Source organism: Pelomonas sp. Root1217, from assembly GCF_001425705.1.
In the GTDB taxonomy this organism is placed as follows: domain Bacteria; phylum Pseudomonadota; class Gammaproteobacteria; order Burkholderiales; family Burkholderiaceae_C; genus Pelomonas.
Genome location: NZ_LMDC01000028.1, coordinates 601,349 through 826,642 on the forward strand (window position 1 = coordinate 601,349; position 225,294 = coordinate 826,642).

Consider the following 225,294-nt stretch of genomic DNA (forward strand, 5'->3'; position numbering starts at 1 on the left):
CGGGCCTTCCGCATCGGTGCTCCCGGCACCGGAGAAGCTCAGGCTCGCGCCCACCTGTCCACTCGTCGGGCCGCTGATGTTGGCCACCGGCGCCTGGTTGGCCGCCGCCGTGATCACCACCGTCTGCGTCTTGCTGTTGCTCAGGCCTCCCGMGTCGGTCACCGTCAACGTCACYGTGTAGCTGCCYGCCGCGCTGTAGCTCTTGGTGGCCGACACGCCGCTGGCGCTCGTGCCATCGCCGAAGGTCCACGCGTAGCTGGCGATGGGACCCTCCGCATCCGTGCTCCCCGCGCCGGAGAAGCTCAGGCTCGCGCCCACCTGCCCACTCGTCGGGCCGCTGATGTTGGCCACCGGCGCCTGGTTGGCCGCGCTTCCCGGCGTCCAGGCCTCCACTTCGACGATGCGCGAGAACCTGTTCGTCGCACCGCTTACCAGGACTCGAATACGGGTCGTGCTGACCGGCGCGAATACAAATTTGCGCCATACCCTGTCATTACCCGTGACATCGCCGCCTTCCACGGTCACCCATCCGCCGCCATCCCAATATTGGACGTCGTATTGCGTGATCCCATAAGTTCCGAATGTCATCGCCAGCGTCGGTGTCGACGGCGCTTCCCAATTATCTTGCAACGTGAATACATCAATTTCACCGATAGTCTGGGCGCCATGGAAATCAATCTGCACCCAATCCGGATAGACATTCCAGGTGGCATCATTCCACCCCCCGCCGTTGCTCCAGTTCTGACCCTTTCTGTCACCGTCATTGATAGCTTTGGCCGGGTAACGGGTGTCATACACACTGGAGGCCGATGCAATACCGCCATTGGCAGCCAATGCGACATTCGTGGCAACACCGGCAGGCGCTCCAACCGAAAACAACGCGGTCTTCACGGAACTCAATCCATGATTGTCCACCACCGTCAAGGTGATTTGATACGTACCAAGGTATTGGTAGGTCTTGGCAGCGCTGATTCCGGCTCCGGTCGTGCCATCGCCGAAATCCCAAACATAAGAAACAATGGAAGCGCCAGGGGCGCTGCTGCTCAACGCGGCAGAAAACTGTGCAACTGCACCTGCGACTCCGACACCTGGCTGCACTTCAAAATTCGCGCTTGGCGGCGTATAGGCCCCTTGTGACACCACAACTTGCTGCGTAGCAGTGGCTGTCGCCCCCACCGCGTCGGTCACCGTCAACTGGACTGTGTAGGTTCCAGCATTTGCGTAGACCTTCTTCGCTGAAACTCCAACCGCGGTCGTGCCGTCGCCGAAGTCCCAGCTATAACTTGCAATATTGGCTTCAGCATCCGTGCTCGCAGCACCGGAAAAGGTCGTGAAAATGCCGGCCTGCAAATTGGCCGAGGGCAGGGAAATGACTGGCACCGGCGGCGTGTTCGGCTGAAGACACAGCTCCCAGATGTCGAACAGCGCCGAGCCCCTCGACCGGCCGTACACCGAGTAACCACAGCCTGTGCTTGGTGCAAACGTCGTCAGTGCCAGAGCCACGTTGCCCGGGTTGGTTGCCGGCACGTGCACTTGAGTCCACAAGAGGGTTCTCGTGTCGAAAGTCCAAAGATCGTCCAATGCCGCACCGGAAGGCGAAACGCCACCGAACAAGACGACGACTCCATTCTTCGAGTCGAAATACATCTGGGCTTGGAGCCGTTCGCTTGGCCCCTCCGCGCCGGCTACTTCTCGCCAATTGTTGGTTGCGGGGTCGTACAGCCACGTGTCGTTGAGATAGCCGTTATTGGGGCACCGCACGGACTGTCGATCAAAGCACTGGCCTCCAAACAGGACGAACTGGCGGCTGAAGGAATCGTAGACAAACTGGTTCTCGATCTGGCCGCGCGGCTCGGGCGAGGCCTCTTGGCCGGCGGGAATCGCCAGCGTGAATTCCCGGGCCGAAAAATTCAGTTTATACAATGCGTTATCGTTGCTGGCACCGCCAAACAAATAGGCATTGACGCCATCGCCGGCAAACCCCGGGCTATGGCGCTCTGTGGGCGCCAATCCGGTATACCCCCAGCGCCGTTCCATCAGCCTGATGTATTGCCCCGTACCCAGGGAATAGGCCCAGGCACCGCTTCCGAAGTCCGCATAGATGGAATAGGCCGCACCGGCGCTGATGTCGATATCGCGGTCCAAGGTCAGCGTCTTGCTTGCCGCGTCATAGGACAGCACCTGGGCAGTCGCGCTGCCGCCCTTCTGCACCAGCCAATCCTTGTAGAAGTTGTTCGTCGTGACCGGCAGCGTCGGATCCACCAATGTCGTACCCGACGTCCCCGCACCAGCTGAGCGCGTAAAACTCTGCTGACTGGCACATCGGTAGCCACTCCCACCATTCCAAAGCCAGAAATAGTTATTGATGGGATCAAATACCACGCCGCTTTCGTCCGAGCCATTGGGCCGGTTGAACGAAGTCATGCCTGCGCAGCTGTCATTGGGGTCAAGTACCGTCCATGACTTGGCAACAGGATCAAAAGCCCAGATATCGTTGAGATAGGCTCCGCCGCCGGCCCCTCCCCACAAAACCGCCCGATTGAGCGAGTCCACCCACGTCATGGCGCTCCACTCACGCCATCCGGGCGCGTTGGTCGTGGAGATCGGACGCCACGTGGCAATGAATTCCGCGGCGTGCGCGTCGTTCGCCGCAAGTTCCGCGGAACTGATGCAAGCACCGAGCAAGACCGCGAGCAGCCGGTGAAAAAGGACACGCATGGAGCCTCAACCAAAATATGTAAAGAAAACCGTCGGCGGCTCACCATGAAGCGAAGCTTCACGTGCGCCCCTTCTTGTTGTGCGCGGGGGCATGAAACCGGCCTTGCCATGAAATGACCCGCCAACCATGGACGCTACATCTACATTTCGCAACTTGAAACCCCGTGAACTCGCGTTGCGTCTAAGACCTGTTCGCGACAGCAGCCGGTCCCAGTGCCCGGTGAGCTCGGCCCTCGCGGTCAGGCTCATGCATCGCCGTCCGCTCACTCGCCGCCTGACTTGGCCTGCACAATCATCGGAAAGGAACAGGCCCAGCCGCAGTTGCGGTCGTCTTGACCTCTAGCAACTGCAGCACGGCGGGGGCGACTCTTGCTGCGCCAGTCATGCTGAGGTGGTTGTCGTCGAAGTAGAGGCTGTGGTCGCCGTCCACGACGGCACAACGCGGCTCGCGGCACAGCACCTCGCCCACGGCCACGCGCTGCGCCTGGCCGCCGGCCGCCAGCTTCTGCACCAGGGCCAGCGAAGCATCCTGCCGTGACTCGTACTGCGCCCGGGTCTGCCCCTGGGCCGCCAGGTCTTCGCCGCGGCGCCAGCGCAAGGCCAGCGCAGCCGGAACGGGATAGTGATAGGTCGGCACCGGGTCCAGCAGCAGCACGCGCTTGCCGGCCTTGTGCAGCCGCTGCACGCTCTCGGCCATGCCGGCCTCGAAGGCCCGAGCGCCGGAGGCGTTCAGATAGAACTCATGGCGCGCGACCAGCAGCACGGTGTCGACACTCGCGTCCCGGCCCAGGCGTTCGACGATGCCACGGTTGACCTCAGCGCAGCGCGGCCGCCCCGGCGGGGTGTAGTCCAGGGCTGGCGGGCAACTGGAGCCGGTCAGCTGCGCAACGCGGCGGCCCGAGGCCTGGTCGCCCAGGGCGCGGGCAAGTTCGACGCCATGGCTGTCACCCCAGACGGCCAGGGTCCTGGCCGCCGTCTCGGGGCCGAACAGGCAGCGGGCGTCGTAGTCCAGCCAGCGGTTGCCGCTGGAATGGCAGCGCTTGCGATCGGCACTGAAGTCGGACGCGCCGGCCCGCAGCACAGCGTCCCGGCCAGCCTGCGCCGCGCGGTGATCCGAAGCCGCCGTCAGCGCCCAGGCGGCAGCCAGACTGGCGACGATGGTCGAGGCCCCTGCCACCAGCATCACGGGCTGGGCGACTTTCGACTGCCGCACCGGCGCCTCCACCCAGCGCAGCGAGGCCCAGGCCAGGGCCACGGACAGTGCGACGGCCAGCGTCGCCTGCACGGGCGTGGGCTGGTCCAGCACCAGATGACGCGTCAGCACCAGTACCGGCCAGTGCCACAGATAGAGGGAAAAGGAATGCGCGCCTATCCAGCGCAGCGGCGCCATCGACAGCCAGCGCGTCGCCAGCGCCCGCCGCGTGCTGCCCACCCAGATCAGCGCCGCCGTCGCCAGGCAGGGCCAGAGGGCCGCCGGCCCCGGGAAGGCATGGTCGGCGCGCATCAGCAGCAGCGAGCCCACCAGGGCGGCCAGGGCCAGGCCCCCCACGGCCTGGTCCACCCAGGCCGGGCGCGGCGAAGACGCCTCGTCGCGGCCCATCCACCAAGCCAGGACCGAACCGATCATCAGCTCGAAGGTGCGTGCCGGCGCGGCGAAGAAGGCCCATTCGGCGTCATAGGGCATCAGCTTCAGGCACCAGGCTAGCGAAGCCAGGCCCACAGCCACCAGCGCGATGCCGATGCGCCGCCGCGCGAAGCGCCACAACAGCGCCAGCAGCGGCGGAAAGACGATGTAGTACTGCTCCTCGACGGCCAGCGACCAGGTGTGCAGCAGCGGTTTGAGTTCGGCCGCGCCTTCAAAGTAGCCGGTGGTGCGATAGAGCTCGATGTTGGAGGCAAACAGGCCCGTCGCGCCCAGCAGGCGCGCGAACTCATGCAGGGCCGCCGGCTCCAGCAACAGCCAGCAAGCCGGTGCCACGAGGGCCAGCATCGCGAACAGCGCCGGGAAGATGCGGCGTATGCGTGCCGCATAGAAGGAGGCGATGCTGTAGCTGCCCGCGGCCAGGCGCTGCAGCAGCAGCGTCGTGATCAGATAGCCCGAGATCACGAAGAAGATGTCCACGCCGACAAAGCCGCCGGGCATGGCCGCGGGCCAGGCGTGGAAGACCACCACCGGCACGATGGCGAGGGCCCGGAGTCCCTCTATGTCGGGCCGAAATTTCATCCGCCGGGAATCAGGCCAGCGCCGCGGCCAGGGCCGCCACGACCTGGTCTTGCTGCTCCTCGGTGAGGTCCGCGCTCATGGGCAGGCTCATGACGCGAGCCGCCGCGGCGATGCTGTGCGGGCAGGCGTCCGGCTGGCCATATTTGGCATAGGCCGGTTGGTGATGCAGCGGGCGCGGGTAATGCACGGCGGTTGGAACCCCGGCGGCCTTGAGCTTGGCTTGCACGGCGTCGCGGTCGTCAACGAAGACGGTGTATTGCGCCCAGACGCAGTCGCGGTCGGGCCGGACTTCCAGCAGCTGCAGGGCGGGAACAGCCGCCTGCAGCTTGGCACGGTAGGCGTCACCGAGTTCGAGCCGGCGGCGGACCTCCCATTCGAAGCGATCCAGCTTGCCCAAGACGACTGCGCATTGCAGCGTGTCCATGCGGCCGCCCACGCCGACGCGGGTATGCAGATAGCGCTGGCTCTGGCCATGGATGCGGATCTCTCGGCAGGCCTGAGCCAGCGCGTCGTCGTTGGTGAAGATGGCGCCACCGTCGCCATAGCAGCCCAGCGGCTTGCTGGGGAAGAAGCTGGTGCAGCCGAAGGTGGAGGTGTTGCAGCTCTTGCTGCCCTTGTACGACGCGCCGAAGCTCTGCGCGGCGTCCTCGATGACGGCCAGGCCGTGCCTGCCGGCGATGGCGTTGATCGCGTCCATGTCGGCCACCTGGCCGTACAGGCTGACCGGCATGATGGCCTTGGTCTTGGCGGTGATGGCGGCTTCAATGAGCTTGGCGTCGATATTGGCCGTGCCGGGCTCGATGTCGACGAAGACCGGCACACCGCTCGCCAGCACGATCATCTCGGCCGTCGCCGCGAAGGTGAAGGGGCTGGTGATGACTTCGTCGCCGGGCTGCAGGTCCAGGGCCATCAGGCAGATCAGCAGCGCCTCGGTGCCGCTGGCGACGCTGATGCAGTGCTTGGAGCCCGTGTAGGCGGTCAGCGCCGCCTCCATCTCCTTGACCTCGGGGCCTAGGATGTACTGGCCGTGGTCCAGCACCTTCTGGATACGGGCGTTGATGTTGTCGCGCAGGGCCGCGTACTGGCTCTTGAGGTCGATGAAGTCCATCAGATGATCTCCAGGCGGTTGCCGCTCAAGCGGTAGCGGTCGCCGGTGTGGGGGCAGGTGGCGTCGACGGGCTGTTCGCTCGCGACGGGCAATTCCAGGCGCTCGCCGAAGCGGCTCATCCAGCCGATCTGCTTGGCGGGCACACCCACCATCAACGCGAAATCAGGCACGTCGCGATTGATGACGGCGCCGGCGCCGATGAAGGCAAACCGGCCGATGGTGGTACCGCAGACGATCGTGCTGTTGGCGCCCAGCGTCGCGCCCTGCTTCACGAGGGTGCGACGGTATTCGTCCTTGCGTGTGACGGCCGAGCGCGGGTTGTAGACATTGGTGAAGACCATGCTCGGGCCGCAGAAGACGTCGTCCTCCAGCGTCACGGCGTCGTAGACGGAGACGTTGTTCTGGATCTTGACGTTGTCGCCGATGGCCACGTCGTTGCCGACGTAGACGTTCTGGCCGAAGGAGCATTTCGCACCGATGCGCGCACCGGCGCTGATATGCACGAAGTGCCAGACGCGGCAATCAGCGCCGAGCTGGGCGCCATCGTCGACGATGGCGCTTGGGTGGATGGTGGTGGCCATTTCAGTAGGCCAGAGGCAGGTTGATGCGCTTGCCATCGCGGGAGCTCATGTAAAGCGCGATCAGCAATTCCAGCGACTTGAGGCCTTCGCGACCGTCGGTCTCGGGTTGGGCCTCGCCGCGCAGCGTCTGGATGACGTTGTCGTAGTACAGCGGGTGACCGAAGCCGTAGACGGAGGTGGTCTGGTAGCTGGCGTCCTCGATCAATGCGTCCATCTCGTGGGGCGCGTCGAACTCCCAGTGCTGGATCTCGTTGACGGCCAGGCCGCCGACGCGAACCGAGCCCTTCTCGCCCAGCAGGGTGATGGAGCCTTCGAGGTTCTTGGGATAGGTCAGCATGCTGACGTTGACGGTGCCCATGGCGCCACTGCGCCACTTCAGTGCCGCCGCGCCGCTGTCCTCGACCTCGATGTTGCGGGCCAGCGTGCCGGTGTAGGCCATGACGCTTTCGACCGGGCCGCAGATCCAGTCGAGCAGGTCGATGTAGTGGCTGGCCTGGTTCATGAAGGCGCCGCCGTCGAACTCCCAGGTGCCGCGCCATTCGGCGCTGTCGTAGTAGGCCTGGGGGCGGGTCCAGAAGACGTTGACGGCGACGTTGTAGAGGCGCCCGAAGCGGCCCTCGCTCATCGCGCGCTTGAGCAGTTGCAGCGTGGGGTTGCGGCGGTTCTGCTTGACGACAAACAGGCGCACGCCGGCGTCGTCGCAGGCCTTGACCATGGCCAGGCCGTCCTGCCAGCGCGTCGCCATGGGCTTTTCCGTCATCACGTCGATGCCGGCACGGGCCACCTCGATGGCCTGGCGGGGATGCAGGCCGCTGGGCGTCGTGAGCACGACGCAGTCGATGCCGAGTTCGGCCTTGGCCGCCAACAGCTCGGTCAGCGAGGCAAAGCCGCGGGCGCCCGTCTTGGCAACAGCGGCCGCCAAGGCCGTGGCATCGGTGTCGCACACCGCCACGAGCTCGGCGCGCTCGGCGTGCTTCTTGATCGCCTCCATATGGTTCTGGGCAATGCGGCCGCAGCCGATCAGCGCGAAACGGGCCAGGCGGCCGATGACGGGGGGGCGGGACTGTTGCATGGGGTTCACCTGTGAGGAGTCGGTCGGTCTTGTGGATCTAGGCAGCATTGTCGGCAGCTCGCCGCCAGAGCCGCGTCAGTCTTGCAAAGGCCGGATCGGCGGCCAAAGGGTGGCGGCACCAGGCCAGCGCCAGCAGCCACGCGACGCAGCAGCTCAGGATGGCCAGCACGAACCAGGGAATAGGCATGGTTTGCCCTGGCTCGCGGGGATGCAGCCAAAGCAGCAGCGCGGGCGGCGCAAGCGCGATCAGCGCCACGGCCATGCTGCGCACGAGCTGGCCACGCAGCGCCTGCCAGTCGTTGGGCAGGAACTTGCCCTTCACGATATACACCAGCGGCAGCTGCAACAGCATGGCCAGCGCCAGCCCGGCGGCGCAGGCCCAGGGCTCCCGCCAATACGCTGCCGCCGCGACGATGAGGGCCGCGCGCGCCGGCTGGAAGATCACCTCCATGCGGGTCAGCAGGTCCATTTGCCCCATGGCCACCATCAGATTGCCGATCAGGCTGATCGCCGCGGCCAGCGCGCCGGCCAGGCAGAAGATGGGCACCAGCGGCGCAGCCGCATCCCACTGCGGGCCGAACAGCAGCCGCAGGGTCTCCAACCCGTAGAGTGCGACGAAGCCGTAGAAAGGCCAGGCCACCACGCAGACATAGGTGACGCTGGCGATGTAGAGCGGCTCCATGGCCTGCTGCTCGCGCACGGCCTTGGCGAAAGCGGGATAAGCCACGTTGCGCACGGCGCCCATCAGGTCGCGATGGAACAGGTTCATCAAGCCCTGCGCACGGCTCAGCAGCGCGACGGGAGTGAAGCCCATCAGCTTGCCCACGGCCAGGTCGTTGATATCCATGGACACCGACGTGACGACGCCCACGACCGAGCTCTGGGCGCCGAACTTGAACAGGCTGCGCCATTGCGACAAGCCGGGCCGCAGCAAGCGCCGCTCGCCCTGCGCCCACCACGCGGCAAAGCCCGTGGTCGCGCTGACGACCAGCGTGCCGGCGACGAGGCCAATGGGGCCCCAGCCGGCCCAGGACAGGCTGACACTCGTGATGGCACCGGCCAGCGTCGCGGCCAGGTTCGCGACGGCCAGGGCCTTGAAGGCGAGGCGGCGGCGCAGCAGCGCCAGCGAGATCGTCGAGAACGGCAGCAACAGGAAGTTCAGCGAAGCCAGCCACAGCAGGTCGCGCATGCGCGGCTCGCGGTAGAAGTCGGCCACCCAGGGCGCCACGGCAAAGACGACGAAGCCAAGACCGATGCCGATGATCAGCGTGACCCCCAGCGCCGTGCGGATGTGATCGTCGGTGAGGTCTTTCTCCTGGATCAGGTAGCTGGCGACACCGAAGTCACGCAGGACCTGGGCGATGCTCATGACGGCCAGCGTCACCGAGTAGACGCCAATCTGGTCCGGCGTCAGCAGCCGGGCAATGATCAGGTTGCTCGCCAGGTTGATGACGATCAGCGCATACCGCTCCGCGAAGGAGAACAGCAGCGCACGGCGCACGCCGCTCATCGCAGCGGCTCCAGGCGCCGGCCATCGGCGGCCGCGTCCAGCACGCTAGCCAGACGCCGAGCCGTCGCCGCGCGGCTGTAGCGCTCGATACCACGCGGCGCCTCCACGCCAGCCTCGCCACGCAGCCAGCCTTGCAGCGTCCGGGCCAGGCCCGGCACGTCACCCGGTTCGACGCGCACGCCGCCACCGGTGCCGTTGAGCACCTGGGCCACCTCACTGGCCTCAGGCACGACCGCCAGGATAGGGCGTCCGCAGCCCAGGTACTCGAACAGCTTGCCGGGCAGTGAAGCGGTTGCGTAATAGCCCGTCGGCACCGGCAGATAGAGCAGGTCGGCCTGCTTCATCAGCGTGACGGCCTGGCGGTGTGGCACGGGGCCAAGCTCAGTCACCCAGGCCGTGACCCCGGCCTCGGCCGCCGGGCCAGGCTTGAAACCAGCAGCCTGCACTCGCAGCCGCGAGAGCTCGGGGCAGCCTTGGGCCTGCAGCAGCGCGATGGCCGCGTACAGGTCCTGCAGACCGTAGCCGGGCCGCCAGACGCCGGTGTAGGCGATGCGCAGCAGGCCATCGTCGAGCGGCGCGGCCTCGCCGGCGAAGTCGGCCGGCTCAAAGCCGTTGGTGATCAGATGCAGGTCGCCGCGGCCGCAGTCGCGGCCGATGCTGTCCACCAGCGCATGGGTCACGGTGACGACGGCCGCCGCGTCGCGCGCGGCCAGCCGCTCCAGCGCCGGGTTCTCGCGGGCCTGCTCGGCCGTGACGTGCTCCCAGGCCATGTCGCCACTGGGCGTCCACTGGTCGCGATAGTCAAGCACATAGGGCTTGCCGGTGCGGCGCGACACCTCGCGAGCGATCAGGAAAGCAGTCCAGGGCCAGCCGCTGGCGTAGATGGCATCAAAACCCAGGCTCTTGTGCAGGGACAGGGCCCGCTCGACGGCCGGCTTGAGCCAGCCCGCGGCCTGGTCGGGCACTTCGGACCGCGCCCGCAGCCGCCAGGCCAGCGCCGCGACGGCGCGCTCACCCAGGCGCCCGGGCAGCCAGCCCGCCCAGCGGCGGGCCAGCAGGCGACTCTGCAGTGGCACGCGCTCGACCCGCGTGCCGGGCCTGACCTCGGCAAGCAGTTCCGCATCGACGTGCGAGCGCGCGTCGGGCTCCAGGCTCAGCACCAGCGGCTCCCAGCCCAGGTCCGGCAGATGGTTGGCGAACGCGAGGCTGCGCCGCGTGCCGGAGTTGGTGATCGGCGGGAACAGGTAGGCGATGAAGAGGACGCGGCGCATCAGCTGAACAGGTTGCGCGCCAGCCGCAGGCCGAACTTCAGCCGATCACGATCCCAGGGTGTGAAGCGCGGGATCTGGAACACGTCGTCACTGCGCCGCGCCGCTGCCCAACGCGTCGAGACGGCCGCATCGAAACCGAGCTCGCGCACGATGGCAGGATGCACCTCGGGCAGGTAGTCGGTGCCCGGCTTGCCGTTGGGATAGGCGAACAGGCCGACCTTCTCACCCAGCAGCTGCTGCAGCGCATCGCGGCTGCGACCGATTTCATCGGCGGCCTGCGTGGGGTTGAGAGAGGACAGGATGGGGTGGCTGACGGTGTGCGCGCCGATCTGCATGCCGGCACGGCGCAAACCTCGCACCTGCTCGCTGCTCATCATCAGGTCGTCGGGCGGGCTGACTTCGGCTCGGGCGGCGATGGCATTGACGCAGGCGAGCCGCGGCTCGGGCGGCAGGTATTTGACGCGCTCGATGAGCTGGCCCAGGGCCGCGCGGCGGCCAGCGGTATCGCGCAGCGCATGCCGGCCCAGGTCCTCGCCGCGGCCGTCCTGCAGACCCCGCAGGTCCAGCATGGAATCGGCCGTGAGCCGCACCGATTCAATCAGCGTGTCGTTCCACATGCGGCCGCCATTCAGGAAGCCGGTGGCGACAAAGAAGCTGCACGGCAGGCCGTGCTTTTGCAGCAGCGGCAGGGCGACGTCATGGTTGTCGGCATAGCCGTCGTCAAAGCTCAGCGCGGCAGCCCGTGCCGGCAGGCTGCCATCGTGAAGCTGCCGGATCGCCGTGTCCAGCGGCAGCACGTTGAACCAGGACTTGGCCCAGCCCAGCAATTCATCGAAGCGGGCCGCGTCGACCTCGTCGGGGAACAGTGCATCAGGCTCACGCAACACACGGTGGAAGATCAACACGGTCAGGCGCGCGCGCGCGCCGGCCGGGGACAGCAGGCTGAACATGGGCTTCATAGCAGTGGGATGCTCTTCTTTTTCTGGAAGCGCTTTTTCAGGAACTCGGGCCAGTAGATGACCGGTTCCTCCTTCTCCCGCAGCCATTCCTTGCGCTGCAGCCAGCGCTGGCCGACGACGGCCAGGACCAGCACGTTGTACGGCAAATCCCAGTAGCTCAGGCTCAGGAAGGCGCCGCCGACGGCATAGCCGGCCAGGCTCACCTGCAACATGCCGCCGAGGTCTGACAGCCATTGCGTCTCAGGCTTGCCGCGCGCCTTGGTTCGCAACGACCCGGCCGTGAACCAGCCCATGGTGAACAGTGTCAGGAAGATGAACAGCCCAACGAAGCCCTGTTCGCCCAGCACCATGAAATAGATGCTGTGGGCCGCATGCACATCCATGGGATCGGGACCGTAGACGGCGAAGATGACGCCCGTCCAGATCATGAAGCCACCACCGAAGAAATTGGACTTCGCCAGATTCCATGCCATGCCCCAGGCGTTGATGCGGCCCATGGCCGACTCGTCCTGCTGGTAGGTCTTGATGGTGTTCATGCGTTCCCACCATTCGGCGGGCATCAGCGACAGCAGGGCCACCGCAACGACAACCATCGTCACCGCACCCACCATCTTGTTCTTGCCACGCCACCACAGCACCAGCGCCATCGCCCCGATAGCCAGCAGCGCCCCGCGTGAATGGCTGCCAAGCGCGGCCATCGCCATCAGCACCATGCAGATGGTCATCGTCGTCTTGGCCCACTTGGCCTGCATCTGCATCTGCAGGAAGCGCATCAGCGGGATGACGATGACGATGGCCAGCGCGATCTCGTTGTTGCCCTCGATATAGGTGTTCTCCGGCCCCCAGACCTTGTAGCTGCCGCCGGTCAGGACCGTGAAGGCGCCGCCCTTGACACCGAAGAAACCGATGGAGACGACCAGCACCCAGGTCAGCAGCATCATGTGGCGCTTGCTGTGTAGCAGCACCATGGTGACCAGGATCATCAAGTCGATCTTCATGACCCGGCTCCACAACTCGAAGCTCTGGTCAAAGAGCATCGAGAACGGCAAGGTGATGCACATCCAGAGCATGAAGATCATCAGCGTGACGTTCTCGCGATTCAGCGAGTAGTCGCGCCTGTCCTTGGTCACGAACAGTCCGATCAAGGTTGCTCCGCCGATGGCGGCAGCAAACGGCATCGTCTTCAGCGCCCACGACAGTTGGTGGGGGTTCATGATGCTTAGCCACGTCCAGCCGAGGATGCCGATCCAGGGCCGCCTGAACGCCTGCAAGAAGATCCAGCCCAGGATCACCAGCAATGTCAGATCACGCATGCGCAGCCACTCCGGTGATGGACTTGAACAAGGCGATCTGACCGTCCGTGGTGGCCTGCCAGCTGAAGCTTTCGGCGTAGCGGCGCGTGGCTGCGCGGTCAATGCCGCTGGCCAGCAAAGCCTGGATGGCCGCGGCGAACGCTGTGCCCGTGCGCTCGCTCACCAACCTGCCCGCCTCGGGCGCAGCGACAACCTCAGGCGTGCCCCAGATGTCGGTGGCCACGACCGGCGTGCCACAGGCCATGGATTCCAGCAGCACATTGGCCCAGCCCTCGCGGCTGGAGCACAGCAGCAGCACGTCGGCGGCGCTGTACCACTTCAGCAGTTCGGTGTTGGGCAGGGCGCCGGTCAGGCGCACCTTGTCGGCCACGCCCAGGCGAGCGGCGAGCGCCGTCAGCGCCGCCCTCTCCCCGCCCTCGCCGATGACGACGAGGCCGGCTCCGGGCCGTTGTTTCGCCAGTTCCGCCAGCGCCTCGATGGCGACGTGGTGGCCCTTGCGTTCGATCAGGTGCCCCACGGACAGCAGCAACGGCTCCCCCGAGACGCCGAGTTCCGCGCGCATGTCGGCTTGTGGCAGCGGGCGAAAGCGTTGCAGGTCGACGCCATTGCGCAAGGTGTTCAGCTTGGCGGGGTCATGCCCCCAGCCGCGCAGCACGTCCATCAGGGCGGCGCAGACGCCGATGGAACCGGCCGCGCGCTCGGCGGCCCACTCGATCATGCGCCTGGGCAGCGGGTACTGCGGGATCAGGTTCAGGTCCGTGCCGCGCGCGGTGATCGTCAGCGGCCTGTTGAACCACTTGGCCAACAGCGCGGCGGCGACGCCATCGGGGTAATAGTAGTGCGCGTCGATGAGGTCGAAATCAAAGCCCTCGTCGATGAGTTTCTGCACCGCGCGGCGCGCGCCCAAAGCCAGCGTCAGCGGCGCCGACGTCATGCCCACCTTGGGCAGCAACAGATAGCGCGGATGCAGCACGTCCAGGCCGTTGCGCTGCTCGCGCGCAGGCGTGGCGGCGAACTTGGCGTAGTCGCCCCAGCGCGGGTTCGTGGACGGGAACCAGGGCACGGGGGCCACGACGCGAGATTCAACCTGACCGCTCTTCATCAGCTCGCGCAGGCGCGTCTCCACGAAGATGCCATGGCTGGGCCGCACGCTGCTCGGGAACAGCGTCGAGAAGGTCAGAACCTTCAGCTTCTTCACTGAGTCGCCTCCACAGCTTCGCTCAGGATGTGCCCGAACACATCTGCTGCGACGCGGTGGCCGAACTTGGCTTCGACCAGTTGGCGTGCTGACTGCGACAGCTTCAGGCGCAGGGCGCCGTCGGCGATCAGCCTGAGCGTCGCGTCGGCCAGCGCCTGCGCGCCATCGGCGCGCAGGAAGTGGATTCCGTCCTCGACGTCCAGTCCCTCGATGCCAATGCTGGTGGAGACGACCGGAAGGCCCATGGCCATGGCCTCGAAGGCCTTGATGCGGGTGCCGCCGCCCACACGCAGTGGGATGACGAAGGCCTGGGCGTCACGCGCATGGTCGCGCACGTCGTCGACGAAACCCGTGAAGCTGACGCCGGGAACATTGCGCTGCACCAGCGACGTTGGCGGATTCTTGCCGACGACGCGCAGCTGTGCGTTCGGTACTTGGGCACGCACACGCGGCCACACCTCTTCGATGTAGAAGCGGATGCCGTCGACATTGGCTTCCCAGTCCATCGAACCGGTGAAGACAACAGTTGGGCTGCCGTCGGCCGGCGCCTGCCAGGAGAAGAAGTCCAGGTCCACGCCGGTCGGGATGGCGCGGGCGGTCTTGAGCCCGTCGTTCTTCTCGAACATCTTGGCGTCGCGCTCGGAAACGGCGACAACGCGCGTGAAGCGGGCCAGTGCCTCGCGCTCGAAGCGGCGCATCTTGGCCGCCTGTGAGGCCCACAGCCAGCGCAGCGGCGCGCTTGCGGCCGTCTTGGCGTGGCGCTCGAAGATCTCGGCCTCGACGTTGTGCGTAAAGCAGACCGTCGCACCCTTCAGATTCTCCGGTCGCAGCACGGCGGCGTGGACGAAGTCGAAGACGACAACGTCGAACTCCTCGGCGGCCAAGGCCTTCTCGACCGCGGCAACCGCGGCCGGCGTGCGGTCGTTGACCACGTTGATCGGCAGTGAGGACAGCAGGTCGGGTGCTCGTTGCCAGCGCGGACGCGGCTCGCTCGGCCGCCAGCCGATGAAGCGCCCGCACAAGCGATCCAGCTCACTCTGCCATTCGCGCTGCTGCTCAGCCGCGGCCGGTGACATCAGCGTGACGTCAAACTGGCCGCTCTCCTTCAAACCGCGCAGGATGTTGCCCGTGCGGATCTTGCCGCCGGCATCGGCCGGGAACAGGAAGACCGGCGAGACGAACGCGACCTTCAGCGGCCGGCGCTGAGTTGCCGCGTCCGCCAAGGTTGCCTCGGGCGTCGGGGCCAGGCTCGTCACCAGCAGATGCCTTCGTACTCGGCAAAACCGGCGTCGCGCAAGTCGGCATAACCGTTCAGGTCGACGACGCGCGCGCCCTTGCCCAGCGCAATGATGCGCTGGCGGGTTTCGGCGTCGGCATGGCCCACGACGACGATCTCGGCGCGCGCGAGGACGGCGTCAGGCGTCTCCTGCAGCAGCTTGTCGAGGTGGGGAATCTCGCGGTCGATGTATTCCTTGTTCTTGCCCAGCAGGCGCGCGATCTTGACGAACTTGTCGTAGATCGTCAGATCGAAGCCCTTGCCCAGCAGCTTCTCGGCCAGCACCACCAGCGGCGAGTCGCGCAGATCGTCAGTGCCGGGCTTGAAGGCCAGGCCGAACAGGGCCACGGGCTTGCGGCCGTTGGCGGCGATCAGCTCATAGGCGCGGCCGATGTGGGCGTCGTTGCTGTCGAGCAGCGAACCGAGCACCGGGATGTCGACGCCGCGTTCGCGGGCAATAGTCAGGAAGCCCTTGACCTCCTTGGGCAGGCAGGAGCCGCCAAAGGCAAAGCCGGGCCGCAGATAGGCCTTGGAGATGTTGAGCTGGGTGTCGCGGCAGAACAGCTCGAGCACGTCGCGCGAGTCCAGGCCGGTTTCCTTCAGCACCGCGCCGGCTTCGTTGGCGAAGACGATCTTCAGCGCGTGGAAGACGTTGCACAGGTATTTGACCGACTCTGCCACGCCCACATCGGCCGCGACGAAGTTGCCCGGCACGCCGGTGTACAGGCGCTTCATGACTTCCACGCCGGCCTCGTCCAGGCTGCCGACGATGGTTTGCGGCGGGTTGTGGAAGTCAGACACCGACGAGCCCTCACGCAGGAACTCGGGGTTGAAGACCAGCGACAGCCGGTCGCCGATCTTGCGGCCGGCGGCCTTCTCCAGCAGCGGCGCGATGCGGGCACGCGTGGTACCTGGGGCCACCGTGCTGCGGATGACCAGCGTGTGTTGGCCGTCCTTCTTGGCGATCTCGGCGCCGATCTGGCCGACGACGGCGTCCAGTGCGGTCAGGTCGGGCATGTAGTTGGGCAGGGACGGCGTGGCGACCGAGATCAGCGAGATCTCGGTGTCGCGCACGGCCGCGGCGACGTCACGCGTGGCGGTCAGCTTGCCGGCCTTCACGGCCGCGCCGATCAGCTCCTCGATGCCTTCCTCGACGACAGGCGATTGCCCGGAGGCGATCAGCTCGACCTTGAGCGGGTTGATGTCCACGCCCACCACGTCGTGGCCGAGTTCGGGCAGGCAGGCGCAGGAGACCGCGCCGACGTAGCCGAGACCGAAAACCGAAACCTTCATGTTGTCCCTTTGATCCTTGGAATGTCTTCAGGCTGCGGCACGGGCCGTCGCTGCGCCCAGGCCTGCATTGCGCAGGAAGGCGTCGAACATCAGCAGCACCCACAGCGGCTGCGCGTGGTCCATCACGCCGCGCTCATGCTGGTCCAGCAGGCGGCCGATGACGGTCGGGTTGAACCAGCCCGTCTGCGCCAGCGCGCCCTGCTGCAGGGCCTGGCGGGTCTGCTCGCGCAGCGGGCCGCGCAGCCAGCGTGCCAGCGGCACGGCAAAGCCCATCTTGGGTCGGTACAGCACATCGTTGGGCAGCATGGGCTCCAACGCCTTCTTGAACAGGTATTTGCCTTCCTGGCCGCGCAGCTTGAGGTCAGAGGGCAATGTGGCCACCCATTCAACCAGCTGGTGGTCCATCAGGGGCTCGCGCACCTCCAGGCTGTGCGCCATGCTGGCGCGGTCCACCTTGGTGTTGATGTCGCCGGGCAGATAGGTGTGGATGTCCAGGTACTGGATCAGCGCCAGCGGGTCGTCGGTGTTGGCGCGCTGGGCGTGATGGTGGAAGACCTCGCTGGCATGCCAGCCCTGCAGGTCGCGCTTGAAGGCGTCGCTGAACAACTCCTGGCGCAGCGGGTCTCGCACCAGGCCCATGGTGTTGAAGTAGGCGTCGACCGAGTTGCGCGCGATGGCCTGGAAGGTGGTCTTGGCACGGAAGACGCGCGGTGCCCAGTCGGCCTTGGGATAGAGCTTGGCTAGCGGGCCGAACACGCCTTTGCGCAGCGCCAGCGGGAAGGCGCTGCGCATGCGCTCTTCCATCATGTGCATCTTGTAGCGGCGGTAGCCGCCCAGGCTCTCGTCGCCGCCGTCGCCGCTGAGCGCGACGGTGACATGCTTGCGCGCCAGCTCGCAGACGCGGTAGGTGGGAATGGCCGACGAGTCCGCATAGGGCTCGTCATAGAGGTGGGCCAGCAAATCCACCAGGCCGAAGTCGTCGCTGTTGACGACCTCGACGCGGTGGTTGGTGCGGTAGCGGTCCGCCACCTGCTGGGCGAACTCGGTCTCGTTGAACTTGGGATCGTCAAAGCCGATGGAGCAGGTGTTGACCGGCTGGTCATCCAGCTGGGCCATGGCCGCGACGACGGCGCTGGAGTCGACACCGCCGGACAGGAAGGCACCCAGGGGCACCTCGGCCTTCAGGCGCAGCTTGACCGACTCGGACAGGCGGCGGCGCAACTCCTCGGCGGCCTCCTCCTCACCGATCTTGGCGTCCAGCGTGAACTTGACGTCCCAGTAGCGCTGCGGCGTGCCGATGGGCTGGCCACGCTTGACGAGCAGGCGGTGGCCGGGGGCCAGCTTCTGCGCATGGCGATAGATGGTCCAGGGGTCGGGCACATAGCCCAGCGCGAAATAAGCCTCGACAGCGCGCGGGTCGATGTCCTGGCGCAGGCCGCCATGGGCCATCAGGCTCTTCAGCTCGGAACCGAACAGCAGCCAGCCGTCCTCGGTCATGGCGTAGTGCAAGGGCTTCACACCCAGGCGGTCGCGCGCCATGAAGAGGCAGTCGCGCTTTCGGTCATGGATCATGAAGGCGAACATGCCGCGCAGGTGGTGCACGCAGTCCTCGCCCCAATGCTCCCAGGCGCGCACGATGGCTTCGGAGTCGCTCTTGGTGCGGAACACATAGCCGTGGCCGCGCAACTCGTCCATCAACTCCAGGTAGTTGTAGACCTCGCCGTTGAAGACCAGGGCCACCGTCTTGTCGTCGTTGAAGATGGGCTGCTGGCCGGTCGCGATGTCGATAACCGACAGGCGCCGGTGACCGAAGCCGACGCCGGGCTCGATATGCAGGTCGCCCTCATCGGGCCCGCGGTGATGCTGGGACTCGTTCATCCGGTGCAGGCGCGCGCGCTCAGGCAAACGCTGACCGCGGGTATCGAACAATCCGGTGATGCCGCACATGGGTTGGACCTGGTTCAGCCAATCATTGGGTAAGACCACGCCTGCCGGAACGGCAACGCGCGGGGAAAGGCGGATTCTTACCGAGCTTGGTGACCACGCCGGGCCTTCGCTGTCCCTGGCGTGATGTCAGGCACGGGTTATCCCCCTGTCCGGGGGATGTGGCCGCCATACAGACGGCCATAAGCCGCCACCATGCCATCAAGGCTGAACTGCTCGCGCGCCCGGCTCAGCGACGCAGCGGCCAGGCGTTCGCGCAAGCCACGGTCGTTGACCAGGCGAGCCAGCGCAGCAGCCAGTGCGGCATCGTCCTGGGCCGGCACGAGCAGGCCGTTGGTCTCGTGCGCCACCAGCTCAGGGTTGCCGCCCACGTCGGTGGCGACCGGTGTGCAGCCACAGGCCATGGCCTCCAGCAGCGTGTTGCTGATGCCTTCGGCCTGCGAGGGCAGCGCAAAGATGTCGAAATGGGGCAGCAGGGCCGCGACATCGCTGCGGTCACCCGGCAGCCAGGCCTGGTCGGCAGCGCCCGCTTCAGCCAGACGCGCGCGCGAAGCCTCGAACAGTGGGCCGCCGCCGAGCATCACCAGACGCAAGCGCGGCCAGTCGGCCGGGCAGATCTCGCGCAGGCGCAGGAAGGCGTTGATGAGGTTGAGCGGATCCTTCACGGCCTGCATGCGTCCCACCGCGCCGATGACGAGATGCTCGCCGCGGCGATAGGGCCAGGCCTCGGGGGGGACGGCCGCGGGCATGAACCGCCGGGTGTCCACGCCGTTGCAGATGCGCTGCACGCGACCGGCCGCAAAGCCGACCGGGCCGGTCAGATAGGTTTCGATGGCCTTGGACAAGGCCACGAAGCGATGCACGCCAAAACCGTAGACGCGGCGCAGGCGCTGGTTGGTGCGGCTGATGCCGCCGAGGTCGTTGACGTCCCAACCGTGCTCGCTGTGCACCCGCAGCGGCACGCGGGCGGCCCAGGCCGGCAACTGGAACTCCATCGGGCCAAGGTTGCGCGTATGCACGACGGCGGGGCGCAGCTCGCGCAGCAGCCGGTAGACGCGCGGATAGAGCCAAAAGCCCTGCCCCGGCGGCTTGTGCAGCGCGATGAACTGCGTGCCAGGCGCCTTCACGCGCTCCTTGAAGGCGGTGATTTCGGTCACCGCCACCACCGCATGCCGGAATGCCGGCAGATGGTTGATGACATTGACGACGCCGTTCTCCAGCCCGCCGGTGTCGAAGCGGTGCAACAGGTGCACGACCAGGGGTCGCAGGTCCGCTTGCACAGGTCAGCGCCGCCCGGCCGCCCGTAGGCGCTGACGCGCCCCCTCGGGGGGCAGCGTGCGAAGCACGCGTGGGGGCTCCATCCTTACAGGCGCCAGAGGCGGAAGCCCGCGTCCACCAGTGCCTTGGCGTCGAAGGCGGCTTTCACGTCGATGAAGGTACCGCCCTTGACGAGCTTCTTGCCGATGTCCGCGGCGCTGAGTCCGGCGTACTCGCGGTGCGACACGGCGGCGACGATGGCATCGGCCTGCGGCAGGTCATCGAAGGGCATCAGGCGCACACCGTACTCGTGCATCGCCTCATCGGCTTCGGCCTGGGCGTCGGTGACGAAGATCTCGACGCCGTAGGTCTTGAGCTCGTTGATGATGTCGATGACCTTGGAGTTGCGCAGGTCGCCGCAGTTCTCCTTGAAGGTCAGGCCCAGCACGTTGATGCGCGCGCCTTTCACCGGGCTGCCGCTGGCGATCATCTGCTTGATGGTCTGCTCGGCGATGAACTTGCCCATGCCGTCATTGATGCGCCGGCCCGCCAGGATGACCTGCGGGTGGTAGCCCAGCATGTCGGCCTTGTGCGTCAGGTAGTAGGGGTCCACACCGATGCAGTGCCCGCCCACCAGCCCCGGCTTGAACTTCAGGAAGTTCCACTTCGTGCCGGCGGCCTCCAGCACCTCGGAGGTGTCGATGCCCAGCTTGTCGAAAATGATGGACAGCTCGTTCATCAGCGCGATGTTCAGGTCGCGCTGGGTGTTCTCGATGACCTTGGCGGCCTCGGCAGCCTTGATGCTGGATGCGCGGTGCACGCCGGGCTCGACGATCATCTCGTAGACCTTGGCGACCGTGTCGAGGGTCTCGGGCGTGTCGCCGGAGACGATCTTCAGGATCTTGGTCAGCGTGTGTTCCTTGTCGCCCGGGTTGATGCGCTCGGGGCTGTAGCCGACGAAGAAGTCCTGCTTCCACTTCAGGCCCGATTCCCGCTCCAGCACGGGGATGCAGACCTCCTCGGTGGCGCCCGGGTAGACGGTGCTCTCGTAGACGACGATGGCACCCTTCTTCATGTGGCGGCCAACGCTCGTCGAAGAGCCGATCAGCGGGCGGAAATCGGGGATGTGGGCCTCGTCAACCGGCGTGGGCACCGCGACGATGATGACGTCGGCCTCGGCCAGCATCTTGGGGTCGTCGGTGTAGATAGCGTGCTTGGCGGCCTGGACTTCTTCGTCCGTCAGCTCGCGGCTCGGGTCGGTGCCGCGCTGGCAGGCTTGCACCTTGTTCTTGGCGATGTCGAAGCCGATGGTGCGCACCTGCTTGCCGAACTCCACCACCAGGGGCAGGCCCACGTAGCCCAGGCCGATGACTGCGAGCGTATTCATGGATAGGTTCTCGTTGCTGTGTTTTTCGAAGGCGCGTGATTGTCACTGCTTGCGCGCGGCGTCGCGGTCCCTGACCTCCCGCAAAGCGGTGTCCAGGCTGGCCCAATGGGCATGCACGAATTCACGCAACCGGGCGTCGCCCGGCCCCGCCGCGGCCTTGTCCGTGTAGATGAGGACGACGGCTGCGTCGTCGCCATGACCCAGCAGCGTCTGCCAGGCGCCGTAGAGCTTGGCCTGCCAGTCGCTGATGAAGGGGCGGCCATTGATCCAGTAGACCTGCCAGACGCGCAGACGCGGCGCCATGCTGCCGCCGCCACTGACCTGGTTCAGGGCCTGGCCGCGCAGATCGGCGGTGCGCCAGGCTTGGCCGTCCAGCTCCGTCTGACCGGACGCCGTGCGCGACCAGTCCTTCTCGACCTCCTCGTTGGCCAGTTCGTTCACCGAGGTGACGAGCTGATGCCCGCGGCGCTGTTCTCGGTAGTAGCCGATGTACAGGCCGACCGGCGTGCCTCCTGCCGCCGGCTCGAAGCGACCGTGCAGGATGGCGGTCGGGTTCACAAAGGAAGGTTTCCAGGTGCTCGACGGCTCGGCCACCCAGGTCCAGCCCGGTAGCGCGGGCACGGCCAATTGCGGCTCCGCATGGGCGCCTGCGCGGGCAGCCTGGGCGCGCAGCGTCGGCGCCAGCGCCAGCAGCAGCAGGGCTGCAGCCAGGGTCGTCGCGAAGCGGTTCGTCGAAGGCGCCCGCCCCGCGTCCACCGGTGACGCCAGCACGGGCTCGGGATCCGGGTCGGCCCAGCGCGCGCCGATCATGAACATCGCCAGCATGATGAGGCCGAAGAAGACCCAGCCGTAAATGATGTGATCGACGCCGACGGCCAGCTTGTTGCCGGACAGGTGGCCCAGCATGACGATCATGTAGGCGCGCAGCCAGTTGGCGATCAGCGGCGTGATGATGGCAACGGCGACGAAAGCCCAGCGCTTCTTGGCCGTCCGGTAGTTCAGGTAGGCGAACAGCGTCCCCACCATGACCGAAGCCATCAGATAGCGGATGCCGCTGCAGGCCTGCACCACCGACCAGGAGCCCGAGGGAATGACGAACTGCGTGCCTTCACGGAACACCGGAATGCCGGTGGCCCGCACCGCAACGACGGTGAAGTCGGCAGTGCGCTCCACCAGCCAGGGCGTCAGGAAGTCGCCGAAGGGCACGGCGAAGAAGAGAAAACCCAGCGGGAAGACGATGCGACTGACCGCCTGCGTCCCGATCAGGGCCGGGACCAGGGCCACGCCCATGCCCACCAGCGCAAACTGCGTCGCGGCGTTGGCGGAAGCCAACTCCCCCACCAGCCACATCAGGCCCAGGGGCAGCAAGGCCAGCAGCCACAGCGGTGCGGGTCGTGGCGTGATCGATGCCAGCTCGGCCCGGCGACGCCAGACCAGCCAGGCCGAGATCGGCGGTACGACCCAGGCGTGCGCAAAGGTCTCGGAGCGGTTCCAGATCTCGACCATGGCCGCGCCGGTCGAAAAATAGAGGATCGCCAGCAATCCCCACGCCAGGGCAAGGCCGAGCAAGGGAAGGCGCCAGGGCTTGGGCAGATGAATCACGCAATCTCCAGGTGACGATCCAGGCCGGCCAGTTGGGCCTCCCAGCTGTAGGCACCGAGCACGAATGCACGCGCAGCGCCACCGACAGCATTCGCGGCCTGCGCATCGGCGAGCAGCGCAGTCAGTCGCTGGACATAGTCCGCTTCGATGTCCGCCGGCTGCAGCCCAGGCTGCACACCGCCCGTGATCGCACGCACGCAGGTGCTGGCAGCGACAACCGGACGTGCCATGGCCATCGCCTCCAGCACCTTGTTCTGAATGCCACGCGCCAGCCGCAGCGGCGCCACAACCGCAGCCGCGTATTGCAGGTACGGCCGCACGTCGGGCACGGTGCCGGTCACGTTGATGGCGTCGCTTGCCAGGGCCTGCACGGCGGGCGCCGGGCTGCGGCCGACGATGTGAAAGCGCAGCGCCGGAAAGCGCTCGCGCAGCGCGGGCAGGATGTCGCTGGCGAACCAGGTCACCGCGTCGACGTTGGGCCAATAGTCCATGGCGCCAGTGAACACCAGCGGCAGCTCGCCAGAAGCAAACGGGTTCGCACGCGTCGCGTCCGGCGTGAAGAAATCGGCATCGACGCCGTTGCCCAGGGCCGCCAGGCGCAGCTCACGGCCAGGGCTCAATGCGCGGAACAACGCGACTTCGTTGTCGGTGACGAAGAAGCTGCAGGCGGCGCCTTCTGCCACGCGCTGCTCGAAGCCCAGCAGCTTGGCGAACTCGCGGCGATAGAGCCAGGACATCGGCCAGGCATGCTCGGGCGCGTAATCGCGCCACTTGGCGGAGTCGACGTCGACGAAGTCCACCAGCGTCTTCACGCCCTTCAGGCCGCGCGTGTATTGCGCCATGACGCCACTGAAGACGATGACGGCATCGAAGCCGACACGGGCCGCCGTCTCGTCCACCCAGGCCTGCAGGCCGGCATCGCGGTAATACGGCAGGCTCAGCGCCTCGCCGCTGAGCAGGCCACGCAGGCTCAGCAGCTTGGCCGAGCGCGGATTCAGGCGCGCCACATGCACGTTCTTGCACAGCGCGCGCACGCGCGGCAGGTGCTGCTCGTCGTCGGGGTCGTCGATGAAGGTGCCCAAATGCACCTCGTGCCGCGCCGCCAGGTGCTTGAGCAGATGGTAGGAGCGCACCTTGTCGCCCTTGTTGGGCGGGTAAGGCAGGCGGTGGACGAGGTAGAGGATCTTCAAGGTCAACTCCGCCCGGCCGCCCGAAGGCGCTGACGCGTCCCCTCGGGGGGCAGTGAACGAAGTGAGCGTGGGGGCATGCTCAATTCAACCCAGGTTCTTGACGATGAAGGGCCCCAGCCAGTTCGCAAAGCCGATGGGCAGCTTGCGCCAGGCCTTGATCATCAGCTGGTACTTGGGGTTGTTCGGGTTGTTCTGGGGAATCGCATCGCGCTTGAACAGCCGGTACTCGTAGCTCAGCGGCTGCGGCTCAAAGCCCCAGTTCTTCTTGAAGGCGTAGGGGCCGGTGCCCTGCTTGCTGCGACCGTAGTCGAAGACCTTGAGACCGCGGGCACAGGCCCGGCGCATCAGCTCCCAATACTTGAAATCGTTCGCGGCCAGGTCGCGCGCCGCTTCATCGTCGCCGGCGTAATAGGGCAGGCATTCGTCACGGAAGTAGAACGTCAGCACGGTGGACAGCGGCTTGCCGTCGGGGGCAGTGACGGTCAGCACCTCGGCGTCGGGGCCGAATTCGTCCAGCAGCGCCTGGAAGTACTTCTTGGGCATGGCCGGCGTGCCGTGGCGGTGCACGTTGTCGGCGTAGAGGTCGAAGAAGCGGTCGACGTTCGCGTCGATCTCGGCCTTGAGCTCGTTCTTGATGCCCTTGCGCACCATGGCCCGCTGCTTGCGAGGGATGGCCAGCATGTTGGCTTCCTCGTCGGCCAGGATCTCCTTGCGGAAGGTCACGTAGAGATCCTGGCGCGGCCAGTCGGCGTGACGCGTGGGGCCGAGGTTGCGGTATTCGAGGTGCTCGGCGCCCTGCCCTCGCGCAATCTTCTCAGCCTCGGCCTCCAGCGCTGCGGCGGCCTCGTCGTTCAGCGCGGCGACGCCGCCATAGACGCCAAACGGCAGGCTCGTGACCGAGTGGCCGAACAGCCGGCTCTTGACCTCGGCCAGCGGCAGCACGCCTTCGATGACGCCGTCGCGCTCGGCATAGAGGAAGAAGCCCTTGTGGCCGAACACCGACTGGATGATGCGCAACCAGCCACTGCGGTGGAAGAAGGTCGCCTGTGGATGGGCGAAGACGAACTCGTCCCAACGCGCGGACAAGGCTTTGTCATGCGCGGCCAGGCGCGCAATGCGAAGGGGCGAACTCATTCAGGCCGGGCTCAGCGAGGGCGCCGGTGAGCGCGGGCTGGCCTCGCGGCCGAGAAAGATCTCGTCCATCCGGCCCCAGCGGAAATCACCGAGCAGCCGCGCGATCCGGTCGTGGGTGCGCGGGATGTTGACGTAGTGGCGGAAGCGCGTCTTGGCGTTGATGCCGGGGATGCGCGGTTGCTCGCTGTCGATCTCCCACGGGTGGAAGTAGAAGACCGCCGGCTCGCCGTCGATCTCGTTGACGCGGCGGATCATCCAGCGCGACAGCGCATAGGGCAGCAGCCGAAAATAACCGCCGCCGCTGCTGGGCAGGTTGCGCGAGCCCATGCGCAGGGTGGTCACCGGGATCTCGAGCAGGCCCTCGCGCACCGGATAGGCGAAGCGAGGTGAGTCGGGCATGCCGTAGTGATCGTGAGCGATGGGATAGACGCTGCTGGAGTAGCGGTAGCCGGCATCGCGCAGCACGTCGAAGGCCCAGAGATTGGCCTTGCCGATGGAGAAGCTCGGCGCACGGTAGCCGATGACGGGCACACCGCCCAGGTCCTCGAGCATTTTCTTGGCGCGGCTGATGTCGTCCAGGAAGGCTGTCGGGCTGAGGTCGCTGGCACGCTCGTGGCCATAGCCATGGCTGGCCAGTTCGTGGCCACCGGCGACGATGGCCTTCACCACCTGCGGGTAGCGCTCGGCGATCCAGCCCAGCGTGAAGAAGGTGGCCTTGACCTGCTTGGCGGCCAGCAGCGCGAGGATGCGCTCGATATTGCGCTCGACGCGGCATTCCAGGCCGTTCCAGTCCTCGCGCTTGATGTAGGGCGCGAAGGCGGAGACCTGGAAGTAGTCCTCCACGTCAATGCTCATCGCATTGCGCAGGGCCGGGGTCTTGGTGGGCATCAGCATGGCAACCTCAATGTCAATGCTGCTTGACGGCATCGACCAGCTTCTGCAGCAGCGCCAGCGTCTGCAGATTGATGCGCTCCAGCCGCATCATGCTGCGCTCCAGGCGCTGCAGGCGGTCGGTGTGGTGATCGGCGCTGAGGGCCGCGATCTCGCTGGACAGGCCATCGACCTCGGCGACGCTCAGCTTCAGCTTGGAAACATCCAGCGCGCCTGGGGCACTGTCGAGTGCGCCGGGGCGGCTGTCGGGCAGCTTGGCGGGCACGCTGTCCAGGGGGCTGGCGTCGCTGTGGCGCGGCGTCTCGCTTTCCTGGGCGATATCGCGCAGCACTTCCTTCACGTCGGCCAGCGTCAGATGGCTGCGGCCCTGCATGAAGCCCAGCAGCAGCAGGCGGTCGCACAGGCGGTTGATGCGACGCGGGATGCCGTTGCTGGCCTTGTGGATGGCTGGGAAGGCGTCGTGGTCGAAGGTCGGCTTGCCGGCGGAGCCCGCGCACTTCAGGCGGTGCTCCATGTAGCGCTGGGTCTCGTCCTCGTCCAGCGGACCGATGTGGCAGGTCGCCGCGACGCGCTGGCGAAACTGCTCCATCTCGGGCTTTTGCAGGATGCCGCGGAACTCGGGTTGGCCGACCAGGAAGGTCTGCAACAGCGACTGGTTGGCGAACTGGAAGTTGGACAGCATGCGCAACTCCTCGACCGCCCGGGCAGTCAGGTTCTGCGCCTCGTCGACGATGAGCAGGCAGCGCTTGCCCTGGGTCACCTGGTTGACGAAGAAGGCCTCCAGCGTCATCAGCAGCTCGGACTTGGGCGCATCCTTGACGCGCACGCCGAAGGCCGCGCCCACCATGCGCAGCGTGTCCTCGGCATCGAGCTGGGTGGTCACGACGTTGCCGATGACGACGTTGCTGCGGTTCAGGCTGTCCAGCAGGCCTCGCAGCAGCGTGGTCTTGCCGGCACCGATCTCGCCGGTGATGACGATGAAGCCGTCATTGCGCAGCACGCCATAGTCCAGATACGCCTTGGCCCGGCGATGCTGCTTGCTGCCGAAGTAGAAGTTCGGATCCGGGCTGAGCTGGAAGGGCTTGCTGCTCAGGCCATAGAAGGCTTCGTACATGTCAGATGTCCATTACGCATTCTCGGCGCACGAAACCGGCGTCTTCAGGGCCGAGCGCTGGGCCGCTCCCGAGCCGGCCCGTTTGGCGATGTGCTCGAGGCTCGATGCCGCGAGCATCGCCGTCCCCACGGGGGACCGGCTGGGCGCGCCCGCGTTCAGCGGGGCGAGACCGGACGAGGGGCTTCAATTTCATTTCAGAACTGTTGGGTCAGACTGGCGTAAACCGCATTCTCGGAGTACGGCGTGGGACCTTCGAAGCGACTGTGGCGCGCGCCGAGCTGCATGCTGATGCGCGAGCCCAGGCGGCTGTTCCAGTTCGCCAACAGACTGGTCAACTGCGTGCGCTGGCTCTTCACGTCGCCGGACGTCTCCTGGCGCGAGACCGACAATGACAAGCCGGACACCGGCGAGAGCTGGTAGCTGCCGGACAGCGAATAGGAGCGCTGCTCGATGAGCGAGTTGCTGGCCAGATCGCCCTGATTCAGGCCGCTGCCCAGGCGCGTCGTGACGGACCGGCTGATCATGGCGGTGACGCTGCTGCGCAGGCCCTGCAGCAGGAAGGTCATCGTCTGGTAGTGCAGGTGGCTCGGGCCGGTGGACAGGAAGCCCAGGGCGGCGGGTGCATCGAGCGGCAGGCCAAGCGATAGCAAGGTGGCGCGCACCAGAGCGTCCCGCTTGACCGGATCAGGCTCCAGCGAGGCGAACAGCAGGAAGTACAGGTCGTAGTTGGTGCGCACGCCGCCAAGCGAACCGGTATTGCCTAACGTGACGTTGCTGGTGTCCGACAAGCTCCAGACCGAATTCCGCATGCGGTGCTCGAAGTTCAGCCCGTGGCTGTTGCCATAGTTGTGCCGCTGCCAGTTGCCGTTGACGCGGGTGCGCGGCGTAGGCGTCCACTCGGCGGTCACCCCCCCAGTGAAGCCGCTCTGGTCGGCACCTGTGCGGCTCTCGTAGTCATTGCGTTCCTGGCCGGCGTTGACGCTGACGAGCCAATCCGGGTTGGGCCTGTAGTTCAGGCCGGCCGTCGCCGAGCTGTTGCGGTTGGACAGCCCGCTCTTGGGGCTGTACTCCTGCGTGTTGGCCTGGGCAAACCAGCTCAGCACGCCGGCGCTGAGCTGCGCAATGCGCAGCGATCCGCCGCGGCTACGGCTGTCGCCAATGGCGCTCTCGCGCACCTCGGTCATCGAGAAATTGCCACGCAGATCAAGGCTGGCCAAGCCGCCGAGTTGGCCATGCAGCAAGGGCGAGACAGTCAGGGTGCCGGTCTCGTGCTGATTGGGGTTGGCCAGGGCGGAATCTTGTGTGGGCGTGGCCTGCAAGCCGAGAGCCGATGCGTTCTGCTGGCCGATGCTCGCTTGCACATCGACGGACAGCGTGCGAGGAATCAACTCGGCCCGGCCGTTGGCCGACAGCGCGTTCTGCACCCGCGTGCCATAGCTCGTCTTGAAATAGGTGATGCCGTTGAGGGAGTAGTCCAGGCTGCCGCGCAGCGTGCCACTGTTGCGCACGATGCTGATACCGGGCGACAGCGTCGCGATGACAGCTCCGTCCTTTTCTCGATCGTTGAGGCGCAGGTTGTCGGTCACGGTCACCGCAACGCCCAAGCGCGGCTGGATGCCACCGCCGGAACTGGCGCCCTCGCCCTGTTGGGCATGGGCCGCCATCACAAAGACAGCGAGGGCCAGGAAAAGATGGCGCGGCTCAGGTCTGGGCCGAGTCATTGCTGCCATAGCCGTAGCCGTAGCCGTATCCGTAGCCGTAGCCATACCCGTAGCCGTAACCGCCGGCGGCGTTGGGACTGGCCTGGTTGAGCAGCATCATCTTGACCGGGCAGGTTTCGATGGCCGCGAGGGCCTGCTGAACGGCGCTCTGCGCCGTCTTCTCGGCATGGACGACGATGACGATCTGACCCATGTGCGACGCCAGCACACGTGACTCCGTGGTCAGCAGCAGCGGCGGCGAATCGAAAATGATGATGCGGTCGGGATAGCGCTTGGCCATGTTGTCCAGCAGCTGGCGCATGGCGTCGCTGGCCAGCAGCTCGGTCGCACGCGGGTGAGGCGTGCCGCTGGGCAGGATGGTCAGCTTCTCGACATTGGTGCGCAGCAGCACCTCGGACATCTCGACACGCTCTTCCAGCACGTCGAGCAGGCCCGGGCCCTGCGGCAGGCCCAACATGCGCAACACCGACGGGCGGGCCACGTCGGCGTCGACCAGCATGACTGTGTTATCCAGCTCCGCCGCGATGCTCAGCGCAAGATTGATGGACGTGAAGCTCTTGCCTTCGCCGGCCAGCGCACTGGTCACCATCATCAGATTGGCATGGTTGATCGTCGCGGCGCCCTTGCCCATCGCGTTCTTGATCAGGGGGCGCTTGATGACGCGGTACTGGTCGCCCGTCTGTGAACGCGGCGTGTGGGGCATCAGAAAGCCCTGGGCGGCCAGCGCCACGACGTCCAGCTCCACGCGCTTGGACGACGGATGGTGCCCATCGTCCTGGACCGAGATGCCCACATGGGGTCGGGGCTCTGCTTGCGGCTGCGCAGGCAACGCAGCGGCGGGCGCAGCCAGGGGCTCGACGACCGGCGACCGCGCCGCCGCAGGCTGCGCCTGCTCGTCACCGGGCAGCACAACGCCGGCCTGGCGCAGTTGCTCGAGCCGCTGGGCGGCTTGTTCAATCAGGCTCGTCATGTCAAACCACCTGCCGGCTCAGTTGCACAGCCAAGACCGTCAATGCGACGGCGAACATCGCCAGCAGCCCTCCGGCCCCCGCGGAGAAACGAATCAGGTCGACGCGCTGGCGGGCACGATCGGCGTCCGTCACAAGCCGCGTCACGACGCCCAGGATGGGCAATTCCACGCGGGTGCGCAGGTCGTTCGCGTCATGAAAGACGGGGCGCAGCTGGCTGGCGGCGAAGGTCGTGAACAGGCCAACGCCCAGGGCCGCCGCCATCGCGCCGGCCAGCAGCAGCAGGCGGTTCGGCGCAACCGGCTTCGGGTTGGCGCGCGGTGGGTCGATGACGCGGAAGTCCGCCACGCCGGAAGCCACATCAAGCTCGCCGGAGATCGACGCCTGTTCGCGGCGCTGCACCAGATCCTCGTAGTTCTTCTTGTGAATCGCATAGTCGCGGTTCAGCTGGGCCGCCTCGGCCTCCACCTGAGGCGCCGTCTTCAGCGCCACCAGGGCCTGCGAGTAACGTCCCGAGTATTCGTCGACGCGGGCGCGCAGGGCCGCGACCTGCACTTCGGTCGTCGCCAGGATGCGCACCATTTCCTGCGTGGCCAGGCTGCCACTGCTCTGGCCGACGGAAGCCGTCGGCACGTTCATGGCGGCCTTGCGCAGTTCGGCGAGCTCGCGCTTTCTCTGCTCCTCGAGATCCTTGATGAGCTTGCGCGTGGCGATGATGTCGGGATGCTGGTCGGTGTAGCGCTGCAGCAAGGCGTCGAGGTTGCGGCGATGCTCCGCCAGGCGGGCGTCGAGTTCAGGCGTGCTGACGTTGGCGTTGGATTCCTGAATCAGGCTCTGGGCCGTCGTCTGGGCACCGCCGCGGGCCTTCTCGGCTTCCAGCTGGGCCTTGGCGGCATCGCGCGCATTGACAGCCTCACGGAACTCAAGGCGGGCACGCTCCAGCTGGCCACTCAACTCCGCGATATGAGCCGCGGAGTCCTTCCCATCGCCCGACATATTGGACAGGTTCTTGAGCCGGAATTCCTTCAGCCGCGTCTCGGCCTCTTCCAGCTTGGCCTCATAGGACTTGATCTGCTCGTTGATGAAGGTCGTTGCCGTCGATGTGCCCACGCGCGTCTGGCCCAGGCTGGATTCAACGAAGATCGACACCAGCGCCTGCACGACACGCTTGGCCGTTTCCGGGTCGCTGTCGCGGTAGCCGAGGATGTAAAGGTTGTCCCGCCCGCTGCTCTGGATGGACAGATTGCTCGTCACCGTCTCGATGGTGGCCTCTTGCTGGGACTTGGACTGGTTCTTCAAGTCCAGGTCAGCCATGCGGACCAGCTTTTCGACATTGGGCCGGCTGATCAGCGTGCGGCTCAACATCATCACCTGCTGCTCGACGTTGGGCTGCACGGCCAGGCCGGACATCAGCGGCTTCAGGATGGACTGGGTGTCCACGTAAATGCGGGCGCTAGCCTCGTAGCGGTCAGGCAGCACGAACACCACCACGGCACCGACCAGCCCGGCCACCCAGGCCACGACCAGGCCGACCCAGCGGTATTTCCACATCCGCCGGACGATGATCAGAAGCTGACCAATCAGCAATTCCATGGGGAACAGTCTCGGTTAAAGCTATGGCGAGGAGGGGCCGGCAGCAAACGCAGGCCCTCTCCCTTCAGTTCAGAACAGGCTCTGAGGAATGATGAGGATGTCGCCCGGCCGCATCTCGACATTGGCCGACACGTCACCGCGCTTGATCAGGTCCTTCAGGCGCACCGAGTACTGCTTGTTGCCCTCGGCCGTGCGCAGGATGGTGGCGCTGTTGCCGGATGCAAAGTCCGTCAGGCCGCCGACGGCGATCATCACGTCCAGCACCGTCATCTTCTGCTTGTAGGGCAAGAACTGCGGCTTGGCGGCCTCGCCAACGACGCGGATCTGCTCGCTGTAGGGGCCAATGAAGCTTGTCACGATGACGGTGACGACCGGGTCACGCACGTATTTGCCGAGCTGCTTCTCGACTTCGCGTGCCACCTGCACCGAGGTCTTGCCCTGCACGACCATCTCGTCCACCAGCGGGGCGGCGATCTTGCCGTCCGGGCGAACCGGCACCGACATTGACAGCTCCGGATTGCGCCAGACCTGAATATTGAGGTTGTCACCCGCGCCGATGATGTAGCTGTAGTCGTCGTTGGCCACTGCCGCCGGCGCTGGCGGGAAGCTGGTGCTGGCGCAACCCGTCAGCACGCCGATTGCCAGTGCCGCGAGGGCCTGCCCCAACCAGCCGGCACCGGTTGCCTTGCCCGCCCTCTGCGAGCCTCTTGCCGACGTCATTTGCGCATCACGGTTGTTGGAAGCGTTCAAGGCGAGTCCTCTGTGGGTCTGTTCATCGAAGGCCCCCGCAAACCGTTGCAGTCAAGAGGGAACGGCAAAACCTGCCGTCATCCAGGGCCAAAGCCTGAGAATGATGCCATAGCCCCACCCCATATCTGGCAACCTAAATCGGGGGCTTCCGCCGGGCAACGCGGACTTTCACACGCGCGCGGCGACCGCGAAATCCGCTCAGGCGTCGGGGGCTCGAGCCAGGTTGTAGCGCCCCGGAGCAATCAGATTGTCCGGGTCGAACACGGATTTCAGCGCCCAGGCGGTGCGCCAGAACGAATCCTGCGGATCGACCACGTCCTCCATCATGTCCGCCCGCGCGCGGTACACCTCCAGACCGCAACTGCGTAAATATTCCCAGAGCGCCCGCGCGCAAGCCCGGGCGTTGGCAACTGCAGCCGCGTCGCCGCGGTCGAACAACAGATTGGCCACCGCCACCAGCGAGGTGGTCGTCTCTATATTCAGCGTCACATAGAGCTCATGGCCGAATCCGGCAGCGACCGCTTTCATGGCATCGACGACCTTCACCACCGCTCCGCCCGCCATGGGCAGCGCGGGATTGATGAATATCAGGCCACAACCGGAGGCGTCCAACTCCCGCGCCGGCAGCTGCGGCTGGCCATATCGCCACAACAGGTTGGTGATGGCGGCGTCCGTCGGTCGGCCATCCGCCAAACCCTGCAAGGGCCGGATGGCCGAAATCGCGGCGGCATTGGCGCGCGCCCAGGGCCACAGGTTTCGCAAGGGATTCAGCAGCCGAAAACCAGCCGCCAGCTTGGCATCGTCAACCACGGTCAGCTTGGCAATGCCGCCCAGGACCCGCCTCACCTCCGCAATCGCGGCCTTCACCTGCGCGGCGCTGCCGGCCACGCCGCCCAGACTCGTCCATTCATAGGGCGCCACGGTCGCCAGCGCCCGGTCCGCCTCGGCCGCCAGGTCGCGCTCCGCAACGCCACAGGAAATACGCAGATATTCACTGATGCCGGACATCATGCTGGCCCGCGTGCGCGCCTGATTGCCGACGTGGGTCACGCCGCTCATGACGCCCAGCCGCTTCAGCAACGCCAGGCCATCCAGGAATTCCCCCAACTTTGAGACATCACGCAAGGCCAGCGACACGGCAACCGAGCGGGCCGGCCGCGGCAGCAGCTTCAGGCAGGCACTGGTGACGATGCCGTAATTGCCCTGGAAGAACAGGCCATCCAGCATCGGCCCGAGGCCATAGGGGTGGGCATGCGCAAGCGGCGAATCCTCACCCAGGCGCCGAAAGCCGGTCCGCAGCAATTCCCCGCGGCCGGTGACAACCTCCAGCCCGAAAACATCCTCCCGGCGCGGGCCCAGATAACCCACGCCCCGGTCCAGCGCATTGCCCAGGATGCTGGTATCCACTGACGACCCCGTCACGTTGAAACTTAGCCCGGGGCAAGATTGACTCAGGAAGTCGTGCAACTGCCGCTGGGTCACGCCGGGTTCGATGACAGCAACAGGATTCGCTTCAGAGATTTCCATTGCGTTGCGGATACGGTTCATCCCGCTCAAATCCAGCACAACGGTGCCCGCTCGCGGCGGCGCGGCGGAGCCATAGCCCCAGTTCAGCCCGGTCGAAACAGGATAGAGCGCCCTGCCCTCGCGGCGCGCCCGGTCAACACAGGCCGTCACGTCATCGACCGACCCAGCCCGCCAACAGTCCAGGTCGCCGCGATCCCAGCCGGTCACATTGCTGGAACTCCGCCGGGCTACCCCGTGTTCTTCTTTAGCCATCTCCACGCAGCCTCCTCTTACCCGTTCCATCGGGTGTCGGCGGACTTTACAGCGACCACCAGCGCTCCCAAGAACCAGCGGCATTCCATCACTCAATGACGCCACAACTCATTGTTTTAAAAGGGAAAACAGGAGTCGCTGTCAAAGCTGGCACGCCACATGCTTATTACCCAGCGTCCGGGGCCGCGCCCCAACTTCTAGCAAGTGAATCAAGGAGATTCAAATGAGCAAGACCCTGAAGACGCTGGTTGCTGCAGCGGCCCTCGCAGCAGTTGGCATCGCTTCCGCCACTCCGATCGTCGGCATCGCCAACTTGTCGCTCGGCCAAGTCATCGTGACCAACGGCAGCATCGACTGGAACAACGATCCGACCAACATCGATCCCCCGTCCAATGGCGCGACGACGACCTATGGCGAATTCAACGTCATTAACCTGCGTACCGGCTCTTTCCTGAGCGTGCCGCAACTGACGGTCGGCACGATTCGTGACATGGCCAACCCGACCATTCTGCCTCTGGACACCGGCAACGCGTTTCCGATGGGTGTCGCGACGAACGTCAGCAAGTTCCTGACGATCAGCACGAAGCCGAACTGGATTTTCGACGCCAACTTTCTGTTCCCTGGCCTCGGCGCCTCGCCGTTCGTGTTGACTCAGGTTGGTAACGGCGTGTCGGTGACGATGACCATGCTGGGCACCGCCTGTGACGACCTGAACTTCAGCGGCACCTGCGACGCTGGTGATGACATCACCAAGTGGAGCGGCATCTTTACCGCCCAGTACACGCAGACCAGTATCGCCGCCATGGCCGCCACCATCCTTGGCGGCGGTGCCCTGGACAACAACTCCTGGTCCGGCACCATCGAAGCGACCCGTCTGCCTGAGCCGGCTTCGCTGGCCCTGGTTGGCCTGGCCATCGCTGGCCTGGGTTTCGCCAGCCGCCGCCGCGCCGCCAAGTAATGTCACAAGCAGCGACCTGATCGCTGCCGCTGACAAATGAACCCCGCCTCGGCGGGGTTTTTTATTGGCTGAACTTGTTTAGCTCGGGGCCGCTGCCCACGCTCCGCCTTCAACGGGCGCGATTAGCGCGCCTCGATGGCTTTCAGCAGGGGCGCCGCATCCCGGATCAGGACGGCATAGCTGATACCGGTCGGCGCACTCAGCGCCGCCTCGCGGGTGCTCTTGACGAGCCCGCCCTGCAGCACACCGACGACCTCGCCGGTCTCGACGTCGATCACCGGGCCGCCGCTGTTGCCGGGATAGGCCGCAGCATCGAGCTGCATGACCTCGAACGCGCCATCGCGCAGCTGCCGGACCGCTCGCTCGCTCAAGCCCTGAGGACCGGTTGCGGGTGGCACGATGGGCGTGCGGGCTGAAACGATGCCTCGATGGGTCACATGGGAATAGCCCAGGGCGTTGCCGATGGGGACGCCGATCAACGCAATGGCTGTTCCCTCGGGCACTTCCTTGGCGGCCAGGTTCAACACGGGCAAGTTCGGCCCGTCGATCTGGAGCAGCGCGAGGTCATGGGCCCTGTCCGTCGCGACGACCTTCGCGCTGCGCAGTTGCCACTGCAGCTCGGGCGTCCAGACCTGCACGGCCAGGCTGCGGTCAATCCGGCCCGCCGTCTCTTCTGGAACCACATGGGCATTCGTCAGCACATGCAGCCCATCGACGACCGCAAAGCCTGCGGCACGAAAACCGAAGCGCGGGTTGTCCATCAGCCCATAGCTGCCGACGATGACCACCGAGCGTTTGGCGCGCGCCACGAGTTCAGGAAGGGTTTCAGCCTTGGCAGCCCCCATGCAGCAAGCCAGCGCAGCCGCCGCGAGCAGGCGCCGGCGGTCAGGGCTCACAAATCGCCTGCGACATGCTCGGTTTCCAACGCACTGACGGCACGGCGCCAGACCTCGTCGGACTCATCCACGCGAATGCCATAGAACTCGCCAACCTCGGTATGGTGATGTCGCACCACCTTCACCGCCAACGCGGCCTTGTCCTGCACGCCTAGCTCCACCCAGACCGTACCTTCAACACCTACCGGAATATCGAGCTTGGACTGGGCCTGCAGGCCCGCGAGGGAAATCTCGATGACGGTGATCACGATGGAACGTTCGCTGCCGTCGACTCGCACGCGCAGTTCGGCCGGGCAGCGCAGCGAGAAACGCTGATGCCGGCGCATCGGATGAAAGCCCGTGAGCGAGCCGCTCATCATGGGCAGGACGGCGCGGAACTCGGGCTGGTCGTAGATGGACCACAGCAACGCCTTGCGACGGTCATCGAGTTCGTCGAAGACCTTGCTGCGCTGGTTGAAGAAGTAATCGAGGATGGCCGGCGTCAGCACCGGATCGTTGGTTGTGAAATAGCGGCGCTTGGGCAGCTTGATGTTGGGCAGGCGCAGCTGGACGAAGTAGTTGTAGAGGTTCTTGCGTTCCTTGCGCTTGCCATAGATACGCCTGAATATTTCTTTCGCGACTGGCAGGTCCAGGGTCGCGCCGACAGCCGGGGCGCCGTTGGCAAAGTCGTAGTTGTCCACGACTGTCTCCTGCAGCCTTTCGAAGAACAGCAGCGACTCGTAGAGCTCGATCTTGTCGGGGTTGACTGCGATGACGAGATGGCGCGTGTCGAAGTACTCGGTGCAGTACTCGTACATGAACTTCATCAGCGGGAACAGGATGGCACCACCCGTCTTGCGGAAGTCGGGATGCACGGCCAGCGCCGAAATCTCGGCAATCTGGCCCTGCTTGGCGCGCACTTCGCTGAGGTCGAAGACCGCCTGCAGCGGGAAACCGAACACGCCCTCGCGGATCATGGACATGGTGCCAACGACCCGGCCGTCGTACTTGGCACAGAGCGTCGTCGTCGTGGGCAGCGCGTGGTACATGGTCACGCGCAGGCCCGATGGCGAGGGCTTCATGAAGCCGCTGGCAACGTAGGCGTCGTGCAGGATGCGGAAGCATTCCTCCAGCTCCTCCTGCGTTTCAGCGACCTTCAGCTCGAGCCTCGGATCAGGCGCGGGATCGCAATCCATCATGCTCCGGTAGATGCTGAAGCGCGTACGCCGCGGCAGCCAGGAGAACGCCTTGCGCATCGCCTGGTGGAGCCGTTTACGGAAACTCGCTTGCTTGATCTGCATGCCGGTCGATTCGTCGAAATTGGCGGAGCCCTTCAGCCACCCCTCCGGCGGGGCTGCTCAGAGGGATGACAGAAGCTTTTGTACCTCTTGCTGTTGTGCAAAGTTGCTGCCCAATGCTGCCAGGCGCTGCAGTTCACCGCGCGCCTCGGTCTTCTGGCCATTCTTGATCAGGTACTGCGCCAGATGCAGACGGTGCATGGGCTGCTCGGGGCTCAGCTCCACTGCCCGCTTCTGCAGGGGCAATGCCTTGTCCAGATGGCCTGCGGCAGCCTGGATCTCAGCTGCAGTATCGATCACGGCCGGCGTGTTCGGTGCGAGGGCGAGAGCCCTCTCAACCATGTCGACGGCACCCGGCTTGCCCGCCCGGTGCAGCAACCAGCCCAGGTTGTTCAAGGCCACGGCGTTGCCCGGCTGGGCAGCGACGACCTTGCGATAGCGCAGCTCGGCCTGCTCGAAGTCCTTGCGCGCCATCGCCTGATCGCCCAGGTAGAAGTTGAACAACGCCGAGTCCCCCTGCTTGGCCAGCCATTCGGCCTCCAGCTTGTTGGCGTCAGCGGTCTGGCCGGCGCTGAGCAAGGCGCGATGCAGCTTGATGGCGGTGTCTTCAGCGGGCCGCTTGACATAGCTCGTCCGCAGCGCGGCGATGGCCGCCGGCCACTTGCCTTGGGAGGCCTGCAGGTCACCTTCGAAGGTCCACCCCTGCGGCTCGTCGGGCGACTGGGTCTGGACGGACTTGGCCAGGGCCAGCGCCTCGGCGGTCTTGCCCGTGCGGGACAGCAGTGTGATCAGGCGCACCTGCGCTGGCAGATGGTTGGGCTTGATGGCCAGGACCTTGCGCAGCTGGACGATGGCGGCAGGAATGTCCTTGCGGGCCTCCTGGAGCTCTTCCATGCGCATCAGCGGCTGCACGGCATTGGGCTGCAAGGCGGCCATCCTGACGAAGGCTTGCGATGCCTGGTTGAAGTTGCCCGTCGCTGATTCGGCCACACCCAGTGCCTCGAAGAGGAAGGGGTTGTCGGGAAAGCGGCTGACGCCTTCATTGGCCGCCTGCAGGGCGCCCTTGGCATCGCCGGTCTCCAGCAGATGCGAGATGAGCCCGAGCCGCGGCCCTTCCACCGTCGGGAAGCGCTTGATGGCCGCCTCGAGCTGACTGCGGGTTTCGTCGGCCTTGGCACCGTTGCGGGCCTTGGCGGAGATCAGGGCCATCAGGCCTTCGACGGATTGCGGGTCGGCGGCAACCACCTTCTCGTAGCGGCCGGCAGCCGCCGCGAGCTTGCCTTCCTCATAGTCCATGGCCGCCAGCGCAGTGGCAGCCGGCAGATAGGCCCCGGAACGACGCGCCGATTCCTCGTAGCCAGCGCGGGCCTTGTCGCGGTGGCCACGCAGTTGCTCGATGCGTCCACGCAGAAAGGCCGCGATAGGCTTGCCGGGCTGCTTCTTCTCGATGCCATCAACGACGGCCAGTGCCTCATCCAGCCGGTTGCCGCGCAGATGGGTCATGGCCATGACGAGGTCGGCTTCCATGCCGGGGTCAGCGCTGGCAATGGACTTCAGCTCGGCCATGCCCTTGTCGCCTCGGCCTTCGCCGATCTCTGCCAGCGCCAAAGCCGTGCGGCCACGCATGTCGCCAGGATTCACCCTGACGGCCTTGGTGTACATGCGTTTGGCTTGCTCGCTGTTGCCCATCTGGAGGTAAATCTCGGCAGCAACGGAGTAGACGTCGGCCGGCGCGTTGTCGCCATCCAGCAGCGGCTGCACCGAGCTCAAGGCCTTGCGCGGGTCGCCGGCGCGCAACTGGGCGCGCGCCATCAGCACACGCACGGTGTTGGGCGTGGGCGAGTTGGCCAGGGCCTTGCCCAGATGGGCGGCGGCCTGCAGATAGCCGCCACGCTCATACTCGATCATGCCGGCCAATTGCAGGAAGCGCGGGTTCTGCGGCGCGATCTTCAGCAGTTGCTGGGACATCTCGAAGGCCGTCTTCAGATCGCGCCGCTCGAAGGCGAGCACCGTCTTGAAATAACGCCCTTGCAGATTGTTGGGCTGGGCCTTCTCCATGTCTTCGAGCTGCTTTTGCATGCCGTCGAAATCACGCTGGCGCAACAGCAGCTGGACGATGCCCAGGTGGGCCTGCATGTCACCCTTTTCACGCTTGAGCGCTTCCCGATAGGCCACCATGGCATCGGCGGGATCACTGCCAGATGCCTGCAGCAGGTCAGCCTTGGCGACCCAGGGACGGCTGGATTCGGGATGCGCCTTCATCGCTCGTTCGACCTGGGCCAGCGCAGCGGTCTTGTCGCCCGAGATCAGCAGCAATTGGGCAATCGTGAGTTCGGCAATGATGTTGCCCGGATCGGCCTGCAGGGCTGCGTCCGCCGCCGCACGCGCCTGGACGTACTTGCCCTTGGCGCCGTAGGCCACGGCCAAGGCCGCCTTGAGCTCGGCCTGGCGCTTGGGAGCGGTCAGCTGGACGTCGGCGTACTCCGAGATGAACTTGTCGTTCTCACCGCGCAGGATCAGCACGGCGGCCATGACCGGCACCAGCTCGTCATTGTTGAAGCCGCCGTCCCGCGCCTTGGAGAGCTCCACCCAGGCCCCGGCCACGTCGCCGGTTTCGAGCAAGGCCTTGCCGAGCAGAAAGCGCGCCTCGACGTTGCCCGCGTCCTTCTGCAGCGCGTTCTTGAAGTCAATGACCGCGGCCTTGTACTCCTTCTTTTCCATCCGCGCTTTGCCGGACGCAACGACCTGGGGGACGCCTTCGTCGAAGCAACCCGTCAGCAGGACGGTGGCTGCCAGAAGGACTGCGGCCAGGCGGACAGGCCGCAGGTTGTTGTTCTTCGTCATTTGATCTGCAACCGGTTCATCATGTCGTAGAGGGTCGGGCGGCTGATGCCTAACAGTTCGGACGCACGGACGATGTTGCCATCGGTGCGGGCCAGCGCCGTGATGAGGGCCTGGCGCTCGGCGTTCTCGCGCACGGTACGCAGGTCCAGCGTCGCGCTGTCATCGGTCGGTGCGGGCGCCACGCGCAGGCCAAGGTCCAGCGCGCCGATGCGGTCGTCCTCGGCCATGATGACGGCGCGCTTGAGCATGTTCTGCAGCTCACGCACATTGCCCGGCCAGCCATGGGCCTCCAGCGCCCGCACGGCGTCGTCGGCCAAGGTCGGCACCGGCCGGCGCATCTCGGTCGCGAAGCGGCGCGCAAAAGCGTGCGACAGCAGCACCGGGTCGCCCACGCGGTCACGCAGCGGCGGTATCTCGACGACGATCTCGGCCAGGCGGTAGTAGAGATCCTCGCGGAAACGTCCATCGACGATGCGGGCCTTGAGGTCCTGGTGGGTCGCGCCGACGACGCGCACGTCGATCGGAATCTCCTGGCGGCCACCGACGCGCTCGATGACCCGCTCCTGCAGGAAGCGCAGCAGCTTGGCCTGCAAGGGCATGGGCAGGTCGCCGATCTCGTCGAGCATCAGCGTGCCGCCATTGGCGGTCTCGATCTTGCCCAGCGTCGACTTGTTGGCGCCGGTGAACGCCCCCTTCTCGTAGCCGAAGAGTTCACTTTCCAGCAGCGTCTCGGGGATGGCCGCGCAGTTGATGGCGACGAAGCGGCCCTTGCGCTTGGAGGCGTCGTGCAGGCCCTGGGCGAGCACTTCCTTGCCCGTGCCGCTCTCGCCGAGCAGCAGCACGGTGGCGTCGCTCGGCGCCACTTTTTCGATCATGCGGCAGACGCGCTGCATGCCGGGGTCGCGCGTGATCAGGCCCGAGAAGACGTCGCTGCTCTGCTGCGTCTGCAGTCGGCGGTTCTCCTGCTGCAATTCATAGAGGCGGTAGGCGCGCTCGACGGTCAGGCTGAGCACGTCCGGATCGACCGGCTTGGCGAGGAAGTCATAGGCGCCCATGCGGATCGCACGCAGCGCGTTGCCCTGGTCGTTCTGGCCGGTCAGTACGATGACCTTCACACCCGGGTCGAGCTCCAGCAGCTTCTCCAGGCATTTGAAGCCCTCGGATACCGAGTCCCGATCCGGCGGCAGGCCAAGATCCATCGTGACGACAGCCGGGTTGTGGCGGCGGAACTGCAGCACCGCGCTGGGGACGTCATCGGCAGTGACCGATTCGAAACGGTCCAGCGACCACTTGAGCTGCTTTTGCAGGGCCAGATCGTCTTCGACGATCAACAGCGGCGCATGGCGAGGCGTGTTCATTGGTGCACCCTTCGGCCTGCGGCCTTGCCTGGCCGACGGCGCGGCCAGGCGTTCGCCAGGCATGGGATGCCCACAGGGCATCCCAGGTCCGGGTTCACTCCCGCCAGGCGGGAGCGAGCTTGCTTGGGGCGGTCCAGCGCGGCGCTCATTGGACGTCCAGCGCCGTCAAGGGTGCGTCCGCCTGCGCATGGAACAGCGGGAGCAGCAGGGTCACGGTGGTGCCCCGGTTCAATTCACTCTGCACGCTGATCTTGCCTCCCAGTTCCTGTATGTATTGGTAGCTCTCGTGGGCGCCTATGCCCATGCCGCTGGCCTTGGTGGTCTGGAACGGCTTGAAGAGGCGATTCTGAATGAAATCCTCGCTCATGCCGCAGCCGCTGTCCTCCACGCGAACGCGCGCCTGGCTGCCCTGGGCGTCCAGGGTCAGGCAAACACGGCCGCTCGCGGGCGTGGCATCGAAAGCGTTCTGCACGACATGGCCGAGCACGCGCTCCACGCGCTCCGCATGTCCACGCGTGCTGACGCCGCCTTGCAGCGTCAATTCCAGCACCCTGCCCTTGCTGGAAGCCGCAGCTGCGAGGCGCTTGGCGATCTGCTCGAGGTCGACACCACTGGTCACGCCATGCGGCTTGTCGCCCTCGCGTAACTGAAGCATCAGCTGGCGCATCTTCTCCAGCGAGTTCTCCACCGTATCGAGCATGTCCTGCTGGAATTCGGGGTTGTCGCGCAGACGCTTGGCGTTCTTCATCATCAGCGAGAGCTGGGTGACGATGTTCTTCAGGTCGTGCACGACGAAGGCCGACATGCGGTTGAAGGCATCGAATTTGCGTGCCTCCAGCAACGCTTCCGTGGCCTGGGCCTGGTCCAGATAGCCTGATGCCTGGCTGGCGGCCGTGCGCAGCAGGTCGCGCACCTCCCAGTTCACCTCGATGACCACGCGCGGCCGCCCCAGCACTGCAAAACCGATCAAGGCTTCGCGCACCAGCAGGGGCACCAGCAGCCAGCAGCGTGGCTCCTCGGTCAGCCAGGCCGGCAATTCAAGGCCGGGGTAGGCGTCAGGCCGTTCACGACACTCATCCACGTCGACGATCCAGGCGCGCTCGCGCCAGAACGACGCCAGCGGGCCGTCGCGCGCCTCGCTGCCCAACTCAGCGGGCAGGTTCCAGCGGGCGGCCTGCACGAAGTCACCACCCGCGGCACGCGGCAACCAAAGCATGCCGCTCGGGCTTTCGACCAGGTTGGCGAGTGCGCGCACCACGGTCTCAGCTGTGTGCTGGGGTTCAGCGCTGCCGGACAGGAGCTGGGTGAACCGCAGCCACTCCTCGCGGTAGTCGTAGCGATAGCTGAAGAAGTTTTTGCTGATGTAGACACGCAGGCGCGAGCGCATCGATCCGGAGGCCATCAGCAGCGTCAGCGCCACCAGCGCGACGAAAACCAGGGCCACGGACAGCGCCCGCCCCCACTCGCCGCCGGTGTAGCGCACGTAGTAGCCCACGCCGGCCACCACCAGCAAGTAGACGCCGACCAGCAGCAGCGTCGCCGAATGGAAGACCGCCGCACGCGACACATGCAGCCTGCCGAGCCAGTCGGCGTAGCGGCGAGAGGCTACGTAGAGCAGCGGCACCGCCGCGGCATGGACCAGCGAGCGAACGCTGATCGCGTCCCCATCGAAACGCTGAAACAGCGCGGCTTGCGACCCGATGAAGAGGTCGAAGGCAAAGATGGCCCCCAGCCCCAGGCAGACCGGCTTGGCATTCCATCGCGCGTCACCGGTCGCATTGCGCAGCATCTGCTCGACCATCACAAGGCCCAGCACCGCGAGGCCCAAGGCGGCAAAGGCCTGGGGACGGGCAAGACTCTCTGCCGGTACGTTCTCACCGACCAGGAGCAACGCCAGACGCGCCAGCACCGCGACGACAGCAAGGGGACGCAACCAACCCAGCCCGGCCCCCCGCCGCGGTGGTGGGAGCAGCATCAGCATGAAGGCAAACCAGAAGCTGATGCGCAGCAGGTCAAGGCCCGGAATGACCCAGGTCGGCAAACGGTCGGACCAATGCCTCAGCCCATCCATCAGCGCCAAGCCGGCCCAGATCGAACTGGCTGTCAGCGCCGCCAGGAACACCATGGCGAGCACGGAGACGGGCATGCTGCCCCGCAGCAGCCGCTGCGCGAAGTAGAGCGCGAACAGCCCGTAAGCCGCGCAGCAGATCAGATCGCCAAGGCTGCTCAAGGAGAGGAAGGGAGCCAGCACCTCAATCATGGCGCCAGGGGCAGGGTCCAAATCGGCGACAAGAGACATGCGTCATTCAAGCATGCCCCCGGGCGTTCGAGCATCGGCGCTTACGCCGAAGCGCCGCCGCGCTCAGCGAGCGCCCTTGCCGGTCAGCACGACGGCCACCGTCTCCAGCATGATCAGCAGATCAAGGAAGAGGGAGTGGTTCTTGACGTAGTACAGGTCGTACTGCAGCTTCTCGACCGAGTCTTCGATGGTCGAGCCGTACTCATAGCGCACCTGGGCCCAACCCGTGACGCCCGGCTTCACGCTGTGGCGCACCGCGTAATAGGGGATCTTGCTGATCAGCTCGTCGACGAAGAACTGGCGCTCCGGGCGCGGGCCGACCATGCTCATCTCGCCCCACAGCACATTGAAGAGCTGGGGCAGTTCGTCGATGCGAACCTTGCGGATGAAACGCCCGACGCGTGTCACGCGGTCGTCGTTCTTGGTGGCCCAGCGCGGCTTGCCGTCCTTTTCCGCATCGGTGCGCATGCTGCGGAACTTGATGACGTTGAAAGGCACACCATTGAGCCCCACACGTTCCTGACGGTAAAGCATCGGCCCACGCGATTCGAAGCGGATGGCCAAGGCCGTGATGAGCATGATGGGCCAGGTCACCGCCAGAATCAGCGCGGCGAAGATGATGTCGCACACGCGCTTGATCGCCGCGCGCAACATGCCCTGGCTGAAGCCGTCACCAAACACCAGCCAACCGGCATTGACATGCTTGATGTTGATCTGGGCCAGTGTCTTCTCGAAGTGGGTGGCGATATCCACCACGCGCACCCCGGACAGCTTGCAATCCAGCAGCTGGCGCAACGGCATGCTGCCGCCGCGGCGCTCGCTCAGGGCCACGACGATCTCGTCGACGTTGTGCTTGAGCGCAGCCTCGGTCAGGTTGGCGCCGTCATTGATGATCTCGGCGCGCGGCACTTCGGGCTGATCTTCGTTGGGCCCGGCGTAGAAACCGACGATCTGCGCATGTGGATCGGAGGCTCGCAAGGTGTTGCCAACGGTACGGGCCGCGATGCCGGTGCCAAAGATCAAGATGCGGCTGCGCATGCGCGCCTGAGCACCGGAGTGGGCCGCATAGACACGGTGCACCATGACTGCGGCGACCGCACTCATGGCGACCAAGGTCAGCATGTCGCGGTGGCTGGTGTTCGAAGGCACCAAGCTGAAGATGGCATAGGCCAGCGGCAGGCCAAACAGCAGCCCGAACAGGGCCCGGGCGCAGGACTCTGTGATGGAGCGGTTGTGGACGTGCTGGTAGAAACCCGTCGCCGAATTGATCACAAACATGCAACCGGCCAGTGACAGACCGTGCGACGCCGCGAATGGCAGCACCATCTGCGCTGACTCACCTTGGCTGAGCACGACCGCAATGACGGCAAAAACTATCAGGCCAAGATCGAAGAAGACCTGAAGCAAGGTCTGCCTGTGCAGGTAATGGTTGAATATTCGAATCATTTGCATCCCCGATCATTACTACCTGGCGTTTCCGCATTTGCAATTCGGTCAATGAAACTCGAATCAATATCGATATCTCATTCACCCTAGCGCGGTGATCGCCTGCCGTATCGCCACCTTGATGGCAAACTCAACAGCGCAGACCTCCTCGGAGACCGCCCGGCCGGCTCTGAATGCCCCTTTGGCTAGACGCCGCAACGGACATATCCGACCAACCCTTGATCGCGCCGGCATCATGCCTCTGGCCCCCTGGCTTGAAAGCCCCCCGTTTAGAGGGTGCTTGACCCTTGAATCCGTGTCGTGTCGCAGACCGTGGGGCCTCCCAAAGCGCTCACTTTCACAACGGGCGGCAGTAGAACCGAAAGCGCACGACAACTCCATGACAGGGCAGGCGCCAGCTTCCGCAAAACGTGCGAATTGCACAGGCATCGCATTGAAATCGAACGAAGCCCCGCTTATGTGCCTCTACCGCGCCGCAGATCAGTTTTCAAGCAAAGCGAATAATGCCCGACTATTTTTCTCGGCAGTATTCACAATCGGCAGGACGGCCTGTCGCTGCATGTGCCGCTTTGTCGTCCTGGAATTGACCCATCCCAATTTCGGGCTTGCCAGGCAGCCAAGTGCCGAAGAGCGGCCTGGCCATGAAAAACGCCCGCCGAGGCGGGCGTTCTGGACGTGAAACCGAATCAGCGCACGACGGCGAGCTGCTCGCGCGCACCACCCTTGTAGGTGTAGAGCGTCAGGGCGCCGTTCTTGATGTCGCCCTTCTCGTCGAAGGCGATGGTGCCGGTCACACCCTTGTAGCCGGCCGTCTTGGCCAGCACAGGCAGGTACTTGGCCGGATCAGCCGAACCGGCCTTGACCATGGCGGCAGCCATCACGTTGACGGCGTCATAGACGTAAGGCGCGTAGATCTGCACATCGACGTTGAACTTAGCCTTGAACTTGGCCTTGAAGTCGTCCATCGACTTCTTGGCTTCGCCTTCGACACCACCGGCTTCGGCGCAGACGACCTGGCCGTCGCCCATGGTGCCAGCGGCCAGCTTGGGCAGTTCGCCCGAGCAGATGCCGTCGCCGCCCATGAACTTGGCTTCGATGCCGAGTTGCTTCATCTGGCGCAGCATCGGGCCGGCCACGGCGTCCATGCCGCCGAAGAAGACGACGTCGGGCTTCTTGCCCTTCAAGGAGGTCAGGATGGCGGTGAAGTCCGTGGCCTTGTCGTTGGTGAATTCGCGACCGACGACCTTGCCGCCGGCGCCCTTGACGCCCTTTTCGAACTCGTCGGCGACGCCTTGGCCGTAGGCCGTGCGGTCATCGATGACAGCAATGGACTTGCCTTTCAAGTCCTTGGCGGCGTAGCGGCCCAGCGTGCCACCCAGGTGCACGTCGTCAGCCACGACGCGGAAGGTCGTCTTGTAGCCATTGCGGGTGAACTTGGGGTTGGTGGCCGACGGCGAGATCTGGGGAATGCCAGCGTCGCTGTAGACCTTGGAGGCCGGGATGGAAGTGCCGGAGTTCAAGTGACCCACGACCCCGTTGACCTTGGAGTCAACCAGCTTCTGGGCAGCAGCGGTGCCTTGCTTCGGATCGCCGGCATCGTCTTCAGCCAGCAACTCGAACTTGGCCTTCTTGCCGCCGATCATGACGCCCTTGGCGTTCAGGTCTTCGATGGCGAGGCGCGCACCCAGTTCGTTGTCCTTGCCCAGGTGGGCGATCGCGCCGCTGGTCGGTGCGACGTGGCCGATCTTGACGATCAGGTCCTGCGACATGGCAGCGCCGCTGAGCAGTGCTGCGACTGCACCCACCACGATATTCAACTTGATTTGCATGGATCAACTCCAGTTTGAAAGAGAGAGGAACAACAGAGAACCGTTGATTTTTCAACCAATTGAACATACCCCAAATCCGGGGGGCTCTCATTCGGGAAAGCGTGGACGCAGCGTTGTCAACCCGCTGCGGAGAAATGGTCCAGCTTGGCTCCCGACTGCTGGTAGACGCGATAGCGCGCACGCCCGGCTTGAACGCGCTCGGGGGCCTGTCCGATGACCTCCAACACGCGTTCAAATGCAAGCGCATCCGAAGGCATGTCATCGCGCAGGTTCAACAGCAATCCACGGTGTGGCAGACGCGCCGCGTCATCAACCAAGAGGACCTCGCCCGGCGCGGGCGCCGTGGCGCCGTCCCAACGCCGATGCGGGATGAACTCCGCCGCGTCGAAGCTCCACAGCAACTCGTCTAGACGAGTTGCTTGCGCCGCATCCACACAGACACCCACCGGCTTGCCCGACGCGAGAGCGCGACGGATCAAGCGGCAGGCAAAATGCAGTGGGTCCGCCGCGTCGCTGTAGAAACTGACGTGCAGGGTCACTTACTTCGCGTGGCTCAGCACGAAGTGCGTCAACAGGCCCACCGGCCGGCCAGTCGAGCCCTTGGCGGCGCCACCCTTCCAGGCGGTACCGGCGATGTCGAGATGGCCCCAGCGGTACTTGCTGGTGAAACGCTGCAGGAACTTGGCTGCCGTGATCGAGCCGCCCGCGCGGCCGGCGATGTTGGGCACGTCGGCAAAGTTGCTCTTCAGGCCTTCAGCGTACTCATCGTCCAGCGGCATGCGCCAGCACGGGTCCAGGGCCGCGTCGCCCGCTGCGGTCAGCGAGGCAGCGAGTTCGTCATCGCTGGCGTACATGCCGCTGCGCACGCCGCCCAGCGCGATGACGCAGGCGCCCGTCAGTGTCGCCACGTCCACCACGACCGCGGGCTTGAAGCGCTCCGCATAGGTCAGCGCATCGCACAGGATGAGCCGGCCTTCCGCGTCGGTGTTCAGGATCTCGATAGTCTGGCCGGACATCGACGTGACGACGTCGCCTGGCTTGATCGCGCGGCCGCTGGGCATGTTCTCGCAGGCAGCGACGATCATGACGAGATTCAGCTTCGGGCGGAGTTCGGCGACCGCGCGCAGCGTGCCGATGACGCTGGCCGCGCCGCCCATGTCGAACTTCATCTCGTCCATCTCGGCACCGGGCTTGAGCGAGATACCGCCGGTGTCGAAGGTGATGCCCTTGCCCACCAGCACGACGGGCGCCACCGTCTTGGCCGCGCCTTCATAGCGGGCGACGATGAAACGCAGCGGCTCGTCCGACCCTTGAGCGACGGACAGGAAGCTGCCCATGCCGAGTTTCTCGACGGCCTTCTTGTCCAGTACCTCGACCTTCAGCCCATGGGCCTTGCCGAGGCCCTGCACGACTTCGCCGAGATAGGTCGGCGTCGCGAAATTGGCCGGGCGGTTGGCGCATTCCCGCGCCAGTTCAACGCCGGCGGCAATGGCTTCACCACGAGCCAGGCCGGCCTTGGCCGCCTTGAGGTCAGCCTTGCCGACCAGCAGGGCCAGCCTGGTCAGCTTGGGGGCTGCCGGCGCGCTGGGCTTGGTGTGTCGGTAGACATAAACCGCATCCGTGGCGGCGAGGGCCGTCTGCTCGGCCAGCGATTCGACGAGGCCGGCATCGAAACCCACAAACGCCACGGCCGCGCTGACCACGCCACGCGGCTTGATCTGGGCGAGACCGGCCGCCAGTGCGGCCCGGGCGGCAGCCAGCGTCGTCTTGCCGCTGGCAACGAGGACGAGGCGGGGCGCCTTCACGCCTTCGGCCTGCGTCAGCGTGAGCGCCTGGCCAGCTTTCATCGTGAAGTCGCCGAGCTTGATTGCGGCCTGCGCATGACGGGCAACCACTGCATCCAGGCCCTTGGGCAGCGCCTCGCCGCCGAGCACGACGACCAGGGCGTCGGCACCGGCGCCCGCGAGCCCATCGAGCTCAGCGGTTTGAATCTTGAAGTCCATAATGACCAGAAGTAGGTAGAAGTGCTTTTGATGTTATTCGATTCATCCACGCGATCCGAGCTGGCCAAGAGCTTCGGCGTCACGCTGGTGGTCATCCTGACCATCATGTTGACGTCGACGCTGATCCGAACGCTGGGCCAGGCTGCGGGGGGCAATGTGGCGCCGCAGGACGTCGTGCTGCTGATGGGCTACGCGACCATCGCCCACCTCGCGACCATGCTCATCCTGTCGCTGTTCGTTGCCGTCGTCATCACGCTCAGCCGCTCCTATCGCGAGTCGGAAATGACGATCTGGTTTGCCAGCGGCGTGCCGCTGTCGCGCTTCGTGCGGCCGGTGCTGCGCATGGCCTGGCCGGTGCTGCTCGGCGTCATCGTGCTCGAACTCCTGGTCTGGCCCTGGGGCAACCAGAACAGCGCCGAATTGCGGGACCGTTATCAGAAGCGCGGCGACCTTTCGCGCGTGGCGCCGGGCCAGTTCCAGACATCGCGCGACGGCAGCCGCGTCTTCTTCATCGAACGCGACGGCGACAACGCCGCGACCGGCCGCAATGTCTTCATCCTCGCCAATCAGAACGAACGTGAGTCGGTGACGACCTCAGCCCGCGGCCATCTCGAGATGGAGGGCGACGACCGCTTCCTCGTGCTGGATCACGGCCAGCGCAACGAGAGCCAGCTCAAGACCGGTGAGAAAAGCCTGGCGCGCTTCGAACAGTACAAGGTGATGACCGACCCGCAGGTGCTGGCCAATGCCAACCAGCTGCCGCCCAAGGCCATGGCCACGTTGGACCTGCTGCGCCTGCCCACGCCCAAGAACCAGGGCGAGCTGGCCTGGCGCTTCGGCATGATCCTCGCAGGCTTCAACATGGCCCTGCTCGGCGTCGGCCTGTCCGCATCCAACCCGCGCCGCGCGAGCAACTGGAATCTGCTGTTTGCGCTGCTGGCCTTCGTCATCTACTTCAATCTCATCAACCTGTCGCAGTCCTGGGTGGGCAACGGTCGCATCAGCCTGCCCCGCGGCCTGCTGACCGTGCATGGCAGTGCCCTGTTCCTGGCCCTGGCCGTCATCTGGCTGCGCGACAACGCCAACCGCTTCTGCCTGCGACGCCGTCGCAGCGGCGAGGTGGCCGCATGAGGACGGTTCGCCGCCTGCTCTACAAGGACATCGCCGGCTCCGTGCTGCTCGTCGCACTGGCCTTCCTGTCGCTGTTCTTCTTCATCGACTTCGTCGACGAGGTCGAGCGCATGACCCGCGTCGGCGCGGGCGCGGGCAAGGCCGCCGTGCTCGCCGCGATGGAGTTGCCTGGCCATTTCTACGAGCTGTTTCCCATCGCCGTACTGATCGGCGCCATCGTCGCCCTGGCCCGACTGGCGCAAAGCAGCGAGTTCACCATCCTGCGCACCGGTGGCCTCGGTCCCGCACGGGCCCTGGCCCTGCTGGCCGGCTTGGCCGCCGCGTTCGCGGCGCTCACCTTCTTCGTCGGCGACTATGTGGCGCCGCGCTTCGAACGCGAGGGCGACGAGATGCGCGCCCGCTTCATGCACGACAGCAACCCGGCCAAGCGCGGCGCCTGGCTGAAGGACCACCAGACTATCGACGGCCAGGAGCGCAGCTATTCGGTCAAAGTCGGGCGCGTTGGCGGCGGCGGCGAACTGGAGGAGGTGCGCATTTTCGAGTTCGACGCCGAAGGCCGGCTGATGTCGCGCACTGAAGCGGAAAGGGTCGACGTCGACGCCAAGGGTATGTGGCATCTGCAGGCGGTCAAGCGCACGGTCTGGAACCCAGGCACGGCGACGGCCAGCGGCAGCGTCGGCGACGTCGTCATCAGCGAGCAACAGTTCGACAAGCTCGACTGGCAGAGTTCCCTGCACGCTGGCGTCATCGCTGCGGCCGTGCTGCCGGCCATGTCGATGTCGACGCTGGAGCTCTACCGCTACACCAAGCATCTGTCGGCCCAGGAACAGTCGGCCCAGGCGCACAACATCCAGTTCTGGCGCAAGGCCTTCTATCCGTTTGCCTGCTTTGTCATGGTGGCGCTGGCCCTGCCCTTTGCCTACCTGCATGGGCGCTCGGGCGGCATCAGCATCAAGGTGTTCGGCGGCATCATGCTGGGCATCAGCTTCGTGCTGCTGAACAACGTGACCGGCCATCTGGGCCTGCTGAAGAACTGGACGCCCTGGGTCGTCGCGGCAACGCCCAGCCTGCTTTATCTCGGGCTGTCGATGGCGGCGTTCACCTGGCTTGTCCGCTACCGCTGATGGAAGGCCTGCTGCTTTTCGCCCATGGCGCCCGCGACCCGGCCTGGGCACGGCCCTTCGAGACCATTGCCGAGCGGCTGCGCGCCGCACGCCCCGGCACGCCGTTGGCGATGGCCTATCTGGAGTTCATGTCGCCCGGCATCGAGGAGGCGGCCGAGCAACTCGCCACGGCAGGTTGCTCGCGCGTGCATGTGCTGCCGCTCTTCCTCGGCACCGGCGGCCATGTGCGCCGTGACATACCGCCCCTGCTCGACCGCTTGCGCGAGCGCCACGGCGACGCCATTCAATGGCTGCTCCATGCGCCGCTGGGTGAACAGGAAGCCGTGCTCAACGCCATCAGCCTGGCCTGCCTGGCAATACTCGAATGAACCTGCATCAATTCCGCTTCGTCCAGGAAGCGGCCCGCCGCAACCTCAACCTCACCGAGACAGCCAAGGCGCTGTTCACTTCGCAGCCAGGGGTGTCCAAGGCCATCCTCGAACTCGAGGAGGAACTGGGCGTGGACATCTTCTCGCGCCACGGCAAGCGGCTGCGCCGCATCACCGAGCCCGGCCAGCAGGTGCTGGCCTGCATCGAAATCATCCTGCGCGAGGTCGGCAACCTCAAGCGCATCGGCGAGGAGTATTCGCGCCAAGACAGCGGCACCTTCTCCATCGCGACGACCCACACCCAGGCCCGCTACGTGCTGCCCGCGCCGGTGGCCCAGCTGCGCAAGAACCTGCCGCAGCTGCGCATCAGCCTGCACCAGGGCAGCCCGGACCAGGTCGCCAAGATGCTGCTGGACGAGACCGCCGACCTCGGGCTGGCCACCGAATCCCTGGCCCAGTACCCCGAACTCGTCACCCTGCCCTGCTATGAGTGGCAGCACGTCATGGTCGTGCCGCGCGATCATCCGCTGGCCAGCGTCGAGCGCGTCAGCCTGGAACAGCTCGCTGGCGAGCCGCTGGTGTCCTACCACCCCAGCTTCACGGGCCGCACCCGCGTCGACAAGGCCTTCGCCGCGCGTCATCTGACACCCAATGTCGTGCTGGAGGCCATCGACTCCGACGTCATCAAGACCTATGTGCGCCTGGGCATGGGCGTGGGCATCGTGGCCGAAATGGCCATGCGCGAGGAGCCCGCCAACAGCGACCTGGTCGCGCGGCCACTGGGCACGCTGCTGGGCAGCAACGTGACGCGCATCGCCTTCAAGCGCGGCGCCTATCTGCGCAACTACGTGTACGCCTTTGCCGAACTGCTGTCCGAACGACTGTCACGCAAGCTCATCGAGAAGGCCATGAACGGCGACTCGACCGACTTCGGCATCTGAGTTGGGACCGAGAACAGGCCCTGCGGCCTGTTTGACGCCCAACGATGGACTGCAAGCATGCAAGCTGGCAGTCATGAGGCCTCAGGACTCCCGGCCGAAGCTGGAGTCGATCGGCAGCATCAGGTCCACCTCCTCACCGCGCAGGCCGGCCTCGAAGAGATCGCGCGCCACGCTGTAGAGGGTCAGCAGATCGCGGTAGGCGGGCAGCTCGAAGCTCGGCACGCCCGGGCCGCCTCCGCGAGCGAGCAGGTCCTGCAGCATCTGCAAAGCGGTGCCCGGGTCGGCCCAGACGACCTGCAGATGCGCGATGACGCTGGGGCTGGCATCCAGGCTGCGGCCACGCGCCAGGCTCTGCGACCACTGTGGCGCCAGCACCCGAAAGCGCTGCTCGAACTGCTTGACGAGCTCGGCAAACACCTCGGGCTCGCCGCGCTGCTGGCAAAGCTCCATCAGCATCAGATAGGGCATGGCGCCGGCATTGCCACGCGCCAGCCGCGTGGCCAGCAGGTCGGCCGCCGCTTCTTGCTGGCCGAGCAGCTGCAGGAAATCGACCTGTTGCTGCAGGTCCAGCAGCTCGTCCGCCACGGTCAGCTCGTTGGACAGGACCGGTGCGGCCGCGGCCTGCACCGGCAAGGGCTGGGTCGCCTGCATCGATGCGGGCAGCGCGGCCGACGGCGGCGATGCAATGGGCGCCGGTGGCCACGCCATGGGCCTGGGCTGGGGCCGTGTGACCTGGTGCTGGCCTTCGTCCGGCAGGGCCGCAGCGTGGCCCACGACAGGCGGCGCCATGCCCGGCGAGTGCAGCGGCACCGCGGGCAGGCCGGCCCCTTCAGCTGCGTGCAGGGCGCGCCAATAGGCTAGCTCGCGGCGTGCGCGCTGGTCGCGCCAACGGCTGAGATAGAAAGCTGCCGATCCGGCCAGCAGGCTCAACCCCAGCGTCAGCAGCCAGGTCATCGGGTCTCGATAGGGCGAGGCACGTGCGCTGTGCACCGCCGCGAGCGGCGGCGGCACAGCTGGCGCGGAGGCAGGCGGTATTGCCGCCGCCGAGGCCGCGGCGGCTTCGGCTTGCAGCCGCGCCTCCAGGTCGGCGCGCAGCTGGGCCACGGTCTGCTCCAACTGAGCGATCTGGGCTTCCAGCTCCGGCGTGAGCTCCATCTCGGCCGCGCTGGCGGCAGGTTGGACGGGCCGCGGCGCTTCGGCCACCAGCACCTCAGGCCGTTCCAGCACGAGGCGCGGACCACTGGCGCGCGGCTTGAGGCGCGGCTTCTGCCGAACTACCGGGGCGGGCGCTGGCGCGGCCTCGCCCAGCACGGTCGGCGGCGAAGCGGCCACGGGCGCCATGACAGGCGCAGGCGGCGCGGGCACCGCGGCAGCGCCGGCCGCCGGGTCGACGAAGGCATTGAACTCGCGCGTCAGCCGCAGCGGGCAGCCCAGGGCCAGTGTGATGCGCAGGGCCGGCTCGTCGATGCGTGCCAGGCTCTGCAGGCGAATGCGTTGCTGGCCGGGTTCACCCTCGACACGCATCTGTAACAGGCCCGCCGGCACCCGCGCGTCGCCCGCGGAGACCTCGGCGCGCACGCAGGAATCGGTCAGTCGTTCACCATCCGCCAGCGTCAGCGGGATGCTGGCATCCAGCGGTTTTCCAAGCGCCGAATGGATTTGCGGCCGTCCCAAACCCAGAGCCTGGGCGTCTGGCGCCAGGCCGAGCAGCAGTGCCAAAGTAGGTGTGAGTGCGCCCAGCAAGGTCGGGCGCAAGGCCGTGAAGGGCATTGACTGCGGGTGGCTAGCTATCGGTTGAACGAGAGGGTGGAGACAGCGCGGATCACTCTAGCATGGGGGCCCTTCGCCAACGGCGCCATTCCCAGGGAACCGCGGGCGGCACAATGCCCCCAGACCATGAACGCACTCAGCCTCACTCCCGCCGAACGCCAGCAGATCGATCAGGGCGCCTGGTTCTCCAAGCTCTCCGAGACGCTGCGCAACGACATCCTGCAGCGCGCCTTCGTGCGCCGCCTGCCCGACGAGACCATGCTGTCCCACCGCGGCGAGCCCGCCGAGGAGTGGTCGGCCGTGGCCAAGGGCGCCGTGCGCGTCAGCTCGGTATCCCTGGCCGGCAAGCAGATCTCGCTGACCTATGTCGAGCCGGGCACATGGTTTGGCGACATCGCCCTCTTCGACGGCCTGCCCCGCACCCACGACGCCTATGCGCACGGCGAGACGACGCTGCTGTGCGTGCGCAAGTCCGACTTCCGCGCGCTGTTGCAGGCCCACTCCGAGCTCTACGACGCGCTGCTGCGGCTGAACTGCCGTCGGCTGCGGCTGATGTTCGACATGATCGAGGACCTCAACACGCGGCCGCTGGCCGCCCGCCTGGCCAAGCAGGTGCTGCTGCTGGCGCGCTCGTATGGCGTGCAGGAGGGCGACGAGATCCGCATCGGGTTGCAACTGGCCCAGGAAGACCTAGCCCAATTGCTCGGCGCCTCGCGCCAGCGCGTCAATCAGGAACTGAAGGCTTTCGAGCGCGAGGGCGCAGTGCGCGTCGAGCCGACCCGGCTGGTGGTGCTCAGCCGCGACAAGCTGTTGGCTGCGGCGTCACGCTGAGGCCCCTCGCCCAGCGTGGCCCGCTGGACGCGGCCAGTCCGGTCGGTCCCCCGCGGGGACGGCGATGCTTGCGGCATCGAGCCGCAAGCACATCGCCAGAGCGGGCCGGCTTGGGAGCGGCCCGGCGCTCGGCCCGCGGGGACGGATGACGCTGCCGAGACATGGCATGCCGCGGCGCCGCAGCACAATCGCCCGCATGGAAGCATTCACCGGCACCCGTCCCCTTGCCCAAGCCCTGGACACCACGGCTCTCGAAGCCTGGCTTGCCGCGCATGTCGAAGGCTTTGTCGGGCCGCTGGCTATCGAGCAGTTCAAGGGCGGCCAGTCCAACCCGACGTACCTGCTGAAAACGCCGGGCGCGCAATACGTGATGCGCAGCAAGCCCGCCCCCGTAGCCAAGCTGCTGCCGTCGGCGCATGCCATCGAGCGTGAGTTCCAGGTCATGGGCGCTCTTGCCGGCACCGACGTGCCCGTGCCCGCCATGTTCGCCTTGTGCGAGGACGAGGCCGTCATCGGCCGCGCCTTCTACGTCATGTCCTTCATGCCCGGCCGCGTGCTGTGGGACCAGAGCCTGCCCGGCATGAGCAATGCCGAGCGCGCCGCCCATTACGACGAGATGAACCGCGTCATCGCGGCCCTGCACCAGGTGGACTTCAAGGCCGTGGGCCTCGCGGCGTACGGCAAGGCGGGCAACTACTTCGAGCGCCAGATCGGCCGCTGGAGCAAGCAATACCTCGCTTCCGTCACCGAGCCCAACCCGGCGATGGATTCGCTGCTGGCCTGGCTGCCGGCCCACATCCCGGCTTCGGCCCGCGACGAGAGCGAGGTGGCCATCGTCCATGGTGACTACCGCATGGACAACGTCGTCTTCCACCCGACCGAGCCCCGCGTCATCGCGGTGCTGGACTGGGAGCTGTCCACGCTCGGCCATCCGCTGGCTGACTTCAGCTACCACTGCATGAGCTGGCACATCAAGACCTCGGGCGCCGCCCGCGGCCTGGGTGGCAAGAACCTCGTCGAGCTGGGCATCCCGAGCGAGCGCGAGTATGTGCAGCGCTACTGCGAGCGCACCGGCCGCGCCGACGTCGGCACCGTCATGGCCGACTGGAACTTCTACATGGCCTACAACATGTTCCGCATCGCGGCCATCGTGCAGGGCATCGCCAAGCGCGTGGTGGACGGCACCGCCTCCAGCGAGCAGGCGAGGGAAACCGCCAAGGGCGCCAAGCCGCTCGCCGAGCTGGCCTGGAGCTTCGCTCAGAAAGCGTGAGCCCCTCGCCCAGTTTCGCAGCGCTGAACGCGCGCGAACCTGGTCGGTCCCCCTGGGGGACGGCGATGCTCGCCGGATTGACCGGCAAGCACATCGCCATGGCGGGCCGGCTCGGGAGCGGCCCAGCGCTCGACCCGCAACTCGTGCGCCTCAGGTCACATCCCCCGGACGCGTCGAAGGCGTCCAGGCGATGGACGTCGTCGTCGGCCAGGCCCCGCTGTCCGACAGCCGCCCGTTCACGCGCTGTGCCTCACGCGCTGCGACTTCCAGCAGCTTCACCAGGGCCTGCACCTTGGGCAGGTCGGCCTCGCTCATCTCGGTGCGCAGGTAGAGGTTGCCGCGCATCGCCATCAGCACGAAGGGATGGCCTTCAGGCAGCAGGTCCTGGCTGGCCTGAACCAGGGCTTCGCTGAGTTCGCCCTCGATCCACGCGCCGGTCAGATCCTTGGTCACGCCGACGATCCCATAGCGTTGGCGCAGCATCTGCGAGGCGGCGTTGTTGAACTTGGGGAACATCACCAGCCAGCGCATCTCTTCCGGTGTGTCGGTGTCGACGCGAGTCTTGAGCGTGTCGGTGTAGGCCTCGAAGACGGCCCGCTCCAGGTTCTCCATCAGCGCCCGGCACAGCACCATCATCTGCAGGTCATGGTGCAGGCCCATCTCACAGCGCATGCGCAGCTCAAAGCCGGGCAGATAGCTGCGCTGTGATACCCCCCATTCGATGCGCAGTGGCCCCGGCGCGGCTTTGGGTTGCTCGACCTGGAAGCCCAGGCCGTCCCGCGTCTGCGTGAACTCGGCCCCGCGCGCCTCGGCCCAGTCCTCGATCGGACGCCAGCGCGCTGCGTTGGCGCGCGTCACGAGCCAGTGCTTGACTTGCTTTACCACCATGAGTCGTGAGGAAGTCTGAAAATGGGGCCTGCTTGCTAGGCGCACCGCATGGAGGCGACGAATGATTGAAGTGTATTCATGGCCCACGCCCAACGGCCACAAGGTGCACATCATGCTAGAGGAGTGCCGCCTCGCCTACCGGGTGCATCCCGTGGACATCGGTGCCGGTGAGCAGTTCGCACCCAGCTTCCTCGCCATCAGCCCCAACAACAAGATCCCCGCGATCACCGACGCCGACGGCCCTGACGGCCAGCCCATCTCGCTGTTCGAGAGCGGCGCCATCCTGCTGTACCTGGCTGGCAAGACGGGCAAGCTCCTGCCGGCCGACGTGCGTGGCAAATACGAGGTGCTGCAGTGGCTGATGTTCCAGATGGGCGGCGTTGGCCCCATGCTGGGCCAGGCGCATCACTTCCGCATCTACGCGCCCGAAAAGATCGACTACGCCATCGACCGCTACACCCATGAGGCCCAGCGCCTGTACAGCGTCATCAACAAGCGCCTGGCCCATGCCACCTATCTTGGCGGGCCGGACTACAGCATCGCCGACATCGCCGTCTTCCCATGGCTGCGCTCCTGGAAGAACCAGGGCGTGGAGATGGGCGACTACCCGCATCTGAAGGGCTGGTTCGACGAGATCGCCAAGCGCCCCGCCGTGCAGCGTGGCGTGGAGGTGCTGGCCGGTGCGCGCAAGCCGCTGACCGACGAGAAGGCGCGCGAGGCGCTGTTCGGCAAGCGGCAGCTGGAGCAGCGCTGAAGCCCGGCGTCAGACGGGCACCAGGCGCAGCTCGCGATGTGCGGGCGGCAGCCCTTGCGTGGCAAGGATCAAGGGCTCGCCAGCGGTGAAGGCCGGCGGCGCATAGGCCGCAGATCCACCGACATCCGCCAGCGCATGGGCCGCGGGCTGCTGAGCAAATGCCAGCACGTCGGGCGCCCCGAGGCCCAGGGAAACCTCAGCCATGGTCGGCTCGGCAAACACCTGCAATTCGACCGGCGGCCGGGGCAGGTGCATGCCGAACCGCCCCTCCGCGTCACTCGCGCCCTCGTGCACGCGGCCGTCGCCATCGATCAACCTGACGCGCGCCCAGGCGGCGGGCGCACCGTCAGCCTGCCAGGCAAGGACGCCATAGACGCTGGCCATGTCCGGCGGTGGACGCCGGGTCGGCGCGCCATGGAGGTTGACCCGCACCACGCGCGTGGCACCCAGGGCCGTGGTGCTCACGATCTGGCCCATCGGCCGGCCGGGCAGCGGCCAAGGCAGGCTCAGCGGCTGGAAGCGCTGCAAGTCGTCGCGCACGAGCACATCGGCATAGGCCGGCACTTGCGGCTGGCGCCAATGCTCGGCCAGATCCGGCCAGAGGTGCAGGCCGGAAGCTGTGGCGACCGATCGCCCCAGCAGCTTGCCGCCGTGGCGCAACACCAGGCAGCAGCGCAGGCCGGTCGTGATGTGGTCGCCGCTGGCCGCATCAAAAAATGCCAGCACGTCGCCCACCGGCAGCAGAAGTTCATCCGGTGGCGGCCTGAGCAGCGTCGTCGCGACCATCGGCCCATACTAGGAAGGGACCGGCGCCGCGGTCACCCTGATTGTTAGGGGGCCGCCAGTTCAGGGCCGCACGCCAGGCGGCTGCATCGCCATGCCGGCCGAGCGGCGCGCGAGATAGACCTCCAGCGCCAGCAGCTCGGCGCTGTCCCAGTCCCACACCATCGCGCGCACGCCGCTCAGGCAGCCGCGCAGGCGGCGCTGCAGGCTGCCCAGGGACTGCCACTCCAGGCGGTAGACCGGGTAGTCGTCGACATGGGCCTGCGGGATCAGGCTGCCGCCCAGGCGCAGGCCCGCGCGCTCGTCATGGCACTGGGCGCAGGACAGGTTCAAGGCGCCGATGCGGGTCGTGTAGATCTGCTGGCCGCGCCTGGCCGCGGCATCAAGGTCCGGGCCGCGCGGCGGCGCCAGCGACATGCCGCGCGACTGCTGCGCGACGAGAGCCGTGAGCGCCAGCAAGGACTCGGCCTCGGGAGCCCAGGGCGCTTGCTGCTGATGGCGCACGCGGCAGCGCTGGATGCGACCGGGCAGGTCGACGAGACCCTGGTCAAAGGCGGGATAGCGGGTCGCCGCGCCGCGCAGCCTGCCGGGCTCGCCGTGGCAGCTTGCGCAGGACTTGCTGCCCTGGCTCCAGAGCTCAGCACCCAAGGCCAGTGCCAGTTGGGCGGGATGCTGGGCGCCGTCGGCCTGCAGCGTGCGCAGGGCCGGGCTCATGGTGTCGCGGCCGGAGCGACGCTCGTCGGCGTTGGCTGCGAGCGCGACGCATAGCAGCAGCCAGGCCGTTTTCATGCGAGGTTCAATGGGCGCGTTTCGCGATGCTCGAAGCCGTTGTCGCCGCGCCAGAGAAAGCTCAGCTCGCCGGACTTGTCGGCACGCAGCCAGAAGGCCAGGTAGGGATTGGCCGAGATGGCCGCGAACAGGTCGGCGGCGAAGACCAACTCGCCGTCCAGCCGGCATTCGAAGCGGCGTACCAGGTCGCGAGCCAGGCGGTCGCCTTCGTCGCTGCTGCGGTAACCCGTCTCCATGCTGTGGGCGACCGTGGCACGAACCTCGAAGGCTTCGCCCGCCCGGATGGCTGCAGGCAGCGTGATGACGGCTCGCGTGACCATCAGGGTTCCACGCAGGCCGCAAGCGTCACGATGACGTCCACGCCCGACTGCCAGCAGCGCCCGTCGGCCGCCTTGGCCACGGCGACGATGCGCTGGCTGCGTGCCAGCCGCATGCGGGCGCTGAACTCGGGCTTGCCGCTGTTGGCACCGAAGGCCGCATGCACGACCTCGGGCTCCGGGTTCAGCGGCGTGAACAACGCCAACCCCACGACGGCTTCGCTGGCCGCCACGCGCACCGGCACGGCGTTGCCGTTCTCGACCAACTCGGCGATCTCGAGCTTCAGCGATCCGGGCTCGGGATCGCGCCCCGCCCAGGCGCGGATGGCGGCGCGCATGGCTTCGTCGGAGGCGCGCGCCTCGGGCAGCAGCGCGAGCACTGCGGCAGCCAGCGTGAACTCGCGTCGCTTCATTTCGCCAGCGTGCCGAGGTAGGCCACGATGTCGTCGAGCTGCTGCTCGGTCAGCGCCGCCCTGCCCGCCCAGGCTGGTGCAACGTCGCGCAGGCCCTCGGTCGAACGGAACGGCGGCATGACGGTGGCCGGGTGGAAGCGGCGCATGTCGGCAATGCGATCGCGCAGGCCCTTGGCACTGAGCCGCGCCGCGATGGCATCCAGCGGCGGCGCGAGATTGCCCTGGTTCGCGTCACCCGCCACGTTCAGCGCGTGGCACAGCAGGCACAGGCTCTGCGTGCGGTCGGCCACCAGCGCGCGGCCGCGTTGCGCATCACCCGGCTCGGCATGTGCCGCAGCCACCAGCAGCAGGGCGAGCCAGGCGCGCATCAGGCCAGCTGGTTCTTCAACGGCAGGTCGCGGATGCGCATGCCCGTCGCCGCGAAGATCGCATTGAGCACGGCCGGCGCGGCCACCGCAATCGTCGGCTCGCCGACGCCGCCCCAGAAGCCGCCCGAGGGCATGACGATGGTCTCGACGGCCGGCATGTGCGCCATCTTCAACACAGGATAGGTGTCGAAGTTCTGCTGTTCGACGCGGCCGTCCTTGATGGTGATCTCGCCGAACAGAGCCGCCGACAGGCCATAGACGAAGCTGCCCTCGACCTGGGCCGCGATCTGCTGCGGGTTGACGGCATGGCCGGGGTCGGTGGCGGCGACGATGCGGTGGATCTTCAGCTCGCCGCGCTTGGAGACCGACACCTCGGCGCAGGCCGCCACATAGCTGCCAAAGCCCATGATCTGCGCCAGGCCCAGATATCTTCCCTTCGCTCGTGGCTTGCCCCAGCCGGCCTTGGCCGCCACGGCGTTCAGCACGGCCAGATGCTTGGGCGAGTTGGCCAGCAGCTCGCGGCGCAGCTCCAGCGGGTCGCGCTTGGCGGCATGGGCCACCTCGTCGATGAAGCACTCCAGATAGATCGCGTTCTGGTTCAGGTTCACGCCGCGCCAGAAGCCCGGCGGCACGGTCGGGTTGCGCATCGCATGGTCGATGAGCAGGTTCGGCACCGCATAGCCGAGCGCGCCTTCCGCGCCGCCCGCGCTCAGCCCCTGGAAGACGACCGGGTCCTTCCCGTCCTTGATGTTCTGCGGAAAGATGCCGGCGATGATGCTCTGCCCCGAGATGCGCATGTGCAGGGCCGTCAGCCTGCCCGCCGCGTCCAGGCCGGCCGTCAGCTTGCACTGCGTGACCGGGTGGTAGCGGCCATGCATCATGTCCTCCTCGCGGCTCCAGATCAGCTTGACCGGCGTGCCAGGGAGCGCCTTGGCGATGGCCACGGTCTGGCGCACCCAGTCGTGCACGGCGCCGCGCCGGCCGAAGCCGCCACCCAGGTGCAGCTTGTAGACCTCGCAGGCCGAGGGCGGCAGGCCCGACGATTCAGCGGCAGCGGCCAGCGCGGCCTCGCCATTCTGTGTCGGGGTCCAGACCTCGCAACGCTCCGGCGTCCACTTGGCCGTGGCGTTCATGACCTCCATCGTCGCGTGGTTCTGGTGCGGGTAGCTGTAGACGGCCTCGACCGTGCGGGCCGCGGTCGCCAATGCAGCCTTCGCATCACCCAGACTGCTGCCGACGGCAGCCTCGGCGGCGTCCAGTGCGGCCTTCAGCGTGGCGGCCGTGTCGGCGCTGTTCTGCGAGCCATTGACGCCCTCGTCCCAGACGATGGGCAAGGCGTCCAGCGCCGTCTTGGCCCGCCACCAGGTGTCGGCCACGACGGCCACCGCCGAGTCACCCACCTTGACGACCTTCTTCACGCCGGGCCGCCCCTCGATGGCCGCCGCGTCGAAGCTCTTGAGCTTGCCGCCGAACACCGGGCAGTCCTTGATGGCCGCGTTCAGCATGCCGGGCAGCTGCAAATCCATGCCGTAGACCTGCGAGCCGTCGAGCTTGGGGCGGGTGTCCAGCCGCTTCATCGGCCGCCCGGCCAGCGTCCAGTCCTTGGCCGGCTTGAGCTGGATGTCGGCCGGCGCGGCCAGCTTGGCGGCTTCGGCTGCGAGCGAGCCATAGCTCAGTTTCTTGCCGGCGTGGGTCACCCAGCCCGAGGCCGTCGCGCATTCGACGACCGCCACCTTCCACTGGTTGGCCGCCGCCTGGATCAGCAGCGCCCGTGCCAGCGCCCCGCCCTTGCGCACGTACTCGTGCGACTCGCGAACGCCGCGGCTGCCGCCGGTGCTCATGCTGCCCCAGGCGCGGTTGCGCGCCAGGTTCTGGCCGGGGGTCGGGTACTCGGTCTTCACCTTGGCCCAATCGCACTCCAACTCCTCGGCGACGAGCTGGGCCAGGCCGGTCAATGTGCCCTGCCCCATCTCCGAGCGCGCGATGCGGATGACGACGCTCTCGTCCGGCAGGATCTGCACCCAGGCGTTCAGCTCGGGCGTGGTTTCAGACTCGGCAAGGCCTGGCACATGGAAGCCCACCATCAGCCCGCCGGCGGCGGCGCTCGTGGTGTGCAGGAAAGACCTGCGAGAAAGCACGGCACTCACGCTTGACCCCCTTCGATGACGATGGGAATCTGCTTGCGCTGCACCTGGCCAGCAGCCAGGTGGATGGCGGCGCGCACGCGGTTGTAGGTGCCGCAGCGGCAGATGTTGGTCATGGCCGCGTCAATGTCGGCGTCGGTCGGCTTGGGCTTGGCCTTCAGCAGCGCCGCCGCGGCCATCAGCATGCCGCTCTGGCAGAAGCCGCACTGCGGCACGTCCAACGCGTCCCAGGCCTTCTGCAGCGGGTGGCTTGCATTAGGCGCCAGGCCCTCGATGGTGGTGATCTTCTGCGCCACGGTCAGCGCCGAGGCCGGCATCACGCAGCTGCGCACCGGAGCGCCGTCGATATGCACCGTGCACGCACCGCACTGCGCCACGCCGCAGCCGTATTTGGTGCCCGTAAGGCTGAGTTGCTCACGCAGCACCCACAACAGCGGCGTGTCGGCCTCCGCCTCGAACTGCACCCGCTTGCCGTTGACCGTCAACTCCGCCATGCCGTTGCTCCCGTTCCTGCCACCACTTGCGGCGCGCGAGAGGCTAGCAGGGTCGGCGGCGGCGTGCCACTGCGGGCGTCCTCAAGCGGGCTCGGCGATGCGGTAACCAACGCCGGGCTCGGTCAGCAGCACGCAGGGCTCGGCCGGCTCGACCTCCAGCTTGGCGCGCAACTGGCCCATGTAGAGACGCAGATAGTGGGTCTGCTCGGTCGCGTCGGCGCCCCAGACGTCGGCCAGCAGGCGCCGGTGGGTGACGACCTGGCCGGCCTGGCGCACCAGGCGGGCCAGCAGCTTGAACTCGGTCGGCGTCAGCCGCACGTCGGCACCGTTGCGACGAACGCGGTGGGCGGCGAGATCGACCTCCAGCCCCGCGCGTCGGTACATCGTGACGGCAGGCTGGGCGACGGTGCCACGGTGACGCAGGGCCACCCGCAGCCGCGCCAGCAGCTCGCCAATGCCGAAGGGCTTGACGAGGTAGTCGTCGGCGCCGGCGTCCAGCAGGCGGATCTTCTGGCCCTCGACCTGGCGGGCCGAGATGACGATGAGCGGCGTCGAGCGCTCGCGCCGCAGCGCCTGCAGCAATTCCTCGCCGTCGCCGTCGGGCAGGCCGAGGTCGAGCAGCACGGCGTCGAGATGGCCGGCGTGGGCGAGCTGGGCCATCGCGTCGGCCAGGCTGGCAGCGGTCAGCACCTCGTAGCCTTCGACGACCAGGGCCTCGCGCAAGGTCACGCGCAATTCACGGTCGTCTTCGACAAGCAGCAGCTTCATGCGGCCGCCTCAGGCGGTTCGGGCGCGTCGCGCAGCGGCAGGCGCAGTTCGAAGCTGCAACCGCCGTGGCCACGCGGGCGCAGGCTCAGGGCCCCGTCGTGCGCCTCGGCGATCGCGCGGCACAGGGCCAGGCCCACGCCCGAGCCCGGCGGACGTTGAGAAAAGGCGGCCAGGTCGCCGCGCTGGAAGGCGTCGAAAACGCGCTCGCGCCAGGCGGGGTCGATACCGGGGCCGCGGTCGCGCACGGCAAACATCACTTCCGCGCCAAGGCGGCGCACGACGAGTTCGACGGCAGCGTCAAGCGGGCTGTATTTCAGGGCGTTGTCGATGAGGTTGTCCAGCAGCTGCGACATCAGGGCCGCATCACACCACAGCAGCGGCAGCGCCGGTTCGATACGCGCCTTCACGCGTTCACCGTCGGGCCGGCGGCGCACGCGGCGCAGGGCCGCACCAACGATCTCCTCGGCCGACTCCCAGTCGCAGCGCAGCGCCACGCCGGGCGCGCCCAGCCGTGCAAGCTGCAGGGTGTTGTCGGTCAGGCGCACGAGGCGGGAGGTCTCGTCGACGATGCGGCTGGCCAGCTCGCTGCGTTGCGCCGTCGTCAGCCGGTCCCCCTGGGTCTGCAGGGCCGAAGCCGAACCCATGATGGTGGCCAGCGGCGTGCGGTAGTCATGCGAGATGGCAGCCAGCATGGCGTTGCGGGTGGACTGGGTCTCGGCCAGTTCGGCCGATTGCCGGGCCTCATCCTGCACCCGGCGGCGCTGCAGGGCCAGGCCCATCTGGTCGCACAGGGCCTGGGCGTGGGCAAGCTGGTCCGCGGCCAAGGCCTCGTTGCCCAGGCCGCGCAGCGTGACGGCACCGAGCGCCGCGTCGCGACCGCGCAGCGGCAGGTAGAGGTCCGGCTCCTGGGCGTGATGGTCGGTACCGGGGCCCAGCGCCCGGCCGCCATCGGCGCACAGCTGCAGGCCGGCCAGCGCATTCGCATCGGGCTCGCCGACGACGATGTCCTGCGCGCCGGGCGACGGCCGCAGCAGCGCCGCCGTGGCCAGGCCGGTGTTGCCGGCCAGCGCCTGCAACAGTTCGTGGACATGGACCTCGGGAAGGTCGGCGTCACGCATCAGGTCGCCGAACTCGCGCAATGCGCGCTCGAGCTGCGCAGCGCGCTGGGCAGCCTGCAGGCCCTGCCAGGCCAGGCGCAGCCGCCAGCCCGCCCAGGCCAGGCCCATCAGCGAGCCGACGGCGATCCAGGGCAGGAATTGGACAACGGGACGAGGAATCATGAGGCGGCGGAGTTTAGGAGGCCTCCACCACCTCGACCTGCGGCCGCGTCGGCTTGTCGAAGCGATCCTTCACCAGGCCGGCCAGCAGCACATCCACCAGGGTGCCGCCCTGCCCCGCGCCTTGACCGCCACCCACCACCACCTCGGGCACCAGCTGCACGCCGGCGCCAGCCAGGGCCTGGGCGACCTGCACGACGGCGTAGTTGCCCGATTCCATCGAGTCGATCTTCTGGCGGATGACCTCGGCCTCGGCCTCGCCGATGGCCAGCGTGCGGCCGGCCTCGGCCTGGCCGGTCACGCGCGTGACCTCGGCATCGGCTTCCGCCGTGATCTTCTTGGAGCGCGCCGCGCCGTCGGCCGTCTTCACCGCCGCCTGGGCGCTGAACTCGGCAATGGCGACCTTGCGCTCGGCGTCCACCACCTGGGCCTGGGTGCGGGCCAGGGCCGTGGCCTGCTCCAGCTGCTGGCGCACGCCCTGGGCCTCCATCTGCGTCGTGAACGTGACCTTCTCCTGCTCGGCCAGCTTGCGGTCGGTCAGCGTCTTCATCAGCTCGGCCGGCGGCACGATATCGCCGATCAGCGTCTCCACCGCACCGACGTCATAGGCCTTCAACGCCACGGCGATGGCGGCCTTGGCCTCGGCCTGGCGCTCGCTGCGCTTCTTCAGGAAGTCGATGACATCCGAGTTCTGCGCCGCGTTGCGGAAGTAGTTGCCGATGGTGGGCTCCAGCACCTGCGTGACGAGGGCTTCCATGCTGCCGAAGCGGGCGATGACCTTGGGCGCATCGTTGCGCGGGATGTGGATGATCTGGCTCACATCCAGGTTGAAGGTGAAGCCGTCGGCCGAGCGCACGGTGATGGTGGACAGATTGGCGTCCAGGCGGTGCGCCTCGGTCTTGCCGGTGGCCCAGTTCAGCACCACGTTGGCCGTCGGCACCACGCGCACCTTGTGGGTATAGGTGTTGATGGCGTATTTGCCCGGGTCGAGCACATCCACCCACACGCCCTTCTCGCCCTTGCGAACCATGTTGGCATGGCGGAAGCCCTCGCCCGTCACGTCGACGCCGGCTTTGCCGACGAAGGCCACGACCACGCCCACCGAGGCGATCGGCACCTCGGTCATGTCGATGATCTCGACGGTGGCGAACATCGGGTTGATGAAGTAACGGCCGGCCAGCAGCACCTGCTCCTGCAGGCCCTTGGTGCCGCCGGCGTTGACGAAGGCCTGCGGCTCCTGGAACACGTTGTGGCCGGGCACTTCGGGGCCGGCGATCTCGCCGGTGGTCAGGGACGTGCCTTCGCGCGTCGTGACGATGCCGACCTTGTTGTCGGGCACGTCGGTGACGGGCACCTGCACGACCTTGAAGAAGCGCGGGTTGATGCGGTACTTGCCTTGCGGGATGACGGTCATCTGCGGGCCGCGCTCGCCACCGCCGGCCATGAAGGCGCGGGCATCCTGGAAGCTGTCGCAGGGCACGCTGCGGCCGATGACGCGGCCACCCGCCAGCGGCTTGCCATCGCGGGCCTCGACGATGCCGATCCGGCCGGGCTCAATGACGGTCATGCGCTCCAGGTGCACGGTGAACAGCAGCGTGTTGATGCGCCAGGCGCCCGGGGGCACGACGGTCATCTGCAGGCCCCGCTCGCCCGCGGCGAGGAAGGCACGGGCGTCCTGGAAGTGGTCGCAGTCGACATGGCGGGCCAGCACGCGACCGTCGGGCATGGGCAGGCCATCGCAGGCCTCGACGATGCCGACGGCGTCGTCCGGGATGACGGTGAACTTGACCAGCTCGATCTCGTACTGCCACGGCCACAGGCCCAAGTGCAGGCCCGGGGCGAGCGTGTCGGCCTGCAGGCCGGCTTCACCGTAGAGGGCGACGATGCGGCCGGGCGGCAGTTCGCGGTGGCGGCCGAACAGGACGAAGTTCTTGGTCACCGTGCCGATGGAGTCGTCGGGCACGATGACGAAGCCGAACAGGCGCAGCGTGCGCCTGTAGAAGATCAGCGCCACCAGGCCGAGCAGGCCGGCGGCCGTCAGCAGGGGGTGGGCAAACAGGGTGAACAGGGCGTCCATGACGAGCACGGTGGTGAAGAGGCCTCCACTGTGTGCGGCGCGGCGTTAGCGCCGCATAAGGAGGTCTCAACGCACGGCGGGAAACAACAGCGTGACGCGCAGCCCCTGGCCGTCCGTGCCCGACGACAGCCGCACCGCAACGCCATGCCGGTCCGCCACCGCCTTGACGATGGCCAGGCCCAGGCCGCTGCCCGGCTGCGCCTGGTCGGGCACCCTGAAGAAGCGGTCGAAGACACGGTCGTGCAGGGCGTCGGGGATGCCGGGGCCGGCGTCCTCGACCCACAGCCGCACGCCGGCGCCCTCCTCGACCAGGCCGAGTTCGACGGTCGAGCCGGCCGGCGAATACTTGATCGCGTTCTCGATCAGGTTGTCCAGCATGGACGTCAACCCTTCGCGCTCGCCTTGCACCATGCCTTCGCCGTGGGCACGCAGTTCCAGCTCGACGAGGCGCTCCCGCGCCAGGCCGCTGAGGGCCGCCAGCCGCTCCTGCGCCAGCTCGGCGAGGCTGAGCGGCGCGCGGGCGCTCTGTGGCCGGGCGGCGTCGCTGCGCATCAGTCCGAGCAGCTGCGCCACCAGGCGGCTGGTGCGTCCGTTGCTGCGCACCAGGCCGTCCAGCAGTTCCAGGTCACGTGGGTCGTCGCGGTGGCTGCGCAAGGCCTCCACGTTGATGCGCATGGCCGCCAGCGGTGTGCGCATCTCGTGGGCGGCATCGGCGATGAAGCTGCGTTCACGCTCCAGGCTGGCCGCCACGCGCGCCAGCAGCTGGTTCACCGCCTTCGACAAGGGGCGCAGTTCGCTGTAGTGGCTGCCAAACTTCAAGGGCGTCAGGTCGTCCGGGCTGCGCGCCGCCACCTCTTCGGAGAACTGCCGCCACGGCCGCAAGGCCGCCCGCACCGAAGCCCAGGCCGGCAGCACCAGGAAAGGCAGGCTGATCAGCAGCGGCAGGATCAGGATGCCGCGCGCGCCCAGGGCAAACAGGATGTTCACGGCATGGCCCGAACGGATCAGCGTCACGCGCGCGTCGGATGTCTCCGAAGCCTGGCTGTAGGTGCGCCAGGGCGTGCCGTCGATTTCCAGGCGCTCGAGTTGCCTCAGCTTGTGCGTGCGCAGCGGCCCAGGCTCTCCGGGCGAGGCATAGAGCAGCCGCTCCCCCTGCCAGACCACCATGGTCTGGCGCAGGGCCGGGTGGTCTTCCTCGTTGTTCTCGCGGCGCTGGAAGACGTCGATGCGCTGCAGCGCGGCCGCCTGCTTGTCGGGTTGGTCGGCCAGCGCATCGACGACCGCCAGGATCATGTCGGCGCGCGGGCTGGCCAGCCGGGGCTCGAGGATTTCGTCGTAGCGCGCCGTGTCATGGATGAAATAGCCACAGGCCGCGGCCCACAGCAGCAGTACGACCGCCATCTGGGCCAGCACCAGGCGGCCAGTCAGCGAGGACGGGAGAAGCCTGCGCATCAGCCCGCGTCCTGCGCGCTGTCGTGGCGGTCGATGACGTAGCCGACGCCGCGCACGGTGCGGATGTAGCCGGCGCCGATCTTGCGGCGCAGGTTGGAGATGTGCACGTCCAGCACATTGCTCTCGTTATTGCGCCCGCCGGGCAGCACCTGTTCCTCCAGCATGCGCCGCGTCAGCACGCGGTCCACGCGCTTGACGAGCAGGCTCAGCAGGTCGAACTCGCTGCGCGACAGCTCGACGGGCTTGGCATCGACGGTGACGCGCATCGTCGCCACATGCAGCACGAGCTTGCGGATCTCCAGCGTCTCGCCGGCCATGCCGTAGCTGCGGCGCGCCAGCGCCCGCACGCGCGACACCAGCTCGGCCAGCGCGAAGGGTTTGACGAGGTAGTCGTCCGCGCCGCGGTCCAGGCCCGCCAGCCGGTCGGCCAGCGCGTCACGGGCGGTGAGGATGAGCACCGGCGTGGTCTCCGCGTCGCGGCGCAGGCGCGCCAGCAGCGTCAGGCCGTCGCCGTCGGGCAGGCCCAGGTCCAACAGCACCAGGTCGAAGGGCCGGCTGTCCAGCGCCTGCACGGCGTCGCCCAGTCGGCGCACCCACAGCACCGCCAGGCCCTGGTCTTCGAGCGCGATGCGCACGCCGTTGCCCAGTTCGAGATCGTCTTCAACCAACAGGAGGTTCATGCCAAGGATTGGAGCGGCCGTACATGAAGAAAGCCTGAAGCGGCGGGCGAATGGTGCGCGTTCATCAAGCCTTCAGAAAGGCTTTGGCTTGGGTTCATCTGCGATTTCGACACTGCATTGGCGCCGAAACACAACTCGGCTGCCGGCACCGACATGCGAAGCACGGCACGCCCGGCCACCTCATCACCGCTTCGAAAACATCAAAGGAAACCCCATGAACCGCATCAACTTCGCGCCCTTGCTCATCAGCATGCTCGCCGTCTCGTCCGCTTGGGCCGATACCTTGGACAAGAGCCAGGAAGCCGGAGCCTACGTGGGCGCCGCCATCGGCCGCACCTCGTTTTCCACGAAGGGGCTGGGCCTGCCCAAGGTCGGCAGCGATGAAACCGCCCAGGCCAGCAAGGTCTACGGCGGCTATCGCTTCAGTGACAGGCTGGGCGTCGAGGGCGGCTATGTGCGCCTGGGCTCGGCAGTGGAGAAGCTGACCGTCGGCAGCAACACCGTGGCGCAAAGCGTGGACGCCCGCAGCCTGTATGTCGCAGCGACCAGCCGCCTGCCGCTGTCGCAGGATTTCGCGCTGACCGGCAAGGCCGGCGTCTCGTTCGGCAAGGTCAGTGGCAGCAACGTGCTGCCGGCAGCGGCAGACATGACGGGATCCAAGCGGTCCTTCATGTGGGGCGTCGGCGCTGAATACCAGCTGACCTCCGCACTCGCGCTGACGGCCGACTTGGACCATTTCGGCCAGCTGTCGAGCAAGGTGCGCGCCAACCTCTTCAGCGCGGGTGTCCGTTACCGCTTCTAAGCCGGTCTGAACACGAAGCGATCAAAAAAATGCCCCGGCCAGTGGCCGGGGCAATCACTTGCACGCCTGCGAGGCTGCCAGCGGTCTGCTCAGGGAGGGAGAAGCAGACGAGCGCAACGTTAGCCGCAGCGCGAACCCCGCGCTGTAGGACGACGCCGCACCGTCTAGAAACATGCGCTAACAAAGGGCACGACTTGCAACTGGTACCTCGTGAGAAATCTCATGCACTGAATGCGACGGGTGTATCGGTCTGTGAGACTCCCCCCATTTGAGGGGTGTCCTTCCTAGACTGCGCCGCTCGCGCGTTGGGCGCGGAAATAAGGAAGCAGTCCATGACCCCTGCCATGCAAACGCGGCACAGTGCGTCGTCGCCCAGTTTCTCGGGTGCTGCCGCACTGGCTTTGAACAGCGACTTCGGCGCGCTCGATGGCGAGGCCCTGGGCCTTGTCGAACGCCGCTATGGCGACCGCGGGCTGGTCATTTCACGCGAGCGCTACAGCAGCCGCAACCAGGATGGCGACATCGTCTGCACTGCGCGCGACGGCGATCAGATCGTCGGCACCCTGTCCGTGCGCTTCGACGGTACGGGCGGCCTTCACGCCGATCTGCTGTTCAAGGAAGAACTGGACGAATGGCGCGCTGCCGGCGTCAAGCTCTGCGAGTTCGGCGGCCTGGCCGTGGACAGGCATTCCCACGATCCCAAGCGCGTGCTGGCACAGATCTTCCACCTGGGTTATTTGCATGCCCACCGCCGTGCCCGTTGCGAGCGCCTCGTCATCGAGGTCAACCCGCGCCACGTCGGCTTCTACCGGCGCTGCCTGGGCCTGGTGCCCTATACCGCGGCCCGTCACAACCCGCGCGTTGACGCACCAGCCGTGCTGATGAGCATTGCCTTCGCAGACATCCGTGACCAGATTGCACTCTGGGGTGGTCACCCCGATTCACTGGCTTCAGCACGAACCCTCTACCCGCTGGCCTGGGACGAAGCGACCGAGGCAACGATGCTCGCGCGGCTGAACTGAGCGCTCAGGATCCCGCACTCGACTCCGGCGGCGGCTCGCCGGGTTTGAGATCGGGAATCTTCTTTTTCGCCTTCAGGTCCTGCGGCTTGTCGCTCGGGTTCTCCTGACGCGCCTGGCGCCCGGCATCACCGGATTGCCCGTCTGGCGCCTTCGACTCTTCGGGGCGCGCCGTCTGCCCCACATGGTGCAAAGGGTTGTGCATGGCTGCTCCTTGTGTGCATGAGCAGCCTCCGGCAATCGTCATGCCGGCAGCAGGCCCAGGAAGCGGTCCAGCATGTGGAAGTGGTCGTCGAAGAACTGCTCTTCCATCGCCAGCAGGTCAGTCACGGGCACCCAGCGTGCCTGGGCCGCGTCATCCGCGCCCAGCACCTCGGGCAGCTCACGATCCCCCAGATCGAAGTGGTGGGCGTGCGAGATGGTGCGACCGCGCTGGCTGCGGTCGGGGTGGTCGAAGACGGCCACGCTCTGCAGCGCACCCGCCAGTGTCTCCGGGAGCAGGCGCAGGCCGGTTTCCTCTTCGAGTTCGCGCACGGCGGACTGGTGCAGCGTGTCACGCGGCTCGACAAAGCCGCCTGGCAAGGCCCAAAGCCCCTGGCCGGGGTCTTTTGCGCGCTGGATCAGCAGCACATGGTCGGCGCAGCGCAGCACCAGGTCCACGGTGACGAAGACCGGCGCATAGGGCGCCGCCGCCCAGGCCTGCCGGTAGGCCTTCAGCATCGCCCATTCGCGCCGCAGCGCCGCCAGATAGGGCAGGTGCGCCCAGGCCTGTACGAAGCTGCGCGTGCCCGGCGGCACCTGGTCGACCCAGCTGGCCAGCACGCCGTCCAGGCCCTCGGGTCCGGCCTCGAACAGTGCGGCACGCAGGTCGGTCGCGTCCACGCGGTGCTGGCGCGGCAGGCTCAGCAGGTGCCAGGGTGAGAAACGGCGCAGGTAGTCGCTGGTGGCGTCCTTGAAGTGGCCGACCAGCGTGACGTCGGCGCCGCCCACGCGCTCCTGCACGGCCGCGCGCACCGCCTGCACCCAGCGCGCCTCGTCGTAGAGGTCGCGCAGCGGCACGATCTCCACGCGTTCACGCTCAGCGTCGGTCAGGGCCAGGCGCAGCATCTCGGCGCGCTCGGTCCAGCTGAAGGCATGGCGCGGTGACCGCGCCTGGTGCGCCGAGCCGAGCAGCACGATGACGCGCGGCGCCTCGGCCAGCGCTGCGCGCAACAGGCTGACATGGCCGTTGTGGACCGGTTGGAAACGGCCGATGACGACGGCGGCTGAGGTCATGAGAGCACTCCGGGAAAAACCGCCGCGATGGGCATCTGCCGCCCCTGGCCGAAAGCGCGTGCACGCAGCCGGATCAGCGGTGGCGCCTGACGGCGCTTGTATTCGCTGCGCTGGATCACGTCGCCGACCGTCAGGCTGAGCTGGGCGATCGTCAGCTTCATCATGACTTGATACCGAAGACCTGGCGCAGATAGGCCAGGAAGGTTTCGTCGTCGCACAGCGTCTTGCCAGGGCTGTCGCTGAGCTTGGCCACGGGCTGGCCGTTGGCGTGGGTCAGCTTCATGACGATGTTCAGCGGCGTGGGTCCCAGGTCGTTGCTGAGATGGGTGCCGATGCCGAAGCCCAACTGCACGCGGTCGGCAAAGTGGCGGTACAGCTCGATGGCCTTGGTCACGGTCAGGCCGTCGCTGAACACCAGGCGCTTGGTGTGCGGGTCGATGCGCAGCCTGGCGTAGTGGGCCAGCGCCTTTTCGCCCCAGGCGACCGGGTCGCCGCTGTCGTGGCGCAGGCCATCGAAGAGCTTGGCGAAGTAGAGGTCGAAGTCGGCCAGGAAGGCGTCCATGCCGACGACGTCGGTCAGCGCCGTGCCGAGGTCGCCCCGGTACTCCTGCACCCAATCCTCCAGCGCCGCCTTCTGGTGGTCGCGCAGGCGCACGGTGCCCAGCGCCTGGTAGGTCTGCAGGTATTCGTGGGCCATGGTGCCGATGGGCACCAGGCCCAGCTCCTTGGCCAGCAGCACATTGGAGCTGCCCTTGAAATGCTGGGGCAAGGCGTCGCGCAGCTGGCGCACCACCTCGCGCTGCCAGGCACCGGAGAAACGGCGGCGCAGGCCGAAGTCGAACAGGTCAAAGGGGTGGCGCTGCGGCCGCGGCTCGGTGGCAAAGGCTTGCAGCGTGGCGATCTTGGCGCTCAGCCGGCGTTGGCCTTCGGCGCGAACCTCGGGCGTATCCAGCCGGCGGAAGTAGAGCTCGTTGACGATGGCCAGCACCGGGATCTCGAAGCCCATCACGTGCACCTGCGGGCCGCGGGCGACGATGTTGAGCTGCGCGCCATCCGTCGTCACTTCGACGAAGTCGCGCTGGAACCGGAAGATGCGCAGGAAGTCGACAAAGTCGCTCTTGATGAAGCGCAGCCCCTTCACATAGGCCAGCTCGTCGGCGCGAAAGCTCAAGGCACACAGCGCCTGCAGCTCGCGCTCGACGTCTTCCTTCAGCTCGGCCAGCGGATAGCCTGGCTGGTTGCGGCAGACGAAGCGGTACTCCGCTTGCGTCTGCGGGTGGCGATGCAGCAGCGTCTGCCACATCGTGAACTTGTAGAGGTCGGTGTCCAGCAAGCTGGTGATGACGGGGCTGCTCATGCCTGGATTTCCGTGCTGCTGAACAACTGCAAACCGCGTGCCCGCATCGCAGCCAGGAAGCCGGCCTGCTGGGCCTCGAAGCCGGCCACGGGGCTGATGCAATCGGTCAACAGCACCAGTTTGGCCAATTGCCGTGAGGGCAGATGGTCGGCCAGGTGTTCGACGGTGGCCCTCACGCAGTGGCTGCCGGCCTCGCCGGCAACCAGCACGCGGTCAAAGCGGTCCAGCTCGGCCAGCAGGGCCTGGTTCAGCGCGGTGCTTTCGTCAGATGGGTCGGGCACCTCGGCCTGCAGCGCGCTGTAGTGCTCGGTCCAGGGGTTCTCGCCCTTGGTGACGACGGCCACCGAGCGGCCTTGGCTGTCCGCCCAGGCGTCCAGCGCCGCCTGCAACCCGGCATGGACGCCATGGCCCCAGCTGCCCATCTGGCAGTGCACAGGCCAGACCATCAGCGTGTAGCGGCCGGCGGCTTCCAGCGCGTCCAGATAGGCCATTGCGCGGTCGAGCCGAGCGGGGTCGCGCGGCAGGTATTCGTTCGCGCGAACCTGAGCGGCCGTGATGGGCGTGAAGGCCGCGGGGTTGCGGCCGCTGGCCGTTTCCAGCCAGAAACCGGGATGGGCGATGTCGATGCGGTGATGCGAATCCAGCGTCACGGTGATGGCGTCGATCTGGCCGCGCAGGCGCTCCACCAGGCCGGCGGCGCACTGCAGGTCGGCGTGCGCTCCGGCCACCGGCAGCGCGGGCTGGATGAGCTCGCCCGTCACCGGCGAGCGCGGCAGCCAGTCCAACGGCAGGTCGCAGAAATCGTTCTGAGGGTCGATCAGCAGCAGATGCGTCTTCATGGGCGTGTCCTGTTGTTGCGTGTCTCCAGACCGGCGCAACTCTATCGACTCAAGGATGAATTCCGCAGACGCTGCGACTGGGGAGCGTGGGCTGAATACCTGATCACGCCTCTGCAAAGAACCGACTCGGTGGCATGCCCACCGTGCGCGTCACCATGGCCGTGAAGGCGCTGGCACTGGCATAGCCGAGCTCGCTGGCGATATGGCTCATGGGCCGGCCGCGCGCGGCCAGCGTGAGCGCGTGGGCCAGCAGCAGTTGCGAGCGCCATTGCGCGAAGCTGGTGCCGAGTTGCTCGCGGAACAGCCGGCTCAGCGTGCGCGGGCTGGCGCCCGCCTCGGCGGCCCACTCGTCCAGGCCAGCATGGCGCCCGGGCTCGCGCAGCATGGCCTCGCAGAGCTTGCGCAGCCGCGCGTCCTGAGGCAGGGCAACGCCCAGGGCCAACGGGCGGGCGCGCTGGAGTTCACTGAGCACCAGCCGCTCCATGGCGCCGCGTCGCTCGGCGTCGTCGCGGCTCTCGGGGGGTGCGGGATCGGGCATGGCGGGCAGGGCCAGCACCAGCTCGCGCAGCAGCGGCGACACCTCCAGCACCCGCCCCACCTGCCAGGCCTCGCCCGCCAGCAGCTCGGGGCCGAGGTAGAGGGTGCGCAGGTCGCACTGCTCGATGGCCGTGACCGCGTGGACGACGCCAGGCGGAATCCACACCGCCCGCGACGGCGGCACGATGTAGGTCGACGCCTCGGTGTTCACGCGCACGGCGCCCGTCATCGAGAACACGAGCTGGGCCCAGTCGTGCCGGTGCGGCTGGATGTCGGCCAGGTGCTCCAGCAGCCGCGATTTGGCGCGCAGCGGCCGCTCGGACGTCGGCGCGAAGAGCTCGGGCGAAAAGGCAGGAAAGCTGCGACGGCTGGCCATGGCTGAATTTCGACAGAAGTTGACGAACCATCGTAACAACGCCGACGCTGCCCTGCCTACATTGAGGGCATGGATACCGCCCTCGCCTCTTCCCTCGACGCCGGCCTGCAGCGCCGGCGCGACGTCACGACGATCTCGACCATCGGTGTCGCCCACGGCACGTCGCACTTCTTCCACATGCTGCTGCCGCCGCTGTTCCCGGCCTTCATCCAGGCATTTGGCCTGAGCTATTCGGAACTGGGCTTGCTGGTGACGACCTTTTTCGTCATCTCGGGCGCCGGGCAGGCGCTGTCGGGCTTCATCGTCGACCGCATCGGTGCCCGGCCGGTGCTGTTCGCGGCGATGGCGAGCTTCTTTCTCGCCTCCATCGCTGCGGGCCTGGCCCAGGGCTTTGGCGGGCTGATGCTGGCGGCAGCACTCGCCGGCGTCGGCAACGCCCCCTTTCACCCGGCCGACTTCACCATCCTGAACAAGCGCGTGTCGCAACCACGCCTGGGCCACGCCTTCTCGGTGCACGGCATCAGCGGCAACCTCGGCTGGGCCTTCGCGCCGGTGTTCTCCATCGGCATTGCCGAGGCGACGGGCAACTGGCGTTTCGCCTATGTCGGCACCGCCCTCGTCGCGCTTTCGGTGATGGCCCTGCTGTTCTGGCAGCGCTCGGCCATCGACGACCGCCAAGGGTCGTGGGGACACGCGAAGCCCGCGGCCGGCGTCAAGGCCGAGCACCCCATGGCTTTCCTGAAGCTGCCCTCGGTGTGGCTGTGCTTTTCCTTCTTCTTCTGGAGCACGGCGGCGCTGTCGGCCATCCAGAGCTTTGCCAGCCCGGCCCTGCACCAGATCTACGGCCTGCCGCTGGCACTGACGGCCTATGTCGTCACGGGCTACATGCTGGCCGGCGCGGCGGGCATGGTCTGCGGCGGCTTCCTGGTCGCCAAGGCCGAGCGGCTGGAGCGCACGATTGGGTTTGCCATGGCCTTTGCCGCCGCACTGCTGCTGCTGACTGCGACCGGCTGGCTGCCCGGCGGGCTGGCGGCCATCGTGGCCGCGCTGGCCGGTTTTGGCACCGGCCTGGCCGGCCCGTCGCGCGACATGCTGATCAAGCGCGCCTCGCCGCCGGGAGCGACCGGCCGGGTCTATGGCACCGTGTATTCGGGCCTCGACATCGGCTTCGCGATTGCCGCACCCGTGTTCGGGGCCATCCTGGACCAGGGCATGCCGCGCGGCGTGTTCGCGGGCTCGGCGGCGGCGTTGATGATGGGTATCGCGTCGGCGGGCCTGGTGGGGCTGGGCCTGAGCCGCAGGACGGCGGCGGTGCCGGCCCAGGCGTGACGGGGCTTCACGAGATTGCACGAGATGGCACCTCTCAGGGACACTGTCGCGCCCTCGCCCCTAACTGCCCGATGACAAGCACCGACGCTCCAAGCCCTCCGCCGTATTACCACGGCACCAAGGCCGACCTGCAGGTCGGCGACCTGATCCAGCCTGGCTATGCGTCCAACTACGGTCAGCGCAAGAAGGCGAACTACGTCTATCTGTCCGCGACGCTGGAAGCAGCGATCTGGGGCGCAGAGCTGGCCGTAGGCGCGGGCCGCGGCCGCATCTACATCGTCGAGCCCACCGGCCCCATCGAAGACGACCCCAACCTGACCGACCGCAAGTTCCCCGGCAATCCAACCAAGTCTTACCGCTGCAAGGCGGGGCTGCGGGTAACGGGCGAAGTCATGCAATGGCAGGGCCACTCCCCCGAGCAGCTGCAAACCATGCTGGCGCATGTGCAGCGGATGCGCGAACTCGGCATCGAGGCCATCCAGGAATAGCCCAGCGGCCCCGCGGCTCAGCCGGCGAGGCTCAGTCAACCAGAGCCTGAAGCTCCTGCAACGCTTCGTCCAACAAGGTCGCGCTACCGGCATCCTGCTCGATGGCCCGGCAGGTGCGCTCCACCAGGCCTTCCAGCGCCGGGTCCAGTTGCAACTCGCTGCCGAGTTCATCGAGCAAGGCAGCCTCGACGAACAGGCGCAAGGCCTTGGAGCGCGGGATGGCGCCGCCCTGCGCGCGGGCGGCCTTGAGCTTGGCGGTCAGCCCCTGCAATGCCGTCACGGCCGCGGGTGGCGCGGCCCGATTGACCAAGCCAGCCGAGGCCCCGGCCGTTGCTTGGCGTTGCGACGGCGAATGACGCGCCTGCGCCAGTTCGGCCTTGAGCAGTCGCAGCGCGTGGATCAGGGGAGAAATGGGAGCTGTCATGCCAATGCGTGGAGCCGCCGCATTGTGGCGCCGTCCAGTTTGGGAAAGCTGGCAAAATGCGCCCGCTTCTGACCGATGCGCCGCCGCTGGCCTTGCCGTGGCGGTATTTTTTTGAGCCCCCCGCATCCAGGGGCTTGGACCCAGGGCATATCCCAAAGTCCGACCGAGCGGTCGGCCGGGACAATCGCCAGCTTTGCTTTAACCAGGCCGCGCCACAAGCGCCGCCGTGATCCCATGGCAATTCAACACCTGACCGACGAGCAGATCGCCACCATGTCACGCGCCCAAAAGGACGAGTGGTGGTTCAAGAACGTCTTCCGCGGCGACATGGCCCAGCTGACGCTGCGCTCGGGCTTCACGGGCTTCCTGCTCGGCGGCATCCTCTCGGCCACGGGCCTGTACATCGGCGCCAAGACCGGCATCGCCATCGGCGTCGGCCTGACCTCGGTGATCCTTGCCTTCGCGCTGTTCCGCGCCCTGCACGCCAGCGGCTTCGCGCAGGATTACACCATCCTCGAGAACAACTGCACCCAGTCGATCGCGACTGCCGCGGGCTATGTGATCACGCCGCTTTTCTCCAGCCTCGCGGCCTACATGCTGGTGACCGGCGTCATACCGGCCTGGTGGCAGCTGATGATCTGGATCTTCGTCGTCGCGTTGATCGGCGTGCTGATCGCCTTCCCGCTGAAGCGCCGCTTCATCAATGAAGACCAGGCGCCCTTCCCGGAAGGCCGGGCCTGTGGCGTGGTGCTGGATTCGCTGTACCACGGGGCCGGCGACGAGGGCGTGTTCAAGGCCAAGCTGCTGGGCGTCGTGGGCGGTTTCACGGCGCTCTACCAGGCCCTGGTCAGCGATGGCTGGATGAAGCTGGTGCAGTTCAAGATCCTGATGATGGACAAGTGGGCCGGCATGAAGGAGCCCTGGTATCTGCATGAACGCCTGGACCAGTACTACTACGCCTGGGCTGGCAAGACGACCTCCTTGATCCCGACCATCCTGGGCACGGACATCCGCCAGCTGGGCCTGCGCCTGACGCTGGACGCCGCCATGCTGGGCGTGGGTGGCCTGATGGGCATCGCGGTGGCCACGAGCTGCTTCCTCGGCGCCTTCATCAACTTCGTCATCCTCGCGCCGCTGATGATCCAGGCCGGCGACATCGCGCCACGCCTGGGCGCCAATGGCGTGCTGATCCCGCTGAACCGGGCGGAGATCGTCAATCAATGGTCGCTATGGTGGGGTGTGACGATGATGGTCGTCGGCGCCATGGTAGGCCTGCTGGCCAAGCCCGAGATCTTCAAGAGCGCCTTCAAGCGCAAGGGCCCCGCAACCGCCGGTGCCCAAAGCGACCTGCTGAAGGATATCGAGGTGCCGCTGTGGATCAGCTACATCGGCGTGCCGGTCTTCAGCGTGCTGGGCAGCTATGTGACCCACATCTTCTTCGGCGTGCCTTTCTGGCTGGCGCTCGTGTCGCTGCCGCTGATCTTCGTGCTGACCATCATCTGCACCAATTCGATGGCCCTGACCTCCTGGACGCCGACGGGCTCGCTGTCCAAGATCACGCAGTTCACGATGGGTGCCATCGACCGCAGCAACCCGGGCTCCAACCTGCTGCCTGCCGGCATGACCAGCGAGATCGCGTCCAACGCGGCCAACCTGCTGTCGGACATCAAGCCCGGCTATATGCTGGGCGGCAAGCCGCGCCATCAGGCCGTCGGCCATGTCATTGGCAACCTCGCAGGCGTGCTGTTCTGCGTGCCGCTGTTCTTCCTGCTGTTCCTGACGCCCGATGCCAACGGCGTGCGCAGCGTCACGACGCTGGTGTCCGACCAGTTCGCAATGCCGGCCGCACTGCAGTGGAAGGGAGTGGCCGACATCATCGCCAAGGGCCTGAAGGGCCTGCCAACGTCGGCGCTGATCTCCATGGGCTTTGCCGCCGTCGCCGCCGTCGCGATGGAAATCGCGCGCATCAAGACCAAGGGCCGCTTCCCGATCTCGGCCGTTGCCACCGGCCTGGGCGTCGTACTGCCGCCGGAGTCGGTGCTGGCCATGTTCCTCGGCGCCCTGGTGTTCTTCATCATGGGTCGGCACAAGACGGCCGGCACCCCGGGATGGCGTATCTGGGTGGACGGCATGGAGCCGATCTGCGCCGGCCTGATTTCAGGTGCTGCACTGATGGGCATCGGCAACGCGATCATCAACGTGCTGATCTGATAATCACCTGTTCTGTCTGCCCGTAGCTCAACTGGATAGAGCAGCTGCCTTCTAAGCAGCAGGTCGGGGGTTCGAGTCCCTCCGGGCAGGCCAAATCAAGAGTTCACGAGAACTCAATGCCGATCAGGCGCCAAGTCTTCACAGGACTTAGGCGCTTTTTTCATGTCAGGTGGCGGTTGACCGCAGGCGGTGTGCCTCGGCCACGTCGGGTCAGGCAGGGCGGGCGGGACGACCGACACGATCCTTCTCATGGAACTGTCCTCCGACCGAATGAATCAACGGCTTGCCTGCGCACCGTGCGCCGTTCGGCCGACACTCAGGTGTCGCTGCGCTGCGGCGCATCGACGGCAGGGGTCGAAGCGGTTGCACCCTGTATTTCCGCGGGGGCCACGGCGCAGATTGACTGGATCGTCGCGGCGACCACGGCACACACGACGATCACGCCATGAAGATGGACCCACCGACAGGGCGACACGGGAACAAGACCGTTGCGCATAAGGATTCCTTCGTTGATGGACCGGGCATCGGCCCGGGAGTCGCGGCCGCTTCCTGCTGCCACAACCTCACGACGATCCGAGACGGCGGAAATCGACAACCAGAAGCCCGAACTGCGCCGCACGCGGCAGTGGCCACGACAATCGCCCACACTGCACAACGCCCTCTGATTCCATGATGTCCCGCGCCTTGGTTCTCGGCGGTCTGCTGCTGGCCACCCTGTCGACCATCGCGCAGGCGGCCGTGATCGAGGTCCATGCCGGCTCGGTCACCTACCTCGTCGACAGCGCCAACTTGCGCATCGACGCCCGCGACGGCGATGCCGCAGCCATCCCCCTGCTCAAGCCCCAGGCGCAAGCGCATTACAGCCCGGTTACTGCAAGCCCGGGGTCATGGGCCTGGATAACCGGCGAAGGCCAGCAGGTGCGCCTCAGCACACAGGGCCGGGCGCTCAAGGTGTCGGTCACCGGGCAGCCCGGCACGCGCTGGCAGGTGTCCATGCCGGAGGTCTCGTCGGGAACGTGGATCGTGCCGGATGGGCAGGGCATGGCCTTCGGCGTCAACGATGCCTACTGGCGCTCTGCCTTCAATCGCCCGCAGTGCTTCGGCGGCACCACGTTGCTGTCCTTCCCGGCGTGGACCCACCTGACAGGCACGCGGGCCGTCACCTACGCGCTGGACGACGGCTTCCAGTCGGAGCTTTGCCTGCAGAACTCGAATGGGCTGCAGGCCAGCCTGAGGCATGACTTCGCCGACGGCGCTGGCACGCTGGACCTGATGATCGAGCTCGGCGCACCCAACCCGCTCGCGCCGGCGCTGTTCTACAGAAACCACCTGCGACAGCAGGGTCGGTTGCGATCCTTTGCCGACAAGCAGGTGCCTGAACTGGACCGCCTGTTTGGCGCCCTGCATCTGTACGTATGGGGCGATGGCCGCGACCTCGCTTTCCTGGACGACTTGAAGGCGCTGGGCATCGCCAAGCTCGTGATCAGCTATGACCAGGACCCGAAGACGCACAAGCACCTGGTCCGGCCGGCCTACCTGAAGAAGGCCCATGGCCTGGGCTACCTGGCGGGCCCCTACGACGCTTTCGACAATGGCCAACCCGACGACACGGCCGACATGCCCGCCGCGATCTGGGGGCCTGAGCTCTATCCGTCGGGCTGCCTGCGCGACAAGCAGGGCGCCGTCGTGCCGGGCTTCGCCAGCCGAGGCTGCCAGATGTCCAGCGAAGCCATCGCAAGGCACCCGGCAGGCTTTGTCCCCGCGCAGCGCTACGAGGGGCACATCCGTGACGGCGCGAGCCAGGTCTTCATCGACGTGGACGCATTCGGCAACTTCTACGACGACTTCAGCCCCGAGCACCGCATGACCAAGGCGCAGGATCGCCGCAACATTCTGGCCCGTCTGGAACTGAGCATGCGCAAGTTCGGCCTGGTGCTGGGCTCGGAGAATGTGACCGCCTGGAGCGCCGACGTCACGCACTACTCACACGGCACGGGGCAGGCCCACGTGGCGGCGTTCTGGCCCCTGCTCGGCGACAAGCGCTTCAACGGCTATTGGCCACCGGAGCGCCCTCCGATCTATTTCGGCCGCTTCACGCCCACGGCTGACGAAGCACGCGCCCTGTTCGAACCCGCTGATCGCCTGCCCCTGTTCGATGCGATCTACCACGACGCGTTGGTGGCTGTGGATCGTTGGGAGCTCAGCTTGACCAAGGTAGTGGGCCAGGAAGCTCGCCGCTACGCCCGTTCGCTGCTGTATGGCGTGCCGACGCTGTGGAACCTTGACCGGCGCGACCTCGCCAGCGCCGCCGCCTGGCTGAAGGCGGCGCATGACGACTTCCAGGCCGTGCACGGCGTGTTGGCGCCCGTGGCGCTCACGGCCTTCGCCTGGCTCACGGACGACCGCGACGTGCAGCAGGTCAGCTATGCAGGCGGCAGGGTCGTGACAGCCAACTTCGGCAGCCGAGCCTGGCAGGGCCTGCAACCGAACTGCGTCAGACTCAGCGGGCGCTCGGTGCCGACCCGGAATTTCTGCCCGCCCGCAACGGCGCTGAACCCTGGCTGAGGCGCCTTCCGGGCCGAGATGCAGTCTCTGGTGCCGCGGGCCCACGAATTCCTAGGCAAATCAACAGCCTAGGCGCCTTTCCTGCATTCGAGGTCGTGGCTTTCGAGTTCTCCGGCAAGCTTGCACGGTGCCATAGAGCGGCCGACCGCCATCCCCCTTTGGAGGGATACGACGGGGGATGCGCCCCCACTCACCCCCACTCATCCCCCCTCGGCACCCCCAAAGGGCGATACCCCCGCGACCCGCGGGCTCCGAGACTGGCTCCATCGAAAACAGGAGCCACCATGCAATCTCAAACCACCCCCCTCGCTCCGGATGACGCTCGCTGGGCCAGCGCCTCGCTGCTGCGCATCACCATCAGCCAGTTGCGCGCGTGGGAAGCCGAATACGCGCCGCACCTCGCCGCCCAGCCGGCGACCGATGAAGAGGCCTGGGAAGGCACCGAACTGGACCCGCGGAGGACGGTGCTTTGACGATCAACAGACCTGTCGGCTTCGCCGCGCTGCTCGAGAAGATGCCGCAGCGTTTCGCGGCCCGGGCCAAGCGTGTCGAAGAGCGTGCCAGGCTCAGGCGTGAGGCTCAGGCCAAGCGCTTCGAGATGGAATTTCTGTGTGCCATCGAGGTGAAGGAAGGCGGCTGGAACGAGTGGCAAGACACCGTCGCCGAGTTCGCCGCCAGAAAAGGAGACGATCATGGGATTGCTTGATGCGAACCGCCATCCTGGCGCCGAGGCCGGCGTCAGCCATTGGGCCTTCGACAGCGCCGCCGGCAGGATCAGCGCCCGCGATGGCGACGGAAACCTGGTGATGGCCATCGCCACCGGCCCGCTCTTCGGCGCCCGCTTGGCTGCCGCCTTCAATTCGCCCACGCCGGTCACGATGCCCTATGCCGGCGCCGGGTCTCGCGCTGGGACAGAGCGGCGAGGTGCGGTGGTCGGGGGATTCTGGGCGCCTGGACCGCGCCCCAGCCACAGTCAGGCGTAAACGTTCACGTTGCGCCCCAGCGCGCCTTCGGTCGCCAGCGCCGGCTGCTGCGGCAGCGCGCTGAGCAGGGCCATGGCGCCCGCCGCCTGAATGTCGATCGCCTTGCGCAGCACCAGCAGGCCCACCGCATCGGTCGCCCCTTGGGTATTGCTCGACACGATGTTGACGCTGGCGGAGTTGGCGATGTCCATCTCGCATCTATCGGCAGGCCTGATCAGAACTTGAGGCAGTCTTCAACTGCCTTCTGAGATCGTGAACTCAGTGCGGCTTGCCGCGCCGGGTATAGGCCGAGATGAAAAGGTGGCTGGGCTCGACCTCTGACCCCGCGCCGGTGTCTGGAGCGACCCGCACCCGCTCTTCAGCGAGCGCTTGGGGCGCGGCCTGGCGGCCGGGCAAATGCTCGATCGCGTCAATGACTCGTCGCATGTCGGCGTTCAAGGGCTCGTTGACATGATTCAAGGCCACGCCTTCGCTCAGAGTGTGTACAGCTGCGTCGAATTCATCGTTGACCAGGTGCTGCATGCCCCGATGGAAGGCCATCAGGTAGGCGTGGGGGTGCTCGGCGCCAAGGCCGGCCAGAGGTGCCCACACCGCCTTTGCCATGTCGGTCTCACCGGAGGTCACATGGAGCATGCCCAGTTGGAAACGCGCGAGAGGGAAGTCGTCTCCCAGTTCCACGGCCTTCGCCATGCTCGCCTTGGCTTCGGCAACCAGACCCAGCTGCGCGTATTCACTGCCCAGCATGAACAGCGCCTGAACCGATGCATCGGCGCGACCGGCCGCCTCCTTCAGGTAGGCCAGCGCGTGGCCGGCATCGTTTCGTCGGCTGGCCTCCAAGGCCAACGCGAGCAATTCAGTCTGGGTCAGGTTGGTGAGGGTGTCGGGCATGGCTCGGTGCTAGCGTCGGCGACGCTTGCTGATCAACACCGTCGGGAAGCTCACCGGCAGCGTGCGCGGGTAGTCGCGGCTGAAGTGCAGGCCGCGGCTCTCGTGGCGCATCAGGGCCGAGCGCACGATCAGCTCGGCGCACTCCACCAGGTTGCGCAGCTCCAGCAGGTCGCGCGTGACGCGGAAGCTGCCGTAGTAGTCGTCAATCTCGCCGCGCAGCAGCTTGATGCGGTGCAGCGCGCGCTCCAGGCGCTTGGTGGTGCGCACGATGCCAACGTAGTTCCACATCAGCAGGCGCAGCTCGTCCCAGTTGTGGGCGATGACGACCTGCTCATCGGCGTTCTCGACCTGGCTCTCGTCCCAGGCCGGGATGGGAGCCCCGTCGGGGAGCGGGTGCGACAGGATGTCGGCCGCACAGGTCTGACCCAGCACCACGCATTCCAGCAGCGAGTTGCTGGCCAGTCGGTTGGCCCCGTGCAGGCCGGTGTAGCCGGTTTCGCCCACGGCATACAGGCCCGGCAGGTCGCAGCGGCCGAGCAGGTCGGTCACCGCGCCGCCGCAGGTGAAGTGCACGGCCGGCACGACGGGGATGGGCTGCCGGGCGATGTCGATGCCGAGCTTGAGGCAGCGGGCGTGGATGGTCGGGAAATGCTCGACGAGGAAGGCTTCGCCCAGATGGGTCGCGTCCAGCCACACATGGTCCAGGCCGTGCTTCTTCATCTCGAAGTCGATGGCACGGGCGACGATGTCGCGCGGCGCCAGCTCCATGCGCTCATCATGCGCCGCCATGAAGCGGGTGCCATCCGGCAATTTCAGGTGGCCGCCCTCGCCTCGCAAGGCCTCGGTGATGAGGAAGCTGCGCTCCTGCGGGTGGTACAGGCAGGTCGGGTGGAACTGGATGAACTCCATGTTCGCGACCCGGCAGCCGGCGCGCCAGGCCATGGCGATACCATCGCCGGTCGACGTGTCAGGGTTGGTGGTGTAGCGGTAGACCTTGCCGGCGCCGCCGGTGGCCAGCACGACGGCGCGTGCCGCCAGCGTCTCCACGCGCTGGGTGTCGATGTCCAGCGCGTAGGTGCCGTAGACGCGGGTAGGTTCGTCGCGCTGCACATGGCGTGAGGTGATCAGGTCCAGCGCCATCCAGCGCTCACGCAGCGTGATGTTGGGATGCTTGCGGGCCACGGCCAGCAGCTGGTCGTGGATGGCCTTGCCCGTGGCGTCGGCCGCGTGGGCGATGCGGCGCACCGCGTGCCCGCCCTCGCGCGTCAGGTGCAGGCCCATCGGGCCGGTGTCGTCGGTCGTGAAGGGCACGCCCTGGTCTACCAGCCAGCCCACGGCCGCGGCGCTGCGCTCGGCGATGAAGCGGGCGGCGGCTTCGTCGACGAGGCCGGCGCCAGCGTCCTGGGTGTCGCGCACATGGCTTTCGATGGAATCGTCGCTGCCCAGCACGCCGACGATGCCGCCCTGCGCCCACGCGGTGGCCGCCTCGGTCAGCTCGCGCTTGGCGATGATGACGACGGGCACGCTGTCGGCGAGATGCAGGGCCACGGTGAGGCCGGCCAGGCCGGCGCCAATGATGACGACGGGGGCGTCGTCGGGGGGGGCAGCAGTCATGGCCGGGCATTGTCATGCAGTGCCGGCACTCCCGCGCCATGGTGAGGATTGCCATCACACGCAGGCTGCCTACGCCACGCCCTCCCCTATGCTGCACGCCGCTGTCAACGAAGCAGTGCAGGGAGCGATATGGAGAAGTTGAAGTGCTGGGCCGGCGTCGTTGCCGGCCTTTTGCTGTCCGTCAGCGCCGCGCGGGCGGCCCCGCCGCCGGCCGAGGTGTTCTTCGGCGATGCCGACATCGGCGAAATCGCGCTGTCGCCCTCGGGCAAGCGGCTGGCCATCACGACCGCCAAAGGCGCCAAGCGCGTCGGCCTCGTCGTCCTGGAACTGGCCCCCGGCGGCAAGCTCACGCGAGCCGTGCAATTCGGCAAGGAGGATGTCACCCACGTCCATTGGGTCAACGACGACCGGCTCGTCTTCAGCCTCACGGACCTGAGTGGCGAGAACTGGCGACCGCCGGGCCTGTTCGCCGTGAACGCGGATGGCACCGGGCTGCGAAAGCTCATCGAGCGCGCCAACCGCTTCGGGATCAACAAGGGGGAGCCCGACTACAGTTTGCTGGACTGGAGCCACAGCCTGCGCCTCGTGCCCGAGCCACGGCCCGGTGAAACCAATGAAGAGGTGCTGGTGACCTCTTACTCGCGCCGCACCCAGGCGCTGCTGTGGCTGAACACCCGCACGGGCATGACGCGCGATGTCGCCGTTCGGCCGCCGGCCGACAACATCCAGCAGTGGCTGGTCGACGCCAGCGGCGCGCCCCGTGCAGCAGTGAGCTTCACGGACGATCGCCTGCAGGCTTACTGGCTCAAGCCGGGCAGCACGCAATGGGAACAGCTCTACGACACGACGGTGCTGAAGCAGCCCTTCCGGCTCCACGACGTCGACAGCAAAGGCACGCTCTACGTCACGCATGCGCCCAAGGGAAGCCCGCAAGCTGTGCTGACGCGCTACGACGCCCAGGCCAAGGCGCCCGCCCCGGCGGCCATCGTGGCAACGCCTGGCTTCGATTTCGCTGGCCACCTGATCACGGAAGGCGGCACCGTGCTGGGCGTGCGAGCGCTGGTGGACAGCGAGGCGACGGTCTGGCTGGATGAACGCATGGCCAAGTTCCAGCAGCAGGCGGACAAGCGCCTGCCGGGCCTCATCAACCGCATCAGCTGCCTGCGCTGCGGCCAGCCGGACATGGTGGCCATCATCAAGGCCTACGGCGATCACGACCCCGGCAAGGTCTGGCTCTACCTCGGCCAACCGCCCGACGGAGAACCGCACTGGCGCTCCATCGGCCGGGTGCGCGAGGCGGTCCCCCCCGAGCAGATGGCCACGATGGATTTCAAGACCATCAAGGCCCGTGACGGACGCGAACTGCCGGTGTGGATCACGCGCGCCGACGACGCCAAGGGGCCGCGTCCGGCCGTCGTGCTGGTGCACGGCGGGCCTTGGATTCGCGGCCAAGCCTGGGAATGGGACAACTGGGGCCAGTTCCTGGCCTCGCGCGGCTATGTCGTCATAGAGCCGGAGTTCCGCGGCAGCGCCGGCTACGGCGAGGAGCACCTGCGCGCTGGCTTCAAGCAATGGGGCCAGGCCATGCAGGACGACGTGACCGACGCGCTGCGCTGGGCGCAGAAGGAAGGGTTGGCCAGCGAGAAGGCCTGCATCATCGGCGCCAGCTACGGCGGCTACAGCACGCTGATGGGCCTGGCCAGGGACCCCGACCTCTACCGCTGCGGCGTGGCATGGGTGGCCGTGACGGACCTGGAGCTGATGGTGCAGGGGTCATGGTGGGTGAGCGACGACAGCAGCATCGCCCGCAAGCTGACCCTTCCCGAAATGGTCGGCGACCCCAAGCAGGATGCCGCCATGCTGGCCGCCAACTCACCGGTGAAGCTGGCCCCGCGCATCAAGGCACCGGTGCTGCTGGCCTATGGCGAGGCAGACCTGCGCGTGCCCATCGTGCATGGCAAGCGCATGCGTGACGCCCTGACGGCGGCCGGCAATCCGCCGGAATGGGTCAGCTACCCCGAAGAAGGCCATGGCTTCGGCAAGCCCGAGAACCGATTGGACTTCGCCCGCAGGGTGGAGACCTTCCTGGCCAGGCACCTGGGCCCGAACTAGCCCTTGAACCCGTTGTAATGCCGCCGCCATTCCGGCGGTTTCCACAGGTGGGCCAGGCGCATGCCCCAGGTCTTCTCCTGGGCCATGTCGTGGAACATCGCCCGCCACTCGTGCGCATTCAGCCAGAACAGGTTGTGCGTATGGAAGGGATGCTCCAGGCCGTAGTCCACCGCCGCCTCCTCGGGCACGAAAGTGCCGAACAGGCGGTCGAAGACGATCAGCGTGCCGCCGAAGTTCTTGTCGATGTATTGCGGGTTGCGGCCGTGGTGGGCGCGGTGGTGTGAGGGCGTGTTGAAGATGAACTCGAACCAGGCCGGCATCTTGCCCACCCAGCTCGTGTGCACGAAGAACTGGTAGCCCAGGTTGAGTGACAGCGCGAACAGCACCCAGCGCGGCTCGAAGCCCAGCCACACGGCCGGCAGGTAGAACAGCCAGTTGCCCGCAATCGGATAGAACCAGCTCTGGCGCAGCGCGGTGCCGAAGTTCATCTTCTCCGAACCGTGATGCACGACATGGGCACACCAGAACCAGCGGATGCGGTGGCTGCCGCGATGGAACCAGTAATAGAGGAACTCGACGAGCAGGAACAGGCCGATGAAGCGCCCGACGGTGACGTCGATGGTGAACAGGCGATGGTCGTAGACCCAACCCATGGCCGGCAACACCAGCACGACGAGCAGCACCAGGTCGGCGACCAGGTAGCTGCCGCCGCTGTTCATGCTGTCGAAGGTGTCCCAGAGGTCGAAGACGCCGGTCTTTCGAAAGCGCCAGGCCTCCATCGCGATGAAGACGCCGAAGACGGGCGACAACATGACCAGCGTCAGGTCGCGCCAGTCGCCGTGGCGGTGGTAGAGGTCGAGCAGCCAGTCCATGCCGCCATGTTGATCCGAAACGGCCAAGGTTTCTTGACGGCAAAACCCGGGTTTTTGACGGATCACGCCACGCCTGGGGAGATCACGCAGGGGGCCGCGGTCGGCACTGCTGCATCATCGACTGGCCATGGATGAGACCCGTGTCGCTGCCAGCTATGCCCAGTTGCTCTTCGAGCACATGGGCGCGCTCGGCCGCGCCGAAGCCCTGGGCACACCGCCGGCGCCGGCCGAGACCTTTGTCGCGCTGCGCCGCTGGCAGGCGCTGCTCGAGCGGGCACGCGACCTCGACCCGGGCCCCAAGTCGACCTTCCCGCTGCGCCTGGCGCGCGGCATCGCGCCGCGGCACTTCGGCGTCGTCGGCTTCGCCGCGCTGGCCTGCGGGACGCTGGGCGAGGCCCTGCAGCGGTTGGAGCGCTATCACCGCTCGGTCTACGACGTGAACATCGCCCAGGTTCACCCCTGCCCCGAGGGCATCTGCATCGAATGGGGCGTGGAGCGCGGCCGCCCCGGCGCCCTCGTCGACGAGACCGCCATCGCGGCCCTGGTGCAGCTGACGCGGGAGTTCACGGGCAGGCCGCTGCGCGCGTTGGCGGTGGACTTCGTCAACCGCCGCCCGGCCGATGTGCGGCCCTACGAGGACTTCTTCGGCGGCGCGGTGCGCTTTGAGCAGCCCAGCACACGCCTCGTGCTGGCGCTGAGCGACCTCGCCTTGCCCTTGCGCGGCGCCGACGCGGCCCTGCTGGCGCTGCTCGACGATCAAGCCGAACGCCTGCTGCAGGAGGTGGCTGCCGTCAGCGAGCCGGTCGGCGTCTGGCGCCAGGCCCTGGTCGGCCTGATTCGCTCGGGCCGTACCCAACTGCCGGACCTCGCACACAGCCTGCAGATGAGCCCGCGCAGCCTGCAACGGCGGCTGGCTGAGCAGGGCCAGAGCTTCCAGGCCTTGCTGTCGCAGACCCGCCAGCAGCTGGCCGAGGCCTATCTGCGCGACCCCGGCGTCGAGCTGGCTGAAGTGGCCTTGCTGCTTGGCTATTCCGAACAAAGCGCCTTCACGCGCGCCTTCCGGCAGTGGACGGGTCAGGCACCGCTGCAATGGCGCAGACAACATTCACGATGAACCTGGCTCCCCAAACCGTCGTCATTGACGGCGCCCCCGCCCACGGCCGCTATGTCGGCCGCATATCGCGCATCGATTGGTCTCCGTTGCGCGAGCGCCGCTCGTGGTTCTGGCACAGGCTGCATCACAAGCGCTGGCATTACGTCGGCCTGGGCAATGAGCAGCTCTTCATCGGTGTCGCCATCGTCCACCTCGGCTGGACCTGCACGGCTTTCGCCTACCTCTTCGACCGCCGTCGCCGCACCTTGCTGGCCAACTGGCGCCAGGACGGCCTGCCGGGATTGCAGGCCGGTGTATCCGACGCGCCGCTCGCCGGCGCCCGTGCCTGGTTCCGCGGCCCCGGCGCGCGGCTGGCGCTCTGCCACGAGCCGGACGACAGCCTGCGCCTCACCGTCGCGACGCGCGCACTGCGCATCCAGGCCCGCCTGGACCTCGGCCGCATGGCGCCACCGCTGCTGGCCATCGGCCCCATCGAAGGCGGCATCGTCCATGCGACGCAGAAGACCACGGCGCTGCCCGTGCAAGGCTGGGCCGAGGCCGAGGGGCAGCATTTCGGCCTGGATGGCGCCTGGGCAGCGGTCGACGCGTCCAATGGCCTGCTCGCCCGCAACACCGCCTGGCGCTGGGCCAGCGCCCATCGCGCCGACGTCGGCTTCAATCTGCAGCAGGGTTATTTCGGCGGGCAGGAGAACGTGCTGTGGCTGGACGGCATGCCGATCGCGCTGGCTGGCGCCCGTTTCGACTTCGATCCCACCCAGCCGCTGCGCCCGTGGCGGGTGCACACCGACGACGGCCTGCTTGACCTCGTCTTTACGCCCGAAGGTGCACGTGCCGAGAACCGCGACCTCCTCGTCGCTGCCAGCCACTACGTTCAACCCATCGGCTGCTTTGCCGGCACCGTGCGAGCCGGCGCCGGCGCACCGGCGCGCCGCATCGACGGCCTGCTGGGCGTGACCGAGGACCACCGCTCCCGCTGGTGATACGTCACGCTCGGGCTCGGCAGGTCGGTTCAAGTACCGGGGCGGGTCGATACAGTCATGGCGCATCTCCAGCCGCCCACCTACGTGCTTCACGCCTCCTCATCCACACGCAACCTCGCGGCCGGCATTGCGCTGACCGTGGCACTGGTGCTGGCCCAGGCCTGGCTGCCCGAGCGCAGCATCGATCTCGCGGCCCCGGGTGCGGTGAGCAACCTGTACCTGATCGCTCCGGGCGACGTCCCGGGCGAGCCCTCTCCCGTGCAGTGGGTCGACTACGAACGCCGCCACTGGGTTTGCCGCAATCCCGCGAACAGCCCTTCGCAAGCGTGTGGCATCACCCTCGTGCTGAGTGGCGATGACCCGGCCCGCGGCAGGAACCTGAACGGATTCGACACCCTGGAGCTGGACCTGGCCTACCGGGGCAACGCCGCTCATCTGCGCGTGGCCCTGCGCAATTTCGACCCGCGCTTTTCCAAGCTGACCGACGGCAACAGCTCCCGCATGCAGTCGATCAACCTGAGGGGGCGCGATGTCACCAAGCCGGTCACCCTCGAACTCGCTGAGCTGACCGTGCCCGAGTGGTGGATCACGCAGTTCGACCTGCCTCGCGAGTTCAACCGGCCCAGCGTCGAAAACGTGACCTCCCTGTCCATCGACCTGACGGACAGCCTCGCCGGGCAGAACCACGAGCTGGAGCTGAGGCATCTCACGCTCAAGGGACCCTGGATCGCCCGCGACACCCTCTACCTCGGCCTGCTCTGCGCCTGGCTTTTGGCGGCCGGCACCGTCGTGGGCCGGCAGTGGCGTGCGCTGCGGCGCAGCCATCTGCGCCAGCAGCGCGAGATCGATGCGCTGACGGCACGCACCCGGCTGCTGCGCGTCGAGCAGGACAAGCTGCGCCGCCTGGCCACCATCGATGAATTGACCGGGGTGCTCAACCGCCGCGGGCTGGAGTCGGCACTGGAAGATTTCGAGGCCGAGTCGGCCGGCGTGGCGCTGGTGCTGCTCGACATCGACCACTTCAAGCACATCAACGACCGCTGGGGCCACGCCGTCGGCGACGAGGTGCTGCGCCGCATGGCCGCCATCGTGTCGGCCAATCTGCGCACCACTGATGTCATCGGCCGCTGGGGCGGCGAGGAGTTCCTCGTCGCCTGCCAGGGCCGCCATGCCGACGACGCGGTGCGGCTGGCGGAGAAGCTGCGTGATGCCGTGCAGCACGGCAATTTCGACACCAAGGGCCGTTTCGGCATCACCGCGAGTTTCGGCGTCGCGCTGGCACCGCCCGGTGCGTCGACCCACCGCGCCTTCAAGCGCGCCGACGCGGCCCTCTACCGCGCCAAGGCGGCCGGCCGCAACCGCGTCGAACTCGACACCGCGCACGACGCCGTCACCACGCTCTGAGCGTGGCGGCGCCGCGCACGACGCTCAGTGCACGACGCGCCCGAACGAGAACACGCCGCCTTCGACCTGCACCGGGATCACATCCTTCGGGCCGAAGCGCCCCTGCAGGATGAGCTTGGACAACGGGTTCTCGACGCGCTGCTGGATGGCCCGCTTCAGCGGCCGTGCGCCGAAGACCGGGTCGAAGCCGACCTTGGCCAGTTCGTCCAGCGCCGCCTCGCTGACGTCCAGCTTCATCTCCATCTTGTCCAGGCGTGCCTCGAGCAGCCGCAGCTGGATGCGGGCGATGGACTTGATGTGGTCGGCGCCCAGCGCGTGGAAGATGACCGTCTCGTCGATGCGGTTCAGGAACTCTGGCCGGAAGTGCGTCTTGACCTCGCCCCAGACCGCCTCGCGGATGACCTCGTCCTTCTCACCCGACAGCGCCATGATGTGCTGCGAGCCGAGGTTGGACGTCATGACGATGACGGTGTTCTTGAAGTCCACCGTGCGGCCCTGGCCATCGGTCAGGCGGCCGTCGTCCAGCACCTGCAGCAGCACATTGAACACGTCCGGGTGGGCCTTCTCGACCTCGTCCAGCAGCAGCACCGAATAGGGCTTGCGGCGCACGGCCTCGGTCAGCGTGCCGCCTTCCTCGTAGCCGACATAGCCGGGAGGCGCACCGATGAGGCGGCTCACCGAGTGCTTCTCCATGAACTCGCTCATGTCGATGCGGACCATGTGGTCGTCGCTGTCGAACAGGAAGCCGGCCAGCGCCTTGCACAGCTCGGTCTTGCCCACGCCGGTGGGGCCCAGGAACAGGAAGCTGCCCAGCGGCCGGTTCGGGTCGCTCAGGCCGGCGCGTGAACGGCGGATGGCGTCAGACACGGCCTGGATGGCCTCGTCCTGGCCGATGACGCGATCGTGCAGCTTGGCTTCCATCTGCAGCAGCTTCTCGCGCTCGCCCTGCATCAGCTTGGAGACGGGAATGCCCGTGGCACGTGCGACCACCTCGGCAATCTCCTCGGCGCCCACCAGCGTGCGCAGCAGTTGCGGCCGGTTGGTGCCCGCCTTACCGGCCTCCTTGGCCTGGGCGTCGTTGAGCTGCTTCTCCAGCTCGGGCAGACGGCCGTATTGCAGCTCTGCAACCTTGTTGAAATCGCCCTTGCGCTTCCATTCCTCGATCTGCTGGCGGGCGCGGTCGATCTCTTCCTTGACGTGGGCAGAGCCCTGGGCCTGCGCCTTCTCGGCGGTCCAGATCTCTTCCAGGTCGTTGTACTCGCGCTGCAGCTTCAGCAGCTCGTCCTCGATGAGGCCGAGGCGCTTGATCGAACCCTCGTCCTTTTCCTTCTTGACCGCCTCGCGCTCGATCTTGAGCTGGATCATGCGGCGGTCGAGACGGTCCATGGCCTCGGGCTTGGAGTCGATCTCGATCTTGATCTTGGCCGCGGCCTCGTCGATGAGGTCGATGGCCTTGTCGGGCAGGAAGCGGTCGGTGATGTAGCGATGGCTCAGCTCGGCCGCGGCAATGATGGCCGGGTCGGTGATCTCCACGCCATGGTGCACCTCGTACTTCTCCTGCAGGCCGCGCAGGATGGCGATGGTGGCCTCCACCGTCGGCTCGTCGACCAACACTTTCTGGAAGCGGCGCTCCAGGGCAGCGTCCTTCTCGACGTATTTGCGGTATTCGTCCAGCGTCGTCGCGCCGATGCAGTGCAGCTCGCCGCGCGCCAGGGCGGGCTTGAGCATGTTGCCGGCGTCGATGGAGCCCTCGGACTTCCCGGCGCCCACCATGGTGTGGATCTCGTCGATGAAGAGGATGGTCTGGCCGGCGTCCTGGCTGACCTCCTTGAGCACGCCCTTGAGGCGCTCCTCGAAGTCGCCGCGGTACTTGGCACCGGCCAGCAGCAAGGCCATGTCCAGGACCAGCACGCGCTTGCCCTTCAGTGAATCTGGCACCTCGCCGTTGATGATGCGCTGGGCCAGGCCTTCGACGATGGCCGTCTTGCCCACGCCCGGCTCGCCGATCAGCACCGGGTTGTTCTTGCTGCGGCGTTGCAAAACCTGGATCGTGCGGCGGATCTCCTCGTCGCGGCCGATGACGGGGTCCAGCTTGCCCAGGCGGGCGCGCTCGGTCAGGTCCAGCGTGTATTTCTTCAGCGCCTCGCGCTGGCCTTCGGCCTCGGCCGACTCCACCTTCTGCCCGCCGCGCACGGCCTCGATGGCGGACTCCAGCGCCCGGCGCGTCAGGCCGTGGCCCCGCACCACACCGGCCAGGTCGGTCTTGGCCTCGGTCAGCGCGAGCAGGAACATTTCGCTGGCGATGAACTGGTCGCCACGCTTGGTGGCTTCCTTCTCCGCCGCCTGCAACAGGGAAACGAGATCGCGCCCCGCCTGCACGGTCTGGCCCGAGCCACTGACCTGGGGCAGGCCAGCCATCAGGCCGTCCAGCGCCGTGCGCAGGCCGCCGGCGTTAACGCCGGCGCGTTCCATCAGCGCGCGCGGGCCTTCGTCCTGGGCCAGCATGGCCGCCAGCACGTGGACGGGCTCGATATAGGGGTTGTCGCGGGCCAGGGCCAGGCTCTGGGCCTCACCCAGGGCCTCCTGGAAGCGGGTGGTGAACTTGTCGGCACGCATGGTGGGAATCCTCCGGTTGCCAAGCCAAGTGGGCGCCAGCCGGCGCTTTTCAAGTTGAGCTAGATCAAGGCCTGCGCGAGACGCATGCCCAGCCAGGCGGCAAAAAGCGCTCCCAGCACGTGGGCCAACGTATGGGCGGCGGCCATGCCCAGCTCACCATGGCGCAACAGCGCCAGCGACTCGCCCGAAAAAGCCGAAAACGTCGTCAACCCGCCGAGGAAGCCGGTCACCAGCAAAAGTTTCAGCAATTCGTTCGGATGGCGGCCCAACCACTCCAGCGCCATGCCGATCAGCAGCCCGCCCACGAGATTGACGAGCAACGTGCCGAGCGGGAAGCCGGCCCAACGGGTGTTGAACAGCAGGCCGGCCTGCCAGCGCGTCAGCGCGCCCAAGGCGGCGCCTACCGAAACTGCCAAAGCGTTCACAGGGCGTTCCCTCCGGCGATTCCCCACCGCGCCAGCGCCTCGTCGTCAGCTACGCGGGCATCCACCCAATGCGCGCCGTCCGGCGTGTGTTCCTTCTTCCAGAACGGTGCCTGGGTCTTCAAATAGTCCATCAGGAATTCGCAGGCCTGGAAGGCCTGCCCTCGGTGGGCGCTGGTGACGAGCACCAGCACGATCTGGTCGCGGGCCTGCAGGGTGCCGACGCGGTGGATGACCTTGGCGGCACGGATATCGAAGCGGGCCATGGCTGCGTCGACCATGGCCTCGATGGCCGCCTCGGTCATGCCCGGGTAGTGTTCCAGCTCCATTGCCGACACTGCCGCGCTGCTGCTGTGCTCGCGCACGGTACCGACGAAGGCGACGACGGCACCGACGCCGCCATCCCCCATCCGCAGGGCGGAGGTTTCGGCGCCGACGTCAAAGTCTCCGGACTGGATGCAAACTCTGGGCATGGCAGAGATTCTCGCCCTGGCGCGCGGTGAGATTCACATGTTTGGCCGTTGAAGTCAGAGCCCGCCGCCGGATACTTGCCCCTCATTTCTTCTCACGCAGCCAGGAATCGACATGGCCCTGATGGATTTCATCAAGAAACAGTTCATAGACGTCATCCAGTGGACGGAGGACGCCGACGGCACGCTGGCCTGGCGCTTCCCGATGTCCGGCATGGAAATTCAAAACGGCGGCCAGCTCGTCGTGCGGGAATCCCAGGTCGCCGTCTTCGTCAACGAGGGTCAAGTGGCCGACGTCTTCGGCCCGGGCACCCACAAGCTGACGACCCAGACGCTGCCGGTACTGACCTATCTGAAGAACTGGGACAAGCTGTTCGAGTCCCCCTTCAAGAGCGACGTCTACTTCTTCAGCACACGCCAGCAGATCGACCAGCGCTGGGGCACCAGCCAGCCGGTCGCCATCCGCGACAAGGACTTCGGCGCCGTGCGCCTGCGCGCCTTCGGCAACTACGCCTACCGCATCCAGGACCCGAAGGTCTTCCACACGCAGATCTCCGGCACGCGCGAGCGCTATACGGTGCAGGACCTGGACGGCCAGCTGCGTGGCCTGATGCTGCAGCACATCAGCGACGCCGTCGCCAGCAGCGGCACGCCCTTCCTGGACCTGGCTGCCAACCAGGTCGAGTTCGCTGCCGCGCTGAAAAACGCGACCGCCGAGTCCTTCACGGCCATCGGCCTGGAGCTGATCTCGGTGACGATGCAGAACGTGTCGCTGCCCGAGGAGCTGCAGAAGATCCTCGACCAGCGCATCGGCATGGGCATCATTGGCCAGAACATGGGCCAGTTCATGCAATACCAGGCGGCACAGGCCCTGCCCGAAATGGCCAAGGGCGGTGGTGGCGGCAGCGGTATCGCCGGCGAAGCCATCGGCCTGGGTGCCGGCGTGGCCCTGGGCCAGACGCTCGCGCAGACGCTGGGCCAAGGCCTGGCCGGCGTCGGCACGGCCGCACCTGCCCCCGCAGCCAGCAAGCCCGAAGACATCGTCTCGCTGCTGGAAAAGCTCGGCGACCTCAAGGCCAAGGGCATCCTGACCGACGAGGAATTCGCCGCGAAGAAGGCCGATCTGCTGAAGAAGCTTGGCTGAGCAAACGCCAGCCGCCCAGCGGCGCTGGCGCGCGGCGTGCCCCAATTGCGGCGCGCCGGTCGAATTCGCCAGCGCGGCCTCGAGCACGGCCGTCTGCGGCTTCTGCCGCAGCACCTTGCTTCGCGACGGTGAGGCGCTGAGCCAGATCGGCCAGAGCGCCGAGATCTTCGAAGACTATTCGCCGCTGCAGCTGGGCACGAGCGGCCGCTGGATGGGCCGCGGCTTCACCGTCGTCGGCCGCGTGCAGCGCGGCTCGGAGCTGGGCAACTGGAACGAATGGCATCTGTTCTTCGACACCGGTGCCGACGCACCGCGCGTGGCCTGGTTGAGCGAGGACAACGGCCAGTTCGTCCTCAGCCTGGAGGCACCGCTCGCCGAAACGCCGTCCGGAGCCCCCGCCCTGGGCCAGCCGCTGACGCTGGCCGGCCAGCGCTGGCAGGTGGCCGCCATCGTCGAGGCGGCACTGCGTGCGGCCGAAGGCGAGTTGCCACGGCCGCCCAAGCCGGGCCGCGTCATCGAGCTGCGCAACGACAAGGGCGAGGTCGGCAGCCTGGAATACCGCGACGGCGCGGCGCCGATCTGGTCCGTTGGCCGCAATGTGCTTCTCGCCGACATGGCGCTACAGGGCCTGCGCACGACGGCCGAGGGCGAGTCGGTGGCCGAAGCCAAGTTCAAGGGCAGATCAATAGCCTGCCCGAGTTGCGGTGCACCGCTGGAGCCCAAGCTCACGCAGACCAAGAGCATGGTCTGTGCCCAGTGCAATGCCGTGGTCGACTTGCCGGAAGGCGAGTCCAAGGCACTCGGCTTCACCCCACAGGATCGCGGCCTGCCGCCGCTGATTCCGCTGGGCCGCACCGGCACGCTGGCAGTCGACGGCAAGCCCGAAGCCTGGACGGTCGTCGGCTACCAGGAGCGCTGCGACATTCCCGAAGACGCCGACGACGAGCAGAGCTTCTGGCGCGAATACCTCCTCTACAACCGACTGGCCGGCTTCGCCTTCCTCGTCGACACCCGCGAGGGCTGGAGCCTGGTGCGCACGCTGACCGGCGCGCCCACCTCGGGCCGCGGCGGCGTCAGCTGGCAAGGCCGCGACTACGCGCAGCGCTGGGTCTACGGCGCCAAGACGACCCATGTGCTGGGGGAGTTCTACTGGCCCGTGAAGCTGGAAGACCGCGTCCAGGTCACCGACTACATCACCCGCGACGGCCAATTCCTGCTGAGCCGCGAGCAACAGGGCCCCGAGATCACCTGGAGCGGCGGCAGCCCGGTGCCGGCCGACACCGTCAAGACGGCCTTCAACCTGGTGGCCCCGGCCGTCCAGTTTGCGCGTGACACTTCGGCCTTCAAGAGCGGCGGCAACCTGCTGCGCAACATCATCATCGGCCTGTTCCTCGTCGTGTTGCTGTTCGCCCTGCTGCGCGCCTGCTCCAGCGACGATTGCCAGCAGTACAAGAACAGCTTCGGCGAGAACAGCAACGAATACCGCCAGTGCCGCGCCAGCTCGCGCGGCAGCGGCGCCTATATCGGCAACAGCGGCGGCAGCTACGGCGGCTACAGCAGCGGTGGCGGCGGCCACAAGTGACCCAACACAGCAGGAGAGCACCATGACACTTGATTGGCTCAAACCCGAGGTCATCCTCGGCTCGACGATGTACGCCGTCATCGGTGTCGTCATCTTCTGGCTCTCCTTCGTCATCGTCGACAAGATGACGCCGTACAAGCTCTGGGAAGAACTCGTCGAGCACAAGAACATCGCGCTGGCCATCGTCGTTGGCGCGATGTGCATTTCCATCGGCAACATCGTCGCGGCGGCCATCCACGGTTGAGCCGCGCCAACCGGGCGGCCGGTCAGCACAATCACGCCGTTTCGACATCAGGAGCTTGTGATGAAGAGAGGGCTGACCACAGCCGCCGCATGGGCCTTGGGCCTTGCGTTGACAACCGCCCACGGACAGGACACGAACGCGGCCTCGGCGCCAACCGCCGCAACCCAGGCCCAGAAGGCCGACGCCATCGCACAGGCCTCGAGCTTTCGCATCCGCCCGGTCGACGATGCCTGGCGTGCCGCCCTGCCGCGCGACGCCGAGGCGGCCACCCAGGCCTATATGGACAGGCTGCCGGCCGACGTACTGGCCAAATCGGCCGCCTATTGGGAGGGTGGCTACTGGATGCAGCTCTGGGACCTGCTGCTGGGCCTGGGCATCGCAGCCCTGATGCTGTCGGGCCGGCGCGCAGCACGCGTGCGCGACTGGGCCGCGCGCGTCGGCCGCGGGCCGGTGCGCCGGGACATGCTGTTCGGCGCCACCTACCTGCTGGCCGCCTGGGCCTTGAGCCTGCCGCTGTCCATCTACACCGGCTTCGTGCGCGAACAGGCCTACGGCATGTCGACCCAGACCTTCTGGGCCTGGGCGGGCGAGCAGTTCGTGAGCCTGGCCGTCAACCTCGCGCTGGCGGCGGTCGTGTTCGCGGTGCTCTACGCCGTCATCCGCCGCACCGGCGAGCGCTGGTGGATCTGGGGCACGGTGCTGGGCATCGCCCTGCTGGCTTTCATGATCGCGCTGAGCCCCGTCTTCATCGAGCCGCTGTTCAACACCTACAAGCCGGTTGAGGACGGCCCCGTCAAGGCGGCGGTGCTGCGCATGGCCCATGCCAACGGCGTGCCGGTGGACAACGTCTACGAGTTCGACGCTTCGCGCCAGACGACGCGCATCAGCGCCAATGTGACCGGCCTGTTTGGCACGGCGGCCGTGCGCCTGAACGACAACCTGCTGCGCCGCACCAGCGAGGCCGAGATCCGCGCCGTCATGGGGCATGAGCTCGGCCACTTCGTGCTCAATCACGTCGTCAAGACGCTGCTGGCGATGAGCCTGCTCTTGCTGCTGGGCTTTGGCATCGTGCAATGGGCGATGCACCGGCTGCTGGCCCGCTTCGCCGCGAGCACGGGCGTCAGCCGCATTGACGACATTGCCGGCCTGCCGCTGCTGATGGCCCTGTTCTCGGTGTTCCTCGCGCTCGCCACGCCGGCCTGGAACACCCTCGTGCGCACCAACGAGGTCGAAGCCGACCGCTTCGGCCTGAACCTGTCGCGCGAGCCGCTGGGCTTTGCCGAAGCCCAGCTGCGCTTGGTGGAGTACCGCAAGGCCGATCCTGGCCCGGTCGAGGAATTCATCTTCTTTCACCATCCCGGCACGCGAAGCCGCATCTACGACGCCATGCGCTGGCGCGAGGCCATGGGCAGTCCGTGAAGCCCCTCGCGCAGCCTCGCCCCACTGAACGTGGCGCGCCTGGTCGGTCCCCCGAGGGGACGACGATGCTTGCCGGATCGACCGGCAAGCACATCGTCAACGCGGGCCGGCTCGGGAGCGGCCCAGCGCTCGGCCCGAACACGAAGAGAACTGAGATGTCATCGCACGACTTCGCCACGCTGACCAGCAACGCCCACGAGGACTGGACGCTGTTCGCCGTGCGTTTCCACGACAAGCCTGGCGCCGGCGAACTGCGCAAGGAGTTGCTGCAGGCCCATCTGGAATGGGTTGCGGCGCAGGGCGACAGCTTGCGCGCCGCCGGCTCGCTGCGCGAATCGCCCGAGGACACGCCGGTAGGTGGCCTGTGGGTCGTGCGGGCGCCGAGCAAGGCCGCCGTCGAGGCGCTGATCGCGACCGACCCCTTCACCGCCGGCGGTTTGCGCGCCGGCTGGGACATCTTCTACTGGAGCAAGGCCCTGCCCCGCCCGGTGTCGTTCTAGACTCGCGGCCCGCTGAACGACTGCACTGGCCAGCCATGACCTTCTCCGTCCGCGGCCTCGCCCAGGCCCTGCTCCTTGCGATCGCCCTGCCCGTTGCGGCCGCCGACGCGCCACCCGACGTGGCCATCTTCGTCGCGCGGCTCGATGTCGCCGCGGGCAAGGTCAGCGACACCCGCAACATCACGCCTGGCAAGGGCAACAACTTCCAGCCGGCTTTCACGCACGACGGTTCGGCCGTCGTCTACACCTCAGGCCGCTCGGGGTCGAACAACATCTACCGGCACGATCTGGCCAAGGGTACGACCGTGGCGGTCACCAAGACGACCGAGAACCTCTACTCGCCGACACCGCTGGCCGACGGCAACGGTTTCTCTGCCATCCGCGTCATCACCGCGGACCCAGCCTACGGCATCGAGGTCAACGAGCCGTCCCTGTGGCTTTTCAGCTGGGACGGCAAGCCCGTTGCGCCCGTCGTGCCCACCAAGCGCATCGGCTATCACGCCTGGATCACGCTCGACCTGCTCGCCGCCTTCATCGTCGATGACGTCCCGGAGCGCAACAACCATCGCGCCGTCCTCATCAGCCGCACCACCGGCCAGCAGACGCTGCTGACCGCCAAGCCCGGCCGGTCGTTCGGCCGCGCCGCCGACGCCAAGCGCGCCCTGTTCCTCGACCAGACCGACCCGGCGCACTGGCGCATCTGTGCGATGGGCGCAGGTGACAAGGCGCCGCAGGTACTGGTGGAGACGCCCATCGGTCCAGAGAGCGAAAAAGACGCCAACCGCAGCCAGTATTTCGTCGCGCTGCCGGACGGCTCGATCCTGATGGCGCGTGGCCACCAGCTGCTGCGCTGGGACGGCAAGCCGGGCGGCAGCTTCAAGCCGTTTGCCGAGCTGCCCGACATTGGCGGCGCCATCCGCAACATTGCGGCCAGCCCTGACGGCAAGCACCTGGCCTTCTCGGTGCTGCTGACCGCACCCAAGCCGTGACGGAGCAGCCCGCCTCGCGTGCCTCTCTGGCCGAGCTGCTGCTGCTGGCCAGCGTCTTCGTCATCGCCGCCTGCGGGCTGGTCTATGAACTGGCGGCCGGTGCGCTGGCCAGCTATCTGCTGGGCGACTCGGTGCTGCAGTTCTCCACCGTCATCGGCGTCTACCTGTTCGCGATGGGCCTGGGCTCGTGGCTGTCGCGCTTCGTCGAGCGCCAGCTGGTGGGCGTGTTCCTGCAGGTGGAGCTGCTCGTCGGCGTCATTGGCGGGCTGATGCCGGCGGGCCTGTTCGCCGTGCACAGCCTGCTGCCGCCGGGCGAAGGCGCGGCGTTCAAGACGCTGCTCTACGCGCTGGTGCTGCTGGTGGGTGCGCTGGTGGGGCTGGAGATCCCGCTGGTCATGCGCATCCTGAAGCGCCATTTCAGCGCACGCTACGGCCTCAAGGACCTGGTCTCCCAGGTGCTGACCTTCGACTACCTCGGCGCCCTGCTCGTCGCCCTGGCCTTCCCGCTGGTGCTGGTGCCCCAGCTCGGTCTGGTGCGCACCGGCATCGCCTTCGGCCTGCTGAACGTGGCCGTGGCGGTCTGGGCCTTGTGGATCTTTCGCGCCGAACTGCGCGCGCGCCGCAGCCAGGCCCTCGCCTGCGCGCTGTCGGCGGTGTTGCTGGTGGGCGCGCTGCTGGGCGCCGATGCCCTGACGCGCTGGTCCGAGGAGCGCTTCTACGGCGAGCACATCGTCTTCAAGCAGAGCAGCGCCTACCAGCGCATCGTCGTCACCGACGGCGGTGGCGGCACGCGGCTGTTCCTGAACGGCAACCTGCAGTTCCACTCGCGCGACGAGTACCGCTATCACGAGGCCCTGGTGCATCCGGCGATGGCGGCGCAGGGCGCGCCCAAGCGCGTGCTGGTGCTCGGCGGCGGTGACGGCATGGCCGTGCGCGAGATCCTGAAGTACCCCAGCGTCGAGCAGGTGACGCTGGTCGAGCTGGACCCGCTGATGACCGGCCTGTTCACGTCGACGCCGAAGCTGGCGGCGCTCAATGACCGCTCGCTGTCGTCGCCCAAGCTGCGCATCGTCAACGCTGACGCCTTTGGCTGGCTGGAGCAGCACCCGGAAGTCTTCGACGTCATCGTCATCGACTTCCCCGACCCGTCCAACTTTGCACTGGGCAAGCTCTACACGGCCAGCTTCTACGAGCTGGTCGACCAGCACCTGAGTGCGACCGGTTATGCCGTCGTGCAGACCACCTCACCGCTGATCGCCCGGCGCAGCTTCTGGACCGTCGTCACGACGCTGGAATCCGTTGGCCTGACGGTCACGCCCTACCACGCTCACGTGCCCAGCTTCGGCGAATGGGGCTTCGTGCTGGCCTCGCGCCGGCCCTTCCACACGCCGGCGCGGCTGCCGGACGGCTTGCGCTTCCTGAGCCTGCAAAGCTTGCCGGCCCTGCTGGACTTTCCGCCCGACATGGCCCGCCTGCCCACCGAGGTGAACCGGCTCAGCAACCAGGTGCTGGTGCAGGAGTTCGAGGCGGAATGGGGCAAGGTCCATTGACAGCGGGAACGCCGTTTGCCACAACATGGGATCGCCGGCCGATGGCGCCGGCGCAGGAGCCGCCCATGCAATCCACCGACCCGACGCAGGCCCAGCACGACGTGCCCACCACACCAGCCAACAGTGACCCTGCCGACATCGACAGCGTCTACGACAACCTGGTGAAAGGTGTCGGGCACGAACATGTCAGCGACAGCAACGTGGAGGAGCTGATCCGCCGCGCCGACGCCGACAAGCATCCAGTGCTGGCCGCCGAACTGCGCGAGTGGCGTTTTGCCACCGGGGAAGGTGCCAACATCGATCTCGACCCGGCGCACCGCAACTAGCCGCGGGCGTCGGTACTGCGCGGCAGGGCGTGCTGCTAACCTGCGCGCCTTGCGCCGCCCACCCTCCTTTCTCCCAGCATCCCCCGCCCGACGCGCGCTGCTGATCAGCCTGCTGGCCAGCGGCTGCAGCGCCGATGGGGCCGCGCTGGAGGGCGGCTGGGTTGGCACCCACCCCGAGCGTGGCCACCGCCTGCGCGGCGCCCTGCCCGCGGCCGGCGGCCCGCTGAAACGCACCGGCGTCCTCATCGTCGGCGCCGGCGTCGCCGGCCTCGCCTGTGCGCGGGCCCTGGCCAGGCGCGGCATCGACGACTTCGCGCTGCTCGACCTCGAAGACCAGGCCGGCGGCAACAGCCGTGGCCACGTGCTGGCCGGCGTGCCCTGCCCCCTCGGTGCCCATTACCTGCCGCTGCCCGGCGCCCAGGCGCGCGAAGTCAACGAGCTGCTGCATGAGCTGGGCCTGGCCCGCGAACAACTCGGCCGCACCGTTTGGGACGAGCGCCACCTCTGCCACAGCCCCCAAGAGCGCCTCTTCATAGACGGCGAATGGCACGACGGCCTGCTGCCGCCGCCGGAGGGCGCCGCATCGCTGGCGCAGTACCGGCGCTTCTCCGCCCTCGTCGCCCAGGCGCAGCGCGAAGTCGGTTTTGCCATGCCCAGCCACCGGATGCGCTGGACAGCCCGCCACGCTGCGCTCAACGCGCAGGCCTTCGCCGCCTGGCTGGACGCGGCCGGCATCAGCGACGCCCGGCTGCGCTGGTACCTCGACTACTGCTGCCGCGACGACTTCGGCGCCGGCGCGAACGCCGTCTCGGCCTGGGCCGGCCTGCACTATTTCGCCAGCCGCCACGGCTTTCATGCCCCCGGCGACGAGGCCGGCGAACGAGAGCCGGTGCTGACCTGGCCGGAAGGCAACGGCTGGCTCAGCGCCCGCATCGCCGCGCCGCTGCGTGAGCGCATCCACCTCGGCCGCACAGTGCTGCGCATGACCGAGCAGCGCCAGGGCGTCGAGCTGCTGGCCTGGAACGAGGCGGCCGATGCCCCTGAACGCTGGACGGCCCGCGCCGTCGTCATGGCCACGCCGCTGTTCGTCTCGGCGCGGCTGCTGGCCTCACCGCCCGATGCACTGCGCTCACTGAAGCAGCAACACGCCCCCTGGCTGACAGCCAGCCTCGCGCTTCGCGAGCCGCTGCTGCAGCGCCCAGGCGCGCCGCCGTCCTGGGACAACGTGCGCTACGGCAGTGCGGCCCTGGGCTATGTCGACGCGCGCCACCAGTCGCGCGATCCGACGCCGCGCCCGCCGGTGCTGACGGCCTATGTCGCCCTTCCCGAAAGCCAGCGTGGCGAGCTGCTGAAGCAGCCCTGGCAGCACTGGGCCCAGATCGTCACCCAGGAACTGGCCCAGACCCACCCGGACCTGCCGGCCAAGCTCGAGCGTATCGACCTATGCCGCTTCGGCCACGCGATGAGCATCCCGACGCCCGGCTTGCGTGGGTCGGCCGAGTTGGCGGCGCTGAACGCCCAGCGCGGCCGCGTCGTCTTCGCGCACAGCGACCTCGCGGGGTATTCGGTGTTCGAGGAGGCCTACACGGCCGGTGTCGAAGCGGCCGCGCGGCTCAGCCTCTGAATGGCCGCCTCGCGCGGCGCAAAGGCCTTCAGCAAGGCATCGAGCAAGGCCTCGGCCTTGGCGCTGTTGTCGGCGCCGTAGTTGCAGACATAGACGTCCAGCGTCACGCCGCCCAGTTCGGGCCAGGTGTGGACGGCAAGATGCGATTCAGCCAGCAGCACGACGCCGGTGACGCCGCTCTGTTCGTCGTCGGGTGCAAATCGATGGAAGAGTTCGGCGACACCGGTAAGACCCGCACGGGTCACGGCATCGCGGCACAGCGCCGCGAGCGCGTCGGCGTCGCGCATGACCGCCAACGCCGGGTCGACGCCATGCAGGTCGGCCGTCAGGTGCAGGCCGTTCATCCGCCGGTGACGGGAGGGAAGAAGGCCAACTCGTCGCCATCCGACAGCGCAGCGGACTCGACGCACATCTTCTGGTTCAGCGCCGCACGCACCGCGCGACCACTGGCCAACGCCTCGGCATGGATTCCGCCGCGCGCACGCAGGGCCTCGCGTGCCGCGGCGACGCTGCTGCCGTCCGGCAGGATCAGCGCCTCGCCCTCGCCAAGCTTCTCACGCAGCGAGGCGAAGAAGCGCAGCTTCACGGCGATGCTCAAGACAACAGCTCCGCGAACGGGATGAAGCGCACCGCGTCGCCGGCCTTGAAGGCCTGGCCGGCGGGGTTGTCGAGCAGGCCGTCGGCCCAGAAGGCCGAAGTCAGCACGCCGCTGCTCTGGTTGGAGAACATGGCCAGGCCGCCTTCTTCGTCCAGGCGCACACGCAGGAACTCGCGGCGCTTGTCGGGCTTGGGCCAGTCGAAGCCGGCCGCCAGCCGATAGCCGCGTGGCGTCAGGCGAGCGGCCCCTTGCAGCTTCAGCAGGAAGGGCCGCACGAGGACCAGGAAGGTCACCAGGCTGGACACCGGGTTGCCGGGCAGGCCAATGAAGTGGGCCGCGCCCACACGGCCATACGCGAACGGCTTGCCGGGCTTGATGGCAATGGCCCAGAGGTCGAGTTGGCCTTCGGCCTGCACGGCGGGGCGCAGATGGTCTTCCTCGCCGACCGACACGCCGCCCGAAGTGAGGATGACGTCGGCCTGCGATGCCGCTTCGCGCAGCGCAGCGCGGGTTGCATCCAGGCGGTCGGGCACGATGCCGAGGTCGATGACCTCGCAGCCCAGGCTTTCGAGCAAGGCACGCAGCGTGAAGCGGTTGGAGTTGTAGATGGCACCGGGCGGCAGCGGCTCGCCGGGCATGACCAGTTCATCACCGGTCGAGAACAGCGCGACGCGTGGGCGACGGGTCACAGTCAGCTCGGCGGCACCGGCCGTGGCAGCCAGGCCGACGGAGACCGCGTCCAGCCGCGTGCCGGCCGGCAGCAGGACTGCGCCCGCACGCACGTCCTCGCCACGCAGGCGCACATTGGCGCCTGCGGTGATGGGCTGTGTCATGCTGACCTTGTCGCCCACCAGCTCGGTGAACTCCTGCATGACGACGGTGTCCGCACCCGGCGGCACATGGGCGCCCGTGAAGATGCGCGCCGCTTCACCCGGCGGCAGCGGTGCGGGCACGCTGCCGGCGGGAATGCGCTGAGTCACCGGCAGCAGCTGGCCGGCGTCGGCTACGCGCAGGGCGTAGCCATCCATGGCCGAGTTGTCAGCCGGCGGCACATCCACCGGCGAGATCAGGTCAGCAGCCAGCACACGGCCCACGGCAGCGCTCGTCGCCAGCGTTTCGCGCCCGGCCAGCGGCTGGACCTGCGCCAGCAGCGCGGCCAGCGCCTCGTCCAACGGGATCAGCGGCTTCCTCGGAGCTTCAGACATGGGCGTGAATGTAGGCCTTCACCTGGCCCACATCGGCCGGCATGACCTTCACGCGCTTGGGGAGTTCTTCGATGCCTTCCAGCCCGGCGGGACGCGGCGGCTCGATGGCCAGGGCCTCGTGGATGGTCGCCGCAAACTTGGCCGGCAGGGCCGTCTCCAGCACCAGCATCGTGACGTTGGGATCACGCTTCTCCAGCGCCACCTTCAGACCGTCGGCCGTGTGCGGGTCGATGATGACGCCGTGCTCGGCATGGCAGCGGCGGATGGTCGCGATGCGGTCGGCATGCGTGCTGCTGCCGGAAGCAAAGCCGAAGCCGGCGATGTCGGCATGCTCACCGCCGCCCAGTTCGAACTGGCTGGCGCCGAAGTGCTGCTTCACGCGCCCGCCGTCGCGGCCGAGCAGGTCGAAGACGAAGCGCTCGAAGTTGCTCGCCTTGGAGATGTCCATCGACGGGCTGGACGTCTCGTGCGTGTCGGCCGTGCTGCGCGGGCGATAGGCGCCGGTGCGGAAGAATTCGTCCAGCACATCGTTCTCGTTGGTCGCGACGACCAGCTGCTTGATGGGCAGCCCCATCATGCGCGCCACGTGGCCAGCACAGACGTTGCCGAAGTTGCCGCTTGGCACCGTGAAACTGATCTTCTCGGCGTTGCTCTTCGTGGCCTGGAAATAGCCGGCGAAGTAGTAGACGACCTGGGCCAGCAGGCGCGCCCAGTTGATGGAGTTGACCGTGCCGATGCGGTGCTCGCGCTTGAAGGCGAGGTCGTTGGACACGGCCTTGACGATGTCCTGGCAGTCGTCGAACACGCCGTCGATGGCGATGTTGTGGATGTTCTCGTCTTGCAGGCTGAACATCTGCGCCTGCTGGAAGGGGCTCATGCGGCCATTGGGGCTGAGCATGAAGACCTTGACACCCTTTTTGCCCCGCATCGCGTACTCGGCGGCGCTGCCGGTGTCGCCCGAGGTCGCGCCCAGGATGTTCAGCGTCTCGCCGCGGCGGCCGAGCTCGTACTCGAACAGCGCGCCGAGGAGCTGCATGGCCATGTCCTTGAAGGCCAGCGTCGGGCCGTTGGACAGGCCTTGCAGCGCGATGTGGTCGCCCAGCCAGGTCAGCGGTGTGATGGCCTCGGTGCCGAAGACCTCGGCCGTGTAGACGCGGCGCGTGATGGCGTGCAGGTCGTCGGCCGGGATGTCGTCGATGTAGAGGGACAGGATCTCGAAGGCCAGGTCGGCATAGGCCAGGCCGCGCCAGCGCGCGAGCGTGGCTGCGTCGACCTTGGGATAGGCCTTGGGCAGGTAGAGGCCGCCGTCGGGCGCCAGGCCTTCGAGCAGGATGTCGGAGAAGCCGCGCTCGGTCTGGTCGCCGCGGGTGGAGATGTACTTCATGTCAGTGTCCGGCTCAGGCGAGCTCTTCCTTGCGGATGCGAACGATCGGGGCGAGGACGGTCGGCAAGCCCTGCATCTTGGCCAGCGCCTCGTTCATGCGGCCCTCGACGGTATCGTGCGTCAGGATGATGAGGTCGGTCTGGCGCTCGCCTTCGCCGGACTCGCGCTGCAACACGGCGTCGATGGAGATGTCGTGCTCGGCCAGGATGGTGGTGATGCGCGACAGCACGCCGGGTTGATCGGCGACGACCAGGCGCAGGTAGAAGGCCGTGTGCACGTCGGCCATCTCGAGGATGGGCGTGTCGCTCATCGCGTCGGGTTGGAAGGCCAGGTGGGGCACGCGGTGGTCGGGGTCGGCGGTGTGCAGGCGGGTCACGTCCACCAGGTCGGCCACGACGGCCGAGGCGGTCGGCTCGGCGCCGGCACCCTTGCCGTAGTACAGCGTCGTGCCGACGGCATCGGCCTGCACGACGACGGCGTTCATCGCGCCTTCGACATTGGCGATCAGGCGGCTGGACGGGATCAGCGTCGGATGCACGCGCAGCTCGATGCCTTCCTGGCGGCGGCGCGTGATGCCCAGCAGCTTGATGCGGTAGCCGAGCTGCTCGGCATACTTGATGTCGGTGGCCTGCAGGCTGCTGATGCCCTCGACGTGGGCCCTGTCGAACTGCACCGGCACGCCAAAGGCGATGGCGCTCATCAGCGTCAGCTTGTGGGCGGCATCCACGCCCTCGATGTCGAAGGTCGGGTCGCTCTCGGCATAGCCCAGGCGTTGCGCCTCCTTCAGCACGGTGGCGAAGTCCAGGCCCTTGCCGCGCATCTCCGACAGGATGAAGTTCGTGGTGCCGTTGATGATGCCGGCGATCCACTCGATGCGGTTGGCCGTCAGGCCCTCGCGCAGCGCCTTGATGATGGGGATGCCGCCGGCCACGGCCGCTTCGAACGCAACGACAACGCCCTTCTCGCGCGCCGCTTCGAAGATCTCGGTGCCATGCAGGGCCAGCAGAGCTTTGTTGGCGGTGACGACATGCTTGCCGTTGGCAATCGCCTGCAGCACCAGCGAGCGCGCCGGCTCGATACCGCCGATCAGCTCGACGACGATGTCGATATCGGGGTTGTTGACGAGCTGCTGCGCGTCACCGACGCAGGGCACGCCGTCACCGACGATAGCCTGATAGGCCTTGGCGCGCTCGGCGTTGCGGGCGGACACCATCGCAATCTCGATGCCCCGGCCGGCGCGGCCACGAATCTCGGCCTGGTTGCGCTGCAAGACGTGGAAGGTACCGGCACCGACGGTGCCAAGGCCGATCAGGCCAACTTGAATCGCTTTCATCGCAGGGCTCTCAGGACAGGAAATCAGGAAGTGTGGCGGCGGCGGTAGCCGGCCAGGAAACGGTCGATGCGGCCAATGGCCTCACGCAGATCATCCACATTGGGCAAAAAGACGAGGCGGAAGTGGTCATGCTCGGGCCAGTTAAAGCCCGTGCCCTGGACGATCAGCACCTTCTCCTCGGCGAGCAGCTCGTAGGCGAACTGCTGGTCGTCGGCGATCGGGTAAAACTTGGGATCCAGGCGCGGGAACATGTAAAGCGCCGCCTTGGGCTTGACGACGCTGACGCCCGGGATCTGGGTCAGCAGCTCATAGGCCAGGTCACGCTGGTGGCACAGGCGCCCGGTCGGCGCGACCAGGTCCTTGATGCTCTGGTAACCGCCCAGCGCCGTCTGGATCGCCAATTGACCCGGCGTGTTGGAGCACAGGCGCAGCGAGGCCAGCATGTTCAGGCCCTCGATGTAGTCGCGGGCGTGGCGCTTCTCGCCGCTGACGATCATCCAGCCGGCGCGGTAGCCGCAGGCGCGGTAATTCTTGGACAGGCCGTTGAAGGTGATGAACAGCACGTCGTCGGCCAGGGACGCCATGCTGGTGTGTGTGTTGCCGTCGTACAGCGTCTTGTCGTAGATCTCGTCAGCAAAGATGACAAGCTGGTGCTTGCGGGCCAGTTCGATGATGCCCCGCAGCAGGTCGTCCGGATACAGCGCGCCGGTCGGGTTGTTCGGGTTGCAGACCATGATGCCGCGGGTGCGCGGGCTGATCTTGGCCTCGATGTCGGCCAGGTCGGGCAGCCAGCCGGCGCCCTCGTCGCAGCGGTAATGCACGGGCCTGCCGCCCGACAAGCCGACGACGGCGGTGTAGAGCGGAAAGTCGGGCGCCGGGATCAGGATCTCGTCGCCATCGTTGACCAGGGCGTTGATCGCCATCTGGATCAGCTCGGAGGCGCCGTTGCCCAGGTAGACGTCGTCCACCGTCACGCCCTTGACGCCCTGCTGCTGCGTGTAGTGCACCACCGCCTTGCGCGGCGCGAACAGGCCCTTGCTGTCGGTGTAGCCCCCGGCGTCGCCGAGATTGCGGATCATGTCCTGCACGATCTCGTCCGGCGGCGTCAGGCCGAACACCGCCGTGTTGCCGATGTTCAGTTTGATGATCTTCTGGCCCTCTTCCTCCATCTGGCGCGCCTTGTCCAGCACGGGGCCGCGGATGTCATAGCTGACGCTGGCGAGCTTGCTGGACTTGGCGATGGGCTTCAAAACGGGCTCCGGCGCAGCAATGCTGCAGTGCAAGAAGGGGTGAAAAGGGGATCTTGGAGTTTAAGCAAGGCCCGGGCATGCGGCCTGCCGTTCTGCGCGACACTCGCGCCCGGCTTTTCGCACCTTTCCCGATGAAGTTCCAGCTTGACGAGCCGCAAGGCGGCAACAGCATTTCCCGCCATGACGCCCAAGGGGTCTGGGTCAACGGTCGGCCGCACACGGCCAGTGTCCTGGTCCCCTGGAAAGGCGACGTGGCGGCCTGGGCGCCTTCGCGCTTCGAGGAACTTCAACCTGCACATTTCGAAGCAATCAAGGCCTTGAACCCCGAACTGGTCGTCTTCGGCAGCGGCGCCCGGTTGCGTTTCCCGAGCCCGGCCCTGTGGCGCGGGCTGGTTGAAGCGCGCATCGGCTTCGAAGTCATGGACAACGCAGCCGCTTGCCGCACTTACAACGTGCTTGCCAGTGAAGGCCGCAACGTTCTGGCAGCATTGCTCATTGAGGGATGACCTCCGCCGGTAGGGAGACCGGGGAGGCTTTATAATCACGGGCTATTGCTTGCGGGCGCCCGCGTAGATTGTTTTTGTGAAAGGCTTCACAGAGCAATCACGAACCGGGGACCCCGTGAGCACAACGCTTCTGCTGCACTCCCCAATGACGCCTGCGCTCAACAAACCCCTGCCGGAAATTGAGGCTCAAGCCACCGGCGGCGTGAAGTTCACTGCCAATGCCTTCCTGGGCAAGTCGGTCGTGCTGTATTTCTACCCGAAGGACAACACGCCCGGTTGTACCACCGAGGCGATGCAATTCCGCGACCGCCACAAGGACTTCGTGAAGGCCGGCGCGGTGGTGCTTGGTGTTTCGCGCGACAACATGGCCTCGCACGAGAAGTTCAAGCAGGCGCTGGAGCTGCCCTTCGAGCTGATCGCCGACACGGAAGAAAAGCTCTGCCACATGTTCGGCGTGGTCAAGAACAAGATCATGTACGGCAAGAAGGTCAAGGGCATCGAACGCTCGACCTTCCTCATCGCCCCGAACGGCATCCTGGTGGGTGAATGGCGCGGCATCAAGGTTGCCGGCCATGTCGACGAAGTGCTGAAGGCCGTGAAGGGCTTGAAGAAGGAAGCCGCCTGAGCCCTATAAGGCGCCACATGACGCGCTAAAAACGCGTTGTTTGCTGACATCGCGGGCCCCCGCGGTATGTGCATAATCAGCTCATGCCCCGGGTCGAATCCTTGTCTCAGACTACAAAGCCGCACTCATCCTGTGCGGCTTTTTGCTTTCTGAAGCCTGGATCGCGTGGGGTTCACTTGTCGCCCATCCGCCGTAAATGCCACTGCCTAAGCCTCCTGCACAACGCGCCAGCCGCCTCGATGCCTCTGCTTACTCGGCCACTCTGACCCCCAGCAAACCTCGCGCGACGCCTCCCATCGTCGTCGCGCCCGCCGCCGCTCCGGTCGCGGTGCCGACAGCCGAAGTGCTGCGGCTTCCCACCCCCACTTCCAGCCCCGCTGCCGCCAGGCCAAGCCTGCCCACCAAAACGGCCAGCAAGGCGCCCGCCAAAGCCGCCGCGCCCAAACGCACGCGCAAACCCACCGGCGCCGCCAAGCTCTTCGTGCTCGATACGAACGTGCTGATGCATGACCCGATGTCGCTGTTCCGCTTCGAGGAGCACGACGTCTTCCTGCCCATGATCACGCTCGAGGAGCTGGACGGCCACAAGAAGGGCATGACCGAGGTCGCCCGCAACGTGCGCCAGGTCAGCCGCGAACTGGACCAGCTCGCCGCCAGCCTGAAGACCAGCGGCATCGAGGAAATGGCCAAGGGCCTGCCGCTGGCCGGCACAGGCCACCGCGAAGCCGAGGGCAAGCTCTTCTTCCAGACCGAGCTGATCGACGCGCCGCTGCCGCCCGGGTTGCCCCAAGGCAAGGCCGACAACCAGATCCTGGGGGTTGTCCAGGCGCTGAAGGGCCTGCACCCCGGCCGTGAAGTCGTGCTGGTGTCCAAGGACATCAACATGCGCATCAAGGCCCGCGCGCTGGGCCTGCCGGCGGAGGACTACCGCAACGACAAGACGCTGGAAGACTCCGACCTGCTCTACACCGGCGTCCAGGCCCTGCCCTCGGACTTCTGGGACCGCCATGGCAAGACCATGGAGAGCTGGCAGCAGGGCGGCACGACCTACTACCGCATCAGCGGCCCGCTCGTGCCCACGCTGCTGATCAACGAGCTGGTCTACCTGGAAGCCCCCGGCGAGACCCCGTTGTACGCAAAGGTCACCGAGATCACCGGCAAGACGGCCGTTCTGCGCACGCTGAAGGACTACGGCAACCAGAAGCACGCCGTCTGGGGCGTGACGTCGCGCAACCGCGAGCAGAACTTCGCGCTGAATCTGCTGATGGACCCGGAGTGCGACTTCATCACGCTGACCGGCACCGCCGGCACCGGCAAGACGCTGATGACGCTGGCCGCCGCCCTGGCCCAGGTCTTCGATGACCGTCGTTACAGCGAGATCATCGTCACCCGCGTGACCGTGCCCGTCGGTGAGGACATCGGCTTCCTGCCCGGCACCGAAGAAGAAAAGATGGGCCCCTGGATGGGTGCGCTGGACGACAACCTCGAGGTGCTGGCCAAGGGCGGCTCCACCGCCGGCGAATGGGGCCGCGCGGCCACCAACGACCTGGTGCGCAGCAAGATCAAGATCAAGAGCCTGAACTTCATGCGCGGGCGCACGTTCCTGAACAAGTTCGTCATCATCGACGAGGCCCAGAACCTGACGCCCAAACAGATGAAGACCTTGATCACGCGCGCCGGCCCGGGCACCAAGATCGTTTGCCTGGGCAATTTGGCGCAGATCGACACGCCCTACCTGACCGAAGGCAGTTCAGGCCTGACGTTTGCGGTCGACCGCTTCAAGGGCTGGGCCCACAGCGGCCATGTGACGCTGGCCCGCGGTGAGCGCTCGCGGTTGGCGGACTTCGCTTCCGAGGTGCTTTGAACCGAACTGATGGCGCCATTCGCCATCAGTTCGGCGCTGGCTTCAACGCGGTGATACGCGCCAGACGACATTGCCAACGTCGTCAGCGACGAGAAGCCCACCGCGTGTGTCCATCGCGACACCGACTGGTCGGCCGCGCGCCTTGCCCTCCTTGTCGATGAAACCCGTCAGCACGTCGATGGGCAGGCCGACGGGCTTGCCGTCAGCGAAAGGCAGGTAGACAACCTTGTAGCCCGACAGCGGCCTGCGGTTCCAGGAGCCGTGCATGCCGATGAAGACGCCCTGCTCCCCCTTGCCGGCGGCGAGAACGCCCGGCAGCTTGCCGTCCGCCGCCGTCATGCCCAAGGGCGCTACATGGGAGCCCAGCGCGTAATCGGGCTTCACGGCCTTGGCCACCAGGTCGGGCCGCTGCGGCTTGACCCGATCATCCAGATGTGGGCCGTAGTAGCTGTAGGGCCAGCCGTAGAAAGCCCCGTCCCGTACCGAAGTCAGGTAGTCGGGGACCAGGTCGCTGCCGAGTTCATCGCGTTCGTTGGCCACGGTCCACAAGACCTGGGCGCTGCCGGTCTTCATCCAGGCCATGCCATTGGGGTTGCGCAACCCGGTCGCGTACAAGCGCTTGTTCCCGGTGGCGCGTTCGATCTCCCAGATCGCGGCGCGCCCTTCCTCGGCTTCGATGCCGTTCTCGGCCACGTTGCTGTTGGAGCCCACCGTCGCGTAGAGCTTGCTGCCATCCGGGCTGGCAATCAACGACTTGGTCCAGTGGTGGTTGATGGTGCCCGCGGGCAGGTCTGTCAGTTTCTTGCCCTCGGCAGCATTAAGCTGCGTCTGGCCTTGCTTGTAGGGATACACCAGGACGGCATCGGTGTTCGCGACGTAGAACTGGTCGCCGACCAGAGCCATGCCGAACGGCGAGTTCAAGCCAGACAGGAAAACGGCTCGCTGGTCGGCGGTGCCGTCTCCGTCCGTGTCGCGCAGCAGTGAAATCCGGTTGGCGCTTTTCGGCCCTGCACCGGCGCGCTTCTGGAACAGCTTCATCGCGGCGCCCTTGATGCCCTTGGCATCGTCGGGGCGCTCCGGCCCATTGGTCTCCGCCACGAGGACATCGCCATTGGGCAGGACATGGAGCCAGCGCGGGTGATCGAGCCCGCCAGCGAACGCGGCGACTTGCAGGCCGGCCGCCGCTGTCGGGGCCTGTTGGTCGCTCCAGGGCTCGGCGGGTGCAACGTTGACCGTAGGAATTGCGGACTTCACCGGCTTCACCAAGGTGGGGTTCGGTCCGACGTCGGCGTTGGCGGGCAACTTGCTCTCGTCCGCGCGAACCGATGATGTGCCGAAGGCAAGGACCAGCAGACCCAGCGAGGCCAGAAGTTCCGGGAGAGAGCGGCGAGTGTGATTCATAGCGGCTTCAATGAGGGCGATCGACACCGACGGCAATGCGCATGCCCATGACCCGGGAACGCGGGAGCCTCAATGGCGCTGCGCCGCCCGGACGCTGCGCCATGCTTCCTCGCAGAAGGGCAGCACATTGAGCAGCATAGAAACGACGAACATGACGGCCGTGTATGTCCAGGGCGGCTGTGCCTTGAAGCGCAAAGCCCAGTCTGCCGTGTAGCCGGGCTGCTGCAGCAGCGCCAGCGTCTGGCCGGGAGCCAGCGCCAGCAGGCAGGACAACCCAGCCCACGGCAGCAAGTGCTGGAAGCCGTGCACCCATTGCTCCAGGACGGGAATGCGCCGCTTCGCCAAGGCCACACGCAGGTCGGCCAGGTAGCTCAAATCGTGCAGCAGCACGACGGCGATCAAGCCCGCCAGCAACCCGGCCGTCGGCTCCAGCAGCAGCGCCGCCAGAATGGCGCTGCCCACCAGCACCAGCATGGCCAGGTGCAGCGCCGACTCGGCAATGCCGGCCGTGAACTCGATGCGCTGTGCGCGGTGCAGCGCCCAGTCCAGCACGCCCGCAGCCACCAGCATGGGCGCCCACACGAAGGCGAGGAGGCCCTGCAGCAGCGATGCGGTGTCGTCCACGGCCCTCAGCCCTCGCCTCAAGACCGCGCCACGAATGGTCGCTTTTGAACGTCGATCACGGTCTCGGGCATGCTCAACTCGTCACTGGGGTGGTTGGCAGAAGCGGTGTTCCTGTCGTAGGCGAGGTCATTCTTGGCACAACCAATTTTTGCTCCACGGCAAGCAACATGCCCGGCGACAGCGAGACAACTCGCCCCTCATCCGGCGGCACGGCGTCGCATGGTTGCGATACCATTTTGTTTCCACTCTCTGGCATCTCCATGATCTACCGCTCCCTCGGCCGCACCGGCTGGAACATCTCTGCCATCGGCTTTGGCGCCTGGGCCATCGGCGGCACCTGGGGAGATACGGACGACGCCGCTGCGATGGCAGCCCTGCACCGGGCGCTGGACCGCGGCGTGAACTTCTTCGACACCGCCGACGTCTACGGCGACGGCCACAGCGAACGCCTGCTCGCACGCCTGAAGCGCGAGCGGCCCGGCGACGCCTTCCATGTCGCCACCAAGGCCGGTCGGCGCCTGAACCCGCACATCGCCGACGGCTACCGCGACTTGCGCCCATTCATCGAGCGCAGCCTGAAGAATCTCGAGACCGACAGCCTGGACCTGCTGCAACTGCACTGCCCTCCCAGCGCCGTCTACGCCATGCCCGAGGTCTTCGCTGCGCTTGACGACCTGGTGCGCGAGGGCAAGCTGCGCCACTACGGCGTCAGCGTCGAGCGCATCGACGAAGCCATCGCGGCGCTCAAGTTCCCTGGAGTTCAGTCGGTGCAGATCATCTACAACCTGTTTCGCCAGCGGCCAGCCGAGGTCTTTCTGCCGGCGGCCCAGGCGGCGCAGGTTGGCGTGCTGGCCCGGCTGCCACTGTCCAGCGGCATGCTGAGCGGCAAGTTCACCCGCGAGAGCCGCTTTGGCGCCGACGACCACCGCGGCTTCAACCGCCAGGGAGAGGCCTTCGACAAGGGCGAGACCTTCTCGGGCGTCGACTTCGAGCAGGGCCTCGCCGCCGTCGAGGAGTTGCGGGCCCTGCTGCCCCCGGGAGCGAGCATGGCCAGGCTGGCACTGCGCTGGATCTTGATGAACGAGGCTGTCACGGCTGCCATTCCCGGCGGCCGCACGCCCGAACAGGTGGACGAGAACGTCAGCGCCGCCGACCTGGCCGCCCTGCCCGCGCCGCTGATGCAGGCGCTGGCGGACGTCTACCTGCGCCGCATTGCTCCGCAGGTGCACAGCCTCTGGTGAACCCTTACGCCTTTCGTGCAGCATGAAAAAAGCGGCCCGTGGGCCGCTTCGTTCTATGCCCCCCCGACGGCTCAGGTACGGCGACGGCGACCTGCCGCCAAGCCTGCCAGTGCGATGCCCACCAGGGCCATCGAGGCCGGCTCCGGCACATTGACGGTGACGTCGGTGGTCGCGAGGGTGGCACCGGCCGCATCGGTGACGAAGAGGCGGAAGTCCGTCGAGCTGGCCGCATACGGGTTGAAGTTGAAGCCCGGTGTCGTCAGGAAGGACATCTCCAGATTCCACGATTCGCCCAGGAACGTCGGCAGGCCCGCCGTCAGCAGATCAATGTCGGTGTAGTTGACGGCGGCACTGCTGTCGGTGTCGATGCCCAGCCAGATCTTGCAGCCCTGGCAGCCACGGATGTCGTAGGCGAAGTCGAAACTCCAGTTCGCGTAGTTCTTGCCGTCCGGCAGGTAGACGCCACCTTGCGCCTGGAAGTTACGCACGCCGTCATTGGGCAGGAAGGCGCTGTTCTTGTACGCATGGGCGCCGATGGCGACCTTGACGCCACTCGCAGCCACTGCGGCGAACTGCACGGTCTCCAGGCCCGTGCTCCCCGCAGGCGGCCAACCGTCAGCTGCCGTCAACATCGTCAAGCTGGCATGTGCCGCGAGCGGCGCCAGGCTGGCGAAAGCCGCTGTGGCAAGAAGTTTCTTGATCATCTGTTTGTCTCCAATGTGGGCCATGTTTCGCAGCCGCCTTCTGCGCAACGACACGCTTTTGAGCACCGCGCAATCCCTAGCGCATCAACCATGCCAACACCAGGCCGCTTGTAGGACGATCCAGTAGGACGGACGGTCCATGCCGCCGTGAGATGACCCCCACGTTCGAAAGTGGAAATTCCCTCGACATGCGGCAAACCCTAGGGTTAGGTCCTTGCGCTGAAATGACTCGTCAGCACAGCTGCCCGATGCCGATCAGGTATCGGGTTCGCCACGCTGAACGGCTTTCGAGAACGGCGTCACACCGGCATCGGCATCCAGCAGCATGGGTCGGCGGGGCCGCATTCTGCCAATGCGCCATACACTGGAATTTTTCCCAGTGACAATCGAGGCATGTATCAACCGGAGCGCTGGATCGCCCACCTCGACATGGACGCCTTCTATGCGTCCGTCGAGTTGCTGCGCTATCCACAGCTCAAGGGCGAGGCCGTTGTCATCGGTGGCCGGCGGGCGGATGCGCCGCAGCAGTTGGAAGACGGCAGCTGGAAATACTCCAAACTGCGCGACTACACCGGCCGCGGCGTCGTCACGACATCCACCTATGCCGCGCGCGACCTCGGCGTGTTCTCGGCAATGGGCCTGATGAAAGCCGCCCTGCGCGCGCCCGACGCCATCCTGCTGCCAGCGGACTTCGATTCCTACCGCAAGTACTCACGCCTCTTCAAGGCCGCCGTCGCCGAGGTGGCTCCGGTCATCGAGGACCGCGGCATCGACGAGATCTACATCGACCTGACCGACGTGCCCGGCGTGCGCGACGCCGTCGGCCACGACCCGCTGGGCGGCGTGAAGGCGGTGGCCCGCGAGATCAAGAACTCGGTCGGCCGTGCCACCGGCCTGACCTGCTCCATCGGCGTCACGCCCAACAAGCTGCTGTCCAAGATCGCCAGCGAGCTGGACAAGCCCGACGGCATCAGCGTGCTGACGCTGGACGACATCCCCACGCGTGTCTGGCCGCTGGGCGCGCGCAAGATCAACGGCATCGGTCCCAAGGCGGGCGACAGGCTCGTCAAGCTCGGCCTGGAGACCGTGGGCGACATCGCCGCCGCCGACCCGGCCTGGCTGGTCGAGCAGTTCGGCGACAGCTATGGCCAGTGGCTGCACGCCGCCTCGCACGGGCGGGACTCGCGGCCCGTCGTCACGCACAGCGAGCCCGTCTCCATCAGCCGCGAGACGACCTTCGAGCGCGACCTGAGCGCCGTGCACGACCGTGCCCTGCTCGGCGGCATCATGGACGAGCTGTGCGAAAGCCTGTCGCGCGACCTGGCCCGCAAGCACTACGCCGGCAAAACGGTGGGCATCAAGCTGCGCTTCGAAGGCTTCGTCACCGTCACTCGCGACCAGACGCTCAAGCTCCCCATCGCCAGCGCCACCGACATCCGCCATGCGGTGGGCCTGTGCCTGAAGCGCGTCAAGTTCGACAAGCGCTTGAGGCTGATGGGCGTGCGCATCGGCAACCTCGTGCATACCAGCGAGGTGCAGGCAGCGCCCGCCGTGGCGCGCGCCGAGCCCCTCGCCGCGCCCGACAACCTGAGCCTGTTTTGAGCGATTGGCAATACAGCGTCTCCGTACGCAGCCTGTGCGAGTTCACCGCCAAGCGCGGCAGCCTGGACCGCCGCTTCACGCCCTCGGCCACGGCGCTGGAGGGCCAGGCCGGCCAGATGGCCGTGCTCGCGCGCCGCTCGCCGGGTTACGAGACCGAGCTGCCGCTGGAGGCCGTCCACGGCAACCTGCGCGTGCGCGGGCGGGCCGACGGCTACGAGGCCGACGTGAACCGGCTCGAGGAGATCAAGACCATCCGCGGGCCGGTCGAGGCCATTCCCGACAACCGCCGCGCCCTGCACTGGGCCCAGCTGCAAACCTACGGCGCGCTGATTGCCGCCGACCGCGGCCTGAGCGAGCTGGAACTGGCTCTCGTCTACGTCGATGCCGACACGCAGAACGAGACCGTGCTGCGCGAGAAGGTGACGGCCAGCGCGCTGCAAGCCGCTTTCGAATTGCGCTGCCGCCAGTTCGAGGCCTGGGCGTGGCAGGAGGCCGAGCACCGCAAGGCACGCGACGCAGGCTTGAGCGCCTTGCCCTTTCCCAAGGGTGAGTTGCGCCCCGGCCAGCGCCTGCTGGCCGAAGCCGTGTATCGCGTCGCGACCAAGGGACGCTGCCTGCTGGCCCAGGCGCCCACGGGCATCGGCAAGACCCTGGGCACGCTATACCCGTTGCTGCGCGCCATGCCGCTGCAGCAGCTGGACAAGATCGGCTACATGACCTGCAAGGGCACCGGCCGCATCACCGCGCTGGAGGCCCTGCATGCGTTGCGGGACAGCACGCCGACAAAGTCGCTGCGCGTGCTGACGCTGGTGGCCAAGGAGCAGGCCTGCGAGCACCCGACCAAGGCCTGCCATGGCGACGCCTGCCCGCTGGCGAACGGCTTCTACGACAAGCTGCCCGCCGCCCGCGCCGAGGCCGTGCAGATCGCCTGGCTGGACCCGGCCACCCAGCGCCGCATCGCGCTGCAGCATGACGTCTGCCCCTACTACCTCGGCCAGGAACTGCTGCGCTGGGCCGACGTGGTGGTAGGCGACGTGCACCACGCCTTCGACCCCTATGGCCAACTCTATGGCCTGTCGCAGGCCCAGGGCTGGAAGCTGGCGCTGCTGGTGGACGAGGCCCACAACCTCATCGACCGGGCGCGGGACATGTACAGCGTCAGCCTCAGCTTGGCGCGCGTGCGCGAAGTCATCGCCGAAGCGCCCGCCAGCCTCCGCGTGCCACTGCGGCGACTGGCCAAGGAACTGGCCACGCTGGGCCGCCGCCAGCAAGGCGACTACCAGGCGCTGGACACCGTGCCCGATGCCCTTGCCGAGGCCCTGCAACGCGTCAACGTCGTGCTGGGCGAACACGTGCAGAACCACCCGCTCGACGTCGGCCCCATGCTGCAGTTCTATTTCGAGGTGCTGGGCCTGCAACGCCTGCTGGACCGTTTTGATGCCCATTCGATCTGCGACCTGCAGCGCAGCGCGACGCCCGCACGGCCCGCGCCGGCGCTCGATGCACCGCGCAACCTCTCGCTGCTCGGCGACGACGATGAAGAGGACGACGCCAGCGACGGCCAGGACGTGCTGCTCTCCATCCGCAACATCGTGCCCGGTGCATTCCTGAAGGAGCGCTTCGAGGGGCTCAGCAGCGTCACGCTGTTCTCGGCCACGCTCGGGCCGCCCGACTACCAGCGCCAGTTGCTCGGCATGCCCGAGGACACCGCCTGGATCGACGTGCCCGCGCCCTTCCCGCCCGAGCACCTGACCGTGCAGGTGGCCCACCGCCTGTCCACGCGCTACGAGCATCGCCACGCATCGCTGGACGCGCTGGTGGACCTGCTCGCCCGGCAGTTCACCGAGCATCCCGGCAATTACCTCGCGTTCTTCAGCAGCTTCGACTACCTCGACAAGGCCTCGGCGCGCCTGGCGCTGCGCCACCCGCAGGTCGTGCAGTGGAACCAGTCGCGTGCCATGGGCGACGCGGCACGGCGCGCCTTTCTGGACCGCTTCGTGGAGGGCGGCCGCGGCATCGGCTTCGCCGTGCTGGGCGGCGCCTTCGCCGAAGGCGTGGACCTACCCGGCACGCGCCTCATCGGCGCCTTCATCGCCACCCTCGGCCTGCCGCCGGTGTCACCGCTGCAGGACCAGGTGCGCGAGCGCCTGGACACCCTGTTCGGCGCCGACCACGGCTATGCCGACCTCGTGCCCGGCATGCAGAAGGTCGTGCAGGCCGCCGGCCGCGTGCTGCGCTCCGTGGACGACCGCGGCTGGGTGTGGCTGCTGGACAAGCGCTATGCCCGGCCCGAAGTGCGGGCCTTGTTGCCGGGCTGGTGGCAGCTGTAGAGCGGCGCACCCACGCCCGCATTCCGGGCCGAGCGCTGGGCCGCCCCCGAGCCGGCTCGCTTGCCGCCGACTGCGGCTCGACGCCGCAAGCGGGGGCGTCCCCCCGGGGGCTGAGGCCGGACACAACACGCCCAGTGGGCGTGTTGTGCGTGCCGAAGGGCTACGGCACTGCCGTAGCGCGGTCTGCAAGACCGACCAAGCACGCGCGCGTTCAGCGGCGCGGGAATGGGCGAGGGGTAAAGTTGTTTTCATGTTTGACCACGTCAAGTTCGGCGTCAGCGACTTCGCCACGAGCAAGGCTTTCTATCTCAAAGCGCTAGCGCCACTCGGCGTCACAGCGGGCGCGCAAGGCGAGCCGAGCTACGGCATCGAGCTCGTCATCCAGGGCCAGGTGACCAGCCTGTGCCTGTTCGAGACCCAGGAGAAGCCGGCCCATCTGCACCTCGCCTTCATGGCGCAGACGCGCCAGCAGGTCGATGACTTCTATCGCGAGGCGTTGGCGGCCGGTGCCAAGGACAACGGCCCGCCGGGCCTGCGGCCGAAGTACCACGCCACCTACTACGCTGCCTTCGTCGTCGACCCGGACGGGCACAACATCGAAGCGGTCTGCCATGCGCCCGCGGCCTGACATCGCCCTCGCCCTCGCCCTCTTTGTGTAGGGATGTTGCGAGCCGGCTCTGGCGGGCTGCACCCGGTAACCGGCACGAGATCAAGGCGTGCCACGCTGCGGGCCTATGAGCCACCTCCCCGCGCCACCCTCACCCACTCGCGCGACAGCGTCCCGCCTGGCGCCTCTCGCTGTGGCGACGCTGGTTTCGCTGGCCGGCTGCGGCGGCGGTGGGTCCGACTCAGCCACCACGACGCCGACAACGCCCCCTGCTCCCTCCCCTGCTCCAGCGCCAGCCCCGGCACCAGCACCGCCAGTCGCCGGAATGCGCATCACCTGCAATCTCGCCAACTTCCAGGACGAAATGCTGGCGGCCGTCAACGCCCGTCGCCGCAGTGGCGCCACCTGTGGCGCACAGGGTGCCTTCGGCCCGGCGCCTGACCTGACCTGGAACGCCGCGTTGACCCAGGCCGCGGTGGCGCACAGCGACGACATGGTCACGCACAACTTCTTCAGCCACACTGGCAGCGATGGCAGCACCCTCGGCACCCGCGCGTCCGCCGCTGGCTATGTGTGGAGCAGCCTGGGCGAGAACATCGCCGCCGGCCAGTCCAGCGTGGCCGAGGTGGTGGACGGCTGGATGAAAAGCGACGGCCATTGCGCCAATCTGATGAACGCGACCTTCCGCGACATCGGCGTGGCCTGCGTGGCGGGCAACGCCAGCACCACCTACCGCAGCTATTGGACACAGGACTTCGGCACGCCGCGATAGGTTCCGGACTCGCGGGGTTGAATCGTCGAGTCGGTCAACCAACAACGAAAAAGCCAAGAGGCGAGTCTTTGCGACTCGCCTTCGTGGCTCGTTGACCGAACCGAGGGGTCAGGCCTTCTTTGCCTTGGCGCGACGAGCAGCGTAGGCACCCAGCAGGGCGAGGCCGACCAGGGCCGCCGCGTCGGGCTCGGGCAACTGGTTGCCGGCCGCGCCGATCTGGAAGGTGATGAACTCACCGGTCTGCGCGTCGGTCACGGTGTAGGTGCCGGCAAACATCTGCAGGGAGGCGAACGAGGCGTTATGGAAAGTCCAGGCTTGATCGGGCGACCAGAACGTGCCTTCCAGGTCTTCGCGCTCGATACCGATGCCCGGAAGCTGGGTGCTGACGGGGCGAACGTAGGTGGTGAAGCCCTTGTGACCAGCGTCGACCGTCGTGTTGAAGCTGGATTGGGCCCAGGGGCCGTTCGCAGCGGACCATGCCGAGAAATCGGTGCCGGCGTGGAAACCGAAGGACATGTTCACGCCGCCGACGGACGTGCCGCCCATGATGTCATGGTTGCCGTTCTCCTCGACGCCCGTGCCGCCCCAGCCCGAAACGTTCTGCTGCAACACCAGTTTGCTGGTGTCGATGGTGCCCGAGGAGTTCATGTGCACGTCAGCGCCGGCTTCCGTGAACGTGAACACGATGCCGGCGTTTGCCACGCTGCAAAGGGAGGCCGCCAGGATTGCAGCTGCGACGGGAATGGACTTCATGGCGGATCTCCTCAAGGAATTTCAATGATCTTCACAATGCAACAGCCATGCCAAGCAGCGAATCCCTTAAAAATCAATAGGTTGACGACGTCATGCCCCTAGTTTGAACTAGGGGTGTAAATTTCTTTGACATTCAAAAACCCTCAACTCAAGGGGTGCACGCGCGCTTTTTCTTCGCTTGCTGAATCCAAACGTCGCGGCCAGCCGCTCCAAGGAAGCACCATCCACCCATTTCCCTGGAGCCCGCCCATGTTCTTCGACCGCTTTCAGGAAATCAGCCCGCTGATGATCCCCATCCTGTCGCTGCTGATTCCGATCGTCGCCATCGTCGCCCACTACCTGGGCAAGGCGCACACCGAGCGGCAGCGCCACGAGACTATCCGCGAGCTGGCCCGCGCCGGCCAGCCCATCCCGCCCGAGCTGCTGGGCGACGTGCAGGACAGCGACTGGCACCGCGCCAAGCGCGACCAGGCCAACCCCAACCGCATCCTCGTGCCTGCCGTCATCAACATCGGCGTCGGCCTGGGCCTGATGGGCATGTTCAACGCCATGATGCCGGGCGCCTGGCTGTGGAGCATCGGCCTGATTCCGCTGTTCCTGGGGCTGGGACTGGCGGTGTACTGGGCCGTTGAACGCAAGCAGCAACCGCCGCAATCCCCGCAACCGTGACCTCCGGCGTCCCCGCCGCGCCGACCGAGGCGGTCCTGCAAGAGGATCGCCTGGTGGCTCGTGCCGCCGCCGGCGACCGCACGGCCTTCGCCGCCCTCGTGCAGGCCCACCAGGGCTATCTGCGCAAGCTGCTCGGCCGCGTCTGCAAAGGCGACCTGGGCCGCGCCGATGACCTGGCGCAGGAGGCTTTCGTTCGCGCCTGGCGTGCCCTGCCCAAGTTCCGCGGCGAGGCGCGCTTTCGCACCTGGCTGACGCGGCTGGCCTATTCCGCGTTGTCGGCCGAGAGGCCGACCCTGCCGCTGCTGGACGACACGCCGCCCGAGGTCGGGGCGCACAGCGACTTCGCCCCAGGTGCCGATTGGCGCCTCGACCTCGACCGCGCCATGGCCGATCTCAGCGAGGCCCAGCGCCATGCGCTGCTGCTCTGCTACGGCGCCGACCTCAGCCACGCCGAAGCCGCCCTCGTGCTGGGCTGGCCGCTCGGCACGGTCAAGACACAAGTGCTGCGCGCCAAGGCCAAGCTGCGCGCGCAACTGCAAGCATGGGAGCCCACGCCATGACGATTCCCAACACGAATCACGACGACGACGCTGTTTTTGATGACGCGCTGCGGCAGCAGTTGCAGGAGGACGGCGACCCCGATGACGACGGCTTCAGCCTGCGGGTGATGACGGCTCTGGCGCCGAAAGGCATTTCACCTCAGCAGCGCCGCTGGGCGCGGTGGGTCAGGCGGGCGCAGTGGTTGGCAATCAGCGCTGCAGCGCTCGGCACGGCGGCGCTGCTGGCGGGCGCGAATGACCCACTGGATACGCCGCGTGTGGTGGGCGCGGTGACGCTGGTGGGGCTGCTGGTCTTTTGGTCGATTCCGAGTCGATGGAGTCGTGGGTGAATCGCGGAATCTCCAGGTCGCTCAAGCCGCAGTAACGTAATGGCTGCGTTCATGACATACCAACCCATCTTCCCTGCCGCATTGCAGCCGGCCGCGTCAGCACTATTGCGCGCATTTTCCACTGTGGAGTTTGCGCCAGCATTGCAAGGATTTAGAGCCCTTGTACAGGGAGAGTTGCTCTCTGCTCCCTACCGCGTCTACTACCCGCCCGGCGAACTTCGGTCGGTGATCGCCAGGTCAACTGGCGACGAAAAAACACTTGCACTCAGCCTCGGGACGAGGCACTGGGATGGATACGTTCGCGAGGAATGCGTGCGGCAGCTATTTGCCGTTGATCGTCCATGGATCGTTCCCTTTGTCGTCGAGCTGATTGGCGAGTACGTCGTTGAGATCGTGGAAGTGATTGCTGCTGCTTTTCCCAAAATGAACGCTGCACAATTCGCTGACTTTGCGATGCAGAACCCAAAGTTCATGGCGACCACAAGACGGCGGGCTACGAGCTATTGGGACTGCTACTACCGCAGTTGCTTCCCCACCCTTCAAACCTACCCCGCCATCGCAGCACTCAACGCAATCGAGCAGATTCCCACGCTCAAGCCGCACTCTTGAACTTGCCCCGCTGCGACAGGCAATAGGCCACGGGCACAGCCACCCCCGCCAGCACCGCGGCGGAACCGGCCGCGACGGCTACCGGGATGGGGGCGAACGCCCACAAGGCGACATAGACAAGTCCGCTGATCGTGATGGACCAGCCGCCGAGCCGGTTGACCTTGCGGGCCAGCTCGCTGGGGAAGAAGCGCTTGGGCATGCGGTTGCCGTACCAGGCAATCATGAGCCCATTCATGGCAATGACCACCCGGGTGACGGCGTCGCCGTCCGCAAAGCCCAGCTTGCGCGCCCAGGTCATGCCCAGCGCCACGGCGATGATGCCGCCGCCCCACGCAAGGCCTGCAATCAGATCAGCTTTCATCGCGCGATCTCCTTCTTGGGTTCCGGCGCGTCGGCGCTCGGGCTGAACGAATGGACGAAGCCCAGCAGTGCTTCTTCGAGCACGGACAGCTTCAGGTGATACAGGACGGACTTGCCCGCCTTCTCGGCGTGAACGAGGTCGGCTTCCTTCAGCACGGTGAAGTGCGCCGACATCGTGGGCTTGGAGACATTGAACTGGTCGCTCAGTTCGCCGGCGCTCAAGGGGCCCTGCCTCAGGAGCTGCAGCACCTGGCGACGGGTCGGGTCGGAAAGTGCTTTGAAAACCTTGTTCATGACTTGATGATTAGCTAATCATCGAAACGTGTCAAGGGCACCCGGCACCGCCGACTGGTGCATCAACGCCCCACGGCGAGGCATGTGATCCCGGCCGCGAAGGCCATATGAAGGTCCGCCAAAAGGCGGCGCACCGAGCGACGCCCGGTACGCCCAACGCAGAGCCAGCGCAAAGGCTGGCACGCAATGATTGGCACGCTTGATGCTGGAGTACCGATTGGTATACCAATACGTGCACCATGACAGAGCGAAGCCTTCTGACCCTTGGAGACTGGCACCGGGCCTACCTGGACGGCGCGTCGCCCCGTGAGTTGGTGGGCGTGCATGCCTGGGTGCACCTCGCCGTGGCAGGCGGGCTCACATGGCCAACCCGAGCAGCGCCCTGACCCTTCTCAATCACCCAAGGAGCCGACCATGACCGATTCGTTCAAACCCCAGCGCCGCACCTTGCTGGGCGCGGCCGCCGCCGTTGCCACGCTGGGCGCGCCCGCACTGGTGCGCGCCCAGACGCCCAAGATCCGCATCGGCTACTGGCCGGTAGCGGCCGGGCTGCCGTTCTACGCGGCAGTGGAAAAAGGTTACTTCAAGGAGGCCGGGCTGGACGTGGAGGCGCTCAAGTTCGCTGGCGCCCAGCAGGTGATGGAGGCCATGCTGGCCGGCCGCTGCGACGGCAGCTCCAACGGCACTGGGTCGGGCAACCTGGGCGTGGGCGAGATTGCTTCGCCGGGCCTGTTCAAGATCATCGCCACCAACCCGAGCAACCAGAAGTACGTGCTCGACCAGTTCCTCGTGCCCAAGGACAGCCCCGTCAAGACGCTGGCCGAGCTGAAGGGCAAACGCGTCGCCAGCGGCCCCGGCATCCAGAACAAGACGCTGGCCATGGCCGTGCTGGAGCGCGCCGGCGCGCCGGGCACGACGGTGACCGAGTTGCCCATCGGCCAGCACGTGGCCGCACTCGCAGCCGGCCAGGTGGACGCCGTCTACACCCTGGAACCCACCGGCACCGTGGGCCGGCTCAACGGCACGACGCGCGTGCTGGAAGCTGGCGTCATCGCCAAGTACATCCTCGGCGACCCGCTGGCACCCTGGCATGGAGGCTCGGCCACGCTGACGACCGAATTCATCAAGAAGCACCCTGCCGAGACCAAGAAGTACATCGCCGCCTATGCCCGCGGCATCGACCTCGTGCGCAAGGACCCGGCCCAGGCGCGCGCCTTCCTGAAGGGCTACACGGCCATCGAAGGCCCGCTGACCGGCGAGGTGCCGCTGGCCTCCTACATGCTCTACAACGAGTTCACGCCCAGCGACGTGGCGGCCTTCCAGAAGTTCTTCGATCTCTTCACCGAGAAGGGCGTGTTCGAGAAGAAGCTGGACGTCACGACCCTGATCTACAAGGCATGAGGCCATGACCATCGTGGACCCCACCCCCGCCGCTGCCCAGCCCTGGCGCGCACCCGTCGCCGACGGCCAACCGGCCGTGCGCCTGCCGCGCTTCAACGTCGCCAAGCTGCTGCCGTTCATCGGCCCGCTGATCCTCTTCATCATCTGGGATCTGGTGGTGCGCCTCGGCCTGATCCGGCCCATCCTGCTGCCGCCGCCGCTGGACACGCTCCAGACCCTCGTCGTCGGCCTGGCCGGCGGGCCGCTGCTGCTGGATTTCGCCACCACGGTGTGGCGCACGGTGCAGGCCTTCCTGATCGCCGCCGTCATCGGCGTGCCGCTGGGCGTGCTGCTGGGCAGCAACGAGCGCGCCTACCGCAGCGTCGAGTTCCTGATCGACTTCTTCCGCTCCACGCCCTCGTCGGCACTCATCCCGCTGTTCCTGCTGATCTTCGGCGTGTCGGACATCAACAAGATCGCCATCGCGGCTTTCGGCGCGCTGCTCATCGTCGTGTTCAACAGTGCCTATGGCGTCATCAACGCGCGCAAGCAGCGCGTCATGGCGGCCAAGGTGATGGGCGCCTCGCGCTGGCAGATCTTCAAGGACGTGCTGGTGTGGGAGAGCCTGCAGCCCAGCTTCGTGGGCCTGCGCTCGGCCGTGTCGATGGCGCTCGTCATCGTCGTCGTGGCCGAGATGTTCATCGGCTCGGACAACGGCCTGGGCCACCGCATCATCGACGCCCAGCAGGTGCTCAACGTGAAGACCATGTACGCCGCCATCCTGGCCGCGGGCATCCTGGGCTATGTGCTCAACATCCTGTTCCTGGTGCTGGAACGCAAGATCGTCCATTGGAATGGAAGGTAAGCATGAATGCCGTACTCAATGCCCCCGTCGTCGCCGACGTGCCCGTGCGGCCCTTCCAGCCCGGCCCTTCAGGCACCCACATCACCATCCGCGGCCTGACGAAATACTTCGCCGGATGGCCGCTGTACGAGGACTTCAACCTAGACATCCCCAAGCACAAGATCGTCTCGGTCTTCGGCCCCAACGGCTGCGGCAAGAGCACGCTGATCAACATGATCGCGGGGCTCATCCCCATCGACTCGGGGCAGATCCTGTTCGACGGCAAGAACTTGCGCGACACCAAGATCGGCTACGTCTTCCAGAACTACCGCGAGGCAATGTTCCCGTGGATGCGCACCATCGACAACATCGCCTACCCGCTGAAGATGGAAGGCCGCAGCAAGGCCGAAGTGGACCGCCGCATGGCCGAGCTGGTGGAGAGCTTCGACGTCAAGTTCGACTTGCACCGCTACCCTTACGAGCTGTCGGGCGGGCAGCAGCAGACGGCGTCCATCATGCGGGCGCTGGCGCCCGGCCCCGAGGTGCTGTTCCTGGACGAGCCCTTCTCGGCGCTGGACTTCGAGATGACGCTGTTCATCCGCGAGAAGCTGCAAGAGGTGTTCATGCAGACAGGCACGACCATGATGCTGGTTTCGCACGACCTGGAGGAGGCCGTGTACCTTGCCGACGAGGTGCTGCTGCTGACCAAGCGGCCGACCCGCGTGGCCGAGATCCTGAAGTACGAGGACCCGCGGCCGCGCACGGTGGCCACCTTGTCGGAGCCCAGCTTCATCACGGCCAAGAAGCAGAGCCTGGAGATCTTCCAGCGCGAGGTGCGGCGTTGAACATGCTCGCCGAGCAGAACAGCTTGCTCACGCCGCCCGCTGGCTAAGATCGCCGGCATGCGGGCTATCGTCGACTCTTCTGCCAGCGCGCCGCGTGCCGGCCGTCCCAATCTGGCCGAGCAGGTCTACGCCCGGCTCAAGGCCGAGCTGAACGACTTCCAGCTCGTGCCGGGCGACCGCTTCTCGGAGGCCGAACTGGGCCTGCGCCTGGGCGTCAGCCGCACGCCGGTGCGCGAGGCACTGTTCAGGTTGCGCAACGAGGGCTTTCTCGACGTCGAGGCCAAGTCGGGGTGGTGCGTGCGGCCGATCGATTTCGGCCGGTTGGAGCAGCTCTACGACCTGCGCGTGATCCTGGAGCTGGCAGCGGTGTCACGGCTGTGCGCCCACACCGGCACGCCGCCGCCCGAGCTGGAGTCGCTGAAGGCCATCTGGCTCATCCCCGCCGCCGAGCGCCTGAGCGATGCGCGCGAGGTGGGCCAGCTTGACGAGGCCTTCCACGCCACGCTGGTGAGGGCGGCAGGCAATGCCGAGATGGCCCGTGTGCACTGGGACGTGACCGAGCAGATCCGCATCATCCGCCACCTGGATTTCACGCGCGGCCACCGCATCGAGGCCACCTACGCCGAGCACGCCAAGATCCTGCGAGCGGTCATGCAGCGCAAGGTCGAGCAGGCCCAGTTGCTGCTGCGCAGCCATGTCGAGCAGAGCAAGGCCGAGGTGCGCAAGATCACGCTCGCCACGCTGCACGAGGCGCGGGAGAAGTCGGCGGCGCGCTAGGCCTCGATGCCCAGGCTCAACCGGAGCTTCTTCGGCAGCTTGGCAGCCACCAACCCATGCGAGCGCTTCACCAGCGCCTTGAGCTCCGCCAAGGGCAGCGCCTTCGCATCCTCCACCGCCACCCAGTGATACCGCGCAGCGTAAGGCGCGGGCGCGATGCCGGGCACACCGGTCAGCTCCAGGAAACGGTGCTCGTCGACCTTGAAGCTGCAATGCGTCCACTTGCCGGGGTGTGGCCCGCCGACGAAGAACATCTTGCCGCCGACACTGGCCACCCAATCGGCGCCCCATTTGATGTCCTGCGTGGCGCCGGGCAGTTCCATGGCGTATTTGGCGAGGGCTGAAAAGCTCATGGTGTTTGGACGGGTTCGCGTTGTGGTGGCGGCCGGCGCAGGGTGCCCGGCCCGCCGCTGAAGGCCCGGAAATTCTCGCCGAGCACCTCGGTTTGCGGCAATTTGCAGCATTACTGCACGCTGCGCAGCCGCTGCCCTGCTGCCTGGCCCACCAACAATCCAGGGATACGCCTTGCCGGGCGCCAGAGCACCGCTCGGGCCGCCCAACCCAGGTCGCAACATCGACCGCCAACGCCCGCCTGCTGCATGAACATCCTCAACCTGGGGCCGACCCCGCCCGTGGCCCTCAACGCGCAGCCCGTGGACCCGCTCCAGCATGGCATGGCCCTGTTCCACGCCACGCCGCCGGACTACGAGCGCGCGGTGGGCTGGTTCCGTGCCGGAGCAGATGGCGGCGACAAGGATGCGCTCGCCATGCTGGGGTTGTGCCAGTTGGAAGGGCTGGGCATGGCCGCGGACCCGGTGCAGGCGCGGCGGACGCTGGAGCAGGCCGCGTCCCGGCGCAGCGCCATCGGGCGCTTCCAGCTGGGGCGGACGCTGATGACCGGCCGGGGCGGCCCGGTCGACGAAGCAGCAGGCCTGTCGGCCTACGTGACGGCGGCGGCCATGGGCCACGCCGAGGCCACCTTCAACCTCGCCAACTGCCTGTATGCCGGCGTGGGCTGCCTGCCCGACCGCCTGGCGGCCAAGTCGCTCTACTTGCGCAGCCGCGCCCTGGGCTGCACCTTGAGCCCGCAAGGTGTGCGGGTACGCAGCCACGAGCTGAAGGCGGTTCGAGCGCTGGCGCAGCGCTTTGCCGACCCGAACCGCATGTTCTTCCTCGTGCAGGAGCGCCAGCAGGAGCTGGCGCTGGTGCATGCCATCGCGCAGCCTGGTGCGCCGCGGGATCGGCTCGCCGTGAGCGAGGCCAGACCCGAGACCTTGCAGCGAGCGGGCCGGCTGGCGGTGGGCGTCGTGGCGGCGATGGCTGGCACTCTGGGCCAGTATCTGCGGCGACCCCGCGATGCTGGCCCCACGACCCTCAATTTCTGACGCTCGACGCCGAGCTCCGAGCACCAGGTGGCTCGGTAGGATGACCCCATGTCCTCGCGCGCCATCCGCCTGCCCTCGCTCGACGCCCTGCTCGCCTTCGAGGCCGTGGCCCGCACGGGCGGCTTCGAGGCCGCCGCCGCCGAACTCGCGCTGACGGCCAGCGCCGTCGCCAAGCGCGTGGCGGGGCTGGAGGAACGGCTGGGCCAGCCCCTGTTCCTGCGTCAACCCGCCAAGGGGCTGGCCCTGACCCCCGCCGGCCACGAATACCTGCCCCAGGTGCGCCAGGCCCTGGCCTTGCTGAAGGCCATGCCGCTGCACCAACGCGCCAGCCAGCAGCGCGAGCGTCTGCGCGTGACGTCCACGCCCACCTTTGCACGCCAGTTGCTGGTGCCCGCACTGCCCGGCTTCACGGCCGCCCACCCCGAGGTGGAGTTGGAGCTGACGCTGTCGGTCCCGCTGCTGGCCGAGGGCGACGCGGGGGCGGACCTAGAGATCCGCCACGGCGCCGTGCCGGACGACATCGCGCCCGCCGAGGTGCTGCTGCGCGACCGCCTAACGCCGCTGGCCGCGCCCGCCCTGCTGGCCCGCCACGAACCGCTGCGCGAGCCTGCCGACCTGCTCGCCCTGCCGCTGCTGCGCACGCCGCTGCAGCCCTGGGCGCCCTGGCTACGCGCCGCCGGCCTGGGCGACGTGCCCGAGCCGGATGAAGGCCCGCGCTTCGTCGACCTGGGCCTGACGCTGGCCGCGGCCCTGGCCGGCCAGGGCGCGGCACTGGCCCGCCTCAGCCTCGCCCGCCACGAGCTGGCCGAGGGTCGCCTCGTGCAGCCGTTTGCGCTGACCGTGCCGGCCGAGCGCCACTACGGCCTCATTGGCCACCGCGCCAGCCCGGCATCCGAGGCCTTCGCCGAGTGGCTGCATGCGCACTGCCGCGCAGTCGAGGCGGAAAACTCTTCCCGACCCGGCTGAGTTTTTTTCCGGAACGCACCGGGCGAGGCAGGCCTAGCATCGCGGCCTCACTCCGACCAGCCCGCCATGCCCGTCATCACCTGCATCGAAGACCTGCGCCAACTCGCCGAGAAGCGCGTGCCACGCATGTTCTACGACTACGCCGACTCCGGCTCCTGGACCGAGACGACCTACCGCGCCAACGAGAGCGACTTCCAGGCCATCAAGCTGCGCCAGCGCGTGGCCGTCAACATGGAGGGCCGCAGTACGGCCGTGAAGATGGTGGGCCAGGCCGCGAAGATGCCCGTGGCCATCGCACCGGTGGGGCTGACGGGCATGCAGCACGCCGACGGCGAGATCCACGCGGCGCGCGCGGCCGAGAAGTTCGGCATCCCGTTCACGCTGTCGACGATGAGCATCTGCTCCATCGAGGACATCGCCGAGAACACCTCGGCGCCGTTCTGGTTCCAGCTCTACATGATGCGCGACCGCGAGGCGATGGCTCGCATGATCGACCGCTGCAAGGCCGCCAAGTGTTCGGCCCTGGTGCTGACGCTGGACCTGCAGGTCATCGGCCAGCGTCACAAGGATTTGAAGAACGGCCTTACCGCGCCGCCGCGGCCGACGCTGGCCAACATCCTCAACCTGATGACCAAGCCACGCTGGTGCCTGGGCATGGCCGGCACCAAGCGCCATACCTTCCGCAACCTCGTGGGTCATGTGAAGGGCGTCAGCGACATGCGCTCCCTCTCGGCGTGGACCAACGAGCAGTTCGACCCGCGCCTATCCTGGGCCGACATCGCCTGGGTCAAGGAGCAATGGGGCGGCAAGCTCATCCTCAAGGGCATCATGGACGTGGAGGACGCCAAGCTCGCCGTGCAGGCGGGGGCCGACGCCATCGTCGTCAGCAACCACGGCGGCCGCCAGCTCGATGGTGCGCCGAGCAGCATCCACGCGCTGCCCGCCATTGCGGCCGAGGTGGGCACGCAGACGGAAGTGTGGATGGACGGCGGCATCCGCTCCGGCCAGGACGTGCTGAAGGCCTGGGCGCTGGGCGCACGCGGCACGATGATCGGCCGCGCGATGGCCTATGGCCTGGGCGCGATGGGCGAGGAAGGCGTGGCCAAGGCGCTGGCCATCCTGCACAAGGAGCTGGACGTGACCATGGCCTTCTGCGGCCACACGCAGCTCACCAACGTGACGCGGGACATCCTGGTGCCGGGGACCTACCCGCGCGTCTTCCCGACGGCCTGACTTCTTGCCGGTGAGCCGAGGGCATGCGCTACTGCGGCGCATGAAGACCATCGCCGCCACCCTGCTTTCGTCATTCGCCCTGGCTGCCGCGGCGCAAACCTGCGCGCCACCTGTCACCCTGAAGACGGAAGGCGACCCGGCGCGCATCCAGCAGCAGGCCATAGCACTGCTGCCCTGCCTGGGGCACCCCGATCCCCAACTGCGCGACGACATCGCCTTCGAGCAGCTCTCCGCATGGGCGCGCGGCGGCAAGCTGGAAGCGGCCACGCTGCAACGCCTGCGCACCGACCTCGTCGCCGCGCTCGACGCCAAGTCCGATGCGGCCGGCGTGCACCGACCCTTTGCCGTGCTGACGCTGGCCGAGGTAGCACGGGCCGACCGGCTCCAGCCTTTCATGACGGCGGAGCAACGCGGCGATCTGGTGGATCACGCCGCGCGCTTCCTCAGCAGCATGCGCGATTACCGCGGCTTCACGCCTGGCGAGGGCTGGCGCCACGGCGTGGCCCATGGCGCCGACCTGGCTCTGCAGCTCGGCATGAACGAGGCGCTGAGTCCCGCCCAACGCCAGGCACTGCTGGACGCCGTCAGCAGCCAGGTGCTGGCCGACCACAGGCATGCCTACCGCTATGGCGAGGGCCAGCGCCTGGCGCGCGCCGCGTTGCAATTGCAGCTCAGGCTCCAACCTGACGAAGCCGCCGTGCAGGCCTGGCTGGACCGGCTGCTACAGCCGTTGAAGGCGGCCAAAGCCTGGGACGAGACTGCGCTGACCGATCTGCACAATCTGCGAGAGTTCCTGTGGCCGCTGCTGGCCGGCGTGCTGGACGTGACCGACGCCGCCCGGCGCGAACGGCTCTTGGTGCCGCTGCAGAAGACGCTGCGCCGCCTGCCTTAGTCGGCGTGCCGCTCGAAGTGCAGCCGGTCGTGCCAGGCGCCGCCGAGCTCGAAGCTGCGCAGCGAATGGCCGAACTGGCGAAAGCCATTGCGCAGCAGCACCTTCACCGAGCCGCCGTTGCCGACGCGTGCATTGGCCTCCACGCGCATCAGGCCCAGCTCGCCAAAGGCCTTGGCCAGCACCAGCCGCACGGCTTCGCTGGCATAGCCCCGACCGCAGGCCGACTCGGCCATGCGATAGCCCAGCTCAGCCATCTGGAAATGGGCCCGCTTCACACCGATCAGGTTCACGCGGCCCACCAGCTCGCCGGCCACGGTACGCACGAGGAACTGGTAGCCCGTGTCCTCGGCGGCTTCGCGCTGCGCCAGCGCAATGGCGGCACCAACGCCCTCGCGTGAGTAAAAGCCGGGTGGCCGTGAATTGATGCGGGCCTCGAAGAAGGCGCGGTTGTCCGTTTCGAAGCGCAGCAGCTCGTCGGCGACGTCGGGGGTGGGGGCAATCAGTTCGAGCAGGTTCATGGCGGCAGCAAAGACGGCGCACCGATTACAACAGCAGCGGCGGCCTCGCCACGCGCCCGCGGGTGCCGTTAGGCTGCCGCCCAGGAGGAACCATGCGCCCTGCCCGCCTTGCCGCTTTGCTGATCGCCCTGCCCCTGCTGGCCGCGGCCGCCCCGCCCGTGATCCCAGGCAACGCCGCCATCGACGCAGAGGCCACGCGGCTGATGGCCGCCGCCCAGGCCCAGGGCCTGGCGGTGGCCGTCATCGACGACGGCCAGGTCGTGCATGCCGGCGCCTACGGCAAGCGCAATGCAGCGGGCGAGCCGCTGCTGCCCGACACCGTCATGTACGGCGCGTCGCTGACGAAGGCGGTATTCGGCTACTGGGTGATGCAGCTGGTCGAGGAAGGCAAACTCGATCTGGACCGGCCACTGGCAGCCTACCTGGACCGGCCGCTGCCGGAATACTCCGGCTTCTTGACGTCCTACTCATGGCAGCACCTGGCGGGCGACGAGCGCTGGCGCCGGCTGACCACGCGCATGCTGCTCACGCACAGCAGCGGCTTCGCCAACTTCGCCTTCCTGGAGCCGGACCGCCGGCTGCGCATGCACTTCGACCCCGGCACGCGCTACGCGTACTCCGGCGAAGGACTCATCCTGCTGCAGTTCGTGCTGGAGCGCGGCCTGGGGCAGGACGTGGGCGCCGAAGTGCAGCGCCGTGTTTTCACGCCGTTGGGCATGACGCGCACCAGCCTGAAATGGCGCGCCGACTTCCGACCCAACCTGGCCGATGGCTGGAGGGAGAACGGCAGCGTCGAGCCCCACGACGAACGCAGCAAAGTGCGTGTGGCGGGCTCGATGGACACGACCATCGCCGACATGGCGAAGATGGCCGCCGGCTACATCAATGGCACGGGCCTGTCGCCTGCCGGCCTGAAGGCGCTCACTGCGCCCCACCTGCCCATCACGACGGCCACCCAGTTCCCTACACTGCAGCCCGAGCTGCCGCCAGCGAAGCGTCGCCCCGACCTCGCTGCGGGCCTGGGCGTCATCGTCTTCGGAGGGCCGCAAGGGCCGGGCTTCTACAAGGGCGGGCACAACGACAGCACCGGCAACACCTGGGTCTGCGTGAAAGCCAGCAAGCGCTGCGTCGTCATCCTCGCCAACGACGTGCGCGCCGAGCGGGCCTTTCCGCAACTCGTGCGCTTCATCCTCGGCGAGACCGGCGTGCCATGGGGCTGGGAGTACGGCGCCATGGATTTCCTGCGCTAGCGGCCAGCGCCGCGCGAGCATCTGCCAAGGTCCGCCAGGATCTTCCAGGACAAAATATTTTTTAACGGCCGCGAATCCGATCGCGCCCTGGCTCCCTCTTAGTGACCGAGGGCTGTCCTCGAACACTTGAGAGTCGAACCATGATCTATGTGAAAAACGTTCCGAACGGCGAGCGCGCAGTGCGCGTGGTCGCGGGCCTGATGGCCGCAGCCCTGGGGCTGCTGCTGTTGGGCGGCATGGGCGGCTGGCTTGTGGCCGCCGGCGCGGCCGGGTTGGTGGCATCGGGGCTGTTCGGTTTCTGCCCGGCTTGCGCCATGGTTGGCCGCAAGTTGAAGTAGCAGCCAAGCGGCACCGACATGGCACTGGCCACACAACACCAGCCCCTGCTCACGGCCGCGCACGGCGGCGATCCGCGGGCATTGGAGCAATTGCTGAAGATCTCCCGGCCCGACATCCGCCGCTATGCCCAGCAGCACTGCCTGCTCAGCGACGTCGATGATGCGGTGCAGGAGGCTTTGCTCATCGTCAGCCGCAAGTTGCCGTCGCTGCGCGTGCTGGCGGCCTTTTCGGGCTGGTTGATCCGCCTGGTGCAGCGCGAATGCCGGCGCCTGGGCCGGCTCACGCTGCGCTATGACCCGTATGAGGAGGAAAAGCTGGAGCAGTGGCTGGTGGTACGCGACGAAGTGGGCCTGCGGCGGGAACTGGTGGCGGCGCTGGAGTCACTGCCGGCCCACTACCTCGAGGTCATGCTGCTGCGCGACCTCGAGGAGCTGACCATTGAGGAGATCGCCGCCCGCACCGGCCTCACACGGCCGAATGTGAAGAGCCGGTTGCATCGCGCCCGAGCCTTGGCGCGGGAGTACCTGCTCGGCGGCAAACCGGCCAGCGTCTGACGGTGCCCGCCCGCAGCGGGACTTCCTCCTCTCTGACTTGAGCGCCGCCGTGGTGGTGCAAGCATGGTTGCCTCCATAACTCCGGAGACAAACACCATGCATCGACGCCACTATGTTCTCGGCGCGGCCACCTTGCTGGCCGGGCTCTCGTTGCCCGCTCTGGCACAGCGCGGCGATGACGACGGCGAGTTCGTCATCCTGCATGCGCGCTACGGCACGGACCGCAACCATGTCGACGTGACCGATCGGCTGCGCCAGCTGGCCCGCCGCGACCGCCGCGTGCGTCTGACCAACGACCTGTTCGGCGTGGATCCCGACCCCGGCCGCGACAAGTACCTGCGCATCTACGCCCGCGACAGCCAGGGCCGCGAACGCCGCTTCGACTACCCCGAGCGCGCCTGGATCGACGGCGGGCAGTTCGCCGCATGGGGCGCGGGCCGCTGGGGCGAACCGAACTACAACGGCGGCTGGGCCGGCAACCCCTATCGCGACCGCCACGATGACGGCAGCTACACCATCCTTTATGCCAACTACGGCAACCCCGGCCGCGAGGTGGACGTGACCGGCAGGCTGCGCGAACTGGCACGCCGCGACGAGCGCTTCCGCATGGGCAATGGCACCTTCGGCGTCGACCCCGATCCGGGCCGCGACAAGCGGCTGATCATCATTGCGCGCGACCCCAATGGCCAGCAGCGCAGCTTCGAGTACCCCGAGGGCAGCTGGGTGGATGGCAGCCAGTTCACCGGTTGGCGCCGCGGCGACTGGGGCCGTTGATCGCGCGGTTTACCCGCCCTTACAACCGGCGAAGCCCGGCGTCCTCGCGCTGGGCCGTCCTCGCGTTGAACCTTTGGCCGCGCGACCATGCCCGGCCAAGACCAACAACGAGGGGATCACCATGAAACGCCGCCAATTGGGGCCATTGGTTCTAGGCGCAGTCCTGGCCACTGCCATCACCAGACCCGCCTGGGCCGACGATGACGGCGAGTTCGTCATCCTGCATGCCCGCTACGGCACTGAACACAGCCATGTGGACGTGACCGACCGCCTGCGCGAACTGGCCCGCCAGGACCGGCGCTTTCGACTGAGCAATGACCTCTTCGGTGTCGACCCCGAACCCGGGCGCACCAAGACGCTGCGCATCTTTGCCCGCGACCGCCAGGGGCGGGAACGCAGCTTCGACTTCCGTGAACGCGACTGGGTCGACGGCAACAAGTTCATCGGCTGGCGCCGCGGCAACTGGGGCGAGTCCAGCTGGTCGGGCGGTTGGCAAGGAGGCGGCAACAGCCCGGGCGGCGACCGCCACGACGACGGCGAGTTCACCATCCTCTACGCCACCTATGGCGCCGATGGCCGCGACGTGGACGTCACCGACCGCCTGCGCGAACTGGCGCGGCGCGACCAACGCGTGCGGCTGACCAACGAACTCTTCGGTGTCGACCCCTTTCCCGGGAAGACCAAGGTCCTGCGCATCTTTGCCCGCGACCGTGGCGGCCAGGAGCGCGTCTTCGAGTACCGCGAGTACGGCACCATCGACGGCAACCAGTTTGTAGGGTGGGGGCGTGGCGACTGGGGCCGCGGCCATCGCGGCAACGACCAGGGCCCCGTGCGACCAGCCAGCGGCCGACTCGTCATCGACAGCGCCAGCTACGGCGCCGATGGGCGCTGGACCGACGTTACCCAGGCCCTGCGCGGCCAAATCCGCGGCGACCGCTTCGAGACCGAGGTGCGCAACGAGCTGTTCGGCTTCGACCCCGCGCCCGGCCGCCGCAAGCTGCTCAGCGTCACCTATCGCTTCGGCAACGAGCCGCCGAACACGGTGCGGGTCGGCGAAGGCGACCGGCTGCGGCTGCCCTAGGAAGACGCAAGCGATCCGGCTTCAATGCCAGGCGCCGAGGATGGCGCCCATCACCGTGTAGGCCACCACCTGGTAGCCGCTGTTGATAAGCCAGAGCTTGAGCGAGCGCTGCTCGAAAAGGTAGATCACGCCCAGGCTCATGGCCACCCAGCCCAGGCCGGTGGCCAAGCCAGCGAACAGGCCGAAGCTCAGGCTCGCCTTGGCACCGAGGAAGGCCGCCAGGTTGAAGGCCATCACCAGCGAGGCCAGCGCCGACAGCCCGAAGACTTTGGCCGGGCTGGCCTGCTTGGCCTGGGCTTCGGTTAGGCCCGCTTCGGCCATCCACGATTTGGCGAACAGGATGGGCGAATACCAGAGCCCGCCGATCAGGAAGCTCGACAAGGCCGCCACAATGACCGCCGGGAAGTTGAATTGCACTGCGTCCATCGCAGACCCCTCTTGAAGTTGTTGGTGCGGCGATGCTGAGGGGCTCTCGTCCCCGGCAATAGCGGCCGCGCGCCGAAGTCGAAGATGAGCACGCCCAAAGCCGACAAACTGCCGCTCAAATCGCCGCCGAACCCGCCGATGCAGGCACGCCTGGATGACCGGCTGCTGATGGCCGGCGGTTCGCTCGCCTTCGGGCTGGCCATCCCCTGGCTGACGGGGCTCTATGGGCCACTGGGCCCCGGCGACGCGCGCTTCTGGGTCGGCTTTGCCGGCTTCATCGCGCTGGCCTTTGCCATCTGGGCAGGCAACCGCTGGCTGCTGTTCAAGCAGCGCGAGCACCTGAACTGGTTCGCCCACCCGCTGCGCAAGCTCCTGATGCTGGTCAGCGCCAATGTGCTCTACACCGCGCCGCTGACGCTGGCCGCCATCTGGGCCTGGTTCCAGGTCGCCGGCATGCCGGTGGACGTCAACGCGCTCAAGCTCGTGGTGGCCACCAACGTCATCTGCGTGCTCTTCGTGACCCATGCCTACGAGACCATGTTCCTGATCCGCGAGCGCGAGTCGGACATGCTGCGCGTGGAGCGCCTGGAGCGCGCCCGCACCCAGGCCGAGCTCGGTGCGCTGAAGGCCCAGGTCGATCCGCATTTCCTGTTCAACAGCCTCAACACGCTGGGCCACCTGATCGAGAGCGACGCACGCAGCGCCCGCGAGTTCAGCGACACCCTGGCCGAGATCTACCGCTATGTGCTGGACAGCCGCCAGCGCGACCTGGTGCCGCTGGATGACGAGCTCGCCTTCCTGCGCCACTACCACCGCCTGCTGGCGCTGCGCTTTGGTGCGGCCATGCCGTTGGCGCTGGACCCGGCGCTGCAGACGGGTCAATGGCTGATCCCGCCGCTGGCGCTGCAGACCCTGCTGGAGAACGCCATCAAGCACAACGAAGCCAGCGCTGCCCAGCCACTGACGGTTGGGTTCACGCTGGACGGCGACCGCGTGCAGTGCCGCAACGCGCTGCAGCCGCGCCGCAGCGCCCTGCCCTCTTCGGGCCTGGGGCTGGCCAACCTCGACGAGCGCTGCCGCCTGCTGGCCGACCGCGCGCTGCAGCGCCGCGCCGAGAACGGTGTGTTCGAAGTCTCCATTCCGCTGCTGGCCCGCCCATGAAGATCTTCATTGCCGAAGACGAGACCCCGGCGCGCGAGCGCCTGACCGCCACGCTGGCCCGCGTCGCGCCAGAGGCCCGCGTGCTTGGCCACAGCGACACGGTGCAAGGCACGCTGGACTGGCTGGCCGCCCACCCCGCACCCGACCTGCTGCTGCTCGACATCCAGCTCGCCGACGGCCTGTCGCTGGAGCTGTTCCGCGACCGCCGCCTGACCCTGCCCACGGTCTTCACGACGGCCTACGACCAGTTCGCACTGCAGGCCTTCCAGGCGCTGGCAGTGGACTACCTGCTCAAGCCGGTCTCTGACACCGCGCTGGCCCAGGCACTGGCCAAGGCCGAGCAATGGCGAAGTCATTTCGACCTCCAGGCCAAGGAGCGCTGGAACCATCAGCTCGACGGCCTGCTGCAGCGCCTGAGCCCGCCTGCCGGCCGCCGGCGCATCGTCGGCCGCAAGGGCGGCCAGCAGTTCCACGCGCTGGAGCTGGTCGACATCGCCTATTTCGTCTCGGTGGACAAGCTCTGCTTCGCCATCACCCAGGCCGGTGAGCGCTATCTGGTCGAGCCCACCTTGGGCGAGCTGGAGGAGGAGCTCGGGCCGCAGCGCTTCTTTCGCGCCAACCGCCAGCTGTTGGTGGCCGCGGGCGCCGTGCAACGCTTTGCGCCCGCCGGCAAGGGAAGGCTGAAGCTCGCCCTCAGCCCGGCCCTGGACGGCGAGCTGCTGATCAGCCAGGAGCGCGCCGCGGCTTTTCGCCAGTGGCTGGAGGGGTAAACCCGGGGCGGGCTACGATTCGGCATGGATCAAGTCTTGTTCGATTTCACCAAGCAGGATGCCACCGGCAGCTGCTCGACGGCCCACGCCTGGGCCAAGGTGCCGGTCCCGCTGACTCCGCCCGAGCGCCACGCGTTGACGGAACGTGCCAAGGCGCTGCTAAAAAAACACAACGCCGTGCTCGTTGCCCACTACTACGTCGACGGTGCGCTGCAGGACCTGGCGCTGGAGACCGGCGGCATCGTGTCCGACTCGCTGGAGATGGCCCGCTTCGGCCGCGACCACGCCGCCCAGACCCTCGTGGTCGCCGGCGTGCGCTTCATGGGCGAGACGGCCAAGATCCTCAGCCCCGAGAAGCGCGTGCTGATGCCCGACCTGGACGCCACCTGCTCGCTGGACCTGGGCTGCCCCGAGGACGAGTTCGCCGCCTTCTGCGACGCCCACCCGGACCGCCAGGTCGTCGTCTACGCCAACACCAGCGCCGCCGTGAAGGCCCGTGCCGACTGGATGGTGACCAGCTCCTGCGCGCTGGAGATCGTGGCCGACCTGAATGCCAGGGGCCAGAAGATCCTCTGGGCGCCGGACCGCCACCTCGGCCGCTACATCCAGGAAGAGACGGGCGCCGACATGCTGATGTGGAACGGCGCCTGCATCGTGCACGACGAGTTCAAGGGGCTGGAGCTGGAACTGCTGCGCGAGCAGCACCCGGGCGCGCTGATCCTCGTCCACCCCGAGTCACCCAAGAGCGTCGTCGAGCAGGCCGACGTCGTCGGCTCCACCTCGGCGCTGATCAAGGCGGTCGTCGAGGGCACGGCGCCGGCCTATATCGTCGCCACCGACAACGGCATCCTGCACCGCATGCGCCAGCTGGCGCCCGGCAAGGTGCTGATCGAGGCGCCCACCGCTGGCAACAGCGCGACTTGCAAGAGCTGCGCCCACTGCCCCTGGATGGCGATGAACGGCCTGGCCAACCTGGTCGACTGCCTGGAGAGCGGCGAGCCGCAGATCCACGTCGATGAAGCCATCCGCGTGAAGGCCCAGGGCTGCATCAACCGCATGCTGGATTTCGTCGCGGCGCGAAAGGCTGCCGCCAGTGGGATGACTCCGGGCATGGGCGCAGCGTGAAAGCGCTATAAATCCGCCTATCCCATTCGGAAAGCCCGCCATGAATGCCGACTTCAGCTCCCTGTACAACCACCACGAGCGCGAAGTCTTCGCGGCGGTCATGGACTCGTCCACCGACTTCCCTGACATCGCGGCCAGCAACGACCTGCTCTGCGACGTCTGCTGCGTGGCCCTGAATCGCCTGCCCCCGCGCTACATCCGCCACGAGGTGGACTTCAGCTTCTACCTGACCGAGCACGAGCGGCTGGAGATCGACAACGCCATCGTCGAGGCGGTGTCGTATGCGTTCAACTTCGTGCAAGCCAGAACGGCGTTGAGGTCGCGCAAATAGGCCGAGTCGAGCAGGAATAGAAAAGGCCCGCGTCTCACGAGGCGGGCCTTTCACAAGATTCCTTGAGGGAATCACTCCGTTGTAGATGGTCGGGGCGGCGGGATTCGAACTCGCGACCCTCTGCTCCCAAAGCAGATGCGCTACCAGGCTGCGCTACGCCCCGATCAAGCCTGCCATTCTAGTGCCTGTTTCGAGGTCGCCCTGAAACTTGGGCGCGCGCACCAGCCAGAAAGCCGCTGCGAGGTTCCAGATCAGCTGGGCCAGCAGCACCGTCAGGATGGACGTCATCGTCATGTTGACACTCGCGCCCTGCACGGCCGCAGCTACGGCGAGGTTGGCCACACTGCCCATGGCACCGACGACGCGCGCCACCCCCGCCTTGCCCAGCAGCACGCCGGTCCAGGCCAGCCCACCGGCAGCCTGCAACAGCCAGCCTATCTTGGCCGCATCGGTCAGCGCCAGGCCCGCTGCGTGGACGAGTTCGTAGCCGACTTGCAGACGCGTAGGCGATCCAACGATCGCGTCGGCCGCGAGATGGGGAATGACGAAGCCGTCGACGATGGTGGCCCCCATCAGCGCGATGCAGCCCATCAGATAAAAGGCCAGGCCTGCCAGCACGGTGGCATGGCGCAGCGACAGCCGCCGTGCCAACGCCGCATAGCCGAAGGCATAGGCGCACAGGCTGGCGATGGCGACGCCGTGGACGGCGGCCTTCAGCCCCTGCAATTGCGCGATGCTCTGCAGGATCTCGAGCTGGCCCTTGCCACCGCCGCTTTCGTCGAGGGCGACGAAGACGGTCGACAGCACGGTGGCCAGTGCAATGGCGATGCCGGCGGCGCGCGTGTCTGCCGGGGCGGTCGCTTGCGAATGGGAGTCATGTTGCATGAAGCGGTTTCCTGGAATGAAACGATGAGGAAACCGACCATACTCAGCGCCCCCGCCGACGGCCCGAACAGGCCGCAGACCGTTGTTCGCTACCGAACAACCGCTTGCGGTTTGTTCGGCAAACACCTCTTCCGATGCCAGAGACGCTTGCCAAGACCGACCGCCGCGCCCAGCGCTCGCGCGAGCTCATCCTCGAAGCGCTGTTCGCGCTGATGCTGGAGCGCGGCTACGAGAGGCTGACCATCCAGAACCTCATCGACCGCGCCGGCGTCGGCCGCGCCACCTTCTACGCACACTTCCAGAGCAAGGACGAGTTGCTCGCCGCCAGCATCGGCCGGCTGCGTGGCTGGCTGGAGCAGGCCGGCCGCGCCCGCGGCGACGAGCCCTTGAGCTTCACCCTGCCCTTCTTCCAGCATCTGGCCAGCCACCGGCGCATCTACGAGATGACGGTGGCGCGGGAAAGCGAGGTCAGCGTCGAGCGCCACGTGAAGCAGATGCTGGCCGACCTGGTGCGCCAGGACCTGCAACGCCGCCACGCGCCCGGCACACGGCTGGATCTGGCCACGCACTACGTCGTCGGTGCGCTGTGGTCCAGCTTCATCTGGTGGATGGAGACCGCTCAGCCGCTGCCACCCGAAGACCTGAACGCGCTGTTCCAGCGCCTGAGTTTCCCGGGCCTGACTGCGGCGGTCGCGGCCTGAGCCGAATCACACCTCGACCGGCACGAAGCGCCCCGTACCACTGATCAGCGCCGCCCGCACCGCCTCGCCGGGTTGCAGCGCCCGCACGGCAGCCACATAGCCGCGCATCTGTTCGAGATAGGCCGGCTCGCGCTCCGGCGTGGCGCCAAGCTTGTAGTCCAGCACCCACCAGCAGCCATCGCGACGTTGCACGAGGCGGTCGATGCGCTGGTCCTTCTCACCCTCCGTGCCCTGCCCCACGGCCACCTCGTTGCCGGCCCAGATCAGCTCGGCCGGGTCGAAGAAGGGCCGGCAGTCGGGGCTGGACAGGATGGCCTGGGCCGCCTGGGCGAGTTGCTCGCGTGACTTGGCGTCCAGGCCGAAGGCCTGCGAGGCCGAGGCCATCAACGCCACCAGCGCCTGCGTCTGGCCGCTTGCCGAGGCCCACTCCAGCACGCGGTGCAAGGCCTCGCCCACGCGGGCCAGGCGGTCGTCACGGGCCGTGCCATCACGTGCAGCAGCTACTGCCACCGGAGGCTGCCAGCTTGGCAGCGGCGCAATGGCCGGCGGCGCGGTATTGGCCCGGCCGCCCGGTGTCATCGCAAAGGGCCAACGGCGAGCCAGCGGTTGCAGTCTGTCCCACCAGCTGGTGGCCTGGCTGCGGCTCGGCGTGTGGCTGAGCACCACGGCACGCCGTGCCCGCGTCAGTGCAACGTACAGGCCGTTCAGCTCTTCGCGCTCGCGCTCGGCACGCTCCTCGTCAACCAACGCCTGCAATGACGGCGGCGGCCTGGCCTCTGAGGCGAGGAAGGCCGCGCGCCGCGGCGCCGGCTGGCCCACCGGCCAGTCCAGCAGCAGGCTCAGCGTCTCCGCCTTGGGTGGCGCGGCGTCGGCATCGAGCAAAAAGACGACCTCGGCCTCCAGGCCCTTGGCGCCATGGATGGTCAGCAGTTGCACCGCATCCGGCGCAGCAGCCGGCACGAATTTGATGGGCCGGCTCTTCAGCGCGCGCACGAAGCCGTAGAGCTGGGCATAGCGCCCACCGTCCAGGTCGAGCGCGGCGCGCAGCAGCGCCTGCACGCTCTGCAGTCGCACGGCGGCATCCGCCGCGGGCACGGCCGCCGCGATGCGCATGAGCAGCTCGCCCTCGTGGACGATGCGGTCCAGCAGCTCGTGCGGCGTGCGCAGGCGCGCCTGCTCGGCCCAGCCGTGCAGCAAAACACGGGCGCGCGCCAATGCCGGGCCGGGTGCGGCCAGGCCTTGCAACGCGGCCCACCAGGAGCGCCGCTCGGACGGCGCATGGCCCAGCCACTGCGCTGTACCGGCGGCCTCGGCCAGCGTCAACAGGTCGGCTTCATCGACGCCGAACAGCGGGCTGCGCAGCGCGCGGGCCAGCGACAGGTCGTGCCCGGGCGAGGCCAGCACGTCCAGCAACGCCAGCAGGTCGGCCACGTCGGGCAGTTCGGCCAGGGGCTGCTCTTCGGGCGCTGCGTGCGGCACGCCGGCAGCGGTCAGCGCCTCGCTGAGCTGGCGCAGCGGGTCGCGCTTGCGTGCCAGCACGAAGAGATCGCCCGGCTTGAGTTCAGGCCGGGCCTGAAGCAGCCCGACGATTGCCGCGCAGACGCGCTCGCACTCGGGCGCGCGCCGGCTGATCTCGGCCTCACGGCGGGGCTCGGTCAGGCTGGGGCGCCAGCGCAGCGGGTCAACGTCCGCCTGGGCGGGCGACGCCATGACCTCGGGATCGAGGGCCCACAGGCCGGCCAGCTCGTCCACGTCGGCCACCTCGGTCGTGTGCACGCGAAAGCCCTGGTAGGTGCCGGCGCTCTGGGCGCTGTCGAAGGTGGCGTTCACGGCGGCCAGTACCTCAGGCGCATTGCGGCGCGTGTGGTCGCAGGCCAGGCGCACGCCTGCGAGGCCGTCGCAGACGAAGTCCTGCGCCGCTGCGAACACGCGCGGGTCGGCCCGGCGGAAGCGGTAGATGCTCTGCTTGGGATCGCCGACGATGAAGACGGACAGCGGCGAACCCGCGCCCGCGCCCGCATAGGCCGACAACCAGCCGTGCAGCGCCTGCCATTGCAGCGGGCTGGTGTCCTGGAACTCGTCGATGAGCAGGTGGCGCACCTGCGCGTCCAGGCGCTGCTGCACCCAGCCGGCGGTCTGCGCGTCGGCCAGCAAGGCCAAGGCGCCGCGCTCCAGGTCGTTCATGTCGACGAGGCCGCGCTCGCGCTTGATGGCTTCGAAGGCGTCTACCAACACCAGGGCCAGGCGACGCATCGCGGCGTGTTCATCGGCGGCGCGCTGCTGGGCTATTGCCGCCCGCAATCGCTGCAGCTCTTCGCACAACTCATCAAAGTCGGAATGCTCGACACCAAGCTTGCGCGGCTCGCACTTTTGCGTGAACAGCGCGGCAAAGGCAGCGTCGAAGTGCTGCGCCTGCTCCAGGGCCACGGCGGCCTCCTGCGCCTTCTTGCCCTTGGCGGCCCCAAGCAGGCGCGCCAGACCTCGCAGCGGCTCGCGCAGATGCTCGAAGAACTGCTCCGGCGTGGTGCCCAGTACATCCACTGCACCGGGCAGGCTGGTCTCCAGCACACCGGCCGTCTCGGCCAGCCGCAACTCCACACGCTTGGCAAACGCGCCCAGCAACCATTCGCGCAGGTTGAAGCGGCCGCGCGATTGCGTCAGCGCCTGGAAGTCGGCGCGCAACGCCTCGTCTGCCAGCACGGCGACATGGAAGCGCCGCCACAGCATGGGCATCAGCTCCTCTTCGTCTTCGATGAGCTGCAGCTCGGGCGCGATGCCCTGGGCCTGCAGGAAGGCCAGCGGCGCGGCGCGCAGCAGCTGCGAGAACCAGCCGTGGAAGGTGCGCACCTCGACAGCCCGGCCGCCGCGCAGCAGCTCGGCCTGCAAGGCTGCCAGGCGCGGGCGCAGCGCCGCCACGTCAGCCTCGGCCACACCGCGTTGGCGAAGCGCAGCCAGTTGCTCGGCGTCGGGCGCCTGTGCAAACTCGGCCAGCCACTCGGCCAGGCGCTGGCGCATCTCGCCGGCGGCCTTGCGGGTGAAGGTGATGGCGACGATCTGCTGCGGCTCGGCGCCGGCCAGCAGCGCACGCAGGATGCGCGACACCAGCATCCAGGTCTTGCCGGCGCCGGCACAAGCCTCCACGACGATGCTCCGCGAAGGGTCACAGGCCAGCGCGTAGAAGTGCTCGCGCGGCACGCGCAGGCCGTCGGCCCAGTAGGCGAGTTCTGCGCTCATACCCAATCATCCTTTCGGCACAGGCCGCGAGCTTCGCAGTAGTCGCAGACCTTGCCCTCGCCCAGCGCCGGCAGCGGCGCGCCATCGCGCACGGCCATCAGGTCGGCCTGCAGGCCGCCGCGCAGTGCCAACGCGGTGTTGCTGATATCGGCATGCGGCAGCAGCGCAATGCCCTTGCCGTCGTCGAGCACCAGATAGGCCGCCTGCAGCCCCGGCTCGGCGCCCATCAGCAGCGCGTAGGTGGCAAGCTGGGTGTCCTCCAGCGGCGCAGCCAGCTTTTCCTTCAACCCCTTGGCATCGCCGGTCTTGTAGTCAAGCAGCCAAGTCTTGCCTGCAGCGTCGTCGATGCGGTCGATGCGGCCGCGCAGCGTCAGCGCGTCCAGTGGCGCATCGAACGGTTGGCAGTCGCGGTCCACCTCGCCGGCGGCGAAGCGCTGGCCACCCGCCTCGGCCTCGACCAGCCAGGCGAGATACAGCGGGCGCAGCCGCTCGAAGGCGGCCGAGAAAGGCAGGAAGTCCGCCGCGTCCAGCCACGCCAGCTCGGCCTCGGCCGCGGCGCGCAGCGCCAAGTCGTCATCACCGCCATTGCGCGAGTCATGGAAGCGCTTCAGCACGGCGTGCAGCCAGGTGCCGTAGTCGCGTTTGTCGGGCTCTTGCTCCAGTTCGTCGGCCTCGCGCAGGCCCAGCAGCACGCGGCTGAAGAACTGGTAGGGGCAGTTGCGCAGCGCGTCGATGGCGCTGGCGCTCAGGGCCGCCGGCAAGCGGCCATCGGCATCAGCGGCAGCGCGGTGTTGGGGCTGGCCCGGCGGCGTCAGAAGCTCACGCCCGTCGCGCCATTCATGCAGGCCCTGACCGCTGCGCGCTGCCGCGCCGGCCAGCCGCTCCAACAGCGGGCTGGCCGGCAGCGGCTCGGCGCCTGCGAAGGCGCAGCGCAGCAGCGTCAGCACCGGCGCGCGCAGCAGCTGCGCGAAACTGAAGCCCTCGGCCTCGCGGCGTTCGGCCAGGCTGGGCAGGCCCAGGGCCGCCGCGTCGGCGTCGGCCAGCAGACCCGCTTGCGGGTTCACCGGCCCCAGCGTGGCAGCATCTGCGCCAGGCAGCACGACGGCGCTGAAGGGCCGAAGCATCGCCCGCGCCAGTGGCGTGATGACGACCGCGACCGCACCTGCTTCTTCGGTCGGCTCGAACTGCGCCGCCTCCAGCGTGTCGTCCACCCAGGCCAGGAACTCGTCGGGCCGCAGCCGCGTCTGCGCCAGGGCTGCCTCGTGGGCGCTGCCGGCCCAGGGGTTGCGCGAGATCCACAGCGTTTCCAGCAAGGCCTCGCCGCCTTCGACCTCGGCCAGCGGCGTCAGCCCGCTCAGCGCCTGGCCCATTGCGGCGAGCCAGCCACCCAGCGTGCGCGCGCCGCCGGCCAGCGGTTCCAGTTGGCGCCGGGCCCGTTGCCAGGCCGCACTGACGGCCGGCGGCAGCGTCGCCGCATCGAGCTGGGCGGCCTGGCGCCAGCCGAAGCGGCGGCAGCGGGATTCGAGGCCCGCCAGGCCTTCGGCGTTCCACCCCGCTGCCAACGCGGATTTCAGCCAGGCCAGCCAGTCGTCCACCGCGCCGCCAGCCAGCGCCGCGCGTAGCAGGGCCATCAATGCGGCTGCGGCGGGCGTGGTCGCCAGCGTCCAACCGGTCTCGTCGTGCATCGGCACGCCCTGGCGCGCCAGCAGCGCCCGTACGCGGCGGATGACGACGCGGTCCTGCGCGAGCAAGGCCACCGGCCGTCGACCGGCGTTGAGGTGCTGGACGACGGCCGTGGCGGTCTGCTGGGCCAGCGTCTCGAAGTCCGGCGCAACAGCCTCCTCCACCCGCGCGGCGGGCGTGTAGCCGGCCCAGGCCTGGTCAAGGTCCAGGTCGGCGTTCAGGCACAGCGCCGGCACGTCGCCCGCCAGCAGCGCCTGGACCAGCGGGTCGGGCCCACCGGCGCGCAGCCAGATCCAGGCGCTGGGGCGCAGCGCGAACAAGGTGTCGGTGGCGGGACGGCGCTCGTCAGACGCCACCCAGGCCAGCGCGACCTGGGCCAGTGCGCGCTCCAGCAAGCCCGGGCCGGCATCCAGGGCTGAGAGCCGCTGCCGGGCGGCGTCCATAAACGCAGCACGCTGAAGTGGCGGCACCTGGGCGGCGGCGCGGGCCAGCGCGTGGGCGGTGTCGACGAGCCGGGCGAGCGCCACACGGTAGTCGCGCGGGCTGCTGCGCTTGAGCGGTTGCACCCAGCTCTGCTCGGCCAGCAGCCGGTCGGCGGTGAAGGCGTCAATGGCCGCATCGCCGGAGAGCTGGTCAGGCGCGGCCAACGCCGTGGGGCCCAGGGCCGAAGCCAGGCTGCGGCTGGTCGTGATGCGAGGCTGCCAGCCGCCGTGGGCGAGCCAGGCGCGGCGCGCCGGCGCGATCTGCTGGGCAAAGGGCAGCAGCAGCACGGCATCGCGCACGGCCGCACCTCGCCCTTCCAGCCAGTCGGCACCGACAGCCGCGACGCGGCGCCAGAAGGCTTCGTTGTCCTCGCCAGGCGCCAGGCCCAGATTCAAAGCTTGCTGCACTTGTAAAGCAGGCCTCCCGCCCGCATGTTTGCCACCGTTTCGGTCACCCTGGCGACCGTCCGGACAAAAGTGGCTATGTCACAATCATTTTGCCTATTCGGACGGCGCCCACTGCGGCGACCGCCAACCCTTTGAGGCCAAGGAACCCTCCCATGAGCAGCGAATTGATCAAGCATGTTTCCGACGCGTCCTTCGACGCCGACGTCATCCAGTCGGGCAAGCCCGTGCTGGTGGACTACTGGGCCGAGTGGTGCGGCCCCTGCAAGATGATCGCGCCCATCCTGGACGAGGTCGCCACCGGCTACGGTGACAAGCTGCAGATCGCCAAGATGAACGTCGATGAGAACCGCGAAGTGCCGGCCAAGTTTGGCATCCGCGGCATCCCGACGCTGATGCTGTTCAAGGACGGCCAGCTTGCCGCCACCAAGGTCGGCGCCCTCTCCAAGGCCCAGTTGACGGCCTTCCTCGACGCGAACCTATAATCGCGTCCAACTGCTGCAGCGACCCCTGCGCCTCCCGGCGCCTCGCTGCAGCAGCCAAAGCCAACACGCCCCGGGTTCCTGGATACGAATTCAGCACCCAGCCAGCGTGGACTCGGCTCCCCCTCCCACCACTGAGTTTGTTGTCGAATCTGCTTCGCTCGCCGTTTGAGCGATAGCCATTCGATCCTTTTCTGGGGCGGCCGTGGAATCGCCGTTGCGCCTTGGCTGGCGCTGCGGCCCCTGACGGGTATTCACCCATGCATCTTTCCGAACTCAAAGCGCTCCACGTTTCCGCCCTCATCGAGATGGGCGAGGCGCTGGAGATCGACAACGTCACGCGCCTGCGCAAGCAGGAGCTGATGTTCGCCATCATGAAGAAGCGCGCCAAGGCTGGCGAGCAGGTCTTCGGCGATGGCGTGCTCGAAGTGCTCCCCGACGGCTTCGGCTTCTTGCGCTCGATCGAGGCCAGCTACATGGCCTCCACGGACGACATCTACCTGTCGCCCAGCCAGATCCGCCGCTTCAACCTGCACACCGGTGACCTGGTGGAAGGCGAAGTGCGCGTACCCAAGGATGGCGAGCGCTACTTCGCCCTGGTCAAGGTCGACCGCGTCAACAACCAGACGCCGGAGGAGAGCAAGAACAAGATCATGTTCGAGAACCTGACGCCCTTGTTCCCCAAGGAGCAGTTCAAGCTCGAGCGTGAGGCCTTCAAGGGCGAAGAGAACATCACCGGTCGCATCATTGACCTGGTGGCGCCCATCGGCAAAGGCCAGCGCGCCCTCATCGTTTCGCAGCCCAAGACGGGCAAGACCGAGATGATGAAGAGCCTGGCCCACGCTTTGGTGGCCAACCATCCGGACTGCCACCTCATCGTGCTGCTCGTCGACGAGCGCCCGGAAGAAGTGACGGAAATGATCCGCACCGTGCGCGGTGAGGTCATCAGCTCGACCTTCGACGAGCCCGCCGCCCGCCACGTGCAGGTGGCCGAGATGGTCATCGAGCGCGCCAAGCGCCTGGTGGAGCTCAAGAAGGACGTGATCATCCTGCTGGACTCGATCACCCGCCTGGCCCGCGCCTACAACAACGTGCTGCCCAGCTCCGGCAAGGTGCTGACCGGCGGCGTGGATGCCAACGCGCTGCAGCGCCCCAAGCGCTTCTTCGGCGCGGCTCGCAACATCGAGGAAGGCGGCTCGCTGACCATCATCGGCACCGCGCTGATCGACACCGGCTCCAAGATGGACGAGGTGATCTACGAAGAGTTCAAGGGCACCGGCAATTGCGAAATCCACCTGGATCGCCGCATGGCCGAGAAGCGCGTCTACCCGTCACTGCTGATCAACAAGTCCGGCACGCGTCGTGAAGAGCTGCTGCTCAAGCCCGAGATCCTGCAAAAGAGCTGGATCCTGCGCAAGCTGCTCTACAACATGGACGAGATCGAGGCGATGGAGTTCATCCTCGAGAAGATGAAGGCGTCGAAGAACAATCTGGATTTCTTCGACATGATGCGGCGCGGTGGCTGAGTGCCCGCCGAGCCGAGTGCCTGCGCACTCGGCGACGGGTCACGAAGGACAGCGTCCGTCTCGCGGACGATGGCCGGACTGATCCTTCTCACCCCACAACTAGCCAAACCGCAGGGAAGCCCGCTACAATCGCGGGTTTTCCGCCCAGACACCCCCGGAAAGTGCGCCGACCAGCGATTGACATCGTCGGCGTGGCTCCCGACCTAGCCAAGAGGTTCCCATGAAAGACGGCATTCACCCCAACTACCGCGACGTCGTGTTCGTCGACCAGTCCAACGGTTTCCAGTTCGTGACGCGTTCCACCGTCCAGACCAAGGAAATGATCGAGCTGGACGGCAAGAAGCTGCCGCTGGTGAAGCTGGAAACCACCAGCGAGTCGCACCCCTTCTACACGGGTACGCAAAAGAGCATCGACAACCTCGGTGGCCGCGTCGAGAAGTTCCGCAACAAGTTCTCGCACCTCAAGAAGTAATCGGTTTGCCGGCGTTTCGCCGCGCCAACGACCAAAGGGCAGCTCAGGCTGCCCTTTTGTTTTGCCGCTGCATCCGCGCTGGCCTCTTGGCATTTGGCAGCAGGAGCTGCCATTTTTCATTTCTGACCGCCGTTTGACGGCATCATGCCGGCCGGTTTCATCGAACTTACGCGCGTGAATCTCCCCACCCCTGCCATCGTCGCCGAGCGCGGCGTCGAGCGCCTGCCGCGCCTGGCGCTGCTGCTGCTGTGCGCGGCCTATGTGCTGCCCGGGCTGTTCGGCCGCGATCCCTGGCGCAATGCCGACCTGAGCAGCTTCGGTTTCATGGCCAGCATCGCCCAGGGCCACGCGCCCTGGTGGCAGCCAGCGATCGCCGGTATTCCGGCCGAGGGCGGCCCCTTGCCCTACTGGCTGGGCGCGCTGGCGATCAAGGCCCTGCCCTTCCTGGACGCACCGGTCGCCGCCCGCCTGCCCTACGCCTTCGTGCTGGTCGGCGTGCTGGTGGCAGTCTGGTACACCTGCTTTCATCTCGCCCGCACGGAGGCCGCCCAACCTGTGGCCTTTGCCTTCGGCGGCGAGGCGCAGGGCGTCGACTACGCCAGGGCCCTGGCCGATGGCGCCCTGCTTGCACTGATGGCGTCGCTCGGCCTGCTGCAGCTTGGCCACGAAACGACGCCCGAGCTGATGCAGTTGCTGGCCGTGTCGGTCTACCTGTACGGCTTGGCCGCGGCGCCCTTCAAGCGACGCCGTGCGCGGGCCGCCGTCCTGCTGGCCCTGCCGGTGCTCGCCGCCAGCGGTGCCCCGGCCGTGGCTTGCGCCCTCGGCCTGCTGGGCCTGCTGCTGAACCACCGCTCCAGTCATGTCGAGGCCAAGGCCCAGCGGGTCTGGCTGCTGGCTTCGCTGACGCTGGCCGTGCTGGCAGCCTGGGCCTTCAATGGATGGGCTTGGCGGGTCCTGCCCGGCATCCAGTTCGCCTCGTTGCTGAGCCTGCTGGCCTGGTTCTGCTGGCCGTCCGGGCCCCTGGCCCTGTGGACGCTGTGGCGCTGGCGCCGCCACGGCCTGCGCCGCCACATCACGGTGCCTGCCATTGCCCTGCTGGTGCCGCTGGCCGCCTGCATCCTGATGGACGCTTCCGAGCGGGCGCTGCTGCTGGCCTTGCCGTCGCTGGCCATCCTGGCCGCCTTCGCGCTGCCCACACTGAGCCGCAGCGTTTCAGCGGCGGTGGACTGGTTCTGCGTGTTCATCTTCTCCGCAGTGGCGCTGTTCGGCTGGCTCTACTACGTGTCCATGCACACCGGCTGGCCGGCACGGCCCATGGCCAATCTGCGTCGGCTGGCCGAAGGCTTCGAGCCGAATTTCAGCCCACTGGCCCTGCTGTTGGCCATCGCCGCGACGCTGTCCTGGCTGGCCCTGGTGCGCTGGCGCACGGCCCGCCATCGCCATGCGCTGTGGAAGAGCCTGGCCTTGCCTGCCGGCGGCGTGGCGCTAGGCTGGCTGCTGGTCATGAGCCTGCTGCTGCCGCCGCTGGACTATGCGCGCAGCCTGGCACCGCTGGTGGCGCGGTTGAAGTCCCGCATGCCTGCCGACGTCAGCTGCCTGGCCGCATCGGGCCAGAACCTCGCCACGCTCGCGGCACTGGAATGGCATGGCGGCTGGCTGGTGCGCGGACGCGGTTCGCTGAACGCCTCCGGCTGCAGCCATGCCGTCATCAGCGCGGGCCAGCCCACGCCCCCGGGCTGGCGCGTGGTCGCGCAGGTGAAGCGGCCGACGGACCGCAGCGGCAGTGCCAGCCTGGTGCTGCTGCAGCGTCAGTGATCCGACAGCGCGGCGGCGTTGAACGCCGCCTCGTCGCCCAGCGCTGAATCGCTGGCCTGGCGCACGCGCGCGGCGGGGAAGACGAGACGAAAGCGCGAGCCCTTGCCGACGTCACTCTGGATCATCAACTCGCCGCCGTGGCGCTGCATGACATGCTTGACGATGGACAGGCCCAGGCCCGTGCCACCGGTCTCGCGCGAGCGGCTGCCGTCGACGCGGTAGAAGCGCTCGGTCAGGCGCGGGATGTGCTCGCGCGAAATGCCCAGACCGGTGTCGATGACGGTCAGCTCGCCATTGCCGCCTTCGAGCAGCCGCCAGGCGACTTCGACCTCGCCGCCATCCGGCGTGTAGCGCACGGCATTGGTCACCAGGTTGGCGATGGCGCTGAGCAGTTCGCTCTCGATGCCGGCCAGCTCGACGTTGGTCTCCGGCCGCAGATGCAGCCGATGCCGGCCGCCTGACAGCACCTCGGCATCCGCGGCAATGCGCAGGAGCAGGCCGTCCAGCCCCACCCAACGGTCGGGTGCGGGGCGCGGACTGCCTTCCAGCTGGGCCAGCGTCAGCAGATCGGCCACCAGGGTCTGCATGCGCTGGGTCTGCTGGTTCATCAGCACCAGCACGCGCTCGCGCTCGACGGCCGTCAGCGGCAGCGAGTGCATGGTTTCGATGAAGCCGGACAGCACCGTCAGCGGCGTGCGGATTTCGTGCGAGACGTTGGCAACGAAATCGCGCCGCATCGCCTCCGAGCGCACGCGCTCGGTGACGTCCAGCGACAGCACCAGGCGCATGCCCTCGCCATACTCGCGCACGATGATGGACAGCGTGCCCGGGCCGCGGCCATTGCCCAGCACCAGCGGCTCGGCGAAGTTGCCCGTCTGCAGGTAGGCGACGAAGGCCGGCGCGCGCACGAGGTTGGTGATGCGCTGGCGCAGGTCGCGCTGCGGATCCAGCGCGAAGTGATCGGCCGCCACGCGGTTGCACCAGACGATCTGCTCCTGCGGGTCCAGCATCAGCACGCCGTTGGGCGAGGCCTCGATGGCGGACAGGAACTGCTCCAGCTCCAGCCGGGCGCGCGCGACCGAACGGTCACGGTCGCGCACGGCGCGCTCGATGCGGTAGCCGACCTCACCCCACAGACCGGTGTCGCGCGGCGCGTTCTCAAGCTGGTTGCCGCGCAGCCAGCTGATCAGCCGATGGCCACGGACGGCGTCGAGAAGCAGCATCAGCACAACGCCACCGATCACGCCGATGCCAAGGCCCAGGCTGTCGATGCCCGTGGCCGTGCGCACTGCGACGCCGATGACAAACCCGAACAGCGCGGCCCCGAGGGCCATCAGGAGTCGAGGCAACAACCAGGTCATGTAGGCGGGTAAAGCTCAGGCGGAGAGCGCACTGCTCTGTTGGGTCAGCCGGTAGCCGGCACCGCGGACCGTCTCGATCATGCGTGCGCACTGCACGCGCTCGAGCGCCTCGCGCAGCCGCTTGACGTGGACGTCGATGGTGCGCTCCTCGATGAAGACATGATCGCCCCAGACGCGGTCCAGCAGCTGCGAGCGGCTGTGCACGCGCTCGGGGTGGGTCATCAGGAAATGCAGCAGGCGGAACTCGGTGGGGCCAAGCTTGACCTCGTTGCCCTCTCGGCTGACGCGGCGCGTGCCCGGGTCCAGCAGCAGCGGGCCAACCTCCACCGCGCTGTCCAGCGCCTCGGGCGCCTTGCGGCGCAGCACCGCGCGGATGCGCGCCAGCAGCTCATTGGTCGAGAAAGGCTTGGTGATGTAGTCGTCGGCACCGGCATCCAGGCCGGCGATCTTGTCGCCTTCTTCAGCGCGCGCCGTCAGCATGATGACCGGCAGCTCCTTGGTGCGGGCCACGCCGCGCCATTGCCTGGCCAGGGCCACGCCGCTCTGGCCGGGCAGCATCCAGTCCAGCACGACGAGGTCGGGCAGCACGCGGTCCACTTCGTACTGGGCCTGCGCGGCACTGCCGGCGATCGTCACCTCGAAGCCCGCGTGGCGCAGATTGATGGAGATCAGTTCGGCGATCGCCGATTCGTCTTCAACGACAAGAACTCGGCTCATGGTCAGCGCACCATCGTCTCAACGGCTTCCGGCGAGTTGTGCCGGACGTCCTGGCCCTTGACCACGTAGATGACCACCTCGGCCAGGTTCTTGGCGTGGTCGCCGACACGCTCGATGGCCTTGGCCACGAAGACCAGGTCGATGGACGAGGAGATGGTGCGCGGGTCTTCCATCATGTAGGTGATGAGCTTGCGCAGCAGGCCGTCGAACTCCTTGTCGATCTCGTCGTCGTGCTTGAGCACGTCCAGCGCGCGCTCCACGTCCAGGCGGGCGAAGGCGTCCAGCGACTTGCGCAGCTGGGTGGTGGCGAGTTCGGCCTCGAAGCTGAGGTCGGACATCGGCAGGCGCATGCGGCTCGACACGCCGCTGGCCACCAGGCGCTGCACCGTGCGGGCGATGCGCGCGGCTTCGTCGCCGACGCGCTCGAGATTGGCGATGCTCTTGCTGATGGCGATCAGCAGGCGCAGGTCGCGGGCCGTCGGCTGGCGGCGCGCAATGATGGTCGAGAGATCGCGGTCGATCTCGATTTCCATCGCGTTGACGCGGCTTTCCTTGGTCAGCACTTCATCGGCCGATGCGGCGCTGAAGTCCACCAGCGCCTGCACGGCCTGGGCCACCTGGGCCTCCACGAGACCGCCCATTTCGAGCACGCGTGTCGAGATGCCGCTGAGCTCGGCATCGAACTGGGTCGAGAGATGTTTGTCCACCATACCGTTCTCCTAGCGGGTCAGCCAAAACGGCCGGTGATGTAGTCTTCCGTGTCCTTGCGCTTGGGCTTCATGAACAGCTCAGCAGTCGGCCCGAATTCGATCAGGTCGCCCAGGTACATATAGGCGGTGTAGTCCGAGCAGCGTGCGGCCTGCTGCATGTTGTGGGTCACGATGGCCACCGTGTAGTCGGCCTTGAGCTCGTGGATGAGCTCCTCGATCTTGCCGGTGGAGATCGGGTCCAGCGCCGAGCAGGGCTCGTCGAGCAGCAGCACCTCGGGCTTGATGGCGATGCCGCGCGCAATGCACAGGCGTTGCTGCTGGCCACCGGACAGGCCCGAGCCGCTCTGGTTGAGCTTGTCCTTCACTTCACCCCAAAGCGCCGCCTTCTTCAGCGCCCACTCCACGCGCTCGTCCATCTCCACGCGCGGCAGCGTCTCGAACAGCTTCACGCCGAAGGCGATGTTGTCGTAGATGGACATCGGGAAGGGCGTGGGCTTCTGGAAGACCATGCCGATCTTGGCGCGGATCAGCGAGACGTCGTCCTTGCTGGACAGGATGTCGTCGCCGTCGAGCAGGATCTGGCCTTCGGCACGTTGCTCGGGGTAGAGCTGGAACATGCGGTTCAGCGTGCGCAGCAACGTGGACTTGCCACAGCCCGACGGCCCGATGAAGGCGGTGACCTTCTTCTCGGGGATGTCGAGGTTGATGTTCTTCAGCGCGTGGAAGCTGCCGTAGAAGAAATTCAGGTTGCGCACCGAGAGTTTGGCGCGCTCGCCCACGGGCGTTTCGATCTTGGCGTCCATGTGGGTCAGTCCTTAGTGTTTGTTCTTGAAGAGCACGCGGGCCAGGATGTTCAGCAGCAGCACGCCCACGGTGATCAGGAAGACGCCGGCCCAGGCCAGCTTCTGCCAGTTCTCATAGGGGCTCATCGCGAACTTGAAGATGGTGACCGGCAGGCTGGCCATCGGCGCGCTGATGTCACTGGTCCAGAACTGGTTGGACAGCGCCGTGAACAGCAGCGGCGCGGTCTCGCCGGACACGCGGGCCAGCGCCAGCAGGATGCCGGTGAGGACGCCGGCACGCGCCGACTTCAGCGTGATGGTCAGGATGACCTTCCACTTCGGCGTACCCAGGGCGTAGGCGGCTTCGCGCAAGGCGTTGGGGACCAGGCTGAGCATGTTCTCGGTCGTGCGGATGACGACCGGGATGACGAGCAGCGCCAGGGCCAGCGCGCCTGCCATGCCGGAGAAGCTCTTCAGCTTGGCCACGACCATCGCATAGACGAACAGGCCGACGACGATGGACGGCGCGGACAGCAGGATGTCGTTGATGAAGCGCACCGCGCTGCCCAGCCAGGTCTTCTGGCCATACTCGGCAAGATAGACGCCGGCAAGGATGCCCACGGGCGTACCGACCAGCGTGGCCAGGCCCACCATGACGAAGCTGCCGAAGATGGCGTTGGCCAGGCCACCGCCCTCGCCTTGCGGCGGCGGCGTCATCTGCGTGAAGGTGGCCCAGGTCAGGCCGCCGATGCCGAGATAGATGGTCTCGAACAGGATCCAGATCAGCCAGAACACGCCAAAGCCCATGGCGCCGAGGGACAGCGCCAGCGCGATGACGTTGGTGCGCTTGCGCTTTTGGTGCATCGCCAGGCGGCGAGCGTCGAGGGTTGAGCTCATGAACGGGCTCCTTCGCCCTTCTTCAAGCGCATCAGCAGCAGCTTGGAGATGGTCAGCACGACGAAAGTGATCAGGAAGAGAACCAGACCGAGATACATCAGCGAGGCCTGGTGCAGGCCCTCGCCGGCCTCGGCGAACTCGTTGGCCAGCGTGGACGTGATGCTATTGGCGGCCTCGAAGACCGACAGCGAATTCAGCTGGTTCATGTTGCCGATGACGAAGGTGACGGCCATCGTCTCGCCGAGCGCGCGCCCGAGGCCGAGCATCACGCCGCCGACAACACCCGTCTTGGTGTACGGCAGCACGACGCGGGAGACGACCTCCCAGGTCGTCGCACCCAGGCCGTAGGCGCTTTCCTTCAGCATCGGCGGCGTGACTTCGAAGACGTCGCGCATCACCGAGGCGATGAAGGGAATGATCATGATCGCCAGGATGATGCCGGCCGACAGGATGCCGATGCCCACCGGCGGGCCCGACACCAGCGAACCCAGCAAGGGCACGCCGCTGAGCATGGCCTGCAGCGGCGCCTGCACGAAGGTGGCCAGGATGGGGCCGAACACCAGCAGGCCCCACATGCCGTAGACGATGGAGGGCACGGCAGCCAGCAGCTCGATGGCGATGCCCAGCGGGCGCTTCAACCAGCTGGGCGACAGCTCGGTCAGGAAGATGGCGATACCGAAGCTGACCGGCACGGCGATCACCAGCGCGATGAAAGAGCTCGCCAGCGTGCCGTAGATCATCACCAGGCCGCCGAACTTCTCCTGCACCGGGTCCCATTCCGCGCTGGTCAGGAAGCCCAGGCCGAAGGCTTTCAGCGCCGGCGTGGCACCGATGATGAGGGAGCCGATGATGCCCACCATAAGCGCCAGCGTCAGCCAGGCTGCGCCCTGTGCCAGGGCGGCGAAAAGGCCGTCGGCCCAGGGAGCGACGCGGCGTCGCTGGGGCTGGGGCCTCATCGGCGAAGTCTGCGGCTGAGGTTCACTTCGATCAGCACCGGCACTGTCGGCGGGAAGGATGGCTGCCAAGGAACCTCCAGAGGTCTGAGAAAGAAAAAGCGCCTTCGACGGGGCAAAGGCCCGGCAATGCCGGGCCCGGCTCAGCGCCCAAGGCTTACTTGAAGGAAACGACCTTGCCAGACGTGTCCTTGATCGCACCCCACTGCTTGCGCACAAGGTCCTTCACGTTGGCCGGCAGCGGCACGTAGTCGAGATCGTCGGCCATCTTGTCGCCATTGCCGTAGGCCCATTCGAAGAACTTCAGCACGGCGGCAGCCTGGGCAGGCTTGTCCTGCGACTTGAACATCAGGATGTAGGTCGGGTTGGTGATGGGCCACGCATCCTTGCCGGGCTGGTCAGTCGTGACCTGATAGAAGGTCTTGTTCCAGTCGGCGCCCGCAGCCGCGGCCTTGAAGGCCACATCGTCCGGCGATACCCAGTGGCCGTCGCGGTTCTTCAGCTGGACATAGGTCATCTTGTTCTGCTTCACATAGGCGTACTCGACGTAGCCGATGGAGTTGGGCAGGCGCTGCACGAAGGCGGCGACGCCCTCGTTGCCCTTCCCGGCCGTGCCGGCCAGCCACTTGACCGTCGTGCCTTCGCCGACCTTGGTCTTCCAGTCTTCGCTGACCTTGGAAAGGTAGTTGGTGAAGATGAAGGTCGTGCCCGAACCGTCGGCGCGTGCCACCGGGGCAATGGCTGCGTCGGGCAGTTGGACGCCCGGGTTCAGCGCGGTCAGGGCCGCGTCGTTCCACTTGGTGATCTTGCCAAGGTAGATGTCGGCCAGCACGGTGCCGGTCAACTTGATCTGGCCCGGGGTGATGCCCTTGATGTTGACGACCGGCACGACGCCACCGATGACGGTGGGGAACTGCATCAGACCGTCCTTGGCCAGGTCTTCGTCCTTCAGCGGCATGTCGGAAGCGCCGAAGTCGACCGTCTTGGCCTTGATCTGCTTGATGCCGGCGCCGGAGCCGACGGACTGGTAGTTGATGCGGGCGCCGCTGGCCTTGTTGTAGGCATCGGCCCACTTGGCGTAGATGGGCGCCGGGAAAGTGGCGCCGGCGCCGGTCACGTCTTGGGCCAAAGCCACTTGAGTACCGAAAAGACCCACGACAAGCGTGAGCGACATGCTGACCTGGACAAAGTTCATCTGAGACACCTTCCGCTGGGCGGGTTTGACGATGACCGACATCCTAGGGATCCAATGTGACTATTCGGTGACCGCCCTGTCATCCCGCAGCGCATTGGATCGCTTCACGAGACCGCTGGGAAGCCGCCTGAACCGCTTTGTGACAGTGTCATTTTCGATTCACGCGACCGTCATATAAGGCTTCTGGAGCGCCGGACAGCCATTCCAGGTATAGCCGAAGCTTCCGAAATGACCCGCCTGCCACGTCAGCGACGGCCGCGTAGCGCCGCCGACATGAAGCGAGGCGCCGCCAAGACCCATCAAGGCGCCACTGTCGCCTTCGCCCTCCTGGCCAAGGCGGGCAGCTTCGCCGCGCACGGGCGGCCTTTCGCGATGTCGACTGGTCAGCCGGTCAGCGTCTGCGCCAATCGTTGGGCGCAGCGTTGCGCCAGCTCGGCGTCCGAGGCCTCGACCATCACGCGCACCAGAGGCTCGGTACCCGAGGCGCGGATCAGCACGCGGCCGCGGTCACCCAGTTCTGCGGTCACGGCGCTCTGCTCCTCGGCCAGCCGGGTGTTGCTCTTCCAGTCCTGGCCGGCTGCCAGGCGCACATTGATCAGGGTCTGCGGAAACAGATCCACGCCCTGCAGCTGTTCCGCCAGGCTGCGGCCGCTGCGGCAGACGGCCTGCAGCACCAGCAACGCGCTGACGATGCCGTCGCCCGTGGTGTGTTTGTCCAGGGCCAGAAGGTGGCCCGAGCCCTCGCCGCCCAGTTGCCAGCCGCGCGCGGCCAGTTCTTCGAGAACATAGCGGTCGCCAACCTTGGCGCGCACGAACTCGACGTCGCGCGAACGCAGCGCCAGCTCAACCGCCATATTGGTCATCAGCGTGCCGACAGCGCCCGGCACGCGCAGGCCCTGGGCCAGGCGGTCCGCCACCATCACGTAGAGCAGCTCGTCGCCGTTGTACAGGCGCCCGTCGGCGTCGACCAGCTGCAGGCGGTCGGCGTCGCCGTCAAGCGCCACGCCGTAGTCCGCACCATGAGTCATGACGGCCTCGACCAGCGCACCCGGCGCCGTCGCGCCAAAGCCGGCATTGATGTTGAAGCCATCGGGCTTGCAACCGATCGAGATGACTTCGGCCCCCAGCTCATGAAACACGTCGGGGGCCACGTGATAGGCCGCGCCGTGGGCCGCATCGACGACGATCTTCAGCCCCTTGAGCGTCAGGTCGGAGCCGAAGCTGTTCTTGCAGAACTCGATGTAGCGGCCGCGTGCGTCTTCCAGGCGCTTGGCGCGGCCGAGGCTGGCCGAATCGACCCATTGCGGCGCCTCTTCCAGGGCGGCCTCTACGGCCAGCTCCCAGGCATCGGGCAGCTTCTCGCCCTTGGCCGAGAAGAACTTGATGCCGTTGTCGGCGAAGGGGTTGTGCGAGGCGCTGATGACGACGCCAAGATCCAGGCGCAATGCGCGGGTGAGGTAGGCGACGCCCGGCGTTGGCAGCGGGCCGGTCAGCAGCACATTGACGCCGGCCGAGGCAAAGCCGGCTTCCAGGGCGGACTCGATCATGTAGCCCGAGATGCGCGTGTCCTTGCCGATCAGCACCGTGGGCCGCTTGGCCGTCTTGCGCAGCACGCGGCCGACGGCATGTCCCAGGCGCAGCATGAAGTCGGGCGTGATCGGGTCCTGGCCCACCGTGCCTCGAATGCCGTCGGTTCCAAAATACATGCGGCCCATCGAGCTCTTCCTTTTATTCAGTGGCCGGGATTGTCGCCGCATCGACTGCGGCCCAGACCTTGAGTGCGTCCACGGTGGCAGCGACATCGTGCACGCGAAGCACATTGGCGCCAAGGCTGACGGCCCGGAGTGCGGCGGCCAGGCTGGCCGGCAGGCGCTGGTCCACCGGCCGACTGGTGATGTCGCCCAGCGTGCGCTTGCGCGACCAGCCCACCAGCAACGGATAGCCCAGCCCGGCCAGGCGTTGCTGCCCCGCCAGCAGCTGGAGGTTGTGCTCGGCGCTCTTGGCAAAGCCGTAACCCGGATCCAGCGCGATGGCATCGGCCGGGATGCCCGAATCTCGCGCCGCCTGAGCGCGTTGGGCGAGAAAGTCGCCAACCTCGGCCACCACATCGCCGTAGACCGCCAGCTCCATCATGGACGCCGGCTCGCCGCGCATGTGCATCAGGCAGACGCCTGCACCTCTGCCCGCCACAGCCGCCAGCGCGCCAGGCAGTTGCAGGGCCTGCACGTCGTTGATGATGTCCGCGCCAGCGTCCAGCGCGCGTCGCATGACGTCTGGCTTGTAGGTGTCGATCGAAACGGGAACGCCCAACGTGACCGCGGCGGCCAGCACCTTGTCGATACGCGCCCATTCGCTCTGCGCATCGACGCGCGGCGCACCGGGGCGGGTGGACTCGCCACCGATGTCCAGGATGTCGGCGCCCTCTGCCACCAGGCGCTCGCAGTGCGCGATGGCGGTCCGGGCGTCGTCATGCCGGCCACCGTCGGAAAAGGAATCCGGCGTCACGTTGACGATGCCCATCACGCGCGGGCGGCTCAAATCAATGCGGAAGCGGCGGGTCTGCCAATGCACGGGCGGCTCTGAATTGAAAACGGGCCCGGTGGAAGCCGGGCCCGTCGTTGGGGTGGGGATCAGGCCGCGGCGGGTGCGCCGTCGGTGCTGACCGGCGGCGTGCCGCCACCGGTCGGGCCGCTCGCGGTCGGCTTGTCGTCAGGCGCGCGCGGCGGGCGGCCAGCCATGATGTCCAGGATCTGGTCGCGGTCGATGGTTTCCCACTTCATCAGCGCCTCGGTCATGGTCTCGACCTTGTCGCGGTTGTCCTCGAGGATCTTCTGCGCCACGGCGTACTGCTGGTCAAGGATGCGACGGATCTCGCTGTCGACCTTCTGCTGCGTGGTTTCGCTGATGTTGGCCGTCTTGGTCATGCTGCGGCCGAGGAAGACTTCGCCCTCGTTCTCGGCATAGACCATCGGGCCCAGCGCTTCGCTCATGCCGTAGCGCGTGACCATGTCGCGGGCCATGCGGGTGGCGCGCTCGTAGTCGTTGGAAGCACCGGTCGAGATGTCGTGGACGAACAGGTCCTCGGCAATGCGGCCACCGAACATGATGCTGATGCTGTTGAGCATCTGCTTGAAGTACAGGCTGTGCTGGTCACGCTCGGGCAGTTGCCAGGTCACGCCCAGCGCGCGGCCGCGCGGCATGATGGTGACCTTGTGGACCGGGTCGGTGCCGGGCAGCAGCTCGGCGACGACGGCATGGCCGGACTCGTGATAGGCAGTGGCGCGCTTCTCGTCCTCCGTCATGACCATGCTCTTGCGCTCGGGGCCCATGTAGAGCTTGTCCTTGGCGCGCTCGAAGTCGATCATCTCCACCAGGCGGCCGTTGCGGCGGGCGGCGAATAGCGCAGCCTCGTTGACGAGGTTGGCCAGGTCGGCACCGCTCATGCCAGGCGTGCCGCGGGCCAGGATGGACGCGTTGACGTCCTGGCCGATGGGCACCTTGCGCATGTGCACGTTCAGGATCTGCTCGCGGCCGCGGATGTCCGGCAGCGTCACGTAGACCTGCCGGTCGAAACGGCCGGGGCGCAGCAGGGCCGGGTCGAGAATGTCCGGGCGGTTGGTGGCCGCGATGACGATGACGCCGAGATTGGTCTCGAAGCCGTCCATCTCGACCAGCATCTGGTTCAGCGTCTGCTCGCGCTCGTCGTTGCCACCGCCCAGGCCGGCGCCGCGATGGCGGCCGACGGCGTCGATTTCGTCGATGAAGATGATGCAGGGTGCGCTCTTCTTCGCCTGCTCGAACATGTCGCGCACGCGGGCCGCGCCGACACCGACGAACATCTCGACGAAATCGGAGCCGGAGATCGTGAAGAAGGGCACCTTGGCCTCGCCGGCGATGGACTTGGCCAGCAGCGTCTTGCCGGTGCCCGGAGGGCCGACCATCAGCACGCCGCGCGGGATGCGGCCGCCCAGCTTCTGGAATTTCTGCGGGTCTTTCAGGAAGTCGACCAGCTCCTTCACCTCTTCCTTGGCCTCGTCGCAGCCAGCGACGTCGGCGAAGGTGACGGTGTTGTTGGCCTCGTCCAGCATGCGGGCCTTGGATTTGCCGAAGCTGAATGCCCCGCCCTTGCCGCCGCCCTGCATCTGGCGCATGAAGTAGACCCACACACCGATCAGCAGCAGCATCGGCGTCCAGTTGATCAGCATGCTGACCAGGAAGCTTTGCTCTTCACGCGGCTTGATGTCGAACTTGACGCCATTGCTGCGCAGGTCACCGACCAGGCCACGATCCTGGTAGGTGGCCAGCGTGCGCAACTTGTTGCCTTCGGTGTCCTCGGCGTAGATGTCGCCGGTGATGCCGTCGGGCAGGGTCGCGGATTTGATCCGACGTGCCTGGACGAGATCCAGGAACTCGGAATAGGTCACCTGCTTACCGGGTGCCGTGGTGCCGCCGAACTGTTTGACGACCGTGAACAGCACCAGGGCGATCACGATCCAGACGGCGAACTTCGAAAACCATTGATTGTTCACTGCGACTCCTTGGCCCTGATGGCCCAGCGCGGGTTTCAGGACAGTGGGGGCGATTTTAGGGGCGGCAAGGGGGCCACCCCTGTAATCAGCGGTTTTTCAGTCCCATGCCTACCAAGAATGTCTCGGAAGAGCGGATGCGGGAGGCTTTGGGCTTCACGACCTTGAAGACCTTGAAATGGGTTTTGAAGAGGTTCACGAGTTCGTCATAGCCGCTGCCGTGGAAGACCTTGGCCACCAGCGCACCGTCGGGCTTGAGGTGGCTGCTGGCGAAATCCACAGCCAGCTCGACCAGTCCGGAGATGCGGGCGGCATCGGTGGACGCAATACCCGACATGTTGGGCGCCATGTCCGACACGACGACGTCGACGGGCCGGCCGGCCAGCGCCGCTTCGAGCGCCGCGAGCACGGCGTCCTCCTGGAAATCACCCTGGATGAACTGCACGCCCTCGATGGGCTCGAACTCCAGCACGTCCAGCGCAATGATGCTGCCGTTGAGTTGGCCTACTGCCGCCCCGCCCCGCCCCGCCTCCGTGGGGGCGAATTTGCGGCGCAGATACTGGCTCCAGGCGCCGGGCGTCGCCCCTAGGTCGACGACGACCTGGCCCGGGCGGATCAGCTTGAGCTCCTCGTCGATCTCTTTGAGCTTGTAGGCCGCGCGGGAGCGGTAACCGTCCTTCTGCGCTTGTTGCACATAGGGATCTGAGACATGGTTGTTCAACCACGCCTTGTTGAGCTTCTTGCTTTTGGTTTGAGTTTTCACGGTGCTATTAGACGGGACAACCGGCAAAGCCGGTTGCGGCACAGACTCATGTCGCAAAGCGACGTGAAGGCGCCTTGCGCCGGGTCGAAGCCATAATTAGGGGATGCCTCAAATCAACTTGACTCCCACTCAGCGCCGGGAAAAGCGCGCCGATGCCCACCATCTCGACCCGGTCGTGATGGTCGGTGGCGACGGCCTGACGCCTGCCGTCGTCAAGGAAACGGATGCTGCGCTGAATGCCCATGGCCTCATCAAGGTGCGGGTTCAGGGCGATGACCGGGCAGCCCGCGAAGCCATGTTCGCGCAGCTCTGCGACGAGCTGAATGCAGCGCCCATCCAGCACATCGGCAAGCTGCTGGTGCTGTGGCGCCCGATTCCGGAGAAGGCCGCCGCCGAGCGCACCGACGCCCGGCCGGGCCCGCGCGTGGTCAAGATCGTCAAATTCTCCAAGAGCGGCAATGGCCGGCCCCAGGTCACCAAGCTCAAGGTGCTGGGCAACCAGCGCGTTGCCCAGGGCGGCGAGCTCAAGCGCGCCAAGCGCCGCATGACCAGCGTCAAGAAGAACGTCGCTGACTGATCCAGGCCAGGGCCAGTACCGCCAGGCCCTTCACGCCGAAGAGCGCCAGCGAAGCGCCGTGTAGAGCCGCAAAGGACACGACACCGGCACCGGCCTTGGCATCGGCCATCAGCGGCTGCAGGCCGTAATAGCCGGCGATGGTGCAAAACAGCGCGACCACCGGCAGCAGCAGCCGGGCCGAGAACTGGTTGCTCGCGTTGCCCGCCTCCACCGCATTCCGCACGATACGGCGCTCGATCATCATCAGCACCAGCCCCAACGCCAGGCTGAGCTGCGCCTCGATCGCAAACACACGGGCGACGAAGGCGCCCGCCTGAGCCCGCTCCAGCACCGCGAAGGCGCTGGGCGTCGCGGCGAACGCCACACACAGCAAAAAGCCGCCCCAGAGGGCGGCCAGCAGCGCTTGCAAGCGGGCGAACATCACTCGTAGCGGACTTCGACGATCTCGTAGCGCTTGATGCCGCCGGGGGCCTGCACTTCGGCCACGTCACCGGCCTCCTTGCCGATCAGGGCACGGGCGATCGGCGAACCGACAGAAATGCGACCCAGCTTGATGTCGGCCTCGTCGTCGCCGGTGATCTGGTAGGTCACCTCGGTGCCACTGGCTTCTTCTTCCAGGTCCACCGTCGCGCCGAACACGACGCGGCCGCCGGCGTCCAGCGACGAAGGATCGATGATCTGCGCCGCCGCGAGCTTGCCTTCGATCTCGAGGATGCGGCCTTCGATGAAGCCCTGCTTGTCCTTGGCCGCGTCGTACTCGGCGTTCTCGCTCAGGTCACCCTGGGCCCGCGCCTCGGCGATCGCCTGGACGACGGCGTGACGCTCGACGGTCTTGAGGCGGTGCAGCTCGGCCTTGAGCGCCTCGGCGCCGCGCTTGGTCAGGGGAATGGTCGTCATTTCAAAACTCGATGGGCAAAAAGAGTTCCGCCGCTGCGGCCCGGCTTCGGGCTGCTGCGGCGGAATCAGTAAGGCCGAAGTTTAGCTTCAACATCACATCGCCAAGGCGATATGAGTTTGCGCTGAAACGCTTCGCGTTTTAAGCCAGCTCGGCGTGCAGTTCCTGCAGGGATTGCACGGTCAGGCCATCACGGTGTTTCATGCCCTCGACCGCGGCCTCACAGCCCGCCATCGTCGTGTAGTACGTCACGCGGTTGGCCAGCGCGGCCTGGCGGATGTAGCGGCTGTCGGCAATCGCCGTGCGCGTCTCGTCCACCGTCGTGAAGACGAGCTGGATGTCGCCGCCCTTGAGCGCGTCGACGATGTGCGGGCGACCATCCTTGATCTTGTTGATCAGCTTGACGGGCACGCCGGCTTCCGTGATGGCCGCCGCCGTACCGCGCGTCGCGACGATGCCGAAGCCGAGCGCATGCAACTCCTTGGCGATCGCGATGGCACGGGCCTTGTCGTTGTTCTTGACGGTGATCAGCACATTGCCCTGGCGCGGCAGGCGCGAGCCGGCGCCGATCTGGCTCTTGAGCATGGCTTCGCCGAAAGTCTTGGCCGCGCCCATGACCTCGCCGGTCGAACGCATCTCGGGGCTGAGGATGGGGTCCACGCCCGGGAACTTGTTGAACGGGAAGACGGCTTCCTTGACGCTGAAGTAAGGCGGGATGACCTCGGCCGGTACGCGGCCCTTGCGGTCGCGCTGGTCGGCGAGTTTCTGGCCCGCCATGCAGCGCGCGGCGATCTTGGCGAGCTGCTGGCCCGTGGCCTTGGACACGTAGGGCACGGTGCGCGAGGCACGGGGGTTCACTTCCAGCACGTAGACCGTGCAGGCTGCCAAGCCCGCGGTCACGTCGCCCTGGATGGCGAACTGCACATTCATCAGGCCGACGACCTTCAGCGCCTTGGCCATCGCCGCCGTCTGGCGACGAAGTTCGTCCTGCAGGTCAGCCGCCAGGGTGTAGGGCGGCAGCGAGCAGGCCGAGTCGCCGGAGTGGATGCCGGCCGCCTCGATGTGCTCCATGATGCCGCCGATCATCACGTCGCCGCTTGAGTCGGCGATGCAATCGACGTCGACCTCGACGGCGTCTTCCAGGAAACGGTCCAGCAGCACCGGCGACTTCTCGGAGACGCGCACGGCTTCGCGCATATAGCGCTCCAGGTCCTTGTCACCGTGCACGATTTCCATCGCGCGGCCGCCCAGCACATAGCTTGGGCGCACGACCAGCGGGTAGCCGATCTCGTTGGCCAGCGCGACAGCCTGCTCTTCGGTACGCGCGGTGCGGTTGGGGGGCTGGCGCAGGCCGAGTTCGTGCAGCAGCTTCTGGAAGCGCTCGCGGTCCTCGGCAATGTCGATGGAATCGGGCGTCGTGCCGATGATGGGCACGCCAGCGCGCTCCAGGTCGAGTGCCAGCTTCAGCGGCGTCTGACCGCCATACTGAACGATGACGCCGACCGGCTTTTCCTTGTCGACGATCTCGAGCACGTCTTCCAGCGTAACGGACTCGAAGTACAGGCGATCCGAGGTGTCGTAGTCGGTCGACACGGTCTCGGGATTGCAGTTGACCATGATGGTCTCGTAGCCGTCCTCGCGCATCGCGAGCGCGGCGTGCACGCAGCAGTAGTCGAACTCGATGCCCTGGCCGATCCGGTTCGGGCCACCGCCCAGCACCATGATCTTCTTCCTGTCGGTCGGGTTGGCCTCGCACTCGGCCTGATCTCCAACGAAAGCGCCTTCGTACGTCGAATACATGTAGGCCGTCTGCGTGGCGAACTCGGCCGCGCAGGTGTCCACGCGCTTGTAGACCGGGCGCACGTTCAATGCATGGCGGCGCTCCCGCACGGCGTGCTGGTGCGTGCCCAGCAGCTTGGCCAGGCGCTTGTCCGAGAAGCCCTTGCTCTTGAGCAGGCGCAGTTCGGCCTCGGTGATGGACTCGATGGCCCGACCCTTCAGCTCGCCTTCGATCTGCACGAGCTGCTCGATCTGCGCGAGGAACCATGGGTCGACCGCGGTCTCTTCATAAATCTCGTCCAGCGTCATGCCGATGCGGAAGGCGTCGGCCAGGTAGAGGATGCGCTCTGGACCGGCTTCGCCGATTTCCTGCACGATGTCTTCGCGGTCCGTGCTTCGCTCGGTCAGGCCGTCGATGCCGGTCTCCAGGCCACGCAGCGCCTTCTGGAATGACTCCTGGAAGGTGCGGCCCATGGCCATCACTTCGCCGACCGACTTCATCTGCGTCGTCAGGCGCGAGTCGGCCATCGGGAACTTCTCGAAGGCAAAGCGCGGGATCTTGGTGACGACGTAGTCAATGCTGGGCTCGAAGGACGCCGGCGTGATGCCGCCGGTGATGTCGTTCTTCAGCTCGTCCAGCGTGTAGCCCACGGCCAGCTTGGCGGCGATCTTGGCGATGGGGAAACCCGTCGCCTTGGAGGCCAGCGCAGACGAACGCGACACGCGCGGGTTCATCTCGATGACGACCATGCGGCCGTCCTTCGGGTTGATAGAGAACTGCACGTTGGAGCCGCCGGTGTCCACGCCGATCTCGCGCAGGATGGCGATGCTGGCGTTGCGCAGCAGCTGGTATTCCTTGTCGGACAGCGTCTGCGACGGCGCCACGGTGATGGAGTCACCGGTGTGAATGCCCATCGGGTCCAGGTTCTCGATGGAGCAGACGATGATGCAGTTGTCCGCCTTGTCGCGGACGACCTCCATCTCGTACTCCTTCCAGCCGATCAGGCTCTCTTCGATGAGCAGCTCGTTGGTGGGCGACAGATCCAGGCCGCGCTTGCAAATGGCCTCGAACTCTTCCGGGTTGTAGGCAATGCCGCCGCCTGAGCCGCCGAGCGTGAAGCTGGGGCGAATGACCATCGGGAAACCTGCGCCACCGATCTCGGCGTGGATGCGCTTTTGCACGGCCCAGGCTTCTTCCAGCGAGTGGGCGATGCCGGACCGGGCCGAGCCCAGGCCGATCTTGGTCATCGCATCCTTGAACTTGAGGCGGTCCTCGGCCTTCTCGATGGCGTGTTCGTTCGCGCCGATCATCTCGACGTTGTACTTGGCCAGCACGCCGTGCTTGTGCAGGTCCAGCGCACAGTTCAGCGCGGTCTGGCCGCCCATCGTCGGCAGCACCGCGTCAGGGCGCTCCTTGGCGATGATCTTCTCGACCACCTGCCAGGTGATGGGCTCGATGTAGGTGACGTCCGCCGTGTCCGGGTCCGTCATGATCGTCGCGGGGTTGCTGTTGACCAGGACGACCTTGTAGCCCTCCTCGCGCAGCGCCTTGCAGGCCTGAGCGCCGGAGTAGTCGAACTCGCAGGCCTGGCCGATGATGATCGGGCCCGCGCCGATGATGAGGATGGTTTTTAGGTCTGTACGTTTCGGCATGGCGGTCTGCTTAGAGAGTGGCGGTCGCGAGCTTGGCCCCGAACCCAACGAAAAGTGCACCGACGCCGGCATTGGCGGCGCCAGAGAGGCGACGCCGCGCGCGGAAGGCCGCGGCCAGGCGAGCGCCGGCAAAGATCAGCGTCGAGAGATAGACAAAGCTGAGCGCCTGGATGATGGAACCCAGGACCAGGAAGGTCAGCGCTGGCGTCGGGTAGGCCGGATCGACGAACTGGATGAAGAAAGACAGCAGGAAGGCGATGGCCTTGGGGTTCAGCAGGCTGACGACCAGGGCCTTGCGGAACGGCTGGCTCGCATCGACGACGCGGGGGGCCTCGGTCGCGGTGGCCGCACCGCGCCAGGCGCGCACTGCGCCCCGCAACAGTTGGATGCCGATCCAGCCCAGGTAGACCGCGCCGACCATCTTCACGACGAAGAAGATCTGCGGGCTGGCCATCAGCAGCGACGCGCCGCCGGCGGCAGCCGCAGTCATCAGCAGCGTATCGCCGACGAACACCCCGCAGGCCGCCCCATAGCCGGTGCGCACGCCGCGCTGAGCGGCAACGGACAGCACGTAGATCGAGTTGGGTCCTGGCAGCAGGATGATGAACACCGCTGCCGCAAGGAAGGTGCCGAGGTCGGTGATGCCGAACATGTGCAGGCCCTCCTTCAGGCTTTGCTCATCAAGCCAATGAAACGGTCGAACAGGTAGGCAATGTCATGCGGGCCGGGGCTGGCTTCCGGGTGGCCCTGGAAGCTGAAGGCTGGCTTGTCGGTGCGAGCGATGCCCTGCAGCGTGCCGTCGAACAGGCTGACGTGCGTCGCGCGCAGGTTGGCCGGCAGCGTCTCGGGGTCGACCGCAAAACCGTGGTTCTGGCTCGTGATGCCGACGCGGCCGCTGTCCAGGTCCTTGACCGGGTGGTTGGCGCCGTGGTGGCCGAACTTCATCTTGAATGTCTTGGCGCCCGAGGCCAGTGCCATGATCTGATGGCCCAGACAGATGCCGAAGACCGGAATGCCGGACTCGATCAGCTGCGCCGTGGCCTTGATGGCGTAGTCACAAGGCTCCGGGTCGCCCGGTCCGTTGGACAGGAAGACGCCGTCCGGTTCCAGGTCGAACACGGCACTGGCGGGCGTTTGCGCCGGCACGACGGTGACCTTGCAGCCGCGCTCGGCCAGCATGCGCAGGATGTTGAGCTTGACGCCGAAGTCGTAGGCGACGACGTGGAACTTCGGCGCGGTCTGCGTGCCGTAGCCGCTACCGAGCTTCCACTCGGTCTGCGCCCAGGCTTCGGATTCGGTGCGGCTGACGACCTTGGCCAGATCCAGGCCGGACATTGACGGCGCGGCCTTGGCGGCGGCGACTGCGGTGTCGATGTGGGCTTGGGTCAGGGCCTCACCCGCAGCCAAAGCCAGGATGCAGCCGTTCTGTGCACCCTGGGTGCGCAAAACACGGGTCAGACGGCGGGTGTCCAGGCCGGCGATGGCGACGGTGCCTTCGTCGCGCAGGTACTGGTCCAGCGTACGGCCCGAGCGGAAGTTGGACGCGCGCAGCGGCAGGTCCTTGATGACGAGACCCGCGGCATGCACCTTGGCGGCTTCGACGTCTTCATCGCTGACGCCATAGCTGCCGATGTGCGGATACGTCAGCGTGACGATCTGCTTGCAGTAGCTCGGGTCGGTGAGGATTTCCTGGTAGCCCGAGAGCGCAGTGTTGAACACCACTTCGCCGACCGTGCGGCCCGTTGCACCGATGGACTGGCCGCGGAACACCGTCCCATCCGCCAGAGCCAGAATTGCTTGAGGGGGATGAAGCAGGTCGGTCAGCACAAGGGTCTCCGCAAATGGGGCGCGTGCCCAGCATCAACCCGGCCGAAGACGGGTCAATTTGAGGAAACCAACAAGGTTTTCGCCGGGCAGCAGGTAGGTTCAGGTAAACCCATCGAGTATAGCCGACTGGGGTTAGTACGGAGGCTTCGCGACCGCCTTGCGACGGCTTCGTGACGCCTCAAAGCGCGCTTCAGAGCGCCGAAATTCCGGCCTTGGCAATCTCGGCATCCTCGCTGGACTTCACGCCGCTGACGCCGACGGCGCCCACGCACTGCCCGTCCACGAGGATGGGCACACCGCCTTCGAGCAGACCGTGCATGCCCGGCACGCTGAGGAAGGACTGCCGCCCGCCGTTGATCATGTCCTCGTAAATCTTGGATTCACGCCTGCCCAATGCCGAGGTGTGCGCCTTGGCGGGGGCAAACATGGCGGTGCTGGGAGAGGCGCCATCCAGACGCTGCAGCCACAGCAGGTGGCCACCGGCATCGACGATGGCGATGGACACCGCCCAGCCTTTGCTGATCGCATGGGCTTCGGCGGCGGCGGCGATGCGTTTGACGTCGGCGAGTTCGAGTTGGGATTGCTGTTTCATGGTCTTGCTTTCCGGGTGATAGACCCCAATGTAGCGGTCCAGCGGGAGCCTAGAATTCCCACGGTCCTTTTGTCCCCGGAGCATCGTCATGAACGACAGTCTGCAAACCTCTTACGGCTACGCCGGCAACGGCCTGGCCGTCGACCGGCAGCGCGTGCTGCGCAACACCTACTGGCTGCTGGCGTTGTCGCTGGTGCCCACGGTGCTCGGCGCCTGGATCGGCGTCGCCACGGGCCTGTTCCAGCTGATGAGCCCCGGCATGAGCATGATCGTGTTCTTCGTCGGCGCTTTCGGCCTGATGTTCGTCGTCGAGAAGACCAAGGACAGCGCCGCTGGCGTCGCCGCCCTGCTCGCCTTCACCTTCTTCATGGGCCTGATGCTGTCGCGCCTGATCGGCTTCGTGCTGGGCTACCGGAACGGCACTTCGCTGGTCATGACGGCCTTCGGCGGCACGGCTGCGGTTTTCTTCACGATGGCCACGCTGGCAACCGTCATCAAGCGCGACCTGTCGAGCATGGGCAAGTTCCTGACCGTCGGTGCCGTCGTGCTGATGGTGGCCTGCATCGCCAATTTCTTCCTGCAGTCGTCGGCCATGATGCTGACCATCCTGGTGCTGATGCTGGGCGTGTTCTCGGCCTTCATGCTGTACGACATCAAGCGCGTCATCGATGGCGGCGAGACCAACTACATCAGCGCCACGCTGAACATCTACCTGGACATCTACAACGTGTTCCAGAGCCTGCTGTCTCTGCTGGGCATCTTCGGCGGCGACCGCGACTGATTCGCGCGGCACCATCGACAAAGGCGGCCTCGGCCGCCTTTTCTTATTGCGGCGTCGGCTTGTAGTTCTTCAGCACGAAGGGCGCGCTCAGCACGACGGGTCGGCCCACCTGGCCCAGCTGCAGCGCCAGGTTGACCGTACCGCCCGCAAAGCTCTCCGCCGCGGCGCCGCCGATGGCGATCGCCTCCAGCTTGCTCGTCAGGGTCACCGAGCCCGACACGACCGCTGTGTAGGGCGGTGAGCCCAGCTGCAGCAGCATGGGCACGACGGCCTTGGCCTGCGGGTCTTCGGTATCCAGGCGGGCCCAGGCGATAACCTGCAGCTTGTCGCCCTTCGCGATGCTGCCGTGCAGCGGCGCGATGGCGCCGATGTCCCAGACGTTGGCCTTGGCCGACTGCAGGGCGACCCGCAGGCAGACCTTGCCGGTGGCCGCGCATGCTACCTGCTCGGTCGACTGCCCGTCGCCGTACACCGACCAGGTCGTGACGCGCGCCGTGTTGATCAGATAGTCCAGGGCCGGGTCTGTCGCCCTGGCCGCCGGGGCGGCGCCGGCCTTCTCCGGCACCAACGCGCCCTGGATGGGCTTCACCCAGCCGTCGGACTTCATGTCCCAGACCACGAAGTCGGAGTCGAACTGCCAGTAGGACCAGGCGAAGCCGCGCGCTTCTGCGGCGCGGGCGACGGCCGCGGTCCAGGCCACGCGCTGGGCCATGCCGGCGCTCTCGAGCGCGCCGAACTCGCCCAGCAGGATGGGCCGCTTGTTCTTGTCCGCCCAGGCCTTGACCCGGTCGAAGTCCGCCTTCAGCTTCTCTTGGTCAGCGGCCGTGCCCCAGGTCACCCCCGAGAGCTTCTGAAACTGTGGCGTCCAGCTCGCGCCCTGGTGGGTGAACTCCATCGGCGTGTAGTAGTGGAAGGTGACGATGAGCTGGCGATCCGCCTCGGGCAGGCGCAGGCTGTCGAGATGGTCGAGCGAGTTCCAGAACTTCGGCCCGACGATGACGCGCCGGCTCGGGTTGGACTCGCGGATGATGGCCAGGTTCTCGGCCAGCATGTCGTTCCAGACAGCGTCGGCGGCGCCGTTCGGTTCGTTCAGGATTTCGAAGATCACCGCGTCCGGCGAGCCCTTGTAGCGCGCCGCGACCTGGCGCCAGAAGGCCTTCAGCCGGGCGCGACAGGGGTCGATGTCGGTCGCCTTGGCGCACTCGTTGAAGTTGTGCTCGTCCAGGATGACCTGCAGGCCTGCCTTCAGCCCGGCGTCCACCAGTTCGTCCAGTTGCTTGAACCAGGCCGCGGACAGGCGGTTCTCCGCGTCCATGTGGGCGAACGCGTGCAGGTTGAAGCGCACATGGTCGAAGCCGCCGTCGCGGATGGCCTGCATGTGCCGCGGCTGGAAGCGTGCCTTGGCCGGGTCGGTCCAGATCGGGTCGTAGCCAACGATGTTAATGCCACGCTTGAGCGTGGGCGACGTGGCCGCGGCGCCGCCAGCCTGGGCCAGCGCGGTGCTGGACAGGCCCAGCGCCAGGCAGGCCAAGCCCAGTACACGGGCAAGATGGAATGGGATGCGCATGTTGTCCTCTGTCTCCGGTGAGGGTGGGCTCAGCTCTATGTAGAACTAAACATCGTTGTTTATCCATTTTGTCTACGGCCTGCGGACTGAGACACCGGACTTACACGGACAGAGCAACACCACGCCTGCCGGTTTCCCGGCAGGCGTGAAGTGGTCGAACTTGAAAAGACCGCTTCAGCGGTCGAAGACCGCTTCAGCGGTCGAAGACCGCCAGACTTTCGACGTGGGCGGTGTGCGGGAACATGTTCACCGCGCTCGCTGCAGTGCAGCGATAGCCGGCCACGTTGACGAGCAAGCCGGCATCGCGCGCCAGCGTTGCCGGGTTGCAGCTGACATAGACGATGCGCTTCGGAGGTGCCCAGCCCGGCGCGAGCGACGGATCCTGGGCAATGTCCGCCACCGCCTTGGCCAGCGCAAAGGCACCTTCACGCGGCGGGTCGATGAGCCAGCGGTCCGCTGTCCCGTCCAACGCCAGCAGTTCAGGCGTCATCTCGAACAGGTTGCGCGCGACGAAACTCGCCTTGTGCGCCAGACCGTTCAGCGCCGCGTTCTCGCGCGAGCGTTGTACCAGCGTTTCGCTGCCCTCGATGCCCAGCACCTCGCGCGCCTTGGTGGCCAAGGGCAGCGTGAAATTGCCCAGGCCGCAGAACCAGTCGATGACCCGGTCATCCGGCTCGACGGCCAACAGGCGCAGCGCGCGGCCGACCAGTGTGGCGTTGATGTGCGGATTGACCTGGGTGAAGTCGGTCGGCTTGAAGGGCATGGTCACGCCGAACTCGGGCAGGCGGTAGGCCAGTTGCGGCCCGCCTTCGTCGAGCAGCTTGACCGTGTCCGGCCCCTTGGGCTGCAGCCACCACTGCACGCCGTGCTTCGCGCCAAACTCGCGCAGCAGCGCGATGTCACCGTCCGGCAGCGGGTTCAGGTGACGCAGAACCAGCGCGATGACCTCGTCGCCCATGGCCAGTTCGATCTGCGGCAGGCGGTCGCGTTCGGCCATGCTGGCAATCAGCTCGCGCATCGGCATCAGCAGGTCGCTGACGACCTTGGGCACGACCTTGCAGACCTGCATGTCGGCCACATAGCGGCTCTTGCGCTCGTGAAAGCCGATCAGAACGACGCCCTTCTTCTGCACATAGCGCACCGAGAAGCGCGCCCGGTAGCGGTAGCCCCAGGTTGGCCCCTCGATGGGCCGCAGCAACACTTCGGGCTTCACCTTGCCGAGATGCCAGAGCTGGTCCTCCACCACGCGCTGTTTCACCGCCACCTGGGCGCCGGCCTGCAGATGCTGCATCTTGCAGCCGCCGCAGGCGCCCGCGTGAAGGCCGAAGTGCGGGCAGCCCGGCGTCACGCGCAGCGAGCTTTCCTTCTTGATCTCGGTGAGCTGGCCCTGCTCCCAGTTGTTCTTGCGGCGCGAGATCTGTGCTTTCACGATTTCGCCCGGCAAGGCGCCGTCGATGAAGACCACCTTGCCCTCGGCGTTGTGCGCCACGCCCTGCGCCTCAAGTTCGATGCTTTCGACCTTGAGCCATTCCGTCGTCTGATTCATAGGGCCGGGATTATCCCGGCTCAATATCAGACGCTCAGAAGATCGAGTCCCGATCCACGCCGTGGCGCATCATGTTGCGCTTGAGCTTGGCCAGCGCCTCGATCTGGATCTGGCGGATGCGCTCGCGCGTCAGCTTGAGGCGAATGGCCAGCACGTCCAGCGTCTCCGGTTCGCGGTCCGACAGGCCGTAGCGGCCCGACAGCACCTCGCGCTCACGGTCGTTGAGGCTGGCCAACCCGTGCTGCAGCAACTCCTCGACCTCGTGCGACAGGCGCAGGCCCATCGGGTCGATGGCCTGGTCGTCGGCGACCAGATCCAGCATGGATTCGCCGCCCTCGCCATTGCGGTCCACCGGCGAATCCAGCGAACTCGGCAACTCGGCATAGGCCAGCAACTCGGCCACCTCGTCGACCGGTCGGCCCAGGGCCTGGGCCACGTCCTCGGCACGCACGCGTCCTTCAGCGCCGTTGGCACTCTGCAGCGCCTCGAGCGCGCGGCGCGCCTTCAGCACCTGATTGAGCTCGCGCACGATGTGCACCGGCAGCCGCACCAGGCGGGCCTGGTGCATCAGCGCGCGCTCGATGCTCTGGCGTATCCACCAGCTCGAATAGGTGGAGAAGCGAAACCCACGTTCGGGCTCGAATTTGCCAATGGCATGCATCAGGCCGAGATTGCCTTCCTCGATGAGGTCGCTCATCGGCAAGCCCCGGCCCAGGTAGTTCTTGGCGATGCTGACAACCAGGCGCAGGTTGTGCTCGATCATGGCTTGGCGGGCATCGAAATCACCCGCTCGCGCCGCCTGGGCCGTGTCGAACTCCTGCTGAGGGGTCAGCAGCGGTGTGCGGCGAATGTCGCGCAGATAGGCCTGCAGCGCATTGCCGAGCTCGACCTCGTCGCCGCCATTTCGCAGTGCCCGGCCGTCTTCTTCGCTGACGTCCGAGGCCGGTTCGGCATCACCACCGCCTGCGTTCAGCGCAGACAACAAGACAGCCGGCTCGCTGCCATTGCCGCCATGTCCGTTGAGCTTGGGCGCAGCGCGTTTCATGACGTGATCGCTGGCCCGATGCATGATGGTTGGCTGGCCGGCTTCTCAGCGCGGCGGCAGCAGCTTGGCCGGATCGACGGGCTTGCCGAGCTTGCGCACTTCAAAGTGCAACTTGACGGTGTCGCTCTCGGTGGAACCCATCTCGGCAATCCTCTGACCCTTGCGTACGATTTGGTCCTGCTCGACCAGCATGGCCCGGTTGTGGGCATACGCTGTCAGGTAGGTGCTGTTGTGCTTGATGATGACCAAGTTGCCGTAGCCGCGCAACCCCGAACCAGCGTAAACAACGCGTCCATCGGCGACAGCCAGCACCGGGTCGCCCGGCTTACCTGCAAAGTCCAGCCCCTTGTTGCGTTGCTCGTCAAAACCGGCGCTGATGGGTTGCGCCACCGGCCAGCCCCAGGCCATGCTGTCGTCTTCCGACGCAGCCGGTGTGGAGTTGCCGGTGGATGAAGCCGTCGGTGCACTCGCGGCAGCGACCGGCGGCTTGGCGTCCAGCGGCCGCGACTCGACCTTGGCCGTGCTCGCAATGGGCTTGGCCGTCACAGCGCTGGGGTCGACACCTGGGGGCACGACGCGCAGCACCTGCCCCACCTCGATGCGGTTCGGGTTCTCCAGGCTGTTCCATTTGGCCACGTCCCGCCAGCTCTGGCCATTGTCCAGCGCGATGCGGATCAGCGCGTCACCCGGCTTGACGGTGTAGTAACCGGCCCTGCCGGCGTTTTCGGCGCCCGGCAGCGGCGGCTTGGCATCCGGCGCGGAAGCCGCCGATGCGGCGGGCGGCGGCGCCACCGCGGCCGTGGCGGGCTGCGGGTTGCGGTCCTCGACCGGTGCGGCACGATGCAACGACGTGCCGCAGGCGCTGAGCAGCAGCGAGGTGGTGATGGCAGTGAATAAAAGGCGCAGGCTTGAGGGCATCGTGTGGCTAGAGCACGTTGGAAGGCCGACCCGATTGTGTGGCGCGGTGCGCCGACGGCCCCGTCAGAGGACGCCGGATTTTAGGGGGACGAACAGCACGGCTTCATGCTCGTTGCGCACCCAGCGGCTGACGCCCGCTTCGACGACATGGTCGAGCACCACCAGCACCTGGCCGCGGCCACTGGCCGCCGTCGGGGCGATGAGGCGCCCCCCGGGGGCGAGTTGATCCGTCCAGGCGACGGGAATGTCCTCGCCGCCAGCCGCTGCGATGATGCAGTCGAAAGGCCCGCTGGCTGCGTGGCCCAGGCGACCATCACCCCAGATGAGGCGCGGCACGCGCGGCAGGCCCACGCGCTGCAGATTGAGCTTGGCCTTGTCATGCAGGCCCTGCAGGCGCTCGATGGAGGTGAGCTGTCGCGCCAGCAGCGCGATGACGGCGGCCTGGTAGCCACAACCCGTGCCGATTTCCAGCACGCGGCCCAGCGACCCGCGCTGGCGCGCCCCCGCGCCGGCCATCAGCAGGCCCAGCATGTGAGCGACCACCGAGGGCTTGGAAATGGTCTGGCCATGGCCGATGGGCAGGGCCGTGTCTTCGTAGGCCTGGGCCGCCAGCGCGCTGTCGACGAATTCATGACGCGGCACGGTGGCCATCGCGGCGAGCACATGCTCGTCGAACTTCCCCTCGGCGCGGAGCCGATCGACCATGCGCTGGCGCACGGCGCCGCTGTCCAGCCCCGTTCCGCTGGGGCGGGCCAACCGGGCCGCGTCCCGCGTCGCCTGGTGCAGATGGCGCTGCGGCATCAGCAGCTCACGCTGCGATGACGTGGCCGACTTCAGGCTGGCCGGGAAGCGCTTGGGAGTTGACATGCCGTCTACAGGCCCAGACGCTGCGCCCAGGCGCCGAGAGACGAATGCTCAGTCAGGTCCACCTGCAGCGGCGTGATCGACACCTGGCCGTTGGCGGTCGCATGGAAGTCGGTACCCTCACCAGCATCGCGTGCGTCGCCGGCCGGGCCGATCCAGTAGATGGTCTCGCCGCGTGGGTTGATCTGCTCGATGATGCCCTCGCTGGCATGGCGCCGGCCCAAGCGCGTGATCTTGCGCGGCAGCGTGTCGGCATCGGCCCGGTTCGGAATGTTGACGTTGAGCAGGAAGCCCTGGCTGAGGCCGCCGGCAATGACCTGCTCGACGACACTGCGCGCCGTGCGCGCCGCGGCTTCCAGCTCGACCCAGCCCTTCTCGGCTTGCGAGAAGGCGATGGACGGGATGCCAAACAGATAGCCCTCGGTGGCCGCAGCGACGGTGCCGGAGTACAGCGTGTCGTCACCCATGTTGGCGCCATTGTTGATGCCCGAAAGCACCAGGTCGGGCCGGTAGCCCAGCAGGCCGGTCAGCGCGAGGTGAACGCCGTCCGACGGCGTGCCGCTGACGTAGCGGAAGCCGTTGCTGGCGCGGTAAACATTCAGGGGCCGGTTCAGCGTCAGCGAGTTGGAAGTGCCGCTGGCGTTCTGCTCCGGAGCGATGACCTCGATCTCGCCCAGGCCTTCACAAGCTTTGACGAGGGCCTCGAGGCCCGGTGCAAGGTAACCGTCGTCGTTGGAAATCAAGATGCGCATGAGGGCCAATTGTAGGGACGGCGTCACCTGCGAGACCGGGTGTAACCCAGTGGATTTCTATCATTCGCCCTTCACCCAAGAGGAGACGACGATGAAGGCATGGCTCTGCGAGAACCCGGTGGGCGTGGAAGCGCTGCAATGGCGCGAACTGCCTGCACCGGCCCTGCCTGCCGGCCATTTGCGCGTGCAGATCAAGGCGGCCAGCCTGAATTTTCCTGACCTGCTCATCGTGCAGAACAAGTACCAGATGAAGCCGCCCCTGCCCTTCGTGCCGGGCACTGAATTCTCGGGCGTGGTCGCCGAAATGGGCGAAGGCGTCAAGGGCTTTGCCTTGGGTCAGCGCGTGGCGGCCTTCGGCGGCCTGGGCGGCTTCGCGACCGAAGTCTGCATCCCGGCCATGCTGGCCATGCCGCTGCCCGAAGCTTTCAGTTTCGAGGACGCTGCGGCCTTCATCTGCACCTATGCCACCAGCCACCACGCGCTGATGGACCGCGCTGCCCTGAAGGCCGGCGAAACCGTGCTCATACTCGGCGCGGCCGGTGGCGTCGGCACTGCGGCCATCCAGATCGCCAAAGCCGCCGGCGCTCGCGTCATTGCCGCCACCGGCAGTGACGCGAAATGCCAGGCCTGCCTGGCCCTGGGCGCCGACGCGACCATCAACTACGCAACGCAGAACCTGCGCGACGAACTGAAGGCCCTGACCGAGGGCAAGGGTCCCGACGTCATCTACGACCCGGTCGGCGGCGATCTGGCCGAAGCGGCCTTTCGCTCCATCGCCTGGCGCGGCCGCTACCTCGTCATCGGGTTTGCGCAGGGCCAGATCCCGGCGCTGCCGCTGAACCTGGCACTGCTCAAGGGCGCGTCTCTGGTCGGCGTGTTCTGGGGCGAATTCGCCAAACGCGAACCTCGGCATAACGCCACGATGCTGGGAGAGTTGGCGGGCTGGTATGCCGCGGGCAAGATCAAACCGGTGCTGGACCGGGTGCTGCCGATGGAGGAATTGCCCGCCGCCTTCGCGCGCATGGCGGCCCGCGAGGTGGTCGGCAAGTTAGTTCTTACCAATTCGTGAAGCCTGAACCGGGGGCTTGGGCTAGGGCGATCCACAGGAGCTTCTAGGGGGCGGTGCGCTACATTCTCGACGGTCGAATCGACAGCCGCTGCCCGCCACGCGCCATGACCGTCAAAGTTCTCATCATCGAAGACAACCCCGTTGCCCGCAGCTTCCTGTGCCGCGTGGTGCGAGAGAGCTTCAGCGACGCGATGGAGCTCACCGAAGTCGGTGACCTCGAGAACGCCCGCCGGCAGGTGGCCAAGCTTTCAGGCGGCAACCCGGAAATCGGCTTCAAGCTCATCCTCGTCGACCTGGAACTGCCTGACGGCAACGGCATGGAGTTCCTCACCGAGCTGGCCGGTTCGCCGGCCATCAAGATCGTCACGACCCTTTACTCGGACGACGACCATCTGTTCCCGGCCCTGCAGTGCGGCGCCGATGGCTACCTGCTGAAGGAAGACCGCTTCGAGGTGCTGGTGGAAGAGCTGCAGCGCATCGTGCGCGGCCAGCCGCCACTGTCGCCGGCTATCGCGCGTCGCCTGCTGTCGCATTTCCGCCCCGGCTCCAGTGACAGCGGCACCATGCCGCTGAATTCGGGCTTCGGCTCGCTGTCGTCCTCGCACGCGGGTTTTTCCAACAGCCGCAGCGTCGCTCTGGACCCGCCCCCCGAATGGGAACGCCTGACGCCGCGCGAAAGCGAAGTGCTGACCTATCTGAGCAAGGGCTTCACGATCAAGGAGATCGCGAACCTGATGGGCATCAAGTGGTTTACCGTCAACGACCACATCAAGAGCATCTACAAGAAGCTCAACGTCTCCAGCCGCGCCGAAGCGGCGGTGCTGGCGTCAAAGCAGGGCCTGGTCTAACCAGCGCTGCATCAGCCGCTTGAGAGCGGCTCGCAATCCTTCCGACTCGCGCGCCATCACGGCGCGCAGTTCATTGGGCGTGATCGCGGCCTGCGACAGCTCGTCGATGTGGCCGATCAGCCATTGCTCGAAGCGCTCGGGCGCGACCTCCGGGTGGAACTGCAGTCCCAGGGCCCGGTCGTGCGGCGCGAACGCCTGGTGAGGGCAGGCGGCAGTCGCCGCCAGCGACAGCATCCCGGCAGGCAACTCGAACTGGTCGCCGTGCCAATGCAGCATGGGCTGGCCGCCCAGTTCGGCCAGCACGGTACCCTGCCCTGCCGCGGTCAGCGCCAGCGGCGCAAAGCCGATCTCCTTGACGCCCATCGGTTTCACGCGCGCGCCCAGGGCGCGGGCCATCAGCTGCGCGCCCAGGCAAATTCCGAGCAGCGGCTGACGCGAGTCCAGCCGCTGGCGGATCAGCCCGACCTCGTCGACCAGCCACGGGAAACTTTCCTCGTCCTCCACGCTGATCGGCCCGCCAAGCACCACGAGCAGGTCGACAGCATCGAGATCAACGGCGGCGGAGTCGTCGACGCCGGCCTCGTGATAACGCACCTCGAAACCACGCTCGCGCAGCATGGGTTCGATGAGGCCGAGGTCCTCGAAGGCGAGATGGCGCAGGGCGAGGGCGGTTTTCATGCGCGCCATCATCGCCTCCCGATCACGCTGCCGAGCGCAGTTTCACGACGGGGAAATCCACCGGCACGGCGAAGGCGACGTTCACATAGTTGGTGAACAGGTTCAGCGCCACATGGGCCAGGATCTCGACGATCTGGCCGTCGCCAAAACCTGCTGCGCGCAGCGCTGCGACGTCGGCATCACCTACTTGGCCGCGCCCCTCGACGAGCTGGAGCGCAAACCGCAGCGCAGCGGCCGCAGCCGGGTCGGCTGATTCACCGACCTGGGCCGCGCTCATTTCGCCAGACGTCGCGCCGGCCTTGCGGCCCAGGGCCGTGTGAGCGGCCAGACAGTATTCGCAGGCGTTGCGGTCGGCCACGGCGACAGCGATCTGCTCACCGAGTTTGGCCGGGATGGCCCCGCCGCCAAGAGCGCCAAAGAAGGACCACATGGCCTGCAGCGCTGCCGGAGAGTTGGCAACAGCGCGGAACATGTTCGGCGTTGCGCCGAAGGCGCCATGGATCGCATCCAGCGTCGCACGGCTGGCGGTGGGGGTGTCGATGGCAGAGACAAGAGGAACGCGGGAGGTCATGGTTTCGCCTTTCGAGGGCAGTGGATGAAGGTCTCCACTGTCGCTGTCAGGCGGGAACGATAGGTATCATTCCATCCAGCAATTCAACCCATTCGTCCCATGACCGACAGCTCGCCGCTGGACCGACTGAGCCCGTTGTTCGAACGCTTTCGCGTGCGCGCCAGTCTCTTCCACGCCGGGCCGCTGTGCGGCGTGACCCACTTCGATGCCCGGCCCGGCCGCGGTTTCCTGCATGTCATGCGCAACGGCGAGATGGAGATCAGGCACGCCACCGCGACCGGCCTCGTCGAGAGCCTGTGGGTGCGCGAACCCAGCCTGGTCTTCTATCCGCGTCCGCTGGCGCACGACTTCCACAACGCCCCCACCGAGGGCTCGGACTTCGTCTGCGCCACGCTGGATTTCGAGGCCGGCCACCCGCTCGTGCAGGCGCTGCCGCCGCTGGTCGTGCTGCCACTGGCGCAGGTGCAGGGTATTGACGCGACGCTGAAGCTGCTGTTCGGCGAATCGGAGCGCGTGCGCTGTGGTCAACGCCTGCTGGCAGACCGGTTGTTCGAGGTGCTGCTGCTGCAACTGCTGCGCTGGATGCTGGACCAGCGTGACGCGGCCTTGCCCTTGGGGCTGATGCGCGGCCTGGCGGACCCGCGCCTGGCCTGCGCGCTGACGGCCCTGCATCGCCAGCCGGGCCAGGCATGGAGCCTGGCAGCCATGGCGGCCGAGGCTGGCATGTCACGCAGCCGCTTTGCCGAGGCGTTTCGCGACGCCCTGGGCCAGACGCCCGCCGACTATCTCGCCGACTGGCGCCTGGCCATTGCCCGCGCCGAACTGCGCGCCGGCAAGTCATTGAAGACGCTGGCGGCCGAGCTGGGCTATGCGAACGCTTCGGCCCTGAGCCGGTTGTTCGCGCTGCGGCATGCGGGCGTGTCGCCGCGGGCCTGGCTTCAACAGCACGGGTAGTAAAGTGCCGCAAATGCATCGCGCCGGTCGCTTCGCCCTGCTCTGCCTGCTGCTCGTGCTGCTGCCCCTGCGCAGCCTGCTCGCGGCCGGCCAGCTGGGCTGCGAGCCGGTGCCGGTGCCCACGCAAGAGCAACACGCCGGCCATGACCACCAGGGCATGCATGGCGACGCCCACGACCACGCGGCCAAGCCCTGCAAGCTCTGCGCGCCCTGTTGCCTGGCCGCCGCGCCGCCGCCCGTGCTGACGCTGGACGCGGCGCCTGCCGCACCGGCCTTGCGCGTGGCCCAGGCGCCGGCCGAGCCCTGGGCTGGCGTCGTGCCGCCGCTGCCCGACCCGCCTCCCAGGGGCTGAGCTTCCCTTCGCTGCTGTTACTGCCGCTGTTCCCGCCGCTGCAAAGCGCGGCGGGCGTCTTCGCACCGCCCCGAGAGGCCCTGCATGCATTCCCTTCCCTTCGCCCGCACCTGCGGGCTCGCGCTGCTGACTGCGCTGGCTGGCTGCGCCACCGCGCCACCCGACAGCATCGCCCCCGTCTCCAGGCTGACCGAACCGCACACCGCCCAGCCACTGTCGGCCACCCTGCCCTCTGCTGATCAGATTGCCCAGCGACTGCGAGAACCGCTGACGGCCGATGCTGCCGTGCAGCTCGCGCTGCAGAACAATCGCGGGTTGCAGGCGCGGCTGGCGCGCCTGGGCGTCACTGCTGCCGAGGTTGATGCGGCCGGCCGCCTGCCCAACCCGGGCTTTCGCTTCAGCCGCCTGACGCGCGGCAGCGAGGTTGAGCTGGAGCGTGGCTGGCACATCGACCTTGCGCGCCTGCTGACCCTGCCCCTGATGCGCGCCGCCGAGCAGCGCCGCCTGCAGGCCGAGCAGCAGCAGGCCGCCGCCGACACGCTAGCCTTGGCCGCCGACACACGCCGCGCCTGGGTGCGCGCCGTCGCGGCCGAGGAAGCACTGGCCTATCGCCGCCAGGTGCTGGAAGCCGCCGAGGCGGGCGCGGAACTCGCGCGCCGCATGCAGGCCGCCGGCAACTTCAATGCTTTGGCGCGGGCCCGCGAGCAGGGCTTCGAGGCGGATGCCCGACTCGCCTTGGCACGCGCCGAGGCGCAGCGCCTCGCCGCACGCGAACGCCTCGTGCGCCTGCTCAGCCTGGAGGACGGCAGCGCGCTGCGCCTGCCCGAGCGCCTGCCCGAGCTGCCAGCCACGCCGAGAGAGCAGGCTGGCGTCGAAGCGCAAGCCCTGGCTCAGCGCCTGGACGTGCAAGCGGCGCGGCTGACTCTGGAGCAATCCGCACGCCAGCTTGACCTGGCCCGAATGACGCGCTGGGTGTCGATGCTGGAGCTGGGCACGGTACGCAACTCGTCCAACGAACAGCCCACCCAACGCGGCTGGGAGGTGGCGCTGGAACTGCCGATCTTCGGCCCCGGCCCCCAACCGAAGGCTGAGGCGCTGGCCCGCGAAGCCGCACATGGGGCCGCGGATACGGCCATCCAGGCCCGGTCCGAAGCCCGCGAGGCATACGGCCTTTACCGCAGCGCCTTCGACGTCGCCCGCCAGCACCGGGACGAACTGCTACCGCTGGCCCGGCGCGTCTCCGGCGAACAGCTGCTGCGCTACAACGCCATGCTGATCGGCGTCTTCGAGCTCCTGGCCGATGCCCGCGCCCAGGTCGCAGCCGTCAACGCCACGCAGGAGGCGCTGCGCGACTTCTGGATCGCCCAGGCCGACCTCGACCAGGCCCTCGTCGGCCGTGTCACGCCGGCCCTGCCCCAGGCCGCCGCCACCGCACCCGCCGCGGCAACCCACTGAACCCCGAGGATCCCATGCTCAATCGACGCTCCCTGCTCGCTGGCACCTCGCTGGCCGCGGTGTCCACCGTGGCGCTCGCTGCCTTGCCCGAACCCGTCATCCAGACCTCGCCCGACACGCAAGCCCCTCTCGTGCCGCCCAATGGCCGCTCTTACAACCCCGTCGTCACGCTGAACGGCTGGACGGCGCCCTGGCGCATGAACGCCGGCGTCAAGGAATTCCACCTCGTCGCCGAGCCCGTCGTGCGCGAGATGGCACCGGGCTTCACGGCGCGCCTGTGGGGCTACAACGGCCAAAGCCCCGGCCCGACCATCGAGGTCGTCGAGGGCGACCGCGTGCGCATCTACGTGACCAACCGCCTGCCCGAACCCACCAGCATGCATTGGCACGGCCAGCGCCTGCCCAATGGCATGGACGGCGTGTCCGGCCTGACGCAGCCGCCGATCCCGCCGGGCAAGACCTGGGTATATGAATTCATCGCCCGCCGGCCGGGCACTTTCATGTACCACCCGCATGCCGACGAGATGGTGCAGATGGCCATGGGCATGATGGGCCTGTGGATCACGCATCCCAAGGCGAAGCACCCGCAGATCGCCGACGTGGACCGCGATTACGCCTTCCTGCTCAATGCCTATGACATCGAGCCCGGCAGCGCGACGCCGAAGGTGATGACCATGCTCGACTTCAACCTGTGGAGCTGGAACAGCCGCATCTTTCCGGGTATCGCGCCGCTCGTCGCGCGCCAGGGCGACCGCGTGCGCATCCGCATCGGCAACCTGACGATGACCAACCACCCCATGCACATCCATGGCCATGAGTTCGAGGTCACCGGCACCGATGGCGGCCCGGTGCCACGCACGGCGCGCTGGCCCGAAGTGACGACCGACATCGCGGTCGGTCAGATGCGCCAGATCGAGCTCATCGCCGACGAGGAAGGCGACTGGGCCTTCCACTGCCACAAGGCCCATCACACGATGAATGCGATGGGGCATGACGTGCCGACGATGCTGGGCGTGGATGCCAGCGACCTGGAGGCCAAGATCCGCAAGCTGGTGCCCGGCTACATGGCCATGGGCCATAGCGGCATGCACGAGATGACGGAGATGAGCATGCCGGGGCCGGAGAACACGGCGCCGATGATGGCCGGCGACGGTCCGTTTGGGGCGATCGCCATGGGCGGCATGTTCAGCATGCTCAAGGTCAGGCGCGGGCTGAAGCGGGGCGACTACAGCGACCCGGGTTGGTTCCAGCACCCGGCAGGCACTCTGGCGCGTGAGGTGGGTGAGGCGCCTCTTGCTGCCGAGGCACCCGGCTCGGCAGCTCCAGACGCCCGGGTGCAAGTGCAGGTGCGCAAGCCCGGCGGGCATCACCAACACTGACGGCGAGACGCATCGGCGCTTTTTGCGAGCCCTCGGCGGAGCGGATCGAAACACCGACAGGGCCCGCCTCACGCGTTCGCTGGCGCGGCATCCTCCGTCACGCTCCGGCAGTTGACGCGAAGGGCGGATTCAGACCCGGCGCTTAAGTGGTCTCGCGAATCTTGGTTGCACCAGCGCGCAGACCCGCCAGGAAGACGGCGCGCGGCGGCGGCGGCGGGTCCATTTCCCATCCTGACTGGTAGTCCTGCCAAGCGGCCTCTTCCGCTTCAGTAGCGCCGCCGCCATCGACGGCCACCCGGATCTCGCCGGTGAGTGCCGCGAGAAATCTCTTGATCAGGCTCACGGGCCCCTCCCCGAAATTTGTACCTTTTTATTGGGACAAAGCATCGCACGACTGGGCGTGTTCTGGAAACGTGGCGCAGGCAGCGTGACAGGTTTGCGACAGCTGCCGCAGACGCCAGCGCAAAAGCAAAAAGGCCAGTCCGATTGGACTGGCCTTGTGCTGGAGGAGAGGGGGGGATTCGAACCCCCGAGACGTTACCGTCCGCCTGATTTCGAGTCAGGTACATTCAACCACTCTGCCACCTCTCCGAATCTGGTGCGAGCTGAGCCCAGCATTATAGCCAGGCTTTTAAAGCTCAACCGCGCAGGGTGTCGGCACCGCCCAAGTAGGGGCGCAGTGCTTCTGGCACCGTGATGCTGCCATCGGCGTTTTGATAGTTCTCGAGGACGGCAACAAGTGTGCGCCCCACCGCCAGGCCTGAGCCATTGAGCGTGTGCACGAACTCGTTCTTGCCCTGCGCATTCTTGAAACGGGCCTGCATGCGACGGGCCTGGAAGGCGCCCATGTTCGAGCAGGAGCTGATTTCGCGGAAGGTGTTCTGCGCCGGCAGCCAGACCTCGAGGTCATAGGTCTTGGTCGAGCCGAAACCCATGTCGCCGCTGCACAGCAGCAGGGTGCGATAAGGCAAGCCGAGCTTTTGCAGCACGGCCTCGGCGTGGCCCGTCATTTCTTCCAGCGCCGCCATGCTGTTCTCGGGCAGCTCGATGCGCACCATTTCGACCTTGTCGAACTGGTGCTGGCGGATCAGGCCGCGCGTGTCGCGGCCGGCGGAACCGGCCTCCGAGCGGAAGCAGGGGCTGTGTGCCGTCAGCTTGACGGGCAGGTCCTCAGGCTTGAGCACGCTCTCGCGCACAGTGTTGGTCAGCGAGATCTCCGACGTCGAGATCAGGTACTGCTCGATCTGCTCGTCATCGCCACCGCGCAGCACCCAGAACATGTCCTCCTTGAACTTGGGCAGCTGGCCGGTGCCTTCCAGGATCTCGCGGTTGACGATGTAGGGCGTGTAGCACTCGGTATAGCCGTGCTCGGTCGTCTGCAAATCGAGCATGAACTGGGCAAGCGCGCGGTGCAGGCGGGCGGCCGGGCCCTTCAGGAAGGCAAAGCGCGAGCCCGACAGTTTGGCGCCCATCTCGAAGTCCAGGCCCAGCGGCGCACCCAGGTCGACGTGGTCCTTCACGTCGAAGTCGAAAGTGCGCGGGGTGCCCCAGCGCCGCACTTCGACATTGCCGGTTTCGTCCGCACCCGCAGGCACGCTGGCGTCGGGCAGGTTGGGCACGCCCATCAGCATCTGGTTCAGCTCGACCTGGATGGCGTCCAGCCGCTCGGCCCCGGCCTTCAGCTCGTCGGCAATGCTGCCCACCTCGGTCATCAGCGCCGAGGCGTCTTCGCCCTTGCCCTTGGCCATGCCGATCTGCTTGGACAGGGCATTGCGGCGGGCCTGCAGCTCCTCGGTGCGCACCTGCACCGAGCGGCGTTCGCCTTCGAGCGCCTTGAAGCGCTCCACGTCAAGGAAGGTCTGCGGGTTCTTGCGCGCATTCAGGCGCTCGATGACGGCATCGAGGTCCTTGCGCAGCTGGGTGATGTCGAGCATGGGAATCCTTCAGGAATCGAATACGAAAGCGGCGCCGATGTCAGGCGCCGCCGGGAGCTGGGAGCACCGGCATCAAGATCGCGAGGAACTGACCTCGGCCATGGACTTGTCGCCCAGCCCCATCGGCAACGGGAAGCGAACATGCTCCTCCACGCCCGGCAGGCTACGCACCGTGGTGGCGCCCAGCGCGCGCAGGCGGTCAATGACGGCCTGCACCAGCACATCGGGCGCCGAGGCGCCGGCCGTCAGACCCACACGGGCCCGACCCTCCAGCCACTCGGCCTTCAGGTCTTCGGCGGCATCGACCATGTAGCCCGGCGTGCCCAGGCGCTCGGCCAGTTCGCGCAGACGGTTGCTGTTGGAACTGGTGGGGCTGCCGACAACGATGACGACGTCCACCTGGGGCGCCAGCACCTTGACGGCGTCCTGGCGGTTCTGCGTGGCGTAGCAGATGTCCTGCTGCTTGGGTTCGCGCACCTGGGGGAAGACGCGCTTCACCTCGGCCAGGATCTCGGCCGCGTCGTCCACGCTCAGCGTGGTTTGCGTGACGACGGCGAGCTTGCCCTGGTCACGCACCTGCACCTTGGCCACATCCTCGACCTCTTCGACAAGGAAGATGCCCTCGGACAGCTGGCCCATCGTGCCTTCGACCTCGGGGTGGCCCTTGTGGCCGATCATGATGAACTCGTAGCCCTCACGGTGCAGCTTGGCCACCTCCACGTGGACCTTGGTGACCAGCGGGCAGGTCGCGTCAAAGACCTGGAAGCCGCGCGCGGCGGCCTCACGGCGCACTTCCTGGCTGACGCCATGGGCGCTGAACACCAGCGTGGCGCCGGGCGGCACCTCGGCCAGGTCCTCGATGAAGATGGCGCCGCGGGACTTGAGGTCGTTGACGACGTAGGTGTTGTGGACGATTTCGTGGCGCACGTAGATCGGCGAGCCGAACTTCAGCAGCGCGCGCTCGACGATCTCGATGGCGCGGTCCACGCCGGCGCAAAAGCCGCGCGGTTCGGCCAGCACCACTTCCTGGGGATGCAAAACAGCGTTCATCAAAGCACCCCGATCACTTGGACTTCAAAGCTGACCGGCTGGCCAGCAAGCGGGTGGTTGAAGTCGAACAGCAGGGCTTCGTCGCCAAGTTCGCGAACGACGCCGGCATAGCCGCCCTGCCCGTCCGGGCCGGGGAATTGCACGACGTCACCGACGTTGTAGACCTCGTCCGGGTCGCCCAGCTGCCGCAGCAGTGACAGCTTCACGCGCTGCAACAGCTCGGGGTTGCGTTCGCCGAACGCTTCGCCGGGCGCCAGCGCGAAACGCTCATGCGCGCCCTCGGGCAGGCCGATGAGGCGCGCCTCGATGGCGGGCGACAGCTGGCCGGCACCGAGCGACAGCGTGGCGGGCTTGTCGTCAAAGGTGTTGACGATGTCGGCACCGTCCGGGCCCGAGAGCCGGTAATGCAAGGTCAGGAAGGACCCGGCCTGGATGGGGTTCATGCGAGGAGGAAAAAGAAAAGGGAACGCTTGGCTAGACTGGCGCTGATTTTATGTCGCTGACCCATCTGCCCCCTGAAGCCCGCCCGCGCGAGAAGCTGCTAGCCCGCGGCCCGCAGGCGCTGGCGGATGCCGAACTGCTGGCCTTGCTGCTGCGCACCGGCCTCCAGGGCTTGCCCGTGCTGCAGCTGGCGCAGAGCCTGCTGGACCGTTTTGGAGGCTGGGCGGGCCTGCTGGCGGCCAGCGTGCACGACCTCGGCAAAGTCAAGGGCCTGGGGCCCGCCAAACGCGCCGAGATTGCCGCCGTGCTGGAGATCGCGCGTCGCTCACTCAGGCAGCAACTGGCCGAGAAGCCGGCGCTGAATGACGTCGACACGGTCAAGACCTATCTGCGCCTGCATCTGGGCGCCCTGGGCCATGAGGTCTTCGCGGTGCTGTTCCTGGACGCGCAGTTGCGCCTGATCGCGATGGAAACGCTGTTCCATGGCTCGCTGACTCACACGACGGTGCACCCGCGCGAGGTCGTCAAGCGCGCGCTGGCCCTGGGCGCCGGTGCGGCCATCCTGGCCCACAACCACCCCAGCGGCGTGGCCGAGCCGTCGCGTGCCGATGAACTGCTGACCAAGCACCTGAGCCAGGCACTGGCCCTGGTGGACGTGCGCGTCGTCGATCATTTCATCGTCGGCGCAGACGAGGTGGTGTCCTTTGCCGAGCGGGGCCTGCTGTGATCATCAAGACGGTGCGCAGCCTCGCCGACCTGAAGCCGTTGGCTCGTGAGCTGGCCGCGGCGAGGCTAGCGGCCGAGATCGAACGGGAGCGTGTCGCTGCGGCCCTGCGGCTGGCCGAGCAGGAGCGGCGCGTCTTCGAGTTGACCGTCGGTCCCGTGACGCCGCTGCGCAGCATGGACCGCTTCATCCACGACCTGGAGCAGCCCGCGCCAGAACCGCGCCAGCGCGAAGCAGATGAGCGCGCGGTGCTGCTGCAGGCGCTGTCGGACGAGATCGACGTCGACACGCTGCTGGACACCGACGAGACACTGAGCTTTCGCCGCGAAGGCATCAGCCTCGAGACGGTGCGCAAGCTGCGCCGCGGCCACTGGGCGCTGCAGGCCCAACTGGACCTGCATGGCCTGCGCCGCGACGCGGCCCGTGAGGCCCTTGGGCAATTTATTCACGAGAGCGCCCGGCGTGGCCTGCGCTGCGTGCGCGTCGTGCACGGCAAGGGGCATGGCTCGCCCGGCCGCGAGCCTGTGCTCAAAGGCCGCGTGCGGCGCTGGTTGGTGCAGAAAAGCGAGGTGCTGGCCTTCGTGCAGGCACGCGCCAGCGACGGCGGGGCAGGGGCACTGATCGTGCTGCTGAGCGGAACGGCCTGACGCGCTGCTGACGGTGAATAACACCGAGCTGTCGCGTCGCACGCCTGACACGAGGTGCAACGCCATTGACCGACGCCGTTAGCCCGGAGTAGTCTGGGCTCAAGCCGCCATCAGCGCGACATCCGGTTTCCCAGCCCCAACGAGGAGAGCCCATGTCCCTTACCTTTTCCGATCGTGCGCCCCAGCCCAAGAGCTATCTGGGCATCGGTCTGGTTGTCGCCCTGCATCTGGCCGGGATCTACGCGCTGAGCGTCGGCCTCATCAAATCGCCACCCAGGCCGCCTGAAATCATCACGCTGAAGCCGCTGCCGCCTGACGTCGACCGCGAGCCACCACCCCCTGAGCCCCGGCCTGTTGTGAAGCCAACGCTGCAAGACCCGCAGCGCATCCTCGTGCCGCCGCCGGACATCAACATCGCCGCAACACAGGAACCACCGCTGATCAGCACAGCAGTCGCTCCCAAGGATCCGGGGCCGGTGATCACCACGCCAGGCTCGACGCAGGTCGCGACGCTGCCTCAGGTCGGCACGAAACCGCAAGTGCAGGCCCCTGGTGCCGTCTGCTCCGTGATGCCTCGCCCCGACGTCCCCGTGGTGAACTGGAGCGGCGAAGCCGTGCTGCAGGTCATCGCCACGGTGCGTGGTGGCCGCGTGGTCGGCAGCGATTTCCGTGTGATGCAGGGCGCCCTGGACAGCAAGACCAAGCGCTCACTGCAGCGCTCGGTCGAATCCGCCCTCGCCGGCTATCAATGCCAGGGCGACGCGACCTTCCAGCAGGACTTCGCGTTCAGGCTGGATTAAACGTTTCTCATCCAGTCGGCCGTGCCCGCAAAGGACTCGGCCAGCCGGGCCTGCAGGGCCGGGTCCATCCCGGTCTCCTGCATGGCCTGGGCCATGCAGGCCAGCCATTCATCGCGTTCGGCGATACCGATGCGAAACGGCATGTGGCGCGCCTTCAGCCGCGGGTGGCCGAAGCGGCTGATGTAGTGGTCCGGGCCACCGAGCCAGCCGCACAGGAACCAGAACAGCTTGTCGCGTGCTGCGTCCAGCGAATCTCCATGCGCCGCGCGCAGCCGCGCATAGGCCGGCTCCAGGTCCATCAGGTCGTAGAAGCGGTCGACGAGCTCACGCACGCGAGCCTCGCCGCCTGCCCATTCGAAGGCGGTGGTTGGGGTCTGATCAGCCAAGGAGCTTGGAGGCCAATGCCTTGATGGCCTGGGCTGCGTCGCAGCCGGGATAGTGCTCCAGCATCAGTTGCCGCTTGAGCACCGCCTGGCGCACGGCCTGGTCGGACTTGACCTCGCCATAGAGCTCGAGCCGGAAGTTCTGGCCCGGTACCGGGCCGACGAAGCGCTGCAGCACCTGCTGCAACTGGCCGCAGATCAGCTTGCCCTCGCCAACACGATTGGCCTGGTTGACGAGCAAGCCCACATGGCGGCGGTCCTGTTGCGTGGCAAGCACCTTGATGGTCGCGTAGGCGTCGGTCAGCGAGGTGGGCTCGGGCGTGGCGACGACGAGGACGTCGGTAGCCAGCGAGATAGCGAACAGCACGACATCCGAAATGCCGGCACCGGTATCCAGCAGCACCCAGTCGAAGCGCGGCTTGACAAGGTCGATGATGTGCAGCAGCTTGTCGCGCACCTCGGGTGTCAGGCGCGAATACTCGACCATGCCCGAGCCGGCCAGCAGCACGGAGAAGCCGCCTGGCGCCGGCAGGATGGCTTGCTCCAGCGTGGCCTTTTCGGTGAAGACGTCGTGCAGCGTCAGCTTGGGGTGCAGGTTCAGCACCACGTCGAGATTGGCCAGCCCCAGGTCGGCGTCAAGTACCAGCACCTTCTGGCCTCGTGCTGCCAGTGCCGCGGCGAGGTTGGCGGTGACGAAGGTCTTGCCGACGCCGCCCTTGCCACTCGTGACGGCAAGGGTGCGGGCGCCAGCGCGCGTCGGGCGGGCCGCAGTGGACGGGGAAGCAGCAGGATCGGAGGTCGAAGTCATTCGGAAACCTCCGTGCTACGCACTGCGGTGCGAGCCCTTTCGGGCGGCCGTGCAGGTCTCATATCGTGTCCTGTTGCGTTTCGAGATTCAGGGAGGCGAACAACATGCCCTTTTCTTCGGCGCTGACCAGGGAGTCGATCTGGGGTTCGAGGCAGGCGCGGTTGCGGCCCTCGGCCTTGGCGCGGTAGAGCTGGCGGTCGGCCCGCTCCGTCCAAAGCAACGGTGATGAGCGCACCCACTGCGGCGCGAAGGCGCCGCCCAGGCTGACGGTGACGCTGAGCATCTGGCCCGGGCCGACCTCGATGGCGAGTTCAGAGACGCGCTCGCGCACGCGTTCGGCCACGGCCAGGCCCACGTGCGAGGCACAGTTGGGCAGGATGATGGCGAACTCCTCGCCGCCCACACGGGCGACGAGATCCATGGGCCGCACGGTCTGCTCGACGGCGCGGGCCACGGCACGGATGACTTGGTCGCCCGCGCCATGGCCGTGGGTGTCGTTGACGGCTTTGAAGTGGTCGATGTCCAGCATCAGCAGCAGCGCGCCCTCACCCGAGCGCGCGACGCGGTCGACTTCGCGGGCCAGCGCCATCTCGAAACTGCGGCGATTGACGAGACCGGTCAGCGCATCCCGGCTGGAAAGGTCGCACAGCGCGTCAAGCACCGCTTGCAGCCAGGCGGCACTCATCGGTGCCTCGTCTGGAAGCAGCGCACCGGCCTGCTGCAGCAATTGCAGGGCCTGATCCAGAACGAGCACTTCGGCGTCGATCAGGTGGTTGGCGGGCAGGCGTTGTTCCAAAGGGCTGTGGCTGTGTGGGCGAATGGGTGGATTGTGGTTTCAGGGCAGTCTAGCAGCGGCCCCCGCGCGCCCAGGTCGTGAAACAGGCACGTTCCTGGAGGCTGTTTGCACTATGCTGGACCGGCCCAGGGGCTGCAAAACGGCCCTGCGGTGCAGAATCGGCGCGCCACGCCAGAACTGCTGCGAGCACCAACAAATCTGAATTTCGACATGCCCGCACCCGACCTCGCCTCCGGCACGGACTCCCTCGACCACGAATTCAGCTTCAGCAAGGCCGACTTCGACCGTGTGCGTGAACTGATCTACAAGCACGCCGGCATCAGCCTGCATGACGGCAAACATGCGATGGTCTACAGCCGGCTGTCTCGCCGCCTGCGTGAGACCGGGCACAAGAGCTTCGGCAGCTATCTGCAGTGGCTGGAGGCCTCGACCGGCCCGTCGGGTGCCGCGGAATGGCAGGAGTTCGTCAACTGCCTGACGACCAACCTGACCTCCTTCTTCCGCGAAGAGCATCACTTCCACGCGCTGAAGGACGACCTCAAGCCCTATGCCGGCAAGCAAGTCCGCATCTGGTGCTGCGCCGCATCCACCGGCGAAGAGCCCTATTCCATCCTGATGACCTGCAGCGAGGCCCTGGGACCCAGCGCCTCGGTGCAACTCGTGTCCAGCGATATCGACACCAACGTGCTGGCCACGGCCAAGCGCGGCGTCTACAACGCCGACGCACGCGGCCTGGACGCGACGCGGCTGAAGACCTTTTTCATGCGCGGCACAGGTGCCAACTCCGGCAAGATCCGCGTCAAGCCAGAACTGCAGCGCTGGGTCGAGTTCCGCTCGCTGAACCTGATGGACGCGCAGTGGCAACTGGGTGATCCCTTTCACATGGTGTTCTGCCGCAACGTGATGATCTATTTCGATGCACCCACCCAGCGCAAGGTGCTGGAGCGCATCCACCGTGTCATGCGCCCGGGAGGGCTGCTTTTCGTCGGGCATTCGGAGAACTTCACCGAAGCCCGCGACCTGTTCAAGCTGCGCGGCAAAACCATTTACGAACGGGTCTGACCATGAGCACCCCTTTTGCCTCGCCACCCACCGTCGGCCTCGGCAACCCGGTCGCAGTGGCCAAGGTCAACCACCTCAAGGCCCAGCCGCGCAAGCAGGGTGAGGCCTCGTTCTTCTTCTACGACGCGCATTTCAAGGACGCTGCCGTCAAGATCCTGCCGGGCGAGTACTTCGTCGACCAGGAAGACCTGCTCGTCATGACGACGCTGGGCTCCTGCATCGCCGCCTGCCTGTGGGACCGCGTCGCCAGGGTCGGCGGCATGAACCACTTCATGCTGCCCGAGGGCAATGGCGACTCGGGCCGCTACGGCTCCTTCGCGATGGAACTGCTCATCAACGAGATGATGAAGCGCGGTGCCAGCAAGGCGCGCATGGAAGCCAAGATCTTCGGCGGCGGCGCCGTCATCTCGGGCATGAACTCGCTCAACGTCGGCGAGCGCAACACCAATTTCGTCATCGACTTCCTGAAGCTGGAGCGCATCCCCATCGTGTCCAAGGACGTGATGGACGTCTACCCGCGCAAGGTCTGCTTCCTGCCGGCCAGCGGCAAGGCGATGGTCAAGCGCCTGGCAGCGACGAATACCGACGCGTTGGTCCAGCAGGACCGAGCAGCCATTCAAAAGGTGCAGCCGGTCGCCAGCAGCGGCGGCTCCATCGACTTGTTCTAGGAGGCCGCCGATGGCCAAGACCAAAGTCGTGGTGGTGGACGACTCAGCGCTGGTGCGCTCCATCCTCACCGAGATCATCAACCGGCAGTCCGACATGGAATGCATCGGCGCGGCCGCCGACCCGCTCGTCGCGCGCGAGATGATCCGCAACCTCAACCCTGACGTCATCACGCTGGACGTCGAGATGCCGCGCATGGATGGCCTCGATTTCCTGTCTCGCCTGATGCGGCTGCGGCCAATGCCGGTGGTGATGGTGTCCACGCTGACCGAGCGCGGTGCCGAAGTCACGCTGAAGGCGCTGGAGCTGGGTGCGATCGACTTCGTCGCCAAGCCCAAGATCGGCGTAGCCGATGGCATCCGCCAACTGGCCCAGGACATCACCGACAAGATCCGCATCGCCTCCAAGGCCCACATCCGCCGCGCGCCACCGCCGCCCGCGCCGGGCGCTGCCGCGCCGGCCCCGGTGAAGGCCGTCACGATGGCCAGCCTCGGCAGGGCCTCGACCGAAAAGATCATCTTCATCGGCGCCTCCACCGGCGGCACCGAGGCCACCAAGGACGTGCTGATCAACCTGCCCGCCGACAGCCCGGCCGTCGTCATCACCCAGCACATGCCGCCCGGCTTCACCAAGAGCTATGCGGCGCGGCTGGACGGCCTGTGCAAGATCCGCGTCAAGGAAGCCCAGGACGGCGAGCGCATCCTGCCCGGCCACGGCTACATCGCCCCGGGGGGCCTGCACCTGACCGTGGAGCGCAGCGGCGCCAACTACATCGCTCGCGTTCAGGACGGCGAACCCATCAACCGCCACAAGCCCTCGGTCGAGGCGCTGTTCCTGTCGGCAGCCAAGGTGGTCGGGCCGAACGCCATCGGCATCATGCTGACCGGCATGGGCGCCGATGGCGCCAGGGCCATGAAGGTCATGAAGGACGCTGGCGCCTACAACTACTGCCAGGACGAGGCCAGCTGCGTCGTCTTCGGCATGCCGCGCGAGGCCATCGCGGCCGGCGCGGCAGACGAGGTGCTGCCGCTGAACCAGATCGCGGCCAAGGTGCTGGAGCGGCTGCGGGCCACGTCGGGCATCTCGTTGAACCGCGTCTAGCGGCGCGTCAAGTGGCTCAGCGCCTACCGGCGCTGGCCGGCGCTTCGGCCTTGGCCAGCAGCATCGGACGGTGACGCGCGACGACCACGGGGTCGGCCGGGAAGACCGGCTTGAAGCCGTCCAGCGATTTCGGGCTGGCCGGCACCCAGGCCGTCTGCAGCGGCCGTTCGGCCTTGCCGGTCACGATGACGCGGTTCGAGCGCTCTGCAGCCGCTTCCTTCAGTTCGGCATTCGAATCCGTGAACGCCCGGGCACCGGTCGTGGCGAGCACGAGGACGGCGGCAAATGAGGCAAAAGCAATCCAGCGGGGCAGAGTGGTCATGGCGGGTCTCCTTCAAGTGCTGGTTATGCTATGCATCCAGAGCTTCGCCACGAAGCGCTTATTTCTTCACTGATTGGTTGGATTGGCTTACCAGATGGCCTCACTCGACCGTTTTCCCCTTCACTACCTCGCCGCCTTTCGCGCCGCGGCCCAGACAGAGAACCTGCGTGCTGCGGCCGAGAGCCTGCACCTGACGCACAGCGCAGTCAGCCAGCAGATCCGCGGGCTGGAAGCTCAGCTCGGCTTTGAGCTGTTCACGCGCCAGGGCCGGCGGCTGACCCTGAACCCTGCCGGACAGGCGCTGCAGCGCGGCGTGACGCAGGTGTTCGCCGCCCTGCAGGCGGGCCTGCTGGCCGCCGCGCAGGCGCACGGCAGCGCCGCGCAGACCTTGCGCGTCACCGCCCTGCCCTCGTTCGCGCAGCGTTGGCTGCTGCCCCGCCTGCCGCGCTGGCAAGCGCTGCAGCCCTGCATCACGCTGGACCTGCATTCATCCCAGCAGGTGGTGGACCTGGAACGCGAGGGGTTTCACATCGGCCTGCGCATCGGCCGCGGCGGCTGGCCCGGGCTGATCTGCGAGCCGCTCTTTCACTCGCCGCACATCGTCGTCGCCGCGCCGCTGCTTGCCCAGCGCCTGGTGGGCGCGCCGCCGGAGCTGCTGACGCAGCAGCCGCTGATGGGCGATGCGGACCTGTGGCGGCAGTGGTTTGCCGAGGTGGGCCACAAGGGCACGGTGCCAACGCCGGTGGCGACCTTCAATGACGCCGCCATGCTGGGGCAGGCTGCCGAACAAGGTATGGGCGTGGCGTTGACCCGCGAACTGTTTGCCGCCGACGCCCTGCTGGATGGGCGGCTCGTGCGGCTGTCGGCCCACGCCGTTGACGACGACGCCACGCGCGACTACCAGGTCGTCTACCCCGAAGCGCTGCGGGACGACCCGGCGGTGCGCATCTTCTGCGACTGGCTGCACGCTGAGGTCGCCGCCCTGCAGCAAAGGCTCAAAGAAACAGCTGCTGCAGATCGCTGAGGAAATCGAAACCGCGCTCGGTGGGCTGAATGCGCGCCTTGTCATCCGTCAGCATGCCGCGCCCACGCGCCGTCTCCAAACCCTTGGCGATGCTTGAAACCGGCAAGCCCGTGCGTTCGAGGAACTGCGTCAGCGTGACGCCTTCCTTCAACCGCAGCGCATTCAGCATGAACTCGAATGGCAGGTCCTTGCGCGCCACCTCATGCTCGTTGCTGACCTTGTTGACCTGCGCCACGAAGGCAGCCGGCTCACGCCACCGCACCTGGCGCAGCACGCGGTTGGGGAAGCTCAGTTTGCTGTGCGCACCGGCACCGATGCCGAGGTAGTCGCCAAACTGCCAGTAATTCAGGTTGTGCAGGCAGCGATGGCCCTCGCGGGCATAGGCCGAGACCTCATAACGTGACAGGCCGATGGCGCCGGTACGCGCCGTGATCAGGTCCAGCATGTCGCTGGCGAGATCCGGGTCGGGCAGATGCTCGGGTGTGCGCGTCGCGAACACCGTATTGGGCTCGATGGTCAGGTGATAGATGGACAGGTGCGGCGGATTGAAGCTCAACGCCTCATCGAGCTCACGTGACAGGTCGTCCAGCGTCTGGCCGGGCAGCGCATACATCAGGTCGAGGTTGAAGGTCTCGAAGGCCGCTGCGGCCTCGGTGAGGGCCTCGCGCGCCTGGGTCGCGCTGTGCACGCGGCCCAGCGTCTTCAGCTGCGTGTCGTCGAAGCTCTGCACGCCGACCGACAGCCGCGTGACGCCGGCCTGGCGGAAGCCCTTGAAACGCTCGCGCTCGAAGGTGCCGGGGTTGGCCTCCAGCGTGATCTCGCAGCCCGGCTCCAGCGGCAGCCGAGCGCGGATGTCCGAAATCAGCTGGGCGATCTGCTCGGGGTTGAACAGGCTGGGCGTGCCGCCACCAATGAAGATGCTGATGACATGGCGGCCCCAGATCAGCGGCAGCGCGGCTTCGAGATCAGCCCGCAGCGCTGCGAGATAGGCCTCGGCCGTGTCGATGGCCAGTGCGCCGTCCTTGACCTCGTGCGAGTTGAAGTCGCAGTAGGGACATTTGCGCAGGCACCAGGGCAGGTGCACGTAGAGAGCGAGCGGGGGCAGCGCGGGCAGTTGCAGCGTGCCCGGACGCATCAGGTTCAACAGTTCAGCCATGACTCAGCCGAGGCGCCAGACCTCGCGGAACTGCTGGATCAGGTGCACGGCCGCCAGCGCGCGGTGGCTGTGACGATTCTTGACCTCCGCGCCCAGGCTGGCCACGGTCTGGCCGAGCTCGGGAATGTGCATCAACGGGTCGTAGCCGAAGCCGCCCTCGCCGCTCGGCGCCGTCAGGATCTCGCCACTCCAGCGGCCCATCGCGATCAGCGGCTCGGGGTCGTCGGCGCTGCGCACCGCCACCAAGGCGCAGACAAAACGCGCGCGCCGGTCTTTGATCGCAGCCATCTCGCGCAGCAGGCGCTCGTTGTTGGCCGCATCGCTTTTCTCGCCACCCGCATCCAGCGCATAGCGCGCGGAACGCACGCCGGGCGCACCGCCGAGGGCATCGACGCTCAAGCCCGAGTCGTCGGCCAGCGTTGGCAGGCCGCTGAGCCTGGCCGCGTGGCGGGCCTTGGTCAGTGCGTTCTCGGCAAAGGTGTCGAACGGCTCTTGCGCCTCCGGAATGCCAAGGCTGCCCTGGTTCACCAGCTCGATGCCGAGCGGTGCAAACAGCGCCTGCAACTCGACGAGCTTCTTGGCGCTGTTGGAGGCGAGAACCAACTTCATGCGGATTTCTGCAACTCGATCAGCTCGCGGATGCCCTTGTCGGCCAGGTCCAGCAGCGCATTCATCTCGTCACGCGTGAACACCACGCCCTCGGCCGTGCCCTGCAGCTCGACAAAGCCACCCGAGCCCGTCATGACGACATTCATGTCTGTGTCGCAGGCCACGTCTTCGATGTACTCGAGGTCCAGCAGCGGCACGCCGTCGACGATGCCCACCGAGATGGCGGCCACCGTGTCCTTGATCGGCGAGCGCGACAGCTTGCTATCGGCCAGCAGCCTGTTGACGGCATCCTGGGCTGCAACGAAAGCGCCCGTGATGGCCGCCGTGCGCGTGCCACCATCGGCCTGCAGCACATCGCAGTCCAGCGTGATCGTGCGTTCGCCCAGGGCACTCAGGTCGAACACCGCGCGCAGCGAGCGGCCGATGAGGCGCTGGATCTCCTGCGTGCGGCCACTTTGCTTGCCGCGCGCGGCCTCGCGGTCGCCGCGGGTATGGGTGGCACGCGGCAGCATGCCGTACTCGGCCGTCACCCAGCCCTCGCCCGAGCCGCGCTTGTGCGGCGGCACGCGCTCCTCGACCGAGGCCGTGCACAGAACGCGGGTGCCGCCGAACTCGATCAGCACCGAGCCCTCGGCATGCACGGTGAAACCACGCGTGATGCGCACCGGGCGCAATTGATTGGCGGCGCGGCCTGCGCTGCGCGTGAAGGTCTTGGTCATTGGAAAGGAAAGTTAGCGGCGTTCAGCGCCGATTGGCGCCGCGGCCTGATTGGCGAATCACTTCGTTGATCTCGCGCACGGCGCGCTCGATCTCCTCGTCGTCCATGCCGGCGACGAGGTCGGCATCCAGCGCGCCCTGGATGGTGGACGCAAAGCCGGAATTGCCCAGATTCTGCGTGGTCTCACCGCTGGGCTCGCCTTCGCCTTCCCATTCGACGGCCAGCACGGTGACGTTGTCGCTGCGTGCACCACCCACGCGCAGCGCCTGCTCAACCAGGTCGGGCACGGCCTCGGAGATGGCCTGGTCGGCCACGTGCTGGACGATCTCGCCGTCTTCCACGCTGCCCCACAGGCCGTCTGAGCACAGCAGGATGCGGTCCGACGGTTCCATGATGAGCGGGCCCTGGCAGTCCACCATGGGCTTGCCAGGGCTGCCGAGGCAGGTGAAGAGCACGTTTCGATTGAAGGGCTCGCCGCCACGGGCCACGCGGCCCAGGGCTTCCTGCAACTCGGAGTAGGAATGGTCGCGGGTGCGGGCAATCAGCTTGCCGGCCCGCACGAGGTACAGCCGCGAGTCGCCGCAATGCGCCCACCAAGCCTGGTTGCCCTGCAGGATGCAGGCAACAACGGTCGTGCGCGGCGTGTCGTGCAGGCCCTTGCTCTCGGCATAGCGCAGCAGTTGCTGGTGAGCGATGACGATGGTTTCCTGCAGGAAGCGCTGCGGGTCTTCGATGACCGGACGGGCGTCCTGCTGGAACAGTGCCGCCAGGGTCTGCAACGCGATCTGGGCCGCGACCTCGCCTTCAGGGTGGCCGCCCATGCCGTCAGCCAGCGCAAACAGCCCGGCCTCCCGTGTGAAGCAATAGCCCATGCGGTCTTCGTTGGTCTCGCGGCCGCCACGACGGCTGACCTGGAAGACGTTGAATCTCACGCTTTCGCTCCGGACTTCAGGTTTTCAAGCTGGAGTTTGAGGCGTTCACTGAAGCTGAGCTTGGTGTAGCGCCTTTCGGTCTCACGAGCGAGCTCCTTCTGCAGCGCGAACACGCTCTGCGGGCGCGACAGCGCATCCAGCGACATGCACCACTCCGTCACCTCGAGCAGGTTGTCCGAGTAGACATTGCGCAGCCGCGACAGACTCAAGGACAGCCGGTCCTTCTCCAGGCGCTGCGGCGCGTCGTTGGGCGGGTAGCCCTGCATGCAGGCATAGATGCAGGCGCCGATGGCGTAGATGTCGGTCCAGGGGCCCAGCGAGCCATCGCGGCGGTACATCTCCGGTGCGGCAAAGCCCGGCGTGTACATCGGACGGATGAAGTTGCCTTCCTTGCTCAGCACCTCGCGCGCAGCGCCGAAGTCCAGCAGCACGGCCTTGTTGTCGTTGGTGATGAAGATATTGGCCGGCTTGATGTCCAGGTGCAGCATCTTGTGCTGGTGGACGATGCGCAGGCCGCGCAGGATCTCGTCAAAGAGGCTGCGGATGGTCGACTCGCGGAAGACCTTGTCGCGCTTCATGTCTCGCGCGGTCACGATGAAGTCCTGCAGCGTGTCGCCTTGCAGGTAGTTCATGACCATGTAGACGGTCTCGTTCTCGCGCAGGAAGTTCAGCACCGAGACGACGCTGGGATGCGAGATCTGTGCGAGCGAACGGCCTTCCTCAAAGAAGCTCTTCAAGCCGAGGCGGTATAGCGGTTGCTTCTCGGGCTTGACGCGAGGGGTCAGTTCGCCGGGCGAACGTTCGGCCAGCGACGAGGGCAGATATTCCTTCAAAGCGACCAGGTGGTGGTCGGGATCCTCGGCGAGATACACCACGCCGAAACCGCCCGCCGCCAGTCGCTTGATGATCTGATAGCCCCCAACCACCGTGCCTGCGGGCAAGGGCGCCGGCTTCGGCTTGGACATAATCGCGTTTTATCTGTATTGCGAGATGCGAAATGCCAGTCTACAGCATGACCGGGTACGCCAATTCCCTGGCGCAACCCCCTAAAGCCGAGGATGGCAACAGCTCTTCGCCAGCTTCAGTGAGCGTGGAATTGCGGTCGGTCAATGGCCGTTTCCTGGACCTGTCCATGCGCATGCCCGAGGAAATGCGCGGCCTCGAACCCCAATTGCGCGAGCTGATCGCGGCACGTTTCAAGCGCGGCAAGATCGAGTTGCGCATCAACACCCAGCGCGACGCCGATGGCGCCTGGCCGCAACCCCAGCCCGAACAGCTCAACCGCCTGGCCAGCCTGGAAGCCAAGGTGCTCACCTGGCTGCCCCAGGCCGCGCCATTGTCCGTTCATGAAGCCTTGAACTGGTGCAAGAGCGGCACGGCGGCGCCGGCCCAGTTGGATAGCGCCACGCTGGAGGCGGCGCTGGCTTGCGTGCAGGGCCTGGCCGAGGCCCGTGAGCGCGAGGGCGAGAAGCTGGTGGCCATCCTGAACGAACGCATTGCGCGGCTGCGCGTGCTGGCCGACGAGGCCGAGCCGCTGCTGCCCGCCGTCGTCGCGCGCCAGCAGCAGCGCTTTCTGGAGCGCTGGCAGGAAGCGCTGGCCACCACGGGCGCCGGCGCCAGCGTGCCGCAGGAAGCTTTGCAGGAGCGCGCGCTGAACGAGGCCGCAGCCTTCGCCATCCGCATCGACGTGGCCGAGGAACTGGGGCGCCTGCGGGCACACCTGGAAGAGCTGACCCGCCTGCTGAAAAAAGGCGGAGAACTCGGCAAACGCCTGGATTTTCTGATTCAGGAATTACATCGCGAAGCGAATACCCTGGGTTCCAAATCCGCCGCGCTTGAATTGACCAATATCTCCGTCGAAATGAAAGTGGCCATCGAACAGATGCGTGAGCAGGTGCAGAACATTGAGTAGCGTTTCAGGCGGGCGAAGGCCAACGAGGCATTTCAGCCTGTCTGATTCGCTGCCCTGTACCGACTGAGGGGCTGCCGGACCGAAAGCACAACTGCGTCAGGCATAGGGCAGTCTGCCGGCCGAGGGTGTGATGAGGAAATGGAGACGGCCTGCCTTCCCGAGGCAGGCCGTCCGAACACCGTCACTTGGAGGCTAGTGTTCCAGCTGACCCTTGCAGTTCGGGAGGTTGATGGTCACGTACGAATATGAACCCCAAAAAACCGTGCCAACTTCCTGCGAGGCAAGTCGGTAGGTTACTTGACCGCCAGGGGGCGCGTACGAGTACTGGGGGTGGCCCGAGGTGGATGTGTAGTTTCCAACGAGTTGGAACGGACCACCCTCCCAGCTCTTTTCCACGGTGTAGTTCTTATTGGCGTACTTTTGCCAAATGAGCTGGCCGGTCGCTCGCTGATTGATGCATCCGAGGCTGGTGGAGGTCAGCTTCACATACGGCTCCCGCGGCACCTTGGTGCAGACGTTCCGGACAGTGTTTTCGGTGGTGAAGAATGGCACGGCAGCTTGACATGATCCCGTGCTGTTCACCATGCGGAGGGTCACCCAAGATTCGGTCGTCTTGCTGATCCATTTCGAAAGGACGATGGGGCCGCTGCCGACCGACGTGTCTTCGTTGACCGAACACGTTGCCGTTCCTTGGTAGTAGTTGACGGCCACCTGCTCTTGCGTGCAGCTATCGACGTAGTCGTCGCCCTCGGCGGCAAACGCCAACTGAGGCGTGATGGCCACCAATGCGGTCGCCAAGAAGGTGTGTTTCATTTGACTCTCCCAAACAAAAAGAGGTGCATTCTTCTGTTCGGTAGTCACAGATAAATAGGTAGGTATCCGTCCCATCTTGTTGGGACGTTTGGAAGCAACGCGGGCGCTCTCGAGCTGTGGCGTAGACCTTGGAGATTCGGTGAATCGATAAACCCCGCCAGCCTGCGAGACTGCACGTACAGGTCACCAAACTCGGGCCTGGCGAAAGAGACCTCCGGATCGCATGCGCAACGGCGCCACCCAGGCCTTTTCCGGGCTTCAGGAGCTGCGCCGGGCCAGCAGGATCGGCGACGCATCAAGGAGCTCGACCGAGATCTGCGACGCAAGAACAACGCCCTGGCCGAGACGACAGCACTGTGGCGAAGCGCATCGCGTTTCAGCGGATAGCACTTTGCTCGCTGCGGCGAAACCGATGGCTGGCGGACGCCATTCACATGTCTCCCAGCGGAATACCGGCGCCCTTCTCATCGGCGTCAAGGGCCACGATCAACTGGGCCAGGTCCTTCTTGAGCCGGCGCAGCGTGGGTGCATCCAACGCCCGCAGCGCGCCGGGCAACACGCCGGCAAAGGGACCGGGCGCCTTGCGCAAGGTCCTTGCGCCTTCTGGCAGAAGATAGAGCTGGACGGATCTCCGGTCAGCGCCTTCCCTTCTCACTTCCACCAGTGATTTGGCGATCAAGGCCTTGACCAGATTGCTGGCCGTGGACTGATGAATGTCCATTGCGCGTGACAAGTCATTGACGCCGACGCCGGGCCGCTGCTGGACGATGCTCAGCGCCCAAACCTGGGCTCCGCCAAGCCCCGACTTCTTCTCGACCTGCTGGAAGTGCGTCTTGACGGTGTTCAGCACCTGCCGGAACTGTCTCAGCACATGCGCAGCGTCCTCATTTTGCCGGGTATCCGCAGAAGGCTCGGGAATGCTGGTGGTGCGTTGGCTGACCATCGACAAATCATAAGGACGTGACCGGTGCCGAGTTGCGGAACCGAGCGAGTGCGGCGTCCACCATGCCCTCCGGGCTCCCGCGCTCGCCATGCTGTTGACGCAGGTAGGTCGCGTCGCTGCCCTCGTGCGTGGCCTGGTACAGGTGATCGAGCGCCGCGCGGCTCCCCAGCCGGTCGGCATGGGGTTCCAGGTGCCGCAACGTCGCAAGGATGTCCTCGCGCAACGACAGCGTTTCATAGCCCTTGGGATGCACGATGGTGCCGTCAAGACCGAAGCGGCAGGCTTGGAAGCGGTTGTAGTTGTAGACCAGATAGTCGTCCTCAACCGGCGGTGGCTCGGTGCGCTCCAGGAGGTGGGCGCACAGCGCCTGCAGGTAGCAGGCCAGCGCTGCCGCCCGCTCCACGGTGAGTGGCGTGTCGCAAACCCTGAGTTCAATGGTGCCGAACTCCGGCTTGGGGCGGATGTCCCAATAGAAGTCCTTCATGCTCTTGACGATGCCGGTGCGCTCCATGTGCGCAAAGTAGCCTTGCTCGAATCCGCGCCAATCCAGCACGAAGGGCGCGCGACCGCTCAATGGGAAGGCGAACACGGAGTTCAGCCGCGCCGAGTTGAACAAGGTGTCCTTGCCCTGAACGAATGGCGAGGACGCGGACAACGCAATGAAGTGCGGCACGTAGCGGTTCAGCGAGTGCAGCAGGAACATCGCATCGTCACCTGAGGCGCAGCCGACGTGCACGTGCTGCCCGAAGATGGTGAACTGCTTGGCCAGGTAGCCGTATAGCGCAGACACCTCCTTGAACCTCGGCTTCGAGTAAATCTTGCGCTGGCTCCATTGTTGGAAAGGGTGCGTCCCACCGCCGGCAACACCGACGTTGAGCGTGTCGCCAGCGCGCACCAGGGCATCACGGATGTCCCGCAGCTGAGACAGCAGGCCCGTGTGAGACGTCTGAATGTCCGTGGAGATCTCGATCATGCTTTCGGTGATCTCAGGCACCACGTTGCCAGGGAACCTTGTGCGCCCCAACAGGTCGAGCATGTCCGGACTGGCATCGATAAGATCAAAATCGCTCAGCGAGACGAGCTGCAGCTCGAGCTCGACGCCCAGCGTCAAGGCGGCTGACTTGGTAAAGGCTTCGAGGGCCATTCAGTGCTCCGCCGATTCGTGGGTTTCCCGCGCCGAGATCAGGGCGCGCTGCGTCACCACGGGTCCGGCCAGCTCCAGCAGCAAGGTCATGGCGGCCAGGGGCGCGAGTTGGTCGACAAGGTCCACTCCCAGATAGCGCGCCTGCTCAAGCAGCAGGATGACGAAGACGGATATCGGCATCATCGCGACCCCCGTCAGCATGCCCTTGCGCGCCGAGATCCCACTCCAGCGGGCGAACAAGGTGACGCCGATCACCTTGGCGACAGCCCGCGCGGCGATCAACCCCAGTGCCAGACCGAGCCCGCTGATGACGCGTTGCCATTCCAGCGTGCTGGCGACGAACATGAACAGCACCACGGTCAGTAAGTCCCCGAGAGCCCCGAAGTTGCGCTGGGTCGCGCTGAAGGTGACGCGCCGATGGCGCGCCATCAGGCCGAAGGTCAGGGTGGCCAGCACGGGCGACAGCTTGAAGGTATGCGCCAGCGCGACCAGCAGCATGACCGAGATGGCGAACGCGATCGTCGCGTCGCGGCTGAGGTTGCCCAGACGGCGCAGCAGCGCCGGCACGGTCATACCGAACAGTGCGCCGAGCGCCACAGACGCGGCAAGAAGCACGACGCTGTTCAGCGCGGCCTGCACCAGGCTCCCCGAGCTCTGGAAAGTCCAGACGCCGACGATCACCTTGAAGGTGAACACCGCCAGTACGCAGTTCAGGCCGGTCAGGTGGATCAGGCGTTCCGTGACCTGCCCCGAACTGCGCTGCTCGTTGACCACGCGCATCACCGCGGCCGGCGACGTGGACATCGTCAGCGACGCCAGCAACAGTGCCGTGAGCATAGGCAGCCCGCAAAGCAAAGCCAGCAGCATCACGCAGCCAAAGGTCAGTGACGACTCCAGCAGGCCGCTTGCTGCCAGCCAAGGGTTGTGCCGCAGCCAGTTGAGGTTGATGCGGTAGCCGAACTCGAACAGGATCAGGCCAAAGGCGATGTTGGCCAGCAGCATCGCCGTGCCGCCCATGGTCATTGACAGCAGCCCGGCCTGCGCTGGCCCGAGCGCGAATCCGACGATGCCATACAGGCTGATCCGCGGCAGCCGGGTCCACCGATGGCCCAGTTCGCCGATCACCCAGGCCAACACGACGGCCATGGGCCAACCGAGTTCCTGCAGCGCAATCATTCCACCAGACATGGGGCCCCACAAAAAGAAGCACCTCGCCGGTGCCCAAGCCAATTGGCCCGCCTGAGCTCACGCGACCAGCGGGCTCGTGGCCGCCGTCGTTATTTGCTGCCGGGCGCGAAGGGGTACACGATGTCCGCCCGCCGGTTCTGCGCCCAGTCCGCTTCGTCGTGCCCCACGGCACGGGGCTTCTCCTTGCCGAAGCTCACAGCCTCGACCTGCGAATCCCGAACACCGAGCACCATCAGCGCTGACTTGACCGCCTCTGCCCGACGTTGCCCCAGGGCCAGGTTGTATTCCCTGCTACCCCGTTCGTCCGTATGGCCCTCTACCCTAACCTGCAGCGTCGGCATGCCAGCGAGGTAGTTGCCGTGGGCCTCCACCAGGCGTTGGTCCTGCCCGCGCAACGACGAACCGTCGTAGTCGAAGTACAAACTCCGCTCGCGGTACAGCAGGTTGTTCGGATCCAGATGGGCAGCGACCCTGGGGGCCATGGGTGCCGCCGGAACCGGACGGCCTGTCGTGCTCGCCGCGGGCGCAGTGGACGGCGGCCCGGCATAGCTGACGCTTTTGGCAGGGTCGACCACCGTCGTGTTGCTGCATGCGGCCAAGATCAAGGAAAGGGCGCAAAGCGCCGCGCGTGACTTGAGGGTGCTCATGTGACATCGGCCGGGGCAGCCGGCCCGGGAATTGGCAACACAAGCGTAACATATACATTTGTGCAAATGTTATACCCATGACACCTCCAACCCACCTGCAGCCTGAGCAGCCCGACGTCGTCGCATCGATCCGCGATGATTTCGCGGACTGGCGCCAATGGCTGGGTCGGTTCGTCGTCCTGCTGTTTGCGGTGCTGGCCGGCGTATCGGTGGTGGCCTTCACATGGCTGTGCGAGCGCGCGCTGAACGGTTTTGTCGCCTTGCGGACGTTTCACGCCTGGTGGCCGTTCATCTGGACGCCTCCGTGCCTCGGCGCGCTGGTCTGGCTGACACGGCGCTACGCGCCTGGTGCTGCCGGCTCAGGCATCCCGCAGGTGATGGCCGCACTCGATCCAACGGTTGATGAGCAGGACCGGCGGCTGTTCGTGTCGCTGCGCCTCAGTGCGGCGAAAGCCGTGCTCACTGCGGGCGGACTGATGGCGGGCCTTGCCACCGGGCGGGAAGGACCGTCGGTGCAGATTGCCGCCGGCGTCATGCAACACGCCCGCCGCTGGCTGCCCAAAGGAGCGCCCGTGTCCAACCACGGCCTGCTGACCGCCGGCGGTGCCGCGGGAATCGCGGCCGCGTTCAACGCGCCGCTGGCCGGCGTCATGTTCGCGATCGAGGAGCTGAGCCGACGCATCGAGCAACGCAACAGCGGCCTGATCATCTCTGCCATCGTGCTGGCCGGCCTGATGGCCGTGTCGGCCTTCGGCAACTCGACCTACTTCGGCGTGATCCGGGTCCCGCCGCTGGAGCCGGGCTTCCTGTTTCCGGCGTTGCTCGTGACTCTGGCGAGCGGAGTTCTGGGGGGCTTGTTCTCTCGCCTGCTCCATGCGTCGCTGGTGGGCACGCCGGACCGGTTCAGCCGCTGGCGCAAGGACCATCCCGTGATGTTCGCGGCGGCCTGCGGGCTGGCTATCGCGTTGATCGGCTGGGCCAGTGGCGGCGCCAGCTTCGGCAGCGGTTACGACTACACGCGGCGTCTGCTGGAGGGGCAGACCGACATGCCGTTGCTGTATGTCACTCTGCGTTTCGTGGCGACCTGGCTGGCGGCTTGGTCCGGAGTGCCGGGCGGTATCTTTGCGCCTTCGCTGGCCATCGGCGCGGGCATCGGCGCCGACGTGGCGCTGCTCACAGGTTGGACAGCCAGTTCATCCGCCTTGATCGCGCTGGGCATGGCGGGCTTTCTGGCCGCCGTGACGCAGGCGCCGCTTACCGCCTTCATCATCGTCATGGAGATGGTGGACGGCCATGCCATGGTGCTCAGCCTGATGGCGGCCGCGCTCGGGGCCAAGCTGGTATCCCGCTGGATCAGCCAACCGCTCTACAGCACGCTGATGCTGGCACAACTGGCGCGGCTGCAGCCGATACTCACGCCGCAATCCAAGGCCACGGGCTCCGCCGGCGAGCGCCCGATCTCCTGACCCAACACTCCCTCTCTGCACGATGTCCCTCGCTTCCGCCGGCCCCGCTGGGGCCACCGAATGGGTCGCCCTTGTGTTGTTCGCGCTGGCGTTGCTTCACACGTTCGCGACCAAGTCCTTCGAACGCCTCGCGCACCGCAACGCCCGCCATGCCGGCGTGTTGCACCTGCTGGGCGAGGTGGAGGTCGTATTCGGGTTGTGGGCCGCCGTGCTGCTGCTGGCCATGGCGGCGATCAACGGCGGGGCGGCCGCGCTGACCTATGCCGAATCGCGGCAATACACCGAGCCGCTGTTCGTCTTCGTGGTGATGGTCGTCGCCGCGTCCAAGCCGGTTCGGGCCACCGCTTCGTCGCTCGTTGCCCTGCTCGCGAGGCTGCTTCCGGTGTCAACGCCGATCGCGTCCGTCTGGCTCGCGCTGTCGTTCGTACCCCTGCTGGGCTCCGTGGTCACGGAGCCTGCGGCCATGACGCTGGCGGCGCTGATGTTGCGCGACCAGGTGTTCCGGCCAGGGCCACCCGAGTGGACCAAGTACGCGGCGCTCGGCGTCCTGTTCGTCAACGTATCGATCGGTGGAACTCTGACGTCATACGCGGCGCCGCCGGTGTTGATGGTGTCGGGCACCTGGGGCTGGACCACCGGATTCATGTTCACCACTTTTGGCTGGAAGGCGGCCGTGGCCGTCGCCATCAACGCGACCGCGGTGGTGTGGCTCCTGCGCCGTCATCTGCGTGGCCTTGCGCAAGCCGACGCGCCAGCGCGAGTGCCAGGCGTGATCCAGTTGGTGCATCTGGCGTTTCTTGCCGGTGTGGTCGTGTTTGCACACCATCCCGTCGTCTTCCTGGGCCTGCTGCTTTTCTTCATGGGCTTCGTGCAGGCCTACCCGAAGCACCAGGAACCGTTGATCCTGAAAGAAGCGCTGCTGGTGGCGTTCTTCCTGGCCGGCCTGGTGGTGCTGGGCGGCATGCAGCAATGGTGGCTGCAGCCGCTGGTGTCGTCTCTGTCGCCCATCGCGCTGTTCTTTGGCGCGGTCGGCCTGACGGCCATCACCGACAACGCAGCGCTCACCTACCTGGGCTCGCTGATCGAAGGCATCAGCGACCCCGCCAAGTACATGCTGCTGGCCGGCGCGGTAGCGGGCGGCGGCCTGACCGTGATCGCCAATGCACCCAACCCCGCTGGCGTGGCCTTGCTGCGGCAGGGTTTCGATGATGAATCCATCGGCGCCGGGCCGTTGCTGCTGGCCGCCCTGCCGCCCACGATCGTCGCAGCAGCTGCGTTGCTGCTGATGTAGTGTGCTACTTGCCGCGCGGCCGGTTCTTGTCCCAGATGGCCAGCAGGATGAGGCCATACGACAGTAGGCGCACGCCGTAATGCGTTGGCGTGTCTTCGTTCCACGAAGGCGTCAACGCCATGTGGATGCGGTTCGCAGCCTCGATCCAGAACGACAGCATGAAGAACAGGAAAAACCTGTCGCGGGTGCTGCGCCAGTAACGCAGGAAGAACAAGCCCGCAACAAAGGTCAGCGCGGCGATGCCGCCCAGCAGGAAAGAGTTCAGCGTGTCGGTGTTCACCGATCGCCCTCGATGACCAGGCCAGTGACCAGCAGCGTCATCGCCACCAGCGCCAACAAGAGCCGCCAAGAAGACAGGTCGACATGAGTGAACAAGGTCTTGTCGAGCACGAGCAGGACATTGTTGGCCGTCAGCCCGACGAAGCAGAGGCCGCTCCAAAGCAGGATTCGAAACCCTGACCTGGCGTGGCTGCGCAGCAGCAGGAAGGCACAGGTCAGGGCGGTCAAGGCACACAGGCCGTAAATCAGCTTGTCCACGTCAGCTGTCCTTTCGCCACTTGAAGGCATCCGCAAAGCGCAAGGCGCTCTTTTGCGTCGCGTCATGAATGAGGTTGGTCACGCCCACCAGATTCTCTCGGTAGGCCTGCTCCAACCGTTCTACCGATGCAACCAGCGTCTCGTCGGGCGCATACCAGTAACGCTCGTCCTCGCAGGCAAGAATGCGCGCACTGCACAGCGACTGCAGCAGCTCAGTGACCGCACGATCCTGCAGATACAGGGCCCGGGCCACCTCCGCAACCGTCCGCCGCACAGACGGCTCGCGATGGAAAAGCAGCATCGCTTCAAGGTGCGGCACGGAAGGCACGCTGGTCAGAACGAAGCGTGTGACGTCATCGGGGATGCTGCGCGGCTGGCTCACTCCGCGCCCGACAAGAAGATGTACTTCGTCTCCGGCATGTACTCCGCTCCCATGCGCATCAGTGCGTCGACCCAGATTCAGCCAGCAGCTCTCTTTTAAGCTGCACAAGCCGCGTTTTTATCCGACGTTCGTTGACGGGGCCGAGGCGCAACAGCCATTTCTGACCCGCGGACAGCGACTCCAATGCAGGGTCGGCAAACTGGTAGAGAACCCAAGGACGCGGTGGCTGAACTGAGGGATCGAACGCTGGCAGCTTCACCTCGAGCGGGCCGTCCGGCACGGGCGCATCGAGCAGATGGTCGACGACGGCCAGCAGGCGGTCGTTGAATCGGCCCTTCGGGTATCCCAGCTCGACGTAGGCGGCTTGCAGCATGGGGTACATGCGGCGATAGAGATCTGCCAGTTGGGCCATGTCGACCGTCTCGACCAGCAGCAACAATGGGGCATACCGCAGTCCGTTGTCGGGATCGATGTAGCTGTGGCCGCCCTGCTGGCGTACCGTGAAGCGGTCGGGCGTTGGATTGACGGGCCACAGGCGCGACGACGCCTGCTGGCGATCCATGTTGTCGACCGTGGCAACCACCCGGTGCGCGAAGTCATCGACCCGGAGCTGGCTGGCGACCACCTTGCGCCCGAGCAGCTCGATCAGCGCATCTCCGACGCCCGCGGGCGGCAATGGATCGGCGGGTGCAGGTTCGGGCACGGAGGCGGCGGGCGCGATGGGAGGCAACGCGACGGACGCTGCAGACACCGGAGCAGATGCGGCCAAACCTGCCGACGGGAGTTCTGACGCGAGACGGGCCCGGGCCTCGTCCCGCTGCTGACGGACATACCACGCACCGGCCAGAACTCCCGCGGTGAGCGCTGCAAGAGCGGCGACTTTCAACGGGGTGAGCATGAGTCGAGATCGCGGGAAAACTACATTCGCACAAATGTACCATCGGCGGTGAAACGATCCCCCAATGACACCGCGAAATGACCCTTCCCCTGGCGGTGCATCGCCCGCTCTCAGCCGCTTTGTCGACCTTGCCGCAATCAGTGCCGTAGCAAGCGCAATGCCGGCGTCAGGCAGCCATGTGCATCTCCTGCCTGGCGGCCACGGCCGTCCAGCGCGCGAGGCTCGGTCGCGAAGGGTGGAATAGTTCGACGCAGGCCAGGTCCTGCGGCTCGGGCAGCGAGCCTGCGTCCAGCGCGATGTCCAGCGCCGCGCGGGTGTCGGGCGGCAACTGGCCAAGAGCCGTCATCACCGCACCCGGCAGTGGTGGCCGGGCGAGCAGCGGCTCGTCGAGCAGTTGCAGCAAACCTTGGCAAGCAGGATGGGCGCTGAAATACAGCAGGCCCGCACCGCCACCCACCGAGGCGAGCCGGCGCGGCACCCGGTGGGTGCAGCGCAACAGGAAGGCAGCCGACCCCGCCTCGGTGTCCCGAATGGCACGGAAAGCCCGGTCGTCGATTTGCAGATGGATGGCCGCCTGAGCGAGGTCCCGGCACAGCAGCATGACGGGTTGCCGCTCGTCGCCACGGTGCAGCAGCCGGGCCGCGGCCGCCTTGTCGTCGAGCCGGCATGCCATCAGGTAGCCGGCGGCAGTCGGCACAGCTGCCACCGCGCCGCTACCCAGCCGGTCAGCCACCGCCTGCAGCATGCGGGCTTGCGGGTTGTCGGGATGGACCTCGCAGCGCTGGAAGCGGCGCATCGTGTGTGCCTCGCCAAGTCGAGTTGAATGCCTCGACGATAAGAAGGCGCGCCCGCGCTTTGCGTCGGACAAACCGCCAGGGCGTCGCCGGATAGCGCGCCTAGACGAGCGGTGGATCCGTCTCACGCTCGGGGTGACGGTGACGGACCAGGCCGCGGATCAGCGCGTCAGCCCCCGTGGCGGCGTCGCTCGTCAACGTGATGCCGGGGTCGGGCTGGCCATCGGGCAGCGTCGTCGGCACGCCGGCGAGCTCCAGCAGGTCCTGCGCGGTGCCCAGCGCGAGCAAGGTTTTGCAGTGCCGGTACTGGTCTCGAATGCCGTCCAGCGCGCGGGCGTCGCCCGACAATGCAACGATGGCCGCAACGCCATCCGCGAGCACCAGCGCGTCAAAGAGAAAGCCCGGCTCGTTTTCGAACGAGGCATCCGCCTGCAGTTCGACGCCGTCCTCCGTCGCTACCGGCCCGATGCGGCTGGCGATGAAACGCGGCACGGCGCCCGCCTCCAGCAGCCGTGCATGCACGCCGGCCACGCTTTCGCCGATGCAGCCGTCGGCAATGTAGACCGCCACCTTGCGGCCATGGATCGACCCGTCGCCCGGCCGTGCCAGCAGCGACAGCGGCGGCGAGCGGGTCACCTCCGGCTCGATGTCGCGGTCCAGTGCCTTTGGCATCGGCTCGGGCAGGGGCGAGATGTTCAGCCCCTCGGCGACTTGGGCGGCCAACGTCTCGGACGCGTTTCTGAGCATGGACACGATGCGCTCGCGCACAGCCGGCACCGTCACTTTGCTCAACTCGAAGCGGAACGCTGCGGCGATGTGGGCCTGTTCCGCCGGTGACTGACTGTTGAAAAACAGCGCCGCCTGGTTGTAGTGCTCCGCGAAGAGTTCCGGCTTGGCCCGGACCTTGGCCTCGTCCTCGCGGGCGCGCAGCCGCGCCGCCACTGAAGTGAACCCTTGTGCGGCGCCAGCCTGGAAGGGGCAGCCGCCGCCCAGCGAATTAGGCTCATAGGCCACCCGGCCACGGTGGATGGCCTGGCGATGCATGCCGTCGCGCTGGTTGTTGTGCACCGGCGCGATCGGCGAATTGATCGGGATCTCGTGGAAGTTGGGGCCGCCCAGGCGCGAGATCTGCGTGTCTACGTAGGAATGGATGCGGCCGGCCAGCAGCGGGTCGTTGGTGAAGTCCAGGCCCGGGATGATGTTGGCCACGCAGAAGGCGATCTGCTCCGTCTCCGCGAAGAAGTTGTCGGGGTTGCGATTGAGCACCATGCGCCCGACCGGGCGGATGGGCACCAGCTCTTCCGGAACGATCTTGGTCGCGTCGAGGATGTCGAAGCTGAAGGCTTCGGCCTGCTCCTCGGTGAAGACCTGCAGGCCCAGCTCGTACTCCGGATAGGCGCCGCCCTCGATGCGCTCCCAGAGGTCGCGGCGGTGGTAATCCGGGTCGGCGCCGGAGATCTTCACAGCCTCGTCCCAGGCCAGGGAATGAGTGCCGTATTTCGGGCTCCAGTGAAACTTGACAAAGACCGACTCGCCCGCGCCGTTGACCAGCCGGTAGGTGTGCACGCCAAAGCCCTGCATCGTGGCGTAGCTGCGCGGGATGGCGCGGTCGCTCATCAGCCACATCAGCATGTGGGTGGACTCCGGCATCAGCGACACGAAGTCCCAGAAGGTGTCGTGTGCGCTGGCGGCCTGGGGCATCTGGTGGTGCGGCTCGGGCTTGACGGCGTGCACGAGGTCGGGGAACTTCATCGCGTCCTGGATGAAGAAGACCGGCATGTTGTTGCCGACCAGATCCCAGTTGCCTTCGTCGGTATAGAACTTGACGGCGAAGCCGCGCACGTCACGCGCCGTGTCCTTGGAACCGCGCTCGCCCGCCACTGTCGAGAAGCGCACGAAGACCGGCGTGATCTTGCCGTCCTGCTGGAAAGGCGCAGCCTTGCTGAGCTCGGGAATGGCCTGAGTGCACTCGAAGAAACCGTGCGCGCCGGAGCCCCGCGCATGCACGATGCGCTCAGGGATGCGCTCATGGTCGAAATGGGTGATCTTGTCGCGCAGGATGAAGTCTTCGAGCAGCACCGGGCCCCGCGTGCCGGACTTCAGCGAGTTCTGGTTGTCGGCGATGGGCACGCCCTGGTTGGTCGTCAGCCGCTGGCCGCTGCCATCCACCCGCACGCGGTCCAGTGCCGCCGTCGTCGGATTGCTGCCCTCGCGGGCCACGCCACCGGTTTTCGCCGAGGCGTTGGACTCGGACAGCGTGCTGGCTGTGGGCAGGCGCGAAGGCGGCGCCACGCTGGTGCCGGCGGGCGGATGCTGGCCGTTGTCCATGCCGTGCTCGGCCGCCTTGTTGGCGTTGAAGGGCATGGCCGCTGCGACGTCGCCCGTCTCGGCGGCCCTGCGCGCGGCGGCATCGCCATCGCCGGACGGCCCGACCTTGGCGGGCCCGCTGTCGGTGTTGCGGGCAGCGGCCTTGGCTGCGGTTGTTTTCTTGTCGGCACCGCTGACGGTCTTGCGGGATGTGGGCATTCAAATCTCCGTGGATAAGCGTGCGGCAGCGGCAAATCCGGTGCCCGAATTCAATCGACGCGGAAGTTCTTGAATTGCCAGGGATCGTCGCGATCCAGGTCTTCGTCGAACAGGGTTTCGCGGTCGGCCAGCGGCGTCCAGTCGCTGCGCACGCCGGTCACTGTGCCGAGGTAGGGCCGGATCATGGCCAGCAGCTCCTCGTGCGGCAGTTCGTCAGGTTCGAGGATGCCCCGGTCGGGGTGCCGGATGGCCCAGGCCACACCGGCCATGATGGGCGCGGCCACCTGCAGAGAAGTCGAGTTGTTGTAGGGGCACAGGCGCCGCGCTTCCTCGACGGTGAGCTGAGACCCATACCAGTAGGCGCCGAAGCCGTCGCCCATCAGCAGCACGCCCAGTTCATCGCGGCCGTCGCTGATGTCGTCGCGCAGCAGGCGCTTGCCGTCCTGCACCCGCCACTGCCGGCCAGCCAGCTCGTGCAGCGACAACACCGCGTCGTCACAGGGGTGGTAGGCATAGTGGACGGTGGGCCGGTACGCCGGTTGCCCTGGGTCACCGACCGTCAGATGGTCGGCGATGGAAATGGACTCCGCGTGCGTGATCAAGAAACCCTGATATGGCCCGCCCAGCGGCGTCCAACTGCGCACCCGCGTGCCGGCGCCCGGTCGCTTCAGGTAGATGGCCGCGCGGCAACCGTCCGGGTGCCGACCGCCGTCGGCAGGAAAGTGGCGTTCATGCGTGCCCCACCCCAGCTCGGCGGGCTGCAGGCCTTCAGCGATGAAGCCGTCGATGGACCAGGTATTGACGAACTCGCCCAGCCGCTTGGGCCGCCGGCCGACCTGGGTGTCGTGCTCGGCAATGTGGATGGTGCGCAAGCCAAGTTGCTGCGCGAGACCGGCCCAGCCGGTCGGGTCGGCCGGCGTGTGAGCCTGGGGGCCGGCCAGATCGAGCAAGGCCTCCTTCAGCAGCAGGGACACCAGGCCAGGGTTGGCGCCCAGAGTGGGCAGCGTCGTCGGTTGGGCGGCGCCCGGCCGGCGCAAGGCCAGCACCTCTTCGCGCAGCTGGTAGTTGGTGCGTCGTTCGGGCGGGTTGGACGGATCGGTGTTGCCGTCGGGCCAGCACTCCGTCGACGTGTCGAGGTAGAGGCAGCCTCGTTCATGGCAGAACTCGATCAGCTCGCGGCTGCTGACGTCCACCGACAGATTGAGCAGGAAGTCGCCGGCGCGCAGCCGGGGCACAAGGATCTGGCGATAGTTGTCGCGCTCCAGCTTGGCCGCCGTGTGCGGCACGCCGTACTCGCGGGCCGCCTGCAGGCCGTCGGCCGAGGGTTTGAGGATCTCGATCTGCGCGGCCTTCATGTCGATATGGCGCAGCAGCAGTGGCAGAACAGCCTGTCCAATGCTGCCGAACCCCAGCATGACGAGGCGCCCGTCGAACTTGGCGTGGATGCTTGCAGCTTCTGTCATGCCGCCATCACGGCAATCGGAGTTCCCGCCGGGAGGATCTCGTGAGGACCTTTTATGCCGACACCGCCGACGCGACGCTGCGCTTCGCGCCGCTCGCGGTGGCCACGGAAGCCGACACCGTCATCATCGGAGGCGGCTTCGCGGGCCTGGGCACGGCGCTCAGCCTCGTCGAGCACGGCCAGCGCGACTGCCTGCTGCTGGAGGCGCAGACCCTGGGCTTCGGTGCGTCGGGGCGCAACGGCGGCTTCGTCTCCGGTGGCTTCAGCCTGGACGCCGCCCGGCTGCACCGCCGCCTCGGCCACGAGGGTGCTCGCCGCCTCTACCTGATGAGCGAGGCCGCCGTGAAACAGATCCGCTCGCGCATCGAGCGCTACCGCATCGACTGCGATCCCGTCTATGGGGGCGTCATTGTTGCGAGCTGGTTCAAGGACGACAGCAGCCTGCGCGAACTGCAGGCCCTGATGCGCGACCAGTTCGGCCTGCACTGGCAATGGCTGGATCGCAGCGCCATGCGCGAGCAGCTGCGCACGCAGCGCTATCACGCCGGCCTGCATGAGCTGGACGCCTTCCACTTCAACCCGCTGAAGTATGCCCAGGGCAAGGCGCGGGTTCTCGCCGCCGCTGGCGTGGCGCTGCATGAGCACAGCCGCGTGGTGGCAGTGCGGCGCGATGGCGCCGGGTGGCAGGTCTCCACCGGGCGGGCCTCGGTGCGCTGCCGGCAGGTGGCCATCTGCGCAGGTGCCTACATCGACGGCCTGTACCCGGCCCTCGGGCGCAACACGCTGCCGATCGCCACCTACGTGATGGCGACCGAACCCCTCGGCGACCATCTGCGCGATGCCATCTGCACGACCGCTGCGGTCTTCGACACCCGCTTCGCCTTCGACTACTACCGCGCGCTGCCGGACACCCGCCTGCTCTGGGGTGGCCGCATGTCCACGCGCGAGCGTTCCAGCACGGACGTCGCCCGGCTGCTGCACGGCGACCTGGTGCGCGTCTACCCACAGCTGCGCGATGCCCACGTCACCCACGCCTGGAGCGGCCTGATGAGCTACACCCGCCACCAGATGCCGCTGATCGGCCGCTTTCCCGATGGCGTCTGGTACGCCATCGGCTTCGGCGGCCACGGGGTGGCGCCGACGACGCTCGGCGGCGAGGTGCTGGCCCGCGCGATGGCAGGCGTCGAACCCGTGCCGGCCGGCTTCGCGGCCTATGGGCGCGAACCCACCTTTGGCCGCCTTGGCCTGGCCGCTGCGCAATGCACCTACTGGGGCCTGCAGACGCGCGACGCGCTGATGAGCTGGCGCGACGCGCTGCGGGCCTGAAACGCCGCGCTCAGCGCGTCGGCCGCTCCGCGGCGACGCTGCGGTGGCGCAACGAACTGGGCGCATTGAGATGGGCGCCGTCGGACACGCCCACGCCCATCCGGTCCACCAGTTCGCCGCCCAGCCATGCCGTCACCAGGGACAGGGCCGCGCCACCGAAGGACAGCACCAGGGCCAGGACCGGCGGCACCGCCGGCTCGGCATAGCGCAGCCAGGCGCTGCCGGCAAACGCCACCAACACGATGACATTGCCGCCTGCATGCAGGGCGCCAACAGACTTGGCGCGCGTCCCGGCGGGAATGGCCAGCCAGTCGATAGCGCCAAAGGGCGCGGCGAGCAGGCCGCCGATGACGCCGGCAAGGATGAGGTAGTAGGCGACAACGGCCATCAGGCTGTAGCCGCCGACGAGGGCCAGCAGGTCGAACACCACGGAGGCGCCGAGCAGGCCGAGGGGAAAGACCACCAGCATCTGGTGAACGGCGTGGCCGAATAAACGCACTTTGCTTTCCATGAGAAATCCTTGGCAGTTGAACGGCTGCCGGGCCGCCGCCCGTCGGGCATGGCGGCCGGAACGGCGAAGTGCGGACGCCTGCCATGGGGCAATTCCAATGCCCAACATCCCGGCGGTTCCGGCCGTCATCGCCAAAAATGACTGACATCCGCGCTTGCGCACATGGCCGGCGAGCGCTGCCAAGCTAAAGTCCGAAACCATCACCCGCTGGGCAGCGACAGAAATTTGCAGGACTGACAGGCACTTAGCCTCAGGCCGGCGACGGCCCGGCACGTCAAGCCCACATCTTCATGGAATATCCCGGCAATCTCTTCGTCGTCGCCGCGCCCAGCGGCGCGGGCAAGTCCAGCCTTGTGAAGGCACTGCTTGAGCTGGATGCGCGACTGGTCGTTTCCATCTCCCACACCTCGCGGGCGCCGCGCGGCCAGGAGCAGCATGGGCGCGAATACTGGTTCATCACGCCGGACGAATTCCGCGCCATGGCCGCGCACGGCGACTTCTTCGAATGGGCCGAGGTGCATGGCAATCTCTATGGCACCTCACGCGCCGGCATCGAACAGCGGCTGCAACACGGTGAGGACGTCGTTCTCGAGATCGACTATCAGGGTGCCTTGCAGATCAAGCAGCTCTTCCCTTACGCGGTGCTGATCTTCATCTTGCCGCCCAGCTGGGACGAATTGCGCCTGCGCCTGAGCCGCCGCGGCGACACCGAGCCCGAAGTCATCGCCAAGCGCATGAACAACGCCCGCGTCGAAGTGGCGCAAGCCCGGCACTTCGATTTCGTCGTCGTGAATGCGGTCTTCGACACCGCCGTTTTCGACCTCAAGACGATCGTCCACGCACAACGGCTAAAATACGCGGCTCAGCGGCGCAACCGCTCTGCCGTCTTTCAGGCGCTCGATCTGCCCTGATCCGCTTTTTTCTAAGGAACACCATGGCCCGCATCACCGTCGAAGACTGCCTGACCAAGATCCCGAACCGTTTCCAGCTGGTGCTGGCCGCCACTTACCGCGCCCGCATGCTGAGCCAGGGCCACAGCCCCCGCATCGAGAGCAAGAACAAGCCCGGCGTGACCGCCCTGCGCGAAATCGCCGCTGGCGAAGTCGGCATCGAGATGCTGCGCAAGGTGCCGGTCTAAGCACCGTCCCCTGCTGCCATACGGGCGCCCTCGGGCGCCCGTTTGCATTTCGGCCCGAGTGGTCATCGTCGTCTAAGGGCCCGCCAAGCAACGCCATGGGCGAGGGGCTTCACGACCTGGGCTAAATTCGGGACCATATGGCCCAACGCTCCCTCACCGCCTGGTTCACGCTGCCTGGATTGCGCCAGGCGGCGCCGCCCACGCAGGCGGAAGCTGCTTCCTTTGATGCCCTCGCCCCCAAGCTCGGTTACCTGAGCAAGGCCGAGGTCAAGCGCGTGCGCGAGGCCTACAAGTTCGCCGACGAGGCCCACCTGGGCCAAAAGCGCGCCACCGGCGAGCCCTACATCACCCACCCGATCGCCGTCGCCGGCATCTGTGCGGAATGGCGGCTGGATGCCCAGGCGCTGATGGCGGCGCTGATGCATGACGTCGTCGAGGACTGCGGCGTCTCCAAGGCCGAGCTGATCGAGAAGTTCGACGCCACGACGGCCGATCTGGTCGACGGCCTGACCAAGCTGGACAAGCTGCAGTTCTCCACCAAGGAGGAGTCGCAGGCCGAGTCCTTCCGCAAGATGCTGCTGGCCATGGCGCGCGACCTGCGCGTCATCCTCATCAAGCTGGCCGACCGACTGCACAACATGCGCACCATGGGTGCGATGGCGCCGCACAAGGCCCGGCGCATCGCGCGCGAGACCTTCGACATCTATGCGCCCATCGCCCACCGCCTGGGCCTGAACCAGACCTTCCGCGAGCTGCAGGACCTGTCATTCCAGTATTTCCACCCCTGGCGCTATGCGGCACTGAGCAAGGCGGTAGGCAAGGCACGCGGCAACCGACGCGACCTGGTGTCGCGCATCGAGGCCGAGATCCGCGCCGCCTTTGCCAAGGCCAGCCTGCGCGTGGAGGTGCAGGGGCGCGAGAAAACGGTCCATTCCATCTACAAGAAGATGCGCGAAAAGGGCGGCCTGTCCTTCGCCCAGGTCAGCGACATCTTCGGCTTTCGCATCCTGACCGAGGAGCCGCTGCAGTGCTACACGGCCCTGGGCGTGCTGCACCAGCTCTACAAGCCACAAGCGGGTCGCTTCAAGGACTACATCGCCACGCCCAAGGACAACGGCTACCAGTCCCTGCACACCACGCTGATGGGGCCGCTGGCCACGCCGCTGGAGTTCCAGCTGCGCACCGAGGGCATGCACCAGATCGCCGAGCAGGGCGTGGCGGCGCACTGGATCTACAAGAGCCGCGGCAAACAGGCGTCGGCGCTGGTCGCCCAGCAGGCCAACGCGCGCTGGCTGCAGAGCCTCATCGACATCCAGGACGAGACGCGTGACGCCAACGAGTTCCTAGAGCACGTCAAGATCGACCTCTTTCCGGATGCGATCTACGTCTTCACGCCCAAGTCCAAGATCATGGCTTTGCCCAAGGGCGCGACGCCGGTGGACTTTGCCTACGCCATCCACTCCGACGTCGGTGACCATTGCGTCGCGGCCCAGGTCAATGGCGAGGCCGTGCCGCTGCGCGCCGAGCTGCGCAGCGGCGACATCGTCGAGATCATCACCGCCCCTGGCGCCAGCCCCAACCCGGCCTGGCTGAGCTTCGTACGCACCGGCCGCGCGCGCTCCAAAATCCGACACTACCTGAAGGATCTGGAGCAGGAAGAGTCGCGCGAGCTGGGCGAGAAGATGCTGGCCCAGGCCATGCGTG

Annotated in this window: 217 protein-coding genes and 3 tRNA genes (1 of these 220 running past the window's edge); 87 read left to right on the plus strand and 133 right to left on the minus strand. The window is 67.0% G+C overall.

The features are described 5' to 3' along the window. The 25 genes from ASC95_RS22735 to ASC95_RS22855 form a co-directional block, all read right to left on the minus strand. The coding region (locus ASC95_RS22735; protein WP_157256461.1) for a PKD domain-containing protein at nt 1-2,718 on the minus strand (2,718 nt) is incomplete at its 3' end. 292 nt (nt 2,719-3,010) lie between these two features. Beyond that, the gene (locus tag ASC95_RS22740) at nt 3,011-4,942 is read right to left on the minus strand and encodes an acyltransferase family protein (RefSeq protein ID WP_082568027.1); all 1,932 of its coding nucleotides are present in this window, start codon (nt 4,940-4,942) and stop codon (nt 3,011-3,013) included. A gap of 10 nt (nt 4,943-4,952) precedes the next feature. Further along, nucleotides 4,953-6,050, minus strand: coding sequence for a DegT/DnrJ/EryC1/StrS aminotransferase family protein (locus tag ASC95_RS22745; RefSeq protein ID WP_057299962.1), 1,098 nt, complete (start codon nt 6,048-6,050; stop codon nt 4,953-4,955). Continuing rightward, entirely contained in the window at nt 6,050-6,631 is a 582-nt protein-coding gene (locus ASC95_RS22750) for an acyltransferase (RefSeq protein WP_057299963.1), read from the minus strand. Before ASC95_RS22750 ends, ASC95_RS22745 begins: the two co-directional genes overlap by 1 nt. Nucleotide 6,632: 1 nt before the next feature. Beyond that, nucleotides 6,633-7,703: a Gfo/Idh/MocA family protein gene (locus ASC95_RS22755; protein ID WP_057299964.1), complete on the minus strand. Its 1,071-nt coding sequence runs from the start codon at nt 7,701-7,703 to the stop codon at nt 6,633-6,635. A 37-nt stretch (nt 7,704-7,740) separates the two neighbouring features. Further along, nucleotides 7,741-9,213, minus strand: coding sequence for a lipopolysaccharide biosynthesis protein (locus tag ASC95_RS22760; RefSeq protein ID WP_057299965.1), 1,473 nt, complete (start codon nt 9,211-9,213; stop codon nt 7,741-7,743). After that, nucleotides 9,210-10,484, minus strand: coding sequence for a glycosyltransferase (locus ASC95_RS22765; protein ID WP_057299966.1), 1,275 nt, complete (start codon nt 10,482-10,484; stop codon nt 9,210-9,212). The genes ASC95_RS22760 and ASC95_RS22765 overlap by 4 nt, the downstream gene beginning before the upstream one ends. Further along, nucleotides 10,484-11,443: a polysaccharide deacetylase family protein gene (locus ASC95_RS22770; protein WP_057299967.1), complete on the minus strand. Its 960-nt coding sequence runs from the start codon at nt 11,441-11,443 to the stop codon at nt 10,484-10,486. Before ASC95_RS22770 ends, ASC95_RS22765 begins: the two co-directional genes overlap by 1 nt. Then, the gene (locus tag ASC95_RS22775; RefSeq protein WP_057299968.1) at nt 11,440-12,756 is read right to left on the minus strand and encodes a putative O-glycosylation ligase, exosortase A system-associated; all 1,317 of its coding nucleotides are present in this window, start codon (nt 12,754-12,756) and stop codon (nt 11,440-11,442) included. The genes ASC95_RS22770 and ASC95_RS22775 overlap by 4 nt, the downstream gene beginning before the upstream one ends. Next, a complete protein-coding gene (locus tag ASC95_RS22780; RefSeq protein WP_369820632.1) occupies nt 12,749-13,954 on the minus strand; it encodes a glycosyltransferase family 4 protein in 1,206 nt (401 codons plus the stop codon). The genes ASC95_RS22775 and ASC95_RS22780 overlap by 8 nt, the downstream gene beginning before the upstream one ends. Next, nucleotides 13,951-15,210, minus strand: a complete 1,260-nt coding sequence (locus ASC95_RS22785) for a glycosyltransferase family 4 protein (RefSeq protein ID WP_057299969.1) — start codon at nt 15,208-15,210, stop codon at nt 13,951-13,953. The genes ASC95_RS22780 and ASC95_RS22785 overlap by 4 nt, the downstream gene beginning before the upstream one ends. Continuing rightward, entirely contained in the window at nt 15,207-16,523 is a 1,317-nt protein-coding gene (locus tag ASC95_RS22790) for a nucleotide sugar dehydrogenase (protein ID WP_057299970.1), read from the minus strand. The genes ASC95_RS22785 and ASC95_RS22790 overlap by 4 nt, the downstream gene beginning before the upstream one ends. A gap of 27 nt (nt 16,524-16,550) precedes the next feature. Next, a complete protein-coding gene (locus ASC95_RS22795) occupies nt 16,551-18,470 on the minus strand; it encodes an XrtA/PEP-CTERM system amidotransferase (RefSeq protein ID WP_057300472.1) in 1,920 nt (639 codons plus the stop codon). Nucleotides 18,471-18,607: 137 nt separating this feature from the next. Beyond that, the gene (locus ASC95_RS22800) at nt 18,608-19,747 is read right to left on the minus strand and encodes a TIGR03088 family PEP-CTERM/XrtA system glycosyltransferase (protein WP_057299971.1); all 1,140 of its coding nucleotides are present in this window, start codon (nt 19,745-19,747) and stop codon (nt 18,608-18,610) included. Nucleotides 19,748-19,830: 83 nt separating this feature from the next. Continuing rightward, complete coding sequence (locus ASC95_RS22805) at nt 19,831-21,111, minus strand: nucleotide sugar dehydrogenase (protein WP_057299972.1); 1,281 nt, start codon at nt 21,109-21,111, stop codon at nt 19,831-19,833. A 42-nt stretch (nt 21,112-21,153) separates the two neighbouring features. Continuing rightward, nucleotides 21,154-22,713, minus strand: coding sequence for an exosortase A (gene xrtA / locus ASC95_RS22810; RefSeq protein WP_057299973.1), 1,560 nt, complete (start codon nt 22,711-22,713; stop codon nt 21,154-21,156). Then, on the minus strand, nt 22,710-23,903 hold the full coding sequence (locus ASC95_RS22815; RefSeq protein ID WP_200960188.1) for a TIGR03087 family PEP-CTERM/XrtA system glycosyltransferase: 1,194 nt from the start codon (nt 23,901-23,903) through the stop codon (nt 22,710-22,712). The genes xrtA and ASC95_RS22815 overlap by 4 nt, the downstream gene beginning before the upstream one ends. Before the next feature lie 84 nt (nt 23,904-23,987). Further along, nucleotides 23,988-25,037, minus strand: a complete 1,050-nt coding sequence (locus tag ASC95_RS22820) for a FemAB family XrtA/PEP-CTERM system-associated protein (RefSeq protein WP_057299975.1) — start codon at nt 25,035-25,037, stop codon at nt 23,988-23,990. Continuing rightward, nucleotides 25,038-25,931, minus strand: a complete 894-nt coding sequence (locus ASC95_RS22825; protein ID WP_200960189.1) for an XrtA system polysaccharide deacetylase — start codon at nt 25,929-25,931, stop codon at nt 25,038-25,040. Between the two features lie 13 nt (nt 25,932-25,944). Next, nucleotides 25,945-27,042 (minus strand): XrtA/PEP-CTERM system-associated ATPase, encoded by a 1,098-nt coding sequence (locus ASC95_RS22830; RefSeq protein ID WP_057299976.1) that lies wholly within the window; start codon nt 27,040-27,042, stop codon nt 25,945-25,947. 194 nt (nt 27,043-27,236) lie between these two features. Continuing rightward, entirely contained in the window at nt 27,237-28,763 is a 1,527-nt protein-coding gene (locus ASC95_RS22835; protein WP_162250837.1) for a TIGR03016 family PEP-CTERM system-associated outer membrane protein, read from the minus strand. Beyond that, nucleotides 28,744-29,733, minus strand: a complete 990-nt coding sequence (locus tag ASC95_RS22840; RefSeq protein ID WP_057299978.1) for an XrtA-associated tyrosine autokinase — start codon at nt 29,731-29,733, stop codon at nt 28,744-28,746. Before ASC95_RS22840 ends, ASC95_RS22835 begins: the two co-directional genes overlap by 20 nt. 1 nt (nt 29,734) lies before the next feature. Beyond that, nucleotides 29,735-31,324: an XrtA system polysaccharide chain length determinant gene (locus ASC95_RS22845; RefSeq protein ID WP_057299979.1), complete on the minus strand. Its 1,590-nt coding sequence runs from the start codon at nt 31,322-31,324 to the stop codon at nt 29,735-29,737. Between the two features lie 69 nt (nt 31,325-31,393). Then, the gene (locus ASC95_RS22850; protein WP_235538017.1) at nt 31,394-32,074 is read right to left on the minus strand and encodes an XrtA/PEP-CTERM system exopolysaccharide export protein; all 681 of its coding nucleotides are present in this window, start codon (nt 32,072-32,074) and stop codon (nt 31,394-31,396) included. A 198-nt stretch (nt 32,075-32,272) separates the two neighbouring features. Then, nucleotides 32,273-33,853 carry an FAD-binding oxidoreductase gene (locus ASC95_RS22855; RefSeq protein WP_162250838.1) on the minus strand — a complete coding sequence of 527 codons (1,581 nt, stop codon included), beginning with the start codon at nt 33,851-33,853 and terminating at the stop codon, nt 32,273-32,275. A 223-nt stretch (nt 33,854-34,076) separates the two neighbouring features. On the opposite strand from ASC95_RS22855, the gene ASC95_RS22860 reads away from it, so the two are divergent. Then, on the plus strand, nt 34,077-34,811 hold the full coding sequence (locus tag ASC95_RS22860; RefSeq protein WP_057299981.1) for a PEP-CTERM sorting domain-containing protein: 735 nt from the start codon (nt 34,077-34,079) through the stop codon (nt 34,809-34,811). A 122-nt stretch (nt 34,812-34,933) separates the two neighbouring features. Here ASC95_RS22860 and ASC95_RS22865 read toward each other — a convergent pair whose 3' ends face one another. From ASC95_RS22865 to ASC95_RS22905, 9 genes are all read right to left on the minus strand, one after another. Next, on the minus strand, nt 34,934-35,707 hold the full coding sequence (locus tag ASC95_RS22865) for a S1C family serine protease (RefSeq protein ID WP_057299982.1): 774 nt from the start codon (nt 35,705-35,707) through the stop codon (nt 34,934-34,936). After that, on the minus strand, nt 35,704-36,987 hold the full coding sequence (locus tag ASC95_RS22870; RefSeq protein WP_057299983.1) for a GNAT family N-acetyltransferase: 1,284 nt from the start codon (nt 36,985-36,987) through the stop codon (nt 35,704-35,706). Before ASC95_RS22870 ends, ASC95_RS22865 begins: the two co-directional genes overlap by 4 nt. A gap of 57 nt (nt 36,988-37,044) precedes the next feature. Further along, nucleotides 37,045-39,828, minus strand: a complete 2,784-nt coding sequence (gene prsT, locus ASC95_RS22875; protein ID WP_057299984.1) for an XrtA/PEP-CTERM system TPR-repeat protein PrsT — start codon at nt 39,826-39,828, stop codon at nt 37,045-37,047. Then, nucleotides 39,825-41,186, minus strand: a complete 1,362-nt coding sequence (gene prsR, locus ASC95_RS22880) for a PEP-CTERM-box response regulator transcription factor (RefSeq protein WP_057299985.1) — start codon at nt 41,184-41,186, stop codon at nt 39,825-39,827. The genes prsT and prsR overlap by 4 nt, the downstream gene beginning before the upstream one ends. Before the next feature lie 145 nt (nt 41,187-41,331). Beyond that, on the minus strand, nt 41,332-43,446 hold the full coding sequence (gene prsK / locus ASC95_RS22885) for an XrtA/PEP-CTERM system histidine kinase PrsK (protein ID WP_162250839.1): 2,115 nt from the start codon (nt 43,444-43,446) through the stop codon (nt 41,332-41,334). Between the two features lie 102 nt (nt 43,447-43,548). Further along, a complete protein-coding gene (locus ASC95_RS22890; RefSeq protein ID WP_057299987.1) occupies nt 43,549-44,931 on the minus strand; it encodes a TIGR03013 family XrtA/PEP-CTERM system glycosyltransferase in 1,383 nt (460 codons plus the stop codon). A 686-nt stretch (nt 44,932-45,617) separates the two neighbouring features. Beyond that, the gene (locus tag ASC95_RS22895) at nt 45,618-46,760 is read right to left on the minus strand and encodes a branched-chain amino acid ABC transporter substrate-binding protein (RefSeq protein WP_057299988.1); all 1,143 of its coding nucleotides are present in this window, start codon (nt 46,758-46,760) and stop codon (nt 45,618-45,620) included. A 116-nt stretch (nt 46,761-46,876) separates the two neighbouring features. Further along, a complete protein-coding gene (locus ASC95_RS22900) occupies nt 46,877-47,299 on the minus strand; it encodes a DNA polymerase III subunit chi (protein ID WP_057299989.1) in 423 nt (140 codons plus the stop codon). Further along, nucleotides 47,300-48,763 (minus strand): leucyl aminopeptidase, encoded by a 1,464-nt coding sequence (locus ASC95_RS22905; RefSeq protein WP_057299990.1) that lies wholly within the window; start codon nt 48,761-48,763, stop codon nt 47,300-47,302. A 30-nt stretch (nt 48,764-48,793) separates the two neighbouring features. Between ASC95_RS22905 and lptF the strand changes: the two genes are divergently transcribed. Genes lptF through ASC95_RS22925 form a run of 4 tightly spaced genes read left to right on the plus strand, consistent with a single transcriptional unit; the run spans nt 48,794 to nt 52,327 of the window. Beyond that, nucleotides 48,794-49,894: an LPS export ABC transporter permease LptF gene (lptF, locus tag ASC95_RS22910; RefSeq protein WP_057299991.1), complete on the plus strand. Its 1,101-nt coding sequence runs from the start codon at nt 48,794-48,796 to the stop codon at nt 49,892-49,894. Beyond that, nucleotides 49,891-51,018, plus strand: coding sequence for an LPS export ABC transporter permease LptG (gene lptG, locus ASC95_RS22915; protein ID WP_057299992.1), 1,128 nt, complete (start codon nt 49,891-49,893; stop codon nt 51,016-51,018). The genes lptF and lptG overlap by 4 nt, the downstream gene beginning before the upstream one ends. Continuing rightward, nucleotides 51,018-51,386, plus strand: a complete 369-nt coding sequence (locus tag ASC95_RS22920) for a sirohydrochlorin chelatase (RefSeq protein WP_057299993.1) — start codon at nt 51,018-51,020, stop codon at nt 51,384-51,386. Before lptG ends, ASC95_RS22920 begins: the two co-directional genes overlap by 1 nt. Further along, on the plus strand, nt 51,383-52,327 hold the full coding sequence (locus ASC95_RS22925; RefSeq protein WP_057299994.1) for a CysB family HTH-type transcriptional regulator: 945 nt from the start codon (nt 51,383-51,385) through the stop codon (nt 52,325-52,327). Before ASC95_RS22920 ends, ASC95_RS22925 begins: the two co-directional genes overlap by 4 nt. An 81-nt stretch (nt 52,328-52,408) precedes the next feature. Here ASC95_RS22925 and ASC95_RS22930 read toward each other — a convergent pair whose 3' ends face one another. Then, a complete protein-coding gene (locus ASC95_RS22930; protein WP_235538018.1) occupies nt 52,409-54,082 on the minus strand; it encodes a FimV family protein in 1,674 nt (557 codons plus the stop codon). A 141-nt stretch (nt 54,083-54,223) separates the two neighbouring features. On the opposite strand from ASC95_RS22930, the gene ASC95_RS22935 reads away from it, so the two are divergent. Further along, nucleotides 54,224-54,928, plus strand: a complete 705-nt coding sequence (locus tag ASC95_RS22935) for a Crp/Fnr family transcriptional regulator (protein WP_057299996.1) — start codon at nt 54,224-54,226, stop codon at nt 54,926-54,928. A 196-nt stretch (nt 54,929-55,124) separates the two neighbouring features. Further along, complete coding sequence (locus ASC95_RS22940) at nt 55,125-56,198, plus strand: phosphotransferase (RefSeq protein ID WP_369820633.1); 1,074 nt, start codon at nt 55,125-55,127, stop codon at nt 56,196-56,198. A 150-nt stretch (nt 56,199-56,348) separates the two neighbouring features. Here the strand turns inward: ASC95_RS22940 and ASC95_RS22945 are convergent, their stop codons facing one another. Beyond that, nucleotides 56,349-57,086, minus strand: coding sequence for a hypothetical protein (locus tag ASC95_RS22945; protein WP_057299997.1), 738 nt, complete (start codon nt 57,084-57,086; stop codon nt 56,349-56,351). Between the two features lie 61 nt (nt 57,087-57,147). Between ASC95_RS22945 and ASC95_RS22950 the strand changes: the two genes are divergently transcribed. Then, nucleotides 57,148-57,840 (plus strand): glutathione binding-like protein, encoded by a 693-nt coding sequence (locus ASC95_RS22950; RefSeq protein ID WP_057299998.1) that lies wholly within the window; start codon nt 57,148-57,150, stop codon nt 57,838-57,840. A 9-nt stretch (nt 57,841-57,849) separates the two neighbouring features. On the opposite strand, the gene ASC95_RS22955 is transcribed toward ASC95_RS22950, so the two are convergent. The 12 genes from ASC95_RS22955 to ASC95_RS23010 form a co-directional block, all read right to left on the minus strand. Next, a complete protein-coding gene (locus tag ASC95_RS22955; protein ID WP_057299999.1) occupies nt 57,850-58,626 on the minus strand; it encodes a carboxypeptidase regulatory-like domain-containing protein in 777 nt (258 codons plus the stop codon). 60 nt (nt 58,627-58,686) lie between these two features. Continuing rightward, nucleotides 58,687-59,412 (minus strand): sulfur oxidation c-type cytochrome SoxA, encoded by a 726-nt coding sequence (soxA, locus tag ASC95_RS22960; protein WP_057300000.1) that lies wholly within the window; start codon nt 59,410-59,412, stop codon nt 58,687-58,689. After that, nucleotides 59,409-59,732, minus strand: coding sequence for a thiosulfate oxidation carrier complex protein SoxZ (locus ASC95_RS22965; protein WP_057300001.1), 324 nt, complete (start codon nt 59,730-59,732; stop codon nt 59,409-59,411). The genes soxA and ASC95_RS22965 overlap by 4 nt, the downstream gene beginning before the upstream one ends. Continuing rightward, nucleotides 59,732-60,142 (minus strand): thiosulfate oxidation carrier protein SoxY, encoded by a 411-nt coding sequence (locus tag ASC95_RS22970; RefSeq protein ID WP_057300002.1) that lies wholly within the window; start codon nt 60,140-60,142, stop codon nt 59,732-59,734. The genes ASC95_RS22965 and ASC95_RS22970 overlap by 1 nt, the downstream gene beginning before the upstream one ends. Next, nucleotides 60,139-60,510, minus strand: coding sequence for a sulfur oxidation c-type cytochrome SoxX (gene soxX / locus ASC95_RS22975; RefSeq protein ID WP_057300003.1), 372 nt, complete (start codon nt 60,508-60,510; stop codon nt 60,139-60,141). Before soxX ends, ASC95_RS22970 begins: the two co-directional genes overlap by 4 nt. Then, entirely contained in the window at nt 60,510-62,657 is a 2,148-nt protein-coding gene (locus ASC95_RS22980) for a xanthine dehydrogenase family protein molybdopterin-binding subunit (protein ID WP_057300004.1), read from the minus strand. Before ASC95_RS22980 ends, soxX begins: the two co-directional genes overlap by 1 nt. After that, complete coding sequence (locus ASC95_RS22985; RefSeq protein ID WP_057300005.1) at nt 62,654-63,148, minus strand: (2Fe-2S)-binding protein; 495 nt, start codon at nt 63,146-63,148, stop codon at nt 62,654-62,656. The genes ASC95_RS22980 and ASC95_RS22985 overlap by 4 nt, the downstream gene beginning before the upstream one ends. An 81-nt stretch (nt 63,149-63,229) precedes the next feature. Beyond that, the gene (locus ASC95_RS22990; protein ID WP_057300006.1) at nt 63,230-63,916 is read right to left on the minus strand and encodes a response regulator; all 687 of its coding nucleotides are present in this window, start codon (nt 63,914-63,916) and stop codon (nt 63,230-63,232) included. Continuing rightward, nucleotides 63,913-65,196, minus strand: coding sequence for a sensor histidine kinase KdpD (locus ASC95_RS22995; RefSeq protein ID WP_057300007.1), 1,284 nt, complete (start codon nt 65,194-65,196; stop codon nt 63,913-63,915). Before ASC95_RS22995 ends, ASC95_RS22990 begins: the two co-directional genes overlap by 4 nt. 13 nt (nt 65,197-65,209) lie before the next feature. Further along, nucleotides 65,210-67,270 (minus strand): SPFH domain-containing protein, encoded by a 2,061-nt coding sequence (locus tag ASC95_RS23000; RefSeq protein ID WP_057300008.1) that lies wholly within the window; start codon nt 67,268-67,270, stop codon nt 65,210-65,212. 66 nt (nt 67,271-67,336) lie between these two features. Further along, nucleotides 67,337-68,722, minus strand: coding sequence for a cell wall metabolism sensor histidine kinase WalK (locus tag ASC95_RS23005; protein ID WP_057300009.1), 1,386 nt, complete (start codon nt 68,720-68,722; stop codon nt 67,337-67,339). Continuing rightward, nucleotides 68,722-69,402: a response regulator gene (locus ASC95_RS23010; RefSeq protein ID WP_057300010.1), complete on the minus strand. Its 681-nt coding sequence runs from the start codon at nt 69,400-69,402 to the stop codon at nt 68,722-68,724. The genes ASC95_RS23005 and ASC95_RS23010 overlap by 1 nt, the downstream gene beginning before the upstream one ends. Nucleotides 69,403-69,616: 214 nt before the next feature. Between ASC95_RS23010 and ASC95_RS23015 the strand changes: the two genes are divergently transcribed. Further along, nucleotides 69,617-70,204 (plus strand): porin family protein, encoded by a 588-nt coding sequence (locus ASC95_RS23015; protein WP_057300011.1) that lies wholly within the window; start codon nt 69,617-69,619, stop codon nt 70,202-70,204. Between the two features lie 332 nt (nt 70,205-70,536). Continuing rightward, nucleotides 70,537-71,226, plus strand: coding sequence for a long-chain N-acyl amino acid synthase (locus ASC95_RS23020; protein ID WP_235538019.1), 690 nt, complete (start codon nt 70,537-70,539; stop codon nt 71,224-71,226). Nucleotides 71,227-71,230: 4 nt separating this feature from the next. On the opposite strand, the gene ASC95_RS23025 is transcribed toward ASC95_RS23020, so the two are convergent. From ASC95_RS23025 to ASC95_RS23045, 6 genes are all read right to left on the minus strand, one after another. Beyond that, nucleotides 71,231-71,428 (minus strand): hypothetical protein, encoded by a 198-nt coding sequence (locus tag ASC95_RS23025; protein WP_057300013.1) that lies wholly within the window; start codon nt 71,426-71,428, stop codon nt 71,231-71,233. 38 nt (nt 71,429-71,466) lie between these two features. Beyond that, entirely contained in the window at nt 71,467-72,498 is a 1,032-nt protein-coding gene (locus tag ASC95_RS23030; protein ID WP_057300014.1) for a bifunctional nicotinamide-nucleotide adenylyltransferase/Nudix hydroxylase, read from the minus strand. Further along, nucleotides 72,495-72,659, minus strand: a complete 165-nt coding sequence (locus tag ASC95_RS30900) for a hypothetical protein (RefSeq protein ID WP_157256462.1) — start codon at nt 72,657-72,659, stop codon at nt 72,495-72,497. The genes ASC95_RS23030 and ASC95_RS30900 overlap by 4 nt, the downstream gene beginning before the upstream one ends. Next, nucleotides 72,659-73,855, minus strand: coding sequence for a nicotinate phosphoribosyltransferase (pncB, locus tag ASC95_RS23035; protein WP_057300015.1), 1,197 nt, complete (start codon nt 73,853-73,855; stop codon nt 72,659-72,661). Before pncB ends, ASC95_RS30900 begins: the two co-directional genes overlap by 1 nt. Further along, the gene (locus tag ASC95_RS23040) at nt 73,852-74,694 is read right to left on the minus strand and encodes a hypothetical protein (RefSeq protein WP_057300016.1); all 843 of its coding nucleotides are present in this window, start codon (nt 74,692-74,694) and stop codon (nt 73,852-73,854) included. Before ASC95_RS23040 ends, pncB begins: the two co-directional genes overlap by 4 nt. 103 nt (nt 74,695-74,797) lie before the next feature. Beyond that, nucleotides 74,798-75,607 (minus strand): helix-turn-helix domain-containing protein, encoded by an 810-nt coding sequence (locus tag ASC95_RS23045; protein ID WP_057300017.1) that lies wholly within the window; start codon nt 75,605-75,607, stop codon nt 74,798-74,800. 69 nt (nt 75,608-75,676) lie between these two features. On the opposite strand from ASC95_RS23045, the gene ASC95_RS23050 reads away from it, so the two are divergent. Both ASC95_RS23050 and arr read left to right on the plus strand, forming a co-directional pair. Continuing rightward, a complete protein-coding gene (locus ASC95_RS23050; RefSeq protein ID WP_057300018.1) occupies nt 75,677-76,936 on the plus strand; it encodes an MFS transporter in 1,260 nt (419 codons plus the stop codon). A 71-nt stretch (nt 76,937-77,007) separates the two neighbouring features. Next, nucleotides 77,008-77,424 (plus strand): NAD(+)--rifampin ADP-ribosyltransferase, encoded by a 417-nt coding sequence (arr, locus tag ASC95_RS23055; RefSeq protein ID WP_057300019.1) that lies wholly within the window; start codon nt 77,008-77,010, stop codon nt 77,422-77,424. A 31-nt stretch (nt 77,425-77,455) separates the two neighbouring features. On the opposite strand, the gene ASC95_RS23060 is transcribed toward arr, so the two are convergent. Then, complete coding sequence (locus ASC95_RS23060) at nt 77,456-77,848, minus strand: hypothetical protein (RefSeq protein WP_057300020.1); 393 nt, start codon at nt 77,846-77,848, stop codon at nt 77,456-77,458. A 234-nt stretch (nt 77,849-78,082) separates the two neighbouring features. Here ASC95_RS23060 and ASC95_RS23065 point away from each other — a divergent pair, with 234 nt between their 5' ends. From ASC95_RS23065 to ASC95_RS23090, 6 genes are all read left to right on the plus strand, one after another. After that, nucleotides 78,083-80,059, plus strand: a complete 1,977-nt coding sequence (locus ASC95_RS23065; protein WP_162250840.1) for an OPT family oligopeptide transporter — start codon at nt 78,083-78,085, stop codon at nt 80,057-80,059. Between the two features lie 16 nt (nt 80,060-80,075). Further along, nucleotides 80,076-80,152 (plus strand) — tRNA-Arg (locus ASC95_RS23070). A 579-nt stretch (nt 80,153-80,731) separates the two neighbouring features. Beyond that, nucleotides 80,732-82,624, plus strand: a complete 1,893-nt coding sequence (locus ASC95_RS23075; RefSeq protein WP_235538020.1) for a glycoside hydrolase — start codon at nt 80,732-80,734, stop codon at nt 82,622-82,624. 284 nt (nt 82,625-82,908) lie between these two features. Further along, on the plus strand, nt 82,909-83,097 hold the full coding sequence (locus ASC95_RS23080; protein ID WP_057300022.1) for a hypothetical protein: 189 nt from the start codon (nt 82,909-82,911) through the stop codon (nt 83,095-83,097). Then, on the plus strand, nt 83,094-83,330 hold the full coding sequence (locus ASC95_RS23085; RefSeq protein WP_057300023.1) for a hypothetical protein: 237 nt from the start codon (nt 83,094-83,096) through the stop codon (nt 83,328-83,330). Before ASC95_RS23080 ends, ASC95_RS23085 begins: the two co-directional genes overlap by 4 nt. After that, a complete protein-coding gene (locus tag ASC95_RS23090) occupies nt 83,317-83,607 on the plus strand; it encodes a hypothetical protein (RefSeq protein ID WP_157256463.1) in 291 nt (96 codons plus the stop codon). Before ASC95_RS23085 ends, ASC95_RS23090 begins: the two co-directional genes overlap by 14 nt. Here the strand turns inward: ASC95_RS23090 and ASC95_RS23095 are convergent. The 3 genes from ASC95_RS23095 to nadB all read right to left on the minus strand — a co-directional run bounded on the left by ASC95_RS23095 (nt 83,598) and on the right by nadB (nt 86,109). Next, the gene (locus tag ASC95_RS23095) at nt 83,598-83,798 is read right to left on the minus strand and encodes a putative motility protein (protein WP_057300025.1); all 201 of its coding nucleotides are present in this window, start codon (nt 83,796-83,798) and stop codon (nt 83,598-83,600) included. The two genes, ASC95_RS23090 and ASC95_RS23095, sit on opposite strands and share 10 nt — an antisense overlap. 67 nt (nt 83,799-83,865) lie before the next feature. Then, nucleotides 83,866-84,495, minus strand: a complete 630-nt coding sequence (locus ASC95_RS23100; protein ID WP_057300026.1) for a lipopolysaccharide assembly protein LapB — start codon at nt 84,493-84,495, stop codon at nt 83,866-83,868. Between the two features lie 9 nt (nt 84,496-84,504). After that, nucleotides 84,505-86,109 carry an L-aspartate oxidase gene (gene nadB / locus ASC95_RS23105; protein WP_057300027.1) on the minus strand — a complete coding sequence of 535 codons (1,605 nt, stop codon included), beginning with the start codon at nt 86,107-86,109 and terminating at the stop codon, nt 84,505-84,507. A gap of 129 nt (nt 86,110-86,238) precedes the next feature. Between nadB and ASC95_RS23110 the strand changes: the two genes are divergently transcribed. Continuing rightward, nucleotides 86,239-88,221 carry a S9 family peptidase gene (locus ASC95_RS23110; RefSeq protein WP_057300028.1) on the plus strand — a complete coding sequence of 661 codons (1,983 nt, stop codon included), beginning with the start codon at nt 86,239-86,241 and terminating at the stop codon, nt 88,219-88,221. Here the strand turns inward: ASC95_RS23110 and ASC95_RS23115 are convergent. After that, nucleotides 88,218-89,093: a sterol desaturase family protein gene (locus ASC95_RS23115; RefSeq protein ID WP_157256464.1), complete on the minus strand. Its 876-nt coding sequence runs from the start codon at nt 89,091-89,093 to the stop codon at nt 88,218-88,220. The two genes, ASC95_RS23110 and ASC95_RS23115, sit on opposite strands and share 4 nt — an antisense overlap. A 127-nt stretch (nt 89,094-89,220) precedes the next feature. Between ASC95_RS23115 and ASC95_RS23120 the strand changes: the two genes are divergently transcribed. The 3 genes from ASC95_RS23120 to ASC95_RS23130 are packed head-to-tail and all read left to right on the plus strand — an operon-like array spanning nt 89,221 to nt 92,591. Then, nucleotides 89,221-90,207 carry an AraC family transcriptional regulator gene (locus tag ASC95_RS23120; protein WP_057300029.1) on the plus strand — a complete coding sequence of 329 codons (987 nt, stop codon included), beginning with the start codon at nt 89,221-89,223 and terminating at the stop codon, nt 90,205-90,207. After that, a complete protein-coding gene (locus ASC95_RS23125; protein WP_082568033.1) occupies nt 90,204-91,187 on the plus strand; it encodes a DUF2804 domain-containing protein in 984 nt (327 codons plus the stop codon). The genes ASC95_RS23120 and ASC95_RS23125 overlap by 4 nt, the downstream gene beginning before the upstream one ends. A 57-nt stretch (nt 91,188-91,244) precedes the next feature. Then, the gene (locus ASC95_RS23130; protein WP_057300031.1) at nt 91,245-92,591 is read left to right on the plus strand and encodes a GGDEF domain-containing protein; all 1,347 of its coding nucleotides are present in this window, start codon (nt 91,245-91,247) and stop codon (nt 92,589-92,591) included. Nucleotides 92,592-92,615: 24 nt separating this feature from the next. On the opposite strand, the gene clpB is transcribed toward ASC95_RS23130, so the two are convergent. From clpB to ASC95_RS23145, 3 genes are read right to left on the minus strand one after another with little or no spacing between them, the layout of a single operon-like run. After that, entirely contained in the window at nt 92,616-95,207 is a 2,592-nt protein-coding gene (gene clpB, locus ASC95_RS23135; protein ID WP_057300032.1) for an ATP-dependent chaperone ClpB, read from the minus strand. Between the two features lie 59 nt (nt 95,208-95,266). Beyond that, complete coding sequence (gene crcB, locus ASC95_RS23140) at nt 95,267-95,659, minus strand: fluoride efflux transporter CrcB (protein ID WP_369820634.1); 393 nt, start codon at nt 95,657-95,659, stop codon at nt 95,267-95,269. Next, nucleotides 95,629-96,102 (minus strand): molybdenum cofactor biosynthesis protein MoaE, encoded by a 474-nt coding sequence (locus tag ASC95_RS23145; protein WP_057300034.1) that lies wholly within the window; start codon nt 96,100-96,102, stop codon nt 95,629-95,631. The genes crcB and ASC95_RS23145 overlap by 31 nt, the downstream gene beginning before the upstream one ends. A 112-nt stretch (nt 96,103-96,214) precedes the next feature. Here ASC95_RS23145 and ASC95_RS23150 point away from each other — a divergent pair, with 112 nt between their 5' ends. From ASC95_RS23150 to ASC95_RS23190, 9 genes are all read left to right on the plus strand, one after another. After that, nucleotides 96,215-97,243, plus strand: coding sequence for an SPFH domain-containing protein (locus ASC95_RS23150; protein WP_057300035.1), 1,029 nt, complete (start codon nt 96,215-96,217; stop codon nt 97,241-97,243). Continuing rightward, complete coding sequence (locus ASC95_RS23155; protein ID WP_057300036.1) at nt 97,236-98,825, plus strand: DUF4178 domain-containing protein; 1,590 nt, start codon at nt 97,236-97,238, stop codon at nt 98,823-98,825. Before ASC95_RS23150 ends, ASC95_RS23155 begins: the two co-directional genes overlap by 8 nt. A gap of 22 nt (nt 98,826-98,847) precedes the next feature. Then, nucleotides 98,848-99,069, plus strand: a complete 222-nt coding sequence (locus ASC95_RS23160) for a DUF350 domain-containing protein (protein WP_057300037.1) — start codon at nt 98,848-98,850, stop codon at nt 99,067-99,069. A gap of 60 nt (nt 99,070-99,129) precedes the next feature. Continuing rightward, entirely contained in the window at nt 99,130-100,488 is a 1,359-nt protein-coding gene (locus tag ASC95_RS23165; RefSeq protein WP_057300038.1) for a M48 family metallopeptidase, read from the plus strand. A gap of 155 nt (nt 100,489-100,643) precedes the next feature. Next, entirely contained in the window at nt 100,644-100,988 is a 345-nt protein-coding gene (locus ASC95_RS23170) for a YciI family protein (protein WP_057300039.1), read from the plus strand. A 35-nt stretch (nt 100,989-101,023) separates the two neighbouring features. Continuing rightward, on the plus strand, nt 101,024-101,977 hold the full coding sequence (locus ASC95_RS23175) for a PD40 domain-containing protein (protein ID WP_057300040.1): 954 nt from the start codon (nt 101,024-101,026) through the stop codon (nt 101,975-101,977). After that, nucleotides 101,974-103,527 (plus strand): polyamine aminopropyltransferase, encoded by a 1,554-nt coding sequence (locus tag ASC95_RS23180; protein ID WP_057300041.1) that lies wholly within the window; start codon nt 101,974-101,976, stop codon nt 103,525-103,527. The genes ASC95_RS23175 and ASC95_RS23180 overlap by 4 nt, the downstream gene beginning before the upstream one ends. 65 nt (nt 103,528-103,592) lie before the next feature. Then, nucleotides 103,593-103,853, plus strand: coding sequence for a hypothetical protein (locus ASC95_RS23185; RefSeq protein ID WP_157256465.1), 261 nt, complete (start codon nt 103,593-103,595; stop codon nt 103,851-103,853). A gap of 49 nt (nt 103,854-103,902) precedes the next feature. Next, nucleotides 103,903-105,477, plus strand: coding sequence for an FAD-dependent oxidoreductase (locus ASC95_RS23190; protein WP_057300043.1), 1,575 nt, complete (start codon nt 103,903-103,905; stop codon nt 105,475-105,477). On the opposite strand, the gene speD is transcribed toward ASC95_RS23190, so the two are convergent. The 6 genes from speD to ASC95_RS23220 are packed head-to-tail and all read right to left on the minus strand — an operon-like array spanning nt 105,435 to nt 111,247. Continuing rightward, the gene (speD, locus tag ASC95_RS23195) at nt 105,435-105,821 is read right to left on the minus strand and encodes an adenosylmethionine decarboxylase (RefSeq protein WP_057300044.1); all 387 of its coding nucleotides are present in this window, start codon (nt 105,819-105,821) and stop codon (nt 105,435-105,437) included. The two genes, ASC95_RS23190 and speD, sit on opposite strands and share 43 nt — an antisense overlap. Continuing rightward, nucleotides 105,818-106,075: a MoaD/ThiS family protein gene (locus tag ASC95_RS23200; RefSeq protein WP_369820635.1), complete on the minus strand. Its 258-nt coding sequence runs from the start codon at nt 106,073-106,075 to the stop codon at nt 105,818-105,820. The genes speD and ASC95_RS23200 overlap by 4 nt, the downstream gene beginning before the upstream one ends. After that, nucleotides 106,072-107,280 (minus strand): gephyrin-like molybdotransferase Glp, encoded by a 1,209-nt coding sequence (gene glp, locus ASC95_RS23205; RefSeq protein ID WP_057300045.1) that lies wholly within the window; start codon nt 107,278-107,280, stop codon nt 106,072-106,074. Before glp ends, ASC95_RS23200 begins: the two co-directional genes overlap by 4 nt. Further along, on the minus strand, nt 107,273-108,664 hold the full coding sequence (gene thrC, locus ASC95_RS23210) for a threonine synthase (RefSeq protein WP_057300046.1): 1,392 nt from the start codon (nt 108,662-108,664) through the stop codon (nt 107,273-107,275). Before thrC ends, glp begins: the two co-directional genes overlap by 8 nt. A 13-nt stretch (nt 108,665-108,677) precedes the next feature. Further along, entirely contained in the window at nt 108,678-109,997 is a 1,320-nt protein-coding gene (locus ASC95_RS23215; protein ID WP_057300047.1) for a homoserine dehydrogenase, read from the minus strand. Nucleotides 109,998-110,020: 23 nt separating this feature from the next. Beyond that, nucleotides 110,021-111,247 carry a pyridoxal phosphate-dependent aminotransferase gene (locus ASC95_RS23220; protein WP_057300048.1) on the minus strand — a complete coding sequence of 409 codons (1,227 nt, stop codon included), beginning with the start codon at nt 111,245-111,247 and terminating at the stop codon, nt 110,021-110,023. Nucleotides 111,248-111,378: 131 nt separating this feature from the next. Between ASC95_RS23220 and ASC95_RS23225 the strand changes: the two genes are divergently transcribed. The 3 genes from ASC95_RS23225 (at nt 111,379) to ASC95_RS23235 (ending at nt 114,242) form a co-directional block, all read left to right on the plus strand. Then, nucleotides 111,379-111,753, plus strand: a complete 375-nt coding sequence (locus ASC95_RS23225) for an Mth938-like domain-containing protein (RefSeq protein ID WP_056195596.1) — start codon at nt 111,379-111,381, stop codon at nt 111,751-111,753. Between the two features lie 145 nt (nt 111,754-111,898). Next, nucleotides 111,899-112,378, plus strand: a complete 480-nt coding sequence (locus ASC95_RS23230; RefSeq protein WP_056195593.1) for a peroxiredoxin — start codon at nt 111,899-111,901, stop codon at nt 112,376-112,378. A 196-nt stretch (nt 112,379-112,574) separates the two neighbouring features. Then, nucleotides 112,575-114,242 (plus strand): PhoH family protein, encoded by a 1,668-nt coding sequence (locus ASC95_RS23235; protein WP_057300049.1) that lies wholly within the window; start codon nt 112,575-112,577, stop codon nt 114,240-114,242. 42 nt (nt 114,243-114,284) lie between these two features. Here the strand turns inward: ASC95_RS23235 and ASC95_RS23240 are convergent, their stop codons facing one another. Together ASC95_RS23240 and ASC95_RS23245 are read right to left on the minus strand one after the other, a co-directional pair. Continuing rightward, on the minus strand, nt 114,285-115,643 hold the full coding sequence (locus tag ASC95_RS23240; RefSeq protein ID WP_057300050.1) for a sorbosone dehydrogenase family protein: 1,359 nt from the start codon (nt 115,641-115,643) through the stop codon (nt 114,285-114,287). A gap of 69 nt (nt 115,644-115,712) precedes the next feature. Beyond that, nucleotides 115,713-116,267 (minus strand): hypothetical protein, encoded by a 555-nt coding sequence (locus ASC95_RS23245; protein ID WP_082568034.1) that lies wholly within the window; start codon nt 116,265-116,267, stop codon nt 115,713-115,715. A 260-nt stretch (nt 116,268-116,527) separates the two neighbouring features. On the opposite strand from ASC95_RS23245, the gene ASC95_RS23250 reads away from it, so the two are divergent. Beyond that, nucleotides 116,528-117,508, plus strand: coding sequence for an aldo/keto reductase (locus ASC95_RS23250; RefSeq protein ID WP_057300051.1), 981 nt, complete (start codon nt 116,528-116,530; stop codon nt 117,506-117,508). Nucleotides 117,509-117,579: 71 nt separating this feature from the next. On the opposite strand, the gene ASC95_RS23255 is transcribed toward ASC95_RS23250, so the two are convergent. Next, nucleotides 117,580-118,212: a PEP-CTERM sorting domain-containing protein gene (locus ASC95_RS23255; protein WP_057300052.1), complete on the minus strand. Its 633-nt coding sequence runs from the start codon at nt 118,210-118,212 to the stop codon at nt 117,580-117,582. 393 nt (nt 118,213-118,605) lie between these two features. Between ASC95_RS23255 and ASC95_RS23260 the strand changes: the two genes are divergently transcribed. The 4 genes from ASC95_RS23260 to ASC95_RS30145 all read left to right on the plus strand — a co-directional run bounded on the left by ASC95_RS23260 (nt 118,606) and on the right by ASC95_RS30145 (nt 123,523). Continuing rightward, nucleotides 118,606-119,814, plus strand: coding sequence for a DNA polymerase IV (locus ASC95_RS23260; protein ID WP_057300053.1), 1,209 nt, complete (start codon nt 118,606-118,608; stop codon nt 119,812-119,814). Next, nucleotides 119,811-122,144: an ATP-dependent DNA helicase gene (locus ASC95_RS23265; protein ID WP_057300054.1), complete on the plus strand. Its 2,334-nt coding sequence runs from the start codon at nt 119,811-119,813 to the stop codon at nt 122,142-122,144. Before ASC95_RS23260 ends, ASC95_RS23265 begins: the two co-directional genes overlap by 4 nt. A 250-nt stretch (nt 122,145-122,394) precedes the next feature. Continuing rightward, complete coding sequence (locus ASC95_RS23270; protein ID WP_057300055.1) at nt 122,395-122,772, plus strand: VOC family protein; 378 nt, start codon at nt 122,395-122,397, stop codon at nt 122,770-122,772. Between the two features lie 304 nt (nt 122,773-123,076). After that, the gene (locus ASC95_RS30145; protein WP_200960190.1) at nt 123,077-123,523 is read left to right on the plus strand and encodes a CAP domain-containing protein; all 447 of its coding nucleotides are present in this window, start codon (nt 123,077-123,079) and stop codon (nt 123,521-123,523) included. 108 nt (nt 123,524-123,631) lie between these two features. Here ASC95_RS30145 and ASC95_RS23280 read toward each other — a convergent pair whose 3' ends face one another. Next, nucleotides 123,632-124,276, minus strand: coding sequence for a hypothetical protein (locus tag ASC95_RS23280; protein WP_057300056.1), 645 nt, complete (start codon nt 124,274-124,276; stop codon nt 123,632-123,634). A 249-nt stretch (nt 124,277-124,525) separates the two neighbouring features. Between ASC95_RS23280 and ASC95_RS23285 the strand changes: the two genes are divergently transcribed. From ASC95_RS23285 to ASC95_RS23300, 4 genes are read left to right on the plus strand one after another with little or no spacing between them, the layout of a single operon-like run. Further along, entirely contained in the window at nt 124,526-124,945 is a 420-nt protein-coding gene (locus ASC95_RS23285; RefSeq protein ID WP_056195572.1) for a DUF6249 domain-containing protein, read from the plus strand. Then, complete coding sequence (locus tag ASC95_RS23290; RefSeq protein WP_057300057.1) at nt 124,942-125,505, plus strand: RNA polymerase sigma factor; 564 nt, start codon at nt 124,942-124,944, stop codon at nt 125,503-125,505. The genes ASC95_RS23285 and ASC95_RS23290 overlap by 4 nt, the downstream gene beginning before the upstream one ends. Next, the gene (locus tag ASC95_RS23295; RefSeq protein WP_057300058.1) at nt 125,502-125,834 is read left to right on the plus strand and encodes a hypothetical protein; all 333 of its coding nucleotides are present in this window, start codon (nt 125,502-125,504) and stop codon (nt 125,832-125,834) included. The genes ASC95_RS23290 and ASC95_RS23295 overlap by 4 nt, the downstream gene beginning before the upstream one ends. Nucleotides 125,835-125,885: 51 nt before the next feature. Continuing rightward, nucleotides 125,886-126,443: a hypothetical protein gene (locus ASC95_RS23300; RefSeq protein WP_157256466.1), complete on the plus strand. Its 558-nt coding sequence runs from the start codon at nt 125,886-125,888 to the stop codon at nt 126,441-126,443. Here ASC95_RS23300 and ASC95_RS23305 read toward each other — a convergent pair. Both ASC95_RS23305 and ASC95_RS23310 read right to left on the minus strand, forming a co-directional pair. Further along, nucleotides 126,427-126,804, minus strand: coding sequence for a hypothetical protein (locus ASC95_RS23305; protein WP_200960191.1), 378 nt, complete (start codon nt 126,802-126,804; stop codon nt 126,427-126,429). The genes ASC95_RS23300 and ASC95_RS23305 overlap by 17 nt on opposite strands. Further along, nucleotides 126,801-127,097 (minus strand): autorepressor SdpR family transcription factor, encoded by a 297-nt coding sequence (locus ASC95_RS23310; RefSeq protein ID WP_057300060.1) that lies wholly within the window; start codon nt 127,095-127,097, stop codon nt 126,801-126,803. Before ASC95_RS23310 ends, ASC95_RS23305 begins: the two co-directional genes overlap by 4 nt. 414 nt (nt 127,098-127,511) lie before the next feature. Between ASC95_RS23310 and ASC95_RS23315 the strand changes: the two genes are divergently transcribed. Genes ASC95_RS23315 through ASC95_RS23330 form a run of 4 tightly spaced genes read left to right on the plus strand, consistent with a single transcriptional unit; the run spans nt 127,512 to nt 130,943 of the window. Continuing rightward, nucleotides 127,512-128,498, plus strand: a complete 987-nt coding sequence (locus ASC95_RS23315) for an ABC transporter substrate-binding protein (RefSeq protein ID WP_057300061.1) — start codon at nt 127,512-127,514, stop codon at nt 128,496-128,498. Between the two features lie 4 nt (nt 128,499-128,502). Further along, nucleotides 128,503-129,342 (plus strand): ABC transporter permease, encoded by an 840-nt coding sequence (locus ASC95_RS23320; RefSeq protein WP_082568038.1) that lies wholly within the window; start codon nt 128,503-128,505, stop codon nt 129,340-129,342. A 2-nt stretch (nt 129,343-129,344) separates the two neighbouring features. After that, the gene (locus ASC95_RS23325; protein ID WP_057300062.1) at nt 129,345-130,166 is read left to right on the plus strand and encodes an ABC transporter ATP-binding protein; all 822 of its coding nucleotides are present in this window, start codon (nt 129,345-129,347) and stop codon (nt 130,164-130,166) included. Between the two features lie 57 nt (nt 130,167-130,223). Beyond that, nucleotides 130,224-130,943: a GntR family transcriptional regulator gene (locus ASC95_RS23330; RefSeq protein ID WP_057300063.1), complete on the plus strand. Its 720-nt coding sequence runs from the start codon at nt 130,224-130,226 to the stop codon at nt 130,941-130,943. On the opposite strand, the gene ASC95_RS23335 is transcribed toward ASC95_RS23330, so the two are convergent. Further along, nucleotides 130,940-131,296: an MmcQ/YjbR family DNA-binding protein gene (locus ASC95_RS23335; protein WP_057300064.1), complete on the minus strand. Its 357-nt coding sequence runs from the start codon at nt 131,294-131,296 to the stop codon at nt 130,940-130,942. The two genes, ASC95_RS23330 and ASC95_RS23335, sit on opposite strands and share 4 nt — an antisense overlap. A gap of 246 nt (nt 131,297-131,542) precedes the next feature. Between ASC95_RS23335 and ASC95_RS23340 the strand changes: the two genes are divergently transcribed. The 4 genes from ASC95_RS23340 (at nt 131,543) to ASC95_RS23355 (ending at nt 135,419) form a co-directional block, all read left to right on the plus strand. After that, entirely contained in the window at nt 131,543-132,328 is a 786-nt protein-coding gene (locus tag ASC95_RS23340) for a tetratricopeptide repeat protein (protein WP_057300065.1), read from the plus strand. 48 nt (nt 132,329-132,376) lie between these two features. Beyond that, nucleotides 132,377-133,294 carry a LysR substrate-binding domain-containing protein gene (locus tag ASC95_RS23345; protein ID WP_057300066.1) on the plus strand — a complete coding sequence of 306 codons (918 nt, stop codon included), beginning with the start codon at nt 132,377-132,379 and terminating at the stop codon, nt 133,292-133,294. A 66-nt stretch (nt 133,295-133,360) separates the two neighbouring features. Continuing rightward, a complete protein-coding gene (locus ASC95_RS23350; protein WP_057300067.1) occupies nt 133,361-134,527 on the plus strand; it encodes an alpha-hydroxy acid oxidase in 1,167 nt (388 codons plus the stop codon). Between the two features lie 40 nt (nt 134,528-134,567). Then, a complete protein-coding gene (locus tag ASC95_RS23355) occupies nt 134,568-135,419 on the plus strand; it encodes a DUF2785 domain-containing protein (RefSeq protein ID WP_057300068.1) in 852 nt (283 codons plus the stop codon). On the opposite strand, the gene ASC95_RS23360 is transcribed toward ASC95_RS23355, so the two are convergent. Continuing rightward, a complete protein-coding gene (locus ASC95_RS23360; RefSeq protein WP_057300069.1) occupies nt 135,416-135,937 on the minus strand; it encodes a GNAT family N-acetyltransferase in 522 nt (173 codons plus the stop codon). The genes ASC95_RS23355 and ASC95_RS23360 overlap by 4 nt on opposite strands. Nucleotides 135,938-136,029: 92 nt before the next feature. Between ASC95_RS23360 and ASC95_RS23365 the strand changes: the two genes are divergently transcribed. From ASC95_RS23365 to ASC95_RS23385, 5 genes are all read left to right on the plus strand, one after another. Next, nucleotides 136,030-137,187, plus strand: coding sequence for a serine hydrolase (locus ASC95_RS23365; protein WP_057300070.1), 1,158 nt, complete (start codon nt 136,030-136,032; stop codon nt 137,185-137,187). A gap of 140 nt (nt 137,188-137,327) precedes the next feature. Beyond that, nucleotides 137,328-137,525, plus strand: coding sequence for a YgaP-like transmembrane domain (locus tag ASC95_RS23370; RefSeq protein ID WP_057300071.1), 198 nt, complete (start codon nt 137,328-137,330; stop codon nt 137,523-137,525). Between the two features lie 18 nt (nt 137,526-137,543). Then, complete coding sequence (locus ASC95_RS23375) at nt 137,544-138,080, plus strand: RNA polymerase sigma factor (RefSeq protein ID WP_057300072.1); 537 nt, start codon at nt 137,544-137,546, stop codon at nt 138,078-138,080. A gap of 96 nt (nt 138,081-138,176) precedes the next feature. Further along, nucleotides 138,177-138,854, plus strand: coding sequence for a hypothetical protein (locus ASC95_RS23380; protein ID WP_057300073.1), 678 nt, complete (start codon nt 138,177-138,179; stop codon nt 138,852-138,854). Nucleotides 138,855-138,975: 121 nt separating this feature from the next. Then, a complete protein-coding gene (locus ASC95_RS23385) occupies nt 138,976-139,935 on the plus strand; it encodes a hypothetical protein (protein ID WP_157256467.1) in 960 nt (319 codons plus the stop codon). A 21-nt stretch (nt 139,936-139,956) separates the two neighbouring features. On the opposite strand, the gene ASC95_RS23390 is transcribed toward ASC95_RS23385, so the two are convergent. Then, nucleotides 139,957-140,361, minus strand: coding sequence for a DUF1761 domain-containing protein (locus ASC95_RS23390; protein WP_057300075.1), 405 nt, complete (start codon nt 140,359-140,361; stop codon nt 139,957-139,959). An 84-nt stretch (nt 140,362-140,445) separates the two neighbouring features. Here ASC95_RS23390 and ASC95_RS32385 point away from each other — a divergent pair, with 84 nt between their 5' ends. Genes ASC95_RS32385 through ASC95_RS23410 form a run of 4 tightly spaced genes read left to right on the plus strand, consistent with a single transcriptional unit; the run spans nt 140,446 to nt 143,748 of the window. Next, a complete protein-coding gene (locus tag ASC95_RS32385) occupies nt 140,446-141,522 on the plus strand; it encodes a sensor histidine kinase (protein ID WP_057300076.1) in 1,077 nt (358 codons plus the stop codon). After that, the gene (locus ASC95_RS23400) at nt 141,519-142,292 is read left to right on the plus strand and encodes a LytTR family DNA-binding domain-containing protein (protein ID WP_057300077.1); all 774 of its coding nucleotides are present in this window, start codon (nt 141,519-141,521) and stop codon (nt 142,290-142,292) included. Before ASC95_RS32385 ends, ASC95_RS23400 begins: the two co-directional genes overlap by 4 nt. A 24-nt stretch (nt 142,293-142,316) precedes the next feature. After that, complete coding sequence (gene nadA, locus ASC95_RS23405) at nt 142,317-143,417, plus strand: quinolinate synthase NadA (protein ID WP_057300078.1); 1,101 nt, start codon at nt 142,317-142,319, stop codon at nt 143,415-143,417. 40 nt (nt 143,418-143,457) lie between these two features. Continuing rightward, complete coding sequence (locus ASC95_RS23410; protein WP_057300079.1) at nt 143,458-143,748, plus strand: late competence development ComFB family protein; 291 nt, start codon at nt 143,458-143,460, stop codon at nt 143,746-143,748. Between the two features lie 86 nt (nt 143,749-143,834). Here ASC95_RS23410 and ASC95_RS23415 read toward each other — a convergent pair. Continuing rightward, nucleotides 143,835-143,911, minus strand: a tRNA-Pro gene (locus ASC95_RS23415). Then, nucleotides 143,902-144,633 carry a hypothetical protein gene (locus tag ASC95_RS30150; protein ID WP_082568039.1) on the minus strand — a complete coding sequence of 244 codons (732 nt, stop codon included), beginning with the start codon at nt 144,631-144,633 and terminating at the stop codon, nt 143,902-143,904. The genes ASC95_RS23415 and ASC95_RS30150 overlap by 10 nt, the downstream gene beginning before the upstream one ends. A gap of 134 nt (nt 144,634-144,767) precedes the next feature. On the opposite strand from ASC95_RS30150, the gene ASC95_RS23425 reads away from it, so the two are divergent. Beyond that, on the plus strand, nt 144,768-145,334 hold the full coding sequence (locus tag ASC95_RS23425) for a TetR/AcrR family transcriptional regulator (protein ID WP_057300081.1): 567 nt from the start codon (nt 144,768-144,770) through the stop codon (nt 145,332-145,334). A gap of 6 nt (nt 145,335-145,340) precedes the next feature. On the opposite strand, the gene ASC95_RS23430 is transcribed toward ASC95_RS23425, so the two are convergent. After that, on the minus strand, nt 145,341-148,568 hold the full coding sequence (locus tag ASC95_RS23430) for an exodeoxyribonuclease V subunit beta (protein WP_057300082.1): 3,228 nt from the start codon (nt 148,566-148,568) through the stop codon (nt 145,341-145,343). Next, the gene (locus ASC95_RS23435) at nt 148,565-151,141 is read right to left on the minus strand and encodes a PD-(D/E)XK nuclease family protein (RefSeq protein ID WP_157256469.1); all 2,577 of its coding nucleotides are present in this window, start codon (nt 151,139-151,141) and stop codon (nt 148,565-148,567) included. The genes ASC95_RS23430 and ASC95_RS23435 overlap by 4 nt, the downstream gene beginning before the upstream one ends. 152 nt (nt 151,142-151,293) lie before the next feature. Here ASC95_RS23435 and trxA point away from each other — a divergent pair, with 152 nt between their 5' ends. From trxA to ASC95_RS23455, 4 genes are all read left to right on the plus strand, one after another. Next, the gene (gene trxA, locus ASC95_RS23440) at nt 151,294-151,623 is read left to right on the plus strand and encodes a thioredoxin TrxA (protein WP_056195487.1); all 330 of its coding nucleotides are present in this window, start codon (nt 151,294-151,296) and stop codon (nt 151,621-151,623) included. A gap of 257 nt (nt 151,624-151,880) precedes the next feature. Beyond that, nucleotides 151,881-153,146 (plus strand): transcription termination factor Rho, encoded by a 1,266-nt coding sequence (rho, locus tag ASC95_RS23445; RefSeq protein WP_057300084.1) that lies wholly within the window; start codon nt 151,881-151,883, stop codon nt 153,144-153,146. Between the two features lie 220 nt (nt 153,147-153,366). Next, nucleotides 153,367-153,618: a type B 50S ribosomal protein L31 gene (locus tag ASC95_RS23450; RefSeq protein WP_056195481.1), complete on the plus strand. Its 252-nt coding sequence runs from the start codon at nt 153,367-153,369 to the stop codon at nt 153,616-153,618. 174 nt (nt 153,619-153,792) lie between these two features. Further along, nucleotides 153,793-155,433 carry a hypothetical protein gene (locus ASC95_RS23455; protein ID WP_235538023.1) on the plus strand — a complete coding sequence of 547 codons (1,641 nt, stop codon included), beginning with the start codon at nt 153,793-153,795 and terminating at the stop codon, nt 155,431-155,433. On the opposite strand, the gene phoR is transcribed toward ASC95_RS23455, so the two are convergent. From phoR to ASC95_RS23510, 11 genes are all read right to left on the minus strand, one after another. Further along, nucleotides 155,427-156,794: a phosphate regulon sensor histidine kinase PhoR gene (gene phoR, locus ASC95_RS23460; protein ID WP_369820636.1), complete on the minus strand. Its 1,368-nt coding sequence runs from the start codon at nt 156,792-156,794 to the stop codon at nt 155,427-155,429. The genes ASC95_RS23455 and phoR overlap by 7 nt on opposite strands. A 15-nt stretch (nt 156,795-156,809) precedes the next feature. Continuing rightward, on the minus strand, nt 156,810-157,511 hold the full coding sequence (gene phoB / locus ASC95_RS23465) for a phosphate regulon transcriptional regulator PhoB (RefSeq protein ID WP_057300087.1): 702 nt from the start codon (nt 157,509-157,511) through the stop codon (nt 156,810-156,812). 2 nt (nt 157,512-157,513) lie between these two features. Continuing rightward, nucleotides 157,514-158,221 (minus strand): phosphate signaling complex protein PhoU, encoded by a 708-nt coding sequence (gene phoU, locus ASC95_RS23470; RefSeq protein WP_057300088.1) that lies wholly within the window; start codon nt 158,219-158,221, stop codon nt 157,514-157,516. Between the two features lie 17 nt (nt 158,222-158,238). Beyond that, nucleotides 158,239-159,024, minus strand: a complete 786-nt coding sequence (gene pstB / locus ASC95_RS23475) for a phosphate ABC transporter ATP-binding protein PstB (protein ID WP_056195472.1) — start codon at nt 159,022-159,024, stop codon at nt 158,239-158,241. A gap of 12 nt (nt 159,025-159,036) precedes the next feature. Continuing rightward, a complete protein-coding gene (gene pstA, locus ASC95_RS23480; protein ID WP_057300089.1) occupies nt 159,037-159,900 on the minus strand; it encodes a phosphate ABC transporter permease PstA in 864 nt (287 codons plus the stop codon). Then, complete coding sequence (gene pstC, locus ASC95_RS23485; RefSeq protein WP_157256470.1) at nt 159,897-160,856, minus strand: phosphate ABC transporter permease subunit PstC; 960 nt, start codon at nt 160,854-160,856, stop codon at nt 159,897-159,899. The genes pstA and pstC overlap by 4 nt, the downstream gene beginning before the upstream one ends. 154 nt (nt 160,857-161,010) lie before the next feature. Next, complete coding sequence (pstS, locus tag ASC95_RS23490; protein WP_057300482.1) at nt 161,011-162,027, minus strand: phosphate ABC transporter substrate-binding protein PstS; 1,017 nt, start codon at nt 162,025-162,027, stop codon at nt 161,011-161,013. Nucleotides 162,028-162,431: 404 nt separating this feature from the next. Next, on the minus strand, nt 162,432-163,763 hold the full coding sequence (gene glmM / locus ASC95_RS23495) for a phosphoglucosamine mutase (protein ID WP_057300091.1): 1,332 nt from the start codon (nt 163,761-163,763) through the stop codon (nt 162,432-162,434). Between the two features lie 13 nt (nt 163,764-163,776). After that, nucleotides 163,777-164,619 carry a dihydropteroate synthase gene (folP, locus tag ASC95_RS23500; RefSeq protein WP_235538024.1) on the minus strand — a complete coding sequence of 281 codons (843 nt, stop codon included), beginning with the start codon at nt 164,617-164,619 and terminating at the stop codon, nt 163,777-163,779. A 59-nt stretch (nt 164,620-164,678) separates the two neighbouring features. After that, nucleotides 164,679-166,577 (minus strand): ATP-dependent zinc metalloprotease FtsH, encoded by a 1,899-nt coding sequence (gene ftsH, locus ASC95_RS23505; RefSeq protein WP_057300092.1) that lies wholly within the window; start codon nt 166,575-166,577, stop codon nt 164,679-164,681. 85 nt (nt 166,578-166,662) lie between these two features. Beyond that, nucleotides 166,663-167,337, minus strand: coding sequence for an RlmE family RNA methyltransferase (locus tag ASC95_RS23510; protein WP_057300093.1), 675 nt, complete (start codon nt 167,335-167,337; stop codon nt 166,663-166,665). 103 nt (nt 167,338-167,440) lie between these two features. Here ASC95_RS23510 and ASC95_RS23515 point away from each other — a divergent pair, with 103 nt between their 5' ends. Next, nucleotides 167,441-167,914 (plus strand): YhbY family RNA-binding protein, encoded by a 474-nt coding sequence (locus tag ASC95_RS23515; protein WP_057300094.1) that lies wholly within the window; start codon nt 167,441-167,443, stop codon nt 167,912-167,914. On the opposite strand, the gene ASC95_RS23520 is transcribed toward ASC95_RS23515, so the two are convergent. The 6 genes from ASC95_RS23520 to ASC95_RS23545 all read right to left on the minus strand — a co-directional run bounded on the left by ASC95_RS23520 (nt 167,892) and on the right by ASC95_RS23545 (nt 174,660). Further along, nucleotides 167,892-168,335: a DUF4149 domain-containing protein gene (locus ASC95_RS23520; RefSeq protein ID WP_057300095.1), complete on the minus strand. Its 444-nt coding sequence runs from the start codon at nt 168,333-168,335 to the stop codon at nt 167,892-167,894. The genes ASC95_RS23515 and ASC95_RS23520 overlap by 23 nt on opposite strands. Next, complete coding sequence (gene greA, locus ASC95_RS23525) at nt 168,335-168,811, minus strand: transcription elongation factor GreA (RefSeq protein WP_057300096.1); 477 nt, start codon at nt 168,809-168,811, stop codon at nt 168,335-168,337. Before greA ends, ASC95_RS23520 begins: the two co-directional genes overlap by 1 nt. Nucleotides 168,812-168,950: 139 nt before the next feature. Further along, nucleotides 168,951-172,241, minus strand: coding sequence for a carbamoyl-phosphate synthase large subunit (carB, locus tag ASC95_RS23530; protein ID WP_057300097.1), 3,291 nt, complete (start codon nt 172,239-172,241; stop codon nt 168,951-168,953). Between the two features lie 10 nt (nt 172,242-172,251). Next, a complete protein-coding gene (gene leuE, locus ASC95_RS23535) occupies nt 172,252-172,893 on the minus strand; it encodes a leucine efflux protein LeuE (protein ID WP_057300098.1) in 642 nt (213 codons plus the stop codon). A gap of 14 nt (nt 172,894-172,907) precedes the next feature. Further along, entirely contained in the window at nt 172,908-174,068 is a 1,161-nt protein-coding gene (gene carA / locus ASC95_RS23540; protein ID WP_057300099.1) for a glutamine-hydrolyzing carbamoyl-phosphate synthase small subunit, read from the minus strand. A 190-nt stretch (nt 174,069-174,258) separates the two neighbouring features. Next, nucleotides 174,259-174,660: a heme-binding protein gene (locus tag ASC95_RS23545; protein WP_057300100.1), complete on the minus strand. Its 402-nt coding sequence runs from the start codon at nt 174,658-174,660 to the stop codon at nt 174,259-174,261. A gap of 88 nt (nt 174,661-174,748) precedes the next feature. On the opposite strand from ASC95_RS23545, the gene ASC95_RS23550 reads away from it, so the two are divergent. Next, nucleotides 174,749-175,441 carry a Bax inhibitor-1/YccA family protein gene (locus ASC95_RS23550; RefSeq protein ID WP_057300101.1) on the plus strand — a complete coding sequence of 231 codons (693 nt, stop codon included), beginning with the start codon at nt 174,749-174,751 and terminating at the stop codon, nt 175,439-175,441. Nucleotides 175,442-175,484: 43 nt separating this feature from the next. Here ASC95_RS23550 and ASC95_RS31520 read toward each other — a convergent pair whose 3' ends face one another. From ASC95_RS31520 to surE, 6 genes are all read right to left on the minus strand, one after another. After that, the gene (locus ASC95_RS31520) at nt 175,485-177,008 is read right to left on the minus strand and encodes a glycoside hydrolase family 5 protein (RefSeq protein ID WP_200960192.1); all 1,524 of its coding nucleotides are present in this window, start codon (nt 177,006-177,008) and stop codon (nt 175,485-175,487) included. Between the two features lie 193 nt (nt 177,009-177,201). After that, entirely contained in the window at nt 177,202-178,554 is a 1,353-nt protein-coding gene (rlmD, locus tag ASC95_RS23560) for a 23S rRNA (uracil(1939)-C(5))-methyltransferase RlmD (protein ID WP_057300102.1), read from the minus strand. 34 nt (nt 178,555-178,588) lie between these two features. Next, a complete protein-coding gene (gene rpoS / locus ASC95_RS23565; RefSeq protein ID WP_082568040.1) occupies nt 178,589-179,599 on the minus strand; it encodes an RNA polymerase sigma factor RpoS in 1,011 nt (336 codons plus the stop codon). 45 nt (nt 179,600-179,644) lie between these two features. Continuing rightward, nucleotides 179,645-180,517, minus strand: a complete 873-nt coding sequence (locus ASC95_RS23570) for a peptidoglycan DD-metalloendopeptidase family protein (RefSeq protein ID WP_057300103.1) — start codon at nt 180,515-180,517, stop codon at nt 179,645-179,647. A gap of 63 nt (nt 180,518-180,580) precedes the next feature. Continuing rightward, a complete protein-coding gene (locus ASC95_RS23575; RefSeq protein ID WP_057300104.1) occupies nt 180,581-181,384 on the minus strand; it encodes a protein-L-isoaspartate(D-aspartate) O-methyltransferase in 804 nt (267 codons plus the stop codon). 5 nt (nt 181,385-181,389) lie between these two features. Further along, nucleotides 181,390-182,133 carry a 5'/3'-nucleotidase SurE gene (gene surE, locus ASC95_RS23580; protein ID WP_057300105.1) on the minus strand — a complete coding sequence of 248 codons (744 nt, stop codon included), beginning with the start codon at nt 182,131-182,133 and terminating at the stop codon, nt 181,390-181,392. 91 nt (nt 182,134-182,224) lie between these two features. Here surE and ASC95_RS23585 point away from each other — a divergent pair, with 91 nt between their 5' ends. After that, complete coding sequence (locus ASC95_RS23585) at nt 182,225-183,202, plus strand: NADPH:quinone oxidoreductase family protein (RefSeq protein WP_057300106.1); 978 nt, start codon at nt 182,225-182,227, stop codon at nt 183,200-183,202. Between the two features lie 104 nt (nt 183,203-183,306). Continuing rightward, a complete protein-coding gene (locus ASC95_RS23590) occupies nt 183,307-184,050 on the plus strand; it encodes a response regulator transcription factor (RefSeq protein WP_057300107.1) in 744 nt (247 codons plus the stop codon). On the opposite strand, the gene ASC95_RS23595 is transcribed toward ASC95_RS23590, so the two are convergent. After that, on the minus strand, nt 184,030-184,728 hold the full coding sequence (locus ASC95_RS23595; protein ID WP_057300484.1) for a glutamine amidotransferase: 699 nt from the start codon (nt 184,726-184,728) through the stop codon (nt 184,030-184,032). The two genes, ASC95_RS23590 and ASC95_RS23595, sit on opposite strands and share 21 nt — an antisense overlap. Before the next feature lie 22 nt (nt 184,729-184,750). Further along, nucleotides 184,751-185,299, minus strand: a complete 549-nt coding sequence (locus ASC95_RS23600; RefSeq protein WP_057300108.1) for a carboxymuconolactone decarboxylase family protein — start codon at nt 185,297-185,299, stop codon at nt 184,751-184,753. A 99-nt stretch (nt 185,300-185,398) separates the two neighbouring features. On the opposite strand from ASC95_RS23600, the gene ASC95_RS23605 reads away from it, so the two are divergent. The 4 genes from ASC95_RS23605 (at nt 185,399) to ASC95_RS23620 (ending at nt 189,439) form a co-directional block, all read left to right on the plus strand. Further along, complete coding sequence (locus tag ASC95_RS23605) at nt 185,399-186,253, plus strand: AraC family transcriptional regulator (protein ID WP_057300109.1); 855 nt, start codon at nt 185,399-185,401, stop codon at nt 186,251-186,253. A gap of 13 nt (nt 186,254-186,266) precedes the next feature. Continuing rightward, on the plus strand, nt 186,267-186,605 hold the full coding sequence (locus ASC95_RS23610; RefSeq protein ID WP_057300110.1) for a hypothetical protein: 339 nt from the start codon (nt 186,267-186,269) through the stop codon (nt 186,603-186,605). A gap of 84 nt (nt 186,606-186,689) precedes the next feature. Further along, entirely contained in the window at nt 186,690-188,060 is a 1,371-nt protein-coding gene (locus tag ASC95_RS23615) for a TolC family protein (RefSeq protein WP_057300111.1), read from the plus strand. Between the two features lie 14 nt (nt 188,061-188,074). Beyond that, the gene (locus tag ASC95_RS23620; protein ID WP_057300112.1) at nt 188,075-189,439 is read left to right on the plus strand and encodes a multicopper oxidase family protein; all 1,365 of its coding nucleotides are present in this window, start codon (nt 188,075-188,077) and stop codon (nt 189,437-189,439) included. Nucleotides 189,440-189,581: 142 nt separating this feature from the next. Here the strand turns inward: ASC95_RS23620 and ASC95_RS23625 are convergent, their stop codons facing one another. From ASC95_RS23625 to ASC95_RS23645, 5 genes are all read right to left on the minus strand, one after another. Then, nucleotides 189,582-189,782 (minus strand): hypothetical protein, encoded by a 201-nt coding sequence (locus tag ASC95_RS23625; protein ID WP_057300113.1) that lies wholly within the window; start codon nt 189,780-189,782, stop codon nt 189,582-189,584. Between the two features lie 160 nt (nt 189,783-189,942). Beyond that, nucleotides 189,943-190,030: transfer RNA gene (locus tag ASC95_RS23630), tRNA-Ser, on the minus strand. A 47-nt stretch (nt 190,031-190,077) separates the two neighbouring features. Further along, a complete protein-coding gene (gene serS, locus ASC95_RS23635; protein WP_057300114.1) occupies nt 190,078-191,373 on the minus strand; it encodes a serine--tRNA ligase in 1,296 nt (431 codons plus the stop codon). A 72-nt stretch (nt 191,374-191,445) separates the two neighbouring features. Continuing rightward, nucleotides 191,446-192,423 carry a 4-hydroxy-3-methylbut-2-enyl diphosphate reductase gene (ispH, locus tag ASC95_RS23640; protein WP_057300115.1) on the minus strand — a complete coding sequence of 326 codons (978 nt, stop codon included), beginning with the start codon at nt 192,421-192,423 and terminating at the stop codon, nt 191,446-191,448. Then, entirely contained in the window at nt 192,423-192,866 is a 444-nt protein-coding gene (locus ASC95_RS23645) for a peptidylprolyl isomerase (RefSeq protein ID WP_057300116.1), read from the minus strand. The genes ispH and ASC95_RS23645 overlap by 1 nt, the downstream gene beginning before the upstream one ends. A gap of 50 nt (nt 192,867-192,916) precedes the next feature. On the opposite strand from ASC95_RS23645, the gene radC reads away from it, so the two are divergent. The 3 genes from radC to ASC95_RS23660 all read left to right on the plus strand — a co-directional run bounded on the left by radC (nt 192,917) and on the right by ASC95_RS23660 (nt 195,035). After that, entirely contained in the window at nt 192,917-193,591 is a 675-nt protein-coding gene (radC, locus tag ASC95_RS23650) for a DNA repair protein RadC (RefSeq protein WP_057300117.1), read from the plus strand. Beyond that, the gene (locus ASC95_RS23655) at nt 193,591-194,235 is read left to right on the plus strand and encodes a Smr/MutS family protein (RefSeq protein WP_057300485.1); all 645 of its coding nucleotides are present in this window, start codon (nt 193,591-193,593) and stop codon (nt 194,233-194,235) included. The genes radC and ASC95_RS23655 overlap by 1 nt, the downstream gene beginning before the upstream one ends. Nucleotides 194,236-194,387: 152 nt before the next feature. Continuing rightward, on the plus strand, nt 194,388-195,035 hold the full coding sequence (locus ASC95_RS23660) for a hypothetical protein (RefSeq protein ID WP_057300118.1): 648 nt from the start codon (nt 194,388-194,390) through the stop codon (nt 195,033-195,035). On the opposite strand, the gene ASC95_RS23665 is transcribed toward ASC95_RS23660, so the two are convergent. The 3 genes from ASC95_RS23665 to ASC95_RS23675 are packed head-to-tail and all read right to left on the minus strand — an operon-like array spanning nt 195,032 to nt 197,022. Further along, nucleotides 195,032-195,421 carry a group II truncated hemoglobin gene (locus ASC95_RS23665; protein WP_057300119.1) on the minus strand — a complete coding sequence of 130 codons (390 nt, stop codon included), beginning with the start codon at nt 195,419-195,421 and terminating at the stop codon, nt 195,032-195,034. The two genes, ASC95_RS23660 and ASC95_RS23665, sit on opposite strands and share 4 nt — an antisense overlap. Continuing rightward, on the minus strand, nt 195,414-196,226 hold the full coding sequence (locus tag ASC95_RS23670) for a MinD/ParA family protein (protein WP_057300120.1): 813 nt from the start codon (nt 196,224-196,226) through the stop codon (nt 195,414-195,416). Before ASC95_RS23670 ends, ASC95_RS23665 begins: the two co-directional genes overlap by 8 nt. A 58-nt stretch (nt 196,227-196,284) precedes the next feature. Next, entirely contained in the window at nt 196,285-197,022 is a 738-nt protein-coding gene (locus ASC95_RS23675; protein WP_235538026.1) for a GGDEF domain-containing protein, read from the minus strand. Between the two features lie 210 nt (nt 197,023-197,232). Here ASC95_RS23675 and ASC95_RS23680 point away from each other — a divergent pair, with 210 nt between their 5' ends. Genes ASC95_RS23680 through ASC95_RS23690 form a run of 3 tightly spaced genes read left to right on the plus strand, consistent with a single transcriptional unit; the run spans nt 197,233 to nt 199,851 of the window. Further along, nucleotides 197,233-198,084 (plus strand): CheR family methyltransferase, encoded by an 852-nt coding sequence (locus ASC95_RS23680; protein WP_057300121.1) that lies wholly within the window; start codon nt 197,233-197,235, stop codon nt 198,082-198,084. Between the two features lie 2 nt (nt 198,085-198,086). Further along, nucleotides 198,087-198,752: a chemoreceptor glutamine deamidase CheD gene (gene cheD / locus ASC95_RS23685; protein WP_057300122.1), complete on the plus strand. Its 666-nt coding sequence runs from the start codon at nt 198,087-198,089 to the stop codon at nt 198,750-198,752. 10 nt (nt 198,753-198,762) lie between these two features. Beyond that, a complete protein-coding gene (locus ASC95_RS23690; protein ID WP_057300123.1) occupies nt 198,763-199,851 on the plus strand; it encodes a chemotaxis response regulator protein-glutamate methylesterase in 1,089 nt (362 codons plus the stop codon). A gap of 16 nt (nt 199,852-199,867) precedes the next feature. Here ASC95_RS23690 and ASC95_RS23695 read toward each other — a convergent pair whose 3' ends face one another. Next, complete coding sequence (locus ASC95_RS23695; RefSeq protein WP_057300124.1) at nt 199,868-200,173, minus strand: hypothetical protein; 306 nt, start codon at nt 200,171-200,173, stop codon at nt 199,868-199,870. Between the two features lie 94 nt (nt 200,174-200,267). On the opposite strand from ASC95_RS23695, the gene ASC95_RS23700 reads away from it, so the two are divergent. Continuing rightward, nucleotides 200,268-201,197, plus strand: a complete 930-nt coding sequence (locus ASC95_RS23700; protein WP_057300125.1) for a LysR substrate-binding domain-containing protein — start codon at nt 200,268-200,270, stop codon at nt 201,195-201,197. Here ASC95_RS23700 and hemW read toward each other — a convergent pair. Genes hemW through ASC95_RS23725 form a run of 5 tightly spaced genes read right to left on the minus strand, consistent with a single transcriptional unit; the run spans nt 201,169 to nt 205,577 of the window. Then, the gene (gene hemW / locus ASC95_RS23705) at nt 201,169-202,353 is read right to left on the minus strand and encodes a radical SAM family heme chaperone HemW (RefSeq protein ID WP_057300126.1); all 1,185 of its coding nucleotides are present in this window, start codon (nt 202,351-202,353) and stop codon (nt 201,169-201,171) included. The two genes, ASC95_RS23700 and hemW, sit on opposite strands and share 29 nt — an antisense overlap. Before the next feature lie 3 nt (nt 202,354-202,356). Continuing rightward, nucleotides 202,357-202,962 (minus strand): non-canonical purine NTP pyrophosphatase, encoded by a 606-nt coding sequence (locus tag ASC95_RS23710; protein WP_057300127.1) that lies wholly within the window; start codon nt 202,960-202,962, stop codon nt 202,357-202,359. Beyond that, nucleotides 202,959-203,681 carry a ribonuclease PH gene (gene rph, locus ASC95_RS23715; RefSeq protein ID WP_057300128.1) on the minus strand — a complete coding sequence of 241 codons (723 nt, stop codon included), beginning with the start codon at nt 203,679-203,681 and terminating at the stop codon, nt 202,959-202,961. The genes ASC95_RS23710 and rph overlap by 4 nt, the downstream gene beginning before the upstream one ends. Nucleotides 203,682-203,703: 22 nt before the next feature. Then, entirely contained in the window at nt 203,704-204,612 is a 909-nt protein-coding gene (locus ASC95_RS23720) for a PP2C family serine/threonine-protein phosphatase (RefSeq protein ID WP_057300129.1), read from the minus strand. Then, complete coding sequence (locus tag ASC95_RS23725) at nt 204,609-205,577, minus strand: serine/threonine-protein kinase (protein WP_056195338.1); 969 nt, start codon at nt 205,575-205,577, stop codon at nt 204,609-204,611. Before ASC95_RS23725 ends, ASC95_RS23720 begins: the two co-directional genes overlap by 4 nt. A gap of 32 nt (nt 205,578-205,609) precedes the next feature. Here ASC95_RS23725 and ASC95_RS23730 point away from each other — a divergent pair, with 32 nt between their 5' ends. Next, complete coding sequence (locus tag ASC95_RS23730; protein ID WP_082568042.1) at nt 205,610-206,524, plus strand: YicC/YloC family endoribonuclease; 915 nt, start codon at nt 205,610-205,612, stop codon at nt 206,522-206,524. Nucleotides 206,525-206,716: 192 nt separating this feature from the next. Here the strand turns inward: ASC95_RS23730 and ASC95_RS23735 are convergent, their stop codons facing one another. The 5 genes from ASC95_RS23735 to pal all read right to left on the minus strand — a co-directional run bounded on the left by ASC95_RS23735 (nt 206,717) and on the right by pal (nt 211,259). Further along, a complete protein-coding gene (locus tag ASC95_RS23735) occupies nt 206,717-207,337 on the minus strand; it encodes a hypothetical protein (RefSeq protein ID WP_057300130.1) in 621 nt (206 codons plus the stop codon). Nucleotides 207,338-207,767: 430 nt separating this feature from the next. Then, nucleotides 207,768-208,280, minus strand: coding sequence for a MarR family winged helix-turn-helix transcriptional regulator (locus ASC95_RS23740; protein WP_082568043.1), 513 nt, complete (start codon nt 208,278-208,280; stop codon nt 207,768-207,770). A 7-nt stretch (nt 208,281-208,287) separates the two neighbouring features. After that, entirely contained in the window at nt 208,288-209,424 is a 1,137-nt protein-coding gene (locus tag ASC95_RS23745; protein WP_057300131.1) for a YbdK family carboxylate-amine ligase, read from the minus strand. Then, the gene (locus ASC95_RS23750; protein ID WP_235538027.1) at nt 209,425-210,600 is read right to left on the minus strand and encodes a cation:proton antiporter; all 1,176 of its coding nucleotides are present in this window, start codon (nt 210,598-210,600) and stop codon (nt 209,425-209,427) included. 101 nt (nt 210,601-210,701) lie between these two features. Continuing rightward, nucleotides 210,702-211,259 (minus strand): peptidoglycan-associated lipoprotein Pal, encoded by a 558-nt coding sequence (pal, locus tag ASC95_RS23755; protein ID WP_057300133.1) that lies wholly within the window; start codon nt 211,257-211,259, stop codon nt 210,702-210,704. Between the two features lie 191 nt (nt 211,260-211,450). On the opposite strand from pal, the gene ASC95_RS23760 reads away from it, so the two are divergent. Both ASC95_RS23760 and ASC95_RS23765 read left to right on the plus strand, forming a co-directional pair. Next, on the plus strand, nt 211,451-212,725 hold the full coding sequence (locus ASC95_RS23760; RefSeq protein ID WP_369820637.1) for a chloride channel protein: 1,275 nt from the start codon (nt 211,451-211,453) through the stop codon (nt 212,723-212,725). Between the two features lie 22 nt (nt 212,726-212,747). Beyond that, on the plus strand, nt 212,748-214,016 hold the full coding sequence (locus ASC95_RS23765; protein ID WP_057300135.1) for a putative Na+/H+ antiporter: 1,269 nt from the start codon (nt 212,748-212,750) through the stop codon (nt 214,014-214,016). Between the two features lie 4 nt (nt 214,017-214,020). On the opposite strand, the gene ASC95_RS23770 is transcribed toward ASC95_RS23765, so the two are convergent. The 7 genes from ASC95_RS23770 to ASC95_RS23800 form a co-directional block, all read right to left on the minus strand. Continuing rightward, on the minus strand, nt 214,021-214,296 hold the full coding sequence (locus ASC95_RS23770) for a DUF5985 family protein (RefSeq protein ID WP_235538028.1): 276 nt from the start codon (nt 214,294-214,296) through the stop codon (nt 214,021-214,023). After that, on the minus strand, nt 214,293-214,553 hold the full coding sequence (locus ASC95_RS23775; RefSeq protein WP_082568044.1) for a DUF5985 family protein: 261 nt from the start codon (nt 214,551-214,553) through the stop codon (nt 214,293-214,295). The genes ASC95_RS23770 and ASC95_RS23775 overlap by 4 nt, the downstream gene beginning before the upstream one ends. Nucleotide 214,554: 1 nt before the next feature. Further along, a complete protein-coding gene (locus ASC95_RS23780) occupies nt 214,555-214,935 on the minus strand; it encodes a hypothetical protein (protein ID WP_057300137.1) in 381 nt (126 codons plus the stop codon). 58 nt (nt 214,936-214,993) lie between these two features. Continuing rightward, nucleotides 214,994-215,833: a DUF3014 domain-containing protein gene (locus tag ASC95_RS23785; RefSeq protein ID WP_082568045.1), complete on the minus strand. Its 840-nt coding sequence runs from the start codon at nt 215,831-215,833 to the stop codon at nt 214,994-214,996. 166 nt (nt 215,834-215,999) lie between these two features. Next, entirely contained in the window at nt 216,000-216,629 is a 630-nt protein-coding gene (locus ASC95_RS23790; protein WP_057300139.1) for a Sua5/YciO/YrdC/YwlC family protein, read from the minus strand. 100 nt (nt 216,630-216,729) lie between these two features. Beyond that, nucleotides 216,730-219,153 (minus strand): catalase, encoded by a 2,424-nt coding sequence (locus ASC95_RS23795; RefSeq protein WP_057300140.1) that lies wholly within the window; start codon nt 219,151-219,153, stop codon nt 216,730-216,732. Between the two features lie 50 nt (nt 219,154-219,203). Further along, nucleotides 219,204-220,616: a homospermidine synthase gene (locus ASC95_RS23800; protein ID WP_057300141.1), complete on the minus strand. Its 1,413-nt coding sequence runs from the start codon at nt 220,614-220,616 to the stop codon at nt 219,204-219,206. A gap of 41 nt (nt 220,617-220,657) precedes the next feature. On the opposite strand from ASC95_RS23800, the gene ASC95_RS23805 reads away from it, so the two are divergent. Next, entirely contained in the window at nt 220,658-221,941 is a 1,284-nt protein-coding gene (locus ASC95_RS23805; RefSeq protein WP_057300142.1) for an FAD-binding oxidoreductase, read from the plus strand. Nucleotides 221,942-221,951: 10 nt separating this feature from the next. Here ASC95_RS23805 and ASC95_RS23810 read toward each other — a convergent pair whose 3' ends face one another. Beyond that, the gene (locus ASC95_RS23810; RefSeq protein ID WP_057300143.1) at nt 221,952-222,452 is read right to left on the minus strand and encodes a DUF2231 domain-containing protein; all 501 of its coding nucleotides are present in this window, start codon (nt 222,450-222,452) and stop codon (nt 221,952-221,954) included. A gap of 290 nt (nt 222,453-222,742) precedes the next feature. Here ASC95_RS23810 and gmk point away from each other — a divergent pair, with 290 nt between their 5' ends. The 3 genes from gmk to ASC95_RS23825 all read left to right on the plus strand — a co-directional run. Next, nucleotides 222,743-223,363, plus strand: a complete 621-nt coding sequence (gmk, locus tag ASC95_RS23815) for a guanylate kinase (RefSeq protein WP_057300144.1) — start codon at nt 222,743-222,745, stop codon at nt 223,361-223,363. A gap of 23 nt (nt 223,364-223,386) precedes the next feature. Further along, on the plus strand, nt 223,387-223,590 hold the full coding sequence (gene rpoZ / locus ASC95_RS23820) for a DNA-directed RNA polymerase subunit omega (protein ID WP_025563690.1): 204 nt from the start codon (nt 223,387-223,389) through the stop codon (nt 223,588-223,590). 137 nt (nt 223,591-223,727) lie between these two features. Further along, nucleotides 223,728-225,294, plus strand: partial view of a bifunctional (p)ppGpp synthetase/guanosine-3',5'-bis(diphosphate) 3'-pyrophosphohydrolase gene (locus ASC95_RS23825; protein WP_057300145.1) — the 5' portion only. The gene runs 692 nt beyond the window's last position; only the first 1,567 of its 2,259 coding nucleotides appear in the window; the start codon lies at nt 223,728-223,730; its stop codon lies beyond the right edge, outside the window.

Coding starts and splice junctions, on each gene's coding strand:
- ASC95_RS23090 (WP_157256463.1), top strand. CDS start 83,317: ATGGGATTGCTTGATGCGAACCGCCATCCTGGCGCCGAGGCCGGCGTC.
- ASC95_RS23185 (WP_157256465.1), top strand. CDS start 103,593: ATGCAATCCACCGACCCGACGCAGGCCCAGCACGACGTGCCCACCACA.
- thrC (WP_057300046.1), bottom strand. CDS start 108,664: ATGAAGTACATCTCCACCCGCGGCGACCAGACCGAGCGCGGCTTCTCC.
- ASC95_RS23740 (WP_082568043.1), bottom strand. CDS start 208,280: ATGGTCAGCCAACGCACCACCAGCATTCCCGAGCCTTCTGCGGATACC.
- ASC95_RS23360 (WP_057300069.1), bottom strand. CDS start 135,937: ATGAACCTGCTCGAACTGATTGCCCCCACCCCCGACGTCGCCGACGAG.
- ASC95_RS23690 (WP_057300123.1), top strand. CDS start 198,763: ATGGCCAAGACCAAAGTCGTGGTGGTGGACGACTCAGCGCTGGTGCGC.
- ASC95_RS22905 (WP_057299990.1), bottom strand. CDS start 48,763: ATGGACTTCAAGATTCAAACCGCTGAGCTCGATGGGCTCGCGGGCGCC.
- lptF (WP_057299991.1), top strand. CDS start 48,794: ATGTTATTCGATTCATCCACGCGATCCGAGCTGGCCAAGAGCTTCGGC.
- ASC95_RS22765 (WP_057299966.1), bottom strand. CDS start 10,484: ATGCGCCGCGTCCTCTTCATCGCCTACCTGTTCCCGCCGATCACCAAC.
- rpoZ (WP_025563690.1), top strand. CDS start 223,387: ATGGCCCGCATCACCGTCGAAGACTGCCTGACCAAGATCCCGAACCGT.
- ASC95_RS23355 (WP_057300068.1), top strand. CDS start 134,568: ATGAAGACCATCGCCGCCACCCTGCTTTCGTCATTCGCCCTGGCTGCC.
- hemW (WP_057300126.1), bottom strand. CDS start 202,353: ATGGCTGAACTGTTGAACCTGATGCGTCCGGGCACGCTGCAACTGCCC.
- ASC95_RS23325 (WP_057300062.1), top strand. CDS start 129,345: ATGAATGCCGTACTCAATGCCCCCGTCGTCGCCGACGTGCCCGTGCGG.
- ASC95_RS23590 (WP_057300107.1), top strand. CDS start 183,307: ATGACCGTCAAAGTTCTCATCATCGAAGACAACCCCGTTGCCCGCAGC.
- ASC95_RS32385 (WP_057300076.1), top strand. CDS start 140,446: ATGAGCACGCCCAAAGCCGACAAACTGCCGCTCAAATCGCCGCCGAAC.
- ASC95_RS22920 (WP_057299993.1), top strand. CDS start 51,018: ATGGAAGGCCTGCTGCTTTTCGCCCATGGCGCCCGCGACCCGGCCTGG.
- ASC95_RS22835 (WP_162250837.1), bottom strand. CDS start 28,763: ATGACTCGGCCCAGACCTGAGCCGCGCCATCTTTTCCTGGCCCTCGCT.
- ASC95_RS23305 (WP_200960191.1), bottom strand. CDS start 126,804: ATGAAAGCTGATCTGATTGCAGGCCTTGCGTGGGGCGGCGGCATCATC.
- ASC95_RS23610 (WP_057300110.1), top strand. CDS start 186,267: ATGCATCGCGCCGGTCGCTTCGCCCTGCTCTGCCTGCTGCTCGTGCTG.
- ASC95_RS23800 (WP_057300141.1), bottom strand. CDS start 220,616: ATGACAGAAGCTGCAAGCATCCACGCCAAGTTCGACGGGCGCCTCGTC.
- rph (WP_057300128.1), bottom strand. CDS start 203,681: ATGACCAAGACCTTCACGCGCAGCGCAGGCCGCGCCGCCAATCAATTG.
- ASC95_RS23385 (WP_157256467.1), top strand. CDS start 138,976: ATGAAACGCCGCCAATTGGGGCCATTGGTTCTAGGCGCAGTCCTGGCC.
- ASC95_RS23430 (WP_057300082.1), bottom strand. CDS start 148,568: ATGAGCGCAGAACTCGCCTACTGGGCCGACGGCCTGCGCGTGCCGCGC.
- pncB (WP_057300015.1), bottom strand. CDS start 73,855: ATGAGCAGCCCCGTCATCACCAGCTTGCTGGACACCGACCTCTACAAG.
- pstA (WP_057300089.1), bottom strand. CDS start 159,900: ATGAGCTCAACCCTCGACGCTCGCCGCCTGGCGATGCACCAAAAGCGC.
- ASC95_RS23240 (WP_057300050.1), bottom strand. CDS start 115,643: ATGAATCACACTCGCCGCTCTCTCCCGGAACTTCTGGCCTCGCTGGGT.
- ASC95_RS22950 (WP_057299998.1), top strand. CDS start 57,148: ATGATTGAAGTGTATTCATGGCCCACGCCCAACGGCCACAAGGTGCAC.
- ASC95_RS23095 (WP_057300025.1), bottom strand. CDS start 83,798: ATGGACATCGCCAACTCCGCCAGCGTCAACATCGTGTCGAGCAATACC.
- ASC95_RS23310 (WP_057300060.1), bottom strand. CDS start 127,097: ATGAACAAGGTTTTCAAAGCACTTTCCGACCCGACCCGTCGCCAGGTG.
- ASC95_RS22860 (WP_057299981.1), top strand. CDS start 34,077: ATGAGCAAGACCCTGAAGACGCTGGTTGCTGCAGCGGCCCTCGCAGCA.
- ASC95_RS23040 (WP_057300016.1), bottom strand. CDS start 74,694: ATGAAGACGCATCTGCTGCTGATCGACCCTCAGAACGATTTCTGCGAC.
- ASC95_RS22965 (WP_057300001.1), bottom strand. CDS start 59,732: ATGGTCACGCGAGCCGTCATCACGCTGCCTGCAGCCATCCGGGCGGGC.
- ASC95_RS23225 (WP_056195596.1), top strand. CDS start 111,379: ATGAAGTTCCAGCTTGACGAGCCGCAAGGCGGCAACAGCATTTCCCGC.
- ASC95_RS30150 (WP_082568039.1), bottom strand. CDS start 144,633: ATGCAACATGACTCCCATTCGCAAGCGACCGCCCCGGCAGACACGCGC.
- ASC95_RS23750 (WP_235538027.1), bottom strand. CDS start 210,600: ATGATTGCGCTGCAGGAACTCGGTTGGCCCATGGCCGTCGTGTTGGCC.
- ASC95_RS23170 (WP_057300039.1), top strand. CDS start 100,644: ATGTCATCGCACGACTTCGCCACGCTGACCAGCAACGCCCACGAGGAC.
- pstB (WP_056195472.1), bottom strand. CDS start 159,024: ATGGACGCCAAGATCGAAACGCCCGTGGGCGAGCGCGCCAAACTCTCG.
- ASC95_RS22760 (WP_057299965.1), bottom strand. CDS start 9,213: ATGAGCGGCGTGCGCCGTGCGCTGCTGTTCTCCTTCGCGGAGCGGTAT.
- ASC95_RS23400 (WP_057300077.1), top strand. CDS start 141,519: ATGAAGATCTTCATTGCCGAAGACGAGACCCCGGCGCGCGAGCGCCTG.
- ASC95_RS23570 (WP_057300103.1), bottom strand. CDS start 180,517: ATGCCCTCAAGCCTGCGCCTTTTATTCACTGCCATCACCACCTCGCTG.
- pstC (WP_157256470.1), bottom strand. CDS start 160,856: ATGAGGCCCCAGCCCCAGCGACGCCGCGTCGCTCCCTGGGCCGACGGC.
- ASC95_RS23250 (WP_057300051.1), top strand. CDS start 116,528: ATGATCTACCGCTCCCTCGGCCGCACCGGCTGGAACATCTCTGCCATC.
- ASC95_RS23125 (WP_082568033.1), top strand. CDS start 90,204: ATGAACCTGGCTCCCCAAACCGTCGTCATTGACGGCGCCCCCGCCCAC.
- ASC95_RS23045 (WP_057300017.1), bottom strand. CDS start 75,607: ATGGCCAGCCGTCGCAGCTTTCCTGCCTTTTCGCCCGAGCTCTTCGCG.
- glmM (WP_057300091.1), bottom strand. CDS start 163,763: ATGGGCCGCATGTATTTTGGAACCGACGGCATTCGAGGCACGGTGGGC.
- ASC95_RS23515 (WP_057300094.1), top strand. CDS start 167,441: ATGCCTCAAATCAACTTGACTCCCACTCAGCGCCGGGAAAAGCGCGCC.
- ASC95_RS23595 (WP_057300484.1), bottom strand. CDS start 184,728: ATGAAAACCGCCCTCGCCCTGCGCCATCTCGCCTTCGAGGACCTCGGC.
- surE (WP_057300105.1), bottom strand. CDS start 182,133: ATGCGCATCTTGATTTCCAACGACGACGGTTACCTTGCACCGGGCCTC.
- ASC95_RS23320 (WP_082568038.1), top strand. CDS start 128,503: ATGACCATCGTGGACCCCACCCCCGCCGCTGCCCAGCCCTGGCGCGCA.
- ASC95_RS22820 (WP_057299975.1), bottom strand. CDS start 25,037: ATGAGTTCGCCCCTTCGCATTGCGCGCCTGGCCGCGCATGACAAAGCC.
- ASC95_RS23235 (WP_057300049.1), top strand. CDS start 112,575: ATGCCACTGCCTAAGCCTCCTGCACAACGCGCCAGCCGCCTCGATGCC.
- ASC95_RS23150 (WP_057300035.1), top strand. CDS start 96,215: ATGGCCCTGATGGATTTCATCAAGAAACAGTTCATAGACGTCATCCAG.
- ASC95_RS23660 (WP_057300118.1), top strand. CDS start 194,388: ATGTCCCTTACCTTTTCCGATCGTGCGCCCCAGCCCAAGAGCTATCTG.
- ASC95_RS23060 (WP_057300020.1), bottom strand. CDS start 77,848: ATGACAGCTCCCATTTCTCCCCTGATCCACGCGCTGCGACTGCTCAAG.
- ASC95_RS30145 (WP_200960190.1), top strand. CDS start 123,077: ATGCGCATCACCTGCAATCTCGCCAACTTCCAGGACGAAATGCTGGCG.
- prsK (WP_162250839.1), bottom strand. CDS start 43,446: ATGATTGAGGTGCTGGCTCCCTTCCTCTCCTTGAGCAGCCTTGGCGAT.
- nadB (WP_057300027.1), bottom strand. CDS start 86,109: ATGACTGCTGCCCCCCCCGACGACGCCCCCGTCGTCATCATTGGCGCC.
- ASC95_RS23670 (WP_057300120.1), bottom strand. CDS start 196,226: ATGACTTCGACCTCCGATCCTGCTGCTTCCCCGTCCACTGCGGCCCGC.
- glp (WP_057300045.1), bottom strand. CDS start 107,280: ATGTCTGAAGCTCCGAGGAAGCCGCTGATCCCGTTGGACGAGGCGCTG.
- ASC95_RS22805 (WP_057299972.1), bottom strand. CDS start 21,111: ATGAATACGCTCGCAGTCATCGGCCTGGGCTACGTGGGCCTGCCCCTG.
- ASC95_RS22830 (WP_057299976.1), bottom strand. CDS start 27,042: ATGTACGAAGCCTTCTATGGCCTGAGCAGCAAGCCCTTCCAGCTCAGC.
- ASC95_RS22750 (WP_057299963.1), bottom strand. CDS start 6,631: ATGGCCACCACCATCCACCCAAGCGCCATCGTCGACGATGGCGCCCAG.
- ASC95_RS23765 (WP_057300135.1), top strand. CDS start 212,748: ATGTCCCTCGCTTCCGCCGGCCCCGCTGGGGCCACCGAATGGGTCGCC.
- ASC95_RS23025 (WP_057300013.1), bottom strand. CDS start 71,428: ATGCACAACCCTTTGCACCATGTGGGGCAGACGGCGCGCCCCGAAGAG.
- trxA (WP_056195487.1), top strand. CDS start 151,294: ATGAGCAGCGAATTGATCAAGCATGTTTCCGACGCGTCCTTCGACGCC.
- ASC95_RS23335 (WP_057300064.1), bottom strand. CDS start 131,296: ATGAGCTTTTCAGCCCTCGCCAAATACGCCATGGAACTGCCCGGCGCC.
- ASC95_RS22825 (WP_200960189.1), bottom strand. CDS start 25,931: ATGCTGATGCCCACCAAGACCCCGGCCCTGCGCAATGCGATGAGCATT.
- ASC95_RS22770 (WP_057299967.1), bottom strand. CDS start 11,443: ATGAAGCCCATGTTCAGCCTGCTGTCCCCGGCCGGCGCGCGCGCGCGC.
- ASC95_RS23365 (WP_057300070.1), top strand. CDS start 136,030: ATGCGCCCTGCCCGCCTTGCCGCTTTGCTGATCGCCCTGCCCCTGCTG.
- ASC95_RS22795 (WP_057300472.1), bottom strand. CDS start 18,470: ATGTGCGGCATCACCGGATTGTTCGATACCCGCGGTCAGCGTTTGCCT.
- ASC95_RS22745 (WP_057299962.1), bottom strand. CDS start 6,050: ATGGACTTCATCGACCTCAAGAGCCAGTACGCGGCCCTGCGCGACAAC.
- ASC95_RS23285 (WP_056195572.1), top strand. CDS start 124,526: ATGTTCTTCGACCGCTTTCAGGAAATCAGCCCGCTGATGATCCCCATC.
- ASC95_RS22845 (WP_057299979.1), bottom strand. CDS start 31,324: ATGGAATTGCTGATTGGTCAGCTTCTGATCATCGTCCGGCGGATGTGG.
- ASC95_RS23050 (WP_057300018.1), top strand. CDS start 75,677: ATGGATACCGCCCTCGCCTCTTCCCTCGACGCCGGCCTGCAGCGCCGG.
- ASC95_RS22895 (WP_057299988.1), bottom strand. CDS start 46,760: ATGCAAATCAAGTTGAATATCGTGGTGGGTGCAGTCGCAGCACTGCTC.
- ASC95_RS23130 (WP_057300031.1), top strand. CDS start 91,245: ATGGCGCATCTCCAGCCGCCCACCTACGTGCTTCACGCCTCCTCATCC.
- ASC95_RS23745 (WP_057300131.1), bottom strand. CDS start 209,424: ATGGCCCTCGAAGCCTTTACCAAGTCAGCCGCCTTGACGCTGGGCGTC.
- ASC95_RS23680 (WP_057300121.1), top strand. CDS start 197,233: ATGCCCGCACCCGACCTCGCCTCCGGCACGGACTCCCTCGACCACGAA.
- ASC95_RS23110 (WP_057300028.1), top strand. CDS start 86,239: ATGGAGAAGTTGAAGTGCTGGGCCGGCGTCGTTGCCGGCCTTTTGCTG.
- pal (WP_057300133.1), bottom strand. CDS start 211,259: ATGAGCACCCTCAAGTCACGCGCGGCGCTTTGCGCCCTTTCCTTGATC.
- ASC95_RS23600 (WP_057300108.1), bottom strand. CDS start 185,299: ATGACCTCCCGCGTTCCTCTTGTCTCTGCCATCGACACCCCCACCGCC.
- ispH (WP_057300115.1), bottom strand. CDS start 192,423: ATGAACGCTGTTTTGCATCCCCAGGAAGTGGTGCTGGCCGAACCGCGC.
- ASC95_RS23065 (WP_162250840.1), top strand. CDS start 78,083: ATGGCAATTCAACACCTGACCGACGAGCAGATCGCCACCATGTCACGC.
- radC (WP_057300117.1), top strand. CDS start 192,917: ATGTCGCTGACCCATCTGCCCCCTGAAGCCCGCCCGCGCGAGAAGCTG.
- ASC95_RS23785 (WP_082568045.1), bottom strand. CDS start 215,833: ATGCTCACCCCGTTGAAAGTCGCCGCTCTTGCAGCGCTCACCGCGGGA.
- ASC95_RS23620 (WP_057300112.1), top strand. CDS start 188,075: ATGCTCAATCGACGCTCCCTGCTCGCTGGCACCTCGCTGGCCGCGGTG.
- ASC95_RS23410 (WP_057300079.1), top strand. CDS start 143,458: ATGAATGCCGACTTCAGCTCCCTGTACAACCACCACGAGCGCGAAGTC.
- ASC95_RS23645 (WP_057300116.1), bottom strand. CDS start 192,866: ATGAACCCCATCCAGGCCGGGTCCTTCCTGACCTTGCATTACCGGCTC.
- pstS (WP_057300482.1), bottom strand. CDS start 162,027: ATGTCGCTCACGCTTGTCGTGGGTCTTTTCGGTACTCAAGTGGCTTTG.
- ASC95_RS23015 (WP_057300011.1), top strand. CDS start 69,617: ATGAACCGCATCAACTTCGCGCCCTTGCTCATCAGCATGCTCGCCGTC.
- ASC95_RS22995 (WP_057300007.1), bottom strand. CDS start 65,196: ATGATTCCTCGTCCCGTTGTCCAATTCCTGCCCTGGATCGCCGTCGGC.
- ASC95_RS23345 (WP_057300066.1), top strand. CDS start 132,377: ATGTCCTCGCGCGCCATCCGCCTGCCCTCGCTCGACGCCCTGCTCGCC.
- ASC95_RS23005 (WP_057300009.1), bottom strand. CDS start 68,722: ATGCGCAGGCTTCTCCCGTCCTCGCTGACTGGCCGCCTGGTGCTGGCC.
- ASC95_RS23810 (WP_057300143.1), bottom strand. CDS start 222,452: ATGGAAAGCAAAGTGCGTTTATTCGGCCACGCCGTTCACCAGATGCTG.
- rho (WP_057300084.1), top strand. CDS start 151,881: ATGCATCTTTCCGAACTCAAAGCGCTCCACGTTTCCGCCCTCATCGAG.
- ASC95_RS23100 (WP_057300026.1), bottom strand. CDS start 84,495: ATGCCCGACACCCTCACCAACCTGACCCAGACTGAATTGCTCGCGTTG.
- nadA (WP_057300078.1), top strand. CDS start 142,317: ATGGATCAAGTCTTGTTCGATTTCACCAAGCAGGATGCCACCGGCAGC.
- ASC95_RS23315 (WP_057300061.1), top strand. CDS start 127,512: ATGACCGATTCGTTCAAACCCCAGCGCCGCACCTTGCTGGGCGCGGCC.
- ASC95_RS23730 (WP_082568042.1), top strand. CDS start 205,610: ATGCCAGTCTACAGCATGACCGGGTACGCCAATTCCCTGGCGCAACCC.
- soxA (WP_057300000.1), bottom strand. CDS start 59,412: ATGAAAACGGCCTGGCTGCTGCTATGCGTCGCGCTCGCAGCCAACGCC.
- ASC95_RS23340 (WP_057300065.1), top strand. CDS start 131,543: ATGAACATCCTCAACCTGGGGCCGACCCCGCCCGTGGCCCTCAACGCG.
- ASC95_RS22985 (WP_057300005.1), bottom strand. CDS start 63,148: ATGGCGGAGTTGACGGTCAACGGCAAGCGGGTGCAGTTCGAGGCGGAG.
- ASC95_RS23115 (WP_157256464.1), bottom strand. CDS start 89,093: ATGGACTGGCTGCTCGACCTCTACCACCGCCACGGCGACTGGCGCGAC.
- speD (WP_057300044.1), bottom strand. CDS start 105,821: ATGAACGGCCTGCACCTGACGGCCGACCTGCATGGCGTCGACCCGGCG.
- ASC95_RS23710 (WP_057300127.1), bottom strand. CDS start 202,962: ATGAAGTTGGTTCTCGCCTCCAACAGCGCCAAGAAGCTCGTCGAGTTG.
- rlmD (WP_057300102.1), bottom strand. CDS start 178,554: ATGAATCAGACGACGGAATGGCTCAAGGTCGAAAGCATCGAACTTGAG.
- ASC95_RS22790 (WP_057299970.1), bottom strand. CDS start 16,523: ATGAAGGTTTCGGTTTTCGGTCTCGGCTACGTCGGCGCGGTCTCCTGC.
- ASC95_RS22870 (WP_057299983.1), bottom strand. CDS start 36,987: ATGCAGATCAAGCAAGCGAGTTTCCGTAAACGGCTCCACCAGGCGATG.
- ASC95_RS23255 (WP_057300052.1), bottom strand. CDS start 118,212: ATGATCAAGAAACTTCTTGCCACAGCGGCTTTCGCCAGCCTGGCGCCG.
- ASC95_RS23370 (WP_057300071.1), top strand. CDS start 137,328: ATGATCTATGTGAAAAACGTTCCGAACGGCGAGCGCGCAGTGCGCGTG.
- ASC95_RS22925 (WP_057299994.1), top strand. CDS start 51,383: ATGAACCTGCATCAATTCCGCTTCGTCCAGGAAGCGGCCCGCCGCAAC.
- prsR (WP_057299985.1), bottom strand. CDS start 41,186: ATGAACACGCCTCGCCATGCGCCGCTGTTGATCGTCGAAGACGATCTG.
- ASC95_RS23165 (WP_057300038.1), top strand. CDS start 99,130: ATGAAGAGAGGGCTGACCACAGCCGCCGCATGGGCCTTGGGCCTTGCG.
- prsT (WP_057299984.1), bottom strand. CDS start 39,828: ATGACGAAGAACAACAACCTGCGGCCTGTCCGCCTGGCCGCAGTCCTT.
- ASC95_RS23575 (WP_057300104.1), bottom strand. CDS start 181,384: ATGTCAACTCCCAAGCGCTTCCCGGCCAGCCTGAAGTCGGCCACGTCA.
- ASC95_RS23585 (WP_057300106.1), top strand. CDS start 182,225: ATGAAGGCATGGCTCTGCGAGAACCCGGTGGGCGTGGAAGCGCTGCAA.
- phoB (WP_057300087.1), bottom strand. CDS start 157,511: ATGAGCCGAGTTCTTGTCGTTGAAGACGAATCGGCGATCGCCGAACTG.
- clpB (WP_057300032.1), bottom strand. CDS start 95,207: ATGCGTGCCGACAAGTTCACCACCCGCTTCCAGGAGGCCCTGGGTGAG.
- ASC95_RS23725 (WP_056195338.1), bottom strand. CDS start 205,577: ATGTCCAAGCCGAAGCCGGCGCCCTTGCCCGCAGGCACGGTGGTTGGG.
- ASC95_RS23545 (WP_057300100.1), bottom strand. CDS start 174,660: ATGAAACAGCAATCCCAACTCGAACTCGCCGACGTCAAACGCATCGCC.
- ASC95_RS23605 (WP_057300109.1), top strand. CDS start 185,399: ATGACCGACAGCTCGCCGCTGGACCGACTGAGCCCGTTGTTCGAACGC.
- ASC95_RS23120 (WP_057300029.1), top strand. CDS start 89,221: ATGGATGAGACCCGTGTCGCTGCCAGCTATGCCCAGTTGCTCTTCGAG.
- ASC95_RS23020 (WP_235538019.1), top strand. CDS start 70,537: ATGACCCCTGCCATGCAAACGCGGCACAGTGCGTCGTCGCCCAGTTTC.
- ASC95_RS22940 (WP_369820633.1), top strand. CDS start 55,125: ATGGAAGCATTCACCGGCACCCGTCCCCTTGCCCAAGCCCTGGACACC.
- serS (WP_057300114.1), bottom strand. CDS start 191,373: ATGCTCGACATCACCCAGCTGCGCAAGGACCTCGATGCCGTCATCGAG.
- ASC95_RS23790 (WP_057300139.1), bottom strand. CDS start 216,629: ATGCGCCGCTTCCAGCGCTGCGAGGTCCATCCCGACAACCCGCAAGCC.
- ASC95_RS23030 (WP_057300014.1), bottom strand. CDS start 72,498: ATGACCTCAGCCGCCGTCGTCATCGGCCGTTTCCAACCGGTCCACAAC.
- ASC95_RS23350 (WP_057300067.1), top strand. CDS start 133,361: ATGCCCGTCATCACCTGCATCGAAGACCTGCGCCAACTCGCCGAGAAG.
- ASC95_RS30900 (WP_157256462.1), bottom strand. CDS start 72,659: ATGAAGCTGACGATCGCCCAGCTCAGCCTGACGGTCGGCGACGTGATC.
- arr (WP_057300019.1), top strand. CDS start 77,008: ATGACAAGCACCGACGCTCCAAGCCCTCCGCCGTATTACCACGGCACC.
- ASC95_RS23375 (WP_057300072.1), top strand. CDS start 137,544: ATGGCACTGGCCACACAACACCAGCCCCTGCTCACGGCCGCGCACGGC.
- ASC95_RS23450 (WP_056195481.1), top strand. CDS start 153,367: ATGAAAGACGGCATTCACCCCAACTACCGCGACGTCGTGTTCGTCGAC.
- soxX (WP_057300003.1), bottom strand. CDS start 60,510: ATGCGCGCCTGGCTCGCCCTGCTGCTGGTGGCTGCGGCACATGCCGAG.
- ASC95_RS23000 (WP_057300008.1), bottom strand. CDS start 67,270: ATGGACGCCCTGTTCACCCTGTTTGCCCACCCCCTGCTGACGGCCGCC.
- leuE (WP_057300098.1), bottom strand. CDS start 172,893: ATGTTCGGCATCACCGACCTCGGCACCTTCCTTGCGGCAGCGGTGTTC.
- ASC95_RS23010 (WP_057300010.1), bottom strand. CDS start 69,402: ATGAACCTCCTGTTGGTTGAAGACGATCTCGAACTGGGCAACGGCGTG.
- ASC95_RS23795 (WP_057300140.1), bottom strand. CDS start 219,153: ATGCCCACATCCCGCAAGACCGTCAGCGGTGCCGACAAGAAAACAACC.
- ASC95_RS22955 (WP_057299999.1), bottom strand. CDS start 58,626: ATGGTCGCGACGACGCTGCTCAGGCCGCCACCGGATGAACTTCTGCTG.
- greA (WP_057300096.1), bottom strand. CDS start 168,811: ATGACGACCATTCCCCTGACCAAGCGCGGCGCCGAGGCGCTCAAGGCC.
- carB (WP_057300097.1), bottom strand. CDS start 172,241: ATGCCGAAACGTACAGACCTAAAAACCATCCTCATCATCGGCGCGGGC.
- ASC95_RS22970 (WP_057300002.1), bottom strand. CDS start 60,142: ATGAAGCGACGCGAGTTCACGCTGGCTGCCGCAGTGCTCGCGCTGCTG.
- ASC95_RS23695 (WP_057300124.1), bottom strand. CDS start 200,173: ATGACCACTCTGCCCCGCTGGATTGCTTTTGCCTCATTTGCCGCCGTC.
- ASC95_RS23075 (WP_235538020.1), top strand. CDS start 80,732: ATGTCCCGCGCCTTGGTTCTCGGCGGTCTGCTGCTGGCCACCCTGTCG.
- ASC95_RS23330 (WP_057300063.1), top strand. CDS start 130,224: ATGCGGGCTATCGTCGACTCTTCTGCCAGCGCGCCGCGTGCCGGCCGT.
- ASC95_RS23380 (WP_057300073.1), top strand. CDS start 138,177: ATGCATCGACGCCACTATGTTCTCGGCGCGGCCACCTTGCTGGCCGGG.
- ASC95_RS23080 (WP_057300022.1), top strand. CDS start 82,909: ATGCAATCTCAAACCACCCCCCTCGCTCCGGATGACGCTCGCTGGGCC.
- rpoS (WP_082568040.1), bottom strand. CDS start 179,599: ATGAAACGCGCTGCGCCCAAGCTCAACGGACATGGCGGCAATGGCAGC.
- lptG (WP_057299992.1), top strand. CDS start 49,891: ATGAGGACGGTTCGCCGCCTGCTCTACAAGGACATCGCCGGCTCCGTG.
- ASC95_RS22855 (WP_162250838.1), bottom strand. CDS start 33,853: ATGGCTAAAGAAGAACACGGGGTAGCCCGGCGGAGTTCCAGCAATGTG.
- ASC95_RS23215 (WP_057300047.1), bottom strand. CDS start 109,997: ATGAAAGCGATTCAAGTTGGCCTGATCGGCCTTGGCACCGTCGGTGCC.
- ASC95_RS23145 (WP_057300034.1), bottom strand. CDS start 96,102: ATGCCCAGAGTTTGCATCCAGTCCGGAGACTTTGACGTCGGCGCCGAA.
- ASC95_RS31520 (WP_200960192.1), bottom strand. CDS start 177,008: ATGCGCATCCCATTCCATCTTGCCCGTGTACTGGGCTTGGCCTGCCTG.
- ASC95_RS23260 (WP_057300053.1), top strand. CDS start 118,606: ATGTATCAACCGGAGCGCTGGATCGCCCACCTCGACATGGACGCCTTC.
- ASC95_RS23295 (WP_057300058.1), top strand. CDS start 125,502: ATGACGATTCCCAACACGAATCACGACGACGACGCTGTTTTTGATGAC.
- ASC95_RS23280 (WP_057300056.1), bottom strand. CDS start 124,276: ATGAAGTCCATTCCCGTCGCAGCTGCAATCCTGGCGGCCTCCCTTTGC.
- ASC95_RS23735 (WP_057300130.1), bottom strand. CDS start 207,337: ATGAAACACACCTTCTTGGCGACCGCATTGGTGGCCATCACGCCTCAG.
- ASC95_RS23390 (WP_057300075.1), bottom strand. CDS start 140,361: ATGGACGCAGTGCAATTCAACTTCCCGGCGGTCATTGTGGCGGCCTTG.
- ASC95_RS23300 (WP_157256466.1), top strand. CDS start 125,886: ATGACATACCAACCCATCTTCCCTGCCGCATTGCAGCCGGCCGCGTCA.
- cheD (WP_057300122.1), top strand. CDS start 198,087: ATGAGCACCCCTTTTGCCTCGCCACCCACCGTCGGCCTCGGCAACCCG.
- phoU (WP_057300088.1), bottom strand. CDS start 158,221: ATGGTGGACAAACATCTCTCGACCCAGTTCGATGCCGAGCTCAGCGGC.
- ASC95_RS22990 (WP_057300006.1), bottom strand. CDS start 63,916: ATGAAGCTGCTGCTTGTCGAAGACGACCGTGAATTGCGCGTGACCTTG.
- ASC95_RS22840 (WP_057299978.1), bottom strand. CDS start 29,733: ATGACGAGCCTGATTGAACAAGCCGCCCAGCGGCTCGAGCAACTGCGC.
- ASC95_RS22755 (WP_057299964.1), bottom strand. CDS start 7,703: ATGCAACAGTCCCGCCCCCCCGTCATCGGCCGCCTGGCCCGTTTCGCG.
- ASC95_RS23160 (WP_057300037.1), top strand. CDS start 98,848: ATGACACTTGATTGGCTCAAACCCGAGGTCATCCTCGGCTCGACGATG.
- ASC95_RS23520 (WP_057300095.1), bottom strand. CDS start 168,335: ATGTTCGCCCGCTTGCAAGCGCTGCTGGCCGCCCTCTGGGGCGGCTTT.
- ASC95_RS23175 (WP_057300040.1), top strand. CDS start 101,024: ATGACCTTCTCCGTCCGCGGCCTCGCCCAGGCCCTGCTCCTTGCGATC.
- phoR (WP_369820636.1), bottom strand. CDS start 156,794: ATGACCTGGTTGTTGCCTCGACTCCTGATGGCCCTCGGGGCCGCGCTG.
- ASC95_RS22945 (WP_057299997.1), bottom strand. CDS start 57,086: ATGGTGGTAAAGCAAGTCAAGCACTGGCTCGTGACGCGCGCCAACGCA.
- ASC95_RS23700 (WP_057300125.1), top strand. CDS start 200,268: ATGGCCTCACTCGACCGTTTTCCCCTTCACTACCTCGCCGCCTTTCGC.
- ASC95_RS22890 (WP_057299987.1), bottom strand. CDS start 44,931: ATGATTCGAATATTCAACCATTACCTGCACAGGCAGACCTTGCTTCAG.
- ASC95_RS23230 (WP_056195593.1), top strand. CDS start 111,899: ATGACGCCTGCGCTCAACAAACCCCTGCCGGAAATTGAGGCTCAAGCC.
- ASC95_RS23550 (WP_057300101.1), top strand. CDS start 174,749: ATGAACGACAGTCTGCAAACCTCTTACGGCTACGCCGGCAACGGCCTG.
- ASC95_RS23270 (WP_057300055.1), top strand. CDS start 122,395: ATGTTTGACCACGTCAAGTTCGGCGTCAGCGACTTCGCCACGAGCAAG.
- ASC95_RS22775 (WP_057299968.1), bottom strand. CDS start 12,756: ATGCGTGATCTGACATTGCTGGTGATCCTGGGCTGGATCTTCTTGCAG.
- ASC95_RS23425 (WP_057300081.1), top strand. CDS start 144,768: ATGCCAGAGACGCTTGCCAAGACCGACCGCCGCGCCCAGCGCTCGCGC.
- gmk (WP_057300144.1), top strand. CDS start 222,743: ATGGAATATCCCGGCAATCTCTTCGTCGTCGCCGCGCCCAGCGGCGCG.
- ASC95_RS22935 (WP_057299996.1), top strand. CDS start 54,224: ATGAACGCACTCAGCCTCACTCCCGCCGAACGCCAGCAGATCGATCAG.
- ASC95_RS22740 (WP_082568027.1), bottom strand. CDS start 4,942: ATGAAATTTCGGCCCGACATAGAGGGACTCCGGGCCCTCGCCATCGTG.
- ASC95_RS23615 (WP_057300111.1), top strand. CDS start 186,690: ATGCATTCCCTTCCCTTCGCCCGCACCTGCGGGCTCGCGCTGCTGACT.